Source organism: Streptomyces sp. NPDC051219, from assembly GCF_040682335.1.
Lineage (GTDB): Bacteria > Actinomycetota > Actinomycetes > Streptomycetales > Streptomycetaceae > Streptomyces.
Window position 1 is genome coordinate 1 of the sequence record NZ_JBFBAS010000004.1, and the last position, 227927, is coordinate 227927.

Consider the following 227927-nt stretch of genomic DNA (forward strand, 5'->3'; position numbering starts at 1 on the left):
GTCTCCGAGGTGAACCGGTCACCGGTGAGCTGCATACCGTCACCCGAGTCCCCCGCAAAGCGAATGATCACCCGGTCCAGACGGCGCACCTCCTTCTCGCCGGAAGGCGCGCGCTGTTCCCCGACGGCAGCCTCATCGGCCCCATCGGCCTGTTCGGCTGGGCTACTGACCTGGCTGGTCACTGAACTGGACCTCCTTCGAGGCGGCGGCTCTGGCACGGCCGGCCGACCGGTCGTCCCACACGGCCCACCCTACGTCGGTAAGGGTCGCCTTCCCTGGACCGCTCACATGGTGGACCTTTTTGTGAGACATCTTCAAGCTCCCTGACAGGTGTCAGCTCGCTGGGACTCGCTAGGAATTGAGATAGGTCAGCACGGCCAGCACGCGGCGGTGATCCCCGTCGCTGGGGGACAGGCCGAGCTTGAGAAAGATGTTGCTTACATGCTTCTCGACCGCGCCGTCGCTGACGACCAGCTGCCGGGCGACGGCCGAGTTCGTACGCCCCTCGGCCATCAGGCCCAGGACCTCCCGCTCGCGCGGCGTCAGCCCCGCCAGCACGTCCTGCTTCCGGCTGCGGCCCAGAAGCTGCGCCACGACCTCGGGGTCCAGGGCGGTCCCGCCCCGTGCCACCCGTACGACCGCGTCCACGAACTCCCTGACTTCGGCAACCCGGTCCTTGAGCAGGTAGCCCACGCCACGGCTGGATCCGGCCAGCAATTCGGTGGCGTACTGCTCCTCGACGTACTGCGACAGCACCAGCACGCCGACTCCTGGATGGTCGCGGCGCAGCTGCACCGCGGCGCGTACTCCCTCGTCGGTGTGCGTGGGGGGCATCCGTACATCCGCGACCACGACGTCCGGCAGCGCGTCCTGCGACGCGAGGTCCGCGACCGTCTTGATCAAAGCCTCGGCGTCCCCGACGCCCGCGACGACGTCATGCCCCCGGTCGGTCAACAGCCGGGTCAGTCCTTCCCGAAGAAGCACTGAATCCTCGGCGATGACCACCCGCACTTTGTCCTCCACGACTCCGGTTCCCCCATACCTCGTCCACTCCCCACCCGGGCTGCCCCCAGCATCCCAGTATGAGGACCGGACGGGGCCGAGGCTCAGGGATTGGTGACGAGGGTCGCCTCCTGCGGTGGGGTTCGCGGGCGAACGGCGGACTGCCCCCCCGCCGGGGGCCGGCGGGGGGCCGGAAGCGCGACCCCCAGGGGCGGGCTACGCCCGCCAGGGCAGCTCTGCCGTCACGGTTGTCGGGCCGCCCGGGGGAGAGTCGACGACCAGGATTCCGTCGACCGCGTCCAGCCGCTCCGCCAGCCCCGCCAGCCCGCCGACCGTGGTACCCGCGCCGGAGACACTGTCCGGAGCCGTCGCGCCGCCCTGCCCGTCGTCGGTCACCTGGAGCAGCAGCCGGTCCTGCGTGCGCCACACATCGACGCTCGCCGACCTCGCCCGGGCATGCTTGCTGACGTTCTGCAGCAGCTCGGACACCGTGAAGTACGCGATCCCCTCGATCGCCGCTGCCGGCCGCGCCGGCAGATCGACATCGACCCGTACCGGCACGGTGCACCGCGAGGCGACCGCCGACAGGGCCGCGTCCAGGCCGCGGTCGGTCAGGACGGCTGGGTGGATACCGCGCGCCAGGTCGCGCAGCTCCTGCAATGCGATCTTCACCTCGCCGTGCGCCTCGTCGACCATCCGGGCGGCCGCCTGCGGGTCCTCCGTGAGTTTCTCCTTGGCCAGGCCGAGGTCCATGGCAAGGGCCACGAGGCGGGCCTGCGCACCGTCGTGCAGGTCCCGTTCGATCCGGCGGAGATCGGCGGCGGCGGTGTCGACGACGACCCCGCGGTCCGACTCCAGTTCGGTCACCCGGGTGGCGAGCCGGGACGGTCCCAGCAGGCCGAGGACCATCAGCCGGTCCACGGTGGTCAGCGCGCGGAGGATCCACGGCGTGGCGAGCGTGAGGAGCAGCCCGATGACGCTTGTCATGGCGATCTCGAAGGGGCTGTCGAGGTAGAAGTTGTGCGTTCCGTCGCCGTACAGCTGGATGCCGTCCACTCCGGCGTACACCGGGAAGATCCACTGCCACAGCGGGTAGAGCAGCATCGTCCAGCCGTACAGCCAGAAGGTCAGCGCCACGCAGAAGGCGAAGACGGCCCAGGGGAAGTGCAGCAGTGCGTACAGCAGGTGCCGCCAGGAGACCCCGCTCTTGAGGATGCCGCCCGTCCAGGCCATCAGCCCGCTCTTCTTCGTGCGGACCGGCTCCGGATCGGCCACGTCCAGATCCAGCAGCGTGCGTGCCCGGATCCGCTCCAGCGAGCCGAAGCCGCGACATGCGGCCAGGCCGGCGGCGAGCACCGGGACGCCGAGGAAGGTGACGCACAGCCCCGCCCCCAGGGAGGTCATGGTGACCGCCAAGGTGAAGAGCATGATGCTGATCGGCAGACTCAGCATCAGGTAGCCGAACTCGCGCCACGTGCGTGCCTCGAGCGGCGCACGCAGCGCCGGCGGGAGGATGTGCCTGCGGGTCTCCGGTCCGTAATCCGTGGCCATCTGCGTCGTCCGTTTCTGCTCTGCGGATGTTCTGCGGGGCTGATACGCCAAGACTGCTCGGGAGCGGCCGACCGGGCCATGGAGCCGGTCGGCGTCTTGGGCCGGGGGTTTTCCCTACCGGCGCGGCCCGGGCAGACCGGGCAGACCGGTCGCGTGGGCTGGACCGTCGGCCACCTGTCCTGTCCTGTCCTGCCGGCCTGGCCGGGCCGTCGGCTACCTGTCCCGCCAGGGCAGTTCGGCCGTGACCGTCGTCGGCCCGCCGGCCGGCGAGTCGAGGACGAACAGTCCGTCGACCGCGCCGAGCCGCTCCGCGAGCCCGGCCACACCGGTGCCCCCGTCCAGGCGCGCGCCGCCGCGCCCGTCGTCCCGTACCTGGATGAGCAGCCGCTCGTCCGCCCGCCACACATCGACGGACGCGCCGGTCGCGCGGGCGTGTTTGCTGACGTTCTGCAGCAGCTCGGAGACGGTGAAGTACGCGATGCCCTCGATCGCCTGGGCCGGACGGGCCACTAGGTCGACGGACACCTTCACCGGAACCGTGCAGCGCGCGGCGATCGACGAGAGCGCCGCGTCCAGTCCGCGGTCGGTCAGGACGGCCGGATGGATGCCGCGGGCGAGATCGCGCAGCTCCTGGAGGGCCAGCTTCACCTCGCCGTGCGCCTCGTCGACCATGGCCGCGGCGGCGTCCGGATCCTCCAGCAGCTTCTCCTTGGCCAGGCCGAGGCCCATGGCAAGGGCCACGAGGCGCGCCTGCGCCCCGTCGTGAAGATCCCGTTCGATACGGCGCAGATCGGCGGCGGCGGTGTCCACGACGACCCCGCGGTCCGACTCCAGCTCGGCTATCCGCCGCTCCAGCTCGTCGGACGGGGAGAGCAGCCCGCGCACCATGGCCCGGTCGGCGTTGGTCATGCCGCGCGCGATGTACGGCAGGACGGGCCAGGCGACGAACAGGCCGGTCAGCGCGACCGTGAACGTCAGCACACCCCACGGGAGCCGGATGAAGTCGTACAGCACCGTGCGCCAGCCGACCGGGTCCTTCAGGCTCGCCCACAGCCAGGTGAAGAAGTCGCCCTGGCGGCGGGCGGGTATCGGGCTCGGCTCGTCGATCCGCAGGCCGAGCAGCCTGCGCGCCCGCCACCGCTCCGCCTTGCCGAGCTGCCGCGAGCCCAGCAGGCCGGCCGCCAGCAGCGGCAGACCGATCACCGTCACGGACAGCAGGGCGCCGGTGTAGATCATGGCCGCCACGTACACGAAGCCGAGGATCGACATCGGCAGATTGGCGAGGAGGTGGGCGATCTCCTTCCAGGTGCGGGAGTCGAACGCGAGGCGGACGGGAGGCGGCCGGTCGTGATCGGCGCTGTCGGGGACGTCGGTGCAGGCGGTCATAGGGCACAGACTGCCGGGGCGGACCTGCCGGCGCCATGGGGTGGCCGGTCGGTGAGAAGTAGGGATAACCCCACCCTGGGCTCGCTCCATACCTACGCGGCTGCTTACCGTGTCTTTAGCAGGGCCTAGACTCCCGTTCGTACAGATCGTCGACAGTGGCCAGGGGAGCGAGGGGCGGACGTGGTGGAACCGACCGTGACCGTGCTTGCGGCCGACTATTTCGAGAGCTATTCAGTCGTCGGACTGATCGCCCTCGTCGGGGTGCTGTTCGTCGCCGTGGCCTTCGGGGCCGGGCGGCTGCTACGGCCCATGGTGCCGACGCGCGAGAAGCTGCTCACATACGAGTGCGGAGTGGACCCCGTCGGCGAGGGCTGGGCGCACACCCAGGTCCGCTACTACGTGTACTCCTTCCTGTACGTGATCTTCGCTGTCGACTCGATCTTCCTGTTCCCGTGGGCGACGGTCTTCGCCGCCGCCGGATACGGCGCCACGACGCTGGTGGAGATGTTCATCTTCCTCGGCTTCCTGGCCGTCGGTCTGCTGTATGCCTGGAAGAAGGGCGTCCTCGAATGGACGTGACCCAGCCCGAGTTGCTGCCCGAGCCGAAGCGGCTGGGCGCGCTGTCCCGCCTGGCCCCCGAGCCTATGAAGGTGGTCCTCAACTGGGGCCGCCGCTACAGCCTGTGGGTCTTCAACTTCGGGCTCGCCTGCTGCGCGATCGAGTTCATCGCGGCCTCCATGGCCCGACACGACTTCATCCGGCTCGGCGTGATCCCGTTCGCGCCCGGCCCCCGCCAGGCGGACCTGATGATCGTCTCCGGCACGGTGACGGACAAGATGGCCCCCGCGGTCAAGCGGCTGTACGAGCAGATGCCGGAGCCCAAGTACGTCATCTCCTTCGGCGCCTGCTCCAACTGCGGTGGCCCGTACTGGGACTCGTACTCCGTGACGAAGGGGGTCGACCAGATCCTTCCCGTCGACGTCTACGTCCCCGGTTGCCCGCCCCGCCCGGAGGCTCTGCTGCAGGGAATCCTCAAGCTTCAGGAGAAGATCGCCCGCGAGTCGCTGAGCGAGCGGTACGCGACAGGCGCCGCCCGGCCGTCGGCCGCCGCGCTGCGGAGCGGTCTGGTCACCCCGCCGGCCCCGCCCGCGCCTGCGCCCACGCCGGGGGAGGGCGGCCAGTGACCTCGGCGACTCTGTACGACAGCCTCCCGGACGCGGTTGCGGAGGTCTTCACCCCGGAAGCCACGGCGGAGCGTTCCTACGACCTCCTCACGGTGGACGTGCCCGCCGGGTTCTGGGTCGCGGCGCTGGAGATCGCGCGCGACAAGCTGGGCTGCACGTACTTCGACTGGCTGAGCGCGGTCGACGAGCCGGGCGCGGGATTCCGGGTCTGCGCGCACGTCGTCTCGCTGGAGACCGGTACGGTCAGCCGCCTGCTCCTGCGCACGACGGTCCCGCACGAGGCCCCGGTCCTCGCCTCCGCCGTGGACGTCTATGCGGGCGCGAGCTGGCACGAGCGCGAAACGTACGAGATGTTCGGCGTCACCTTCACCGGCCACCCGCACCTGGTGCCGCTGCTGCTGCCCGAGGGCTTCGAGGGGCACCCGATGCGCAAGGACTTCGTGCTGGCCGCGCGGGTCGCGAAGGCGTGGCCCGGGGCCAAGGAGCCGGGGGAGTCGGAGCACGGTGGCCCGAAGCGGCGCCAGATGCTGCCGCCGGGTGTCCCGGACCCGAACGAGTGGGGCCCGCTGAAGGGGCAACTGCCCCCCGCCCCGGCCCGGCCGGCCAGATCGGCACGCCCGGCAGGAGAGCGCCCGCCCCGCCGCACACGCAGCGTGTCGGAGGGCTCGGCCACCCAGTCCACAACGGTCGCGGGTCCTGCCGCCACGGCCGAGGCCCCCGCTGTCCAGCCGCCGGCACCCGCCACCGAGCCCGCCGCCGGCCCGGCCGCCCCGCGGCGTGCGCGCTCGGCGGCCGAGGGTTCGGCGTCCCAGCAGGCTGCGACCGACGGCGGCCCGGAGACGGGCAGCACCGAAGCCGACGCTCCGGCCAAGGCACCGGGCGGTCCCGCTGAGCCGACCGGACCGGCGGACGGGACCGCCGCGTCCCCGCGCCAGGAGCGCGGTTCGGACGCTCCCTGGCACAACCCGCGCCCCGCGTTCGACACGGGCGACGATGCCGTCGAGCCCGTAACCGGAGCCGACTCCGCTGCCGCACGCCCCGAGGCCGCGGCAGAGGTCCCCGGCGGCGAAGCCGCCGGACCGGACGCCGAGGCCGCAGCACCCGGCGAGGGTTCTCCCGGTTCGGCCGACGAACACGTACAGGCCGACGAACACGTACAGAAGGACGCGCCGCCCGGGAATCGGCCGGGCCGCGACGACCGCGAAACCGCCGGAGGCGACGAGTGAACGACGCCCTCGACGTCGCCCTGCGACTGATCGTGGTCTTCGCCGTGTTCCTCGTGCTGCCGCTCGTCATCGGGCAGACCGAGCACAAGGTGATGGCCCACATGCAGGGCCGCCTCGGACCCATGTACGCCGGCGGCTTCCACGGCTGGGCCCAGCTCGTCGCCGACGGCGTGAAGTTCGCACAGAAGGAGGACGTGGTCCCGGCCAACGCCGACCGCCGCATCTTCCAGCTCGCTCCCGCCGTCGCCCTGCTCCCGTACCTGCTCGTGCTCGTCGCGATTCCGATCGGCCCGAGCGAGAGCGCGGTCGGCCAGGTCGTCGACGCGGGCATCTTCTTCGTGCTCGCGGTCATGGGCGTCGGCGTGCTCGGCAGCCTCATGGCCGGCTGGGCCTCGGCCAACAAGTTCTCCCTGCTGGGCGGGCTCCGCACGGCCGCGCAACTGCTCGCCTACGAACTGCCGATGCTGCTCGCCGCCGCTTCCGTCGCGATGGCGGCCGGCACCGTCTCCCTCCCCGGCATCCTCAATGCCTTCGAGTGGTGGTGGGTGCCGTGGCAGATCGTCGGTGCTCTCGTCTTCTTCACCGCCGGCCTCGCCGAGCTGCAGCGCCCGCCGTTCGACATGCCGGTGGCCGACTCGGAGATCATCTTCGGCGCATACACCGAGTACACGGGCCTCCGCTTCGCGTTCTTCCTGCTCGCCGAGTACGCGGGCATCGTCGTCCTCTGCGGTCTCACCACCGTGCTCTTCCTCGGCGGCTGGCACGGGCCCTGGGGCGCCGACGGGCTCGGCTGGGTCTGGACCCTGCTGAAGACGGCCGTCCTCGCCTTCGGCGTCATCTGGCTCCGGGTCACCTATCCGCGGCTGCGCGAGGACCAGCTGCAGAAGTTCGCCTGGACCGTACTCATCCCGCTCGCTCTCGCGCAGATCGCGCTCACCGGAGTCGTGAAGGTGGCGATCCAGTAATGGCCGCGTCTCTCCCGCCCACCCGGCCCAGGTTTCCCGGCAGCGGCCTCGCCAAAGGGCTGGCCGTCACGCTCCGGACCATGACGAAGCGGGCGCACACCGCGCAGTATCCGGAGGTCCAGCCCGAACTCCCGCCGCGCTCCCGGGGCGTCATCGGCCTGTTCGAGGAGAACTGCACGGTCTGCATGCTCTGCGCACGTGAGTGCCCGGACTGGTGTATCTATATCGACTCCCACAAGGAGACGACGCCGGCCGCCACCCCCGGGGGGCGCGAACGCAGCCGGAACGTCCTGGACCGGTTCGCCATCGACTTCTCCCTCTGCATGTACTGCGGTATCTGCATCGAGGTGTGCCCCTTCGACGCGCTGTTCTGGTCGCCCGAGTTCGAGTACGCCGAGACGGACATCCACGAGCTCACCCATGAGCGGGACAAGCTCCGCGAGTGGATGTGGACCGTGCCCGCGCCGCCCGCGCTCGACCCGCGTGCCGAGGAGCCGAAGGAGATCGCCGCCGCCCGCAAGGCGGTGGAGAAGCTCGAAGCCCAGCAACTCGGAGCGCAGCAACTCGAAGCCGGGCAGCAGGAAGCCCAGGAACAGCAACAGCGGCACCGGCAGGAGGGGGAGGCGTGACTCTCGCAGCGACCACGGCGGCGGCCGGCGCAGCCGCAGCCGCCGAGCGCGGCTTCCTTTCGCCCACCGGCATCGAGATCGCGTTCCTTCTCGTCGGCATCGCGACGCTCGGTGCGGCAGTCATCACCGTCAGAACCAAGCAGCTGGTGCACGCAGCCCTGTGGCTCGTCGTCGCGCTCGGCGGGATCGCTGTCGAGTACCTGCTTCTGACGGCCGAGTTCATCGCCTGGGTACAGGTCCTCATCTACGTCGGTTCCGTCGTCGTCCTCCTTCTCTTCGGACTGATGCTGACCAAGGCCCCGATCGGCCAATCCCCGGACGCCGATTCGGGCAACCGCCTGGTGGCGCTCGGTGTCGCCCTCACCGCTGCCGCGGCGCTCGTCTGGGTGGTCGTGGACGCGTTCCGCACGACCTGGATAGACCTGGACGGACCGGTCCAGGGCTCCACCAAGGTGACCGGCGAATTTCTCTTCCAGCACTGGGTGCTGCCCTTCGAGGCGCTCTCCGTACTGCTGCTCGCCGCCCTCGTCGGCGCGATCGTCCTGTCCCGTAAGAGCGGTAAGGAGCAGCGCTGATGCACCTCGCCTATCCCGCCGTGCTCGCGGTGCTCCTCTTCTCCACCGGGCTGTACGGAGTGCTCGCGCGCCGCAACTCCATCCTGGTGCTGATGTCCGTCGAGCTGATGCTCAACGCCGTCAACCTGAACCTGGTGGCCTTCGACGTCTGGCTCCGCGACACGCTCCACGGCGGCCAGGCGCTGACCCTCTTCACCATCGCCATCGCCGCCGCCGAGATCGGCATCGGTCTGGCGATCGTCCTGATGGTCTACCGCAACGGCGGCACCGCGGACATCGACCGACTTCGCGACACCGCCGAGTCCGCCGGCTCCGACGAGCAGGCCGGAACCGCCACCGACGGGCCCGCGGGCCCCGCTGAGACCGCTGATTCCGAGGTCGCCGCGTGACCACCACGACGCTCGCCGTCCTCGTCCCCCTTCTTCCCTTCCTGGGCGCGGCGGCCGGACTGCTCCTCGGCCGCAAGGCGCCCGCATTCGTGCGGCCGCTGGCCGTGCTGCCCACCCTCGCCGCGGCCGCGCTCGCGGTGGTCGTCGCCGTCCGGCAGGGCGGCGGTGCGGCGATCAGCGCCGCGACGGAGCTGACGCCCACCGGTTCCGTCCCCATCGAACTCGCCCTGTACCTGGACGGCTTCGCGGTTCTCGTCGCCGTCCTGGTCGGAATCGTCGCGTCCTGCGTGCAGATCTACTCGACGGCATACCTGCGCGACGACCCGCGCTACCCGTCGTACGCGGCTCTGATCTCCCTCTTCACGTCCGCCATGCTGCTGGTCGTCTACTCCGGCGACCTGATGGTGCTGCTGGTCGGCTGGGAAATCATGGGCATCTGCTCGTACTTCCTGGTCGGCCACTACTGGGAGACCGAGGTCGCCCGCGCCGCCTCCCTCAAGGCCTTCCTCGTCACCAAGCTCGGCGACGTCCCCTTCCTCTTCGGTCTGTTCGCGCTGGCGGCCGACGCCGGTACTTTCCGGATCACCGGCATCCTGCGTACGGTCGCCGACGGCGGCCTCGACCACCCCACCCTGATCGCCCTGCTGCTCCTCGCGGGCGTGGCCGGCAAGTCCGCGCAATTCCCGCTGCACACATGGCTGCCCGACGCGATGGCGGGCCCGACCCCCGTCTCCGCACTGATCCACGCCGCGACGATGGTCGCCGCGGGTGTCTACTTCGTGGCCCGTCTCCTTCCCGTCTTCGCGGCCTCCGCCGCAGCCCTGGTCGTGCTCGCCGTGATGGCCGCGGTCACGATGGTCGGCTCGGCGCTCGCCGCCCTCGCGCAGGACGACATCAAGCGCGTCCTCGCCTACTCGACCATCGGCCAGCTCGGCTACATGACCGGGGCCCTCGCGGTCGGCGACCGTGGCGCGGCCGTCTTCCACCTCCTCGCACACGGTGCGTTCAAAGCGCTCCTCTTCCTGGGGGCAGGCGTGATCATCCACGCGGCCGGCACCAACTCGCTGGCCGCCATGTCCCGGATGAGCGGCCTCACCAAGCGGATCCCCGACGCGTACTGGACGATGACGGTCGCCCTGCTCGCGCTCGCCGCGATCCCACCGTTCGCCGGCTTCTTCAGCAAGGAAGCCGTTCTGGTCGCCGCGGAGCACGCGGCCCTCGGCGAATCCGAGATCGCCCCCGGCGCCGCCGGCTGGACGGTCCTCGTCTCGGGCCTCCTCACCGCCCTCCTCACCGCCGCCTACGCCACTCGCCTCTGGCTGCTGGCCTTCCGCGGCACCGGCCCCGAGGTCCCCGACCACGGCAGGCAGCCGCTCGCGATGACCGGCGTGCTCTGGCTCCTCGCCGTCCCCTCGCTCGGTTTCGGTCTGACCGCCGCCTACCTCGCCGACTGGTTCGACGGCCACGCACTCACCCCGACGCTCACCACCTCCGTCCTCGGCACCGGCGTCGCGCTCGTCGGCGTACTGATCACGTACGGAGCCTGGCGGGCTGTGCACTTCAAGGAGGGGACGGCGGCCCCGGCGGCACGCGTCCCGCTCGGCGCGGTGGCGGCCCACCCCGACGCCGAACCCGCCGTTTCGGAAGTGGAAGCCATCGCCACCCACGAGGAGGCCTACGGCGACATCGCCTCAGCCCCGGACCCGGCCGACCCCGGCCGGCTCCTCCTCGGCCCGCTCCACCGCCACGCGGCCGCGGCCTTCCACGTGGACGCCGTCTACTCCGCCCTGTTCGTACGCCCCGTCCGTGCCGCGGCCGAACTGGTCCGTTTCCTCGACCGTGAGGTCGTCGACACGTACGTACGCGGTGCGGGCGCCGGCCCCCGCCTGCTGGGAGCGGTCGTCCGCCGCGCCCAGACCGGCAATGTGCAGACCTACCTCAGCGCCCTGCTCGCCGGCTCCGTCGTCCTGGCGATCGCCGCCGTACTCGTCGCCGCCGGAGCGTGAGCCGTGATTGATATCAGCGAATCCGTAATGCAGTTCCTTCTGGCATTGATCGTGGCCGGGCCGCTCATCGGCGCCGCCGCGGCCCTCCTCCCGGCCCCGCCCGGCCTGAAGGGCTCCGGCCCCGACCAGGCGGTCCTGCGCCACGGTGTCACCGTCACCGGCGTGATCCTTGCCGCGACCGTCGTCCTGACGCTCGGCTTCGACCACGACCAGCCCTCGAAGATGCAGGCCACGACCGACATCAACTGGATCCCGGCGCTCGACGTCAGGCTCCACCTCGGCATCGACGGCATCTCGCTCCCCCTTCTCGTGATGACCGCGCTGCTGTCCTTCCTCTGCGCGCTCTACAGCTCCTTCAAAATGCCCACGGGCCCGTCCCCCAAGGCATTCGTCGCCCTGCTGCTCGTCCTCGAGTCCGGCACCCTGGCGACCTTCGCCGTCCTCGATCTGCTGCTGTTCTTCCTGGCGTTCGAGATGGTCCTCATCCCGATGTACTTCCTGATCGCCCGCTGGGGCGGGGACCAGCGGCAGGCCGCCGCCTGGAAGTTCATCCTCTACACGCTGCTGGGTTCCGTGGTCATGCTGCTCGGCCTGCTCCTCATCGGGCTGGGAAGCGGCACATTCGACATGGTGGCACTGGCCACTGACAACGGCCGCGGCCTGACCCACACCACCCAGCTCCTGGCCGTGCTCGCGATCGGCATCGGACTGGCCGTCAAAACCCCGATGTGGCCACTCCACAGCTGGCTTCCGGACGCCCACACCGCCGCCCCGACGGTCGGTTCCGTCCTCCTGGCCGGCGTGCTGCTGAAGATGGGTACGTACGGCTTCGTCCGCATCCTGCTCCCGGTCACGCCCGACGGGATGCTCACCTTCGCTCCCTATCTCGCCGCCTTCGCGGTCGTCGGCATCATCTACGGATCCCTCGCCTGCCTCGCCCTCGCCAGGCAGGGTGCCAAGGGCGACCTCAAGCGACTGATCGCGTACTCCTCGGTCGGCCACATGGGCTTCGTGCTGCTCGGCATCGCCACCATGACCCCGACCGGAGTCAACGGCGCGCTGTTCGCCAACATCGCCCACGGCCTCATCACCGGCCTTCTCTTCTTCCTCGTCGGCGCCCTCAAGGACCGCTACGGCACCAGCGACCTCGACGCCCTCGCCGGCGCCACCGGCGCCGCCCTCTACGGGAGGGCCCCCCGCCTCGGCGCGCTCCTCGCCTTCGGCGCGGTCGCGTCTCTCGGACTCCCGGGCCTGGCCGGATTCTGGGGCGAAATGCTCGCCCTGTTCGGTGCGTTCGACCCCGCCGAGGGGCTGAGCCGTCCGGCCTTCCTCACTTTCATGGCGATCGGCGGCCTCGGCACCCTGCTCACCGCCGCGTACATGCTCGTCGTCGTACGCCGTGTCTGCATGGGCGACACGGGCCGGCAGCAGGAGGCAGCCCCCGCGCGGCTCGCCGACGTCCAGAGCTACGAAGTAGCCGCCTGGACCCCGCTCGTCGCCCTCACCGTCCTGGCCGGACTCTGGCCCGCGGCCCTCCTCGGCCTCACCGACCCGGCTGTGCAGAAGCTCCTCGCTGGAGGCAACTCATGACGGCGATCGCAGCCGCGACCGGCATGTCCGTCACGACGGGCGTGTCTGGGACGCACGGCACGTCCGGCACGTATGCCGCGAGCGTGGTCCAGTCCGTCGACTGGCTCGCGATCGCACCGCCGACCATCGCCGCGGTCGTGGGCCTGCTCGTTCTGGTCGCGGACCTCTTCGTACCTGAGAACCGCAAGTCCCTCCTCGGCTGGGTCTCGGTGGCCGGCCTGGCCGTGTCCGTCCTCGCGCTCGTACCGCTGCGCAAGGGCGGCCGCTCCACCTTCTGCCTCGTCTCCGACCCGAACGTCTGCAGCTACACGGCCGACCGCTTCACGCTCGCCATCCAGTTCCTGGTGCTTGCCGGAGCCCTGCTGACCGCGCTGCTCTCGGTGACCGCGGTGAGGGATTCCAGGCTCCCGGCCGGCGAATACTGGTTCCTGCTGCTCTCCTCCGCGGCCGGCGCGGCGCTGCTGCCCGCCTCCCGCGACCTGGCGACCCTCGTCGTCGCGCTCGAAGTCGCCTCGCTGCCCGCCTTCGCGCTGGTGGGTCTGCGGCGTGGCAACCGGATGTCCTCCGAGGCCGCGCTCAAGTTCTTCCTCTCCTCCGTCACCGCGACCGCCGTGATGCTCATGGGCGTCAGCTTCGTGTACGCGGCCACGGGCACCCTGCACCTCACCGAGCTCGCCGACCGGTTGTACGACGTGCCGGAGCGGCTCGACACCATCGCCATGGCGGGCGTCGCGCTGACCCTGGTGGGCTTCGCCTTCAAGACCGCAGCGGTGCCGTTCCACTTCTGGGTCCCCGACACGTACGTCGGCGCGCCCCTGCCCATCGCCGCCTACCTCTCCGTCATCGGGAAGGCGGTCGGCTTCTCCGGCCTGATCCTGGTCACGGTGATTGCGTTCCCGGCCTACGCGGACGTCTGGGGGCCGGTGGTCGCCGTACTCGCCGCACTCACCATGACCGTCGGCAATGTGGCGGCCGTGCGCCAGTCTCCGACCCGCGCGAACAGCGCGGTACGGCTGCTCGCCTGGTCCTCCGTGGGCCAGGCGGGCTATCTGCTGGTCCCCATCGCGGCCGCCGCGTACACGGACCGCGACCAGATCGGCGCCACAGTCGCATACGCCCTGATGTACGCCGCCGTGAACCTCGGCGCCTTCGCCGTCGCCGCACTCGTCGCGCGTACGCACCCCCGGCACCGCATCAGCGACTACCGCGGCCTCTACGCCAGCAGGCCGCTCACGGCCCTGGCGATGGGCTTCTTCCTGCTCTGCCTGGCCGGCCTGCCGCCCGGCATCATCGGTCTCTTCGCCAAGGTCACGGTGTTCCGGTCCGCGGTCGAGGCGGACCTCGGATGGCTGGCGGTCGTCATGGCGGTGAATGTCGTGATCGCCCTCTACTACTACCTCAAGTGGACCGCGGTCCTGTTCCGTGCCCCGGAAGCGGTCACCGAAGCCGTCACCGAAGCCGAGGCCCCTGCCGAGGCGGAGGCTGCCCCGGTCCGGCACCGGGCTCCGGCCCCGGTCACCGTGGCGATCGCCCTGGCCGCCGTCGTCGGCATCATCGCCTCCGGCGCCCCGCAGCTGGTGCTCCGCTTCGCTTCGACCACGCTCTTCTGACCCGCGAGGCGGCCGTTGAGGGCCGCTGAAGGCGACCGACGGCCGCTGAAGACCACGGACGAGCGTGGCTCCCTGCGGGCGGTGTTCACCCGTCCGGGTCAGCCTCTTGCGGTGCACGGCAGGGAACCAGCGCTCCCCGCCTGGCGTTGACCAGGAAGGGAGGGTCCACTGGACGGATCCACCGAACCGTGGATGCCCCTCAAGCAAAGGGTCCCCTGCCGCACCACTTGGAGGGCGTACCGTGCACCGCCGGCACAACGGGTTGAAGACCGCCGTACTCCTCGGGGGACTGTCCGCACTCATCATCCTGATCGGCAGTTTCTTCGGGCGTACGGGTCTGATCGCCGCGCTCGTCGTGGCGCTCGGCACGAACGCCTACGCGTACTGGAACAGCGACAAGCTCGCGCTGCGCGCCATGCGGGCCCGCCCCGTCAGCGAATTCGAGGCGCCCGGCCTCTACCGCATGGTCCGTGAACTCTCCACCTCCGCGCGCCAGCCCATGCCCCGGCTCTACATCTCGCCGACCGAGGCGCCCAACGCCTTCGCGACCGGTCGCAATCCGCGCAATGCCGCGGTCTGCTGCACCGAGGGGATCCTGCGCATCCTCGACGAGCGCGAACTGCGCGGTGTCGTCGGCCACGAGCTGAGTCACGTCTACAACCGCGACATCCTCATCTCGTCGGTCGCCGGCGCCCTCGCCTCGGTGATCATGTTCCTGGTCAACTTCGCCTGGCTGATCCCCATGGGCCGGTCCAGTGACGACGAGGGTCCCGGTCTGTTCGGCATGCTGCTGATACTGCTCCTGGGTCCGCTGGCGGCCTCGGTCATCCAGCTCGCCATCAGCCGTTCCAGGGAATTCGAGGCGGATGCCTCGGGTGCCCAGCTCACCGGCGACCCGCTGGCCCTGGCAAGCGCCCTGCGCAAGCTCGACGCCGGTACGAAGCAGCTGCCGCTGCCGCCCGAACCCCGGCTGGAAACGGTGAGCCACATGATGATCGCGAACCCCTTCCGGCCCGGGCAGGGCGTTTCCAGGATGTTCTCCACCCACCCGCCCATGGCCGAGCGCATCGCCCGGCTCGAGCAGATGGCAGGCCGTCGCCCGTGAAGACAATCCTCAACATCATCTGGCTGATCCTCAGCGGTTTCTGGCTGTTCCTGGCGTACTGCCTGGCCGGCCTGGTCCTCTGCATCACGATCATCGGCATCCCGTTCGGTATCGCCGCCTTCCGCATCGCCGTCTACGCGTTGTGGCCCTTCGGCTATACGACGGTCGAGCGCCGCGACGCGGGCGCCCCGTCGCTCGTGGGCAACGTCCTGTGGCTGATCCTGGCCGGCTGGTGGCTGGCGCTGGGGCACATCGTGACGGGCATCGCTCTCTGCCTGACGATCATCGGGATCCCGTTCGGCATCGCGAACTTCAAGATGATCCCGATCTCTCTGATGCCCCTGGGCCGGGAGATCGTCCCGACGGACCAGCCCTTCGCCGCCCGGTGAGCCGGCAGTTGAAGTACCGGCTGCTGGGCGAGACGGACGAGGATCAGGGCTACGAAGTCCTGGCCCTGTGCCACGAGGCTGAGGACTATTTCCTGGATCCGCGGCCGGCCGCCCGCGAGCGCTACGAACTGCTCGGCTGTGCACCGGAGGGGCGGCTGCGAGAAGCGGTGGCCCAGGCGCGGAAGGACGGCTCGGCACCTCTCGGCCTCCTCGTCACCCTCCCCCTGGACCGCCACGGCGAGCCCTCCGACGACCCCTTCGATGCCTGGTACCTCGGCGACGTGCAGGTCCTCGATGTCCGGCCGGGCGCAGGTGATCCGACCTTGCTCGATATCGCGGTCGAGGGCCTCCTGGAATGCTGGGACGCGGGCCACGAGGCGCAGTCCGACATCCCGGAGAAGCCACCGCTCTCACCGGGCTTCCGCCTGACCGACCGGGACGACGAGTCCTGGGGGACGTGCGGGGACGTGATCCTGGTAGGCGAGAAGCAGCCCGCTCCCGAGGAGGCGCCCTAGCGGCTGCTGGGGTGTGAGCCGCGTGGGCGGCTGCTCGCCGCGCTCGATTCCGGCGCGGAGTTCGACCTCGGCGGCGTCCATCTGGGCGCGCTCGACGCCACCGGACGCTGCATTCAGGAGGACTGGGTCCACATGTACGTGGATGCCTGGGCGCCCCGCTGACGCACCGCTCGATGACCTTCGAGGAGATCCTCGCCTTCTTCGCCGAGGAGAAGATCAACGTCGTCCTCGCCTGATTCTCCGCAGCCCGTAGACCGCGGCTCCCAGCGCCAGTACCGCCGTCCCCGCCACCACCGAGGAGCCCGGCAGAGCGAAGGCCAGTACCAGGCAACCCGCCAGCCCGAGGGCGGACAGGATCCGCCCGCCCAGGCCGGCAGTCCCTTCTGAAGCGAGTGTCCAGGCCGAGGCGTTGGCGATCGCGTAGTACGCCAGCACGCAGAACGACGAGAAGCCGATCGCCCCGCTCACATCGGCCGTGGCCGCGACCACCGCCACCACCGCACCGACAGCCAGTTCCGCCCGGTGGGGCACCTGATGGCGCGGGTGCACGGCGGCGAGCGCGGCCGGCAGATGGCCGTCCCTCGCCATCGCCAGCGTCGTACGCGACACTCCGAGGATCAGCGCCAGCAGCGAGCCCAGCGCGGCAACCACCGCCCCTGCCCGGACGACCGGCACCAGCTCCGGGGCACCCGCCGCCCGTACCGCTTCGGCGAGCGGAGCGGCCGCGTCCGCCAGGCCGTCCGCCCCCAGCACGGCAAGGACCGCAACGGCCACGGCGGCGTACACCACCAGCGTGATGCCGAGCGCCAACGGGATCGCTCGCGGAATGGTGCGCGCCGGATCGCGTACCTCTTCGCCCAGCGTGGCGATCCGCGCGTAGCCGGCGAAGGCGAAGAAGAGCAGCCCGGCCGACTGCAGCACGCTGCCCACGCCCCCGGAGTCCGCCCGGCCGAGCTCCAGCCTCCCGAAGTCTGCCGCCGCCGACCCCAGCGAGACGACCACGACCATCGCCAGCACGGCCAGCACCACGGCCACGATCGCGCGTGTCAGCAGGGCTGACTTCTGAATGCCCCGGTAGTTGACAGCAGTCAGCGCCACCACCGCGGCGACCGCCACCGCGTGCGCCTGCCCCGGCCACACGTACGTGCCGACCGCCAGCGCCATCGCCGCGCACGAGGCGGTCTTCCCGATGACGAAACCCCAGCCGGCCAGGTACCCCCAGAACTCGCCGAGCCGCTCCCTGCCGTACACGTATGTACCGCCGGAGGCCGGATAGCGGGCCGCCAGCCGGGCCGACGCCGTGGCGTTGCAGTACGCGACGAAGGCGGCCGGCGCCAGCCCGACCAGCAGTGCCGAGCCGGCTGCCTGCGCGGCCGGGGCCCACGCGGTGAACACCCCCGCCCCGATCATCGAACCCAGCCCGATCACGACCGCATCGGACACACCCAGCGTCCGCCGCAGCTCCTGTGTCATGCGCCGCACCTTACTGATCTCCGCAACCGGCCCCGGCAGCCCGGGCGTCCTCGTTCACAAGACCGTATTAGCGGCTGTACAGAACAGGCCCGGCAAAGGCCGTACGACAGGCCGCCCGAAAGGCAGGTACACGGCATGGGCGTCATCAGCTGGATCGTTCTCGGGCTCGTTGCCGGAGTCATAGCGAAGGTCCTTCTCCCCGGCCGCGATCCGGGCGGCCTCATCGGCACCACGCTCATCGGGATCGCCGGCGCGTTCACCGGCGGCTGGCTCTCCGCCCGCTTCCTCGACCGGCCGATCAGCAACGAGTTCTACGACGGAGCGACGTGGGGCGCGGCGATCGGCGGCTCACTGGTCCTGCTGATCGTGTACCGGATCCTGTTCGGCCACTCGCGCCGGAGTTGAGCATTCCACCATTGGTCCGGTCCAACTGAGCCCGATTTGGCCCGGATTGGCGAACAGCGGTGTTGTGGAATCCACTGAAGAATCCACGCTCCGCGGCAGGCAAGCGTTTTCCCTGCTCGAACAAGGGTTTTCCCTGTATCGGCTCCATCTCGCCGTTGCCTACTGTCTGCCCACCGGTTGTTCTCGCTACCTGTCCGGCCCAACCCCACCTCCTCGACGCTTCCCGCGACGAGGAGAAGCGCGCTTGTCAGGTGCATGTAATTACATGAGTTCATCCGGTGGCGGCCCTTGACCCGGGTCGTCGCGCAGGCGGCGGCAAGTGGGCGACCCAGCCCCGGGGTGCTGTGGCACGTAATCCCCACGCCCCAACCACAGCACCCCCGCCGTTCCGCTGCGCAACGCACCGTCAGCTGCTCCGGCAACCCCGGAGACCCTGAAAGGGAACACCTTGAACGGTTCCAGGCGAAGACTGATATCCGTCGTGGCCGCGAGCGCCACGATCGTCGGTGTGGCTGCCACGTCCTCCATGGCGCTGGCCCCCCAGGCGGCCCCCTCGCCGAAGCCCGTCCCGGCTTCGCAGTCCATGACCAAGCTGCCGGCCGCGCCGGTCGAGAAGGTCATCGTCACCTACAAGTCCAAGACCACCGAGGCCACTTCCAACACCGCGGCCAAGAACGATGCCACGGCCAAGGGCGCGGAGACCGGGGAATCCCTGTCCTTCGAGCGCCGGCTGGCAGGCGGCTCGGCGCTGGTCGACCTCGGCGGTGAGGCGTCCAAGCAGGAGCTCACCGAGGTCCTCGACGCCTTCCGCGCCGACCCCTCCGTCGCGTCCGTCGAGCCCGACATCCGCGCGTACGCCATGGCGGTCACCCCGAACGACACCGAGTACGCCAAGCAGTGGGACCTCTTCGAGGCCACCGGCGGCATGAACGTACCCGGGTCCTGGGACAAGACCACCGGCAGCGGCGTGACCGTCGCCGTGATCGACACCGGTTACGCCGCCCACACCGACCTGAGCGCGAACACCGTCTCCGGATACGACTTCATCTCCAGCTCCGCCGATGCCCGTGACGGCGGTGGCCGCGACAGCAACCCCGCGGACGAGGGCGACTGGAACGCCACCGACGGCGAGTGCGGCACCGGCTCCAAGGCGGGCAACTCGTCCTGGCACGGCACGCACGTCGCGGGCACCATCGCGGCGACGGCCCACAACAGCATGGGCGTTGCGGGCATCGCGTACGGCTCCAAGGTCCAGCACGTCCGCGTGCTCGGCAAGTGCGGCGGCTCGTCGTCGGACATCGCCGACGCGATCACCTGGGCGTCCGGCGGAACCGTCCCGGGCATCCCGGCCAACCCGAACCCGGCCCAGGTCATCAACATGAGCCTCGGGGGCGCGAGTTCCACCTGCCCGAGCGTCTACCAGAACGCGATCAACGGTGCGGTGCAGCGCGGCACGACGGTCGTAGTGGCGGCGGGCAACAGCAACGCCAACGCCTCCGGCTTCACGCCCGCCAACTGCGGCAACGTCATCAACGTGGCGTCCACCAGCCGTGAAGGCAACCGCTCGTTCTACTCGAACTTCGGCACCATCGTGGACATCGCCGCCCCCGGTGGTGAGACCCGACGGGCCACGGACACACCCGGCACCGTCACCACGCCCGAGAACGGCATCCTCTCCACGCTGAACTCCGGTGCCACCACCCGGTCCACCGAGAACTACAAGCCCTACCAGGGCACTTCGATGGCCGCCCCGCACATCGCCGGCCTCGCCGCGCTGCTGAAGTCGGCGAAGAGCACGCTGACCCCGGCCGCGATCGAGTCCGCGATCAAGAGCAATGCCCGTCCGCTGCCCGGCACGTGCACCGGTGGCTGCGGCGCCGGCATCGCCGACGCGGCCAAGACGGTGACCGCGGTCACCGGAACCACCGGCGGCACCACATTCACCAACGCCGCGAATATCAACATCCCGGACGCCGGCAGCGCCGTGAGCTCGTCGATCGCCGTCACCGGCCGCACCGGCAACGCGCCCGCCGCCCTCAAGGTGGACGTGGACATCAAGCACACCTGGCGCGGGGACCTGGTCGTCGACCTGGTCGCTCCGGACGGCACGGTGCGCAACCTGAAGGCCTCCTCCAGCTCGGACAGCGCCGACAACGTCCTCGCTACGTACACCGTCGACGCCTCCAGCGAGGTCGCCAACGGAACGTGGAAGCTGCAGGTCCGCGACGTGTACTCGGGTGACACCGGCTACATCGACTCCTGGAGCCTTACCTTCTGATCCGACCGGATCACATGTGAAAAGCCTGGTCAACGGGGCCTGTCGGCGCGAGGATGCCGACAGGCCCCGCTGTGCGTCCGTCGGCCGCCGCGTCCGTATGCCGGACAAGCCTGGACTCCGACCGACGACTTCGTATCTTCTGCTCGCGAACAAGCGGTCTGCGGGCACGCCAAAAGGTGGTGGTGGTACGTGGAGTCGACGGCGTACCCCCACACGCCGGTCGGACGGGACGACCTGCTGGTACGTCTCGAGGGAATGCTGTACGCCCGGGGGCGTGTGCTGCTCACCGGCGCCGTCGGCGTGGGCAAGACCGAGGTCGCGATGGCTGCCGCCGCCCGCGCCGAATCCCGGGGCGAAACGGTCGTGCGGCTCGCACCCCAGACCGCGGACCGCTGCATGCCCGGCGCGGCTGCCGCGACACTCCTCGCCTCGGTGCCGGCGACCGCCGTGGAAGGGCTGCCGGGGCCACAGCGCGCCGCCGTCGCCATGCTGTGCCGGGAGGCGCCGACGCCGGACCGGGGCTGGGACCCCATCGCCCTGCGGCTCGCCCTCGCGCAGGTCCTGCGGTCGCTGACGTGCGTGGGCCCGGTCCTGCTCGTCATCGACGACGTACAGCGACTGGACCCGGACAGCGCGGATCTGCTCCGGTTCGGCCTGCACCTCGCGCCACCGAGTCTGCGAGTCATAGCGGTCGAGTCGCCCGCGACGGCCGCGCTCCCCGGACAGCGCACGGCCGCGAGCGCCGACGCGCCGACCGTCCGGCCGCCGGGGGAAGACGGCGGGGCCCACGCCCGAACCGCGGACCACCAGAACGACGAACCGGGCCCCGGCTCCCGCCCCGCCCCCGCAACCGCGGATCGCACGGACCACCGTCACCGCGCCCCCACGGCGGACCACGTAGCCGCCGAGCCCGGCCGGCATTACGGTGCCCCGGTCACGGACCATCCGTACGCCGGGCCGGACGGGGCGACCGGCCACGCGCCCGTGGGGGCAGCCTCCGCGCCGCCGGCCACGCCCCGGGACGGTGGATCCGTTCCCGCGGAGCCGCTCTGGGCTTCCGCCGACGCCGACGTTCTCCTCGTGCCGCCCCTGCACGCCGACGAGGTCGCCGAGCTTCTCGTGCACCACCGGCTGCCCTCGCGGCTGGCCGGGCGGATCCACCACGCCAGCGGCGGCAACCCCCGGCTCGCGCTGGCTGTCGGCCGTGCGCTCGCCGAGGCGCACCCGCGCGTGCACCACGCGGAGGCGTTGCCGCTGGCCGGGCGGGCCCGGGACCTCGCCCGGCAGATGCTCGCAGCCGCGCCCCCGGCCATCCGCGACACCCTCCTGCTGGCCGCCCTCGCCCTCCGCCCGACCGCCTCACTGATCCGGCGCGCGGGCCGTCTCGACGCGGAGGCCGACCTGTCCACGGCCGAGCGGGCGAACCTGATCTCCCTCAAGGAGGACGGCACTGTCGTGTTCACCGCCGGCGTTCTGCCCTCCACCCTCGTTCACGATTCCCGCTGGGCGGAGCGCAGCGCGGCCCACGCCGCCCTGGCCGGCGCCGCCGACGACCTCGTAGAAGCGGCCCGGCAGCGGGCTCTGGCCGCCGACGCGCCGGACGAGGAACTGGCCGTCGAGGTCGCCGCCGCGGCCGAGGCCGCGCGCCGCCGCGGGCAGCGCGCACTCGCCGCGGAACTGGCCCTCCTCGCCGCCGAGTCGACCCCCGTCCACCTCGCCGCGGAGCGGCTCGCGAGGCTGGTCGGCGCGGCCGAGGAAGCCGCCCGCGCCGCCCGCGCCGACCTGGCCCTGCGCGCAGCCACCGAGATCCTGGCCCGCGACAACTCCCCGGCCGACCGGGTACGCGCCCGACTGGCGGTCCTCGACACCGCCGGACAGGGCCTCTGCGACCTCGACGAGGTCTACGTACACGCCATGGAGGACGCCGCCGGCGACGCGGCGCTGCAGGCGGCCGTCCACCTGCGCCTGGCGTGCAAGTACGTACTGGCCGACGGTGACCCCGTCCGGTCGCGCGCCGCGGCCATCGAGTCCGCCTCCCTCGCCACCACGGTGGGGGACCACCGGACGGCGGCCGACGCGCTCACCGTACGGGCCAGGATGGACCGCTGCCTCGGCGCGCCGGACGCCGAGCCGGTCCTGGCGGAGGCGCGAGCCCTGGAAGTAGCGGAGGAGCCCCTCGGCATCCGCAATTCCGCCCAGATCCTGACGGCTCGGCACGCGCTCTTCGACGACCGGCTCACCGAAGCCCGTACCCAACTGCACGCCCTGCTCCCGCTGGTCGAGCGCCGAGGCCCCGTAGAGGACGCCATCGAGATCCGGCGCACGCTCGCCGAGGTCGAGGCGCGGCAGGGACACTGCGCTGCTGCCCTCTCCCACGCCGGCCGCTCGCTGGCGCTGACTCTGGACGCCGGGCTTTCGCCGGGCCCCGCGTGGTACGCCGTGGCTCTCGCCGAGACGGCCGGCGGCAGCTTCCTGCGCGCGGCGAGTTACGCGCGGCGCGGCGCCCGGGCGTCGGAGGACGAGGGCGACCATGTCTTCCTGTCCCGCAATCTGTACGCCCTGGGGCGCGTTCAGCTCATCACCGGCGACGTCGCGAACGCACTCGACACCCTGCGCCGTGTTCAGGAGGGCGAGCGGGCGCAGGGCACCATCGACCCCTCCCTGCTGCGCTGGCACGAGGAGCTCGCCGAGGCGATGCTGGCCAACGACGCGCCGGACGCGGCGGCGGCGCTGCTCGCAGAGGTGCGTCCGGTGGCGGAACGCCTGGGCCGCACCACAGTGCTGATCGGCTGCGACCGGGCGTACGCCCTTTACCTGGCGGCCACCGGTGAGGCGGGCGAGGCCGTCCGGCTGCTGAGCGAGACAGCCGCGCGCTTCGAAGCGGCCGGGCTCCCACTGGAGCAGGGCCGCGCCCTGGTCGCCCTCGCCCGCGTCGAACGCCGCCGCCGCAGACGGGCGTCGGCCCAGGCCGCGCTGCACTCCGCCGCCGCGGTCTTCGACCGGGCCGCCGCGGCGCCCTGGCTGCAGCTGGCCACCGAAACCCCGTCCCGGGTGGAGGCGGCCCCGGCGACCGGCGGTGCCCTGTCGGTCCTGACCGAGGCGGAGCAGCGGCTCGCCCTGCTGGTCGCCCAGGGCGCGAGCAACCAGGAAGCCGCGGCGAAGCTGTACCTCAGCGTCAAGACCGTCGAGGCCCGGCTGACGCGCATCTACCAGAAGCTGGACATCCGCTCGCGGGCCCAGCTGGCCACCACCCTGGGGTCCTGGGCGGGGCGCCAGGGAGCGGAGACCGCCGAGGCAACCGTCTGACGCAGCCGGGGCGGCGGTACGGAAACCCGTACCGCCGCCCCGGCTTACGACGTCATCGGTAGTTGACGAACTGGATCGCGAAGTCCAGGTCCTTGCCCTTCAACAGCGCCTGAACGGCCTGGAGGTCGTCCCGGCTCTTCGAGCTGACGCGCAGCTCGTCGCCCTGCACCTGCGCCTTGACGCCCTTCGGGCCCTCATCGCGGATGATCTTGGCGACCTTCTTCGCGTTGTCCTGCGAGATCCCCTCCTCGATGGAGGCGAAGATCTTGTACTCCTTGCCGGACAGCTGCGGCTCGCCCGCGTCCAGCGCCTTCAGCGAGATCCCGCGCTTGATGAGCTTGGTCTCGAAGACGTCGAGGATCGCCTTGACCCGCTCCTCCGAGTTCGCCTGCATCAGAATCTTCTCGCCGGACCAGTCGATCGAGGCGCCGACGTTCTTGAAGTCGTACCGCTGCGAGATCTCCTTGGCGGCCTGGTTGAGGGCGTTGTCGACCTCCTGCCGCTCGACCTTCGAGACGATGTCGAAACTGGAGTCGGCCATGTCCTGTGGCTCCTTGAAATCGGGTGCGGTTGCTCAGTGGCGTGCACGGCCGGACCTCCCGGACCGCCCGGTAAAGCCTAGTCACCGCGCCCGCCCCCGGCGCTGATCAATCCGGTGGCGAAGCACCCCTTGGCATCGGGTATCGTTTACGTCGTTGCCACGGAGCACCGCCCCACAGCGGTCCTACCGACGGCGGCATCCCATGGCGGTGTGCCCGAGTGGCCAATGGGAGCGGACTGTAAATCCGTCGGCTTAGCCTACCCAGGTTCGAATCCTGGCGCCGCCACGCGATGCAAGACCCCCGTTGAACTGCGGAAACGCAGTTCAACGGGGGTCTTCGTGTCGATCCCGGCGCATCGAGGTTGACGGCGTGCCGTACCGGTGGCGGGTGCGTGGACGGCCGACGTACAGCCAGGGGATGGGCTGGACGGCACTCTCGTACGCGATCGAACACGCGACCGACCCTGGCGCGCTGCTGATCGTCGAGACGGGGCGCCTGCATCCGGGCAACTGGATGGCCGAGCCCGCGGTCGCTGTGCTCCCGGCCGACGTCGCCGCGGCGATTCGGGCTGGCTTGGACGCTGGGTGGCGACCCTTGCAGGTCGGCGCACCTTTCCGGCTCGAGTGTCGGAAGAGAGCGGTCGGGAGCCGGCCTGATGTGGGAGGGGCGCCATAGCGCGCCATAAGAAATGGGCCCCTGAGTCACGCCAGTCCGCGCCACGACTGGCCGACCCGCTCTGGGGTCTACCGGACCGGACCTTGCTCGTCGACGAGGAAGGTGGGTGCTCCCAGGAACAGGTCGGTGGCCGCCGGGCCGTAGGCGATGTTGAAGGTGTCCAGCCAGTAGTACCAGTCCTGCATCCCCGCGGCGCTGCTGAACCGGTAGTTCAACTGCCAGCGGACCCACTGCCCGGGGGCAAGCCGCACGGCCGGGGGCCGTCGTGCCCGGGGCGGCAGGGCGAACAGAGGCTGCACCCGGGGGAAGACCCGCAGGCGACCGTTGGACTCACAGAGCTGGACATCGACCTTGGCGAGGTCCTCCACCGTGTCACGAGGCTGGAAGTCCTCCCACTCGCGGATACGGACCACGTGAGCGCAACTCGCCAAAGCGGGCGGAAGAGGGAACCCGACGGGGATGGCGTTCCTGCGCGCGGCAGGCTTCCCTCCCCGGGACTGCTTGGTCCATGACGTCCGTATCCACTGCACAGTGATGTCCACGGCGGCTCATTCTCCGGCCAGGTCGTCGAGGGTCTCGGAGTAGTAGCGGCGCCGGTCGGCCAGTACCTTGGCGACTTCCTCGTCCGTGGTCTCGGAGAGCTCCCCGAGATCCTCCAGGAGATGGTCCCGCTGGGGATGGTCGGCGCCTTGGGCGTACTCCAGGGTGGGGGCCACTCCGGCGGCGAACAGCAGCTGGTGGGGGAGTCCGCACCAGGTGTCGAAACTCCTGCAGACCGCTTCCCACAGAATCCAGACGTCGTCGAGGCGGCGCTCTTGGGCGACGCGCAGGGCGGCAATCTCGATGGTGTGGCTGAAGCCCCAGGAGTGCCCGTGCCAGCGAGTCTCCTGGACCAGCAGGTACCGGGCGAACTCCCCGTCTTCCTGGCCCGGTTCCCTGATCAGGGCCTCAAGGACCTGCTGTCGGTCCTCCCCGCGGCTGTCGATCGGCAGGCCGTCTTCCGTGTGCTGCCCGTCGAACTCCAGCAGTTCCCACCGTTCGGGGTCCTCGCGCCACCAGGTCAGGTCGGGTATCGCGGAGTGGCTCATTGATACGGGATCCGTCCGGGAGAGGTGGCGTTGACACGCGAGTCTGGGAGGGGCCGGCCACTCGGCGTCCTTGCCCATCCCGGCCAATAGTGCACCGCTGCAACATGGTGGGCGCCCCCCCCAGACCCATGAGTGGCTTCGCCGGCTTCCTTCGTCGAGACATCGATGCCGTCACGGCCAGGCATGAACGCGCCTCGTTCCAGCTGCTGCGCATTGCTCTTCCGCGCCGGCGGGACTCCTCTCGGGGAGCCATCGAACGCCGGCCCGTCCGGGCGGCGGTGACCGTCACTGTCGCCGACATTCTCGACGCCGAAGCCGACCCCGAGCAGAACCGCGGAACTCCGCAAAGTTGATCCATCATCAGGTTCGGTCTGTCTATTGACCTAACGGAGAGGCAGGCCATAGGTTCCGGCCTCACGTGGCAGGGTTCTGACACCCCGTCATCGCCCTCAGATTTCTGTGTGACTCCACGAGAGGTGTCATGAATAAGCGCTTGACACGCACCACGGGAATGATCGGCGCCACCGCGGCTCTTGCCGTCGTGAGCCTCTTCACCAGCGCGGGTACCGCATGGGCAATAGTCGACACGATACGGCAAGGTTCGGACTCAAGTACGTGGGACCGTTCCGCGCACAAATTCACTGTGTGCGACAACGAATCGGACGGCCACCAGGTCTACGTCTACTTCGAGAAGGTCCAGGGTCAAACGTCATCGCCGGTCTACGACCCTGATAGCTACGGCGGGGGCTGCGGGGGTGGCACCCTCACCTCGAGTCCGTCCAATCAATGGGACAAGTGGATTCTGTGCGAAGACATCCCCTTTTGGCCTGACGACTGCACCTACGGAGGATTGAGCTGGGCATAGGGCGTGCGGCCATGAGTCTTTCGAGCTAAACCGCGGCACCTGAAATGAGGACAGCCCTCACGGGATTGGACCGTGGGGGCTGCCCTGCGTCACAGTCAGAAACTAACCTAAGTGTGCCAAAGCGGTGCAACGACGGACAGGAACGGATGCAGCCGCGGACGGTCAGGGGCCGTCATCGGAGGTCACCAGGGCTCCCACTGCGGACCGGACCAGCGATCGAATCGCTTCGGGGCAATGCATCCCGGCCCAATCCCGAGGTGTTGCAGCCCATCGGCGCAGCCGACCTTGAAGGTCGTGTCGCTGGAGGGCGACTCCTCCGAGTGCCCGGTCGAGCCTGCCGTGGACGAGACGTGGACGGCAGACCTGCGAGCAGCGTCCTCTGCCCACTCTGCCGCAGGTCAGACGGGGTGCGAGTGCGCGTTCGCCAGGAGTCTGTAGATCCGTCGGCTTGTGAGCCGCCCACTCCCCGCAGCCTCACTGCGGGACCAGTGGGCAATGTGAACGGAGACCAGGTTGCTCCTTCGTGGAGGCGGTGGTACCCCGCCCGCATCGTCTCTCGGGGACGGCGCTTGCTGGAGGCGCTGTTCAGCTCTGGGGGTCGGGCAGCGTGTCGCCGGTCTCCAGCAGGGTCTTGAGGCTGGAGAGGAGGGCGGGCCAGCCCTCCTGGATCATCGTCCGGACGGTGCCGCCGGGCTCGAATCCGTCGTGGACAACGGTGAGCTTGACCGTTTCGCCGGCGGGCTCGATGTCGAAGGTCACCTTGGACCGGGGCTCGACGGCGATCTTGGCGAGGGTTTCGTCATCGACTCCGGCGGCCTTGGCCCATTCGGGGGTGAAGGTGTGCCAGGTGTAGGAGAGCCGCCGGTACGGGCTGGATTCGAGGATGACCTGTCCGGGGTCGGAAGTCTTCATGCCCTCCCCTTCCCAGGACATGGCGGACCCGGTCTGCCAGTCGGTGGCGAACTCCAGGCCCCAGTAGCGGCGGGTGAAGGCGGGGTCGGTCAGGCCCTGCCAGAGCTTTTCCGGCGTGGTCCTGATGTAGGTGACGTAGACAAACGCGTTGCTGTCCATGGGTGCGTTCTCCAGTGCGTGTCTCAGGTCGGCGAGTGCGTGAACCCGTCCACGGTCGTAGCGGCTGATCCAGCGTTCGGCGGTGGCGTTGATCGGCTCCGCGTTGAGGTAGTGCAACTTCTCCCGGCCTCGCCACGCGGTGGTGACCAGGTTGGCGCCCTCGAGCAGAGCCAGGTGCTTGCTGACCGACTGCCGGGCCATGTCCAGCTCGGAGCACAGCTCCCGGAGGGTCTGCCCGTTGCGGGCGTTCAGGCTGTCCAGCAGCCGGCGTCGGCCGGAGTCGGCCAGCGCCTTGAAGACCTCATCCATTTCCGCCCTCCAATACGCAACCCCACGGCTGCATAAAACGATAGGCAGCCATTTGGGTGCATGTCAATCGAGGGGTCCGTTCAGCTCGGAAAGGCGCCAAGGGGGACTGCGGATACCCCGAAACGGTGCTCCCCGTTCTCTTTGCCCGAGTGGCCCGCCCCGGTCGGTTGGTTCCGCCGGAACCCCCTCACCCCAGCCCGGACGTCGTCACGCGTCATCGAGGCCGGCACCGACTCCTACCGCGTCGCCACCACCCGTGCCGCACCGAACGACCGGCCGGAGCCGGGGGATCGCCGGTCCCGGGTGGGGAGCCGAATGCCGCCTCGGTCGGCGTTCTCGGGTTCTCCGCAACCACCAACGGCCTGCCGCCCACCCGCTCGTGGGTTTGGGATTCGGCAGAAACGGCCCTTGATCTGCGGAAACGCAGATCAAGGGCCGTTCTCGTGCTGGCCGTGCCAGGGGTGTGCTGTTTCGTTCCGTCTAGCCCGCTTGCGCTCTCTGCCGGAGTCCCATGGAGGCCGCGCCGTGGGCTCGGGGCCACGGGCCCGCCATTCCGCGGCTGTGGACCGGGGGCCGGATGGCTGCAGTAGTCGGAACTACGTCAGCCGACAAGGATGATCACCACGTCGTTGAAGTTCCTGCCGTCACGGTCGAAGAAGTCGCAATGGCGACGATCGTCCCAGCCCCCCCAGTCGGAGCAACGGAAATCGTCCCTGTTCTCGCTCGAGGCGAACGCCCCGGTCGCCGGCATCACGCCAAGTGCGAGCCCTGCGGCTCCTGCTGATATTGCGGCAATGATCCTTCGGCGCATTCTCATGCACCTCCGAGCATCTATCGCTGATCGGACATTCAGGCAATTTCTACACTCCTCCCCTCCCGGTGAGCTGTCAAAGAGAGGCATGGGGCCCGGCCCGCAGGACGGATCCCCGCGCAGCGCGCCGGGTCGCGCGAGGATCCTCGCGTCCGCCCCGCGCCGACGGCGGTCTCTCGCGGGTCCCTCACAGAAAGATCACTGGTCGGCTGCGGACCAGCGGGACGGCAGGCGAATGCGTGGACGGCGGGGGCGCCAGGCGCGAGCGCCGACACGGCCGGGAACGGGTCAAGCCGCGACCCCCGGGTTGGCGGTATGACCCTCGCGGGGCGTCGGCGTCGGCTCTGACAGGTCCGGCCGGTCCGGAGGAGAGGTCGGGGGCCGGCTCTGCGACGGCCGCCCGGCGGCCGTCGAAGCGAGCATCATTCCCCCCGGATGAACGTCCCCAGGCCGTTCTGATCGAGGTATTCAACGCGCATCACGGCAGCCGTGTCCCTGTCGCCGACGGTGAAGGTGACGCCGGTGAGTCCGACCGCGTTCTCCCCGGCGGTCATGAAGCTGAACGTGTCTCCGTCGTAGTGCGTCAGGGGGAAGCGCATCTCCTTGGGGCCGAGCTGCAGCGCGAGCCCACCGTCCTGACGCGTCGTCACCACGACCCTCCCGTAGTAGGCGTTGTCGTACGTCCCGGTGTACGCGCCGTCGGCGCGGGCGGGTTCGGCGCCGTCGGGCGGATCCGCGTAGTCCGTGGGCGATTTGGCCGCCTCTTCCTCCTTCGCATAGATACCGCCCACCAGCGGCAGCCAGTCGGTACTGGGCTTGCCGTTCTGGGCGGTGTCGAAGAAGTCGAGGGCCACCGAGTCGGCCATTCCGACCGGCTCGCCGTTGGTGAGGACGACTATGCCCAGCTCTTCGCCGGGCAGCATCGTCACATTGGTGTTGGCGCCGAGCGCGAACGCGCCGGAGTGGCTGAGGCGGAGTCTGCCCTGGTCGTCGTAACTGACGTTCCAGCCCAGGCCGTAGAAGCCGGCACGTCCCGCCGGGTCCGCCGGCGGCTGGGCCACGATCTCGGGCAGGTGAGTGCGTTCCAGGCTCTCGGCGTCGATGACCTGCCGCCCGCCGACCTTTCCGTCCGCCAGCTGCAGCCGCAGCCACCGGGTCATGTCACGGGCAGTGGAGCTGACACCGCCCGCCGGTGCTTGTGCGTCCGCATCCCGTACGAAGGCCGCCCGCCAACTGCTGTCGCTGGACCGCACATGGGTGACGGCCTTGTCCGAGGCCTGCTCGTAGTCGGCGAAGCGGGAGCTGGTCGACTCCATACCGGCCGGCCTGTACAGAATGTCCTCGCTGAGCTTCTCCCAGCCGACCCCCTTCGCGCGGGCGACGGCTTCCGCGGCCGCCGTGAGGCCGAAGTTGGTGTACGCGTAGCTCGCACGGAACGGGGTGAGAGGCTCGTACCGAAGGCGGCTCAGGATGTACGGGCGGTCGTACCCGAGGTCCTCCAAGAGGTCACCGGCGTGGTCCGGCAAGCCACTGCGGTGCGAGAAGAGATCCGCGACGGTCACATGGCTCGTCACCCAGGGGTCCTTGAGGGCGAAGCCGGGAAGATGCCCGGCCACCGGCTCGTCCCAGCTCACGACTTCGTCCCCAACGGCCCCGGCGACGACGGTGGAAGCGAGCGGTTTCGAGAGCGACGCCAGCTGGAACACCGTGTCCGGACCGACTTTCGGGGACTGGCCGATCCTTCGCTCGCCGAAGCCCTTCAGGTAGGCCACCCGGTCCTGGTACACGACGCCCACGGCTGCGCCGGGGACGCCGGTGCGTCGCATCGCGCGGTCGACGACCCCGTCGAGCTTGCCGATGGCCGCATCCACGTCCGCCTCGGTGAGCTGGGGCGGAGGCTCGGGCGGAGGCGCCTGCGGTGCGGACGGCGAAGGTGAGGGGCTCGGCGCGGTGACACCGGAAGTCAGGGCCGTCGCCCCGGCCAACAGGACGACCACACCCGATGCGGCGAGCCTACGGCCCTTGTGGAACCGCACGCGGTCCACGGCGCGCATAATGCCATTGAACGCCCAAAGGGTGTCATTGTCGCCCGGACTGCCGCGCCGGACTGCCGCGCCCGGCCACCGCCCCGGACGCCGTCCCGGGCAGCCTGCCAACGAAGCCGACCCGCCAAATCGCAGTCTCGGGATACTCCGAGAGCAAGTCCTGATGGACGCGGCCGAGGCAGGCAGCGGACTGCCGGCCATGGCATCGCGACGGTGGCGGGACTCAGTTGCCCGCGACGTCCTTCACCGCGACGGGGATCGGCTTCGATCCGGAGATCGCTTCGAGCGTCAGCCCGGCCGTCGCGGGGGTTTCGATCAGCTCCGCGAGGACCGCGGCCACGTCGTCGCGTGGGATCTGGCCGCGGCCCGTGCGCGCCTCCAGACGTACCAGCCCGGTGCCTGGGTCATTCGTCAGGAACCCCGGCCGCAGGATCGTCCACTCCAGGCCCAGCCGGGTCTTCACGTACTCGTCTGCTTCGCCCTTGGCCCGCAGGTACACGTCGAACACCTCGTCGCCCGGGTGGTTGGGGTCGGCGCCCATGGACGAGACGATGATGAACCGCCGTGCGCCCGCCCGCTCTGCAGCGTCCGCGAAGAGCTTCGCCGCGTCGCGGTCCACCGTGTACTTGCGCTGGATGCCGCTGCCCGGCCCCGCGCCCGCCGCGAACACCGCTGCGTCCGCGCCCTGGAGTACCGCCGCGACCTGTTCCAGCGATGCCGACTCCAGGTCGCACAGCACGGGTTCGGCGCCGGCCTCCCGCAGGTCGTCTCCCTGCTCCCGCTTGCGGATGATGCCCGCGGCCTCGTATCCGCGCGCGGCGAGCAACCGCTCCAGCCGCAGCGCGATCTGACCATGTCCTCCGGCGATGACGATGCGCATGTCTACGACCGTACGCCGTGAACCAGCGCTCCGCTCAGGGTGGTGAATTGGGGGCGGCGTACGGTCCCGGACCACCGCCCCGGATCACGGTTCCGGATCAGAGCGCCCCTGTCGCGGCAGATCGAGCGCCACCGCGGCGGCGGAGTCGCAGTACTCGCGCACCGCGCTGGTCCGTGCCACCACCCGGCCCCGGTGGATCACGATCCTGCTGTACGCCAGCGAAAGCACCCCCGCGAGCCGGTCACCCCGTACCGCGAGGAGCTCGGCCGGGAAGCCCGCCTCCACCCGTACCTCCGGCAGACCCAGCGCATCCCGGGCCGCGGTGCTGATGGACTCGTACGCCTCCTGCGCCCGCAGCCCGCCCTGCGAGGCCAGCAGATAGGCGGCCTCCAGCGGGTCCCCGCGGCCCACCGGATTGCTGACGTCCCGGAGCGCCCCGCTGCCGGCGGCGACCCTCACCCCGGCGGTCCGCAGCAGCCGGACCGGGGCCGTCCGCAGCCCGCGCCGCTCCAGGGCGCCGCAATCGCCCTGTGGCAGGCAGACGACGGTGACACCGGCGGCGGCGAGTTGGTCGGCGGCCCGGGTGGCGACGTCCAGGGGGAGCCGGGAGAGTCCACCGCAAGGACCGATCGTGACTCCGGGACGCAATCCGCCGGCCATCGCCGCCAGGCGTGCGAGCCGGGCCGGATCGTCACCGTCCGTGTGCAGGTCGACGGGGCAGCCCTGCTCGGCGGCGACCTCCAGAACCGTCTGCGTGTAGCCCGTGGGATCGGGGTCGAGATCGGGACATCCGCCGACCACCGCGGCGCCCATCTTGACCGCGTCGCGCAGCATCGCGAGCCCGTCGGCCCCGGCCGCCCCGGTGAGCAGCCGGGGTACGGCGACCGCTGTGAGGTCCGTGAGCCCGCGCAGCGACCGGCGGGCCTGGAGCACGGCCTCCATGGGTCCGAGCCCCTGCACGTCGCCGATGCGCACGTGCGAGCGCAGAGCGGTGGCGCCGTGCCCGAGCTGGAGCAGCGCGGCCTCGGTGGTGCGCCGCTGGACGTCCTCGATCCCGTACGAGAGAGGGCCGTCGGCGTCGGCGCTGAGCGCCGTGTCGCCGTGGGCATGCGGCTCGGCGGGGGCCGGCAGAAGCAGGTAGCCGCTCAGGTCGACCCGGGCGGCGTGACCGGCCAGGCTGCCGGACGTGCCGACCGCCTCGATGCGGCCGCCGCTCAGGCGGACGTCCACCGTGCGGCCGTCGGTGAGCCGGGCGCCGCAGAGCAGTAGCGCCGTGCTGTCGGCGCTGTTCGTGGGCGGCTGATGCGGCTGCGGCTGGCTGTCGGGCATCGCGCTCCTGGTGAACTGGGGCGGTGATCGGGACGGGGGCACCTCCAGCGGCGGCTGGGGGAGGGCAGGGAGGCAAGATCACGCAGCGTGAGTCGAGCCTAGGGCGCTGGCCAGCCACCTTGGCGGAGGAGCGCAATAGTCGTACCGGTGTGGTGCGCGGCGGCTGCCGAGGCGGCTGTGAACGGCCGGGAGAGGCGCCCGGATAAGGATTTGGGCGATCGGCGGCGGACCGTGTAATGTCTTCATCGCTCGCCCCAATAGCTCAGTCGGTAGAGCGTCTCCATGGTAAGGAGAAGGTCTACGGTTCGATTCCGTATTGGGGCTCTGGTGTGAGAGGTTCCCCGCCTTCGGGCGGGGAACGGATCACATCAAAGCGGTGTAGCTCAGTCGGTAGAGCAAGCGGCTCATAATCGCTGTGTCACCGGTTCAAGTCCGGTCACCGCTACACACAGTAGCCGATTGTGGGGTCGGTCTCCCGATCGGCTACTCTTTCTTGCGTTCATCCGTCCATATCCGTCAAGGAGCACTCACGTGGCTGCCACCGACGTCCGCCCGAAGATCACGCTGGCCTGCGTGGAGTGCAAGGAGCGGAACTACATCACCAAGAAGAACCGGCGTAACAACCCGGACCGTCTTGAGATGAAGAAGCACTGCCCGCGCTGCAACTCGCACACCGCGCACCGCGAAACGCGCTGAACCAGGCGCTGTTTTCCCTACAGGCACAGGCACGAGGTCGTCCCCTTCATCGGGGGCGGCCTCGCGTCGTTGTGTACGTGTACGGCTGTCGTGTACGGCCGATACGGCACATACCAGAGCAGGAGGTACCGAGCCATGACGCTCGACCAGTCCTTCGTCGGGCGGTCCTACCCGCCCACCGATCCTTACGAGGTCGGCCGGGAGAAGATCCGCGAGTTCGCCGAAGCGGTGGGTGACACCAATCCGGCGTACACCGATCCGGAGGCCGCCAAGGCGCTCGGCCACCCCGATGTGATCGCGCCGCCGACCTTTGTGTTCGCCATCACGTTCAAGGCTGCGGGCCAGGTCGTCGCCGACCCGCAACTGGGGCTGGACTACAGCCGCGTGGTGCACGGTGACCAGAAGTTCGCTTACACGCGACCGGTCCGGGCGGGCGACCGGCTCTCGGTCACCTCGACCATCGAGGCGATCAAGTCCCTCGCGGGCAACGACATCCTGGACATCCGGGGCGAGGTCCACGACGAGTCGGGCGAACACGTGGTGACCGCCTGGACGAAGCTCGTCTCGCGCGCCGCCGAGGGGGAGTGACAACGATGACAGCGAAGGTCGCGTACGAAGCGGTCGAGGTGGGCACCGAGCTGCCGGCCCAGTCGTTCCCGGTGAGCCGCGCCACGCTCGTGCGGTACGCGGGCGCCTCCGGTGACTTCAACCCGATCCACTGGAACGAGAAGTTCGCCAAGGAGGTCGGGCTCCCGGACGTCATCGCGCACGGGATGTTCACCATGGCCGAGGCGATCCGCGTGGTCACGGACTGGGCGGGCGACCCGGCCGCGGTGGTCGAGTACGGCGTGCGTTTCACCAGGCCCGTCGTCGTCCCGAACGACGACACGGGTGCGCTGATCGAGGTGACCGCCAAGGTCGCCGCCAAGCTGGACGACAGCCTGGTACGGGTCGACCTGACCGCGACCAGCGCCGGCCAGAAGGTGCTGGGCATGTCCCGCGCCGTGGTCCGGCTCGCCTGAGGCAGGCTGGGCGGACAACGCCGAGGGCGCCCGTCCTGGACGGGCGCCCTCACGCACACAAGCTCTGCCGTCACCGGCCTCGCCGTGGCCAGCGGTCCGCTCATCGGCGGCAGCCTCACCGAGCACAGCCTGCTCGTCGCAGCCTTCGTCCGCCACGGGTTCAGCCGCGGGAAGCCGATGCTCCCGATGCGTCCCTTCCGCAGTCGCGCCTTCTTCGGGATCAATGTCGCGAGCCTGCTCATGTTCCTCGGCATGTTCGGGTCGATCTTCCTGCTCGCCCAGTTCCTCCAGGGCGTTGCCGGCCACTCCCCCACCGAAGCGGGTCTGCGCATGCTCCCGTGGACCGGTATGCCGTTGATCGTCGCGCCCGTCGCCGGCTACCTCTCCGACAGGATCGGCGGCCGTCCGGTCGTCGTGGCGGGCCTCGCTCTGCAGGCCGTCGGTCTCGCGCTGTTCGCCCTGGTCCTCGAGCCCGGCGTCTCGTACGCGGCCCAGCTGCCCGCTCTCGTCCTCAGCGGCATCGGCATGGCGCCGTACTTCGCGCCGGCGGCCCGCCTGGTCATGTCCAGCGTCCCGCCGGGCGAGCAGGGCATCGCTTCCGGAGCCAACAACGCCCTGCGCGAGGTCGGAGCCGGTCAGGGTCCGACCCGGTGAGCAGTACGCACCGTCCGTGGCCCCGCCCGAGCGGCGGAGCCGCGGACCGTACTCTTGTCCCCGTGCAGGAACTCCACGACGCCCCCCTCGCCCCGCTGACCACCTTCCGCCTGGGCGGCCCCGCCACCCGGCTGATCACCGCGACGACCGACGCCGAGGTGATCGCGGCCGTCCGCGAGGCGGACGCGAGCGGCACCCCGCTGCTGGTCATCGGCGGCGGAAGCAACCTGGTGATCGGCGACAAGGGATTCGAGGGCACCGCCCTGCGCATCGCCACCACCGGCTTCGCGCTCGACGGCACGCGGCTGGAACTGGCCGCCGGCGAGGTCTGGACCGACGCTGTCGCCCGGACCGTCGAGGCGGGCCTCGCGGGCATCGAGTGCCTGGCCGGCATCCCGGGATCGGCCGGCGCCACCCCGATCCAGAACGTCGGTGCGTACGGGCAGGAAGTCTCCAGCACCATCACCGAGGTGGTCGCGTACGACCGCCACGCCGGCGAGACGGTCACCCTCGCCAACGCCGAGTGCGACTTCTCGTACCGCAACAGCCGCTTCAAGCAGGACCCGGAGCGCTATGTCGTGCTGCGCGTCCGCTTCCTGCTCGAGGACGCGGGCGGCCTCTCGGCGCCCCTGAAGTACCCGGAGACGGCCCGTGCGCTGGGCGTCGAGGCGGGCGAACGGGTCCCCGCGGCCACCGCCCAGGCCACGGTGCTGCGACTGCGGGCCGGCAAGGGCATGGTGCTGGACCCGGAGGACCACGACACCTGGTCTGCGGGCTCCTTCTTCACCAATCCGATCCTGACGGCCGAGGAGTACGCCTCCTTCCTGGTCCGGACGCATGAGCGCCTCGGCAGGGACACCACCCCGCCCGCGTTCCCGGCGGGGGATGGGCTCACCAAGACGTCCGCGGCCTGGCTGATCGACAAGGCCGGCTTCACCAAGGGGTACGGCACCGGCCCGGCCCGCATCTCGACCAAGCACACGCTGGCCCTCACCAATCGCGGCGAAGCGACCACGGAGGACCTCCTCGCCCTGGCCCGGGAGGTCGTGACGGGCGTGCGCGAGGCGTTCGGCGTCACCCTGGTGAACGAGCCGGTGACAGTGGGCGTGCAGCTGTAGGGCAAAAGGCGCCCCTAGTACGCGACGCCGACAGCCTGCTTCACGGTCGCCGGGTCCTGCATCATCTTCAGCATCGCGTGCGCCACATCGGCCCGGCCGATCATGTTGCCGCCACGCAGATTGGCGCCGAGCGCGGTCCGGTACCTGCCGGTCACGGGCTTGCGGGTCAGCTTGGGCGGCCGTACGACCGTCCACTCCGTCGTGCTGCGACGGATCTCGTCCTCCATCGCCGCCAGATCCACGTACACGTCGCGATAGACGCGCGAGACCAGTGGTGTCACGACCCGGCGAAGCAGAAACGTCTCGTCGGCCGGCACCGGGCCGATGGGGGCCGCACTCACCGCCAGAAAGCGGCGTACGCCCTCCGCCTCCAGCGCCCGCAGGATCGTCCGTGTGCAGGTGGTGGCGACACCGGCGTGCTTGATGCCCCGCGCGCCCACCCCGGACAGCACCGCGTCCCGCCCGGCCACGGCCGGCCGAAGAGCCTCCGGATCGTCCAGGCCGGCGGCGACGACCCGCAGCGCGGGGTCCCTAACAGTCAAGCGAGCGGGGTCGCGGACCACCGCGGTCACCTGGTGACCCGAGGCCAGCGCCTGCCGGACGATCTCGTGCCCGACGCCACCGGTGGCTCCGAAAACCGTGAGGTTCATTGCGTGACTCCAAAGTTGGTAAGTATTCACTCACCTCTAGGGTGAGTACTCACTCACCGCGTCGTCAAGCATGGCTGGAGCACACACGTGAAACCCGCACGGGCCCGCATCCTCGACGCGGCCGACCAGCTCATGCGCACCATCGGCCTGGCCAGGGCGACCACCAAGGAGATCGCCCGTGAAGCGGGCTGTTCGGAGGCGGCCCTCTACAAGTACTTCGCGAACAAGGAGGACCTTTTCCTCCATGTCCTCGAGGAACGGCTTCCCCGGCTGGGCCCGCTGCTCGCCGAGCTCACCGAGGACCTCACCGGCCACAGCGTGGAGGAGAACCTCGTCGCGATCGTCCGGCAGGCCGCGCGCTTCTACGAGTCCAGCTTCTCCATCGGTGCCTCGCTCTTCGCCGAGCCCACGCTCCTGCGCCGGCACGCCGAGGGCGTACACGCCCTCGGCAGTGGTCCGCACAAGCCGATCGACGCGGTCTCCGCGTACCTGCGCGTGGAGCGCGAGGCGGGCCGGATCGCACCGGACACCGACACCGAGGCGGCAGCGGCCCTGCTGATGGGCGCCTGCATGCAGCGTGCGTTCCTGCACGCCTTCCCGGACAGCGAGCCGGTCCGCCCCCTGGACGATTTCGCCCCGGCCCTGGCCCGTACGGTCCTGCGCGGAATTCGCCCGGAAGACACGCCCGCAGGCAGCGCGCCGTCCCAAGGCAGTACGCCCTGAGCCGGCACGCCCGGAGCCGGCGCGCCCTGACCGTCCCGCCCTAAGCCAGCCACTCGTCGACGCCGGCCAGCAGCTTGGCCTTCACGTCCTCCGGCGCCGCCGAGCCCCGCACCGACTGCCTGGCCAGTTCGGCCAGTTCCGGGTCGGTGAAGCCGTGGTGCCGCCTGGCCAGCTCGTACTGCGCGGCCAGCCGTGAACCGAACAGCAACGGGTCGTCCGCGCCGAGCGCCATCGGCACCCCCGCGTCGAACAGGGTGCGCAGCGGCACGTCCTCGGGCTTCTCGTACACACCCAGCGCCACATTCGAGGCGGGGCACACCTCACAGGTCACCCCACGCTCCGCGAGCTTGCGCAGCAGCCGCGGATCCTCGGCCGCCCGCACCCCGTGGCCGATGCGCGAGGCGTACAGGTCGTCCAGGCAGTCCCGTACCGACGAGGGCCCGGTCAGCTCGCCGCCGTGCGGCGCGGCGAGCAGCCCGCCCTCCCGCGCGATCGCGAAGGCCCGGTCGAAGTCTCTCGCCATGCCCCGGCGTTCGTCGTTGGAGAGGCCGAAGCCGACGATGCCGCGGTCCGCGTACCGCACGGCCAGCCGGGCCAGCGTCCGCGCGTCCAGCGGGTGCTTCATCCGGTTCGCCGCGACCACCACCCGCATACCGAGCCCGGTCTCCCGCGAAGCGGAATCCACCGCGTCCAGGATGACCTCCAGCGCGGGGATCAGGCCGCCGAGCATCGGCGCGTACGACGTGGGGTCGACCTGGATCTCCAGCCAGCCGGCGCCGTCCCGGACGTCCTCCTCGGCGGCCTCGCGCACCAGCCGGCGGATGTCGTCGGGGGAGCGCAGGCAGGACCGGGCGATGTCGTAGAGCCGCTGGAAGCGGAACCAGCCCCGCTCGTCGGTGGCCCGCAGCTTCGGCGGTTCGCCGCCGGTCAGCGCGTCGGGAAGGTGTACGCCGTACTTGTCGGCGAGCTCGAGCAGGGTCGTGGGCCGCATCGACCCGGTGAAGTGCAGGTGCAGGTGGGCCTTCGGCAACAGCCGTACGTCACGGAAAACGTGCTCCATTCGAGGATCCTGCCGTACACCCCGGCATCCCGGAAGCGGCTTTCCACCATTGAGCCCTTGCCCGAACAAACGAACGGGCCCCCGGCCGAAGCCGGGAGCCCGTCACGCGACGCACGGCTCAGTCGCGGGCCTCGGCCAGCAGCTTCTGGATCCGCGAGACGCCCTCGACCAGGTCCTCGTCGCCCAGCGCGTACGAAAGCCGCAGGTAGCCCGGCGTGCCGAAGGCCTCGCCCGGCACGACCGCCACCTCGACCTCGTCCAGGATCAGCGCGGCCAGCTCGACCGAGGTCTGCGGGCGCTTGCCGCGGATCTCCTTGCCGAGCAGCGCCTTGACCGAGGGGTACGCGTAGAAGGCGCCCTCGGGGGTGGGGCAGATCACGCCTTCGATCTCGTTCAGCATCCGCACGATCGTCTGGCGGCGCCGGTCGAAGGCGGACCGCATCTCGGCGACCGCGTCCAGGTTGCCGGAGACGGCGGCCAGTGCCGCGATCTGCGCGACGTTCGAGACGTTCGAGGTGGCGTGCGACTGCAGGTTGGTCGCGGCCTTGACGACGTCCTTCGGGCCGACGATCCACCCCACGCGCCAGCCCGTCATGGCGTAGGTCTTGGCGACACCGTTGACGACGATGCACTTGTCCCGCAGCTCGGGAACGAGGGCGGGCAGCGAGGTGAACTTCGCGTCGCCGTAGACCAGGTGCTCGTAGATCTCGTCCGTCAGCACCCACAGCCCGTGCTCGGCGGCCCAGCGGCCGATCGCCAGGGCGTCGGCCTCGCTGTAGACGGCGCCGGTCGGGTTCGACGGGGAGACGAACAGGACGACCTTCGTGCGGTCCGTACGCGCCGCCTCCAACTGCTCGACGGAGACCCGGTAACCCGTGGTCTCGTCGGCGACCACGTCGACCGGCACGCCGCCCGCGAGGCGGATCGACTCGGGGTACGTGGTCCAGTACGGAGCCGGGACGATGACCTCGTCGCCCGGGTCGAGAATCGCGGCGAAGGCCTCGTAGATCGCCTGCTTTCCACCGTTGGTCACGAGCACCTGCGCGGCGTCGACCTCGTAACCGGAGTCGCGCAGCGTCTTCGCGGCGATGGCGGCCTTGAGCTCGGGGAGCCCGCCGGCCGGCGTGTAGCGGTGGTACTTCGGGTTGCGGCAGGCCTCGATCGCGGCCTCGACGATGTAGCCGGGGGTCGGGAAGTCGGGCTCGCCTGCGCCGAAGCCGATCACGGGGCGCCCGGCGGCCTTGAGGGCCTTGGCCTTGGCGTCCACTGCGAGGGTCGCGGACTCGGAGATCGCGCCGATACGGGCGGAGACCCGGCGCTCGGTGGGAGGAGTTGCAGAGGTCATGCGGCCAATCGTCCCAGACCCCGCAGCGGCCCGGCACACTGGTTTCAGGGACCGGACAAGAGTTGTCTGTTCGACGCCGCGTCCCGAAGCACGTACACTCACCTGTCGTTGGCCCTCACCGGCCGCCGTCGCTCAGGGGCATTTCATGCACTCCGTGCACTCGGGCGAATGCGGTAGGTTGGGGAACCACAAAGGGTCGTAGCTCAATTGGTAGAGCACTGGTCTCCAAAACCAGCGGTTGGGGGTTCAAGTCCCTCCGGCCCTGCTACACACACCTTCGCCAGGATGTGTGCGCGCATGTAAGTACTTCAATGCACCGCCGTGCGGCTCAACCGGGCGCGGCACGGCCACGACCCGGATTCAGGTGAGAGACGTGACGGACGCCCTTGGCTCCATCGACATGCCTGACGCCGAGGACGAGACACCCGAGTCGAAGAAGAAGGCTCGGAAGGGCGGAAAGCGCGGCAAGAAGGGCCCTCTGGGCCGTCTCGCGCTCTTCTACCGCCAGATCGTCGCGGAGCTCCGCAAGGTTGTCTGGCCCACGCGCAGCCAGCTGACGACGTACACCACCGTGGTGATTGTCTTCGTTGTCATCATGATCGGCCTCGTGACCGTGATTGACTATGGATTCCAGGAAGCCATCAAGTACGTCTTCGGCTGATCCGCGGAAGGCGGCGCCTTGATAGGTCTGCCGCCCCTTTCGCATGTTCCACCCATATGTAGCCAGGAAGAAGCAGCCACGTGTCTGACCCGAACCTGAACGACGCCTCCGAGTCGGTCGAGTCCGTCGAGGACGAGCTCGACATCCTCGAGGCGGCGGACGCCGACGGTCCCGACCAGGCCGAGGCTGCCGACGCCGCTGCGGGTGAGCCGGCGGAGGAGGCGGCCCTGCACACGGAGTCGGCAGACGAGGCCGCCGACGCCGATGAGGCAGCCGATGCCGACCAGGCTGAAGAGGCTGCCGACACCGATGCGGCTGAAGAGGTAGATGAGGCCGCCGACGCGGATGCGACGGCTGCCGCCGACGAGGCGGAAGAGGCCGCCGAGTCGGAGCCTGCCGAGCCCGTCGACCCCGTCGAGGCCCTCCGCCAGGAACTCCGCCTGCTCCCGGGTGAGTGGTACGTCATTCACACCTACGCGGGCTACGAGAAGCGCGTGAAGGCCAACCTGGAACAGCGCGCCGTCTCGCTGAACGTCGAGGAGTTCATCTACCAGGCGGAAGTGCCCGAGGAAGAGATCGTCCAGATCAAGAACGGCGAGCGCAAGAACGTCCGCCAGAACAAGCTTCCCGGCTACGTCCTGGTCCGTATGGACCTGACCAACGAGTCCTGGGGCGTCGTCCGCAACACCCCCGGCGTCACCGGCTTCGTGGGCAACGCGTACGACCCGTACCCGCTGACCCTGGACGAGATCGTCAAGATGCTCGCTCCGGAGGCCGAGGAGAAGGCCGCCAAGGCCGCCGCCGAGGAGGCCGGACTGCCGGCGCCCTCCCGCAAGGTCGAGGTCCAGGTGCTGGATTTCGAGGTCGGCGACTCGGTCACCGTCACCGACGGCCCGTTCGCGACGCTGCAGGCGACCATCAACGAGATCAACGCCGACTCGAAGAAGGTCAAGGGCCTCGTCGAGATCTTCGGCCGCGAGACCCCGGTCGAGCTCAGCTTCGACCAGATCCAGAAGAACTGACGCCTGTCAGGGAGCTTCTCGAAACGCACTTCCGACCAGGTCAGACCACGCTTCTCGCCGGGGTTACCCCGCTAGCGGCAGATGGTCTGACCTGCTCGGTTTTTAGCCCCGCGCCGATACCCGTTATCGTGGTGCGGTATGCCTCCATCCGGATGATCGGGTGGCTGGCTGGAAACTCTCACTAGGACCCGGAGAGAGCAATGCCTCCCAAGAAGAAGAAGGTCACGGGGCTTATCAAGCTCCAGATCCAGGCCGGCGCGGCCAACCCGGCTCCGCCGGTAGGCCCCGCGCTCGGTCAGCACGGCGTCAACATCATGGAGTTCTGCAAGGCCTACAACGCCGCGACCGAGTCGCAGCGTGGCATGGTCGTGCCGGTGGAGATCACGGTCTACGAGGACCGCTCCTTCACCTTCATCACCAAGACTCCGCCGGCCGCCAAGCTGATCCTCAAGGCCGCGGGTGTGGACAAGGGCTCGGGCGAGCCGCACAAGACCAAGGTTGCCAAGCTCACCGGCGCCCAGGTCCGCGAGATCGCCACGGTCAAGCTGCCCGACCTGAACGCCAACGACCTCGACGCCGCGTCGAAGATCATCGCCGGCACCGCCCGTTCCATGGGCATCACGGTCGAAGGCTGATTCAGCCCCCCGTCTGACCTCAGTGGTAGGACCAAGCGCTGGTCCGCACCACGACTCCACGCTCAACCACATCAGGAGCAGAAGTGAAGCGCAGCAAGAATCTCCGCGCTGCGGACGCCAAGATCGACCGGGAGAAGCTGTACGCCCCGCTCGAGGCCGTCCGTCTCGCCAAGGACACCTCCGTGATCAAGTTCGACGGCACCGTCGAGGTCGCCATGCGTCTGGGTGTCGACCCGCGCAAGGCCGACCAGATGGTCCGTGGCACCGTGAACCTTCCGCACGGCACCGGTAAGACCGCCCGGGTCCTGGTCTTCGCGACCGGTGACCGTGCTGCGGCCGCGGAAGCCGCCGGCGCCGACATCGTCGGCTCCGACGAACTGATCGACGAGGTTGCGAAGGGCCGTCTGGACTTCGACGCCGTCGTCGCCACCCCGGACCTCATGGGCAAGGTCGGCCGCCTCGGCCGCGTGCTCGGTCCGCGTGGTCTGATGCCGAACCCGAAGACCGGCACGGTCACCCCGGACGTGGCGAAGGCTGTCACGGACATCAAGGGCGGCAAGATCGAGTTCCGCGTCGACAAGCACTCGAACCTGCACTTCATCATCGGCAAGGTCTCCTTCGACGAGACGAAGCTGGTCGAGAACTACGCCGCGGCGCTGGACGAGATCCTTCGTCTCAAGCCGTCCGCCGCGAAGGGCCGCTACATCAAGAAGGCGACCCTGACCACCACGATGGGCCCCGGCATCCCGCTGGACTCCAACCGCACCCGCAACCTCCTCGTCGAGGAGGACCCGGCCGCCGTCTGATCCTGACGGCAGCCGCGGGTCACGCGTGCTGAAACCGGCCCCCGCACCTCCTCCGAGGTGCGGGGGCCGGTTTATGGGTGTGGCGCTGTCCGAGGCGGCCGGTAAGGTCACCCAAAGTCGTGGCCAGACCCAAGCGAATACCCGTGGGGGGAACATGCGTGTGATGTACCGGAAGGCGGCCGACGCCGCTCTCGTCGGCGCTCTGCTGTGCGGCACGGCCGCCTGCACGTCCGGGAGCGACCCGGCGCCCGACAGCAAGGCGGGGCAGAAGCCGTTCAAGGTGACGCCCGCCACCGCCGCGGCCGTGAAGCGGGCGGCCGAGGAGAACGAGAAGCTCACCTCGCTGACGTACACGATGAGCGGCAAGGTCCCCGGCGGCGGCAACGTCGCGGCCAAGGCCTCGATGAGCATGAAGCCGCCCGCGATACAGATGAAGATGCGCGGCGGGACCGCGGCGGAGACCGGTGAGGTGGAGATCCGCCTCGTCGACGGCGCCATGTACATGAACGGCGGCAAGGAAGCGGCCGCCGGGATGGACGGTAAGAGCTGGCTCAAGTTCGACCTGGCGGCGCTCGGCAAGGGAGGCGGCGCCGACCCGATGGCCGGGCTCTCCAGCCAGGCGGACCGGAATCCCGCCCAGGAGTCCGCTTCGCTGACCGCCGCCAAGGACCTCAAGGAGGTCGGCGAGGAGACGGTCGACGGCGTACGGACCACGCACTACGCGGGCACCGTCACCATCGCCGACATGCGCGCGGGCCTGAAGGGCGAGGACGCGGCCACCAAGGAGCGGCGCGAGAAGGGTCTGAAGCAGTACGAGAGCATGGGCGTCGACGCGCTCACGCTGGACATGTGGGTCGACGAGAACGACCACACCAAGCAGTTCCGTACGCGGGGTACGTCGGACAAGGGCCCGCTCGACCTGACGATCAAGTTCCTGGACCTCAACAAGCCGGTCACCGTCAAGGCTCCGCCGGCCTCCGAGACCATGGATCTGGCCGCGATGATGAAGAACGCCTCCGACGGAACCTGACCCGATAGCCCGATTTGCTTGACGGCGATCGATTCGCGTACTCTTCCCCAGAAGCCAAAGACCGCTGGTCGTTGCTGTGCTCTCGAAAGGGAGTGCGGTGGCCGAAGGATCCGTTAAATGCGGACGTCCTGCGCAGGTGACTGTGGATAGTGCTCCCGGATTCCATTCGGTTGAGCTCACGCCCCGTGCACCTGTGCCCGGGGCGTTTCGTTTTGCCCGGTCCCTTCTGAGCGGTCCTCATCACCCGGAAGGAGGCCGACGCTTTATGGCAAGGCCCGACAAGGCTGCCGCGGTAGCCGAGCTGACGGACCAGTTCCGCAGCTCGAACGCCGCCGTGCTGACCGAGTACCGGGGTCTCACCGTCGCGCAGCTCAAGCAGCTGCGCCGCTCTCTCGGTGAGAACGCCCAGTACGCCGTGGTGAAGAACACGCTGACCAAGATTGCGGCCAACGAGGCCGGGATCAACGCGCTCGACGACCTGTTCACGGGTCCGACGGCGGTTGCCTTCGTCACCGGTGACCCGGTGGAGTCGGCGAAGGGTCTTCGTGACTTCGCCAAGGAGAACCCCAACCTCATCATCAAGGGCGGTGTCCTTGACGGTAAGGCGCTTACCGCTGATGAGATCAAGAAGCTTGCGGACCTCGAGTCCCGCGAGGTTCTGCTCGCCAAGCTGGCGGGCGCCATGAAGGCCAAGCAGTCCCAGACTGCCGCGCTCTTCCAGGCGCTCCCGTCGAAGTTCGTCCGCACCGCGGAAGCGCTTCGCGCCAAGAAGGCCGAGCAGGGCGGTGCCGAGTAATTCGGCTCGCGCATTGACCTGCGTCATCACCTGAGACGTGGGTCGCAGCGGGCCTGTACGCCCGCCGACATGTACATCCGGCACCTGCCGAATTAGTGGAAGGACGCCAATCATGGCGAAGCTGTCCCAGGACGAGCTGCTCGCGCAGTTCGAGACCCTGACCCTCATCGAGCTCTCCGAGTTCGTGAAGGCGTTCGAGGAGAAGTTCGACGTCACCGCTGCGGCCCCCGTCGCCGTTGCCGCCGGTGGTGGCGCTGCCGCCCCGGCCGAGGTTGCTGAGGAGCAGGACGAGTTCGACGTCGTCCTCACCGGCGCCGGCGACAAGAAGATCCAGGTCATCAAGGTCGTGCGTGAGCTGACCTCCCTGGGTCTGAAGGAGGCCAAGGACCTCGTCGACGGCGCCCCGAAGCCGGTCCTCGAGAAGGTCGCCAAGGAGGCCGCCGAGAAGGCTGCCGAGTCCCTCAAGGCCGCTGGCGCGTCCGTCGAGGTCAAGTGACCTTGTAACGGGTCTCCTGACTCGTTCCTGAAGGGCGACCACCCGTACGGGTGGTCGCCCTTCGGCGTTCCCGAACGCCTGCCTTGCTCTTCCCGTCCCGACGAGTAGGGTGATCTTCGATGTCGTGGGGGGCCTTGACGAACCGCACGCAGCGCGCAATTCTCAGGACGCGTCGTCACACCGATCCAGGATCCGAGGCATGGATCGTTGACGAAGAGGGCAGTATCGGAGTGCGCTTCCAGGGCCTGGCTCACCGCCTGGCGCTGAACAACAACGAGGGGGAGACCCCTCCCGGAGGGAGAGATTGGCTCTGTTGCCGGTCTCCGGAAACCCGGTCTGGACATCAGTGGGCCAAGTGGCTACACTGACCCTTTGCGCTGCCTGTTAGCTGCCTCCTGCCCGTCACCAGGGGCATGCCCACGCTTGAGCATCGACGATTGAAGCTTCCCTGACCTGGGATCTCCATCGCTGTGCCCGGCGGGGACCGGTACGCGCGTAGTGAGTCCGAGCCCTCGGAAGGACCCCCTCTTGGCCGCCTCGCGCAACGCCTCGACTGCCAATACGAACACCGGCGCAAGCACTGCCCCGCTGCGCATCTCCTTTGCAAAGATCAAGGAGCCCCTCGAGGTTCCGAACCTCCTGGCGCTGCAGACCGAGAGCTTTGACTGGCTGCTCGGCAACGCCGCCTGGAAGGCTCGCGTCGAGTCGGCTCTTGAGAGTGGACAGGACGTCCCCACCAAGTCCGGTCTGGAAGAGATCTTCGAGGAGATCTCGCCGATCGAGGACTTCTCCGGGTCGATGTCGCTGACCTTCCGCGACCACCGCTTCGAGCCCGCGAAGAACTCTGTCGACGAGTGCAAGGAGCGCGACTTCACGTACGCGGCTCCGCTGTTCGTCACCGCCGAATTCACCAACAACGAGACCGGCGAGATCAAGTCCCAGACGGTCTTCATGGGCGACTTCCCGCTCATGACCAACAAGGGCACCTTCGTGATCAACGGCACCGAGCGTGTCGTGGTCTCGCAGCTGGTCCGCTCGCCGGGTGTCTACTTCGACTCCTCCATCGACAAGACGTCCGACAAGGACATCTTCTCCGCCAAGATCATCCCGTCCCGGGGTGCCTGGCTGGAGATGGAGGTCGACAAGCGCGACATGGTCGGTGTCCGCATCGACCGCAAGCGCAAGCAGTCCGTGACCGTACTCCTGAAGGCTCTCGGCTGGACCACCGAGCAGATCCTCGAGGAGTTCGGCGAGTACGAGTCGATGCGCGCCACCCTGGAGAAGGACCACACCCAGGGCCAGGACGACGCGCTGCTCGACATCTACCGCAAGCTCCGTCCGGGCGAGCCGCCGACGCGCGAGGCCGCTCAGACGCTGCTCGAGAACCTCTACTTCAACCCCAAGCGCTACGACCTCGCCAAGGTCGGCCGCTACAAGGTGAACAAGAAGCTCGGCGCGGACGAGCCGCTGAACGCCGGTGTCCTCACCAGCAAGGACATCATCGCCACCATCAAGTACCTGGTCCGGCTGCACGCCGGCGAGGTCGAGACGGCCGGCGAGAGCGGTCGCACGATCGTCGTCGAGACCGACGACATCGACCACTTCGGCAACCGTCGCCTGCGCAACGTCGGCGAGCTCATCCAGAACCAGGTCCGCACGGGTCTGGCTCGTATGGAGCGCGTCGTGCGTGAGCGCATGACCACCCAGGACGTCGAGGCGATCACGCCGCAGACCCTGATCAACATCCGGCCGGTCGTCGCCTCCATCAAGGAGTTCTTCGGCACCAGCCAGCTGTCCCAGTTCATGGACCAGAACAACCCGCTGTCGGGTCTGACCCACAAGCGCCGCCTGTCGGCGCTGGGCCCGGGTGGTCTGTCCCGTGAGCGGGCCGGCTTCGAGGTCCGTGACGTTCACCCGTCGCACTACGGCCGCATGTGTCCGATCGAGACCCCTGAAGGCCCGAACATCGGTCTGATCGGTTCGCTCGCGTCGTACGGCCGCGTCAACGCGTTCGGTTTCGTCGAGACCCCGTACCGCAAGGTCGTCGAAGGCGTCGTCACCGACGAGGTCGACTACCTGACCGCCGACGAAGAGGACCGCTTCGTCATCGCGCAGGCCAACGCGACGCTCTCCGAGGACATGCGCTTCGAGGAGTCCCGCGTCCTGGTCCGCCGCCGCGGCGGCGAGATCGACTACATCCCCGGCGACGACGTCGACTACATGGACGTCTCGCCGCGCCAGATGGTGTCGGTCGCGACCGCGATGATCCCGTTCCTCGAGCACGACGACGCCAACCGTGCCCTCATGGGCGCGAACATGATGCGCCAGGCCGTTCCGCTCATCAAGGCGGAGGCCCCGCTGGTCGGCACCGGCATGGAGTACCGCTGTGCGGTCGACGCCGGTGACGTCATCAAGGCGGAGAAGGACGGTGTGGTCCAGGAGGTCTCGGCCGACTACGTCACCGTCACCAACGACGACGGCACGTACACCACGTACCGCGTCGCGAAGTTCTCCCGCTCCAACCAGGGCACCTCGGTCAACCAGAAGGTCATCGTCAACGAGGGTGACCGGGTCGTCGAGAACCAGGTTCTCGCCGACGGTCCGGCCACCGAGCAGGGCGAGATGGCGCTCGGTAAGAACCTTCTCGTGGCATTCATGCCGTGGGAGGGCCACAACTACGAGGACGCCATCATCCTCAGCCAGCGTCTGGTGCAGGACGACGTCCTCTCCTCGATCCACATCGAGGAGCACGAGGTCGACGCCCGTGACACCAAGCTCGGCCCCGAGGAGATCACCCGGGACATCCCGAACGTCTCCGAGGAGGTCCTCGCCGATCTCGACGAGCGAGGCATCATCCGTATCGGTGCCGAGGTCGTCGCCGGTGACATCCTGGTCGGCAAGGTCACGCCCAAGGGTGAGACCGAGCTGACCCCGGAGGAGCGCCTGCTCCGTGCGATCTTCGGTGAGAAGGCCCGTGAGGTCCGTGACACCTCGCTGAAGGTCCCGCACGGCGAGACCGGCAAGGTCATCGGCGTCCGCGTCTTCGACCGCGAAGAGGGCGACGAGCTGCCGCCGGGCGTGAACCAGCTGGTCCGCGTCTACGTCGCGCAGAAGCGCAAGATCACCGACGGTGACAAGCTCGCCGGCCGTCACGGCAACAAGGGCGTCATCTCGAAGATCCTGCCGATCGAGGACATGCCGTTCCTGGAGGACGGCACCCCGGTCGACATCATCCTCAACCCGCTGGGTGTCCCGTCCCGAATGAACCCGGGACAGGTCCTGGAGATCCACCTCGGCTGGCTCGCCAGCCGCGGCTGGGACGTCTCCGGTCTCGGCGAGGAGTGGGCGCAGCGTCTGCAGGTCATCGGCGCCGACGACGTCCAGCCCGGCACCAACGTCGCCACCCCGGTGTTCGACGGTGCCCGTGAGGACGAGCTCGCCGGCCTCTTCGAGCACACCGTTCCGAACCGCGACGGCGACCGTCTGGTCCTCCCGTCCGGCAAGGCGCGGCTGTTCGACGGCCGCTCCGGTGAGCCGTTCCCGGACCCGATTTCGATCGGGTACATGTACATCCTCAAGCTGCACCACCTGGTCGACGACAAGCTCCACGCGCGTTCGACCGGCCCGTACTCCATGATCACCCAGCAGCCGCTGGGTGGTAAGGCTCAGTTCGGTGGCCAGCGCTTCGGTGAGATGGAGGTGTGGGCGCTCGAGGCATACGGCGCCGCGTACGCCCTCCAGGAACTGCTGACCATCAAGTCCGACGACGTCACCGGCCGCGTGAAGGTCTACGAGGCCATCGTCAAGGGCGAGAACATCCCCGAGCCCGGCATTCCTGAGTCCTTCAAGGTGCTCATCAAGGAAATGCAGTCGCTCTGCCTCAACGTGGAGGTGCTGTCCTCGGACGGTATGTCCATCGAAATGCGCGACACGGACGAGGACGTCTTCCGCGCCGCGGAGGAGCTCGGTATCGACCTGTCCCGGCGAGAGCCGAGCAGCGTCGAAGAGGTCTGACGGGTTGGCCGGGGAGCCGTAAAGGCTCCCCGGTGATCCCCGGGCCCGTTCAGACCATGATTGAGACTCGACCCCGAAAGAGGGATTGACGCACAGTGCTCGACGTCAACTTCTTCGACGAGCTGCGGATCGGCCTTGCCACCGCGGACGACATCCGGACCTGGTCGCACGGCGAAGTGAAGAAGCCGGAGACCATCAACTACCGCACGCTCAAGCCCGAGAAGGACGGACTCTTCTGCGAGAAGATCTTCGGTCCGACCCGGGACTGGGAGTGCTACTGCGGCAAGTACAAGCGTGTCCGCTTCAAGGGCATCATCTGTGAGCGCTGTGGCGTCGAGGTAACTCGCGCCAAGGTGCGCCGTGAGCGGATGGGCCACATCGAACTGGCCGCTCCCGTCACGCACATCTGGTACTTCAAGGGCGTCCCGTCCCGCCTGGGCTACCTGCTGGACCTGGCGCCGAAGGACCTCGAGAAGGTCATCTACTTCGCCGCGTACATGATCACGTTCGTGGACGAGGAGCGCCGCACGCGCGACCTGCCGTCGCTGGAGGCCCACGTCTCCGTGGAGCGCCAGCAGATCGAGAACCGCCGCGACGCCGACCTCGAGGCCCGCGCCAAGAAGCTCGAGACCGACCTGGCCGAGCTCGAGGCCGAGGGTGCCAAGGCCGACGTGCGCCGCAAGGTGCGCGAAGGTGCCGAGCGTGAGATGAAGCAGCTGCGCGACCGTGCGCAGCGCGAGATCGACCGTCTCGACGAGGTGTGGAACCGCTTCAAGAACCTCAAGGTCCAGGACCTCGAGGGCGACGAGCTCCTCTACCGCGAGCTGCGTGACCGCTTCGGCACGTACTTCGACGGCTCGATGGGTGCCGCGGCGCTGCAGAAGCGCCTGGAGTCCTTCGACCTCGAGGAGGAGGCCGAGCGTCTCCGCGAGATCATCCGCACCGGCAAGGGCCAGAAGAAGACCCGTGCGCTCAAGCGCCTCAAGGTCGTCTCCGCGTTCCTGCAGACCAGCAACAGCCCCAAGGGCATGGTGCTGGACTGCGTCCCGGTGATCCCGCCGGACCTGCGTCCGATGGTGCAGCTGGACGGTGGCCGCTTCGCGACCTCCGACCTGAACGACCTGTACCGCCGTGTCATCAACCGCAACAACCGCCTCAAGCGTCTCCTTGACCTCGGTGCGCCCGAGATCATCGTGAACAACGAGAAGCGGATGCTGCAGGAGGCCGTCGACGCGCTGTTCGACAACGGCCGCCGTGGTCGCCCGGTGACCGGTCCCGGTAACCGCCCGCTGAAGTCCCTGAGCGACATGCTCAAGGGCAAGCAGGGTCGTTTCCGTCAGAACCTGCTCGGCAAGCGAGTCGACTACTCGGCCCGTTCCGTCATCGTCGTCGGCCCGCAGCTCAAGCTGCACCAGTGCGGTCTGCCGAAGGCCATGGCGCTGGAGCTCTTCAAGCCGTTCGTGATGAAGCGCCTGGTCGACCTGAACCACGCGCAGAACATCAAGTCGGCGAAGCGCATGGTCGAGCGTGGCCGCACGGTCGTGTACGACGTGCTCGAAGAGGTCATCGCCGAGCACCCGGTGCTGCTGAACCGTGCACCGACGCTGCACCGCCTCGGCATCCAGGCCTTCGAGCCGCAGCTGGTCGAGGGCAAGGCCATCCAGATCCACCCGCTCGTCTGCACCGCGTTCAACGCGGACTTCGACGGTGACCAGATGGCCGTCCACCTGCCGCTCTCCGCGGAGGCGCAGGCCGAGGCCCGCATCCTGATGCTGTCCTCGAACAACATCCTCAAGCCGGCCGACGGCCGTCCGGTCACCATGCCCACCCAGGACATGGTGCTCGGCCTCTTCTTCCTCACCACGGACGAGGAGGAGCGCGAGGTCAAGGGCGAAGGCCGGTCCTTCGGCTCCACCGCCGAGGCCATCATGGCCTTCGACAACCGCGAGCTCTCGCTGCAGGCGAAGGTCGACATCCGCTTCCCGGTGGGCACCATCCCGCCGCGTGGCTGGGTGCCGCCGGTCGCCGAGGAGGGCGAGCCGGAGTTCCAGCAGGGCGACAGCTTCCGGCTGCGTACGACTCTGGGCCGCGCGCTCTTCAACGAGCTGCTGCCCGAGGACTACCCGTTCGTCGACTACTCGGTGGGCAAGAAGCAGCTCTCCGAGATCGTCAACGACCTGGCGGAGCGCTACCCCAAGGTGATCGTGGCGGCGACGCTCGACAACCTGAAGGCGGCCGGCTTCCACTGGGCGACCCGTTCGGGCGTCACCGTGGCCATCTCCGACGTCGTCGTGCCCGAGGCCAAGAAGGCCATCGTCGCGGGCTACGAGGCTCAGGACGAGAAGGTCCAGAAGCAGTACGAGCGCGGTCTGATCACCAAGGACGAGCGCACGCAGGAGCTCATCGCGATCTGGACCAAGGCGACCAACGAGGTTGCCGAGGCGATGAACGCGAACTTCCCCAAGACGAACCCCATCTTCATGATGGTTGACTCGGGTGCCCGAGGAAACATGATGCAGATGCGGCAGATCGCCGGTATGCGTGGTCTGGTGTCGAACGCGAAGAACGAGACCATCCCGCGGCCCATCAAGGCGTCGTTCCGTGAGGGTCTCTCCGTGCTGGAGTACTTCATCTCCACCCACGGTGCCCGTAAGGGTCTCGCGGACACCGCCCTGCGTACCGCCGACTCGGGTTACCTGACCCGTCGTCTGGTGGACGTCTCGCAGGACGTGATCATCCGCGAGGAGGACTGTGGCACCGAGCGCGGTCTGAAGCTGAAGATCGCGGTCAAGGGCGAGGACGGCGTGCTCCGCAAGACGGACGACGTCGAGACGTCCGTGTACGCCCGCATGCTGGCCGAGGACGTCGTCATCGACGGCAAGGTCATCGCGCCGGCCAATGTCGACCTGGGCGACGTCCTGATCGACGCCCTCGTCGCCAACGGCGTCGAGGAGGTCAAGACCCGCTCGGTCCTGACCTGTGAGTCCGCAGTCGGCACCTGTGCCTTCTGCTACGGACGCTCGCTGGCCACCGGCAAGCTGGTCGACATCGGCGAGGCGGTCGGCATCATCGCCGCCCAGTCGATCGGTGAGCCCGGTACCCAGCTGACGATGCGTACCTTCCACACCGGTGGTGTGGCCGGTGACGACATCACCCAGGGTCTGCCCCGTGTCGTCGAGCTCTTCGAGGCTCGTACGCCCAAGGGTGTCGCCCCGATCTCGGAAGCGGTCGGCCGCGTCCGGATCGAGGAGACCGAGAAGACCAAGAAGATCGTCATCACTCCTGACGACGGCAGCGAGGAGACGGCGTTCCCGATCTCCAAGCGTGCCCGTCTGCTGGTGAGCGAGGGCGACCACGTCGAGGTGGGCCAGAAGCTCACCGTGGGTGCCACCAACCCGCACGACGTGCTGCGGATCCTCGGTCAGCGCGCGGTCCAGGTCCACCTGGTCGGCGAGGTCCAGAAGGTCTACAACTCGCAGGGTGTGTCGATCCATGACAAGCACATCGAGATCATCATCCGGCAGATGCTGCGCCGTGTGACGATCATCGAGTCCGGCGACGCGGAGCTGCTGCCGGGCGAGCTCGTCGAGCGCGGCCGCTTCGAGGCCGAGAACCGTCGTGTGGTCACGGAAGGCGGCCACCCGGCCTCCGGCCGTCCGCAGCTGATGGGTATCACCAAGGCCTCGCTGGCGACCGAGTCGTGGCTGTCGGCGGCGTCCTTCCAGGAGACGACCAGGGTTCTGACCGACGCGGCGATCAACGCCAAGTCGGACTCCCTGATCGGCCTCAAGGAGAACGTCATCATCGGTAAGCTCATCCCGGCCGGTACGGGCCTCGCCCGCTACCGCAACATCCGGGTCGAGCCCACCGAGGAGGCGAAGGCCGCGATGTACTCGGCCGTCGGTTACGACGACATCGACTACTCGCCCTTCGGCACCGGCTCCGGCCAGGCTGTCCCGCTGGAGGACTACGACTACGGCCCGTACAACGGCTGACAGTCGCACTGCACGCCGCAGGGCGGCCACCCCTTTCCGGGGTGGCCGCCCTGCGGCTTTTGCTCGCAGATTCGCCGGTGCGGGCTTATGATGCGGGCGGTCTGTCCTGCGCGTGTGCATTTGTTTTGACCGGAGCCGATGCGGTAGGTACGCTCTGACCTTGTGCCTGGGGTGTGCCCTGGGCTCCCGTGCGTGCCTTTAGACCGTATGGGGAGCCGAGGAAGACCACACCGCAATCTGCGCTTATCCGCCTTGGGCGGGAGCCTGCAGTATTCGACACACCCGACCGCGTGGGTCGGCGACTGTTTCAGGTTAGTTTCACTACGGCACACAGAAACCGGAGAAGTAGTGCCTACGATCCAGCAGCTGGTCCGGAAGGGCCGGCAGGACAAGGTCGAGAAGAACAAGACGCCCGCGCTCGAGGGTTCGCCCCAGCGCCGCGGCGTCTGCACGCGTGTGTTCACGACCACCCCGAAGAAGCCGAACTCGGCCCTGCGTAAGGTCGCGCGTGTGCGCCTGACCTCTGGCATCGAGGTCACGGCCTACATTCCGGGTGAGGGACACAACCTGCAGGAGCACTCCATCGTGCTCGTGCGTGGTGGCCGTGTGAAGGACCTGCCGGGTGTTCGCTACAAGATCATCCGCGGCTCGCTCGACACCCAGGGTGTCAAGAACCGCAAGCAGGCCCGCAGCCGCTACGGCGCCAAGAAGGAGAAGTAAGAATGCCTCGTAAGGGCCCCGCCCCGAAGCGCCCGGTCATCATCGACCCGGTCTACAACTCTCCCCTTGTCACGTCGCTGATCAACAAGCTTCTGCTTGACGGCAAGCGTTCCACCGCCGAGCGGATCGTCTACGGCGCCATGGAAGGCCTCCGCGAGAAGACCGGTGCTGACCCGGTCATCACGCTGAAGCGCGCCCTCGAGAACGTCAAGCCGTCTCTCGAGGTCAAGTCCCGCCGTGTCGGTGGCGCCACCTACCAGGTGCCGATCGAGGTCAAGCCCGGTCGTGCCGCCACCCTCGCGCTGCGCTGGGTCGTCGGTTACTCCCGCGCCCGCCGCGAGAAGACCATGACCGAGCGCCTCATGAACGAGCTGCTCGACGCCTCCAACGGTCTTGGCGCTGCCGTCAAGAAGCGCGAGGACACCCACAAGATGGCCGAGTCCAACAAGGCCTTCGCGCACTACCGCTGGTAGTCGCTACCCACATCGAGACCGAGAGAAGATTGAGCCTTATGGCCACCACTTCGCTTGACCTGGCCAAGGTCCGCAACATCGGGATCATGGCCCACATCGACGCGGGCAAGACGACCACCACTGAGCGGATCCTCTTCTACACCGGTGTGAGCTACAAGATCGGTGAAGTCCACGACGGCGCTGCCACGATGGACTGGATGGAGCAGGAGCAGGAGCGCGGCATCACCATCACGTCGGCCGCGACGACCTGCCACTGGCCGCTCAACGATGTTGACCACACCATCAACATCATCGACACCCCGGGTCACGTCGACTTCACCGTCGAGGTGGAGCGTTCGCTCCGCGTCCTCGACGGCGCCGTCACCGTGTTCGACGGTGTCGCGGGCGTCGAGCCGCAGTCCGAGACTGTCTGGCGTCAGGCGGACCGCTACGGCGTGCCGCGTATCTGCTTCGTCAACAAGCTCGACCGCACCGGCGCCGAGTTCCACCGCTGCGTCGACATGATCGTCGACCGCCTCGGTGCGGTTCCGCTGGTCATGCAGCTGCCGATCGGAGCAGAGGCGGACTTCAAGGGCGTGGTCGACCTCGTCCAGATGAAGGCGCTCGTCTGGTCCGCCGAGGCCGCCAAGGGCGAGATGTACGACGTCGTCGACATCCCGGCCACGCACACCGAGGCTGCCGAGGAGTGGCGCGGCAAGCTGCTCGAGGCCGTCTCGGAGAACGACGACGAGATGATGGAGCTGTACCTCGAGGGCCAGGAGCCCACCGAGGAGCAGCTGATCGCGGCCATCCGCCGCATCACCCTCGCATCCAAGGGCGGCAAGGACTCCGTCACCGTCACCCCCGTGTTCTGCGGTACCGCGTTCAAGAACAAGGGCGTTCAGCCCCTGCTCGACGCGGTCGTGCGCTACCTGCCGTCTCCCCTGGACGTCGAGGCCATCGAAGGCCACGACGTCAAGGACCCGGAGGGGGTCGTCAAGCGCAAGCCGTCGGACGACGAGCCGTTCTCGGGCCTCGCCTTCAAGATCATGAGCGACCCGCACCTCGGCAAGCTCACCTTCGTCCGGGTTTACTCGGGCCGCCTCGAGGCCGGCAGCTCCGTGCTGAACTCGGTCAAGGGCAAGAAGGAGCGCATCGGCAAGATCTACCGCATGCACGCGAACAAGCGTGAGGAGATCGCCTCGGTGGGCGCCGGCGACATCATCGCCGTCATGGGCCTGAAGCAGACCACCACCGGTGAGACGCTGTGCGACGAGAAGCAGCCGGTCATCCTGGAGTCCATGGACTTCCCGGCGCCGGTCATTCAGGTCGCGATCGAGCCCAAGTCCAAGGGTGACCAGGAGAAGCTGGGTGTCGCCATCCAGCGGCTCTCGGAGGAGGACCCCTCCTTCCAGGTTCACTCGGACGAGGAGACCGGCCAGACCATCATCGGTGGTATGGGCGAGCTTCACCTCGAGGTGCTTGTCGACCGCATGAAGCGCGAGTTCCGCGTCGAGGCGAACGTCGGCAAGCCGCAGGTCGCGTACCGCGAGACGATCCGCAAGACCGTCGAGCGTATTGACTACACCCACAAGAAGCAGACCGGTGGTACCGGTCAGTTCGCGAAGGTGCAGATCGCGCTGGAGCCCCTCGAGGGCGGCGACGCGTCCTACGAGTTCGTGAACAAGGTCACCGGTGGCCGTATCCCGCGGGAGTACATCCCCTCGGTGGACGCCGGTGCGCAGGAGGCCATGCAGTTCGGCATCCTGGCCGGCTACGAGATGGTGGGCGTCCGCGTCACCCTTCTCGACGGCGGCTACCACGAGGTGGACTCCTCGGAGCTCGCCTTCAAGATCGCCGGTTCGCAGGCGTTCAAGGAGGGTGCCCGCAAGGCGTCCCCCGTGCTTCTTGAGCCGATGATGGCCGTCGAGGTCACCACGCCCGAGGACTACATGGGCGATGTCATCGGCGACCTCAACTCCCGCCGTGGTCAGATTCAGGCCATGGAGGAGCGCAGCGGTGCCCGGGTCGTCAAGGGCCTGGTTCCGCTGTCGGAGATGTTCGGCTACGTCGGCGACCTCCGCAGCAAGACCTCGGGTCGCGCAAGCTACTCGATGCAGTTCGACTCCTACGCCGAGGTTCCCCGGAACGTCGCCGAGGAGATCATCGCGAAGGCCAAGGGCGAGTAACTCTCCCGAGTACACGCTTTAGGCTTGTCACCGGATCTCCGGGGCATCCACGCAGACCGCGACGGATGCCCCGGGGGGCCGGCATCCCAGCAAAGATCACCTGGCGCCGATGAGTAAGGCGTACAGAACCACTCCAGGAGGACCACAGTGGCGAAGGCGAAGTTCGAGCGGACTAAGCCGCACGTCAACATCGGCACCATCGGTCACATTGACCACGGTAAGACGACCCTCACGGCCGCCATTACCAAGGTGCTGCATGACGCGTACCCGGACCTGAACGAGGCCTCGGCCTTCGACCAGATCGACAAGGCTCCTGAGGAGCGCCAGCGCGGTATCACCATCTCCATCGCGCACGTCGAGTACCAGACCGAGTCGCGTCACTACGCGCACGTCGACTGCCCCGGTCACGCGGACTACATCAAGAACATGATCACGGGTGCGGCGCAGATGGACGGCGCCATCCTCGTGGTCGCCGCCACCGACGGCCCGATGCCGCAGACCAAGGAGCACGTGCTCCTGGCCCGCCAGGTCGGCGTGCCGTCCATCGTTGTCGCCCTGAACAAGGCCGACATGGTGGACGACGAGGAGATCCTGGAGCTCGTCGAGCTCGAGGTCCGTGAGCTCCTCTCCGAGTACGACTTCCCGGGCGACGACGTTCCGGTCGTCAAGGTCTCGGCGCTCAAGGCGCTCGAGGGCGACAAGGAGTGGGGCCAGACGGTCCTGAACCTGATGGCCGCCGTCGACGAGTCGATCCCGACCCCGCCGCGTGACACCGAGAAGCCGTTCCTCATGCCCGTCGAGGACGTCTTCACGATCACCGGTCGCGGTACGGTCGTCACCGGTCGTATCGAGCGTGGTGTCCTGAAGGTCAACGAGACCGTTGACATCATCGGCATCAAGCAGGAGAAGACCACCACCACGGTCACCGGCATCGAGATGTTCCGCAAGCTGCTCGACGAGGGCCAGGCCGGTGAGAACGTCGGTCTGCTCCTCCGTGGCATCAAGCGCGAGGACGTCGAGCGCGGCCAGGTCATCATCAAGCCCGGTTCGGTCACGCCGCACACCGAGTTCGAGGCCCAGGCCTACATCCTGTCGAAGGACGAGGGTGGTCGTCACACCCCCTTCTTCAACAACTACCGCCCGCAGTTCTACTTCCGTACCACGGACGTGACCGGCGTCGTGACCCTCCCCGAGGGCACCGAGATGGTCATGCCGGGCGACAACACCGAGATGACGGTCGCGCTGATTCAGCCGGTCGCCATGGAGGAAGGCCTCAAGTTCGCCATCCGTGAGGGTGGCCGGACCGTGGGCGCCGGCCAGGTCACCAAGATCACCAAGTGACCTGACGCTCCCCGGAGCATCTGCTTCGACTGAAGGGCCCCGGCCCGCCGTTCTCGGCGGACCGGGGCCCTTCGGCTTGCTCGCCCTGTCGGGAGAGCAAGGGCATGACGGGATCGGGTGCGGCGGGTCAGGGGAGCCAGGGAGTCACCGGGTACGCGGCCCCGGGGCCGCGGAGGCAGCGCGGCAGCGGGAATCAGCACGTACGGGTGTTCAGGGCCGCCAGAGCCACGGCGCCGCGTCCGGGCCGAGGCCCACCACCAGTGGGCCCTGCGGACCGTGGTGCAGCACCGCGCCCGTCAGGGCCACCGGGCCGGTCGTCCGGCTCAGCACCTTCCCGGCGAGCCGTAGCTGTACGTGGCCCAGGTCGTCCTTGCCGAGCAGTACCGGACCGGCGGCCGGGCCCGCCGCGCCACCGATCCGTACCGTCGTGGCCCGGTTCGTGGCGGGCTTGCGGTAGACGACGTCGACGCCGGCGCCGCCCGGAACCGGTACCGCGGTGGGCGAGTCGCCCGGGGACCTCAGCGCCGGTTCCTGCCGCAGAACGCCGTCCACCCAGTGATGCACGGTGTCCAGGCCGGATGCGAAGACATGGACGGCGCCGGCCCGGTCGGCCACGGCCGCGAATCCGTCCTGGATCTCGTCGCCTCCGAGGTCCTGCCACGCACCCCAGCCGCCGTCCGCGGCGCGCACGCGGGTGCTGATGCCCTTGTCCGCGTTGCGTACGAACAGATGGACCCGGCCGTCGGACGCGGCGACGGCCACGGGGGAGCCGATGCGACGCCCCCGGTCCTTCTGCCTCTCCGGATTGCCCAGGCCGGTCCACGCGCTGAAGTGCCCGCCCGGAGCCCGCTGTTCGAGAAGCACGATCTCTCGGCGGCCCGGTCCGCCGCGGCCACCGAGCGACGCGAAGCGCAGCGCGAACAGCAACTGCCTGCCGTCCTTCAGCGTGGCCGCGCCGAGCACCGGCCCCAGCGGTCCGCCCCCGAGGTCGTCGGGCGCGGCCCACTCCCCGCTGCCCGGTGCGGTCTCGCGCCAGCGCACGGCGCGCAGCCCGAGTACGCCGTACGCCACGAGCCGCCCGTCCGGTTCGGTGGCCACGGCGGTACGCGGGCCGGGATGGCGGTAGTGGGTCGAACGGACCCAGCCCTTGTGGTTGGTCAGGGGACGGCCCTGGCCGACGTTGTAGTCGCCGCAGCTGGCCGCGTTGCCGCAGTCCCAGTCGGGGTGGCCGCCGTACGGGACGAGGTGGCCGGCCTTCTCCAGCAGCACCCGCTCCGGCAGGTTCTTCGGCCAGTGGCGGTTGTAGTAGCCGCGGTAGGCCGTGGCGACGAAAGGCGGGACGTCGTCGCCCCGCTCGGTGCTCTCGGCGACCCAGCGGGCCATCGACTTCCAGGCGAACAGCGCCACCGCGGTGTGGTCGGCGTGGTCGGAGTAGCCCGGCTGCTCGCTGTCCCTGCGGCGGGTGGCGTCGTCACTGTGCTGGAGGTCGGGGTCGGGGTCCAGTGTCTGGATGACGGTCGGCCGGTGCCGGTCCATCAGACCGGCGAGTGCGCCGGTGAGGTCGTCGTGGTCGTACGATCCGGTCTCGCGCAGCGGCGAGTCGTCGGCCACCACTGTCCGCAGCGAAAGGCCCCTGGCCTTCCAGAGGGCCGGCAGGCCCATCCGTCCCTGCGGGGTGTGCATGGCGAGGTTGAGGAAGACCAGCTCGACCACCCGGCGGCCGTTCGCGAGGGTGTTGGTCTCGGCCCGCAGGCCGCCGCGCAGGGTGACGACGGTCTTGCGCCACGCGGTGAACGGGGGGAGGCCGAGCATCGTGGCGTATGCCTGTCGCAGGCCCTGATGGCGGGCGGAGGAGTAGGCGGTCCTGTCGGCGGCCGGGCGCGGCTCGCCGGGGATCCTGTTGACCCCGTCGGCCTCGCCCGCGGTGACGTACACGCAGACCAGGGGCACCCCGGCGTCGAGGCAGCGCTGGGTGTCCGGGTTCATGAAGTACAGGTCGTCGTCCGGGTGGGCGAGGATCTGCATGAGCAGGGCGGTGCGCGAGAGTGCGATCGGCTTGCCGGGCGCCGGGTCGGCGGTGGGGCCCGCGTATCGGGGAGCGGGCGCCGTACAGCCGGTGGCGGTGAGACCGGCGACGGCGGCGGCCGAGGCCAGCAGAAGCCGTCTGGACATACCGGAACCCCGTGAAGCGCGCACCGCTGTTTCCCCCGTCAGCCACACCGCAGCGGACGGTCCCCCCGGGCTGCGTTCCTATGATCCGTGCTGCTTGACGAAGAAACGGGCGCGAAGGTTGCCCCGTATACCGCTCGAAAGGGCCACTGTGACGAGCGGCACGCCGTGGGCGACGACCCTGGTCAGACGTGCGATGCGCCCGCGGCGCGCTCGCAGCCGTCGCACGTCTGCAACGGGTCCGGCCGAACCGATGGCGGGACGCGCGGAAGGACCGGCAGCGGCGGTGGCAGCAGCGCGGTGAGGCGGTGGCGGTGGGCTGTCCATGGCTCGGCCGGCAGAGGCCCTGTGCTGAGGGGCGAGGTCCGGACCCCGTCGCCCGGCGTGCGGAGCCGAGGTGATCTGCGGCATGGTCGTTTCTGCACGGACGTGCGAGCGCAGCGGACCGGGGCCTGGGGGGTGGCGTGGCTTGACACGCAACCCCCGCGGGGTAATCTCTCCGGCCGCGATTGGCGCGCGGTGTGCCCCATATGGCACACTGACCAGGTTGCTCGGTTGAGTGCCGATGCTGCGCGCCTCCCGCCGGGAGGACCGGAAGCGAGTCCCACAGTACTCGTCGCCTTATCTGCCTCCTGGGCAGCACTGAGGCGGACGTACGGGAATCTTCCGGGAAGTGTCAGCGGGGTACCAGCCAGGCACTCGGTGGGTGTTCTTCCCCCGATGCGTGGTCAATGGCCCGCACCCCCTTGGCAGGGAATTTCTTCGGAAATTGCTTTGGAGGGAGTGCGACACGCCCGACCGCGTGGGTCGGAGGGGGAGCGGTGCTGGTGATCAGCACAGCGTGCCGGGTTCCAGAGCGTTTCGAGAGACAGGACTACTAGTAGCCATGGCGGGACAGAAGATCCGCATCCGGCTCAAGGCCTACGACCACGAGGTCATCGACTCTTCGGCGAAGAAGATCGTCGAGACGGTGACTCGCACTGGTGCGTCGGTCGCGGGCCCGGTGCCGCTGCCCACTGAGAAGAACGTGTACTGCGTCATCAAGTCGCCGCACAAGTACAAGGACTCGCGCGAGCACTTCGAGATGCGCACGCACAAGCGCCTGATCGACATCCTCGACCCGACGCCCAAGACCGTTGACTCGTTGATGCGCCTGGACCTTCCGGCCGGCGTTGACATCGAGATCAAGCTCTGAGAGGCGCGGAGAAGATGGCTAAGCAGATCAAGGGCGTCCTGGGCGAGAAGCTCGGCATGACCCAGGTCTGGGACGAGAACAACCGTGTCGTCCCGGTGACCGTCGTCAAGGCCGGGCCCTGCGTCGTTACCCAGGTCCGCAAGAACGACATCGACGGCTACGAGTCGGTCCAGATCGCCTTCGGCGAGATCGACCCGCGCAAGGTGAACAAGCCCCTCAAGGGCCACTTCGCCAAGGCCGACGTGACCCCGCGCCGCCACCTGGTGGAGCTCCGTACCTCCGACGCCAGCGAGTACTCGCTCGGCCAGGAGATCACTGCCGAGGTGTTCGAGTCCGGCGTCAAGGTCGACGTCACGGGCAAGAGCAAGGGCAAGGGCTTCGCCGGTGTCATGAAGCGTCACAACTTCAAGGGCCTCGGCGCCGGTCACGGTACCCAGCGCAAGCACCGCTCGCCCGGCTCCATCGGTGGCTGTGCCACCCCTGGTCGCGTGTTCAAGGGCATGCGCATGGCGGGCCGCATGGGCAACGAGCGGGTCACCACCCAGAACCTGACCATCCACGCGGTTGACGCGGAGAAGGGCCTGCTCCTCATCAAGGGCGCGGTTCCCGGTCCGAACGGCGGCCTCGTCCTCGTCCGCACTGCGGCCAAGGGGGTCTGAGGACTATGAGCACCATTGACATTCTGTCGCCCTCCGGCGACAAGTCCGGGACGGTAGAGCTCCCGGCCGAGATCTTCGACGCCAAGGTCAGCATCCCGCTGATCCACCAGGTCGTCGTGGCGCAGCTGGCCGCCGCCCGTCAGGGCACGCACAAGGTCAAGCGTCGTGGCGAGGTCCGAGGCGGTGGCCGCAAGCCTTACCGCCAGAAGGGCACCGGCCGCGCGCGCCAGGGTTCGACCCGTGCGCCGCAGTTCGCCGGCGGTGGCGTTGTCCACGGCCCCACGCCGCGTGACTACTCGCAGCGGACCCCGAAGAAGATGAAGGCCGCCGCCCTGCGCGGTGCCCTCAGCGACCGGGCCCGCCACAGCCGTATCCACGTCGTCTCCGGCGTGGTCGACGGTGCGGTTTCCACCAAGGCCGTGAAGAACCTGCTGGGCAAGATCAGCGAGCGCCCCCGCGTGCTCCTGGTCGTCGAGCGGGCCGACGAGGCCGCGTGGCTTTCCGCCCGCAACCTGCCCCAGGTGCACCTCCTGGAGCCGGGCCAGCTGAACACGTACGACGTGCTCGTCTCTGACGACGTGGTCTTCACGCAGGCTGCCTTCGAGTCCTTCGTGGCCGGTCCGGCAGTGTCTGCCAAGGCCGTCGCCTCCGAGGTTGAGCTCGAAGGGAGCGACGCCTGATGAGCGAGGCAACTGCAGCGGTCGTCACCAGCAAGACCTACACGGACCCCCGTGACATTCTGGTCAAGCCGGTGGTCTCCGAGAAGAGCTACGCGCTGCTGGACGAGAACAAGTACACGTTCGTCGTCGACCCGCGTGCCAACAAGACCCAGATCAAGCAGGCCGTCGAGGCGGTCTTCTCGGTCAAGGTCACCGGGGTCAACACGATCAACCGTCAGGGCAAGCGCAAGCGCACCCGCACCGGTTTCGGCAAGCGCGCCAACACCAAGCGCGCCATCGTGACCCTTGCCGAGGGCGACCGTATCGACATCTTCGGCGGCCAGGTCTCCTAACGGAGTCCTAGTCGTCCGGAATCGGACGAGGACTGAGAAATGGGTATCCGCAAGTACAAGCCGACGACCCCGGGCCGTCGTGGCTCCAGCGTCGCCGACTTTGTCGAGATCACGCGGTCCACGCCGGAGAAGTCGCTGGTCCGCCCTCTGCACAGCAAGGGCGGCCGTAACAACGCCGGTCGTGTGACCGTTCGCCACCAGGGCGGTGGCCACAAGCGCGCCTACCGAGTGATCGACTTCCGTCGTCACGACAAGGACGGCGTGCCGGCCAAGGTCGCGCACATCGAGTACGACCCGAACCGCACCGCGCGCATCGCGCTTCTGCACTACGCAGACGGCGAGAAGCGCTACATCATCGCCCCGGCCAAGCTGAGCCAGGGCGACCGGATTGAGAACGGCCCTGGCGCCGACATCAAGCCGGGCAACAACCTCCCGCTCCGCAACATCCCGGTCGGTACCACGATCCACGCGATCGAGATCCGTCCCGGTGGTGGCGCCAAGTTCGCCCGCTCTGCCGGTTCTTCCGTGCAGCTGCTGGCGAAGGAGGGCCAGTACGCCCACCTGCGTATGCCGTCCGGTGAGGTCCGCCTTGTCGACGTCCGCTGCCGCGCCACTGTTGGCGAGGTCGGCAACGCCGAGCAGTCGAACATCAACTGGGGCAAGGCCGGCCGTATGCGCTGGAAGGGCGTTCGCCCGACCGTCCGCGGTGTCGCGATGAACCCGGTTGACCACCCGCACGGTGGTGGTGAGGGCAAGACCTCCGGTGGTCGCCACCCGGTCAGCCCGTGGGGTCAGAAGGAGGGTCGTACTCGTTCGCCGAAGAAGGCGTCCAACAAGTACATCGTCCGCCGCCGCAAGACGAACAAGAAGCGCTAGGAGCGGGTTTAGATGCCGCGCAGTCTCAAGAAGGGGCCCTTCGTCGACGACCACCTCATCAAGAAGGTGGACGTACAGAACGAAGCCGGCTCCAAGAACGTCATCAAGACCTGGTCCCGTCGCTCGATGATCATCCCGGCGATGCTGGGTCACACCATCGCGGTGCACAACGGCAAGACGCATGTCCCGGTGTTCGTCACCGAGTCCATGGTCGGCCACAAGCTCGGCGAGTTTGCGCCGACCCGCACCTTCCGCGGCCACGTCAAGGACGACCGCAAGTCGAAGCGCCGCTAAGGCGGGGTGCGAAGACTATGAACGACACCGAAGGGACAACCATGGAAGCCAGGGCCCAGGCGCGGTACATCCGCGTCACGCCCATGAAGGCCCGCCGCGTGGTGGACCTCATCCGTGGCATGGATGCCACGGAGGCCCAGGCGGTCCTGCGTTTCGCCCCGCAGGCCGCCAGCGTGCCGGTCGGCAAGGTGCTTGACAGCGCCATTGCCAACGCCGCGCACAACTACGACCACACGGACGCCTCCTCGCTGGTCATCAGCGAGGCGTACGTCGACGAGGGCCCGACCCTGAAGCGGTTCCGTCCGCGTGCTCAGGGCCGTGCCTACCGGATCCGCAAGCGGACCAGCCACATCACCGTGGTCGTCAGCAGCAAGGAAGGAACCCGGTAATGGGCCAGAAGGTAAACCCGCACGGGTTCCGGCTCGGTATCACCACGGACTTCAAGTCCCGTTGGTACGCCGACAAGCTGTACAAGGACTACGTCAAGGAAGACGTCGCCATCCGTCGGATGATGACGTCCGGCATGGAGCGCGCCGGCATCTCGAAGGTTGAGATCGAGCGCACCCGTGACCGCGTGCGGGTGGACATCCACACCGCGCGTCCCGGCATCGTCATCGGCCGCCGTGGCGCCGAGGCCGACCGCATCCGCGGCGACCTCGAGAAGCTGACGGGCAAGCAGGTCCAGCTGAACATCCTCGAGGTCAAGAACCCCGAGATGGACGCTCAGCTGGTTGCTCAGGCCGTTGCCGAGCAGCTCTCCTCCCGCGTCTCCTTCCGTCGCGCCATGCGCAAGAGCATGCAGGGCACGATGAAGGCCGGCGCCAAGGGCATCAAGATCCAGTGCGGTGGCCGTCTCGGCGGCGCCGAGATGTCCCGCTCGGAGTTCTACCGCGAGGGCCGTGTGCCCCTGCACACGCTCCGCGCGAACGTCGACTACGGCTTCTTCGAGGCCAAGACGACCTTCGGCCGTATCGGCGTGAAGGTCTGGATCTACAAGGGCGACGTCAAGAACATCGCCGAAGTCCGCGCCGAGAACGCTGCGGCCCGTGCGGGTAACCGCCCGGCCCGTGGTGGCGCGGGCGACCGTCCGGCCGGTGGCCGTGGTGGTCGTGGTGGCGAGCGTGGCGGCCGCGGCCGCAAGCCGCAGCAGTCCGCGCCGGCTGCCGAGGCCCCCAAGGCCGAGGCTCCCGCCGCCGCTGCTCCGGCTGAGAGCACTGGAACGGAGGCCTGACCGACATGCTGATCCCTCGTAGGGTCAAGCACCGCAAGCAGCACCACCCCAAGCGCAGCGGTATGGCGAAGGGTGGCACTGAGGTCGCATTCGGCGAGTACGGCATCCAGGCGCTGACCCCGGCGTACGTGACGAACCGCCAGATCGAGGCTGCTCGTATCGCGATGACCCGCCACATCAAGCGTGGCGGCAAGGTCTGGATCAACATCTACCCGGACCGTCCGCTCACCAAGAAGCCTGCCGAGACCCGCATGGGTTCCGGTAAGGGTTCTCCCGAGTGGTGGATCGCGAACGTCAAGCCCGGTCGGGTGATGTTCGAGCTGTCCTACCCGAACGAGAAGATTGCTCGTGAGGCGCTTACCCGCGCTGCTCACAAGCTTCCGATGAAGTGCCGGATTGTTCGGCGCGAGGCAGGTGAGTCGTGATGGCGGCCGGTATCAAGGCGACCGAGCTGCGTGAGCTTAATGACGAGGAACTCGTCATCAAGCTTCGCGAGGCGAAGGAAGAGCTGTTCAAGCTCCGCTTCCAGGCGGCGACCGGGCAGCTCGAGAACAACGGCCGGCTCAAGTCCGTCCGTAAGGACATCGCCCGGATCTACACCCTGATGCGTGAGCGCGAGCTGGGCATCGAGACGGTGGAGAGCGCCTGATGAGCGAGAAGAATGTGACTGAGACGACTGAGCAGCGCGGTTTCCGCAAGACCCGTGAGGGTCTGGTCGTCAGCGACAAGATGGACAAGACCGTCGTCGTCGCTGTCGAGGACCGCGTCAAGCACGCGCTGTACGGCAAGGTCATCCGCCGTACGAACAAGCTCAAGGCGCACGACGAGGCCAACGCCGCGGGCGTCGGCGACCGCGTTCTCCTGATGGAGACCCGGCCGCTGTCCGCGACGAAGCGGTGGCGCGTCGTCGAGATCCTCGAGAAGGCCAAGTAATTACTTGAGGGGTTTCCCTCAAGTCGGTTCCGCCAGGCTCGGCAGGGGCTTCACTCGCTTGCACAAGCACAGTGAAGCCCCTGCCGGGAACCGGCAGACAATCAGGAGATAGACGTGATCCAGCAGGAGTCGCGACTGCGTGTCGCCGACAACACTGGTGCCAAGGAAATCCTTTGCATCCGTGTTCTCGGTGGCTCGGGTCGCCGCTACGCGGGCATCGGTGACGTCATTGTCGCCACCGTCAAGGACGCGATCCCCGGTGGCAACGTGAAGAAGGGTGACGTCGTCAAGGCGGTCATCGTTCGCACCGTCAAGGAGCGTCGTCGTCAGGACGGCTCGTACATCCGCTTCGACGAGAACGCCGCCGTCATTCTGAAGAACGACGGCGACCCTCGCGGCACCCGTATCTTCGGCCCGGTGGGCCGTGAGCTGCGCGAGAAGAAGTTCATGAAGATCATCTCGCTCGCGCCGGAGGTGCTGTAAGCATGAAGATCAAGAAGGGCGACCTGGTTCAGGTCATCACCGGTAAGGACAAGGGCAAGCAGGGCAAGGTCATCGTGGCCATCCCTACTGAGAACCGCGTCCTCGTCGAGGGTGTCAACCGGGTCAAGAAGCACACCAAGGCCGGCCAGACCGCTCGTGGTTCGCAGACCGGTGGCATCGTGACGACCGAGGCCCCGATCCACGTCAGCAACGTTCAGCTGGTTGTGGAGAAGGACGGCAAGAAGGTCGTCACCCGCGTCGGCTACCGCTTTGACGACGAGGGCAACAAGATCCGCGTTGCCAAGCGGACCGGTGAGGACATCTGATGACTGCCACCACCAACGCGCCGCGCCTCAAGCTGCGCTACCGCGAGGAAATCGCCGGCAAGCTGCGTGAGGAGTTCTCCTACGAGAACGTCATGCAGGTCCCCGGCCTGGTCAAGATCGTGGTCAACATGGGTGTGGGCGACGCCGCCCGCGACTCCAAGCTGATCGATGGCGCCATCCGCGACCTCACCACGATCACCGGCCAGAAGCCGGCCGTCACCAAGGCCCGCAAGTCCATCGCGCAGTTCAAGCTGCGTGAGGGTCAGCCGATCGGCTGCCACGTCACCCTCCGCGGTGACCGCATGTGGGAGTTCCTGGACCGTACGCTGTCGCTCGCGCTGCCGCGTATCCGTGACTTCCGTGGCCTGTCGCCGAAGCAGTTCGACGGCCGTGGCAACTACACCTTCGGTCTCACGGAGCAGGTCATGTTCCACGAGATCGACCAGGACAAGATCGACCGGGTCCGGGGCATGGACATCACCGTGGTCACCACGGCGACCAACGACGACGAGGGTCGTGCCCTCCTTCGTCACCTCGGCTTCCCGTTCAAGGAGAACTGACCGTGGCGAAGAAGTCTCTGATCGCTAAGGCCGCCCGCAAGCCCAAGTTCGGTGTGCGCGCGTACACCCGCTGCCAGCGCTGTGGCCGTCCGCACTCCGTGTACCGCAAGTTCGGCCTGTGCCGCGTGTGCCTTCGTGAGATGGCTCACCGTGGCGAGCTGCCGGGCGTGACCAAGAGCTCCTGGTAATCCAGTACTGCCCTTTGGGCGTACGGATTTCCAGAGGCTCTCGGTAAGTATCTGGTCGGCGGGAGCCCGCCCTCGCATGCCGTAGGCTTGCGGGGTTGGGCGCCCGCCGCCCTGACCGACTTACTACGCCGTAGGTCCCCGCACCGCACCCGTCCCGACACTGATCGGGGAGAGGGATGGCGCATACAGGAAACCCCGGCGAGAGAGGCCGAAGGCCAATTCATGACCATGACTGATCCCATCGCAGACATGCTCACGCGTCTGCGTAACGCGAACTCGGCGTACCACGACACCGTCGTGATGCCGCACAGCAAGATCAAGTCGCACATCGCGGAGATCCTCCAGCAGGAGGGCTTCATCACCGGCTGGAAGGTCGAGGACGCCGAGGTCGGCAAGAACCTCGTCCTCGAGCTGAAGTTCGGCCCGAACCGCGAGCGCTCGATCGCCGGCATCAAGCGGATTTCGAAGCCGGGTCTGCGCGTGTACGCGAAGTCCACCAACCTGCCGAAGGTCCTCGGCGGCCTGGGCGTGGCGATCATCTCCACGTCCCACGGTCTCCTGACCGGCCAGCAGGCCAGCAAGAAGGGCGTAGGTGGGGAAGTCCTCGCCTACGTCTGGTAGTCGGGAACGGAGGAAAAGCTAATGTCGCGAATCGGCAAGCTCCCCATCCAGGTTCCCGCCGGTGTGGACGTCACCATCGACGGTCGCACGGTTGCGGTGAAGGGCCCCAAGGGTTCCCTCTCCCACACCGTTGCCGCTCCGATCGAGGTCACCAAGGGTGAGGACGGCGTTCTGAACGTGGTCCGCCCGAACGACGAGCGTCAGAACAAGGCCCTTCACGGCCTGTCCCGCACGCTGGTGGCGAACATGATCACCGGCGTGACCCAGGGATACAGCAAGGCGCTCGAGATCAGCGGTGTCGGTTACCGCGTCCAGGCGAAGGGCTCCAACCTGGAGTTCGCCCTGGGCTACAGCCACCCGATCGTCGTTGAGGCCCCCGAGGGCATCACCTTCAAGGTTGAGTCCCCGACCAAGCTCAGCGTCGAGGGCATCGACAAGCAGAAGGTCGGCGAGGTCGCCGCCAACATCCGCAAGCTGCGGAAGCCCGACCCGTACAAGGCCAAGGGCGTCAAGTACGCGGGCGAGGTCATCCGCCGCAAGGTCGGAAAGGCGGGTAAGTAAGCCATGGCATACGGTGTAAAGATCGCCAAGGGTGACGCGTACAAGCGCGCTGCCATCAAGCGTCGCCACATCCGCGTGCGCAAGCACGTCTCCGGTACGCCGGAGCGTCCGCGCCTGGTCGTGACGCGCTCCAACCGCCACATCGTGGCCCAGGTCATCGACGACATCGCGGGCCACACGCTCGCGTCGGCGTCGACCCTGGACACCTCGATCCGTAGCGGCGAGGGTGACAAGAGCGCCCAGGCCCAGCAGGTCGGTTCCCTGGTCGCCGAGCGCGCCAAGGCCGCCGGCGTCGAGGCCGTCGTGTTCGACCGTGGTGGCAACAGGTACGCCGGGCGCATTGCCGCTCTGGCTGACGCCGCCCGCGAAGCCGGGCTGAAGTTCTAAGCCCCGGTTCCGGGACTAACGGACGTAACAGAGAGAGGTAAATCCAATGGCTGGACCCCAGCGCCGCGGAAGCGGTGCCGGTGGCGGCGAGCGGCGGGACCGGAAGGGTCGCGACGGTGGCCCTGCCGCCGAGAAGACCGCCTATGTTGAGCGCGTTGTCGCGATCAACCGCGTTGCCAAGGTTGTCAAGGGTGGTCGCCGCTTCAGCTTCACCGCGCTGGTCGTGGTGGGCGACGGTGACGGCACCGTAGGTGTCGGATACGGCAAGGCCAAGGAAGTTCCCGCGGCCATCGCCAAGGGCGTGGAAGAGGCCAAGAAGAACTTCTTCAAGGTTCCGCGTATTCAGGGCACCATCCCGCACCCGATCCAGGGCGAGAAGGCTGCGGGCGTCGTCCTGCTCAAGCCGGCTTCCCCCGGTACCGGTGTTATCGCCGGTGGCCCGGTGCGCGCGGTGCTCGAGTGCGCCGGCGTTCACGACATCCTGTCGAAGTCCCTGGGCTCCGACAACGCGATCAACATCGTGCACGCGACCGTGGCGGCCCTCAAGGGCCTGCAGCGTCCCGAGGAGATCGCGGCCCGCCGTGGTCTGCCGCTCGAGGACGTCGCCCCCGCGGCTCTGCTTCGTGCACGTGCGGGAGCGGGTGCGTAATGGCCCGTCTCAAGATCACGCAGACGAAGTCGTACATCGGCAGCAAGCAGAACCACCGCGACACCCTGCGTTCGCTCGGGCTCAAGCGCCTGAACGACGTAGTTGTCAAGGAGGACCGTCCCGAGTTCCGCGGCATGGTGCACACCGTCCGCCACCTCGTGACGGTTGAGGAGGTCGACTGACATGGCGGAGCAGAACCCGCTGAAGGTCCACAACCTCCGTCCTGCCCCGGGCGCCAAGACCGCCAAGACCCGTGTGGGTCGTGGTGAGGCGTCCAAGGGTAAGACCGCAGGTCGTGGTACCAAGGGCACCAAGGCCCGTTACCAGGTTCCGGAGCGCTTCGAGGGTGGGCAGATGCCCCTCCACATGCGTCTCCCGAAGCTCAAGGGCTTCAAGAACCCGTTCCGCACCGAGTACCAGGTCGTGAACCTGGACAAGCTCGGCGCTCTCTACCCCGAGGGTGGAGAGGTCACGGTGGCCGACTTGGTCGCCAAGGGCGCGGTGCGCAAGAACAGCCTCGTCAAGGTCCTGGGCCAGGGCGAGATCTCCGTGGCGCTGCAGGTGACGGTTGACGCCGTCTCCGGCTCCGCCAAGGAGAAGATTGCCGCTGCCGGCGGCACCGTCACCGAGCTCGTCTGAGACGAGTTCGATGGCTGAAAGCTAGAAACACCGACCGGGGATGCCTCCCAAAAGGGGCATCCCCGGTTGGTCGTTCCTACGTGGGCATGGTCGCCGGTAAGGTGGCGTGCACTGTTGCTGTATTCAAGGGGGCCCCGGCTCCCGGACTGCGCGGTCTGCTGACTTGGATCGCGCGGATTTTGATTGATTCGTATTCGTCGATCCTCAAGACCGTCACCTCTGACGCAGTAGCGCGGGGGTCGCAGGAGGCACCGTGCTCACCGCGTTCGCCCGGGCGTTCAAGACGCCCGACCTGCGCAAGAAGCTGCTCTTCACACTCGGCATCATCGTGCTGTTCCGGCTCGGGGCCCATGTCCCGATTCCCGGTGTCAGCTACGAGAATGTACAGATCTGTGTGAACCAGGCCCAGTCCGGCAACAACCTCGTGGGTCTGGTCAACCTGTTCAGCGGTGGCGCGCTGCTTCAGATCACGATCTTTGCGCTCGGCATCATGCCGTACATCACGGCGAGCATCATCCTGCAGCTGTTGACCGTGGTCATTCCGCGGCTGGAGGCCCTCAAGAAGGAGGGACAGTCCGGCACCGCGAAGATCACCCAGTACACGCGTTATCTGACGATCGCCCTCGCGATCCTGCAGGGCACCGGCCTGGTGGCCACCGCCCGCAGCGGCGCGCTGTTCCAGGGCTGCCCGGCCGCCACCGAGATCGTGCCCGACCAGTCGATCTTCGTCACCGTCACGATGGTCATCACGATGACCGCGGGTACGGCGATGGTCATGTGGCTCGGCGAGCTGATCACGGACCGCGGTATCGGCAACGGCATGTCGATCCTGATGTTCATCTCGATCGCCGCCGGCTTCGTGAGCGCGCTGTGGGCCATCAAGCTGCAGGGCAAGATCGCCGATGGCTGGGTCGAGTTCGGCATCGTGATTCTGGTGGGGCTCGCCATGGTGGCCCTGGTGGTCTTCGTGGAGCAGGCACAGCGCCGCATCCCGGTGCAGTACGCGAAGCGCATGATCGGTCGCCGGTCCTACGGAGGTACATCGACGTACATTCCGTTGAAGGTGAACCAGGCGGGTGTGATTCCCGTCATCTTCGCCTCGTCGCTGCTCTTCATCCCGATGCTGATCGTTCAGTTCAGTGGCAACAAGTCCACGGGCTGGTCGGCCTGGATCCAGCAGAACTTCGTCGACGGCAAGCCGATTTACATCGCCACGTACTTCCTGTTGATCGTGTTCTTCGCCTTCTTCTATGTGGCGATCTCGTTCAACCCCGACGAAGTCGCGGACAACATGAAGAAGTATGGTGGGTTCATCCCGGGCATCCGGGCTGGCCGACCTACTGCTGAGTACCTGAGCTACGTGCTCAACCGGATCACCTGGCCGGGGTCGCTGTACCTGGGTCTGATTGCTCTCGTGCCGACGATGGCGTTGGCGGGCTTCGGCGCGAACCAGAACTTCCCCTTCGGCGGGACGAGCATCCTCATCATCGTGGGTGTGGGACTGGAGACCGTGAAGCAGATCGAGAGCCAGCTCCAGCAGCGCAATTACGAAGGGTTCCTCCGCTGATGCGAATCGTCCTCGTCGGGCCGCCTGGTGCCGGCAAGGGAACGCAGGCCGCGTTCCTTGCCAAAAACCTGTCGATCCCGCACATCTCCACGGGCGACCTCTTCCGCGCCAACATCAGTCAGGGCACTGAGCTCGGCAAGCAGGCGAAGGCGTACATGGACGCCGGGAACCTGGTCCCTGACGAGGTGACCATCGGGATGGCGCAGGACCGGCTCGAGCAGCCGGACGCCGCCGACGGCTTCCTGCTGGACGGTTTTCCGCGGAATGTGCGCCAGGCGGAGGCGCTCGACAGGTACCTCGCCGAGAAGGGCATCGCCCTCGACGGCGTGCTCGACCTCGAAGTTCCCGAGGAAGAGGTCGTCAAGCGCATCGCCGGCCGCCGTACCTGCCGCAAGGACAGTTCGCACACCTTCCACGTCGAGTACAAGAAGCCCGAGGCCGACGGCGTGTGCGACACGTGCGGGGGCGAGCTTTACCAGCGGGGCGACGACAGCGAGGAAACGGTCCGCAACCGTCTCGACGTCTACCACCGTGAGACCGAGCCGATCATCGACTACTACAAGCAGCAGGATCTTGTGTCGACGATCTCTGCGCTCGGCCCCGTGGCGGAAGTGACGCAGCGGGCGATGGACGCTCTGAAGAAGCCCGCCAAGGGCTGAGCAGTACCGCAGTACCAATAGTCCGGCCGCGGTGTCCGATGGACGCCGCGGCCGTACTGTTGAGCAAAGATACGACGGACGCGGAAGGCAAATGGCCATGGTGGAGATCAAGACCCCGGAGCAGATCGCGAAGATGCGCGAGGCGGGGTTGGTCGTCGCCGCTATCCATGCGGCGACCCGCGAGGCGGCCGTTCCCGGCGCCACCACGAAAGATCTGGACGAGGTCGCCCGCAAGGTCCTCGCCGACCACGGCGCCAAGTCGAACTTCCTCGGCTACGGCGGCTTCCCGGCCACCATCTGCACCTCGGTCAACGAAGTCGTCGTCCACGGCATCCCGGACGACAAGACCGTCCTCAAGGACGGCGACATCATCTCCATCGACGCCGGCGCGATCATCGACGGCTGGCACGGCGACGCCGCGTACACCGCCTTCGTCGGCACCGGCCACGCCCCCGAGCTGGTCGAGCTCTCCCGGGTGACCGAGGAGTCGATGTGGGCCGGCATCGCGGCGATGAAGAACGGCAACCGGCTGGTCGACATCTCCAAGGCGATCGAGTCGTACATCCGCCGCCAGCCCCGGCCGGCCACCGGCAAGTACGGGATCATCGAGGATTACGGCGGCCACGGGATCGGCTCCGAGATGCACATGGACCCGCATCTGCTGAACTACGTCACACGCAAGCGCGGCAAGGGCATCAAGCTCGGTCCGGGTGTGTGCCTGGCCATCGAGCCGATGGTGAGCCTCGGCACACCGGAGACCGAGGTGCTCGCCGACGACTGGACCGTCATCACCACGGACGGCACCTGGTCGTCGCACTGGGAGCACTCGATCGCCCTCACCGAAGAGGGCCCGCTGGTGCTGACCGCCCCCGACTGCGGCAGGGCGAAGCTCGCCGAGTACGGAATCACGGCGGCGCCGGACCCTCTTGCTTAACGATCTGTCGTGTGGGGCAGACTTTCCCGATTCGTCTTTCAGGATGCCCTGACGTAGACTGACTCGTCGGCTCCCGTGCATCCGTGCGTCCGCATGTCTGCGGGGGAGCTGATCAAGGTAGCCGATTCGAAAGGCGAAGCGTGGCCAAGAAGCAAGGTGCCATCGAAATCGAGGGCACCGTGATCGAGTCCCTCCCGAACGCCATGTTCAAGGTGGAACTCCAGAACGGTCACAAGGTCCTCGCGCACATCAGCGGCAAGATGCGTATGCACTACATCCGCATCCTCCCCGATGACAGGGTCGTGGTGGAGCTCTCTCCGTACGACCTGACGCGTGGCCGGATCGTCTACCGATACAAGTAGATCTTGTCCCCACATCCCGCTTCGGCGTGGGTGGTGGCACTGACCCGGAGAACCTGACATCCCATGAAGGTCAAGCCGAGCGTCAAGAAGATCTGCGACAAGTGCAAGGTGATCCGCCGTCACGGCCGGGTCATGGTCATCTGCGACAACCTGCGCCACAAGCAGCGCCAGGGCTGACGCACGACCACCTGTACCTCGCAGTTCTTCGCGCGACGCATAGCAATTCGTACATACGCAGAACCCGTCCAAGCCACGGCTGACGACACCTCCGGCGGGGGCCGGGGACCCGGACGTACCACCTCTCTCACAGTGAGGTCGGCGGCCGGGAGTGGTTCTGCGGAAGACCCCCGAACACACAGGAGCCATTGAATGGCACGCGTTTCCGGTGTTGACATCCCGCGCGAAAAGCGTGTGGAGGTCGCACTCACCTACGTCTTCGGCATCGGCCGCACCCAGTCGAAGGCGACTCTCGCCGCCACTGGTGTGAACCCGAACACCCGCGTTCGTGACCTGGCCGAAGAGGACCTGGTCAAGATCCGCGAGTACGTGGACGCCAACCTCAAGACCGAGGGTGACCTCCGTCGCGAGATCCAGGCCGACATCCGCCGCAAGGTCGAGATCGGCTGCTACCAGGGTCTCCGTCACCGCCGTGGCCTGCCGGTCCACGGTCAGCGCACCAGCACCAACGCTCGCACCCGCAAGGGCCCGCGTCGCGCCATCGCCGGTAAGAAGAAGCCGGGCAAGAAGTAGTCCTCAGCGGACGCTGTTCAGCGGTCTTCGCTGTAGGACCGACCACCTCCACGCAGGAGTAAAGACATGCCTCCTAAGGGCCGTCAGGGCGCAGCCAAGAAGGTGCGCCGCAAGGAAAAGAAGAACGTCGCTCACGGGCACGCCCACATCAAGAGCACGTTCAACAACACGATCGTCTCGATCACCGACCCCTCGGGCAACGTGATCTCCTGGGCCTCCGCCGGCCACGTCGGCTTCAAGGGCTCGCGCAAGTCCACTCCCTTCGCCGCGCAGATGGCTGCCGAGTCGGCCGCCCGCCGCGCGCAGGAGCACGGCATGCGCAAGGTCGACGTCTTCGTCAAGGGTCCCGGCTCCGGCCGTGAGACCGCGATCCGCTCCCTCCAGGCCACCGGCCTCGAGGTCGGCTCGATCCAGGACGTCACCCCCACCCCGCACAACGGCTGCCGCCCGCCGAAGCGCCGCCGCGTCTGACCCCTCTCGCGGGGTTCGGTTTTTCGGGCGGTACGGCGCTTCGGTGCCGTGCCGCCCGTACCCTTGCAGTACAAGCGGGCGTCAAATAGTGGGCGCCCACAACTGAAGGATTTCCATCATGCTTATCGCTCAGCGTCCCTCGCTGACCGAAGAGGTCGTCGACGAGTACCGCTCCCGGTTCGTGATCGAGCCGCTGGAGCCGGGCTTCGGCTACACCCTCGGTAACTCCCTGCGCCGTACGCTCCTCTCCTCGATCCCCGGCGCTGCTGTCACCAGCATCCGGATCGACGGTGTCCTGCACGAGTTCACCACCGTGCCGGGCGTCAAGGAGGACGTCACCGACCTCATTCTGAACATCAAGCAGCTGGTCGTCTCCTCGGAGCACGACGAGCCGGTCGTGATGTACCTGCGCAAGCAGGGCCCCGGCCTGGTCACCGCTGCCGACATCGCCCCGCCGGCCGGTGTCGAGGTCCACAACCCGGACCTGGTCCTGGCCACGCTGAACGGCAAGGGCAAGCTCGAGATGGAGCTGACCGTCGAGCGCGGCCGCGGCTACGTCTCCGCCGTGCAGAACAAGCAGCTGGGCCAGGAGATCGGCCGTATTCCGGTCGACTCCATCTACAGCCCGGTCCTCAAGGTCACCTACAAGGTCGAGGCGACCCGAGTCGAGCAGCGCACCGACTTCGACAAGCTGATCGTCGACGTCGAGACCAAGCAGGCCATGCGCCCGCGTGACGCCATGGCGTCCGCCGGTAAGACCCTGGTCGAGCTGTTCGGTCTGGCCCGCGAGCTCAACATCGACGCCGAGGGCATCGACATGGGCCCGTCCCCGACGGACGCCGCGCTCGCCGCCGATCTGGCGCTGCCGATCGAGGAGCTCGAGCTCACGGTCCGTTCGTACAACTGCCTCAAGCGCGAGGGCATCCACTCCGTGGGTGAGCTCGTCGCCCGCTCCGAGGCCGACCTGCTCGACATCCGCAACTTCGGTGCGAAGTCGATCGACGAGGTCAAGGCGAAGCTGGCCGGCATGGGCCTGGCGCTCAAGGACAGCCCGCCCGGATTCGACCCGACCGCCGCCGCGGACGCCTTCGGCGCCGACGACGACGCGGACGCCGGTTTCGTCGAGACCGAGCAGTACTGAAACTTCGGCTGGGCAACCGTCCAGCCGGAACTGACACCGGTACCTGATACGGCCGGTGCAGATATGAAGGAGTAACACATGCCGAAGCCCGCCAAGGGTGCCCGTCTGGGCGGCAGCGCCGCGCACGAGCGTCTGCTTCTCGCGAACCTCGCGAAGTCGCTGTTCGAGCACGGCCGCATCACCACGACCGAGGCCAAGGCCCGCCGCCTGCGTCCGGTCGCCGAGCGCCTGATCACCAAGGCGAAGAAGGGCGACATCCACAACCGTCGCCTGGTGCTGCAGACGATCACGGACAAGAGCATCGTGCACACGCTGTTCACCGAGATCGCCCCGCGGTACGAGAACCGCCCCGGTGGTTACACCCGCATCACGAAGATCGGCAACCGTCGTGGCGACAACGCCCCGATGGCGGTCATCGAGCTGGTCGAGGCGCTGACCGTGGCCCAGCAGGCCACCGGTGAGGCCGAGGCCGCGACCAAGCGTGCGGTCAAGGAAGACGCCCTCAAGAAGGACGAGGCTCCGGCCGAGACCGTCGAGGACGCCAAGCCCGCCGAGGCTGCTGCCGAGGAGTCCAAGGACGCCTGAGCGTTCTGAGACCACTGGCCGGGCCCGCATCACCCTTCGGGGCGGTGCGGGCCCGTTCTGGTGTGGAGAGGTTCGAGAGGATCGCAGGGTGAGTGACGAAGTGCAGCCCGGTTTCGTACGGGTGCGGCTGGACCTTTCGTACGACGGGAAGGACTTCTCGGGCTGGGCGAAGCAGCGGGAGCGGCGCACCGTGCAGGGCGAGCTGGAGTCCGCGCTGCAGACCGTCATGCGGCTGCCCGACCCGGTGGAGCTGACCGTCGCGGGACGTACGGACGCGGGCGTCCACGCGCGTGGGCAGGTGGCCCAGGCCGACCTTCCGGAGGCCGTCTGGGCCGAGCACGCGGACAAGCTGCTGAGGCGGCTCGCAGGGCGGCTGCCGCACGATGTTCGGGTGTGGAAGGTGGCCGAGGCGCCGGCGGGCTTCAACGCGCGCTTCTCGGCGATCTGGCGCCGGTACGCGTACCGGGTCGGCGACCACAAGGGCGGCGTCGATCCTCTGAGGCGCGGTCATGTGCTGTGGCACAACTGGCCGTTGGACGTGGACGCGATGAACGCGGCCTCGCAGCAGCTGCTGGGGGAGCACGACTTCGCCGCCTACTGCAAGAAGCGCGAGGGCGCGACGACCATCCGTACGCTCCAGCAGCTCGGTTGGGAGCGAGGGACGGACGGGATCATCACCGCCACCGTGCGGGCCGACGCGTTCTGCCACAACATGGTCCGCTCGCTGGTCGGCGCGCTGCTGTACGTCGGCGACGGGCACCGGCCGGCGGACTGGCCGGGCCGGGTGCTGGCCGCGGGCGTACGGGACCCCGCCGTACACGTCGTACGGCCGCACGGCCTGACGCTGGAGGAAGTCGGCTACCCGGCAAACGAGTTGCTGGCCGCGCGCAGCCGTGAGGCCCGTAACGTGCGGACGCTACCCGGCGCTGCTGCCGGCTGCTGCTGAGGCCTGGCTGCGGCCGCGCTGCACGATCTGCTGGAAGGTGAACTCGGCGAGGTCGTCGCCCGCCTGGAAGACCGCGCTGTCGCCCTTGGTGACGTTCTTGCCGTTGGTGAAGCCGCCTACGGTGAAGTAGGCGTACCGGCCGTAGGAGTTGGTGGTCTTGCGGCAGACCGCCCCGCCGCGGCAGAACGTCGGGACACCCGAGCCGGAGAGCGAGGCGAGCCCGCCGCTCGCCTGCTCCTTGGCCTTCTCGGCCTGGGCCTCGGTGTCGAAGACCGCGACGCCGACGGTGACGGCCACGCCCTCCCTGGTGTAGGTGGCGCGGATGACCTGCGCGCAGCCGTTGTTCGCCAGGACCGCCCCCAGCGCGCCCTGGGTGGCCGAGGAGCAGCCGGTGGTGCGGCTGGTCGGGCCCTTCGCGTAGACGCGGTCGCCCATCGTGAGCTTCTTGCCCGGGTACAGGCCGGCCGCGCTGAGCGGCGCCTTGTCCTTCTTCGAGCTGGAGATGAAGTCGTGCGGGTCGGGCGGGGGCGGCGGCGCGACGGAGGAGAAGGACGGGCCGGGCTGCGCGGTGTTGCTCGGCAGCTCCTCCGGAGCGGGCAGCTCGGTCGCGGCCTTGTCGTTCCGGCTGTTGCCGCTGTTCGTGGACACGATCGCGGTCGCCACGATGCCGACGATCGCGGCTGTCGCCAGCGCGCCGCCGCCGATCCAGAGGAATTTCTTGCGGCGGTTGCGCGCGGCGGAGGCGTCTGCCAGCGCGGCCCAGTCCGGAGTGTTCGATCCGAACGGTTCCTGCGGTCCCCCGGAGCCCCACGAAGGCCCCCCTTGCCCAAAGCTCATGCGGCGCAGTCTACGGCCGTGGGCCGGGGGCCTGTCCCCGGGGCGATACAGAATTGGGTTGGGTGAGGGCGGTGCCTGCGGTGACAATGCGGACCATGGGACATCTCGAAGCCGGGCATCTGGAGTACTACCTCCCGGACGGGCGGGTGCTCCTCGGGGATGCCTCGTTCCGCGTGGGGGAGGGGGCCGTGGTCGCCCTCGTGGGGGCGAACGGTGCCGGCAAGACGACACTGCTGCGGCTGATCTCCGGGGAGTTGCAGCCGCACGGCGGGAGCGTGACGGTCAGCGGCGGTCTGGGGGTGATGCCCCAGTTCGTGGGATCGGTGCGGGATGAGCGCACGGTCCGGGACCTGCTGGTGTCGGTCGCGCAGCCGCGGATCCTGGAGGCGGCCAACGCCGTCGACGAGGCCGAGCACGCCATCATGGCCCGGGACGACGAGGCGGCGCAGATGGCGTACGCCCAGGCGCTCAGCGACTGGGCCGAGGTGCGCGGGTACGAGGCCGAGACGCTCTGGGACATCTGTACGACGGCCGCGCTGGGCGTGCCGTACGAGAAGGCGCAGTGGCGCCAGGTGCGGACGCTCTCCGGAGGCGAGCAGAAGCGGCTGGTGCTGGAGGCGCTGCTGCGCGGACCGGACGAGGTGCTGCTGCTCGACGAGCCGGACAACTACCTGGACGTACCGGGGAAGCGGTGGCTCGAGGAGCGGCTGAAGGAGACCCGCAAGACGGTGCTCTTCGTCTCGCACGACCGGGAGCTGCTGGCCAGGTCGGCCGAGAAGATCGTGAGCGTGGAGCCGGGGGCCGCGGGCAGCGATGTGTGGGTGCACGGCAGCGGCTTCGCCACGTACCACGAGGCGCGCAAGGAGCGTTTCGCGCGCTTCGAGGAGCTGAAGCGGCGCTGGGACGAGGAGCACGCGCGGCTGCGGGCGCTGGTGCTGCGGCTGCGGAACCAGGCGGCGATCAGCCCCGACATGGCCTCCCGCTACCGGGCCATGCAGACACGGTTCAAGAAGTTCGAGGAGGCCGGTCCGCCGCCGGAGCCGCCGCGTGAGCAGGAGATCACCATGCGGCTGCGCGGCGGGCGCACGGGCGTGCGGGCCGTGACGTGTGCGCAGCTCGAGCTGACGGGCCTGATGAAACCGTTCGACCTGGAGATCTTCTACGGAGAGCGGGTCGCGGTGCTGGGGTCGAACGGCTCCGGAAAGTCGCACTTCCTGCGACTGCTGGCGGGAGAGCCGGTGGCCCATACGGGGCAGTGGAAACTGGGCGCCCGGGTGGTGCCCGGTCACTTCGCGCAGACCCACGCCCATCCGGAACTGCTGGGGCGGACGCTGGTCGACATCCTGTGGACCGAGCACGCCAAGGACCGCGGCGGGGCGATGTCCGTGCTGCGGCGGTACGAGCTCGAGCGACAGGGCGACCAGCTGTTCGAGAAACTCTCGGGCGGTCAGCAGGCGCGATTCCAGATCCTGCTGCTGGAGCTGGCGGGCACGACCGCCCTGCTGCTGGACGAGCCGACGGACAACCTGGACCTGGAGTCGGCGGAGGCCTTGCAGGACGGCCTGGAGGTGTACGACGGCACGGTGCTGGCCGTGACGCACGACCGCTGGTTCGCGAAGTCCTTCGACCGGTATCTCGTGTTCGGCTCGGACGGGGTCGTACGGGAGACCGCCGAGCCGGTGTGGGACGAGCGGCGGGTCGAGCGCACCCGGTAGCGGCGGAGCGCACGCGGTGACGGCTTGGTTCGTGTCGGCAGTCGGCGGCGGATGCGAGCCGCCCTAGCATTCGGCGCATGAAGACGGATAAAGCAGACAATTCGCCGCTGGTGCTGGAGTGGCTGCTGCGGCCCGCCTCCTGGGTCTGCCGTGCCGCTGTCAGCGCCATCCTGCTCGTTGTCCTCATGTCCGTGGCACTTCGGGCCTGGGACGGGGGGATGGACAACGCCTTCGTTGTGAGGGCCGCCGACGCGCTGCTCGAAGGCCGCTCGCCGTACGCCGACAAGCGGTTCCTGTACCTTCCCAGTGCCGTGCTCGCCGCCGTGCCCGAGGCGCTGCTGCCCCTGCGGGTGCTGCGGATGCTCGTCCCCTCGCTGATCATGGGTCTGCTGCTCGCAGGGTGGGGTTTCGCGCTGCGGATCTTCTCAGTGCCGCTGGGCAGCCGGTTCGCGGCGCTGGGGCTCGCCGGGCTGGCCCTCGGGTTCGTGCCGTTCGGCAACCTCGTCCTGCTGGGGAACTGGACGGCGGTGTCCGCGGCCGCGCTGCCGCTCGCGCTGCTGCTCGCGCACCGGTCCCGCTGGGTCGCGGCCGGGCTGGTCATCGGGGTGGCGATCGCCTTCAAGCCGATGCTCGTACCCATCGGCCTGCTGTTCGTCTTCGCCCGCCAGTGGCGCGGCCTCGCGGTGGCGGTACTGCTGCCGGCCGCGGCCTCCGTGCTGGGGGCGCTGGTCATGCCGAACCCCACCTTCTTCTTCACCCGCACGCTGCCGTTCCTGCTGAACGGCCAGGACGACTTCGCGCTGATCTGGGACGCCTCCCCGGTCGCGGTCCTGCCGCGGCTCGGAGTGCCGCGCCCCGCGGCCTTCCTGATCGCCGCCCTGGCTGCGGCCGCCGGCGTGTGGTGCGCCTGGCGGCGCTGGCGGCGGGCCGACTCGGGGCCGCTGCGGATCGTGGAGACCGGCACGATGCTGATGCTCGCGGCGTTCCTGGTGTCCAGGCCGTCCTTCGACCACTACCTGATGGTGGTACTGCCGCTGCTGCTCGCCTCCGGCGCGGCAGCGTGCTCGGCGCCCCGTTCGCCCTGGTTCTGGATCGCACTCGTGCCGCAGGTCGGCGGCTTCTACTGGCCGTACGTCACGGAGCCGCCCACCCGCCGCGCCTTCAAGGACCTGGCCACCTTGTGCGTACTGGCCCTCACCGTCATGTGGTGCTGCCTGCGGCCGCGGCGCGCTACCGTGGTGAGGACGGAGCAGCCGGCGACACCGGAGGCCACTGTGGTGGCGGCCCGGACGCCGTTTTGACCCGTACGGGCCATCGCGGCTATCCTGCTGGTTCGTTATGCGTATTGGCTTGTTCATTCTCACGTGAGAGGCCCTTACGCCGGTCCACCGGGCCGATGACCAGCGGCAGGCACGGGTTGCGTCCCCGATTGTCCGCCATGGCTGTCGTGATCGTCCGGGTGGCCTTGTCAGGACCCACTCACTGAAGAAGCGAAGGCTACGACCGTGCGTACGTACAGCCCCAAGCCCGGCGATGTCACGCGCCAGTGGCACATCATCGACGCGCAGGACATTGTCCTGGGCCGTCTGGCGACTACGGCAGCAACCCTCCTCCGGGGCAAGCACAAGCCGATTTACGCGCCCCACATGGACATGGGCGACTTCGTCATCATCATCAACGCCGAGAAGGTTCACCTCTCCGGCAACAAGAAGACCCAGAAGATGGCGTACCGCCACTCCGGCTACCCGGGTGGTCTGCGTTCCGTCCGTTACGACGAGCTGCTCGCCAAGAGCCCCGAGAAGGCCGTGGAGAAGGCCATCAAGGGCATGCTCCCCAAGAACACCCTGGGCCGTCAGATGCTCTCGAAGCTGAAGGTCTACGCGGGCGCCGAGCACCCGCACGCTGCTCAGCAGCCGGTCCCGTTCGAGATCACCCAGGTCGCGCAGTAGTTCCGGCCACCCCCTAAGACGAAAAGAAATCTGAGGAGCATCGTGGCCGAGACCACTGTTGAGACCCCCGTCGAGGGCGAAGAGACCTTCGCCGAGGTGACGACCTTCGAGTCCGAGGTGCCCGTCGAGGGCGAGTACACCAGCGAGTCGCTGGCGTCCCGCTTCGGCGAGCCGCAGCCGGCGGCCGGCCTTGGCCGTCGCAAGAACGCCATCGCCCGCGTCCGGATCGTTCCGGGCACCGGCAAGTGGAAGATCAACGGTCGCACCCTTGAGGACTACTTCCCCAACAAGGTGCACCAGCAGGAAGTCAACGAGCCCTTCAAGGTGCTCGAGCTCGACAACCGTTACGACGTCATCGCCCGCATCTCGGGTGGCGGCGTCTCGGGTCAGGCCGGCGCCCTGCGCCTCGGCGTGGCCCGTGCGCTCAACGAGGCGGACGTGGACAACAACCGCGGCCCGCTGAAGAAGGCCGGCTTCCTGAGCCGCGACGACCGTGCGGTCGAGCGCAAGAAGGCCGGTCTGAAGAAGGCCCGCAAGGCGCCGCAGTACAGCAAGCGCTAAATCGCCGCTCGCTGCTCTGCACGAATCCGCCCCGGCGGCACACTCGCTGTGCTGCCGGGGCGTTCGTTTATCGCGGGTACGCGGGTATCGCGGGCAGCGGCGTATATGTGACTGGGGCGTTCAAACGCTTGCAGTTTCGGAGCAATTCGGAGGACAACAGTGGGACGACTCTTCGGCACGGACGGTGTGCGCGGTGTCGCCAACGCGGATCTGACGGCGGAGCTCGCGCTCGGCCTGTCGGTCGCGGCGGCGCATGTGCTCGCCGAGGCGGGCACCTTCGAGGGCCATCGGCCGACCGCCGTGGTCGGCCGTGACCCGCGTGCGTCGGGAGAGTTTCTGGAGGCCGCCGTCGTGGCGGGCCTCGCGAGCGCGGGCGTGGACGTCCTGCGCGTCGGTGTGCTGCCCACCCCGGCGGTGGCGTATCTCACCGGGGCGCTGGGTGCCGACCTCGGCGTTATTCTCTCGGCGAGCCACAACGCGATGCCGGACAACGGCATCAAGTTCTTCGCGCGCGGTGGCCACAAACTCGCCGACGACCTCGAGGACCGCATCGAGGCGGTCTACGAGGAGCACCGGACCGGTGCCCCGTGGCAGCGGCCCACCGGTTCGGGTGTCGGCCGCGTCCGTTCGTACGACGAGGGCTTCGACCGGTACGTGGCGCACCTCATCGCCGTGCTCCCGAACCGTCTCGACGGGCTCAAGGTCGTTCTCGACGAGGCGCACGGCGCCGCCTCCCGCGTCTCGCCGGAGGCCTTCGCCCGTGCCGGTGCCCAGGTCGTGACGATCGGCGCCGATCCGGACGGCCTGAACATCAACGACGGCTGCGGCTCCACGCACCTCGAGCAGCTGAAGGCCGCCGTCGTCGAGCACGGAGCTGACTTCGGCATCGCGCACGACGGGGACGCCGACCGCTGCCTCGCCGTGGACGGCGCGGGCGAGGAGGTCGACGGCGACCAGATCCTCGCGGTGCTCGCCCTCGCCATGCGCGAGTCGGGCCAGCTGCGGAAGAACACCGTCGTCGGCACGGTCATGTCCAACCTCGGCTTCAAGCTGGCCATGGAGCGCGAGGGCATCGAGCTCGTACAGACCGGCGTCGGCGACCGGTACGTACTGGAGTCGATGAAGGGGAACGGCTACGCGCTCGGCGGCGAGCAGTCCGGCCACGTGATCATCCTCGACCACGCGACGACCGGCGACGGTACCCTCACCGGCCTGATGCTGGCCGCCCGGGTCGCCGCCACCGGCCGCTCGCTGGCCGAGCTGGCGGAGGTCATGCAGCGGCTGCCGCAAGTGCTCGTCAATGTCCCGGACGTCGACAAGTCGCGCGTCGGTACGTCCGCCGAGCTGGCCGCCGCGGTCGTCGAGGCCGAGCGCGAACTGGGCTCGACCGGCCGAGTGCTGCTGCGCCCGTCGGGCACGGAGCCCCTGGTCCGCGTCATGGTGGAGGCGGCCGACATCGACCAGGCCAGGTCCGTCGCCGGCCGGCTGGCCGACTCGGTGAAGTCCGCGCTGGGCTAGAGGGCCGCACAAGGCGCTGGAGCGTCGCCCGGTGGGTGCCGGGCGACGCCCTTCAGGCCTGGGTCTCAGGCGTCGGCCTTCCTCGCCGTACGGGTCTGCTGGCGCGCCCAGAACAGCTTCTGGAAGTACAGCGTGAGCGTGCCGGCGAGCACGATGCCCAGCAGGTTCAGCAGCAGCTGCTCGGTGGATCCCCACATCTGGTCGATCTCGCCGTAGCTGAGCGCCACCGCCGCATTGGCGGCGGCCGGCACCGTGGTCACCGAGATCGCGACGCCGACCAGCGCTCCGGATTTGGCCGACGTGAGGGACAGCACTCCGGCCGATCCGGCGAGCAGCGCCACGATGAAGGAGAACGGGTCCGGCTGCCAGATGAAGCCGGTGTTCGGTCGCGGCTTGTCCAGCATTCCCGAGTCGAACTGCCCGAGGGCGTCCATCAGCAGGCTGAAGAGCGTCGTCACCGCTATGGCCGCCGCGAAGCCGACCAGCAGTGCGGTCAGCGAGCGCAGGGCGAGGCGCGGGGAGCGCCGCACCAGCGCCGTACAGAATCCGGCGACCGGCCCGAACTCCGGGCCGACCGCCATGGCTCCCACGATCAGGATCGCGTTGTCGAGCACCACACCGCAGGCCGCGATCATCGTGGCCAGTGCCAGGAACGCGATATAGGTGACGGTGAGCGTCGACTCCTCGTGGGTGGCTTCGGTCAAGTGCTCCCACAGGACCGCGTCCGCGCCCTCGCCCGGGGCGTCCGCCTCCGCCTTGTCGGCGAGCCGGCTCAGCGACAGGTCGATGTCCTCGACGGCGATCGACCCGTACTCGTCGATCTTCAGTTCCCGCAGTGCCGCGATGACTGCGTCGCCGGCTTCACGCGCGACGTCGCACATCACGACATCACCCTCGGGGTGGCGTGCGGCGCCGGGGAACAGGGCCAGATGTGCCGTACCCACGGTCTTCTCCAGGAGCGAGACGACCTGTTCGGTGCGGTCGGCCGGGACGATCAGCCGCAGGTGCAGCACGCAGCTCTCCTCGGATTACTGGAATTCGGTCAGAGTTTGCGCAGCGACAGTCGCTGCACCTTGTGGTCCGGGCCCTTGCGCAGCACCAGGGTGGCGCGGCCGCGCGTCGGAGCCACGTTCTCCAGCAGGTTGGGCCGGTTGATCGTGCGCCACATCGTGCGCGCGTAGTCGAGCGCCTCCTCCTCGGAGACCTGTGTGTACTTCCGGAAGTACGAGAAGGGGTTCTGGAATGCCGTCTCGCGCAGCTTCCGGAAGCGGTTGAGGTACCAGCGCTCGATGTCCTCCGGGCGCGCGTCCACGTAGACACTGAAGTCGAAGTAGTCGGCGAGGCCGACCCGCGTGCGGCCGTCCTTGCCGGGCAGGGCCGGCTGGAGGACGTTGAGACCCTCGACGATCAGGATGTCCGGGCGGCGGACCGTCAGGCGCTCGCCGGGCACGATGTCGTAGATGAGGTGCGAGTAGACCGGTGCGGTCACCTCTTCCTTGCCGGCCTTGATGTCGGCGACGAACCGGGTCAGCGCCCGGCGGTCGTACGACTCCGGGAAGCCCTTGCGGGACGTCAGGCCGCGCTCGCGCAGTTCCTTCATCGGCAGCAGGAACCCGTCCGTGGTGACCAGCTCCACCCGCGGGTGCTCCGGCCAGCGGGCCAGCAGCGCCTGGAGCAGACGCGCGACCGTGGACTTGCCGACCGCGACGCTGCCCGCGACCCCTATGACGAACGGAGTGCCCTGCTGGGCGCCCTGGCCGTTGCCCGCGTCGCCCAGGAAGGTGTTGAGTGCGCCACGCAGGTTGCTGGTGGCCCCCACGTAGAGGTTGAGCAGGCGGGAGAGCGGCAGATAGACGTCCCGTACCTCGTCGAGGTCGATGACGTCGCCGAGGCCGCGAAGCCGCTCGACCTCCTCGGCGCTCAGCGGCAGCGGGGTCTTCTCGCGCAGCGCGCTCCACTCCGTACGGGTGAGGTCCACGTACGGCGACGACGTCGTGGAGTCGGCCCGGCGGTGGGCGCTTCCTGGCGGCGAAGTGATCACACGGCCATTGTCGGGGCTGGAAGGTGGTTGTGGGTGGTGGGGTCGGTCACGTAGGCGGCACCGCGCGAGCGACGCGGCAACGCGCAGCCGTGGGCGGGCAGGAGCCGTAGGCTGCCGCCATGTGCGGAATCGTGGGTTACGTCGGAGCGCAGTCCGCGCTCGACGTCGTCATCGCAGGACTCAAGCGGCTCGAGTACCGCGGCTACGACTCGGCGGGAGTGGCCGTCCTCGCCGACGGGGGTCTCGCCGCGGCGAAAAGGGCGGGCAAGCTCCTCAACCTGGAGAAGGAGTTGGTGGACCGGCCCCTGCCGACGGGAACGACCGGGATCGGCCACACCCGGTGGGCCACCCACGGCGGCCCCACGGACGTCAACGCCCATCCCCATCTGGACAATTCGGGCCGCGTCGCCGTGGTCCACAACGGCATCATCGAGAACTTCGCCGCGCTGCGGGCGGAACTGACCGACCGCGGGCACGACCTGGCGTCCGACACGGACACCGAGGTCGTGTCGCATCTGCTCGCCGAGTCGTTCTCCTCCTGCGGGGACCTCGCCGAGTCGATGCGGCAGGTGTGCCGGCAGCTTCAAGGCGCGTTCACGCTGGTCGCCGTCCATGCGGACGAGCCCGATGTGGTCGTCGGAGCGCGGCGGAACTCGCCACTGGTGGTGGGGATCGGAGACGGCGAGGCGTTTCTCGCGTCCGACGTGGCCGCCTTTATCGCCCACACCCGCTCCGCCATTGAACTGGGCCAGGACCAGGTCGTCGAGCTGCGCAGGGACGGGGTGACCGTCACCGACTTCGCCGGTGCGCCGGCCGAGGTCAACTCGTACCACGTCGACTGGGACGCCTCCGCCGCCGAGAAGGGCGGCTACGACTACTTCATGCTCAAGGAGATCGCCGAGCAGCCGAAGGCCGTCGCCGACACGCTGCTGGGCAGGATCGACGCCGCCGGATCACTGACCCTCGACGAGGTACGGATCCCTGCCTCGGTGCTGCGGGAGATCGACAAGGTCGTCATCGTGGCGTGCGGCACGGCGCATCACGCGGGCATGATCGCCAAGTACGCCATCGAGCACTGGACCCGCATCCCGTGCGAGACCGAGCTCGCGAGCGAGTTCCGCTACCGGGACCCGATTCTGGGCCAGCGGACGCTAGTCATCGCCATCTCGCAGTCCGGCGAGACCATGGACACGCTGATGGCGCTGCGGCACGCCCGGGAGCAGGGCGCGAGGGTCCTCGCCATCTGCAACACCAACGGCTCTACGATCCCGCGGGAGTCGGACGCCGTGCTCTACACGCACGCGGGGCCGGAGGTCGCCGTCGCCTCGACGAAGGCGTTCCTGACGCAGCTGGTGGCCTGCTACCTGGTCGCCCTCTATCTGGGGCAGATGCGCGGAACCAAGTGGGGCGACGAAATCCGGGCCGTGGTCCGGGAGTTGTCGGAGATCGGCTCCGAGGTCGAAAAGGTCCTGGAGACGATGGAGCCGGTACGGGAGCTGGCCCGGTCGCTCGCCGGCAAGGACACCGTGCTCTTCCTCGGCCGCCACGTGGGCTATCCGGTCGCCCTGGAGGGCGCGCTGAAGCTCAAGGAACTCGCGTACATGCACGCCGAGGGCTTCGCGGCCGGGGAGCTCAAGCACGGTCCGATCGCGCTGATCGAGGACGATCTGCCGGTGGTCGTGGTGGTTCCGTCGCCGCGCGGGCGGTCCGTACTGCACGACAAGATCGTGTCGAACATCCAGGAGATCCGGGCGCGCGGGGCGCGGACGATCGTGATCGCGGAGGAGGACGACGAGGCGGTCGTGCCGTACGCCGACCACCTGATCCGCATCCCGGCCACACCGACGCTGCTGCAGCCGCTCGTCGCGACGGTGCCGTTGCAGGTGTTCGCGTGCGAGCTGGCAACGGCGCGCGGGAACGAGGTGGACCAGCCGCGGAACCTGGCCAAGTCGGTGACTGTGGAGTGAGCGGAGCGAGTGGAGCAGGTTGCCGGCCGGGAGAGCGCAGTGGTGACTGTGGAGTGAGCGGAGCGAGTGGAGCAGGTTGCCGGCCGGGAGAGCGCAGCGGTGACCGGGGAATAAGGGGCGTCGCGTGATCATCGGGGTGGGTATCGACGTCGCCGAGATCGACCGGTTCCGGGCCGCGATGGACCGCACGCCGAACATGGCCGACCGGCTCTTCCTGGAGCAGGAGCTGCTGCTGCCGAGCGGGGAGCGTCGCGGTATCGCCTCGCTGGCCGCCCGGTTCGCCGCGAAAGAGGCGTTGGCCAAGGCTCTTGGGGCGCCCAGCGGGCTGCTGTGGACCGATGCCGAGGTGTACGTCGAGGACAGCGGGCAGCCTCAGCTCCGGGTGCGCGGCACGGTGGCCGCGCGGGCGGAGCAGCTCGGGGTGCGTTCGTGGCACGTCTCGCTCAGCCATGACGCGGGTGTCGCGTCGGCGGTCGTAATCGCGGAGGGATGAGGAACCGGTGCGCACCGCATACAGGGTGGAGACCGTACGGGCAGCCGAACAGGCCCTGATGGCCCGGCTTCCGGAGGGCGCGCTGATGCAGCGCGCCGCGGCGGGGCTGGCCGCCGCCTGCGTGGACCTGCTGGGCCGCGGCGGTGTGTACGGGTCCCGGATCGTCCTGCTCGTGGGGGCAGGTGACAACGGAGGCGACGCGCTCTACGCCGGCGCGCGGCTCGCCCGGCGCGGTGCGGGTGTCTTCGCGGTGCTGCTCGTCCCGGGCCGGGCGCACGCCGGCGGCCTCGCCGCGCTGCGGGCGGCCGGGGGCCGTGTGGTGCCGGAGGTACCTCCACGGGTGGATCTCGTACTGGATGGCATCACCGGTATCGGCGGGCGCGGCGGGCTGCGCGAGGCGGCGGTTCCCGTGGTCCGTGCGGCAGAGGCGTCCGGGGCGGTCGTCGTCGCCGTCGACCTGCCGAGCGGCGTCGAGGCCGACACCGGGCAGGTGCTGGGGGAGTCGGTGCGGGCGGACGCGACGGTGTCGTTCGGTGCGTACAAGCCCGGGCTGCTCATCGACCCGGGCGCCGAACGGGCGGGCGCGGTACGGCTCGTGGACATCGGGCTGGAGGCGTTCCTGCCGGACGTGCCGGACCTGGAGGCACTGCAGTACGCCGATGTGGCCGCGCTGCTGCCCTTTCCCGGCCCGGAGAGCGACAAGTACCGGCGGGGCGTGGTGGGCGTCGTCGCCGGGTCGGCGCGCTATCCGGGCGCCGCGGTCCTCGCGGTGGCGGGCGCTCTGCGCGGCGGTGCGGGCGCGGTGCGGTACGTCGGGCCGGGCGGGAACGAGGTCATCGCCCGCTTCCCGGAGACCCTGGTCCACGCGGGACCGCCGTCGAAGGCGGGCCGGGTCCAGGCGTGGGTGGTCGGCCCGGGGCTGGGCGACCGCTCGTCGGAGATGGCCGACGTGCTCTCCGCCGACGTCCCGGTCCTGGTCGACGCGGACGGCCTGCGGCTGCTGGACGAGGCGGAGGTGCGGGCGCGTACGGCCCCGACGCTGCTGACCCCGCATGCGGGGGAGGCGGCGGCGCTGCTCGGGGTCTCCCGGGAGGAGGTGGAGGGCACGCGGCTCGCGTCGGTACGCACCCTTGCCCGGAAGTACGGGGCGACGGTGCTGCTGAAGGGCTCGACCACGCTCGTGACCGACGCGGACGGCCCCGTGCGGGTCAACCCGACCGGCACGCCCTGGCTGGCCACGGCCGGCAGCGGCGACGTCCTGTCCGGACTGGCAGGTTCCCTGCTGGCGGCGGGCCTGCCCGCGCGTGATGCGGGCTCGGTGGCTGCTTACCTGCACGGTCTGGCGGCACGGCGGGCGGCGGACGGCGCGCCGATCGGAGCCCAGGACGTGGCGGCGGCGATCCCGTCGGCGTGGCGGGACGTCACCCGGTCCTGAGCGGCGTCCCGATGAGCGTGTCCCGGCTTGCCGGGTGCGGTCGCTTTCGCGGCGCGCCGGGGCGTGCCCCGAGTGGCAGGAGGCTCCTGTACGTACCCGCTCCTTCCGGCGGCCGGGGCAAGGCCCCAGCTCGCCGCCGGTGTGGCTCTGCCGGACCGGTTCCGCGGGCGGTGCGCGGATCGGGTGGGGTGGGGCTCTGAGAGACTTGGCGCGATGAACGAGACACCGCCGCGCGTCCGCGCCGAGATCGACCTGGCCGCCGTTCGCGCCAATGTGCGCGCGCTGCGCGAACGAGCGCCCCGGTCCGAGCTGATGGCCGTCGTCAAGGCCGACGCGTACGGGCACGGCATGGTGCCCTGTGCCCGGGCGGCACAGCAGGCAGGTGCGGCCTGGCTCGGTACCGCGACCCCCGAGGAGGCGCTCGCACTGCGGGCCACCGGTGTGGGCGGGCCCCTGATGTGCTGGCTGTGGACGCCGGGCGGCCCGTGGCGCGAGGCTGTCGAGGCGGACATCGACGTATCGGTGAGCGGGATGTGGGCGTTGCGCGAGGCCGTGCGCGCCGCCCGGGCGGCGGGCCGCACGGCCAGGATCCAGCTGAAGGCCGATACGGGACTCGGGCGCAACGGCTGCTCGCCCGCCGACTGGCCCGAGCTGGTCCAGCAGTCGCGCGCCGCCGAGGCGGAGGGCGCCGTCAGGGTGACCGGAGTGTGGTCGCACTTCGCGTGCGCCGATGAGCCGGGCCATCCGAGCATCGCCGCTCAGCTCAGCGTGTTCCGGGAGATGACGGCCTACGCCGAGAAGGAGGGCGTCGACCCGGAAGTGCGGCACATCGCCAACTCCCCGGCGACCCTGACCGCTCCGGAGTCGCACTTCGACCTCGTACGCACCGGCATCGCCGTGTACGGAGTCTCCCCCAGCCCCGAGCTCGGGACTCCCGCCGATCTCGGGCTGCGGCCCGCGATGTCGCTGATCGCGTCCGTGGCGCTGGTCAAGCAGGCGCCGGCGGGCCACGGCGTCAGTTACGGGCACCACTACGTCACCCCGGCCGAGACGACGCTCGGCCTCATTCCGGCCGGGTACGCGGACGGCATCCCGCGCCACGCCTCGGGCCGCGGGCCGGTACTGGTCGGGGGCAAGCGGCGCACTGTGGCGGGCCGGGTCGCGATGGACCAGTTCGTGGTCGACCTGGGCGGGGACCTCCTCGAACCCGGGGCGGAGGCCGTGCTGTTCGGGCCGGGCGACCGGGGCGAGCCGACCGCCGAGGACTGGGCCCGGGCGGCGGACACCATCGCCTACGAGATTGTCACGCGCATCGGATCGCGGGTGCCGCGCGTCTATGTGAACGAGCGTCCGGACGAGCGGGAGCGCGGGGCGAACGGAGCGGCACAGTGAGCGAGATGAGCGCGGGGGAAGCGGCGGCCGAAACGGTGGTGGACGCCGTGGCCGCGGCGGGCAACTGGCGCCGGGCGGGGGTGGCAGGCGCCGCGATAGGCGTCATCGCGGCGGGCGCCGCGGCGGGCGTGGCGGTGGAGCGGCTGACGGTGGGCCGGGGCATGCGGAAGAAGGCGCGGCTCGCGCTGGACGCCTCGGGCCCGTACGGATCGCTGCGGGGCATGCCGGGCCGGGTGGTCGCCGACGACGGTACGGAGCTCTACTACGAGGTCGACGAGGTCGACCCGGACACCGGTGGGACGGCCCCGCGCAAGCGCCGGCTGTTCGGCCGGAAGACGCCCGTGCCCGTGACGGTGGTGTTCAGCCACGGCTACTGCCTGAGCCAGGACTCCTGGCACTTCCAGCGGGCCGCGCTGCGCGGCGTCGTCCGGACGGTCCACTGGGACCAGCGCAGCCACGGCCGCTCGGCGCGCGGCGCGGCGCAGGCCGACGGGGTGCCGGTCACCATCGACCAGCTGGGCCGCGACCTGAGGGCGGTCCTCGACGCGGCCGCGCCCGAGGGACCGCTGGTACTGGTCGGCCATTCGATGGGCGGCATGACAGTCATGGCGCTCGCCGCGCACTACCCCGAGCTGGTGCGCGAGCGCGTCGTCGGCGTGGCCTTCGTCGGTACGTCCTCAGGAAAGCTCGGCGAGGTGAATTACGGACTGCCGGTGGCGGGGGTGAACGTCGTCCGCCGGGTGCTGCCCGGCGTACTCAGGGCGCTCGGTTCCCAGGTGGACCTGGTGGAGAAGGGGCGGCGGGCCACCGCCGACCTCTTCGCTGGGATGATCAAGCGCTACTCCTTCGGTTCGAAGGACGTGGACCCGGCGGTCGCGCGGTTCGCCGAGCGGCTGATCGAGGGCACACCGATCGACGTGGTGGCGGAGTTCTACCCGGCTTTCCAGGAGCACGACAAGGCGGAGGCACTCGACATCTTCGCCGAGGTGCCCGCGCTCGTCCTCGCGGGTGACAAGGATCTGGTGACGCCGAGCGCACACAGCGAGGCGATCGCGGACCTGCTGCCGGACGCCGAAATGGTGATAGTCCCGGACGCCGGGCATCTGGTCATGCTCGAACACCCGGAGGTCGTCACCGACCGGCTGGCCGATCTGCTCGCGCGCGTCGGAGCCGTCCCGGCAGCGACTAACGTTGGCGCGTATGGAAGCACCGCACAACCCCGCAACTGAGGGCGTTGCACCTGAGAGCGTCGCCCGGATCACCGTCCAGTCGCCCGAGCAGATGCAGGAGCTGGGACGCAGGCTCGCCAAGGTGCTGCGCGCCGGCGATCTCGTACTGCTCACCGGCGAGCTCGGCGCGGGCAAGACGACACTGACCCGCGGGCTGGGCGAGGGCCTGGGCGTCCGGGGCGCCGTGACCTCGCCGACCTTCGTGATCGCGCGCGTACATCCGGCACCGGCCGGCGGCCCGCCGCTGGTGCATGTGGACGCCTACCGGCTCGGCGGGGGGCTGGACGAGATGGAGGATCTCGACCTCGACGTCTCGCTGCCGGAGTCGGTGGTGGTCGTGGAGTGGGGCGACAACAAGGTCGAGGAGCTGTCCGACGACCGGCTGCATGTCGTGATCAAGCGGGCTGTGGGGCACGAGACGGTCCTCGACGACGTGCGCGACGTGACGCTGACCGGCATCGGCGCGCGCTGGACGGCGGCGGATCTGGCCGGTCTGGCCGCTTGAGCCCGGACATTCCGACAAGACGTCGGGAAGATGTTGCGCGGGTGGCGTCGCCCGTGGTCACATGGATACCGAGACCTGGTTAGGTCTGCCTAACCATGGCCCCGGAGCCCCAGGAGGCATCCATGCCGGCATCAGAACGCGAAGCGCAGTCGAGGTCCTCGCAGTCCCGGCCGCGGCCGGTCGTGTCGATGCGGGATCTGCTGGCGTCGTGCGCCGCGGCGACGGCCGTTTCGACGCCGCCGCGGGAGCCGCAGGCCGCCCGCAAGCCGGGGCAGGAGCAGGGGCAGGGGCGCGCCGCCGCCTGACGGGAATTCGTAGGCCCCGGCCTGACGGGTACTCCGTGAGGGTGATTACGGGACGACGACGATCTTCGAGCTGATCGTCGCGAACGTCCACATCGCGTTGCCGCCGCCGCGCGTCATGCGGATGCCACCGGTCTTGCGGGCCGGGTCGGGGGTAGGAACCGAGCCGTCCACCGCCGCGCTGAAGCCGATGTTGACGTTGTCCACGCTCGCGAACCGCACGACGTGCTCGATCGGAATTCCGTCGGATCCGGTGATCTTCCCCGAGCGAGAGGTCACCTTGTACGTGCCGGGCGCCGGGCTGACCGTGCTCGGCATGACCTCGAACGTCTTGGCAGGCTCCCCGGCCCCGCCGACCAGCCAGACGCGTTTGGCACTGAGCGAGTAGACGACGCGTAGGCCTGTACCCGAATTCGCGGGGACGGCCGTGGTGCCGGCCTTGCCCTTCGGCGGTACGGTCGCCTCCGCGGAGGCCGTGCTGGAGGGCTGGGCCTTGACCGGCAGCGCCGGAGCGTTGGCCGAGGCCTGGTACGCGAGGAAACCGACCACGGCGAGGGCCGCCGCGGTGAGCCCGGCCACGAATCCCGAGCTGCTCCGTGACACCTTGCTCCACCTCTCGCACCACTCGTACATACGGACTTGTGGTGACGGTAGCAGCCGGTACCCGCGGGGGCGGGGCGCCGTGCCCCCGCCGTACAGGGCCTAGGCTGTTTGCGTGCTCTTGCTCGCTGTTGATACCGCCACGCCCGCCGTCACCGTCGCCCTGCACGACGGCGATTCCGTCGTCGCCGAGACCAGCCAGGTCGACGCCCGCAGGCACGGGGAGCTGCTGCTGCCCGCCGTCGACCGGGTGCTCGCGGAGGCGGGGCTGAAACTCGACGCGGTGACCGGCGTCGTCGTCGGCGTAGGGCCGGGCCCGTACACCGGGCTGCGCGTCGGCCTGGTGACCGCCACGACGTTCGGGTCGGTGCTCGGCGTTCCGGTGCACGGGCTGTGCACCCTGGACGGCCTCGCGTACGCCTCCGGTCTCGACGGCCCGTTCGTCGTGGCGACGGACGCGCGGCGCAAGGAGGTCTACTGGGCGCGTTACGACGACGCCCGTACGCGGGTGTCGGAGCCGTCCGTCGACCGGCCGGCGGACCTCATGGCGGACGTCACCGGACTTCCCGCGGTGGGCGCCGGGGCGCTGCTGTATCCCGAGGTGTTCGCGGACGCGCGCGGTCCGGAGCACCAGTCCGCGGCGGCGCTGGCCGCGCTGGCCGCGGAGAAGCTGGCGGCCGGGGGACCGGCGACGGAGGACGCCTTCCTGCCGCCCCTGCCGATGTATCTGCGCCGGCCGGACGCGCAGGTACCGAAGAACTACAAGGTGGTCACCCCGCAGTGAGGGCCGCACAGTGGACAGCACGGTGAGCGACGGAGGCGAGGCCGAGACCGTCGTCGTGCTGCGCGAGATGCGCTGGTGGGACATCGAGCCGGTACTGGAGCTCGAACGCGAGCTCTTCCCGGAGGACGCCTGGTCCGCCGGGATGTTCTGGTCCGAGCTCGCCCACGGGCGCGGGCCGCACGCCACCCGCCGCTATGTGGTGGCGGAGGACCCCGCCGGCCGGCTGGTCGGATACGCGGGGCTGGCCGCAGCCGGTGGCCTCGGCGACGTGCAGACGATCGCCACCGCCCGTGACCAGTGGGGCACCGGGCTCGGTGCCCGGCTGCTCACCGACCTGCTCCGCCACGCCACCGCCTTCGAGTGTTCCGAGGTGCTGCTCGAAGTGCGCGTGGACAACACGCGCGCACAGCGGCTCTACGAGCGCTTCGGCTTCGAGCCGATCGGCTTCCGGCGCGGCTACTACCAGCCCGGCAACGTGGACGCCCTCGTGATGCGACTGACCGAACCGTCGTCCGTACCCGTACCCGTACAAGGAACTGAGATCCATGGCTGACGAACCTCTCGTCCTCGGCATTGAGACCTCCTGCGACGAGACCGGCGTCGGCATCGTCCGCGGACACACCCTGCTGGCCGACGCGGTCGCGTCGAGCGTCGACGAGCACGCCCGCTTCGGCGGGGTCGTGCCGGAGGTCGCCTCGCGCGCGCACCTGGAGGCGATGGTGCCGACCATCGAGCGCGCGCTGAAGGAAGCCGGGGTCGTCGCGAAGGACCTCGACGGCATCGCGGTCACCGCGGGCCCGGGGCTCGCGGGGGCGCTGCTGGTGGGCGTCTCGGCGGCCAAGGCGTACGCGTACGCGCTCGGCAAGCCGCTGTACGGCGTGAACCACCTCGCCTCGCACATCTGCGTGGACCAGCTGGAGCACGGCCCGCTGCCCGAGCCGACGATGGCCCTGCTGGTGTCCGGCGGCCACTCGTCGCTGCTGCTGACGCCCGACATCACGTCAGACGTACGGCCGCTCGGTGCGACCATCGACGACGCGGCGGGAGAGGCCTTCGACAAGATCGCGCGGGTGCTGAACCTCGGCTTTCCCGGCGGCCCGGTGATCGACCGGCTGGCGAAGGAGGGCGACCCGGCGGCGATCGCGTTCCCGCGCGGTCTGACGGGTCCGCGCGACGCTGCGTACGACTTCTCCTTCTCCGGGCTGAAGACGGCGGTCGCCCGCTGGATCGAGGCCAAGCGGAATGCGGGCGAGGAGGTGCCGGTCCGCGACGTCGCGGCCTCCTTCCAGGAGGCGGTGGTCGACGTACTGACGCGCAAAGCCATCCGCGCGTGCAAGGACGAGGGCGTCGATCACCTGATGATCGGCGGCGGTGTGGCGGCCAACTCCAGGCTCCGGTCGCTGGCCGAGGAGCGTTGCGCCGACGCGGGGATCACCTTGCGGGTGCCGCGCCCGAAGCTGTGTACGGACAACGGGGCGATGGTCGCGGCGCTGGGCGCCGAGATGGTGGCCAGGGGACGCGCCGCCTCGGACTGGGACCTGTCGGCCGACTCGTCACTGCCCGTGACGGAGCCGCACGTACCGGGGGTCGCGGGCGCCCATGACCATCCCGATGCTCATGGCCGCGGCCCCGCGCACGCCCACGACGATGTGCACGAGCTGAGCAAGGACAACCTCTACTCATGACGACCGTCGCGCTGATGTGGGAGGCCCGCGCCGTCGAGGGCCGGGGCCCGGAACTGCTGGAGTGGGCCCGTGCGCAGGCGGCTCAGCTCGCCCGCGAGCCCGATCGTCGCGAGCTCTTCCGCGCCCAGCAGGACCGGGTCCTGGTCATCACATGGTGGAACGCGGAACTCGCGGACGAACTGCCCGAGCTTCCTGAGCCCGCAGACGAACTGATCACGCGCGCGGTGCACCGCTGGCGCTTCGAGTCGGCCGGCACGGGCTGACGGGGCACCGGAAAATTCTTCGGGAAAGTTCTCATGGGGTGTCGATCCGGTCCGGGCCCGTTCGACGCACGGGTGACAGGCAGGAACGCGAACGCGAACGCGAACGCGAACGAGAACGCGAACGAGGACGAACGAAGGAGACCGGCCATGCCGCGCTTCATGACGATGATCCGCATCGACGAGAACGACGTGCCCGCCGAGGGGCCGAGCCCCGAGCTGATGGAGCGGATGGGCGAGTTGATCGAGGAGATGACCAAGGCCGGCGTCCTGCTCGAAACGGCAGGCCTCACCCCGACCTCGGAGGGCACCCGGGTCCGCTGGTCCGGTGGGAAGCTGACCGTCACCGACGGGCCGTTCACCGAGGCGAAGGAGGTCATCGGCGGCTACGCGATCCTCCAGGCCAGGGACCAGGACGAGGCGATCGAGTGGACCAAGCGCTTCCTGCAGGTTCATGAGAATCACTGGACGGTGACGTCCGAGGTCCGCGAGATCGTCGAACCTGCGTAGGGCGGTTGTTGCCGCCGCGCGAGGGCGGTGCTCTGATGGATGGCCGTGAGGGCTGAGAGCACCGCGCATGGCGCGATCGAGGCGGTATTCAGGATCGAGTCGGCGCGGCTCATCGCCGGAGTCGCGCGGATCGTACGGGACGTCGGCATCGCGGAGGAGCTGGCGCAGGACGCGCTGGTGGCCGCACTGGAGCGGTGGCCGGAGTCGGGTGTGCCGGACAATCCGGGTGCCTGGCTCATGGCCACGGCCAAGCACCGGGCGATCGATCTGGTGCGACGGCGCGAGCGGTACGCGCGCAAGCTGGCGGAGATGGGGCGCGATCTGGAGTCGGGGCCGCCGCTGTGGGCCGAGGACCCCGCGGACACCGTCGGCGATTCCGACGGCATCGACGACGACCTGCTGCGGCTGGTGTTCACCGCCTGCCACCCCGTCCTGTCCACGGAAGCGCGGATCGCTCTCACCCTGCGCCTGGTGGGCGGGCTGAAGACGGACGAGATCGCGCGTGCGTTCCTGGTCCCCGAGTCGACGGTCGCGCAGCGGATCGTGCGGGCCAAGCGAAGTCTCGCGAAGGCGGGCGTGCCGTTCGAGGTACCGGCCGCGCCGGAGCGTGCCGAGCGGCTGTCCTCCGTACTGGAGGTGATCTACCTCGTCTTCAACGAGGGGTACTCGGCCACCGCGGGCGACGACTGGCTGCGGCCCGGACTGTGCGAGGACGCGCTGCGGCTGGCGCGGGTGCTGGCCGGGCTGATGGAGAAGGAGCCGGAAGTGCACGGCCTGGCCGCACTCCTGGAGATCCAGGCCTCACGTACCGCGGCCAGGACCGGGCCTTCGGGTGAGCCGGTGCTGCTGGCGGACCAGAACCGGGGCCGCTGGGACCGGTTGCTGATCCGTCGCGGCTTCGCGGCGCTGGCGCGTGCCGAGTCGCTGGGCGGTACGCCCGGCCCGTACGCGCTCCAGGCCGCGATCGCCGCCTGCCATGCACAGGCCCGGGTCTACGAGGACACGGACTGGGCCCGGATCGCGCTCCTCTACCGGGCGCTGGCTGCTCAGGTCCCGTCTCCCGTGGTGGAGTTGAACCGGGCGGTGGCGGTCTCGATGGCTGACGGGCCGGCGGCCGGACTCGCACTGGTGGACGCACTCGCCGAGGACCCGTCCCTCGCGGGATACCACCTGCTGCCGAGCGTACGCGGAGACCTGCTGGCGCGGCTGGGCCGGGGCGCGGAGGCGCGCGCGGAGTTCGAGCGCGCGGCGGCGCTCACCCGCAACGAGCGGGAGCGCACCCTCTTGCTGGAGCGGGCGGCGCAGCTCTGACGGGCTCGACCGGCAGAGTGAACACAGCCTGCCGCTCGACCGAATCGTATGGACGCTGCCGCATCATTGCGATGCTCTGATTATCCCTGATTGCCACGGATTGCCCTGCCTGTCCCGTGCTGTGCCGGTTCAGTGCAGGTGCCTGCGGCGGGGAGCGGATCAGAGCTGAGCACCTCGCTCACTTCCGCCCTACAGGAGGTTGTGCAGTGTCCGTCCCACGTTTCCTCCGGACCAGGAGAGTTCGCGCCGCGGCAGCCCTGGTGGCCGGATTGCTGGTGCCGCTCACGCTGACCGGAACCGGCAGCGCCGCGTCCTACCTGCCCGGCGCCGACACGGTCAAAGTGCCGGCAAGCGTCAGGAACGTCTCGTCCGGGTGGAACATCCCCTGGGGCCTGAGCTGGCTGCCCGACGGCTCCGCGCTGATCAATGAGCGCGACTCTTTCCAGATCTTCAAACTCACCCGGTCCGGAGTGAAGACCAAGGTCGGCACCGTGCCGTACGTCGTGAATGCCGAGCCCGAGAGCGGCCTGCGCAGCATCACCGTGTCACCCAACTGGACCCGTGATCACTACATCTACATCTATCACGCGGCGGCGGAGGGGAACCGGATCGCCCGGATGGTCTACGACGGCTCCAAGCTCAGCGGCTACGAAACGCTGGTCACCGGCATCAAGTCGCACGGGAGGAACGGCGGCCGCATCAAATTCGGCCCGGACGGCTATCTGTACGCCACCACCGGCGATGCCGGGACGCCCCAGGACGCGCAGGACAAGGATTCCCTCAACGGCAAGATCCTGCGTATGACCGCTGACGGCCGGCCGGCCCCCGGTAACCCGTTCGGCACCCTCGTCTACTCCTACGGCCACCGCAACCCGCAGGGCATCACCTGGGACCCGCAGGGCCGCCTGTGGGAAACGGAGATCGGCCAGGACGCGTACGACGAGGTCAACCTCATCCAGCCGGGGCGGAACTACGGCTGGCCCACCTGTGAAGGTGCCTGCTCGGTCGCCGGCATGACCAACCCGAAGCAGCAGTGGCGTCCCGTCGAGGCCGTGCCGAGCGGCCTCACCTACTCCGACGGCGCCCTGTACATCGCGGCGCTGCGCGGCCGGCGGCTGTGGCGCATTCCGGTATCCGGCACCACCACGGGCACCCCGGTCGCCTACTACGTCAAGACGCATGGCCGGATGCGGCTCGTCGAGAAGGTGCCGGGCAGCGAACTGTTGCCGGGCCTGAGCACGCTGTTGCCCGGTCAGAGCAAGCTGTGGATCACCACCGACGCGGCCGGCAAGGACAAGGACAAGGTCTTCGAGGTCGATCTCAAGTAGTCGAGCTCGAGAAGCAGCGTGTTCGGGCGGCTCCGCCGGGATCCTGCGATCCCGGGCGGGGCCGTCGGCGGTTGCCGAGCCGCCGGCCTTCCGCGGCACGCTTCAGGGCGTCGCGGTCGGCGCCGAGTCCGGGGCCGGACCGCCGATCAGCATGGTGGGGGCGCCGGCGACCCGGGTGAGGAAGACCGTGGCCAGGCGGGGACCGCGCAGCTTCAACCGGCGGCGCAGTTCGTCCGGTTCGACGGCCGAGCCGCGCTTCTTGACGGTGAGAACACCGACTTCGCGCTCACGCAGCAGCGCCTTGAGCTTCTTCAGGTTGAACGGGAGCACGTCGGTGATCTCGTAGGCGGTGGCGAACGGCGTCGCGTGCAGCTCGTCCGAGGTGAGGTACGCGATCGTCTCGTCGATCAGACGGCCTTGGACCTTCTCCGCAACCTCGGCCACCAGATGCGCGCGGATCACCGCGCCGTCCGGCTCGTACAGATAGCGGCCCACGGGGCCCGGCCGGGGGTCCGGGAGCGGCTCGGCGGTCCAGAGGGCGGCTTCGCCGGGAAGCAGGGTCGCGCGGACCGAGCCGGGCGCCGTGCCGAACCAGAGGACCGCCTCCTTGACGTCGCCGCTGTCCGAGATCCACTCCGCCTCGGCGTCGCCGGGGATGGCCTCGTGCGGGATGCCCGGGGCGATCTTGAGCGCGGAGTGCGGGGCCGTGCGGGCCGCCTGGACGGCCCAGGAGAGCGGCGGCGAGTAAGCCTCGGGGTCGAAGATGCGGCCACGGCCGCCACGCCTCGCCGGGTCGACGAACACGGCGTCGTACGGGGAGGTGTCGACCTCCGTGACGTCCGTACAGCGGACGGAAATGAGATCCGCCAGGCCCAGGGCCTCGGCGTTGGCGCGGGCGACCGCGCAGGTCAGCGGATCACGGTCGACGGCCAGTACGGACACTCCGGCGCGCGCGAGAGCGATCGCGTCGCCGCCGATGCCGCAGCAGAGGTCGGCGACGCCCCGTACACCGAGGGAGGCGAACCGGCGGGCACGGTGGGCGGCGACCGAGGTACGGGTCGCCTGCTCGACGCCGTTGGGGGTGAAGAACATCCGGAAGGCGTCCTCGGCACCGAACTTCGCCACGGCGCGCTGCCGCAGCCGCGCCTGCCCCAGCGCGGCCGAGACCAGTTCGGCCGGGTGCTCCCGGCGGAGCCGGGTGGCGGTCGCCAGCTCGTTCGCGGGGTCGTAATCCCGTAGCGAGTCGAGGAGCGCCCGGCCCTCGTGGGTGAGCAGCGCGGAGAAGGAGTCGAGGTCGTTCACCCGGTCCATTGTGGGCCAGTAGGTGGATGCTGCGCGCCGGGTGGCGGTGTCGGCGAGGAGCGATGGCCCTGCCCTGACAGGATGCGGCGCCATGCAGCTAGTACGACAAAAAGAAAAGATCACTGGAAATACCGCGAAACGGCGGAGGTGCCACTTCCGGCTCGCGACGGCCGCTCTCCTCGTCGCCGTGCTCGGTTCCGGCTGCACCGGAGTCCCCGGATCCGCCGACGGGGGACCCTTACTCGGCCTGCCTGGCGCGAACGCGCCGCGGGGTGCCGCGGGTGCGCTCGCCGCGTACGCGGAGAAGCTGCGGCGGGCCGAAGTCGCCCGGCGTGCCGCGGCCAAGCGGTGGGGCCTGCAGAAGACCCCGCTCATCGCGCCCGCACCGCCCGCCGTGAAACCCGAGATCAAGACGCGCAAGGGCTTCGAGGTCGGGCCGGGTCTGCCGCCCGTGTTCACCACTGTCCCGACCAAGGAGAAGATCGTCTTCCTGACGATCGACGACGGCGCCGAGAAGGACCCCGAGCTGCTGCGGATGATAAGTGAACTGCGCATCCCGTACAGCGCGTTCCTCAGCGACTACCTGATCCGCGACGACTACGGCTACTTCGGGAAGATGCAGGACCTCGGCGTCACGCTGAACAACCACACCATCAACCACCGCTACATGCCCGCGCTCTCGTACGCGAAGCAGCGCGCGGAGATCTGCGGCCAGCAGGCCACCATCGAGAAGCGGTACGGCAAACGCCCGGAGCTGTTCCGTCCGCCGTACGGCAACTACAACGCCAACACCCTCCGCGCCGCCAAGTCTTGCGGAGTCAAGGCCGTCCCGCTGTGGGCCGCCGAGGCGTTCCCGGACCGGATGGAGTGGCGCGAGTGGGACCGCGATCTGCATCCCGGTGACATTATCCTCACGCATTTCAGGGGGCGGCAGGACTGGAAGGCAACCATGCCTGACATGATCCGGCGGGTCATGAAGACGATCACGGACAAGGGATACGCCGTGGCCAGGCTGGAGGACTACCTGTGACAAGCACGCGCCGGCTGCTGGCCGGAACGCTGGCGGCCTGCGTGCTCCTGCTCGCCGCGTGCTCGGAGTCCGTGGAGCCGATCGAGCGACTGGGCAGGAAGGCCGCCGAGGGGGAGCAGGAGCAGGAACAGGGGGCCGCCGCGGCAGGAGCGGAGGGGGCCTCCGCCGCGCCCGGTCCGCACACGCGCTGGGGGCTGAAGGCGCCGCTCGCCTTCGCCCCGAAGCCGGCCCGCAAGCCCGTACTGCCGGCGGCCGGTCCGGGGCTGCCCTCCGTGGTCGACCGCATCCCGACCGATGAGAAGGTCGTCTTCATCACCTTCGACGACGGCGCGGAACGCGACCCGGAGTTCCTGAAGATGGCCGCCGATCTGAAGCTGCCGATCAGCATGTTCCTGACGGACAGCGTGGCGTCGCGGGGATACGACCACTTCGAGCGTCTGCGCGACCTCGGCGGCACGGTGCAGAACCACACTCTCACCCACCCGAACCTCCGCAGGCTTCCGTATGCGAAGCAGCGCGCGGAGATCTGCGGTCAGCAGGACCGGCTGAAGGCCCGCTTCGGAACGAAGCCGCGGCTGTTCCGGCCTCCGTTCGGCAACTACAACGACGACACCCTGCGGGCGGCGGCCGACTGCGGGGTGAGCTCGGTCGTCCTGTGGCGGGCCTCGATGCAGATACACAATCTGCGGTACGCGGAGGGCGACAAACTGCGGCCCGGCGACATCGTGCTCGCCCACTTCCGGGGTCCCGGTGAGCTCAAGGGCTCGACGATCACCGAGATGACGACGCAGATGCTGCGCCGGATCCAGGAGCAGGGCTTCCGGATCGGCCTTCTCGAGGACTATCTCTGACCACGATCAGGTCGCCGGACCGGTGCATCCGCAGGTCCTCGGTGGCGGGGGACCCGTCAGGGGGAACCCGTACTCGTGTGCGGATGCCCAGCAGTTGGGCGGTCCGGACGGCGCCGGCAGGGGGCCGGACGGGCGTCCCGGGGAGGATTCGACGCAGCCACGTTGGCACTCCGCTTGACCGAGTGCTAACCGCCGCATAGTGTCAGCTCTGGCACTCGCCACCGGGGAGTGCCAACACAGCGACAGGCAGGTCCGGCACCCGCGACGACGGATCGACCTGGTCGCCACCTCAGACAATTAACCCCGTGAGATCTCCGAAGGGGGAGGTCGGATCGTGACGACCGCCAGCTCCAAGGTTGCCATCAAGCCGCTCGAGGACCGCATTGTGGTCCAGCCGCTCGACGCCGAGCAGACCACGGCCTCTGGCCTGGTCATTCCGGACACTGCCAAGGAGAAGCCCCAGGAGGGCGTCGTCCTGGCCGTGGGCCCGGGCCGCTTCGAGGACGGCAACCGTCTTCCGCTCGACGTATCCGTCGGCGACGTCGTGCTGTACAGCAAGTACGGCGGCACCGAGGTGAAGTACAACGGCGAGGAATACCTCGTCCTCTCGGCTCGCGACGTTCTCGCGATCGTCGAGAAGTAATCCAGCCGAAGTTTCTGATCTGCGCCCCGTGCTCCCGCTCTTCAATGGCCGGGCGCCGGGGCGCAGTTCATTTGAGAGGACAGAGAAGCTCCCATGGCGAAGATCCTGAAGTTCGACGAGGACGCCCGTCGTGCCCTCGAGCGCGGCGTCAACAAGCTTGCCGACACGGTCAAGGTGACGATCGGCCCCCGGGGCCGCAACGTCGTCATTGACAAGAAGTTCGGTGCCCCCACCATCACCAATGACGGTGTCACCATCGCCCGCGAGGTCGAGCTCGACGACCCGTACGAGAACCTGGGCGCCCAGCTCGTGAAGGAGGTGGCGACCAAGACCAACGACATCGCGGGTGACGGCACCACCACCGCCACCGTGCTGGCCCAGGCGCTGGTTCGCGAGGGCCTGCGCAACGTCGCCGCCGGCGCCTCCCCGGCCTCCCTGAAGAAGGGCATCGACGCCGCGGTCAAGGCCGTGTCCGAGGAGCTCCTCGCGACCGCCCGTCCGATCGAGGACAAGACCGACATCGGCGCCGTGGCCGCGCTCTCCGCGCAGGACCAGCAGGTCGGCGAGCTCATCGCCGAGGCGATGGACAAGGTCGGCAAGGACGGTGTCATCACCGTCGAGGAGTCCAACACCTTCGGTCTCGAGCTCGACTTCACCGAGGGCATGGCCTTCGACAAGGGCTACCTGTCGCCGTACATGGTGACCGACCAGGAGCGTATGGAGGCCGTCCTCGAGGACCCGTACATCCTGATCCACCAGGGCAAGATCTCCTCGATCCAGGACCTGCTCCCGCTGCTCGAGAAGGTCATCCAGGCCGGTAGCTCCAGGCCGCTCCTGATCATCGCCGAGGACGTCGAGGGCGAGGCCCTGTCGACCCTTGTCGTCAACAAGATCCGCGGCACGTTCAACGCCGTCGCGGTCAAGGCCCCCGGCTTCGGCGACCGCCGCAAGGCGATGCTCGGCGACATCGCCGCGCTCACGGGCGCCACCGTCATCGCCGAGGAAGTCGGCCTCAAGCTCGACCAGGCCGGTCTGGACGTGCTCGGCTCCGCCCGCCGCGTGACGGTCACCAAGGACGACACCACCATCGTCGACGGTGGCGGCAACCCCGAGGACGTCAAGGGCCGCATCAACCAGATCAAGGCGGAGATCGAGTCCACGGACTCCGACTGGGACCGCGAGAAGCTCCAGGAGCGCCTCGCGAAGCTGGCCGGCGGCGTGTGCGTGATCAGGGTCGGCGCCGCCACCGAGGTGGAGCTGAAGGAGAAGAAGCACCGCCTGGAGGACGCCATCTCCGCGACCCGCGCCGCGGTCGAGGAGGGCATCGTCTCCGGTGGTGGCTCCGCTCTGGTGCACGCCGCCAAGGTGCTCGAGGGCAACCTCGGCAAGGAGGGTGACGAGGCCACCGGTGTCGCGGTCGTTCGCCGCGCCGTCGTCGAGCCGCTGCGCTGGATCGCCGAGAACGCCGGGCTCGAGGGATACGTCATCACCTCCAAGGTGGCCGAACTCGAGAAGGGCCACGGCTTCAACGCCGCGACCGGCGAGTACGGCGACCTGGTGAAGGCCGGCGTCATCGACCCGGTCAAGGTCACCCGCTCCGCGCTGGAGAACGCCGCGTCCATCGCGTCGCTGCTGCTCACGACCGAGACCCTGGTCGTCGAGAAGCCGGCCGAGGAAGAGGCTGACGCGGGCCACGGCCACGGTCACGGCCACTCGCACTGACGCCACGCCGAAGGCCCCTGTTCCCGCTCAGCCGCGGGAACAGGGGCCTTTCGCGATTCAGCCGCGAGAGCAGGGGCCCTTCACGTTCAGCCGAGTGCGCCCAGCTGCCGCAGCAGGCGCAGGGCATCGAAGTGCCACCAGCCTTCGGCGATCATTCCGTCGTGGAAGTGGAAGATCGTGGTGCCGGTCATCGTGCACTTCTTGCCCGTCGGGGGGATGCCCATGAAGTCGCCCTTGTGGGTGCCCGTCCAGGTCCACAACGTCACCACGTCGTCACCCTCCGACACCTGCCGGTCGAGTTCGAACGTGGAGTCGAAGGCCTTGCGCCACCCCGCGACATCGTTGCGAATGACATCGGACCCGAGCGTGGTCTCCTCTTCCTTCATGATGTCGTGGTCCCGGTAGTCGGCGGCGAACAGCTCGTCGATGGCGTCGAGGTTTCCGCCGACCGCGACCTCGTGGAAGAAGCGGCGTGCTGCCGCGGAGTTCAGCTGCTCCTCGCGGACGACGTCCAGGTCGGTGAACGAGGGCATACCGTCGCAGAGCGCCACCATCTCCTGGAAGATCCGGTCCGTCTCCGGCAGGTGGGAGTTCTTCATCGCCTCTTCGTACGACGGGAATTCGACGATCTCGACGAAGTGGGATGCGTCGGAGCGGTCCTTCCCGGTGACGCTGTGGGTGGCGGTCCGCTTGCCCTTGGTCTGTTCGACCCACTGGTCCATGAGCTGGTTCATGTTGTCGAACCGCTCGGTCTTGTACTCGATCAGCTGTACGAATTTCATGGCGTCTCCCGCGATGGATGGGATGCGTCCATTTTAGTGAGATATGACCCTTGCTGCCGGATCAGGCGGACTGACCCAGAGCGGTCGGGTGGACCGGGTCGGCGAACGGCCGGCCCGCCGCGAACCGCTCCACCTCGTCCAGCGCCCGGTCGGCCATCCGGTGCAGTTCGCCGCCCAGCGACCCTGCGACGTGCGGGGTGAGCAGGACGTTCGGCAGGTCGTACAAAGGCGAGTCGACGGGCGGGAGTTCGGGATCCGTCACGTCCAGTACGGCGTCCAGCCGGCCGGAGACGAGCTCGGGGAGGAGGGCGCCCTCGTCCACCAGGGAACCGCGGGCGGTGTTGATCAAGGTCGAGCCGTCCGGCATCAGGGCCAGCTGCCGGGCTCCGATCATGTGGCGGGTGGCCGGGACCTCCGGAGCGTGCACCGTGACGATGTCGCTGCGCGCGCACAGCACGTCCAGCGGGACGGTCCGCACGCCCAGGCGGGCTGCGTCCGCCTCCTCGACGTACGGGTCGTACAGCAGGACCCGCAGGTCGAACGGGCGCAGCAGCTCGATCACCCGGCGGCCGATCCGGGACGCGCCGACGACCCCGACCGTGCGGCCGTAGTTGCCCGCGCGGTCGAGCTCCCGGAGACAGTCGCCGTGGGCGCGCAGCTCGCGGTAGCGGCGGTGGGCGTGCAGGACGCGCTTGTTCGCGAACAGGATGGCGGCGAGCGTGTACTCCGCGACGGGCAGGGCGTTGGCGGCGGCGGTGGACGCGACGGCGAGGCCGCGTTCCCAGCAGGCGTCCGTGATGTGGTGCTTGACGGAGCCGGCGGCGTGCACGACGGCGCGGAGCTTCGGGGCCGCGTCCAGCACCCCGGCGCTGAGCGGGGGTGCTCCCCAGCAGGTGAGCAGCAGTTCTGCCTCGGCGAGCGCTGCCGAGACCTCCGGGGCGGGCGTGGCGAGTTCGTGGGCGACGAGCCGGGAGTCGGTGCGGGCGAGGGCCTCCAGGCGGGTGCGATGGCGGTCGGAGAGAAGCCGCTCGGCCACGCCCGGGCCCATGGCGAGGAGCACGCGGGGCCTGTTGTCGGTGGTGGGGTGCATGGTGGAACCAATACCCCTTCTGCGTTTGCTCCTTCGGCGCTCGTGCGGCGAGCGGGGACCGGGTGACCCAGTCGGTGTCACGGGCCGCCGGGTGGACGTCACATGACAGGACGGCACCACGGCGGCCCCTGGCCCTCACCGAGACCTGACCCGATCCGCTACTGGGGCCCGTACTTGCGGCCCGTACGTGAACTGACGCCGCCCAGCAGCCCGCGCGGCGCCACCTTCACCACGCCCATCAGCGCCTTGTACCGCGGGTCCGGGATCGACACCGTCTTCCCGCGTGCCAGATCGGCGAGCGCCGACGCCACGAGCTTGTCGGCGTCGAGCCACATCCAGTTCGGGATGTTGTCCGTCCCCATCCCCGCCCGCTGGTGGAACTCGGTGCGGACGAAGCCCGGACACAGGGCCATCAGCCGGACCCCCGACCCGGCCAGGTCCTTCGCCGCGCCCTGGGTGAACTGCACGACCCAGGACTTCGACGCGCCGTACGTGCCGCGCGGCACGAACGCGGCCACCGAGGCCACGTTCACCACTCCGCCGCGCCCGCGTTCGCGCATGCCCTCCGCCGCCGCCGAGGTCAGCCGCAGCACCGCCTCGCAGTGGACCTTCAGCATCGTCAGTTCGTCGGCCATGGAGACTTCGAGGAAGCGGCCCTTGTTGCCGAACCCGGCATTGTTGATCAGGAGGTCCACGGGGCTCTTGCGGTCGGACAGCCGGGTCTCGACCGCCTCGATCCCGCTGTCCGCGGAGAGGTCGGCGGTCAGCACCTCGGCCTCGATGCCGTGCAGGTCGTGCAGTTCGGTCGCCTGCTCCCGCAACCGCTTGGTGTCACGGGCCACCAGCACCAGGTTGTGCCCCTCGGAGGCCAGGCGCCGCGCGAAGGCGGCCCCGATGCCTGCCGTCGATCCCGTAATCAGTGCAGTCGTCATGGCTGAACGTTAGGGGATGCCCGGGCGGCGGTCCGTGCCCGCGCCCCCTGCCGGCACCCCGACCGTGCCTAAGGCACGTACTTGGCGGTGTACTCCTCGGCCACTGCCCGCAGTCCGGACTCCATCCACTGCGCGGCGACCAACGTGCTCGGCAGCAGTTCACGCTCGATGGTCACGGCCCGGAAGAGCAGGGAGACGGTGATGTCGTGCTCCGGCCGGTGAACGACCTCGACGGGGTCGCCCGCGCGGACGTCGCCGGGCACGATGACGCGCAACAGCGCACCGGGCGCCCCGTCCCGGGTGAAGCGCCGGACCCAGCCCTGTTCACCGAGCGAGCCGGCGAACGTGCGGCAGGGGATACGGCCACCGGTCACCTCGAGTACGACCTCGGGGCCGACGCGCCAGCGCTCACCTATGAGCGCTCCGTTCACATCGAGACCGGTCGTGGTGAGGTTCTCGCCGAACGAGCCGTGGGCGAGCGGCCGCTCCAGCTCGCGTTCCCACCGGTCCAGGTCCTCGCGCGCGAAGGCGTACACGGCACGGTCGTCGCCGCCGTGGAACCGCAGGTCGCACACGGCGTCACCGGCGACGCCGCTCGCCCCCGCACCCTTGGGGCCGGGGGCGGCCACCCGTACGGCTCCCTCGGCCGGCAGCTTGTCGATGCCGGTGCGGCCGGAGGGCGCGTCGGTGTACTCGACGGCCTTGGCGCGGCCCACGTTCACGGAGAGAACACTTCGGGGGTACGGGGGTCGCTCCCCGGACGATGACAGCATGCGTGCCACGCTAAGCGATGGCCCGCCAAAGGGGCGACGCGATTTCCGCCGTTGCCTCCAAGTGTCCCTTATACTCGAGGCATGATCGAGGCCCGTCATCTCCGAGTCTTGCGTGCCGTGGCAGCCACCGGCTCCTTCTCCGCCGCCGCGCGCGAGCTGGGCTGCACGCAGCCCGCCGTGAGTCAGCAGATGAAAGCCCTGGAGCACTCCGCGGGCACCCCGTTGCTGATCCGCACCGGCCGCGAGATGCGCCTGACCCAGGCCGGCGAGGCGCTGGTGCGCCACGCGGCGGGCATCCTGGCCGGGCTGACGGCCGCGGAGGAGGAGGTCGCCGCGATCGCGGGCCTGCGGGCCGGCCGGGTGCGGCTGGTCTCGTTCCCGAGCGGCAGTTCCACGCTTGTGCCGACCGCACTCGCCGCGATGCGGGAGGATCACCCCGGCACCCGGGTCTCACTGGTCGAGGCCGAACCCCCGCGCTCGGTCGAGATGTTGCGCGAGGGAGACTGCGATGTGGCGCTGGCCTTCCGGTACGGCGCAACCGTCGCGGAGAGCGACGCGTGGGACGACCTCGTGGTGCGCCCGCTGCTCACCGACCGCCTGGTCGGGCTGGTCCCGGAGGGGCACCGGCTGGCGGAGGCGGACCGGCTGGGTATGGCGGAACTGGCCGAGGAGTCGTGGATCGCGGGCTGCCCCCGTTGCCGCCGCCACTTGGTCGAGGTGTGCGAGAGCGCGGGCTTCACGCCGCGGATCGACTTCGCGACCGACGACTACCCGGCGGTGGTGGGGCTGGTCGGTGCCGGCCTCGGGGTGGCTGTGCTGCCCGAACTGGCGGTGGAATCGGTGCGCCCAAGAGGGGCGAGGACCGTGGCGCTGGAGCCGGCGGTCCGGCGCGAAGTGGTGGCACTGACGCTTCCCGACCTGGCGCGGGTCCCCGCGGTCTCGGCGATGCTGGACCGGCTGGAGCGCGCGGCCGCTCGCTGACGAGCGCACGCGAAAATCGGGACCCGTGCGGTCCCCGGGGGTACGGCTCAATCTGAAGAAACGTTCCTTCAGTGGGTGGTCGACGTCGTGCCCCCCGAACTCGACGCCGAGATCAGCCGGTTGCGGGCGCGGCCCATCAACTCCTCGCGCTCGTCCTCGGTCAGGCCGCCCCACACTCCGTACGGCTCGCGTACGGCCAGGGCGTGGGCGGCGCACTCCGCGCGCACGGGGCACCGCATGCAGACCTCCTTGGCGGAGGTCTCACGCGCACTCCGGGCCGCGCCCCGCTCACCCTCAGGGTGGAAGAAGAGCGAGCTGTCGACTCCGCGGCAGGCGGCGAGCAGCTGCCAGTCCCAGAGGTCGGCGTTGGGTCCGGGAAGGCGGGAGAAATCTGCCATTGCTTGTCCCCTTGAAGCCGTTGCTGAGGCGGATAAGGTGCCCACGACGGTACATCCACGGTGTGAGTAGATGTAAATATGACTCATGGCGAATCTAGTCACAGACACCAGTGAAATGGAAGAAATGCAGCCAAATAGGGCATAGCTCCAGATGAAGGACAGATGGCTCGTGGCGCCCGCTGTGTGTCCGCTTCCTCACGTAGAGTGCTGAAGGTGTTCGTCCGACCCGTAACTCTTTCGAGTGACCGTCGTTGAGAGTGCGGAGGCGGTTGAAAGAACAAGCGCTCGGGCAGATGTCCGAGGGTGTCAACCGCACAGGTGACGATACGTACCCAGCCTGGAGGCTCAAGGTGACGCGCATCAGCTGCGGAGGGCGGCCATGACATCCGTCCTCGTCTGCGACGACTCCCCGCTTGCCCGAGAAGCACTCCGCCGTGCGGTCGCGACCGTGCCCGGCGTAGAGCGTGTGACGACGGCTGCCAACGGCGAGGAAGTCCTCCGCCGCTGGGGTGCCGACCGCTCGGACCTGATTCTGATGGACGTACGGATGCCCGGGCTCGGCGGTGTCGAGACCGTGCGCCGACTGCTCTCGGCCGACCCCGGCGCCCGCATCATCATGCTCACCGTCGCAGAGGACCTGGACGGTGTCGCGCTGGCGGTCGCCGCGGGCGCCCGCGGCTATCTGCACAAGGACGCCTCGCGCGCCGAACTGAGGGCGACCGTGACGCAGGCCCTCGCCGACCCGACCTGGCGGCTCGCGCCACGCCGGCTGCGCTCGGCCGAGATGGGCGCGGCACCCACTCTCACCGCGCGTGAGATCCAGGTCCTGGAAGGCATGAGTCACGGCCGGTCGAACGCCGAGATCGGGCGCGAGCTGTTCCTCTCCGAGGACACCGTCAAGACGCACGCGCGGCGGCTCTTCAAGAAGCTGGGCGCGTCGGACCGTGCCCACGCCGTGGCGCTCGGGTTCCGCTGGGGCCTGGTCCGCTAGGGCAGTGTGTCGTCTCGGGGGTACGTCGATCCCCGTCCGCCACCCGGCGGGCGGGCGTCGGTGCGCCCAGCCGCGGAGCCGTATGTGTTGCTTCCGGCTCGATGCCGCATCCTTGAGTTGTGGAGTTCCTCGGGGACGATTCGGCCGAGCGGAAGGGGAGGGCGCACGAGATGACGTCTGGCGCGCCTGCTCATAACGCTTCGGTGCACAACTCAGGACGCGGTGCCACGGAACAGTCGGCGCCAAGGCACCATGGACCGATGCGCGAAGACGAGGCAGCGACTGCCCATGGGGTCATCGGAACCCTCGTCCACCGTGCGGTCGAGGGCGACGAACAGGCCACGCACGACCTGCTGGCCCGTGTGCACCCACTCGCCCTGCGGTACTGCCGCACCCGTCTCTCCCGGCTGCCGGGCGACGCCCGGCATTTTGTGGAGGACCTGGCGCAGGAGGTGTGCGTCGCGGTTCTGATGGCGCTGCCGCGCTACCGGGACACCGGCCGGCCCTTCGAGGCGTTCGTCTTCGCCATCGCCGCCCACAAGGTCGCCGACCTCCAGCGGGCCGCGATGCGGCATCCGGGCAGTACGGCCGTACCGTCCGACGAGATGCCGGAGCGGCCGGACGACTCGCTCGGCCCCGAGGAGCGGGCCCTGCTGAGCAGTGACGCGGAATGGGCCAAGAAGCTCCTCGCCAACCTCCCGGAGAACCAGCGCGAACTGCTGGTACTCCGGGTCGCCGTGGGGCTGACGGCCGAGGAGACCGGGCAGATGCTGGGGATGTCGCCGGGTGCGGTGCGCGTCGCTCAGCACCGTGCCCTGAGCCGGCTGCGGGCGCTTGCCGAGCAGTAGTCCGGCGGGCGTGCGAGGCGGTAGGAACGTACGAAAATTGCTGCTGATCTTGTTCGTGGAATGAGACACGACGGGTTCCCGTTAGCATGGACATCCGCGCCGAGCAAGACCATTTGGGAAGGTGTCATGACTGACAACGTCGACGGAGTACCCGGGAAATTCGCGACACTCGGGCTGACCTACGACGACGTGCTGCTGCTGCCAGGCGCGTCCGACATGGCCCCGGACCAGATCGACACCTCCTCGTACATCTCCAGGAACGTCCGGGTGAACGTCCCGCTGCTCTCCGCGGCGATGGACAAGGTCACCGAGGCGCGGATGGCGATCGCGATGGCCCGGCAGGGCGGTGTCGGTGTGCTGCACCGCAACCTCTCCATCGCCGACCAGGCCAACCAGGTCGACCTGGTCAAGCGCTCCGAGTCCGGCATGGTCACCGACCCGATCACCGTGCATCCCGACGCCACGCTGCGCGAGGCCGACGAGCTGTGCGCCAAGTTCCGTATCAGCGGCGTGCCGGTCACCGATCAGGCGGGCAAGCTGCTCGGCATCGTCACCAACCGCGACATGGCCTTCGAGTCGGACCGCAGCCGCCAGGTGCGTGAGGTCATGACCCCTATGCCGCTGGTCACCGGCAAGGTCGGCATCTCCGGCGTGGACGCCATGGAGCTGCTGCGCCGTCACAAGATCGAGAAGCTTCCGCTGGTCGACGACGCAGGCATCCTCAAAGGCCTCATCACGGTCAAGGACTTCGTCAAGGCCGAGAAGTACCCGCATGCCGCCAAGGACAAGGGCGGCCGGCTGCTCGTCGGTGCCGCCGTCGGTGTCGCCGGCGACGCGTACGAGCGGGCACAGGCGCTGATCGAAGCGGGTGTCGACTTCATCGTCGTCGACACCGCGCACGGCCACTCCCGGCTGGTCGGCGACATGGTCGCCAAGATCAAGTCGAACTCGGCGGTGGACGTCATCGGCGGCAACATCGCCACGCGTGACGGTGCCCAGGCGCTGATCGACGCCGGTGTGGACGGCATTAAGGTCGGCGTCGGCCCCGGCTCCATCTGCACCACCCGCGTGGTCGCCGGAATCGGCGTCCCGCAGGTCACCGCGATCTACGAAGCCGCGCTCGCCGCGAAGGCGGCCGGAGTCCCGGTCATCGGTGACGGCGGCCTCCAGTACAGCGGTGACATCGCCAAGGCCCTGGTGGCCGGCGCCGACACGGTGATGCTGGGCTCGCTGCTCGCCGGCTGCGAGGAGTCGCCGGGCGAGCTGCTCTTCATCAACGGCAAGCAGTTCAAGTCGTACCGCGGCATGGGCTCGCTGGGCGCCATGCAGTCGCGCGGCCAGGCCAAGTCGTACTCGAAGGACCGGTACTTCCAGGAGGGCGTCGGCACCGACGACAAGCTGGTCCCCGAGGGCATCGAGGGCCAGGTGCCCTACCGCGGTCCGGTCTCCGCGGTCGTCCACCAGCTGGTCGGCGGTCTGCGCCAGTCGATGTTCTACGTCGGCGGCCGGACGGTGCCCGAGCTGCAGGACCGCGGCCGGTTCGTACGGATCACGTCGGCCGGGCTCAAGGAGAGCCACCCGCACGACATCCAGATGACGGTCGAGGCGCCGAACTACTCCAGGCGGTAATGCCGCCGTGGCGCACGCAGCGAGGGGGCGGCCGGGGAATCTCCGGGCCGCCCCCTCGCTGCGTGCGCGGCGCGTCCGCCCACCGGTCGCCGAGACGCTTCGCGCTGCCCGTCGGGGATACTGGACACGCAGACCAAGAGGGAAAGGCCACACACGTGACTGAGATCGAGATCGGGCGCGGCAAGCGCGGCCGCAGGGCGTACGCGTTCGACGACATCGCCATCGTCCCGAGCCGGCGCACCCGGGACCCGAAAGAGGTCTCGATCGCCTGGCAGATCGATGCCTACCGTTTTGAGCTTCCGTTCCTGGCTGCTCCGATGGACTCGGTCGTCTCGCCGCAGACCGCGATCCGCATCGGTGAGCTCGGCGGTCTGGGTGTGCTGAACCTCGAAGGCCTGTGGACGCGGTACGAGGACCCGGAGCCGCTGCTCCAGGAAATCGCCGAGCTGGACGAGGGCGGGGCCACCCGCCGTCTCCAGGAGATCTACGCCGCTCCCATCAAGGCGGACCTCATCGGGCAGCGCATCAAGGAGGTGCGCGACTCGGGCGTCGTCACCGCCGCGGCGCTTTCGCCGCAGCGCACGGTCGAGTTCTCCAAGGCTGTCGTCGATGCCGGCGTCGACATCTTCGTGATCCGGGGCACGACGGTCTCCGCCGAGCACGTCTCAAGTGCCGCCGAGCCGCTCAACCTCAAGCAGTTCATCTACGAGCTCGATGTGCCGGTCATCGTCGGCGGCTGCGCCACGTACACCGCCGCCCTGCACCTGATGCGCACCGGCGCGGCGGGTGTCCTGGTCGGCTTCGGCGGCGGGGCGGCGCACACCACCCGCAACGTGCTGGGCATCCGGGTGCCGATGGCGACCGCGGTCGCCGACGTCGCGGCGGCCCGCCGGGACTACATGGACGAGTCCGGCGGCCGGTACGTCCACGTCATCGCCGACGGCGCAGTGGGCTGGTCGGGTGATCTTCCCAAGGCCATTTCCTGCGGCGCCGACGCGGTGATGATCGGCTCGCCGCTGGCGCGCGCGACGGACGCGCCGGGCCGTGGGTTCCACTGGGGCATGGAGGCCGTCCACGAGGACGTGCCGCGCGGCAAGCGGATGGACCTGGGCGCGGTCGGGACGACGGAGGAGATCCTGCTCGGTCCCTCCCACATCCCGGACGGGTCGATGAACTTCTTCGGTGCGCTGCGCCGGTCGATGGCCACGACGGGCTACAGCGACCTCAAGGAGTTCCAGCGGGTCGAGGTCACGGTGGCGCCGTCGCAGCACGACGGCCCGCGCTGACAGCCCCTACGTACGCCGGAAGGGCCCGTACCGCGCGATGCGGTACGGGCCCTTCCGGATAGCTGCGTCCGGCGTCAGCCGCCGAGCTTCTTGGTGATGGCGAAGCCCTCGTATCCGGCGATGGCGAAGAAGAGAATGCTCATGAAGTCGGCTTCTTCCTTCCATGCCTTGAAGAGGTTGCCGAGCTCCGAGGTGAACAGCTCGGTGAGGGTGAGCGGCGTACCGGCGAGCTCCGACCACCAGCTGATCATGAGGGCGTAGCCGAACATCTGGCCGAGGAACACGCCGAGCAGGGCGAGCGGCACACCCGCGATCGGGAGGATCGGGTTGCGGCCGCCGAGCTTGCCGAGCGCGACACCCACGAGAGCGCCGACGCCGAGGGCGAGGAAGCCGATCTCGCTGTAGCTGCCGTCCTCGTCGGCCAGGGCGCGCATGATCCCGCCGTAGGCGAGGGCGCCGACGATGGCGGCGACGAGGCCGGCCACCAGGCCGAGCGCGACGTTGTTGCGTACGGGCGCCGGCGCCGGGGCGGGCGGGACGGCGCCGTCGGCGAACGGATTACCGGTCGGCGGAACGGACTGGCTCATGCTGGGAATCCCCCCTGGGACGGATGCGCACGGTTGTACGGGTTACTGCTGTGCGCGAAGTGACGCCGCAGGCTAGCAGGCCTGTCGGACAGTACAACTACGGATTTCCACGTCACAGTTCAGCCACGGCGCCTGACCAGCCACGTCCGGACGGCAGGCACCACACCGCACGCGGTCAGGAACCAGCTGGGGGTCAGCCCGTACAGGGTCGGCTCGACGGAGAGCGTGAACCCGTCATGGCCGGTGAGGCGCCTGCCGCCGTCGGGAAAGGCAGATCGAGTAGTGCCGCACAGACCCCGTTGATGTACTCGACGACGTCTTCGGGGGAACCATGTACGTCGAAGTGCGTGTACGCGGCGGCGGTCGACCGTTGAAGTGGAGGTCGCCGATGCCGTGGTGGTGCAGGCAGATGTTCCACCAGATGGGTGATGCCGCTGGTGGCGAGTGTTTCGTCGGCGCGGCCGACGCGGAAGAACAGGCCGGCGCTCAGCGTAGTCCCTTTCCGCAGGTGAGCCGGGGGTGCGCGCGGCTGGGTGCCGCGGCTCAGAGCCGGTGGGCGGCGCCGGCCGGGCTCGCTCCTCTCGTATCCAGCAGCAACTGGGCCTTCACCGCGAGGCCTTGGAGGTCGTATGTGCGGTGGTGCTGGAGCAGGATCGTCAGGTCGGCATTGGCCGCGGCTTCGTAGAGCGAGTCCGCGCGCGGGACGGGCTGGTCGCGCACGCGCCAGCCGGCGACGTACGGATCGTGGTAGCTGAGCTGTGCGCCCAGGTCCATCAGCCGGGTGGCGATCTCCTGGGCGGGGGAGCCCTCCAGGTCGGCGAGGTCCGGCTTGTAGGTGACGCCGAGGAGCAGGACGCGGGCGCCGCGGGCGGACTTGCCGTGCTCGTTGAGGAGGGTGGCGCAGCGCTGGATGACGTACTGCGGCATGCGGTTGTTGATTTCCTGGGCGAGCCCGACCATGCGCAGCGGATGGCCCGGCGTGCGGCTCGCGTGCGGGAGGTAGTTGGGGTCGACGGGGACGCCGTGGCCGCCGACGCCGGGGCCGGGGCGGAACGCGTGGAAGCCGTACGGCTTGGTCTCGGCGCAGCGGATGACGTCCCACAGGTCCACGCCGAGGTCGTGGCAGAGCACCGCCATTTCGTTGACCAGGGCGATGTTGACGTGCCGGTAGTTGGTCTCCAGGAGCTGGACAGTCTCCGCCTCGCGCGGGCCGCGGGCGCGTACCACCTTGTCGGTGAGGCGGGAGTAGAAGGCCGCGGCCGACTCGGTGCAGGCGGGCGTGAGGCCGCCGATGACCTTCGGGGTGTTGTTGTAGCCGTGGGTGCGGTTGCCGGGGTCGAGGCGGCTGGGGGAGTAGGCGAGATGAAAGTCGCGCCCCGCGCGGAGGCCGGAGCCCTGTTCGAGGACCGGCCGGAGGAATTCCTCGGTGGCGCCGGGGTAGGCGGCCGATTCCAGGATCACGGTGGTGTGCGGGCGCAGCCGCGCGGCGAGTGCTCGGGCGGCATCGCCGACGGCGGACATGTCGGGCGCCCGGTCCGGGCCGAGCGGGGTGGGGGCACAGATGACGGCGGTACGGACCCTTCCCAGTTCGACCGGGTTGGTGGTGGCCCGGAAGCCGGCCGCCGACATCCGGCGGATGTCAGCGGCAGACAGCGCACCACCCGAGGGGGAGGGGCCGGTGTCGTATCCGATGGTCTCGATGCCGGCGGCGACGGCGGCCCGGGCGAGAGGCAGTCCGAGGTGGCCGAGTCCGATGACGGCGAGATCTGCGGGCATGGCGGTGGCCGTCCTTCCCTTAACCGGAGGGGACAGAGTGCGCAAGTCCTGTGGACAGAACGAGCGAGCGCAATGTCAGACTAGGCGTAAATATGACCGATATGCCGTATTGCGCGGCGGTGGTCACGGGAGTGTTGTCCACAGGCGGTGGCCGACTCGGACGAGCGCGGACAGAATCGGGGGGTGGGGATGTGAGCAGGACCGGCCCGATCAACGGGAGGCAGCAGTGAGGACAGCGACACTGGGACCTGAGCAGCGGGCCGAAGCGCTCGCCGCGATGGCCGAGCGGGAACTGGACGTGCTGGTCGTGGGCGCGGGAGTGGTCGGAGCCGGAACCGCGCTCGACGCGGCGACCCGCGGGCTCGCCACCGGGCTCGTGGAGGCTCGAGACTGGGCTTCGGGAACGTCGAGCCGGTCGAGCAAACTGATCCACGGCGGCCTGCGCTATCTGGAAATGCTGGACTTCGCGCTCGTACGGGAGGCGCTGAAGGAGCGCGGGCTGCTGCTGGAGCGGCTGGCGCCGCACCTGGTGAAGCCTGTGCCGTTTCTTTATCCGCTGCAGCACAATGGCTGGGAGCGGCTCTATGCCGGGTCGGGAGTGGCGCTGTACGACGCCATGTCCGTTTCCTCGGGCCACGGGCGCGGACTGCCGGTGCACCGGCATCTGACGCGGAAGCGCGCGCTGCGGGTGGCCCCCTGCCTTAAGAAGGACGCCCTGGTGGGGGCGTTGCAGTACTACGACGCCCAGATGGACGACGCGCGCTATGTGGCGACGCTGGTGCGTACGGCGGCGGCGTACGGCGCGCAGGTGGCCAACCGGGCGCGGGTCGTCGGCTTCCTGAGGGAGGGCGAGCGGGTCGTCGGCGCGCGCGTACAGGACGTGGAGGGCGGCGGGGAGTACGAGATCCGGGCCAAGCAGATCGTCAACGCCACGGGGGTGTGGACGGATGACACCCAGGCGCTGATCGGGGAGCGCGGGCAGTTCCATGTACGGGCGTCCAAGGGCATCCACCTGGTGGTGCCGAAGGACCGGATCCACTCCACGACCGGGCTGATCCTGCGGACCGAAAAGTCCGTGCTGTTCGTGATCCCGTGGGGCCGGCACTGGATCGTCGGGACGACGGACACGGACTGGGACCTCGACAAGGCGCATCCGGCGGCTTCGAGCGCCGACATCGACTACCTGCTGGAGCACGTCAATTCGGTACTCGCGGTGCCGCTGACCCGGGACGACGTCGAGGGGGTGTACGCGGGTCTGCGGCCGCTGCTGGCCGGGGAGTCGGACGCGACGAGCAAGTTGTCGCGCGAGCACACGGTGGCGCACCCCGTGCCCGGGATGGTGGTCGTGGCGGGTGGCAAGTACACGACGTACCGGGTGATGGCCAAGGACGCGGTGGACGAGGCGGTGCACGGGCTGGACCAGAGGGTCGCCGAGTGTGTCACGGAGGATGTGCCGCTCGTCGGGGCGGAGGGGTACAGGGCCCTGTGGAACGCGCGGGCGCGGATCGCGGCCCGTGCGGGGCTCCATGTGGCGCGGGTGGAGCACCTTTTGAACCGGTACGGCTCACTGGCGGAGGAACTGCTCGCACTGATTGCCGCCGACCCGTCGCTGGGGGAGCCGCTCGGCACGGCGGACGACTATCTGCGGGCGGAGGTGGTCTACGCGGCCTCCCACGAGGGCGCGCGGCACCTGGACGACGTACTGACGCGCCGGACGCGGATCTCGATCGAGACATTCGACCGGGGGACGCGCAGTGCGCGGGAGTGTGCCGAGTTGATGGCGCCGGTGCTGGGCTGGGACAAGGAGCAGATCGAGAAGGAGGTCGAGCACTACGACAAGCGCGTACAGGCGGAGCGGGAGTCGCAGAGGCAGCCGGACGACCTGACGGCGGACGCGGCGCGGCTCGGTGCGCCGGACATCGTGCCTCTGTAAGGGTCTTGTGCCACCGGCGGACCCCGCATATTCACCCGTCCCGGGGTGGGGGACAATGAAGTTTCTGCCAGGGCGGGTTACTGCCACTCCCGGGCTCGCAGAGCCGAAGGAGTACCGCGGCGAGGCACAGGATCGCAGAGGGGACGCATGTCGGAGGCGGAGCAGGCGCGGGGGCCCCAGCGGGACGAGGACCGGCCCGAGGCCGAGGTCGGTGACGAGTCCGCGGACGCGGTCGACGCGGCGCGTTCGGCCGGTGGCCGGGCCGAAGCCGAGCGCCCGGCCGACGAGGGGCCGGAGGCCGGCGCTGCGGGCGGGACCGGGGCTGGCGCCGCGGACGGTTCGGAGGCCCAGGCCGGCCCCGAGGATGGGGCCGAAGCCGAGGCGGGGACCGAGACCGGGGTCAAGGCCGCCGCCCCCGGAGGCTCCTCGACCGCGGACCGGGATGCCGCCGGTGGGGACCGTCCCTCGGATCGTGTCGAGGACCGTGCCCGGGAGAAGGGCCGTCCCGAGGGCGAGGACGTGAATCCGGGCGGGAGTTCGGCCGAAGGACGCGCCGGGGACCGTCCCGGCGATCGGGACGCGAAGGGTCCAGCCGCCGCGGACCGGCACGTCGACGCGCCGGGTAACGGGCGGTCCGTCAGTCCGGGCAAGAACCGCGATGCCGTCGTGGCCGGGCGCGCCGAGAAGGGCGGCCGGCTCCTGGCAGGCCGGTACCGGCTCGGGGCCGTGCTGGGCAAGGGCGGTATGGGCACCGTGTGGCGGGCCGTGGACGAGACCCTCGGACGCACCGTCGCCGTCAAGGAGCTGCGGTTCCCGACGAACATCGACGAGGACGAGAAGCGCCGGCTGATCACCCGGACCATGCGTGAGGCCAAGGCGATCGCACGCATCCGCAACAACGGTGCGGTGACCGTCTTCGACGTCGTGGACGAGGACGACCGGCCGTGGATCGTCATGGAGCTCATCGAGGGCGCCTCGCTCGCCGAAGTCATCCGTGAGAAAGGCACTCTGAGCCCTCGTCGGGCCGCGGAGGTCGGGCTCGCCATCCTGGACGTGCTGCGTTCCGCGCACCGCGAGGGCATCCTGCACCGCGATGTGAAGCCCTCCAATGTGCTGATCTCCGAGGACGGCCGGGTCGTGCTCACTGACTTCGGTATCGCGCAGGTCGAGGGCGACCCCTCGGTCACCTCGACCGGCATGCTCGTCGGCGCGCCCTCCTACATCTCGCCCGAGCGCGCCCGCGGTCACAAGCCCGGCCCGCCCGCCGACCTGTGGTCGCTGGGCGGCCTGCTGTACGCCTCGGTGGAGGGCATTCCGCCGTACGACAAGGGCTCCGCGATCGCGACCCTGACCGCCGTGATGACCGAGCCGCTCGACCCGCCCAAGGGTGCGGGCGAGCTGGAGGAGGTCATCTACGGTCTGCTGGCCAAGGATCCCAAGCAGCGGCTCGACGACGCGGGCGCCCGTGCCCTTCTGAACGCCGTCGTGCACGCCCCCGAACCGGTCGCGGAGCCCGAGCCGGAACCGGCCGGCGACGCGACCCGGGTGGTCGCCCTCCCTCCCGTACCGGCGGAGGAGAGGACGACGCAGCCCAAGGCGGCGGCGGCCGCGGAGCGGATGCGCGGGGCGCTGCAGTCCGTACGCAACGCGGCGGCTGCCGCCGAGCCCGGACCCGCGCCCGCCACGCGGGCGACGCTCACGGACGTGGTGCCGAGGCGCACGCTCGCGATCGTGGCCGTCGTGGCGGTGCTCGCCATCCTCGGCACCATCCTCGCCGTCGCGCTCGGCGGTGACAGCGACCAGAACGGCCAGGACAGCAAGTCCAAGGACGACAAGGCCGCGTCGAGCGGAGCCACCGCCGGCGGAGAGGGCTCGGACAAGGGCAAGGAGAAGGACCCCGGCACGGACACGGGCAAGGGGGCCGACAAGGGCTCCGGGGACGCGACCGGAACCGGCAAGGACAAGGGGCAGGGGGCCGGTACGGGAGAGGCGGCCGACAGCGGGAAGACCGGCGGCTCGTCGGGCGACGACGCGCTGCCCGCCGGCTACAAGACGGTCACCGACAGCCGTTTCCACTTCACCATGGCGATGCCCGCCGGCTTCAAGCGCCACCGGATAGCGGGCCAGAACTCCGGCGGCATCTACAGCGCGTCGCCCGGCGGATTCCCGCGCGTCCAGGTCGACTTCAACGACAGTCCCAGCGACGACGCGGCGCTGGCCTGGGCACAGCTCGCGCCTGCCGTGGCCGGCAGCAGCAGCGGCTACAAACTGCTCGGCCTCGGGAAGGTGGAGTACAACGGCTACCCGACCGTGGCGGACTGGCAGTTCGAGCGGAGCCAGGGCGGCGAGCGGGTCCGGATACTGAACCGCGGCTTCAAGGTGGACGCCAAGCACGGGTACTCGATCATGGTGACCTGCAAGCAGAGCGAGTGGGACGGCGCGGAGTGCCGGACGTTGCGGAAGACGGCGTTCGACACGTTCCGGCCGAAGGACTGAGCACGTTCGGGGCCCGGGATGCGTTGACCCGGCCGCGTGGACGGGTGTTGCCACGTATCGTGAGAGGTCGCGGACTTTACGCAGCCGCAATGGGCCGGTAAACGACCGGAATTGGCCCTTTTCTGTGGCTGTCGGACGGACGGGCACCGGGGAACAGCGCGCTCTGGGGAGGCGTCGTGGACGACTATGCGGGACGGGTACTCGCCGACCGCTACCGCCTGCCCCTGCCCCCGTCCGACGAGTACGAGCTTGTGGAGACCCGGGCGTTCGACACGTACAGCGGTCAGGAAGTGCTGGTCCGGCAGGTGATGCTGCCCGAGGTCGTGGACGCGGAGATGCTCGACGGGGACGGGCCGCCGTCGCCGCGGCGTGCCGGTGGCACCACGCGGCGTCCCACCGATCCCGCCGTACGGCGGGCGATCGAAGCGGCCCAGGCCGCCGCGCAGATCCCCGACCACCCCCGGCTCGACCAGGTCTTCGACGTGTTCGCGGAGGGCGGCTCGCTCTGGATAGTGAGCGAGCTGGTGGCAGCGCGGCCGCTCGCGGCGCTGCTCGCGGAGAAACCGCTCAGCCCGTACCGTGCGGCCGAGGTCGCCTCGGACGTACTCACCGCCCTGCGCGTTCTGCACGCTCACGGCTGGACCCACAGGAACATCACCATCCGCACGGTGCTGGTGTGTGACGACGGCCGCGTCGTGCTGACAGGTCTGGCGTCCGGCGCCGCGGAAGAGGCGCTGTGCGGCTATGACCCGGTACCGGCCGCGGAACCGGTTGTCGAGGCCACCTCCGTACTGCCGGCCGCCGGTCCGCCGGACCACACGGGTCCGTACGGCGGCGGTAACGGCGGGGAGTACGGGGGCGACCGCGCCGGTCCCGGCACGGGTGCGGCCGAATCCGCGGAGCTGCCCGGGGCGCGCACCGCGCTGCCTCCGGGGCCCGGAGCGGCGGCGGACGTCCGGGCCGCGCGTGCCGGGGCCATCGCGGCGTACCGCGCCGGAGCCCGGGCCGCCGCCCGGGTCGGCGAGGCGAGGTCGGCGGGCACCGGAAGCCTCCCGGTTCAGCGTCCCGCACCGCCGGAGGGCGAGGGCCGGGCGCCCGGCTCCCACGCGCCCGAGGGGTACGGCTATCCGTACGGCGGTGCCCGGCCCGGCGACAGCCTGCCCAGGACTACGGACGGCCGCCGCACCGGCGAGCACGAGGCGCCCGAACCGCGCAGGGCGGAACTGGCCGGCACCTGGAGCGACGAGGCACGGCACGGGGGCGGTGGCACCTCACCCGCGTCCGCCCGGAGCGGCGGTGACTCCTGGCGCGGAGCCACACCCCGGGGCGGCAGCCCGGGGGAAGGACTGCGGGCCGACCAGCACCGTCAGGCACACGCCGCTCTGGAGGCCGCCCCACCTGAGCGGACCAGCGGTACGGCGAAGCCTTGCGGAGGCTGGGACCAGGTCGTGGCCGGCGCGGGCGCCCCCGCCTACCGCGGGCCCGCGACCCCGCTCGCCGCCGAGCGAGCCCGGCAGACCCGGATCGCCGTCGTCGGCGCGGTCACCGAGCGCTGGGCGCCGGAGCAGGCCGGTCCCGTACACGGGAACTGGCAGCTGGCCGCGCCCGTCGGTCCCTCGACGGACCTGTGGGCGCTCGGCGCACTGCTGTTCCGCTCCGTACAGGGGCACGCCCCCTACCCGGAGGAGAGTGCCGCGGAGCTCGTCCAGATGGTCTGCGCCGAACCGCCCGCGTTCGCGGAGGAGTGCGGCCCCCTGCGTCCCGTGGTCGAATCTCTGCTGCGCCAGGACCCCACCGAGCGCCCCGACTTCGAGGAACTGCGCGGCTGGCTGCGTTCGCTCGTACGGTCCGCCCCGGAGCCGGAGGCGGGCACTCAGGTGGTGCCGGTGCCCTCGCTCGACGGCACCCGGCTCCCGGTCGTACGCCGCCGCGGCGAACTCGTACGAAGGCGTCGCGCGGCTTCGCCCGCCGTTCCGCACGGCCGGCACCGGCAGGGGAAGGCAAGGCCCGCGCGTGAACGACGGCAGCGGGGGCCCAGATCGCTCGGCCGGACTCTGCTGCTGCTGATCCTGCTCGTCCTGGCAGCCGTTGTCGCGTACGCGGTGATGTTCATGCCCGAGGAGGAAGCGGACGACGGGGGCCCGCAGAAGCGGCCCGGTGCGGTCGGCCCCAGCCGATCGGCACCCGTGGAGCAGCAGCCGGAACAACAGCCCGACACGTCCGGCAGGCCGGAGAAACCCACCTCCCAGCAGCCGCAGACGACTGTGCCCGCCGGCAACCTGGCACAGGGATACGTACTGCGCAAAGACCCGGAGGGCTTCCAAGTTGCCGTCGACCGGGACTGGCGTCGGCGACCGCTCAACGACAGCGGCCAGGTCCGGTACACCGGCGGCGAGTACGAGCTCATCGTCGTCCCCGGCCGGGACACCGTGCAGGACAGCGGCACGGATCCGATGGCGTACCAGCGGGAGAGGGAGCGCGAGCTCCAGCCGTTCCGCGACTCCAGCTGGGCCACCTCCACCGGAGTGCGGCAAGTCGTCGTGGGGCAGCGGGTCACGGCGGAGGGGCAGTACACCTGGGCGGACAGCAGCGGCCGTGAGGTCTACGTGCGCAACCTCGCCACGGTCGTCGACGGCCGCTACCACGTCGTCATGGTGATCGGCCCCGAGTCGGGGCGCGACGAGGTGAGCGAGATCTTCGAACAGGCTTCCGCCACCTACCGAGTCACCGGCTGACCCACGAGGAGGCTGCGACCGGCCTCACTGCGACCGGCCTCACCGCGACCGGCCTCACCGCGACCAGAGGTCCGCGACACGATGATTTGCACCCGAGCGGTCCGAACACCTCGGGCTGCGACGGGAGATACGCGCTGAGTCACGTACTGAGTCACAGTGCTGTCTCCGTGAGTGCTCCGCTGTTCCGTGGCCGTATCCCGCTCCGTAACCTGACAACCGAAGGAACAGGGCGGGGGCACGTGAATCACAGGACAGGCGCGGGCACGATGCTCGCCGGCCGGTACCGGCTGGGCGAGAGCATCGGCAGCGGGGGCATGGGCAAGGTTTGGCGCGCTCACGACGAAGTACTCCACAGGACCGTCGCGGTCAAGGAACTGACGGCAGGTCTGTACGTCGCCGAGGCCGACCGGGTCGTTCTGCACGCCCGCACCCAGAAGGAGGCGCGGGCCGCTGCCCGGATCGCGCATCCGGGTGTCGTCACCGTGCACGACGTACTCGAACACGACGACCGCCCGTGGATTGTCATGGAGTTCATCGACGGTCCCTCGCTTGCCGACGCCGCCAAGCAGGCCGGCCGGATCGAGCCGCGGGAGGCGGCCCGTATCGGGCTGCACGTCCTCGGCGCGCTGCGCGCCGCCCACTCGGCGGGTGTACTGCACCGGGACGTGAAGCCCGGCAACGTCCTCCTGGCGAAGGACGGCCGGGTGCTTCTCACCGACTTCGGCATCGCCGCGATCGAGGGCGACTCCACGATCACGCGGACCGGTGAACTCGTCGGCTCGATCGACTACCTCGCGCCCGAGCGGGTACAGGGCGGCGATCCTGGACCGGCCTCCGACCTGTGGTCCCTGGGGGCCACCCTCTACACGGCGGTCGAGGAGCGTTCGCCTTTCCGCCGGACCTCGCCGATCTCCACGCTCCAGGCCGTCGTCCACGACGAGCCGCCCCTGCCGCAGCACGCCGGCCCGCTGGCTTCCGTCATCATCGCGCTGCTGCGCAAGGAACCGGCCGACCGTCCCTCGGCCGCCGAGGCCGAACGCATGCTGCTGGATGCCATGGAGGGGCGCGCTCCGAAGGAGGCCCAGGCGTACGTGCCGACGCAGAAGGTGCCGGCGGAGTATGTCCAGGCGGGGGCCACCCCGCCGGGTCCCGCAGCCGGCCCGCCGCCGGGCCTGCCGGCGGGCCCCGTGACCGCACCCGCGCCCGTGGCCTCCGCCGGACGCAAGAGCCGTGCGCGGCGGACGGCCGTGGTGATCCTCGTCGCCGCCCTGGTCGGCGGTGGTGTCGGTCTCGGCGCGATGAAGTACGCGGAGGGCAACCGCTCGAGCGGCGCCTCGGCCGGAACCGGCAGCGGTACCCACGGGGCCTCGCCGGCGAAGACGGACCCGGACGCGGTACCGGCGGGCTGGCAGCGGGTGACCGATCCGGAGGGCTTCAGCCTGCTCGTTCCGGACGGCTGGAAACGGCGGATGGACGGCGATCAGATCGACTACACGCCGGACAACGGGGCGCACCGGATCAGGATCGGGATCGACGAGAGCCCGGACTTCGAGAACCCGTACATGCACATGCTGAACGTGGAGAAGACCGTCAGCACTCGGCTGCCCGGATACAAACGGATCAAGCTCCACCCGAACAGCTACCGTGACCACCCCAACTCCGCGCTGTGGGAGTTCAGCTGGACCGAATCCCGGGACCATCCGGGGCGGCGGCACGCGATCGACCAGATGTACTACGCCGAGGACGGCACGGAGTACGCGATCTACATGTCGGGGCCGGAAGAGGACTGGGAGACGACCCGGGACCGGTTCGACACCGTACTGCGCGGCTGGCAGCCTTAGATCATGCCGGAGGATCACGAGGACAACAACCGCCTGATCGCGGGGCGTTACCGGCTGGGAGCCCGGCTCGGGCGAGGCGGTATGGGAACCGTGTGGCGGGCCACCGACGAACTCCTCGGCCGCCAGGTTGCGGTCAAGGAGCTGCACCTCGAGAACGCCTCCACGGGACTTTCCGCCGCGCTGCGCGAGGCCCGTACCGTCGCGCAGATCAAGCACCCCCATGTGATCGTCCTGCACGATGTCGTCGAGGAGGACGAACAGCCCTACCTCGTCATGGAGTTGGTGGACGGCGGCACGCTCGCCGACCGGCTGGCCGCCCACGGCCCGGTCGACGCGCGCGAAGCCGCCCGGATCGGGCTCGCTCTGCTGGGCGCGCTGCGTACGGCGCACGCCCGTGGAGTGCTCCACCGGGACCTCAAGCCCGCCAATGTCCTGATGGAGGCCGGCAGCGGCCGCGTCGTGCTCACCGACTTCGGGATCGCGCAGGTCAGTGGCGCGACCACACTGACCGGGCCCGGTTCCTTCGTCGGCTCTCCCGAGTACACCGCGCCCGAGCGGATGCAGGGCGGCAAGGCCGGTCCGGAGGCGGACCTCTGGTCGCTCGGGGTTCTGCTGTGCACCGCGCTGAGCGGCGAGTCGCCGTTCCGCCGCGATTCACTGGGCGGTGTCCTGCACGCGGTGGTCCAGGACGAGATCCGCCCGCCCGCCGCCGCCGGCCCATTGCTGCCGGTCGTACGAGGGCTGCTGGATCGTGACACCGCCCGGCGTATCGACGCGACGGAGGCCGAGCGCCTGCTGCGCGCGTACGTCACCGCAGGGGTCACCCCAGGGGTCACCACGGGACTTTCCCCAGGGAGTTCTCCCGCCTACACGCCCACCGACCGGGTGGTTCCAGCGGCCGTTCCGCAGGGGCCGCGTGCCAGGTCGCGCAAACGCGACGCGCTCGTCGCCGCCCTGCTGGTCGTGGTCATCGGCGGGGCGGGCGCAGCGGCCGCCGGGCTGCTCACCGACTTCGGCGGTGGCGGCGGGGACGACGGCCGAGCGGGTGCCGGGCCGAGTCGTACGCAGCCGGCCGGGCCCACCCGTGCGGCCACGCCCACCCAGGCGTCCGCACCCAGCCGGGGGACCACCACGGCGACCGCGACGGCGACCGCCACCGCGACGGCGACAGGGCCCGTGGCCCCGCCGGGATACCGGACCGTGGCCGATCCGCAGGGCTTCACGCTCGCCGTCCCGGACGGCTTCACCCGTTCCACGGACGCCGAGCGCGTCTTCTACAAGTCGCCGGGCGAGGGCGTCCGTATCGGCATCCGCGTGCAGCGATCCGGTCCCGGCGGCCCGCTCGCCGAGATGTACCGCGCGCACTCGGAGGGCCCGTCCGACTACCCCGGCTACCGCGACGGCCGGGTCAACGGGACGACCCACGGCGGGCTCCCGGCCGCCTTCTGGGAGTTCAGCTGGAACGGTTTCACCCCGGCGGAACGCCAGGCAGGCGGCCGGCACACGTACGACGTCTGCTGGGAGGAGGGCGGCATGCTGTACGACGTGTGGGTCTCGGCTCCCGTGAGCCGCCAGGGCGAGGCCAGAGCGCACTTCGACGCCGCACTCGATTCCTTCACACACGGCTGAGTTCCCGGCTGAACTCCGGCGACAAGCCCCTGATCAGGGCCTTTGCGCCAGCGATCGCTGGCGCGGTTACCGGCGCGGTTCCCGGCGTGGTCGAAATCTGTTACCCACGGGTACCCAAAGCGTCGGGATCGTCATACGCTCACCGCCATGACGGACTCGCAGGCCCCCGCCTCCCTCAGCAGCGGCCCCCTCGGCACCAACCCCGTAGCCACCACCCCGGCCGGTGTGCGCACCGCCGCCGACGTGGTCACTCCTGAGGTCGTCGCGCAGCTCACGCGCGGTGTGACCGGCTCCGGCCGGACCGCCAACCACACCCCTTTCACCGGGGAGAAGCTCGCCGACCTGCCGGAGTCGACGCCCGAGGACGTGGCCACCGCCTTCGAGCGCGCCCGCGAGGCCCAGCGGCTGTGGGCGGCCACGCCCGTGCGGCAGCGGGCCGCGGTCCTGCTCCGTTTCCACGATCTCGTACTGGAGCGCCAGGCCGAGGTACTCGACCTCATACAGCTGGAGACCGGTAAGGCCCGGCTGCACGCCCACGAAGAGGTCCAGGCCGTCGCCGTCGCCGCGCGCCACTACGGGCGCAAGGCGCCGTCGTATCTGAAGCCGAGGCGTCACACCGGCGCCGTGCCGACCCTCACCAAGGTCACCGAGCTGCGCCAGCCGCGGGGGGTCATCGGCCAGATTGCCCCCTGGAACTACCCCCTGGAGCTGTCCGTCGGCGACGCGTTGCCCGCGTTCGTCTCCGGCAACGCCGTTGTGATGAAGCCCGACACGGAGACCGCGCTGACCGCACTGTGGGCCCGTGACCTGCTGATCGAGGCCGGTCTGCCGGCCGCGGTCTTCCAGGTGGTCCTCGGCGAGGGCCCGGTCGTCGGCCCGGAGGTGGTCAAGCACGCCGACTACGTGTCGTTCACCGGCTCCACGCGCACGGGCCGCGAGGTCGCGCAGGGCGCGGCCGCCCGTCTCGTCGGCGTCTCCCTCGAACTCGGCGGCAAGAACGCCATGCTGGTCCTGGAGGACGCCGACGTCGACAAGGCGGCGGCCGGCGCGGTGCGCGCCTGCTTCTCCTCCGCCGGCCAGCTGTGCATATCCATCGAGCGGCTGTACGTCCACGAGTCGATCGCCGACGCGTTCGTCGAGCGCTTCGCCACCCGTACGAAGGCCATGCGACTCGGCAACGCCCTCGCCTACGGCGCCGACATGGGCTCGCTCGTCGGCGAACGCCAACTGGAGACCGTCCGGCGGCATGTCGAGGAGGCTGTCGCCAAGGGCGCCACGCTCGTCGCGGGCGGGGTCGCCCGTCCCGACATCGGCCCGCTCTTCTTCGAGCCCACCATCCTCGACGGGGTCGAGGCGCCGATGGCCGTGTGCACCGAGGAGACCTTCGGTCCAGTCGTCTCCATCTACCGCTTCAGCGACGAGGACGAGGCCGTCGAGCTCGCCAACGCGACGCCGTACGGCCTCAACTCCAGTGTGTGGACGAAGGACGGCAGGCGCGGCCACCGGGTCGCCGCCCGGCTGCGCACCGGCACGGTCAACATCAACGAGGGGTACGCGCCGGCGTACGGAAGCGTCCAGTCGCCGATGGGCGGTATGAAGGAATCCGGCCTCGGCCGACGGCACGGCTCCGAGGGCATCCTCAAGTACACCGAGGCCCAGACCGTGGCGCACCAGAGGCTGATGCCGATGGCCCCGTCCTTCGGGATGGACGACGAGAAGTACGCGGCCTTCATGAGCCGCAGCCTGCGGGCCATGAAGGCATTCCGCCTGCGCTGACCCCATCGGGGCAGAGCGCGTATCCGGCTTCGGCCCGGTGTCGCGCCGCTGCCGCCTGCCACGATTCCGCTGACGGGAAGGAACGAGCCGTGTCCATCGGGGACGACAAGCAGGACCCTGCGCCGGAGCGCGAAGGCGCTCCGGACGCGGACGGCGTGTACGACTACGACGTCATCGTCGTCGGATCCGGTTTCGGCGGAGCCGTTTCGGCGCTGCGGCTGACCGAGAAGGGGTACCGGGTCGGGGTGCTGGAGGCGGGCCGCCGCTTCACTCGCGAGACCCTTCCCCGGAACTCCTGGGACATCAAGAACTACCTGTGGGCTCCCGCGCTCGGCCTGTACGGCATCCAGCGCGTGCATCTGCTCGGCAATGTGATGGTTCTTGCGGGCGCGGGTGTCGGCGGCGGCTCGCTCAACTACGCCAACACCCTGTACGTACCGCCCGCGGCGTTCTTCGAGGACCGGCAGTGGGCCGGGATCACGGACTGGCAGGACGAGCTGGCGCCGTACTACGACCAGGCGAAACGGATGCTGGGGGTACGGCTCAACCCGACGATGACGCCCTCGGACGTGCATCTGAAGGCCGCCGCCGAGGCGATGGGCGTCGGCGACAGCTTCCATCTGGCGCCGGTGGGCGTCTTCTTCGGGGACGGCCGGGACGCCGAGGGGACGGTCACGGCCAGGCCCGGTGCGACGGTCGAGGACCCGTACTTCGGCGGCGCCGGACCCGCCCGTAATGCCTGCACGCAGTGCGGCGAGTGCATGACGGGGTGCCGGCACGGCGCGAAGAACACCCTCAACGAGAACTACCTCCACCTCGCCGAGCGGGCGGGTGCCGTCATCCACCCGATGACCTCGGTCGTCGGGCTGACGGACGACCCGGCGGGCGGCTACCGCGTCTCCACCGTACCGACCGATGCGCGCCGGAAGGCCGCGCCGAAGGTCCTGCGGGCCAGGCAGGTGGTCGTCGCGGCCGGTACGTACGGCACGCAGACGCTCCTGCACACCATGAAGGACCGCGGGCTGCTGCCCCGCCTGTCGGCGAGGCTGGGCGAACTGACCCGAACCAACTCGGAAGCGCTGGTAGGTGCCCAGACCGACAACCGTCGCTACCGCAAGCGGCACGGCGAGAAGGCGGACTTCACCCAGGGCGTCGCCATCACCTCGTCGATCCACCCCAACGACACCACCCACATCGAGCCGGTCCGCTACGGGAAGGGGTCCAACGCGATGGGCGCCATGTCCATCCTCCAGGTCCCCTACAGCGGCCGGCGCGTACTGGGCTGGCTCGGCAACGTCACCCGCCATCCCCTGCTGCTGCTCCGCTCGCTCTCCAACCGGCGCTGGTCGGAACGGACCATCATCGGCCTGGTCATGCAGTCGGTGGACAACTCCCTGACCACATACCGCAAGGCGGGCGGTATCGGGAAGGGCCTTCTCACGGCCCGTCAGGGGCACGGCGCGCCCAACCCGAAACAGATCGCGGAGGCGACGCGGGCCGCGACGCTGCTCGCGGAGGAGATCAACGGCTTCGCGGGCAGCAACGTCGGCGAGCTCATGGGAACGCCCCTGACCGCCCACTTCCTGGGCGGCTGCCCGATCGGCGCCGACCCGGAGCGCGGGGTCATCGACCCGTACCACCGGCTGTACGGCCATCCGGGCATCTCGGTCGTCGACGGCTCGGCGGTCTCCGCCAACCTGGGCGTGAACCCGTCGCTCACCATCACCGCGCAGGCCGAGCGAGCGATGTCGTACTGGCCCAACAAGGGTGAGCGGGACCCGCGCCCGGAGCAGGGCGCGGCCTACACGCGGCTCGCCGCGGTCGAGCCGCACCGGCCGGCGGTCCCGAAGGACGCCTTCGGCGCGCTGAAGCTGCCGCTGCTGGCGGTGCCGAAGGTTCCGCCGAAGCAGCCTCAGCCGTAAGCGGGCAGCAAAAGGGGCTGCACTCCCCTCCGAGTGCAGCCCCTTCGGCCTGTGGCCGCGTCGCGTGGGAACGCGTTACGCGGCAGCGCCCTCGTCGCCCTTACGGCGCTTGACGGCGAACATCACGCCGGCACCGGCGAGGATGGTGATACCGCCGATGGCACCGATGGTCGGCAGCATCGAGGAGGAACCGGTCTCGGCGAGGTTGCCGACCGGCTGGATCTCCCGGTCGCCCTGCGGCTTGGTGTCCGGAACCGGCTTCTCACCGGGCTCCGGCTCGGCGTCCGGGACCTCGCCCGGCTCGGAGCCGGCCGCGAGGATGCCGAAGAAGTAGGAGCCGTTCTCCTCCTCGTTCGCCCAGACGCAGTTGCCCTCGGCATCGGCGTAACCGCCGACGCTGATGACGAAGCCCATGCCGTCCGGAGCGGCAGCGGCCACCTGCAGACGCAGGCCCAGCGAGAACGACTCCTTGGCCTTGATGTCGGTGTAGCCGATGTAACCGGCGGTCGGGTCCTCGCCGAGCGAGATGTCGGTCCAGACACCGGTCTCGGGGTCCTTGAACTGAAGCGTCACGTGGTTCGTGAACTCTTCGTCCTCCTCGAAGTCCTCGGAGATGGACGCCCCGAAGACGGCGAGGTCGACGCGCTCGTAGGCAACGTCCGACTTGTTGGACACCTTCAGCTTGAAGTCGTGCCAGCCGCTGCCCGCGACGATCTTCGAGGGAAGGCCGTACAGGCCCGTCGTGAGGTTCTCGTCGAACTTCGACTCTTCCTCGTCCTCGGTGCACTCGACGGGGCCCTCGGGCTCGCCCTCGGTCTCGCCCGTGGTGGCGGGCTTGTCGGCCGGCTTGTCCGCCGGCTTGTCGGCCGTTCCGCCGGTAGCGGGCTGGTCGGCGGGCTTGTCGGCCGTTCCGCCGGTGGCGGGCTGGTCGGCGGGCTTGTCCGCGCTGTCGCCGGGCGTACCGGTGGTGGCCGGCTGCTCGTCCGTCTCACCGGGGGTGGCGGGATCCTCGTCGGTTCCGCCCGTGGTGGCGCCCGTGGTGGCGGGCTCGCCGGTTCCGCCCGTGGTGGTGGTCGTCGTCGTGGGGTTGCCGGTCGCGTAAGCGGCCGGGGCCACGAGCAGTGCGGCCGGGGCGATGACAGCCGTCGCGGCCGCAAGGGCCATGGCGCGGCGAAGCTTCATGAAGACCTCAGAGAAGTCCGGCGTGCCGCACGTGGCGGCACGGAGAGGTGGGGCCTTCGCGGTGGGGGACACGAGTGAGGCCATTGGTTCCGCATACATGACCTGCGACCTGGGCGAACGGTTGTGCCCCACTCACAGAAACTTTATGTGGCGCGCGTCACGGAAGCCCCTCACACCCCATCGTCCCCAATCCGTGACCTTGAGGAAGGCAACCCGGGCCGTCCTCTTCCGGTCGAAGATCTTGTGTCGCTGTCCAACCCCCAGAGAGTGGTCAAGAGAGTGGTCATAAGAGGTACTTCCACGCCCGCCGGTGTGCGCCGCGCAGCAGCCGGCCTCGCCGCCGCGGGCCTGCTGGCCGTCGGGCTGAGCACTCCGGCGCAGGCCGCCGATCCGGTATTCACGCTCAGCGGCGATCCGGAGGTCGGCCTCCGTCCGTTCCCGGCGACCGGAAGCCCGCAGAAGGCCACCGTCGACATCCAGGTGACCAGTCCCGGTGAGGAAGCGGAGACCGGCCGCTTCGACGGCGAGTACACCGTCTCGATCGACCTCAGCGGCATCGCCGGAGTCGCGGAGGCCCGTTTCGGTGAGACCGGCAGCTCCGACTGCAAGATCACCGGCGCCACCGCGGTCTGTACCGACTACGGCATCTGGCCGGGCCTCAACAGCGTCGCGCAGCTCGAGCTCACCGCGGCCCGGGGGAGCGAACTCGGCGCCACCGGCGCCATCACGGTGACCGGTAAGGCCGAGGGTGCCACCTTCACCTCCTTCTCCAGCCAGGTCACGGTCGGCGGCCCCGACCTCGTGATGAAGCCGCTGGGCCTGAAGCGCAACCTCCAGCCAGGTGAGGTCCAGCCGGTGCGGGTGTCCTTCACCAACGCCGGCACGACGGCCGCCGACGGCGTTCTGCTCACGCTCAGGCACTCCCGGGGCATGGCCTTCACCGAGCAGTACGACAACTGCGAGTACAGCGAGGGCGGGAACGACATCCGCGCCTTCAAGGCCACCGTGTGCTGGTTCGAGGGCTCGTACGAGCCGGGTGCGGTCTACGAACTGGCGGAGCCGCTGCACATCAAGGCCACCGACATCGCCTTCATCGACAGCCTCATCTACCGCATCAGCGAGGACAGCCCGGCGGTGCGCACCGCCCAGCGCGCCGGTCTGACGTTCGCCCGGGGCACCGGCCCCGAGCTCACCCTCGTCAGGAAGACGGCCTCGCCCAAGTCCGCGGACCTCGATCCGCGGAACAACCAGCAGGAGTTCGACTTCCTCACGGAGAACACCGCCGACTTCGCGGCGTTCGGTCCGTCCCTGAAGGCCGCCGCAGGCGAGACGGTGAAGGCCAAGATCGGTTTCCGCAACAAGGGGCCGGCCTGGGTCGGCTACATCCGTACCGGCGAGAGCGTCGCCACTGTCGACTTCACGGTGCCCGCGGGTGCCGAGGTCACCGGCAAGCCCGAAAGCTGCCGGGGTGTGACGGCGGCCGGCGGCCACCGCGAGAAGCAGCTCGGCGCGCCCCGGTATGTCTGTGACACCTCCGCCGTCGTCCTGGAGGACGCGAAGGTCGTCCTGCCGTTCGAGCTGAAGATCGAGAAGGTCGTCAGGAACGCGACCGGGGCCGTCGCCGTGCGCGCCCCCTACCAGTCCCGTCCGCAGTTGGCCTTCGACCCGAAGCCGTCCAACGACACCGCCCGGCTGGTCCTGAACGCCAAGGACACCGGTACCAGCACGGGCGGCGGCTCGACCGGCGGCGACGCGGGCCAGTCGACGGGCAGCGCCTCGGCCTCCGGCGCCTCCGCATCCGGCACCTCGGCCGGTTCGTCGGCCGGCACCTCCGCGGGCAGCTCGACCGGTACGGCCGGTGGTTCCACCGGTGGCGCCCTCGCCGCCACCGGCACCGGTTCGGCAACGCTGCCGGCCGTCGGCGCCGCCGCGGCGGCCCTCGTGACCGGTGGCGTTCTCTTCCTTTCCTCGCGTCGCCGCGCGTCCCGTGTGTGAACGTCAAAAGGAACGCCAAAAGGGAGGTGTGCACGTGAAGAAGTCAGTTTCCCGGCTGCTCGTATCCGGGACGGCCCTGGCCTCGCTCTCCGTGGTCACCGCCTGCACCGGCGGCGACGGGGAGTCGTCCGCGGGTCAGGTGAGCGGCCGGAGCAGCGGCCGTATCACCGGCCGAACAGGCGGCCGCCTCAAGTGAACAGACGGTCGGCCCCGGGCGTCCCCGGAGCCGACCGTCCTTTTGGGTGACCGGGCTGCTGTCCCCTGCCGACCGGTCACGCGCTGGAGCGAGGTCCCACGACGCACGATCCACGGTCCGTACGCCTCATCGCCCCAGCGGAGCCACGCGTGGTTCTTTCGGGCCGCCCCTGGCTGGCACGGACAACGGGACCAACGAAACCCGGCGGGGCCGGTCACGCGCCGTACGGGTGAGAGCGGATCCGAACTCAGGTCCACGCCTCACGGCCACGCCTCAGATACGGCCCCGGCACAGCTCCAGCAGCTTCATGGCGAGGGAGGTGCCGGGCTTGCCGAGCGCATCGCTGTAGTGGCCGATGATCTCCATCTCGCGGGAGAGGTTCACCCTGCGGCCCCCGGAGGAGATCCGGGCCTCCTGGATCACGGCCGAGACGGCCATCCGTTCCTGGATCAGACCGATGATCCGGTCGTCGAGTGCGTCGATGCGCTCACGGGCGTCACCGATCACGCCGGCGGCCTCCGTGGTGCGGGCGCCGGTCTTCTCCACGGTCGTGGTGCTCATCTTCGGGTCTCCTTGGCGGGGGCGGTGCCCCGGAGCGGCAGGGCCCGGAAAAGACAGAACGCCCCGGGCCTTGTCGGCCCGGGGCGCCTGGGAAGTTTTTTGTCAGTTGCTTCAAGCAGCAGAACCGACGAACCCACAGCAGCCGGACGGGCCGGTGCCATAGGTAAAGAGGAAGCTCAGCTGCTTGGACATACGGCGATTATGACCTGTTGTACCTGGCGGGGCCAATGCGGGTTCGGATGGTGAGACAAGGCCGATCGCCCGGTCCCGTTAGAATTGACAAACCAGCCCCCTCTTCCCGCCGGAAGGCCGCCGCCGTGCCATCAGCGTCCCCCGCTGCCCCCGACCGTCGCCCGGACACCTCCCCGGACAGTGCCACCCCGGACGTAGTCGCTTACCCGGACGTGGTCGCTTCCCCGGACGTGGTCCTCGTGGTCGACTTCGGGGCCCAGTACGCCCAGCTCATCGCCCGCCGTGTCCGCGAGGCCAGGGTCTACAGCGAGGTCGTGCCGAGCACGATGCCCGTGGAAGACATGCTGGCCAGGAACCCCAGGGCGATCATCCTCTCCGGCGGCCCGTCGTCCGTGTACGAGCAGGATGCACCGGTTCTGGACCGCTCTCTCTTCGAGGCCGGGGTCCCGGTCTTCGGTATGTGCTACGGCTTCCAGCTGATGGCCACGACGCTCGGCGGCACGGTCGACGACAACGGCGCGCGCGAGTACGGACGTACCCCGCTCACCGTCTCCAAGTCCGGCTCGACGCTCTTCGAGGGCACCCCCGCCGAGCAGTCGGTCTGGATGTCGCACGGCGACGCCTGCTCGGCCGCGCCGGAGGGCTTCACCGTCACCGCGTCCACGGACGTCGTACCGGTCGCGGCCTTCGAGAACGACGAGAAGAAGCTGTACGGCGTCCAGTACCACCCGGAGGTCATGCACACCACGCACGGCCAGCAGGTCCTGGAGCACTTCCTCTACCGCGGCGCCGGCATCGAGCCGACCTGGACCACCACCAACGTGGTGGAGGAGCAGGTCGCGCTGATCCGTGAGCAGGTCGGCACGAAGCGCGCCATCTGCGGTCTGTCCGGCGGGGTGGACTCCGCGGTCGCCGCGGCCCTCGTGCAGAAGGCCATCGGCTCCCAGCTGACGTGTGTGTACGTCGACCACGGGCTGATGCGAAAGGGCGAGACCGAGCAGGTCGAGAAGGACTTCGTGGCCGCCACGGGCGTCCAGCTCAAGGTCGTCGACGCGCAGGAGCGCTTCCTCGACGCGCTCGCCGGGGTGTCCGACCCCGAGGAGAAGCGGAAGATCATCGGCCGTGAGTTCATCCGGGTCTTCGAGCAGGCGCAGGCGGAGATCGTTGCCGAGGCGGGCGCCGGCGGCGAGGCCGTCGAGTTCCTCGTCCAGGGGACTCTCTACCCGGACGTCGTCGAGTCCGGCGGCGGCACGGGCACCGCGAACATCAAGTCGCACCACAATGTCGGCGGCCTCCCCGAGGACCTGGAGTTCCAGCTCATCGAGCCGCTGCGCAAGTTGTTCAAGGACGAGGTCCGGATGGTCGGCCAGGAGCTGGGCCTGCCGGACGAGATCGTCCAGCGCCAGCCCTTCCCGGGCCCGGGCCTGGGCATCCGTATCGTCGGCGAGGTCACGCGCGAGCGCCTGGACCTGCTGCGCGAGGCCGACGCGATTGCCCGCGAGGAGCTGACCGCCGCCGGGCTGGACCGCGACATCTGGCAGTGCCCGGTGGTGTTGCTGGCCGACGTGCGCTCGGTGGGCGTGCAGGGCGACGGCCGGACCTACGGCCACCCGATCGTGCTGCGCCCGGTCTCGTCCGAGGACGCGATGACGGCGGACTGGACCCGGATGCCGTACGACGTGCTGGCGAAGATCTCCACCCGCATCACCAACGAGGTCGCGGACGTCAACCGCGTGGTGCTCGATGTGACGAGCAAGCCGCCGGGCACCATCGAGTGGGAGTGATCCTCCTCCCGGACAAAGGAACGCCGCCGCTCATCGCGTATGAGCGGCGGCGTCGCCGTTTCCCCGCACACAGCCCTGGTCACAGCCGGTACCGCGCGGTAGCTTCCGGCGCATGACTGAGACGCCCACACCGATACCCGTCGAGCAGCTGCAGTTCTCGATGCCGCCCGTTCACGACTCCGTCGAGAGCGAGCGGCGGTATCGCAAGGAGCGGCTCGCGGGGGCGCTGCGGCTGTTCGGGCAGTTCGGCTTCGAGGAGGGGGTCTCGGGGCACATCACCGCCCGGGATCCGCAGTTCCAGGACTGCTACTGGGTCAATCCTTTCGGTATGCCGTTCGCGCACATGACGGCCGGCGGGCTGATCCTGGTCAACGGCGACGGGCAGGTCGTCGAGGGACGGCAGCACGTCAACCAGGCCGCTTTCGCGGTGCACGCGCAGGTGCACCGGGCCAGGCCCGAAGTCGTCGCCGTCGCGCATTGCCACTCCGTGTACGGACGGGCGCTCGCCTCGCTCGGAGAGCTGCTGGAACCGATCACCCAGGACGTGTGCGCCTTCTACGAGGACCACGCCCTGCTCGACGGCTATACGGGCGTCGCGGTGGACGCGGAGGAGGGCCGGCGGATCGCGGCCGCGCTGGGACCGCACAAAGCTCTTGTCCTGCGCAACCACGGGCTGCTGACGGTCGGCGACTCCGTCGACGCCGCCGCCTGGTGGTTCATCGCGATGGAGCGTTCCTGTCAGGTTCAGCTCACCGCGCGGGCAGCGGGCAAGCCCGTACCGATCGACCACAGGAGCGCGGTGGCCACGCGCGACCAGATCGGCTCGGATCTGGTCGCGTGGATCAACTACCAGTCGCTGTGGCAGCGCATCAGCCGCAGCGAGCCGGATCTGCTGTCCTGAGGCCCGTCCGCGCCTGAGGCCGTCCGCGGCGGCGTCGTCCCTCTCGCCATCCCCGTTCGTCCACGCCGTCCCGCCCTGCACGGTTCGTCAACCTGCTGCCAGGTCAATCACCCGCGCGAACATCGGGCGTTGGGCGGAAGTTCCTTGCGGTGCGGCACAATTCGCTGTCATTACAAGGAAATTCACATTGACTCGGCGCAGTATGAAGGGTGGCATTCCCCGTGGCGGTCCAAGAGGCGGGTAGGAGCACGCACGGCGGCGGCTGCATGTGCGGTGACTGCCCACACGGAGCGCGCGAAGGGCACCGCCGGGCGGTGGCCGCCTTTCTGGTGAAGCGGGACGAACTGGCCGCCGGGCAGGGGCTGCCCGCCGCCGTCGCACACTCGGCGGGCGCGTCCCGCCAATGGGTGTCGGACGAGCTGACTCAGTCCGCCCGCACCGTCGCCGAACGCGGTCGTGAGGCGGGCCTGGCCCGTTTGCGACACCTCTGGCGGCGGACCCTGTTCGTGGTCTGGGGCACGGTGGCGGCGCTGCTCCTCGGGCAGTCTCTGACCGCGATCGACTCCGGCTGGACCGCCGCTCGCACGGCGGGGCTGCTCGCCGCTGTGCTGGTCGCCGCGCTGCTGACCGGCGCGGCGCGGGTGCACCGGTTGCGCGGCGGCCTCCTCGCGCCGGTCACCGGGGAGGACAATCGCCTCTCCACCTCGCGGGCGGTGGCGGCGGGGTGGGTGCTGGTGGCGGTCTACTCCGTACTGGTGCTCACGCTCCAGCTGGCGGGTGCCTCCGGGGGGCGCCGGCGCGACGAGCTGATCGCCGGGCTCGCGCTCGCCCGCGGCGCGGGAGTGCTCACCGTGCTCGCGCTGACGTGCGCCGTCGCCGTACTGCTGCGGCGCGTCGTGGCCGTACGTGTGCTGGCCCAGCGGCTGCAGAAGCTGCCCGCCGAGCGCCCGCGTGCCGCCGACCTGCTGACCGACGACGCGGGTCGCGGCAGCTTTACGGACATGCAGTACGTGCTGGTCAGTGCGGTCGCGGTGATTTTCTCCTGCGTGCGGCTCGCCCGCACTCCCGGACAACTGCCCGATCTGCCGTGGGGACTCACCCTGCTGGTGGTGGTCTCGGCGGCGACCTATCTCGGCGGGAAGTACGCGGAGGGAGGCCGCCCCGTCCTGCTGTCCGTCGTACGGGCCAGGGAGGCGGGTGACCTGGACGCACCCATCCGTACGGGCGACGATATCGAGATCCGCGGTGCCGGCTTCGTACCGCCGGGCGCGCAGACCCCGGACTGGCTCGCCCGGATGGTCGTCCGGATCGGTGCGGTCCATGTCCATGTGCCGTTGGTGCCGGTGGCGGGCGGTTTCACGAACCCGACCGACACCGTGATCACCGTGCCGGTGCCGGTGGACGTCGAGCCGGGGCGGGTCGAGGTCCAGGTGGTGACGGCGGCCGGTGTGGAGACCAACCGCTGCGCGATCGATGTAACGGACTGAGCCGCTCGGCTGGTGAGCCGGGCGATCGCGTCGTACGTATGGTCTGTTGACGGGTCAACGGGCTGGGAAGGCGGCGCATCGTGATGACGCAGGGATATCGAACGGACACCTATGGCTCGGCGGTCCAGGCGGGAGCCAGCAGGGGCTGGAAAGAGACCGCCTCGCGGTACGCGCTGCTGCCGCTGCGGATCTTTCTCGGGATCACTTTCATCTACGCGGGCCTGGACAAGCTGACGGACAGCGCGTTCATGGCGGCGACCGGGCCCGGTTCCGTCGGTGAGCTGATGAGCTCGGTCCGCGACTCCTCGGCGATCCCCGCCCTGGTGGACCTCGCGCTGAAGAACCCCGAAGGCTTCGGGTACGCGATCGCCTTCGGCGAACTGGCGGTCGGCCTCGGCACCCTCTTCGGCCTGCTGACCAGGCTGGCCGCGGTGGGCGGGGCACTGATCTCGCTGAGTCTGTGGCTGACGGTCAGCTGGCAGACCGATCCGTACTACTACGGCAACGACCTGGCGTACCTGATGGCATGGCTGCCGCTGATCCTCGGCGGCGCGGCGGTGCTCTCGCTGGACGCCCTGCTGGCGGCCCGGCGAGGTCGCTGAGCGCGGTCTCCGACCGCGTGGCCGGTGGGGTTCCGCGCCACCGGCGGGACGCTGCCCGACCGCTCACCACCGCCCGTTCGGCGGAGGTGGGCGGTCACGGTTTTTCCGGCGGCCGCCCCGGGGCCGGGGCGGCCGCGCGTTCCGGTGGCCCCGGGTCAGTACGGGCTGCGATGGCGGCGGACCGCCAGGGTCACCACTCCCGTCAGGGCCGATACGGCCAGGCCGCCCATCACCAGCGGGACCATCGCGTACCACGGGGTCTCCCACGCGCCCGTCGCGTCGCCCGCGAAGGCGACGCCGGTGGTCAGCAGGGCCACGCCCGCGACCAGCCGGCCCGGCTGGAACTCATGACGTCGCACGGGTCACCTCCACCTGTCCCACGGCTGCCTTCAGAGTCAGTTCCAGCGTGCCGCCCGGTGCCGTGCCCGCGGGCGGCGACAGCGTGGTCGTCCGGTCCCGGTCGGGTGCGACGTCCACATCGTCCGGCACGTCGCCGGGCAGCTGGATGTCACCCAGGCCCACCTGGATACGGGCTTTCACCGTCGCGTTCTTCGGTACGACGACCCTGAGCTGCCCCGCGCCGACCTCCGCGCGGATGCTCACCGTCTCGCCCTTCGGCACCGCGACGGCGGTCAGGTCGAGCGTGCCGACCCCCGAGCCCAGTTCGTACCGCGGCTGCACGGCAGCCACCGACGCCGGGCGCCACTCCTCACGTACCCATTCGGTGCTGATGTCCCTGGGGAGTACGGCAGCGCCGGCCAGCAGCCCCGCCGTGATGACCGCCAGCATGATCGACCCGATCCCGGTACGGCCGCGGAACGCGCTGACCGCGATGCCGAGGCCGAAGACAGCCAGCGCGCACGCCAAACCGGCCTGCAGGCTGGCGCCGAGAGGCTGCTCGTTCCAGGTCAGCCCAGTGCCGAGACCCGCCGCGGCGAGCGCGAGCAGGAAGACCCGGCCGCCGATGCCGCTCCGGGGGCGGGTCGCGTCCGGCGCCGAGGCCGACGCGGGGCTGCGGCGGCGCACCGGAACTGCGGCGTCCGCGGGCGTGTCGTCGGGTCCCCACAGGTATCCGGTGCCGACCGGGCCCGTCGTCCCGTCCTTGACGATGGGGTCCCGCCACCAGGACGGACCACCGGGGGCGGGCGGGGCCTGCGTCTCGGGCGGGGCGGCGTCCGCGACCGCGTGGGCGGCCGCCGGGTCCGTCACGCGCCCCGGCTCGGTGACCGCGAGCCGCCGCCGCTGCGACCAGTAGGCCGAGCCCGCTACGGCGAGGGTGAGCAGCGTCGCGAACGTCAGTACACCGCTGTTGCCGAGCATGGAGAGGAACAGCCCGCAGCCCACCAGTGCCATCAGTACGGCGACGAGCGCCGGTCCCTCGACCCGTCCGGTCAGCAGCCGGCGCGCCTCGTTCTCCTCCTCGCCGTCGTGCGGCACGAGCAGCCACGCGAAGCCGTAGAAGACCAGCCCGGCGCCGCCGGTGACGGTGAGGACGCCCAGCACGATCCGGAAGATGACCGGGTCGATGTCGAAGTACCGGCCGAGTCCGCCGCAGACCCCGGCCAGCACTTTGTTCCGCCGGCTGCGGCGCAGCGGCGCTCGGGGCCCGGTCACGCCGCCGGACGGCTCGCGGGTCGGTCCACCGAGCCCGTCACCGAACCCTCCACCGGGTTGTTCGCCGGACTGTTCACCGGGCCGATCTGTCATACGTCCATGGTGACGGGCGGTGCACCGCCGCGGGACCGGCCCCGACCCTGGCCGTTCCCTGATTTCTCCCGGGGAGAAGTGGGGGACGGCCCTGATGCCCGTGCACGCCCATACGTGTGACGATCGTGGCATGCCAGTAGCCCCGCCCCGCGCCGCAACCCCCCTCGCGCCCGACACCGAAGAGCCGCTGCGCAAGCTGTACCGCAGCGCCGAAGGGCGGATGCTGGGCGGCGTCGCACGCGGTCTCGCGGGGCATCTCGGGCTGCCGGTGGCCTGGGTGCGGATCGGCTTCCTCGGCCTCTTCCTGGCGGAGGGCCTCGGGGCCCTGCTCTACGCCGTCTTCTGGATCGTCGTACCGCTCGGTGTCGGCGGTACCGCCGACACCCCCCGCTCCGCCTTCGAGATCACCCCCGACGGCCGGCGCAGACTGCGCAAGCCCGACAAGGGCCAGCTCTTCGCGCTCATCGCGCTGCTCATCGGTGCCGCGGTCTTCGTCGCCAACGTCGAGCTGGGCGGCGCCGCCAGTCCGTACATCTGGCCGACGCTCCTCATCGGGGCCGGTGTCGTCCTGGTGTGGCGGCAGGCGGACAACGCCCGCCGTGCCCACTGGATGGAGGTCAGCAGACGCCGTCGGCTTCTGCCGCTGGCCCGCGGTCTCGCCGGCGTCGCGCTGGTCGGCGCCGGTCTCACCGGCTTCATCGTGGTCCGCGGCTCGGTGGCCCAGCTCGGCAACGTCCTGACCGCGGCCCTCGCCGTCCTGGCCGGGATCGCGCTGCTGGCCGGCCCCTGGCTCGTGCGGATGTCCCAGGACCTCTCCGAGGAGCGCCTGATGCGCATCAGGGCCCAGGAGCGCGCCGAGGTCGCGGCGCACGTCCACGACTCGGTTCTGCACACCCTGACGCTGATCCAGCGCAACGCCGAGGACGCGGGCGAGGTACGGCGGCTGGCGCGCGCCCAGGAACGGGAGTTGCGCAACTGGCTCTACAAGCCGGAGGGCACCGGCAAGGACGAGGACGAGGAGCCCGGCACCGTCGCGGAGGCGGTGAAGCGGGCGGCGGCCGAGGTGGAGGACAAGCACGGGGTCCCCCTGGAGGTCGTGGTCGTCGGCGACTGCCCGCTCGACGAGAAACTGGCCGCACAGATGCAGGCCGCACGCGAGGCGATGGTGAACGCCGCCAAGTACGGTGGCGAGGGTGGCGCGGTGCAGGTGTACGCCGAGGTGGAGGGCCGGACGGTGTTCGTGTCCGTACGGGACCGGGGCCCCGGCTTCGACCTGGACGCGGTGCCGGACGACCGGATGGGCGTACGAGAATCGATCATCGGCCGTATGCAGCGCAACGGCGGTACGGCGAGGCTTCGTTCCGCGCCCGACGGGGGCACGGAAGTCGAGCTTGAGATGGAGAGGGCGAGCACACCATGACCGAACAGAGCACGACGTCTACCGAGGACAGGCGTGTACGGGTGGTGCTCGTCGACGACCACCGGATGTTCCGCACAGGTGTGCAGGCGGAGATCGGCCAGACCGACCGCACGGGCGTCGAGGTGGTCGGCGAGGCCGCGGACGTCGACCAGGCCGTCACGGTCATCACGGCGACCCGCCCCGAGGTCGTGCTGTTGGACGTCCACCTGCCGGGCGGCGGTGGCGTGGAGGTCCTGCGCCGTTGCGCCTCGCTGATGGCGGCGCCCGAGAACCCGGTGCGCTTCCTGGCGCTGTCGGTGTCGGACGCGGCGGAGGACGTGATCGGCGTCATCCGCGGCGGCGCGCGCGGCTACGTCACCAAGACGATCACGGGAACCGACCTGGTCGACTCGGTCTTCCGCGTGCAGGACGGCGACGCGGTGTTCTCGCCGCGGCTGGCGGGCTTCGTGCTGGACGCCTTCGCGTCGACGGACGCGCCTCCGGTGGACGAGGACCTGGACCGGCTGACACAGCGCGAGCGCGAGGTTCTGCGGCTGATCGCGCGTGGGTACGCGTACAAGGAAATAGCGAAGCAGCTCTTCATCTCGGTGAAGACGGTCGAGTCGCATGTGTCGGCCGTACTGCGGAAGTTGCAGCTGTCCAACCGCCACGAGCTGACCCGCTGGGCAACGGCGCGCAGGCTCGTCTGACCGGCGCGCGCCGGCCCCCCGGATCCACTGTGAGCTGAGCCGTACGCAACCGGGGCAACCCCGACAGAGCATCCTTCATCTCTGTTCACGTGATGAGTCTGACCGGTACGTCCTTCTTCGTGACCTCGATCGTCCTCGTCGTGATCGCCCTGGCGCTGCCGCTGGCCCTGTGGAGCCGGGTCCGGGGCCCCGCCTTCGTGCGGAGCGCCGGCCGGCTGTTGATGCTGCTGTTCGCACAGATCACCGCGCTCGTGGTGGTGTTCGTCGCGGTGAACAACACCAACCACCTGTACGGCTCCTGGGACGACCTGCTCGGGACCGCGGACCATGTCACCGCAGCCGTCGACCTCGGGCCCGACGGCACGGGCGGCCGCCAGGTCGCCCTCGAACCGAAGGTGAAGGCGCACTTCACCCTGGTTGAGGACCCCAGGATGGGGGAGGGCGTTCTCAAGACCGAGCTCACGGGGCGGATCTCGGGCGTGCGCGGCGAGGTCTACGTCTGGCTGCCGCCGCAGTACGACGATCCCGCCTACAAGGACAAGAGGTTCCCCGTGGTGGAAATGCTGCCCGGCTACCCCGGCTCGGCGAAGACCTGGTTCGGCACGCTCAAGGTTCAGGCACAGCTGCGCCCCATGATGGAGCAGGGCACGATCGCGCCGTTCATCCTCGTCTCGCCGCGCACACATCTGCTCGGCGACAGGGACACCGGCTGCGCGAACATCCCGGGCAAGGTCAACGCCGAGACATGGATCAGTGTTGACGTGCGCAAGATGGTCACGGACAACTTCCGCGCCTCGCAGAGGGCGGACGGCTGGGGCGTGGCGGGCTTCTCGGCAGGCGCTCACTGCGCGGTGAAGCTCGCGATCGCCCACCCGGACCGTTACCGCGCCGGCGCCGGCCTGTCCGGTTACAACGACCCCGCCGCCGAGCGCACTTCCCTCACCGGACGGGACCCCGCCCTGCGCCGCGCGAACAATCCTCTGCTGATGCTCCGCGCGGCCAAGTCGCCGCCCCGTACCGCACTGTTCGTCTCGGGCGAGGGCTCCGACGGGTATGAGCCCGGCCTCGAGCTGCGGGACGCGGCCAAGCCGCCGACCACGGTGTACGTGAAGGAGACCAGGGGCGGTCACAGCAACAAGGTGTGGCGCAAGGCGTTGCCCGATGTCTTCTTCTGGCTGACCGGGCAGCTGCGACCGTAGCCCTGGCCCGGTGGTACGGGGGCCGCGGCCTTACGACGGCCGGGTCGCCCCCGCGTATGGCATTTCGTCGATGGGCGCGACCCGCACCGGGGCTCCGGGGCGCGGGGCGTGGATCATCTGGCCGCCGCCGATGTAGAGGCCCACGTGGCTGATGCCGGAGTAGAAGAAGACCAGGTCGCCGGGGGCGAGCTGGGACCGGGAGATGCGCTGCCCGGCGTTGATCTGCGTGTATGTGGTGCGGGGGAGCGAGACACCCGCCGCGCGCCAGGCCGCCTGGGTGAGGCCGGAGCAGTCGAAGGCCGAGGGGCCGGTGGCACCCCAGACGTACGGCTTGCCGAGCGCTCCGTACGCGTACGAGACGGCCTGCGCCGCACGCGGGTTGGGCGCCTGGACGGAGCCGCGTGGTGCGCTCCGGTCGCTGCGGCCGGCGGATGCGGCGGCCTGGGAGCCGGGAGAGCCGCCGCGGGAGCCCTGCGCCTCGTATGCCGCGCGCTGCTCGGCGGTGAGCCGGGCGAGGAGCTGCTCGGCGGCGCCCAGCTTCTTCTGCACGGTCGCCTTGTGCTTCGCGAGGTCGGCCTGATGGGTCCTGAGGTCGGCCAGCCGCCCGTCCGCGGTCGCCCGCAGTCGCTCGAGCTCCCCCAACTGCTTCCGGACGGAGGTGATCGCGTCCGCCTGGCGGCTGCCCGCCCGGTCGACGATGGCGGCGCGCTCCAGGTACTGGTCGGGGTCGGACGACAGCGCCAGCTGTACGGCCGGGTCGATCCCCCCGGTGCGGTACTGGGAGGTCGCGAGCGAACCGAGGGCATTGCGGGACGCGTTCAGCCGGTCTGTCCTGCGTGCCGCCTCGTCGCGCATCGCGGTCAGTGACCGCTGAGCTTCACCCGTCTTCTCCTTCGCCCCGTTGTACTGCTCGGTGGCGGCCTCCGCCTCCTGGTACAGCTTGTCGACCTTGGCTTTCAGCTGGGCCGGACTGAGCCGCGGCTCGGCGTGACCGGATCCTTCGAAGGCGGTGGCGGTAGCAGCGCCCGCGAGGGCGAGGGTGGCGGCTGTCCGGGCTGTGTTGCCGGCGAGCGGGCGCTGCTTGGGCTTTCGATGCGCAGCCACGAGGGCCATCACGTCCTTCCGTCGTCCGGCGGCGGCCCGCACAGGGGGAGCGCGCCACCGCCGGATCTTCTGGCGGAGTGGCCGGCTGCCGCCCGGTACGAGGCGACGGTGGGGACTCGGCCACTTGGGGGAGGACGCTAAACCTGGGTCACGGGAAAGAGTCGGAATGAGTGGAACTGGTGGCAATCGGCAAAATGCTGACTGTGTGGGACCGCCGAATGAGGCATACCTGACTGCGATCACACGCCAAACGGGTGATTAGGCTCCGGCCTCATGGACGTACTCATCAATGTCTTCGTGGGCCTGCACATCATCGGCATCGCCTCACTGCTCGGCGGCTTCCTCACCCAGATGAAGGCGATGGGTGAGGGCACTGCCCGTTTCACCCCGGCGATGCTGCACGGCGCGCTGACGATGCTGGTCACGGGAGTGGCGCTGGTCGGCCTGAACCAGGCCGACGGCCAGACCGTGAACAACCTCAAGGTCGGCATCAAGCTGGCGGTACTGGTCGTGATCCTCGGCCTGGTGTACGTGAAGCGGGACGAGGAGCGGGTGGAGAAGGCGCTCTTCGGGGCGGTCGGCGGGCTCACGGTCGCGAACATCTTCATCGCGGTTCTCTGGACCTGACGGGAACCTGCGGTCGGGCCTCCGGCGGCTGCGGGCGGGCGCTCAGCGGACCGTGGTGAGGCCGGCGAATGCGACGACGTTCGCGTCGTATCCGGTCTTCGGGGAGAAGCTGCCGCCGCACGTGATCACACGCAGCTCCGGCCGGCCTCTGGTCCGGTACACGCGGTCGGCGGGGAAGTCCTTCTTCGACACGACCTCGAGGGCGTACACGGAGAAGACGGCCGTACGCCCGTCCTGGCGCACCACCTCGATGCGCTCGCCCTTACTGAGGGAGCCGAGGCTGTAGAAGACGGCGGGGCCTTCGGCGTTGTCGACATGGCCGACGACGACGGAGGTGCCCTGCTCGCCGGGGGAGGCGGCGCCGGTGAACCAGCCCGCGGCGTTCTTGTGCGCGGCGGGCGGGGTGTCGATCCAGCCGTCGGGCGTGACACCGACTCCGGTGAGCGGGGCGTCGACGCCGATGGAGGGAATGGCGACGCGCACGGGCGTGGAGTACGGCAGCGGGTGCGGGGCGGGGCCTGCGGGTCCCGGCTCTGCCGGGGCGGTCCGGCCCTGGCTGGTCCGGACGATGGTGGCCGAGGTGGGCTGCGGCGGTCCCGCGCTTGTCTCAGTGCCGTACTGCACCAGGAACACCCCGATGAGCAGTACGACGGCGATCGTGCCCCAGGCCCCGCCCGGGTGCTGCGGTGGCTGCGGCATGTCTCCGCTCAGCCCCTGTGGTGCCGGCGCGCCAGGTACACGCCGGCACCGGCGGCGCCTGCGATCAGTGCCGCTCCGGCCGCTGTCGGGACCGGGGCGATGCCGGTGAGGCTGCCGCCGGCCCCGCCCTTGACTCCGTGCCGGACGCGGGCGTCGCCTTCCGGATACCTTCCCTCTCCGGGGTCCGTTCCGTCTTCCGTACGCGCTTCGGTATCGCCGTCGTCGCCGGTGTGGGAACCGGTCTCGGTGTCGGTCTCGGTGTCGGTGTCGGTGTCTGTGTCGGCCTCGGTGTCGGTGTCGGTGTCGGCTTCGGTGTCGGCTTCGGCTCCGCCGTGCGTTCCGGTGGGCGTGCCCGGGCCGTCGGCAATGGCGAGGGTGGCCATTCCCTTCTGGCCCATGCAGTCGAAGGTCACGTCGTACTCGGTACCCGGCTCGGCCGCCGGGTCGATCTTCACGGTGCCCGGGCGCCCCGCACGGAGGGTGACGTCGCCGAAGGCCGCGGAGCTGACGGTGACGGCCGGTTCCGCGCATCCGGTGGCGCCGAGCGTGACCGTGCCCCCGGCGGCGACGACCGTGGGTGAGGCGGTGTAACCGAACGACGGGACATCGCTTCCGTCCTCGGCCGTCCCCATGGCCTCGGCCGTCACCGCGGTCGCGCCGAGGCAGAGCGCTGCTGCGCCGAGCAGGGTGGCGGCGGCAGCGACACGTGTCCCACGCATGGTGACTCCTCCGCATCCTCGAGGAGCACCTGTGGACATTTGTCCGTACGTCGCAGGAAATGCGCCTCGATGAAGGAGACGCTAGGCGGCCCTCGGGTCCGCCGCGACCGGGGTCGTGCGAACGGGGCAATGAAGTGCGTCAGTTGGGCCGGGGTCACGGCCCAACCGACGCAGCGACTACGCGGGCCGCACGCTGCCGTAGATCGGCATGTAGTAGATCGACTCCTCGCGGACGTTGGTCCCCGGCTTCGGGGCGTGGATCATCTTGCCGTCGCCGATGTATATGCCGACGTGGCTGATGTCGTCGTAGAAGAAGACCAGGTCACCGGGGAGCAGGTCGGCGGTGGCCACGCGCGTGCCGACGTTCACCTGGTCCCAGGTGGTGCGCGGCAGGTCGACGCCGGCGGTCTTCCACGCGGCCACGGTCAGGCCCGAGCAGTCGAAAGAGCTGGGCCCTGTCGCCCCCCAGACGTACGGCTTGCCGATCTGGGCGCGGGCGAAGGAGAGCACCTTCTCCGCCTTGGCGGCGTACGTCCCGGACCCGGTGCCGGTGCCAGTACCGGCACCGGAGCCGGTGCCCGCGCCCGTATCCGTGCCCGGGGCCGGCTGCTGGTCCTGCCGGGCCTCCTCCTGGCGCTGCTTCTCCGCGGCCGCCTGCTTGCGCGCCAGCTCCTCGGACTTCCGTCTGGCCTCTTCCTCTTTCCTCTTCTCGATCGCGGCAAGCCGCGCCTTCTCCTCGGCGGTCAGCTTCGACAGCAGTTCGCGCGCCTCTGCCAGCTTCCGCTGGACCTCCTGCTTCCCGGCGCTGAGGCCGGCCTGCGAGGTGGTGAGCGTCTGCAGGCTCTCGGCCGCCTCCGCCCGCTTCCTGGTCGCGTCGGCCTGTTGGGCGCGGTAGTCCGCGAGGATCTCCTGCTCACGGACGCCGAGCCGGTCCATCAGGTGGTCCTGGGCGAAGTAGCCCTGCGGGTCGTCGGCGAGCAGGAGGGTGGCGGTGGGGCTCATGCCGCCCGTGCGGTACTGCGCGGCGGCATAGGTGCCGAGCTCGCGCCGGGTCTCGTTCAGCTTCTCGGTGTTCTGCGCCACCTGATCGAGCAGTCCGTCGACCTTCTTGCGCTGGGTGTCGGTGCGCTCCTTGGCGGCGTTGTACTTCTGGGTGGCCGTCCCCGCCTGGCGGTACAGCTCGTCGACCTTCTTCTGCACGTCCTCGACGCTCGGCTTCGGCTCGGCGGGCGCGCCGGGCGCGGCGCTCGCGCTCTGGGCGAGGAGGCTGACGGAGGCCAGTGCTGCGGTTGCTGCGGTCGTGATCCCGACTGCGGGAGCGGTGGTTCGTATCCGGGTGCGCGGCTTGCGATGCGACGCCAAGGCCGGCATCTCCTTCCGTGGACCGCCTACCGGGTTAGCTGTCGGGTTCGGGCAGTACGGAAGGTCGCCCTACGGTCCGGCGGAGCCGGTCCGATTCACCCCGGTTGTGCATGTTGGGTCCCCGGCTCCGAACTGCCTTACGGCAGGCCGGACTCGGCGCGAGGCCGTCCGTTCTGGCGTGGTTCGCCGACGAGGGCACGGACGGCCTTGGCGGAGCACGCTAGCCAATCGGTGTGGTTGGGGGGAAGCCTGATGTTCGATATGTCCGATACATTTTCGTTACCTGCCGGAACTCGTGGTCGGGCTGTCGGTGCGGCGGCCTAGACTCGGGAGGCGATGAGCAGCCTCTTTGACGACAGTTTCCTGGCGGACCTCCAGCCTTCCGGCGAGGAGCACCCGCCGCCCCCCGAGGAGCACGCACCGGAAGCGGGTGCGGACGACCTCTTCGGGGGCGAGTTCGACGCGCCCGTCGACCGCGACGCGTACTACCGGGACGGGGCCGCCCGGCCAGTCATCGACCCCGCCGCGCTTCTCGACGGGCTGAACGAGCAGCAGCGGGCCGCGGTGGCGCACTCCGGATCACCGCTGCTCATCGTCGCCGGCGCGGGTTCCGGCAAGACCCGGGTGCTGACGCACCGGATCGGACATCTGCTGTCCGCGCGCCGGGTCCACCCCGGCGAGATCCTGGCGATCACCTTCACGAACAAGGCCGCCGGTGAGATGAAGGAGCGGGTCGAGAGCCTGGTCGGACCGCGTGCCCATGCGATGTGGGTCATGACCTTCCACAGCGCGTGCGTCCGGATTCTGCGGCGCGAATCGAAGAGGCTGGGCTTCACGTCGTCGTTCTCGATCTACGACGCCGCGGACTCCAAGCGACTGATGGCCCTGGTCTGCCGCGACCTGGACCTCGACCCCAAGAAGTTCCCGCCGAAGTCCTTCAGCGCGAAGATCTCGAACCTGAAGAACGAGCTGATCGACGAGGAGACCTTCGCCGGGCAGGCTGCCGACGGCTTCGAGAAGACGCTCGCCGAGGCGTACGCGATGTACCAGTCGCGGCTGCGTGAGGCCAACGCGCTCGACTTCGACGACATCATCATGACCACGGTGCACCTGCTCCAGGCCTTCCCGGACGTCGCCGAGCACTACCGGCGGCGGTTCCGGCACGTCCTGGTCGACGAGTACCAGGACACCAACCACGCTCAGTACACGCTCGTGCGCGAACTGGTGGGTCAGGGCACCGACGAAGTACCGCCCGCCGAGCTGTGCGTGGTGGGCGACGCCGACCAGTCGATCTACGCGTTCCGTGGTGCCACCATCCGCAACATCCTCCAGTTCGAGGAGGACTACCCGGACGCGACGACGATCCTGCTGGAGCAGAACTACCGCTCGACGCAGACCATCCTCAGCGCCGCCAACGCGGTCATCGAGCGCAACGAGAGCCGTCGCCCCAAGAACCTGTGGACGAATGCCGGCAGCGGCTCCCGGATCATCGGCTATGTCGCGGACACCGAGCACGACGAGGCACAGTTCGTCGCGGACGAGATCGACCGGCTGACAGACGCGGGCGACGCCAAGGCCGGGGACGTCGCGATCTTCTACCGGACCAATGCCCAGTCCCGTGTCTTCGAGGAAATCTTCATCCGGGTCGGCCTGCCGTACAAGGTCGTCGGCGGTGTGCGCTTCTACGAGCGCAAGGAGGTCCGCGATGTGCTGGCCTACCTGCGGATACTGGCTAACCCGGAGGACGCGGTCCCGCTCCGGCGCATCCTTAACGTCCCCAAACGCGGTATCGGCGACCGCGCAGAGGCCATGATCGAAGCCCTGGCGCTGCGCGAGAAGATCACCTTCCCGCAGGCGCTGAAGCGGGTCGACGAGGCGTACGGCATGGCTGCCCGCTCGGCCAACGCGGTCAAGCGCTTCAACGTCCTGATGGACGACCTGCGCACCATCGTCGAGTCGGGGGCAGGGCCCGCCACCGTGCTGGAAGCGGTCCTGGAACGCACGGGATATCTGGCGGAGCTCCAGGCGTCCACCGACCCGCAGGACGAAACGCGGATCGAGAACCTCCAGGAACTGGCCGCAGTGGCCCTGGAGTTCGAGCAGGAGCGCGGCACGGACGCGGCAGCGCCTGTCGGCCCGGGCGCCACGCTGGCCGACTTCCTTGAGCAGGTGGCTCTTGTCGCCGACTCCGACCAGATCCCGGACGAGGACACCGACGGCTCGGGCGTGATCACTCTGATGACGCTGCACACAGCCAAGGGCCTCGAGTTCCCGGTGGTCTTCCTGACGGGCATGGAGGACGGTGTCTTCCCGCACATGCGCTCTCTCGGGCAGGCCAAGGAGCTGGAGGAGGAGCGGCGGCTGGCGTACGTGGGCATCACCCGGGCGCGTGAGCGGCTCTATCTCACGCGCTCCTCGATGCGCAGCGCGTGGGGCCAGCCCGCGTACAACCCGCCGTCGCGGTTCCTGGAGGAGATTCCGGAGCAGCATCTTGAGTGGAAGCGGAAGGGCGCGCAGCTTCCCGCCGGCCCGACGTCGGGGATCACTTCCTCGCTGACGTCGTCGCTCTCCTCGGCGCGGTCGCGGTCCGGGCCTTCCGGCTTCGCCACGCGGCGTGCGACGGACAAGCCGGTGATCGCGCTGGCGGTGGGGGACCGGGTCACACACGACCAGTTCGGACTGGGGACCGTGCAGGAAGTGACCGGAAGCGGCGGGGACGCCCAGGCGACGATCGACTTCGGGGACGCCAAGCCGAAGCGGCTGCTGCTGCGGTACGCGCCGGTACAGAAGCTGTAGGCGGCCGGTGGGAGGCGGTAGCCGGGGGCGTCCAGTCCCCGGGACCGGTCCCGGGCCGGTTACGTCGGGTCGAGACCGTGGCTGCGCAGCCACGCAAGCGGGTCGATCGCCGAGCCGCCGCCGGGCCGTACCTCGAAGTGCAGGTGCGGGCCGGTGGAGTTGCCCGAGTTGCCGGAGTACGCGATCACGTCGCCGGCCTTGACCGTGCCTGAGCGGAATTTGGTGCTGCTGAGATGGCAGTACCAGGTCTCGGTGCCGTCGGGGGCGGTCACTATCGCCATGTTGCCGTAGGCGCTGTTCCACTGGGTGCGGATCGTACCGTCGGTCGCCGCCATCACCGGCGTGCCGTAAGCGACCGGGAAGTCGATTCCGGTGTGCACCGACATCCAGTTGACGCCGGCCTGGCCGTACTGGGCGCTCAGTCCGTTCTGCTCCACAGGAAGCGCGAACTTGGGGCGCAGCAGCTCCTTGCGGCGGGCCTCCTCCTCACGCTTCTTCTTCTCGGCGGCCTGCCGCTCCTTGAGGTCGATCCGCTCCTGGGTGCGGCTGGCGCGGTCGGCGAAGTCGTCGGCGTCGGCGCTGAGCGCGGCGAGCTGCGTGTCGAGCTTGCTGTTGGCGGCGACCGGCTTGACCGAGGCGGGGTCCGGGGCGGCCTGCGTGGTGGTGTCGTCCGGCTGTACGTCGCCGAGTCCGCTGACTGAGGCGGCGGCGATGCCGGCGACGCCCATGACACAGGCGGACGGAACGGCGACGGTGAGGAGTGCGGAGCGCTTCGCGGGCGTACGGCGGCGGCTGCGGTTACCGGAGGCGCGGCGGACGGGGCGGGGGCCGGCGGGCGAGGCGGTCGCGGCGGCGAGTTCCGCTTCGAGTGGCGGTCCGGCGTCGTGGTCGGAGACGAAGTCGGCTTCCGGTTCGGAGACCGGCTCGGCCTCGGCTTCGGCTTCGGACTCGTACATGCAGGTCGCGGCCTCGAACTCGGCGAACTCGCCCGCGGTGAACTCAGCGGCGGGGGGCGTCTCTTGTTCCGAATCCTCGGTTGTGCCCGAGTTCCAGGCGGTCGCGTCGTATGTACCGGTTTCGAAGCCCTGTGTCGTCCACTGGCCCGTGGCGTACCCGTGGGTGGCGTTCTCGAGCCGGCCGTCGGCGAACTGGTCGCTCTCGAACTGGCCCGTCCGGTTCCAGGCGTTGGCGTCCCACTGCCCGGTGGTGTCATAGCTGACCTGGGCCGGGATCTGCACGGCCGCGGGGTGCCCCTCGGCGGTCCAGGCGGTGGTGTCGTGGTGGCCGGTCCCGTAACTGCCGGTCTGATAGCTGCCGGAGTCGTAACCGCCGGACTCGTAGTTGCCCGAGTCGTAACTGCCGGTCCCGTAGCCACCGTTGTAACTGCCGGTGCCGTAGGTGCCGGTGTCGTAGCCACCGGTCTCGGCTGCGGCCTGCTGTGTGCCGTATCCGCTGTAATCCGCAGAGGCGTAGGCGCCGCCGGCCCACTGCGTGTTGTCGTACTGGCCGCTGTGGCCGCCGTCGTACTCGCTCGGAAGCGCACCGAAGAGGGGGTCGCCGGCGAAGGTTCCCTGGTCCTCGTACGACGCGTATTGCGCGTAGGAGGCGTCGGGAGCCGGGGGGGTAGAGAACCCCGACGGGTGACGGTCGTTCACCAACTTCTCTTTCGCCTCGGCAGCGGGGGCCTGGGGTCTGGGGATGGGTACCCCAGAGGAGAGCAGTGGCGCGACTGTACCCGGCGGTACGCGACGGCGACAATCTTCGGCAGGTTTCGGGCGTTCAGGAACCGGGCATTCGACCGCCTTTCGGCTGACTGCGGGCGGAGCCTTGGCCCTGTGTTCGATGAACGTTCGATGTCGGGGGTGGGTCCCTCAGGCAACCGAGACCGTTCCCGAGGTGTCTGTCGGGGCTTCCGCGGCCTCCAGGGCCTGGCGGATCCCGGCCGCGACGGCCGGGTGCACGGGCAGCGCGAGATGGCCGATGCCGCTGACCCGCACGTTCTGCACGATCAGGTCGGGGTGGTCGATGCAGGCGGCCTCGAGTGGAACCATCAACTGGTCGAGGTCGCTCCAGAAGCTGACAAATCGGGTCAGGCAATTCGGTGCCGGTTCGCGCAGCTCCTCGATCACATCGGAGTGGGGACGCATCTGTCGCACGATGGGGTGCGCGCTCATCAATGGGGCTATCCGGGTTCCCGCGTGCGGGGTGCCCAGCGTGACCAGCGTCCGGACGTGGGTGTCGCCGCCGAGGCGCTGCACGTAGTAGCGGGCTATGAGGCCGCCGAGGCTGTGCCCCACGATGTCGACCTGGCCGTGGCCGCTACGTGCGCAGATCTCCTCGATGTGCCTGCCGAGCAGGTCGGCGGCGGCCCGGATGTCACACGTGAGCGGGGAGTAGTTGAGCGACTCCACATGGTGCCTGCCCTGCGCGACCAGTGAGCGCCGGAGCAGAACGAATACGGACCGGTTGTCGACGAACCCGTGCAGCAGGACCACCGGCGTACCGGACGTGCGGTCGGCCGGCAGCTGCGCGGCACCGGCGGCCGCTGCGGTTCCGGTTGCTCCGGTGGACGTCAGGGAGCCCGCGGAGACTCGGCGGCGCTCCTGGCTGATGCCTGTGGGGTAGAGGATGAGGTGGCCGGCGAGGATCGCCAGCTCCAGCGTGGTCGCCCGCAGCAGCGCGGCCGAGAGGCGCACGTGGCGGACGCAAGGGGGTAGCAGGAGCTGGAACCTCATGGCCGACCTCCCGAATGGCACGAGGGAGGACGGCTCCGTCCCCCGTATGCCCTCATGGGGCTCCGCGGCGGAGGAGGCCGGCAGGCGGGGTGCGGTCGAGCGAGCATGCTGCCGTGCCCTGCCGTACCGGTGCCGGTATGCCGCCCCACCGTGCCGTGCGGCTGGCGGCAGGGTGGGGCGGCGCCCTCGTTGCGGCTCCCCTTGCGACCGTTCCCTGCTGGCGGCTCCTGAGCCGGGTGACGCGGGCGCGGCGCAAAGCGAACATGTCCCACGTGTGATTTCCCCCTCGCTATCCACCGCGAAACGGCGGGTTGCGGGATGCTGTCGATAACGTTCGTTCACATCCCCGGCCCTTGCGAACCGGGGACCCGTGCCAATGAGGGCGCAGTCGGTACATGGAGGCAGTGATGGGTGTGACCGGTCCGATCCGCGTGGTGGTGGCCAAGCCGGGTCTCGACGGCCACGATCGCGGGGCCAAGGTCATCGCGCGGGCCCTGCGTGACGCCGGTATGGAGGTCATCTACACCGGCCTGCACCAGACGCCCGAGCAGATCGTGGACACCGCCATCCAGGAGGACGCCGACGCGATCGGTCTGTCCATCCTCTCGGGCGCGCACAACACGCTCTTCGCGAAGGTGCTCGAACTGCTGAGGGAGCGCGACGCGGAAGACATCAAGGTCTTCGGCGGCGGCATCATTCCGGAGGCGGACATCGCCCCGCTCAAGGAAAAGGGCGTGGCCGAGATCTTCACCCCGGGTGCGACTACGGCGTCGATCGTGGACTGGGTCCGCGCAAACGTCCGCCAGCCCGCCGAAGCCTGACCGCCCCGCGCCGGTACGCCACCGCCCCCGCGCCGGGGCGGTGCCAGCCGTGTGCCGGGGCGGCCCTGCCTCCCGCTGGCTGCCTCAGCGCCTGGTCCGGCCCATGAATGCCGGAGGACCGGGATTCATGGGCCGGGGCGGTCCGGGCCCGGTTCCGTCGGGATGTCCAGCTCCGCCAGCATCGCGGCGCGCAGGCTCAGGGTGGAGACCAGCCGCTGGAAGGCCTCCGACCAGTAGCCGCCGGCGCCGGGTGACGCGTCCTCCGCCTCGTCCGGTGTCGCCGTCAGAATTTCGAGCCGACTCGCCTCCGCCGGGTCCAGGCAGCGTTCCGCCAGGCCCATCACTCCGCTGAAGCTCCAGGGATAGCTCCCGGCGTCCCGTGCGATGTCCAGCGCGTCGACCACCGCCCGGCCCAGCGGTTCGGCCCAGGGGACGGCGCACACGCCCAGCAGCTGGAACGCCTCGGACATGCCGTGCGCGCCGATGAAATCGGCAACCCACACCGCCCGCTCGTCCCCCGGCAGTGTGGCCAGCAGTTTCGCGCGCTCGGCGAGGGAGGCGGTGCCGGGACCGGTGTCGGGGGGCAGCGCGGGGGCACCGAGCAGGGCCCGGGACCAGTCCGCGTCCCGTTGCCGTACCGCCGCGCGGCACCAGGCGGCGTGCAGCTCCTCCCGCCAGCCGTCGGCCACCGGCAGAGCCACGATCTGCTCGGGCGTACGGCCGCCGAGCCGACTCGGCCAGCCGGACAGTGGGGCCGCCTCCACCAGCTGGCCCAGCCACCACGACCGCTCGCCGCGCCCCGTCGGGGGCTTGGGCACCACGCCGTCCCGCTGCATCGCGGCGTCGCACTCGTGCGGTGCCTCCACCCCGATGCGTACGTCCCCTTCCGTACGGTCCAGGCTCACGCAGGACTCCGACCGGGCGGCCATCCGTGCGGCCAGAGCAGACCGGGGCAGTGCCGAAAGCAGCTCCGCGGCTGTGGCGCGGACATTGCGGCTGCGGTCCGAGAGAGCCTGCTCGAGGAAGGGCTCATCGGCATCGGAGAGTCCGGTGCGCAACGAGTCGAGGAACATCAGCCGGTCCTCGGCCCGCTCGGCTGCCCAGGTGGTGGCCAGCAGAGCCGGCGCCGCGGCCGGGTCATGAGCTCGTACCGCGCCGAGCAGGGCGACCCGTTCCGCGAAGAGCCCCTCCTGCCACAGGAGCGCCACTTGACCGGTGTCGCCCGGGTCCGGGAGCACCGAACTGCCGGCCGCGCCGCGCAGCGCGAATTTCCAGTCCGGATTGAGGCGTGCCAGCCACAGGGCCCGCGGTCCGGCCAGGGTGAGCGCCTGCGGCCGCAGATCGGTGCGGGCGCGGGCCGCGTCCAGCAGCGCGGGAAGCAGCGTGTGCGGCGCCTGGAAGCGGCGCCGGTTGGCCGCGGCGAGCCATTGGGGGAGCAGTTCGGTGAGGTCCGGCGAGGATCCGCGCCGCCCCCCGGTGCCCGCAGCCCCGGACCGGTCGGCCAGCAGCTGGGCCAGCCGGCGGCGGGCTGCCGCGGGCAGGGCGGGGCGCGGGTCGTGCGCAGCCGGTTCGGGACGCTCGGCGGCACGCGCCGGGAGCAGCCCTGCCCGGCGCCGCACGGTGTGCACTGCCGCCGCGTCCAGGAGTGCCGCCGTGGCGTCGTGGCCGGGCCGGGCCGGATCGGCCGCCGGCGGCCGCCGGTCGGTGCCCAGCAGAGCCGAGGTGACGAGCTCTTCCCAGGGCGTGGTGGTGCCGGTCATCGAATCCCTCCGTCGTTCGGGGCGGCCGTGGGGCCGGTCGTTCAGGTCCGTCGTTCGGGGCGGCCGTTTCAGGCCAGCGCGACCGCTTCTCCCGGTCCCTCCGGCCAGGCCGTCAGGGGGTTGAAGCCGCGGTGGCCACATTCGCCGAACACGGTCACCGGGGCACCACCGGACAGGGCGGCGAGCTGCCACAGACCCGGCAGGGAGTGGAACGCGTGGCTGACGGGCAGGGCGGAGTCGCCCTCCGCGTCGGCCAGTTGCCAGCCGCCGTCGGCCGGAACGGGTATGACGCGGTGCAGGGTTACCGGCCATGAGTCCAGCCAGGGATCGTCGAGCAGCGCCTGTCCGTACAGCCCGACCGCCGTCCTCGTGTCCACGCCCGGCGGACGGTCGGCAAGTGGTGCCGGCGCAGCGAACCGCTTGCCGAGTTCGGCCCGCAGTTGCCCTGACCCGGCAAAGGGGGTGAGCGCGGCGTCGAGCACCAGGCCGACCGATAGGGAGAGTTGAGGTGGCCGGCCGGGCGGACCGAAGTCGAGGACCAGGGCGGTGCGTCCCGACGCGCGGCCGCGCAGCCAGATCCGGCGTGTGGTGAGTCTGCCGTCCGCGGTGTCGTACTGTGCGAGCACCAGCCAGTGGTCACGGACGGCTCGGCCGTCCGCCACGGCGGGCAGGCCGACCCTGCTCCGTACCGTCGCGGCGAGCGCCTCCGGCAACCGGTCCAGGCCCAGCCACGCCCGGTCCAGCATGTGGAGCAGGGCGCACTCCTCCAGCAGCCGCACGGGCCAGCCCTGGCCCGAGGACGGAATGGCCCCCAACTCCCGCACGCGGCCGGCCAGTCCCGGCGCCTGAGCGTCGACCATGCGGGCCGCCGTCTCCTCCCACAGCCCGTAACCCGGACGCTCGGCCGCGGCCAGTCCGCCGCGCAGCAGGTCCGACAGCCGCTGCTCCAGCTCCGTGGCGCCGGAGGTGATCCGCTCGGCGCGGCGCTCGGCCCGACGCCTGGCCGCTTCGGGATCGGCGGCCTTCGCCACGGCCGCGCCGGTCTCCTGCTTCTTCTCGGCGTGTTTCCTGCGTCCTTCGAGCCATTCGCCGGCCCAGCCGGGCTCCTCTTCGGTGTCCGGCACCGTGTGGTCGTCCGACACCCAGAGCAGCAGCAGGCCCAGGGCGTGTTTGCACGGGAACTTCCTGCTCGGGCAGGAGCACTTGTACGCGACCTCGGCCGTGTCGACCACCGTCCGGTACGGCTTGCTGCCGCTGCCCTTGCACAGCCCCCACACCGCACCCGCTCCGGAGCTGCCCGCCTCCGACCACGGCCCCGCGGTGCCGAGTTTGCTTCCGGCTCTGCGTGATGCGTCGTCAGGAGCCAGCGACAGCACCTGTTCCGCACTCCATCGCACCCCCTGTGCCCGGGGGTTCGGGGGTTGTCCCCCGTTCAATTGCAGCATGTCCCCGACGGTAGGTCCCTGCACTGACAATCCATCTGACCTGTGCAGGTGATCGGCCGAGGGTCGATTGTCAGTGGGGTGGTGCACGGTGGAAACCACATCCGGGAGATCTGGAGGGGGATCCATGACCGTGCCCGAGAACGAGGCGATCCGGCCGCATGCCGAGGACGCTTTCGCCGACGAACTCAAGGCGCTGACAGCCGCCGACGACCGGCCGCGGCCCGTGCGTTGGCAGTTGTCACCGTGGGCGGTGGCGACCTATCTGCTCGGCGGCACCTTGCCCGACGGGACGGTGATCACGCCCAAGTACGTGGGGCCACGCCGCATCGTCGAAGTGGCCGTCACCACGCTCGCCACCGACCGCGCTCTGCTGCTGCTCGGTGTGCCCGGCACCGCGAAGACCTGGGTGTCGGAGCATCTCGCTGCCGCTGTCAGCGGTGATTCGACACTGCTGGTGCAAGGCACCGCGGGGACACCGGAGGAGGCCATCCGATACGGCTGGAACTACGCCCAGCTGCTCGCCCACGGGCCGAGCCGCGACGCGCTGGTACCCAGCCCCGTCATGCGGGCCATGGCCGAGGGCATGACCGCGCGGGTGGAGGAGCTCACCCGTATCCCCGCGGACGTCCAGGACACGCTCATCACCGTGCTCTCCGAAAAGACGCTGCCGATACCGGAGTTGGGACAGGAGGTGCAGGCCGTCCGCGGCTTCAACCTCATCGCCACGGCGAACGACCGTGACCGCGGGGTGAACGAACTCTCCAGCGCCCTGCGCCGCCGTTTCAACACGGTTGTGCTGCCGCTGCCCGCCACCGCCGACGCCGAGGTGGACATCGTGGCCCGGCGCGTCGACCAGTTGGGGCGCTCGCTGGACCTGCCGGCCGCGCCCGAGGGCATCGAGGAGATCCGCCGAGTGGTGACGGTCTTCCGTGAGCTGCGGGACGGAGTCACCGGCGACGGCCGTACGAAGGTGAAGTCGCCGAGCGGCACGCTGTCCACGGCCGAAGCCATCTCGGTCGTCACCAGCGGCCTCGCGCTGGCCGCGCACTTCGGCGACGGAGTCCTGCGGCCATCGGACGTCGCCGCCGGGATTCTCGGAGCAGTGGTGCGTGACCCGGCGGCAGACCGGGTCGTCTGGCAGGAGTACCTGGAGGCCGTCGTCCGCGAGCGCGACGGCTGGAAGGACTTCTACCGTGCCTGCCGGGAGGTCTCGGTATGACAGGTCCCGCCCTGCTCGGGGTGCGCCATCACGGGCCCGGCTCGGCCCGTGCGGTGCGGGCCGCGCTCGAGGCGGCCGGGCCGCGGGCCGTACTGGTCGAGGGCCCGCCGGAGGGGGACGCGGTGCTGGCGCTGGCCGCGGACGAGGACATGCGCCCACCGGTCGCGCTGCTGGCACATGTCACGGACGACCCGGGGCGGGCCGCGTTCTGGCCGCTGGCCGAGTTCTCCCCGGAGTGGGTGGCCATCCGCTGGGCGCTCGAACAGCAGCTACCCGTTCGCTTCATCGACCTCCCCGCCGCCCATTCCCTCGCGCTGCCCGAGGAGCGGCCGGGCGGCCCGGAACCGGAGGCCGGACAGGGAGCCGGACAGAAAGCGGATCAGGGGGAGGAGCCGTCCGAGGAGGCACTGCGCATCGACCCGATCGCCGTCCTGGCCGGGACAGCCGGTTACGACGACCCGGAGCGCTGGTGGGAGGACGTCGTGGAGCACCGCGACACGGCGGGCCCGCTGGCCGCGTTCGAGGCGCTGAGTGACGCGATGGCCGCGCTGCGCGAGACGTACGGGGACGGCGGACACAGGCGAGATCTTGTGCGCGAGGCCCATATGCGGCTCCAGCTGCGCGCTGCCAAGCGTGAGTTCGGTGACGAGTTCGCCGTGGTGTGCGGGGCCTGGCATGTGCCGGCGCTCCGGGAGCGGACCACGGCCACGGCCGACCGGGCTGTGCTCAAGGGCCTGCCCAAGGCACGGGTAGAGATGACCTGGGTGCCATGGACACACCGGCGGCTCTCCCGGGACAGCGGATACGGCGCGGGCATCGCCTCGCCCGGCTGGTACGGACATCTGTTCAGCGCCCCGGACCGGCCGGTCGAGCGGTGGATGACCAAGGTGGCGGGCCTGTTGCGAGAGGAGGACCGCCCGGTCTCGTCCGCCCATGTCATCGAGGCGGTCCGGCTCGCCGAAACCCTCGCCGCCATGCGGGGCCGTCCGCTGGCCGGTCTCTCGGAGACCACCGATGCAGTCCGGGCCGTGATGTGCGAGGGCTCCGACATACCGCTCTCGCTCGTCCAGGACCGGCTGGTCGTCGGTGACGTCCTCGGTGAAGTACCCGAGTCCGCCCCCGTGGTGCCGCTGCAACGTGACCTGACCCGCGCGCAGCGCACCCTGCGGCTCAAGCCCGAAGCGGTGGAAAGGGAGTTGGAGCTCGACCTCCGCAAGGAGACGGACGCCGGTCGGAGCCGGCTGCTGCACCGGCTGCGGCTGCTGTCCGTCGGATGGGGGGAGCCGGCGCGCTCACGCGGCAGTACCGGCACATTCCGGGAGACCTGGCGGCTGCGGTGGGAGCCGGAGCTCTCGGTGCGGGTGGCCGAGGCCGGGGTGTGGGGGACGACCGTGCTCTCCGCCGCCACGGCCAGGGCCGAGTCGGAAGCCGTCGCGGCCACCGCGCTGAGCGAGGTCACCGCACTCGCCGAGCGATGCCTGCTGGCCGAACTGCCGGACGCCCTGCCTCTGGTGATGAAGGTCCTGGCCGACCGGGCGGCGCTGGACGCGGACGTCGGTCATCTCGCCCAGGCACTGCCCGCGCTGGCCCGTTCCCTGCGGTACGGGGATGTCCGGGGTACGGGAACGGCCGCGCTGGCCGAGGTGGCGGCGGGCCTGGCCGAGCGGGTCTGTGTCGGCCTGCCGCCCGCGTGTGCCGGTCTCGACGCCGACGGCGCGGCGGAGATGCGCGGCCATGTGGACGGCGTGCACACGGCGATCGGTCTGCTGGCCGACGACGGGTTGCGCGGCCGGTGGTCGGCGATGCTGCGGACGCTCGCCGGGCGGGACACCGTGCCCGGCGTCATACGCGGCCGTGCCGCCCGGCTGCTGCTGGACGACGGGCGGCTCGAGGAGGACGAGGCGGCCCGGCTCATGGCGCTCGCGCTGTCGGCGGGGGCCCCGCCGGGGGACGCCGCGGCCTGGATCGAGGGCTTCGTCGGCGGCAGCGCGGGCGGGGGAATGCTGCTCGTGCACGACGAGGGGCTGCTGGCCCTGCTCGACAGCTGGCTCACCACGGTGTCCGCGGACGCCTTCACCGATGTACTGCCGCTGCTGCGCCGCACGTTCTCGGCGTACGAGCCAGGGGTGCGCCGCACCCTCGGCGAGCTGGTACGGCGCGGCCCCGCCGGCCCCGCCGGCCGGACCGGGCCGGCCGCCGGAGCCACCGCGGCGGCCGTACCCGGTTTCGCCGCGGAGCTGGACCCGAAGCGCGCGGACGCTGTGCTGCCTGTTCTTCGCCTGCTGCTCGACCTGCCTGGGGAGGTGGCTCAATGACCGCGGACCGTACCGAAGAGAGGCTCAGGCGCTGGCGGCTGGTGCTGGGCGGCGAGGCGGCCGAGGGGACCGGACACTCCCTCGCCGGGCAGGACGCGGCGATGGACGCCGCGCTCGCCGCGCTGTACGGCAAGAGAGGGCAGGCGCAGAGCGGCATGGACCGTTCGGCCGGGCTCGGGGCGTCGGCGCCGTCAGTGGCGCGCTGGCTGGGAGACATCCGTACGTACTTCCCGAGCTCCGTCGTGCAGGTGATGCAGCGTGATGCCATCGACCGGCTCGGGCTCTCCGCCCTGCTGCTGGAGCCGGAGATGCTGGAAGCCGTCGAGGCGGACGTGCATCTGGTGGGCACACTCCTGTCGCTCAACAAGGCGATGCCGGAGACGACGAAGGAAACGGCACGCGCCGTCGTGCGCAAGGTCGTCGAGGACCTGGAGAAGCGCCTCGCCACCCGGACACGCGCCACGCTCACCGGAGCGCTGGACCGTTCGGCCAGGATCAGCAGACCGCGTCACCGGGACATCGACTGGGACCGCACCATCCGGGCCAATTTGAAGAACTACCTGCCGGAGTACCGGACCATCGTGCCGGAGCGGCTGGTCGGCTACGGGCGGGCCTCGCAGTCCGTCAAGAAGGACGTCGTACTGTGCATCGACCAGTCGGGGTCGATGGCGGCGTCGGTCGTCTACGCCTCGGTCTTCGGCGCGGTCCTGGCCTCCATGCGCTCCATCGCCACCCGCCTCGTCGTCTTCGACACCGCCGTGGTGGACCTCACGGACCAACTGGAGGACCCGGTCGACGTGCTCTTCGGTACCCAGCTGGGCGGGGGCACCGACATCAACAGGGCGCTCGCGTACTGCCAGTCGCAGATCACCCGGCCCGCGGACACCGTCGTCGTCCTCATCAGCGATCTGTACGAGGGCGGAATCCGGGACGAGATGCTCAAACGGGTCGCCGCTATGAGGGCGGCGGGCGTGCAGTTCGTCGCGCTGCTCGCGCTCTCCGACGAAGGTGCCCCTGCCTACGACCGCCGGCACGCGGCAGACCTCGCCGCGCTCGGTGCCCCCGCGTTCGCGTGCACTCCGGACCTCTTCCCGGAGGTGATGGCGGCTGCGATCGAGAAACGGCCGCTACCCATACCGGACATGGTGACCCATCAGTAACACGGGACTTGCGTGACCCCGGGAGGTCCGTGCGAGCATCGTCCTGTTCCCCCACGGAATGCCGTGTTCCGTCGCCTCTGGGAAGGCTCCTCCATCTTGAGCGCAGCGCTTGCTCCTTCCGCTGCCGCCGTGCGCGATCCGCGCGCCGCGGCCGGGCGGCGTGCGCTGTACGCGGTGCTCTTCCTCGGGGGTCTGGTGGCACTCGGCTTCCTCTGCGCCGGACAGGCCCGGGCGGCGGAACTGCCGGTGGCCCCCGGCGCCGGGATCGCGACGGTCCAGGGCGAGGTGGACGGGGTGAAGGCCCGCGTGCACGACATGGCCCCGCGTGAACCGGGCGGGGCCGCCGACCGGTTGGGCACGTCGACCCGGCGCGTCACCGACACGGTGGGCACGTCGACCCGGCGCGTCACCGACACCGTGGGGGAGTTGCCCCGGCCCGTCACGGACACCGTGCAGCGGGTCCTGCGGCCGGTCGGCAAGGTGGCCGAGGAAGTCGACGACGCGCTGCCCGTTCCACTGCCCCCTCACGGCGGCCCGGGCGGGGACCACACCCCGCAGGCGCCCGTGAAGCAGGCCCCCGGGAAGGAGCGCACGCTCCCCGAACCCGACCGGCAGGCGGCCGACTCCTCCCCCTCCCCGGCGCAGTCTCACCGAGCGGTGCCGCTGCCCGCATCCTCGTACCACCCGGCGGCCTGGGGGCAGACGGCCCCGGGCAGCCGGTACGACGCGGCGCACCCGGGGGCTGTGAAGGGGAAGCACGAGCAGGCTCCCCACGCACCCGCCGGTCCGTGCGGCGACGCCGCCTTGCAGGCCGGTGAGGTGAAACCGCCGCGTCCGGCCGATCCGCAGGCCGCCGCCTCTGACGGCGCGGTGTCCGCGCTCGTCCCCGGGGCCGGATTCCCCGCCGCCACCACACCGCTCCGCCAAGGACCCCAGGAAATCCTCGAATTCCCCGGCTAGGGCAGGCCCTCCCCCGCTCCATGACCTGCCGCGCGGGGGCGGGACAGGTCTGCCCGCCATCCGGAACTCTCTCCGGACCGTCGAACCAATTCGAAGGATCACACAACCATGCACAAGAACCTCCGCCGCTCCATAGCCGTCGCCGCCACGGCCGGTGGCATGTGGGCCCTCGGCACCGCGGCCGCGAGCGCGGCCGATCTGCCCGTCTCCGTGCCGCTGTCCACGCCCGACCAGGCGGCCGACGCCGTCGAGGACGTCCAGAACATCGAGGAGGACGTCAAGAGAGACGCGCAGGACACGGCCGGCGACATCGCGGCCGGGGCGGACCGGGCCGGTGTACCGGACGTCCAGGACGTCCGAGGCGCCGCTGCGCAGGTCAGCGACCTGGTCGAGGGCCAGTACCCGTCGTACGACCTGCCGGCCGTCCCCGAGGCGCCCGCGGCCGACGACATCGACTACCTGTTCGGCCCGCTCGAGCAGATCCCCGGCTACGCGGAGAGCACGGCCCGCACCACGGCGCAGGGCGCGACCACCGCGGCCGGCCCGGCCGTCGCCCAGACGGTCGAAGCCGTTCTGCCGCCCATCGCCGCCGCCGCGGTCGACGCGGCGCTCCCCGTCGCCGGCCAGGCGGTCGGCGACGTCGGCATCCTGGCCCGGGACGCGCTCGGCGTGACGACTCCGTTCGCGCAGGGTGTGGTGGGCCAGGTTCCGCCGCTCGCCCACGGCGTGGCGGGCCAGGCACAGCCGCTCGTGGAGGGCGTCGTCTCCGAGGTTCGGCCGATCGTGCAGGGCGCGGTCGACGAGACGGTCGCCCCGTTCGCCCAGGGCGTCGTCGGCGAGGCCGATCTGTTCGCGTACGGCGTGGTGTCGGACGTCCAGCCGTTCGCCGGCGGACTCGTTTCCGGTGTCACCGAGGACGCCCGACCCGCGGCCGGGAACGCGGTCGCCGGAGTCCAGGGCATGACGTCGATCGCTCCGCAGTTCGCTCAGGACGCGGTCTCGGGCCTCTCGGCGCCTTCGTACCCGTCGTACGGCGTCTGAGCACCGCCGACCCAATGATCACCGGGCGGCCCCTACGGCGGTAGGGGCCGCCCGGTTCTGTGTCAGCTCTGTGTCGGGGTGTATACAGGTTCTGTGACAGGTATCACCGCTCTGGTGTGATCTGTGATTTAGGGACCTGTGGCCCACGGGGATAACCTGCGAGACGGACATGCCGCGCTCCCGGACACCGTGTGCGCCTCCCCTGTGACAGCGCAGTCACGTTGCCCTTTGCGGCACGCCCACGCAGATTACGAACCGCGATCACTGCGAATCTTTTAAAGACAAGGGACGGACGCGCGTGGACCTGTTCGAGTACCAGGCGAGGGACCTCTTCGCCAAGCACGGTGTACCGGTGCTGGCCGGTGAAGTCATCGACACGCCTGAGGCGGCGCGCGAGGTGACCGAGCGTCTGGGCGGCCGGTCGGTCGTCAAGGCGCAGGTGAAGGTCGGCGGCCGCGGCAAGGCCGGCGGAGTGAAGCTTGCCTCCGACCCGGCTGACGCGGTCGAGAAGGCCGGTCAGATCCTGGGCATGGACATCAAGGGCCACACGGTCCACAAGGTGATGCTCGCGGAGACCGCGCCGGAGATCGCCGAGGAGTACTACGTCTCGTACCTCCTCGACCGCACCAACCGCACCTTCCTGGCCATGGCCTCCGTCGAGGGCGGCATGGACATCGAGGAGGTCGCGGCCACCAAGCCCGAGGCCCTGGCGAAGATCCCGGTCGACGCCAACGAGGGTGTCACCGCCGAGAAGGCAGCCGAGATCGTTGCGGCCGCGAAGTTCCCGGCCGACGTCGCGGGCCAGATCGCCGAGATCCTCCAGACGCTGTGGAAGACCTTCATCGCCGAGGACGCGCTCCTCGTCGAGGTCAACCCGCTCGCGAAGGTCGCCGACGGCCGCGTCATCGCGCTGGACGGCAAGGTCTCGCTCGACGAGAACGCCGACTTCCGCCAGCCCGGCCACGAGGCGCTCGAGGACAAGGAAGCAGCCAACCCGCTCGAGGCTGCTGCCAAGGCCAAGAACCTCAACTACGTCAAGCTCGACGGCGAGGTCGGCATCATCGGCAACGGCGCGGGTCTCGTCATGAGCACCCTCGACGTCGTCGCGTACGCCGGTGAGGCCCACGGCGGCGTGAAGCCCGCCAACTTCCTCGACATCGGCGGCGGCGCCTCCGCCGAGGTCATGGCGAACGGCCTCGAGATCATCCTCGGAGACCCGGACGTCAAGTCCGTCTTCGTCAACGTCTTCGGTGGCATCACCGCGTGCGACGAGGTCGCCAACGGCATCGTCCAGGCCCTGGCACTGCTGAAGAGCAAGGGCGAGGACGTCACCAAGCCGCTGGTCGTGCGCCTCGACGGCAACAACGCGGAGCTGGGTCGCAAGATCCTGTCCGACGCCAACCACCCGCTCGTGCAGCGTGTGGACACCATGGACGGCGCGGCCGACAAGGCCGCCGAGCTCGCGGCTGCGAAGTAAGGGACGAGGGACTCCAACACCATGGCTATCTTCCTCACCAAGGACAGCAAGGTCATCGTCCAGGGGATGACCGGCGCCACCGGCATGAAGCACACCAAGCTCATGCTCGGTGACGGCACCAACATCGTCGGCGGCGTGAACCCGCGCAAGGCGGGCACGACGGTCGACTTCGACGGCACCGAGGTGCCGGTCTTCGGCTCCGTCGCCGAGGCGATGGAGAAGACCGGAGCCGACGTCTCCGTCCTCTTCGTCCCGCCGGCGTTCGCGAAGGCCGCCGTCGTCGAGGCGATCGACGCCGAGATCGGCCTGGCCGTCGTCATCACCGAGGGCATCGCGGTGCACGACTCCGCGGCGTTCTGGGCGTACGCCACCGCAAAGGGCAACAAGACCCGGATCGTCGGCCCGAACTGCCCCGGTCTGATCACCCCGGGCCAGTCCAACGCCGGCATCATCCCGGGCGACATCACCAAGCCCGGCCGCATCGGGCTCGTGTCGAAGTCCGGCACGCTGACCTACCAGATGATGTACGAGCTCCGTGACATCGGCTTCTCGTCGGCCGTCGGCATCGGTGGCGACCCGGTCATCGGCACGACGCACATCGACGCCCTGGCCGCGTTCGAGGCCGACCCGGAGACCGAGCTGATCGTCATGATCGGCGAGATCGGTGGCGACGCGGAGGAGCGGGCCGCGGACTTCATCGCGAAGAACGTGACCAAGCCGGTCGTCGGCTACGTCGCGGGCTTCACGGCCCCCGAGGGCAAGACCATGGGCCACGCGGGCGCCATCGTCTCCGGTTCCTCCGGCACCGCCCAGGCGAAGAAGGAGGCCCTCGAGGCCGCCGGTGTGAAGGTCGGCAAGACGCCGACCGAGACCGCCAAGCTGGCGCGCGAGATCCTCGGCGCGTGACGCCGGGGCGGCTCGCCGCCCGGTAACGCGTTGTGGGCCCGCATCCCTGAGGGGTTGCGGGCCCACACGCGTATCGGGGGCCGCTTCAGGCGCTCAATGCGGTTCCGGAAGCAGGCGTTGCGGTCCGCTCCCGGGTGCCGAGCGGAGCTTCTGGCGCAGTGCCTTGGCCTGCGGCGTCAGGGGCTGCGGACCCATGTGCGGGGGTACGCCGGGAACGGCCTCGCCGGGCGCCCGCGCCGGTTCGTACCGCGTGGGCGCGGTGACCAGCGTGAACAGGGTCGCCGCCAGAATCACCGTCGTGAGGCCGATGGCGGCCCGCGTCCAGAGCTGTGCCCTTCGCTCGCCCGCCGTCCGTACGTGCCGGGCGGGCGGCGGCACCAGCGGTCCGACCGGCGTGAGCGCCGTCAGCCGGGTGTGCAGGATGGACGACTCCTCGGTGAGAGAGGCCGCGGACTTCAGTTCGGGCAGTCGCTCCGAGACGGCCGCGCGCGCGTGCAGCAGCCGGCCGGCCGCGGCGGGGGTGCTCGCCTCGGTCTCGGCGGCCGTCTCGGGCAGGTCGAGACCCACGCCGTCGTACAGCAGCAGAGTGCGGCGGTACATGGGCGGCAGATCCAGCAGCGCGTCCAGCAGCGCGCGGTCCTCGGTCCTCGTCGGCGGCGGGTCGGGCTCCTTGTGGGCGCGGCGCAGCCGGTGCCAGGGCGACAGGGCGTACTCGTACGCCGCCGCGCGCACCCACCCGACGGGGTCCGGGTCCCTGGCGACCTCGGGCCATCGCTGCCAGGCCTGCTGGAAAGCCCACTGGACGGCCTCCTGGGAGAGCGCACGCCGGCCGGTGAGCATGTACGCCTGCCGGGTCAGTGCGGCGGCGGCATACGCGTACAGGGCGTCGAAGGCCTCCGCCGGAGTGAGCGCTGCCGCCCGGGCGATCACCGTCTCCGGGGCGGCGGCTGCTGGTGCCGGTTCCACGACCGGGGCCGGGCGCGTGGGGGCCGAGTTCCTGGGGGCCGAGTCCGTAGGAGCCGAGTCCGTGGGAGGCGGGTGCGGGGCTGCGGGGTCCGTCGCGTTCGACGGCGGCTTGGCCGCAGCCCTGGGCGCGGCCCGGTGACGCGCGTGCGCGGCGGTGTGCCCGTGCGGCGTTTCCGCCTTGCTCCGGGCCGATTGTCCGGACGGCCCCGCCCCGCCCGCCGGGCCTCCCGCCCGGACCTTCGCCAGGCCGGCCTCGGCGAGGTCCGCCTGGATACCGGCCAGCAGTTTCGCGTACGCCTGGCGCTTGCGTCCGCGCGGAGCGGTCCGGCCTGTCTCCCAGGCCCGTACTGTCGAGGCGGTGACTCCCACCACCGCCGCGACCTCCTCACGGCTCATCGCTTTCGCCTCACGCAGCATGCGGCGCTCGTCGGGGTCCGGCAGCGACAGACCGGAAGCGGACTCGGTGCGCTGTGTCATGACGGACTCCACACAGCACGACGCTGGGCGAAAAAGTACATAAGCGTATATTGAGCGACACAACGGTCATTCGCCTGTTACGCGGATAAACCGCGTGTCGTTGGGACCATTGCGGCGTGACTCAAGTGACCGAACGCCGCCCGCCGTTGCCGCCGATGCCGCCCTCAGCGCGTGCCCGCGCGTCGGCGACCGTCGTATGTGCCCTGGGCGGCGCCATCGCGGCGGGGCTCGGGCTCGGCGCGATCGCCGTCCTCGTCATCGTGCTGTGGATCGGTTCTCCCTACCCCGACAGCGGCCCCACGGGAGCCATGCACGTCGCGGCCGGGCTGTGGCTGCTGGCGCACGGTACGGAGCTGATCAGGGCCGACACGTTGTCCGGCGTGCCGGCGCCGGTCGGTTTGACCCCGCTGCTGCTCGCCGTGCTGCCGGTCGGGCTCGTGTACCGCGCGGCCCGGCACTCGCTCGACCCCGGTGACGCCCCGGAGACCCCGGAAGGCGCGCCGCTCATCGCCTCACTGGCGGTCGCCGCGACGCCCGTGGTCACGCCGCTCATCGCCTTCAGCGGGGTGACGGCCGGCTATCTCCTGGTCGGTGCAGTCGCCACGGTCTACGCGGCGGGCGGACCGCTGCCCGCGGCCCCGCTGAGCGCCCTGCTGCATCTGCCGCTCGTCACGGCAGGGGCGGCCGCCGCCGGAGTGTGGACGGCGAACGGATGCCCGCTCGGTCCGCTCCCGGCCTGGGTGCCCCGGGGCGTGGGTTACGCGCTCGCGCGGCCCCGGTTCCCCGTCGCGGTCCGGGCCGGTGCGGTGGGTGTGCTGGTGTTGCTGGGTGGTGGCGCGCTGCTGACCGCCGTCTCCCTGGTCTGGCACGCGGGGACGGCGCAGGACTCGTTCCTGCAGCTCAGCGGGGTGTGGTCCGGGCGGCTCGCGGTACTGACCCTGGCCGTTGCCCTCGTCCCGAACGCCGCGGTCTGGGGGGCCGCGTACGCGCTCGGCCCCGGATTCGCCGTGGGCACGTCCGCCACCGCGGCCCCGGTCGCCCTGGTCGGTACTCCCGCCGTGCCAGGGTTCCCGCTGCTCGCCGCGCTGCCGGCCGAGGGGCCCGGAACACCGCTGACCTGGTCCGTCGCGGCCGTTCCGGTGGCGGCGGGCGTGGCAGTCGCCTGGTACACCGTCGGTACGGCCGCCCCCGCCTTCGCGCTGCGCGAGGAGGCCTGGGGCCGACGGGCGACCGCGCTGACGGCCGCCTGTGCCTCGGTGGTGTGCGCGCTCGGTGTGGCCGTGCTGGCCGCGGCTGCCGGTGGCCCACTGGGCACGGGCCGGCTGGCGGATTTCGGCCCTGTCTGGTGGCAGACGGGCCCGGCGGCGCTGGCGTGGACGCTGGTGCTGGCGGTTCCCCTGTCGCTCATCCTGCGCGCATGGCGGCTGCGCGAAGGTACGCCCCGTGACTGGAGGCGGACGGCGAAGGAGCACCAGGAACACCAAGGGGACCAGGCGGACCAGGCGGACCAGGCGGGCCAGGGGAAGCAGGGGGAGCAGGCGGAACGGGCCGCGGAACGGGTCTCGGTCCCCCGACCGGCTCCTGGCCCGGCCTCGTCCCCGGCCGCCGCTGAGGACGCCGAGCACGTGGCCTGGTGGCCCCCATTGAGGGAGACCCCGGACTTCCTGGCGAACGACTGGCGTGAACTGGGTGAAGGGGGCGGCCGGAGCGACGACGGGGGCGATCCGGGCGACGACGAGTTCGACCCGTACGACTTCCTGCCGGCCAAAGCCCCGGCGCCGGATCCTGACCCGCGCGGCTGGCACTCCACCGGCGCCCGCGAGGTGCGGTGGGCGGCGATGAGGGCGGCGTCGGGCGGCCTGATGCCGGACCTGCCGGGCGAGCCGGATCACCTGCGAGAGTCCCCGGAACCCCGCGAGCCCGCAGAGCCCGGTGACGCCCGCGAGCCCTGCGAGTCCCGCGACCCCTGTGAGCCCGCGGAGCCAGGAGATCTCACGGGGGCCCCGGAGGGCGCCGCCGGGAGCGACAACGGGGCTACCTCTTGACGCCGATCAGGCTCTCCAGTGGCTCCGGCAGCATGTCGTTGCACTTGAGCTGGGACGACTTCGTCAGCGCGTCGTTGGTGCACGCGTAGAAGTCGCGGTAGACGAGTTGCGTGGTGTACATCCCGGCGACGATCAGCAGCGCCAGCGACGCGGTGACCAGCCCGCTCATCGCCGCCGTCCTCTGCGGCTTGCTGTTCCCGGCCCCCGCGCCCTCCGTGGCCGGCGCAGGGTTCGCCGGGGACGGTGCCGTGGCGCTCGGGTCCGGTACCCGCGGCTTGGCACGCAGGGAGCTGATGCCCCAGTAGAGGGCGAGCGCCCCGAGCAGCAGACCGATCGCCGGCTGGTTGAACAGCGCGAAGAAGAAGGCCCACATACCGGAGAGCAGGGCGTAACGCGCACGCCGCTGTACCGGGTCGGTCGGGTCCCAGCGCATCCCGCTGCCGGGACCGCGCTGCCCGTCGTCCTGGCCGCCACCACCGGGCCTGCGGCCGAACTCGCCGCCTTCGCGTCCCGGCTGGCGGCTGCTCCACCGGCCGCCCCACGGCGAAGGCCGCGAGTCGCCGCCGTCGCGCCCGTCGCTTCCTTCACCTTCGCCCTCGCCATTGGCCGGGCGGCGCGGCTGCCAGGGCTGGTCCGGCTTGCCCTCGGGCGGCGCGGCGAAGGGATTGTCGTCCCCCTCCGGAGCTGACGGCGGGGTGGGGGAACGACGTTCTCGCAGCAGCATCGATGAGCCGCGCTCCGCGTCGAAGGTGTCGGACAGCGGAAGGCGGAGAGTGGTGCGGCGGCGTCGGTCCGGCATCAGGTGAGCGTCTTCCCCTTGTGTCGTCTGTTCCCCGTACGGGGGACGGATCCTCCCCAGACGCTACCCCGCGGCCATCCCCCCGTCCCGTGGGGGCCGCTCGGTGTGCCGGTATCGTTGCTGACGGTCGGCCGCTTCGTAGGTTTCGCGTCTATCGGATCCGGAAGCTTTCGTACGACCGTACAAACGGCAGCACCGCGAGAAAGGGCCCCGCTGTGGCCTCCCCTCCCTCCCCTCCGGCCGCCAAGCGCCTTGTGGTGCTGGTGTCGGGATCCGGCACGAACCTTCAGGCCCTGCTCGACGCCATCGCCGCCGATCCGGCGGGGTACGGGGCCGAGATCGTGGCCGTCGGCGCCGACCGGGCGGGTATCGCCGGGCTGGAGCGTGCGGAGCGGGCCGGGCTGCCGACGTTCGTGTGCCCGGTGAAGGCGTACGGCTCGCGTGAGGAGTGGGACGCGGCGCTGGCCGAGGCCACGGCCGCGTACGAGCCGGACCTGGTGGTGTCGGCGGGCTTCATGAAGATCGTGGGCAAGGAGTTCCTCGCGCGCTTCGGCGGGCGGTTCGTGAACACCCACCCCGCCCTGCTGCCGAGCTTTCCCGGCGCCCACGGCGTGCGCGACGCGCTCGCGTACGGCGCCAAGGTCACCGGCTGCACCGTCCACTTCGTGGACGACGGCGTCGACACCGGCCCGATCATCGCCCAGGGAGTGGTCGAGGTCCGGGACGAGGACGACGCCGACGCGCTGCACGAGCGCATCAAGGAAGTCGAGCGCAGGCTGCTCGTCGATGTCGTGGGGCGTCTGGCCCGGCACGGCTACCGCATTGAGGGACGAAAGGTAACAATCCAGTGACCGCCGAAGGTACCAAGCGGCCCATCCGCCGCGCACTGGTCAGCGTCTACGACAAGACGGGGCTGGAAGACCTGGCCCGCGGACTGCACGAGGCGGGCGTCACGCTGGTCTCCACCGGTTCGACGGCCTCGAAGATCGCCGCGGCCGGGGTGCCGGTCACCAAGGTGGAGGAGCTCACCGGCTTCCCGGAGTGCCTGGACGGCCGGGTCAAGACCCTGCACCCGCGGGTGCACGCCGGCATCCTGGCCGACCTGAGGCTCGACTCGCACCGCGAGCAGCTGGCGGAGCTGGGCGTGGAACCCTTCGACCTGGTGGTCGTCAACCTCTACCCGTTCCGCGAGACCGTGGCCTCCGGCGCCACCCCCGACGAGTGCGTCGAGCAGATCGACATCGGCGGCCCGTCGATGGTCCGGGCCGCGGCCAAGAACCACCCGTCCGTCGCCGTCGTCACCAGCCCCGAGAGGTACGCGGATGTGCTCACGGCGGCCAACGGCGGCGGCTTCGACCTGACGGCCCGCAAGCGTCTGGCGGCCGAGGCGTTCCAGCACACGGCCGCGTACGACGTCGCCGTCGCCTCCTGGTTCACCGACGCGTACGCCCCCGAGGAGGGCGCCACCCTCCCCGAGTTCCTCGCCGGCGCCTGGGAGCGCAAGGCCACCCTCCGGTACGGCGAGAACCCCCACCAGGCCGCCGCGCTCTACACCGACGGCCGGCCGGACGGACTCGCCAACGCCGAGCAACTGCACGGCAAGGAGATGTCCTTCAACAACTACGTGGACACCGAGGCCGCCCGCCGCGCCGCCTTCGACCACGACGAGCCGTGCGTCGCGATCATCAAGCACGCCAACCCGTGCGGCATCGCGGTCGCTCCGGACGTCGCCGAGGCGCACCGCAAGGCGCACGCCTGCGACCCGCTGTCCGCGTTCGGCGGCGTCATCGCCGTCAACCGCCCCGTGAGCGTGAGGATGGCCGAGCAGGTCGCGGAGATCTTCACCGAGGTCATCGCCGCTCCGGCGTACGAGGACGGGGCCGTCGAAGTCCTGGCCCGCAAGAAGAACATCCGGGTCCTGAAGGTCGACGGCACCCCCCTGCAGCCGGGCGACCTCAAGCCCATTTCCGGCGGCGCTCTGCTCCAGGAGTCGGACGCCTTCCAGGCGGAGGGTGACGACCCCGCCAACTGGACGCTGGCGACGGGCGAGGCGCTCTCCGCGGAGGAGCTCGCCGAGCTGGCCTTCGCGTGGCGGGCGTGCCGCGCCGTGAAGTCCAACGCGATCCTGCTGGCCAAGGGCGGCGCGTCCGTCGGTGTCGGCATGGGCCAGGTCAACAGGGTCGACTCCGCGAAGCTCGCGGTGGAGCGTGCGGGCGAGGAGCGGGCGCGGGGCGCGTACGCCGCCTCCGACGCGTTCTTCCCGTTCCCCGACGGGCTGGAGATCCTGCTCGACGCCGGCATCAAGGCCGTGGTGCAGCCGGGCGGTTCGGTCCGCGACGAGCTGGTGGTGGAGGCCGCGAAGAAGGCGGGCGCGACCATGTACTTCACCGGTACACGGCACTTCTTCCACTAGCCATGTCCGGCCGGCGACTGTCCGGCGAAGGACGAACGGCCGAAGGCCGCAGCCCTTTCGGGGACTGCGGCCTTCGGCCGTCTGGTGCGTACTGCTGCTTACTTCTTGATCACCAGGGTGCCGGCGGCACGGTCGTGCCAGCCCTGCAGTTTCCCGGAGTTGTCGAAGAACGGCGACAGGTAGACCAAGAGCTGGCCGATGCCGCAGAGGACCGCGCCGACCATCGGGATGATCCAGCGGATGAAGCCGCCGCCGATACCCGGGACCTGGCCCGTGTTCTCGCGGACGACCTTCAGTCCGAGGGCCATCTTGCCGACGGTCGCGCCGAGGAAGGAGATCATCAGCCACTCGTAGAGCAGGGTGGCCACGAAGATGACCATGATGGCGCCGAAGAACGCGGCGACGATGCCGCCGGCCGCCTCCGCGCTGTCGTTGACGCAGGACTCGTACGCCGACGACAGCGGGTCGAGCTTGGAGCAGTCCTCGAGGCTCTCGGCCGCGCCGAACGCGCCCGCGAACACGGTCGCGCTGAGCGCGAAGTACAGGACCCAGATGATGACCATGTCGATCAGACGCGCGCCGAAGCGGCGGCCCATCGACGCGACCTGAACCGTGCCCAGGACGGGGACGTTGATGTAGCCGTTGTTGGCCTGGAGCGTGCCCGGCTGCTGCGGGTACGCGCCGTAGGGCTGGCCCGCGTTCGGGTCGCCCTGCGGGTAGCCGTAACCCTGCTGCGGGGGCACGCCCTGCGGGGCCTGCTGCGGGTATCCGTAGCCGGGCTGGCCCTGCTGCTGGCCGTACGGGTTGGGCTGCCCCTGCGGGGGCTGCTGCCCGTACGGGTTGTTCGGGTCGCCGAAGCTCATTGGGGACTTCCTCCGTTGAAAGTGCGGGGACGGCGCGGCCCGCGCGGAGGAAAGTATGCGACTGAAGCGGTCCGCCCCCCGGCACTGCCCGCGGTACTGCGCGGATCATCGTGGTAGGACTGTCCTCTTTTTGTCCAGTCGGTATCGCCAGGTGTTGTGCAAGTGCAACCTCGTGGGCGGGCCACGCGCCCTGATTGGAACCCGGGCGGGTACATCCGCGAGGATGGGTCCATGACCGCCCAGATTCTCGATGGCAAGGCCACCGCAGCTGCGATCAAGTCCGACCTGACCGCCCGTGTGGCGGCCCTGAAGGCGAAGGGAGTCACCCCTGGCCTCGGAACCCTGCTGGTCGGTGACGATCCGGGCAGCCGCTGGTACGTCAACGGAAAACACCGCGACTGCGCCGAGGTCGGTCTCGCCTCGATCCAGCGCGAGCTGCCGGACACCGCCACGCAGGAGGAGATCGAGGCGGTCGTACGCGAGCTGAACGACAACCCCGAGTGCACCGGCTACATCGTCCAACTGCCGCTGCCCAGGGGCATCGACACCAACCGCGTCCTGGAGCTGATGGATCCGGCCAAGGACGCCGACGGGCTGCACCCGATGAGCCTGGGCCGGCTGGTGCTGAACGAGACCGGCCCGCTGCCGTGCACGCCGTACGGCATCGTTCAGTTGCTGCGGCACCACGGGGTCGAGATCAACGGCGCGCATGTCGTGGTCGTCGGCCGCGGCATCACCATCGGCCGTCCGATGCCGCTGGTGCTGACCCGCAAGTCGGAGAACGCGACCGTGACGCAGTGCCACACGGGTACGCGTGACCTCTCCGCGCACCTCAGGCGCGCCGACATCATCGTCGCCGCGGCCGGTGTGCCGCACCTGGTCAAGCCGGAGGACGTCAAGCCGGGCGCAGCTGTCCTCGATGTCGGTGTCAGCCGCGACGAGAACGGAAAGATCGTCGGAGACGTGCACCCCGGGGTCGCCGAGGTGGCCGGCTGGGTCGCCCCGAACCCGGGTGGTGTCGGCCCGATGACGCGGGCGCAGCTGCTGGTCAACGTCGTCGAGGCAGCCGAGCGGGCGGTTAGGACCGGCAACTGACAGGAAGCGGGGGCACAGGGACTCACTGCGGGCAGAGAGGGCGAGACATGGCGGCAGAAGCGGAGCCGGAAGAAAGCGCGGCGACGGGCCCCAAGGGTGCCGGACGCCGTCGGCCCGCCGCCGGGCACCCGGCCGGCCCGGGGCCGGAGACGGAGGCCGCGACTCGCGGGTCCGACGCCGACCCTGCGGCCCAGCCCTCGCCGGAGCCGGCGGCGGAGGTTCAGCGCGAGGCAAAGCCCCGGCGCAGGGCTGCCGGGCCTCAGGCCGGAGCGGAGGGCCGCCGCGCATCCGAGCCCGGACCCGAGCCCCGGCGGGCACCGGCGGCCGGAGGCGAGGCCGGCGGCGGCACCCGGGCCGAGGCCGAGGCCGAGGACGAGGGCGAGACGGAGCACGAGGCCAAGGGGGTCGTCAGCGCTCCTGGACCGGATGGGGTCCCTGTCCGGACCACACGCCGCTTCCCGTCCGTCACCCGCGACACCGCCCGCCCCGAGGGCGGCGGCCGGGCCGCGCCCGGCGACGCGCCCGCTCCGGCGCGGCAGTGGCCGATGCTCACCGTGCTCGGTGCGACGGCCGCCGGGCTGATCGTCACCGCCGTCGGCTACGCCCGTATCGGCTGCCTGATCATCGGCCTCGCGCTGATCACCGGCGCCGTCCTGCGCCGCGTACTGCCCTCGGTGGGCATGCTCGCGGTCCGCTCCCGCTTCACCGACATGGTCACGTACGGACTCCTCGGCGTGGCCATCACGCTGCTGGCCCTGGTGGCGCAGCCCAAGCCCTGGCTTGAGCTTCCGTTCCTGGAGGACGCGGTGCACTTCACCGTGCGGTAGCCCATGTGTCGTTCGCGGAGGCCGCCGGCAATCTCACGCCGTCCGAGTACCTTGACTACGAGACCAACCGACGAGTCCGAGGCCACAGCATCGCCGGCATCGCCGACCCCGCCGAAGCGTGAGAGGGACGTTCCGCTCAATCTTCGCCTGGCCCCGGGGACTGGCCCACCGCGGCAAGCTGGACGGCACCCCCGAAGTCACCAGGTTCGCGGAGACTTTGGAACAGGTCTGCATCGAGACCGTCGAGGGCGGCCAGATGACGAAGGACCTCGCGCTGCTCATTTCGAAGGACGGCCCGTGGCTGACCACGGAGCAGTTCCTGGGCGCGCCGGAGGCCAACCTGCGGAAGAAGATGGCGGCTTGGGCCTGATCCGCCGCTGAACGCGCACCCGTGCGCCCACGTACCACGTGTACCCGCGCAACCGTCGCCCGTCCGACTCCTCCGGGAGCTGGCGGGCGGCTTCGTCCCCCCGGAGTGGGACACTGTTCGCGGTTACGGGACATCCGGCGCGCAAGGGGGCGCATCGCTGTCCCGAATGCCCCCGTGCGCCCCGGCTCCAGGAACTGACATCCTGGCCACGCGCATCCATCTGGGTAGCCGGCCAGGGGCCGCAGGGGGCACAGCAGGGCGCATATCGGGCACGTACGGGGGGACAAGGGGGAAGCAATGCCTCGTTGGAGGGCGCTACCGGAGGAACTCGACCCACAGGTCAGGGAGTTCGCCAGTCAACTGCGCAGGCTCGTCGACCGAAGCGGGCTGAGCATCGCCGCGGTGGCGGACCGGACCGGCTACAGCAAGACTTCCTGGGAGCGGTATCTGGGCGGCCGGTTGCTCGCACCCAAGGGCGCGGTTGTCGCACTGGCCGAGGTGACCGGCACCAATCCGACCCACCTGACCACCATGTGGGAACTCGCGGAGCGTGCCTGGAGCCGGTCCGAGATGCGGCACGACATGACCATGGAGGCGATCCGGATCTCCCAGGCGCGCGCCGCGCTCGGCGAGTTCGGGGCGGCGGGCGCGGGCGCCAGGAACGGCCGGGGGGGCGCGGGCGGCCGGACCGCCCCGCCCAGGTCCGGCGCCGGCGCCCCCGTGGGGGCCGCCGGCGGTGGCGCGGGGCACGGTCCCGTGGCGGCGCAGGGCCACGGCGTTCAGGACCGCCCCGTACGCCGCCGGGAACCGGCGCCAGGCAAGCCGAAGCGGAAGTCGACCATGTTCCTCGCGGGCCTGGTCGGCGCGCTGCTGGTGATCGCCGCCGCCGTGCTGCTGACCGATCTCGGCGGCAAGGGCGAGGACGACAAGGTCGCGGAGAAGCCGGCGGCCACCCCCACCACCATCGCCCCCACGCTTCCCGCGGGGGTGAAGTGCACGGGTGACGACTGCACCGGCAAGGACCCGGAGGCCATGGGCTGCGGCGGCACGCTGGCCACGACCACGGCCAAGGCCACGGTGGGTACCGCCCTCGTCGAGGTGCGCTACAGCAAGACGTGCGGCGCGGCATGGGCCCGCATCACCCAGGCCACGCCGGGCGACACGGTGCAGATAACGTCCGGCGGCTCGGGCGCGCAGAACGGCACGGTGAACGCCGACAAGGACGCGTACACGCCCATGACGGCGGTGGCCGAGGGCACCGATGCCAAGGCGTGCGCGACCCTCACGACCGGCGTCAAGGGGTGTACGGCGGAGTAGGGAACCCGGGTGGGGCGCAGTACGGCGTTCCACCCGGGGGTGGGGGTGCGCGGTACCCCGGGTCGGATAGCCTGGCCGCTGGATGTCTCTTCACGTCAAGATTCGTCGGGAGAGTCCAGCACCAGGGGCAGGGAGCCCCACCGCCAGCTGTCTTACGGAGATCGCCATGACCCGCACTCCCGTGAATGTCACCGTCACCGGCGCGGCCGGCCAGATCGGCTACGCGCTGCTCTTCCGCATCGCCTCCGGCCACCTGCTCGGCGCGGATGTGCCGGTCCGGCTCCGTCTGCTCGAGATCCCGCAGGGTCTCAAGGCCGCCGAGGGCACCGCCATGGAGCTCGACGACTGCGCCTTCCCGCTGCTGCAGGGCATCGACATCACCGACGACCCGAACGTCGCCTTCGACGGCGCGAACGTGGCCCTCCTGGTGGGCGCCCGCCCGCGTACGAAGGGCATGGAGCGCGGCGACCTGCTCTCCGCCAACGGCGGCATCTTCAAGCCGCAGGGCAAGGCCATCAACGACCACGCCGCGGACGACATCAAGGTCCTGGTCGTCGGCAACCCGGCCAACACCAACGCGCTCATCGCGCAGGCCGCGGCCCCGGACGTACCGGCCGAGCGCTTCACCGCGATGACCCGCCTGGACCACAACCGCGCGCTGTCGCAGCTGTCGAAGAAGACGGGCGTCCCGGTCACCGAGATCAAGAAGCTCACGATCTGGGGCAACCACTCCGCCACCCAGTACCCGGACGTCTTCCACGCCGAGATCGCCGGCAAGAACGCCGCCGAGGTCGTGAACGACGAGGCCTGGCTCGCCGACACCTTCATCCCGACCGTCGCCAAGCGCGGTGCGGCGATCATCGAGGCCCGTGGCGCGTCCTCGGCCGCCTCGGCCGCCAACGCCGCCCTCGACCACGTCTTCACCTGGGTCAACGGCACGGCCGCCGGCGACTGGACCTCGATGGGTATCCCGTCGGACGGCTCGTACGGCGTGCCCGAGGGCATCATCTCCTCCTTCCCGGTCACCACGAAGGACGGCAAGTACGAGATCGTGCAGGGCCTGGAGATCAACGACTTCTCCCGTGCCCGGATCGACGCCTCCGTCAAGGAGCTCGAGGAGGAGCGCGACGCGGTCCGCGAGCTCGGCCTGATCTGAGTACACCTCTTCACCACAGAGCGCCCCGGCAGCGACTGCTGCCGGGGCGCTTTGCGTTGTCCCGGGAGTGACACAGGCCACTTTCGGCAACTGATTGCGCATGCATCTCCGACTTCCGGGGAGGGGTTCCGTTCTCCGGTCGCGACCGGAGGCGCACATTACGGAAACGGAAGGCATTCAGAACTTGTCGGCACAAAAGACCATTCATGTGGGCGGGGTGTGGCGTGACGCCGTCTCCGGCGCCACGCGGGAGATCCTCGACCCTGCCAACGGCAGGCCGTTCGCGGTCGTGGCCGAAGGTGCGGCCGACGACGTGAACGCCGCTGTTTCCGCCGCGCGCGAGGCCTTCGACGCGGGGGAGTGGCCCCGTACGCCGGTCGCGGAACGGGCGGCTCTGCTGAGGCGGGTCGCGGAACTGCTCCAGCGCGACCGCGAGCAGATCGGGCTCCTGGAGAGCCGGGACGCCGGCAAGACCCTGGAAGAAGGCCGTGTCGACGTCGACTGCGTGACCGATGCCTTCCGCTACTTCGCCGACCTTGTGATGAACGAGAGCGGCGGACGGGTCGTGGACGCCGGTTCGGAGAATATCCACAGCGTGGTGGTGCACGAGCCGGTCGGGGTCTGTGCGCTCATAACTCCCTGGAATTATCCGCTTCTCCAGGCGAGTTGGAAGATTGCCCCGGCGCTGGCCGCGGGCAATACTTTTGTGCTCAAGCCGAGTGAGATCACCCCGCTGACGACGATCGCGCTGATCGGACTGCTCGCCGAGGCCGGACTGCCGGCCGGCGTCGCCAACCTGGTCACCGGCGCGGGAGACCCGGTGGGCGCGCGGATGGCCGAGCACCCGGACGTCGACCTCGTCTCCTTCACCGGCGGACTCGCCAGCGGCACCAAGGTGATGCAGGCCGCAGCCGTCACGGTGAAGAAGGTCGCCCTGGAGCTGGGCGGGAAGAACCCGAACGTCGTGTTCGCGGATGCCTGCGCGACCGAAGAGGGCTTCGACACCGCCGTCGACCAGGCGCTGAACGCCGCCTTCATCCACAGCGGCCAGGTCTGTTCCGCCGGCTCGCGGCTCATCATCGAGGAGTCCGTGCGGGAACGTTTCGTTGCCGAGCTGGCCCGCCGGGCGGGCCGCATCCGGCTCGGCCGCGGCACCGAGAAGGACGTCGAGTGCGGGCCCCTCGTCTCCGCGCAGCAACTCGCGAGGACCGAGGAGTACGTCGCCTCCGCGCTGGCCGAGGGCGCGGTCCTGCGGGCCGGCGGGGTCCGGCCCGAGCCCTGTGAAGTGCGCCCGGAGGGCGGCTACTTCTACGCGCCCACCGTGCTGGACCTGTGCCACGGCGACATGCGCGTCGTACGGGAGGAGGTCTTCGGGCCGGTCCTGACCGTGGAGACCTTCCACACCGAGGACCAGGCGGTAGCCCTCGCCAACGACACCGAGTACGGGCTGGCCGGCGCGGTATGGACGGCCGACGCCGGGCGGGCGCGGCGCGTCGCCGGGCGGCTCCGGCACGGCACCGTGTGGATCAACGACTTCCACCCGTATCTCCCCCAGGCCGAATGGGGCGGATTCGGGAAGTCCGGCATCGGGCGCGAGCTGGGGCCGAGCGGGCTCGGTGAGTACCGCGAGGCCAAGCACATCTACCAGAACCTCGACCCGCGCCCGGTGCGCTGGTTCGCGGGCTGACCTCCCGTACCCATGCAGCAGAGAAAGCGATCAGAGGGGCAGTTCATCATGGCCGATTTCGACTATGTCGTCGTCGGGGGCGGTACCGCGGGGTCGGTCATCGCATCCCGGCTCACGGAGGACCCCGGCATCCGGGTCGCCGTCATCGAGGGCGGCCCCTCCGACGTCGACCGCCCCGAGGTCCTGACGCTGCGGCGCTGGATGGGGCTGCTCGGCGGCGACCTGGACTACGACTACCCCACCACCGAGCAGCCACGGGGCAATTCACACATCCGGCACAGCCGGGCCCGCGTTCTCGGGGGCTGTTCCTCGCACAACACGCTGATCGCGTTCCGGCCGCTGCCGTCCGACTGGGACGAGTGGGCCGCAGCAGGGGCCGAGGGCTGGGACGCGGCGGCCATGGATCCGTACTTCGACCGGCTGCGGAACAACATCGTCCCGGTCGACGAGAAGGACCGGAACGCCATCGCCCGCGACTTCGTCGACGCCGCCCAGGCGGCGCTGGGCGTACCGCGCGTCGAGGGCTTCAACCGCAAGCCCTTCCACGAGGGCGCCGGCTTCTTCGACCTCGCCTACCACCCCGAGGACAACAAGCGCTCCAGCGCCTCGGTCGCCTACCTGCACCCCTTCCTGGACCGGCCCAACCTGCACATCGCGCTGGAGACCTGGGCGTACCGGCTGGAGTTCGACGGCACCCGGGCGACCGGGGTGCGTGTCCGCACGAACGACGGCGAGGAGCTGCTCGTCGAGGCGGACCGCGAAGTCATCGTGTGCGCCGGGGCGGTGGACACCCCGCGGCTGCTGCTGCACTCCGGCATCGGCCCGAAGGCGGATCTGGAGGCGCTCGGCATACCCGTCGTACGCGATCTGCCGGGTGTGGGGGAGAACCTCCTCGACCACCCCGAGTCGGTCATCGTCTGGGAGACGGGCGGGCCGATCCCCGAGAACTCCGCGATGGACAGCGATGCCGGACTGTTCGTGCGGCGGGACCCGCACGGCGCCGGGCCCGACCTGATGTTCCACTTCTACCAGATCCCCTTCACCGACAACCCGGAGCGGCTGGGATACGAACGGCCCGCGCACGGGGTGTCGATGACCCCCAACATCCCCAAGCCGCGCAGCCGCGGCCGGCTGTACCTGACCAGCGCGGACCCCGCCGTGAAGCCCGCGCTGGACTTCCGCTACTTCACCGACCCCGACGACTACGACGGCCGTACCCTCGTCGACGGCATCCGCATCGCCCGCGAGATCGCCGCGACCGAGCCGCTCGCCGCCTGGCTGACCCGTGAGGTCTGCCCCGGGCCCGAAGTGACCTCCGACGAGGCCCTGAGCGAGTACGCGCGCAAGGTCGCGCATACCGTCTACCACCCGGCGGGCACCTGCCGAATGGGTGCCCCAGCTGATGAACTTGCCGTAGTGTCCCCGGACTTGCGGGTCCGAGGCCTCGACGGAATCCGTATCGCCGACGCGTCCGTCTTCCCGACGATGCCCGCGGTGAACCCGATGATCGGCGTTCTGATGGTCGGGGAGAAGTGCGCGGAACTGCTGTCCGCAGGCCGCCCGAGCGATGGAGGTGACCTGCGATGACCAACACGGCCGACACGACCACGCCCGTCTTCGCCGTCCGCGATCTGTGGAAGGTCTTCGGGCCCAAGGCGGACCGCGTTCCCGGCAACCCGGAGTACGCGGACCTCTCCGCCGACGAACTGCGCGGCCGCACCCGGTGCACCGCCGCCGTCCGCGACGTCTCCTTCGACGTGCGCAAGGGCGAGGTCTTCGTCGTCATGGGCCTGTCCGGCTCGGGCAAGTCGACCCTCGTCCGCACCCTGACCCGCCTCATCGAACCCACCGCAGGATCGATCGCCATCGACGGCGAGGACGTCCTGTCGATGGACCGGTCGCGCCTGCGCGAGCTGCGCAGACACCGCGCCGCGATGGTCTTCCAGCACTTCGGGCTGCTGCCGCACCGGTCCGTTCTCGACAACGTCGCGTACGGCCTGGAGATTCAGGGTGTCGGGAAGGCGGAGCGCCGGGCGCGGGCCGCCGACGTGGTCGCGAAGGTGGGGCTCGCGGGGCTGGAACACCGCCGGCCCGGACAGCTCTCGGGCGGCCAGCAGCAGCGTGTCGGGCTGGCCCGCGCGCTCGCCGTCGACCCGGAGGTGCTGCTCTTCGACGAGCCGTTCAGCGCGCTCGACCCGTTGATCCGGCGGGACATGCAGGAGGAGGTCATCCGGCTGCACCGTGAGGAAGGCCGCACCATGGTCTTCATCACCCACGACCTGAGCGAGGCGCTGCGCCTCGGCGACCGGATCGCGCTGATGCGGGACGGGCGGATCGTGCAGCTCGGCACACCAGAGGAGATCGTGGGCGCGCCGGCCGACGCCTACGTCAGGGACTTCGTCCGCGACGTACCGCGCGAGCAGGTGCTCACCGCCCGCACGGCGATGCGTCCCCCGGCCGCGGGCGAAGCCGACACGGGACCGGCGATCGCCCCGGACGTGACCTGCGTCGAGGCGATCGAGGCGGTGGCCCGTACGGGCGGACCGGTCCGGGTCGTCGACAACGGCCGCTGCGTCGGCGTCGTCGACCACGAGGGCCTGCTCGCCGTGGTCGCGGGCCTGCCCACGAACAAGGCGGTCGCGGCGTGACCGTCACCGCCCCGGCCTCCGTCGCCGCGGAGAAGGCGCCGCTGCCCCCCGCACCGGGCGCGCCGCGGGCACTGCTGCACAGCCGTGTCGGGCGCAAGCTGCTCGCTCTGGTCGTGGCCGCGGTCGTGCTCGTGCCGCTCGGGGCCGGCCTGTGGGGCGGCGGAACCTGGCCCGACGCGCTCAGCGTCGATGTGTCCGGACCGCTCGACGACGTCAACCGGTGGGTCGTCGACAACCGCGAGACACATCCGCTGTTCCTGTACTTCCTGCTCCACCTGTCCAACACCGCCACCGACGCCGTCGATGCCGTCCACCAGCTGCTCGACGCGCTCGGCTGGGCCGGCGTCACCGTCGCCGCCGTGCTGGCCGGGTGGAAGGCCGGCGGCCTGCGCGTCGCGGGCACGGCGCTCGGCGCGTTCGCCCTGTGCGGCCTGCTCGGGATGTGGGACCCGACCCTCATCACCATCGCCCTCATGGCGGTCGCGGTAGCCGTGTCCGCACTGCTCGGAGTGGCCCTCGGTCTGGCGGCAGGGCTGTCCGACCGGTTCGACCGGGCGTTGCGGCCGGTCCTGGACACCATGCAGGTGCTGCCGGCGTTCGCGTACCTCCTGCCGTTCGTGCTGGTCTTCGGCACCGGCACGCCCGCCGCGCTCTTCTGCACGGTCATCTACGCCGCCCCGCCGATGGCCAGGCTCACCGCGCTCGGGCTGCGGGGGGCCGACCCCGCCGTGCTGGAGGCTTCGGCCTCGCTCGGGGCGAGCGGAGTGCAGCGCTTGTGGACGGCCCGGCTGCCGCTGGCCCGCAAGGAGATGCTGCTGGGCCTCAACCAGACGATCATGATGGCGCTCTCGATGGTGGTCATCGCCGCCCTCGTCGGTGCCGGCGGCCTCGGCGAAGAGGTCTACGAAGCGCTCTCGACCGTCGACGTCGGCGGCGCGCTCGCGGCGGGCATCCCGATCGTGCTCATCGCCGTGTGGCTGGACCGGACCACCGCCGCCGCGGGCGACCGGATCGGTGCCGGCGCCCCCGGCGGGGGAGCGAAGTGGCTGCACGGGTGGCGCGCCTGGAGCCTGGTCGCCGTCGCGACCGGCGCCGCGACCGCCCTCCGCTCGGGCGCCTGGCCGCAGGCGTGGACGTACGTGATCTCCACTCCCGTCAACACGGCCCAGGAGTGGATCACCGAGAACCTCGCCTCCGGCGTGCCCGTGCTCGGTGGCACCGAGGTGTGGTCGGACGGCTTCACCGCCTGGCTGCTCAACCCCCTGCGGGACGGCCTGGAATGGCTGCCGTGGTGGTCGCTGCTGCTGCTGGTGGCCGCCTTCGCGTGGCTCGTGGGCACCTGGCGTACCGCGCTCACCGCGACGCTCGCCATGGCCGCGGTCGGAGTGCTCGGCGTGTGGACGGTCTCCCTGGACACGCTCTCCCAGGTGATCGCGGCCGTCGTGCTGACCCTCCTCGCCGGTGTCGCGATCGGAGTGATCGCCGCGCGCGCCGGCTGGGTCGAGCGGTGGCTGCGGCCGGTCCTGGACGTGCTGCAGACCATGCCGCAGTTCGTGTACCTGATCCCGGTCGTCGCGCTCTTCGGCGTCACCAGGGTCTCCGCGATCATCGCGGCGGTCGTTTACGCGCTGCCAGCCGTGGTCCGGATCACCACCCAGGGCGTCAAGGAGGTCGACCCGGCCGCGCTGGAGGCCGCCCGTTCCATGGGCGCCGGAACGCGGCAGCAACTCCTCCAGGTGCAGCTCCCGCTGGCGCGCCCCGCGCTGCTGCTCGCCGTCAACCAGGGCGTAGTGCTCGTCCTCGCGATGGTCATCATCGGCGGTCTCGTCGGCGGTGGCGCCCTCGGCTACGACGTCGTCAAGGGCCTCTCCAAGGGCGAACTGGGCCTCGGCCTGACCGCCGGAGCGGCGATCGTCTGCCTCGGCCTGGTGCTGGACCGGATCACGCAGCCCGCCGCCCGTACCCGTAAGGACAACCACTCATGAAAAGAGACCAGTTCCCCATGCGCAGAAGCCACCTCCTCACCGCCGGCGTCTCAGTCCTCGGCATCCTCCTCCTCAGCGCGTGCGGCGCCGCCGAGACCGGCAAGAAGGACGACGTCGGCGGAGACAAGACGGTCAGGCTGACCGTCCCTTCGTGGGTCGGCGCGGAGGCCAACACGGCCGTGGCGAAACACATCCTGGAGAAGGAACTCGGCTACCAGGTCAAGACCCAGCAGATGGGCGAGGTGCTGGCCTGGGACGCGCTCGCCAAGGGCGACATCGACGCGATCCTGGAGGACTGGGGCCACCCCAAGCAGGAGAAGAGCTACGTCGAGGACAAGAAGACGGTCGTCAAGGGCGGCGACCTCGGCGTCACCGGCCACATCGGCTGGTTCGTTCCGAAGTACTGGGCCGACGAGAACCCCGATGTCACCGACTGGAAGAACCTCAACAAGTACGCCAAGGACCTGCAGACGGGGGAGAGCGGCGGCAAGGGACAGCTGCTGGAGGGCTCGCCGGACTACGTCACCCACGACGACGCGATCATCAGCAACCTGAAGCTGAACCTGAAGACGAAGTACGCGGGCTCCGAGGCCGCCCAGATCACCGAGATCAAGAAGAACGCCCAGGCCAAGAAGCCTTTCCTGACCTACTGGTGGACTCCGCAGTGGCTCAACGCGCAGGTCGAGATGGTGGAGGTGAAGCTGCCCGAGTACAAGGAGGGCTGTGACGCCGACCCGAAGAAGGTCGCCTGCGCCTACCCGAACACGCCGCTGCAGAAGTTCTTCAACGCGGACTTCGCGAAGGACGGGGGCGAGGCGGCGCAGTTCCTGAAGAACTTCAAGTGGACCACCGAGCAGCAGAACGAGGTGGCGCTGATGATCGCCGGCGAGAAGCTGTCGCCGGAGGCCGCGGCCGAGAAGTGGGTCAAGGCCAACGAGTCCACCTGGAAGGCGTGGCTGCCGAAGAAGTAGCCGGCAGTCGGGACACGGGCGGGGAGCGTGCCGGTGCGGCCGCTCCCCCTCGTACGTGTCAGGCTCAGTCCCTCGGAGGCAGCAGCTCCTGCGCGATCCGCTGTACGGCGGCCATCGCGCGCCGCTGGAGTGCGGGGAACCCGGCCTCGGCGAACACCCGCGCGGAGGCCGCGTCCCAGGGGCCGGGCAGGACGAGCGGATCGGAGGCCCGGCGGCCGTGGTGCAGCGCGCGGAGCGTCGCGGCCGGCCCTCCTGCGTCGTGCGTCGTCATGTCGTGCGTGGTCATACGGAACGCCCTGCTCAGTGCTTGTAGGCACCGGGGGTGTAGTGGCCCGGGACCATGCGGGTGGTCACGGCGAAGCGGTTCCAGGAGTTGATGACAGTGATGGCCGCGATCAGCCGGGCCAGTTCGGCCTCTTCGAAGTGCTTGGCGGCCCTCTCGTACACCTCGTCCGGAACGAAGCCCTCCGTGAGGACGGTGACCGCCTCGGTGAGTTCGATCGCCGCGATCTCCTTCGCGGTGTAGAAGTGCCGTGACTCCTCCCACGCGCTTAGCTGGACCACCCGCTCGACCGTCTCGCCGGCCGCGAACGCGTCCTTGGTGTGCATGTCGAGGCAGAAAGCGCAGTGGTTGAGTTGCGAGGCGCGGATCCTCACCAGTTCGAGGAGCACCGGATCGAGGCCCTTCCCGGCGGCAGCATCGAGGCTGATCATGGCCTTGTAGACCTCTGGGGCGAGCTTCGCCCACGGGAGGCGGGGTGTGTGCTCGGGCGCGTACACGGTGTTCTCGTCGGTCGTCATGGAGATCACCCTACGGACCAATTCACACACCGGTATGGTCCAATTCCATGACGGAATCCTGGGCCACCTTCGGCGCGGACCTGCATCTTGAACTCTCCGGTTCCGGGTTGCGTGCGGGGCTCATGGACGCGCTGCGCGAGGCCGTCCGTACCGGGCGGCTGGCGCCCGGTACGCGGCTGCCGTCGTCCCGCTCGCTCGCGGCGGACCTGGGCATTGCCCGCAACACCGTCGCCGACGCGTACGCCGAACTGGTCGCCGAGGGCTGGCTGACCGCGCGGCAGGGTTCGGGCACCCGGGTGGCCGCGCGCTCCGTACCGCGCCGGACGGCCGCAGCCCGGTCCGGCCCCCGCCGTGCGGCGGTGCTCCGGCCCGCTTACAGTCTGATGCCCGGCTCACCCGACCTGGCCGCCTTTCCGCGTACGGCCTGGCTGGCGGCGGCCCGCCGGGCACTGACCGCCGCGCCCAACGACGCCTTCGGATACGGCGATCCCCGTGGCCGCATCGAGCTGCGTGAGGTGCTGGCCGGGTATCTGGCGCGGGCCCGTGGCGTCTACGCGGAGCCGGAACGCATCGTCACCTGCTCGGGGTTCGTGCACGGGCTGATGCTGATCGCCAAGGTTCTGCGGCAGCGGCGGGTGCGGGACGTCGCCGTGGAGTCGTACGGCCTGGACATCCACTGGAACCTGCTCACCGACGCGGGGCTGCGCATCCCGGCGCTGCCCTTCGACGCCACCGGCACCCGCACCGGGGAGCTGGGCGCCCTGCGGCACGCGGGCGCGGTGCTGATGACACCGGCGCACCAGTACCCGGTCGGCGTACCGCTGCCGCCGGACCGGCGCGCCGCCGCCGTGGACTGGGCGCGCTCCACGGGCGGGCTGATCCTGGAGGACGACTACGACGGCGAATTCCGCTACGACCGCCAGCCCGTCGGCGCTCTCCAGGGACTCGACCCGGACCGCGTGGTCTACCTCGGCACGGCCAGCAAGTCACTCGCGCCCGGCCTGCGGCTCGCCTGGATGGTGCTGCCCGCGCACCTGGCCGACGAGGTGGCCGAGGCGAAGGGGGAGACAGACTGGGTGTGCGGTGCGCTGGACCAGCTGACCCTGGCGGAGTTCATGGCGTCCGGCGCGTACGACCGTCATGTCCGCAGCATGCGGTTGCGCTACCGGCGGCGCCGCGACCAGCTCGTCGCGGCTCTTGCCGAACGTGCACCCGGACTGCAGGTCACCGGGATCGCCGCCGGTCTGCACGCCGTGGTCGAACTGCCGCCCGGCACCGAGCGGTCGGTGATCCAGGCCGCGGCCTGGCAGGGCCTCGCACTCGTCGGCCTGTCCCGCTTCCGCCACCAGGCATCGACAGTGCCGGCGCGCGACGCGCTGGTCGTCGGGTACGCGACACCGCCGGACAGCGCCTGGACGGGCACCCTGGACGCACTGTGCCGGGCGTTGCCCTAGGGACTTCTTCCGCTCCGGCCCGTGGCTCCGGCCCCGTGGCTCCTGCTCGTGACTCCGGCCCGTAGCCGTGCCCCCTGCCTCCGGCCTGTAGCCGGTCTCACGCCTGGGGTCTCTCCGAAGCGCGCCAGGGTCAGGGCGCCCGCGAGCCGCGCTGGAGGGCCGAGGTGAGCAGGAGGAAGGCCGCGCCGCCGCCCACCAGGAGGGCGCCGGATTGGCGAGCAGGGTGGTGGGGGAGACGGTGTCGATCAGCCGCACCGAGACCTCGACCACGCCGAAGCCGGTGCCCGCGCCCAGGCCGAGAGCCAGCGCCCGGGGGCGGTCCGGAAGCCGCCCTGCCGCCGCGCCGACCAGCAGGACACCGAAGGCCGCGCCGAGCACCGCCCACCTCAGGGCGGCCGAGCCCACGACACCGACCGCTCCCCATTCGGTGGCGCTGAGCCGCGCATGGAGGAGGCGGGCCGCGACCACGGCGGTGACCGCGAGACTCGTGGCGAGGGCGGCGCCCACCGCGTAGGTGGGGATCGAGCGCAGGGCGATGATCTGCAAGACGAATCCGAGGCCGTCGAGCGTGAGGCCGGCTGGGCAGCGCGGGCCGCGACCGCCTGAAGGACGGAGGCCGTACCGAAGCAGACCGCGGATCCCAGCGCGCAAATCATTCCAAGAAGTACGAAGCGACTGTAGAGGAGGAGGGAATGCGCAGCCGGATTCCGACGGCGCGGGAGAGCCCTCTAGTCTGAGCGGCGGTCGATGGCCATATGCACGTACACAACAGGACTGGGGACGCCGAGGCATGGCTGTGCGGAAGAAGTTCAGGTCGGGCACGGTCGTGCTCGGTGGCATGGGCGTGCTCGCGGCGATGCTGACGTCCTGTGGATCCGAGCCGGACGAGCGCTGCGTTGACCCGGTGACGCAGGAAGAGCTGCCCGACTACGAGTGCGAGGACAGCGACGGCTCGGGCCGGTACTACTACGGCGGCTCGGTGAACAACGGCAAGATATCGGGCGGCAGTTACGACAAGTCGGCGGTCGACCGCGGCGGCTTCGGCAGCTCCGGTTCCGGCGGCGGCTGAGCCCGCTGAGACCACTGCGACGACTGAGACGTACGACTCGATGAAGCGCCACACCATCGAACCCCGGCCCGGCTGGCAGCAGACCGTCGAGGAGCAGGGGCTCATCTACCCCCTCACCCGTCACCCGGACGGTGCACTGCGCCCGTACTGGGACGAGAGCGCCTACTACTCCTTCTCGCTGCCCGAGGTCGAGGCGCTGGAGGACGTGGTCGAGGAGTTGCACGCGATGTGCCTGGCCGCGGCCGAGCACATCGTCGCGCGCGACCGATTCGCCGACCTCGGCATAACCGACGCGAGGCTGGCCCGCCGGATCGCCGAGTCCTGGCGGCGGCGCGCCGAACTGCCGTCCCTCTACGGCCGGTTCGACCTCCGGTACGACGGCCGCGGCCCGGCCAAAATGCTGGAGTACAACGCCGACACCCCCACCTCATTGGTCGAGGCGGCGAGTCCGCAGTGGTTCTGGATGGAGGAAAGGTTCCCCGGCGCCGACCAGTGGAACTCCCTCCACGAGCGGCTCGTGGAGGCGTGGAAGCGGCAGGCGGACCTGTTGCCGCCCGGTCCCGTGCACTTCGTGCACTCGGACGGTGACGAGCTCGGCGAAGACCTGATGACCGTCGCGTACCTGCGCGAGACCGCCCAGCAGGCCGGACTCGCCACCGAGGCCCTCTCGGTCGAACGGATCGGCTGGGACCGGCTGTCCGGCCGCTTCGTCGACGAACGGCTCCGTTTCATCCGCAGCTGCTTCAAGCTCTATCCGTGGGAGTGGCTCACCACCGACCGTTTCGGTTCGTATGTCCTGGACACCCTCGACAACGGCGGCTCCACCGGCACCACCTGCTGGATCGAGCCGGCCTGGAAGATGCTGCTGTCCAACAAGGCGCTGCTCGCCGTGCTGTGGGAGCTCTACCCCGGCCATCCGAATCTGCTGCCCGCGTACCTGGACGGCCCGCGCGAACTCGCCCGCGAACGCGGCTACGTGGCAAAGCCGCTGCTGGGCCGCGAGGGTGCGGGCGTCACCGTCCACGAGCCCGGCGCCGACCCGGTGCTGCGTGGCGAGCCGTGCTGCTACCAGGAGCTGGCCCCGCTGCCCGACTTCGACGGCAACCGCGTGGTGCTCGGTGCGTGGGTCGTCGAGGACGAGGCGGCAGGGCTCGGCATCCGGGAGTCGTCCGGGCTGATCACGGACGAGTACGCGCGGTTCCTCCCGCACGTGATTCTCTAAGCGGACGCCGCCCGGGAAGCGGCCTCCCGAGGAGTCACACCCTTCGGGAGGCCGCCCTCCGTGTCACACCTCCAGCACCGCCCGGAGCTGGTCGAGGCCCCAGTCCAGGTCCTCCTTGCTGATCACCAACGGCGGGGCGATCCGGATCGTGGATCCGTGGGTGTCCTTCACCAGCACTCCCCGGTCCATCAGCTTCTCCGAGATCTCCCGGCCGGTCCCATGGCTCGGCGTGACGTCCACCCCGGCCCATAGCCCACGCCCGCGTACCGCCTCCACCGCGCCGCCGCCCACCAGCAGCCCCAGCTCGCGGTGGAGGTGGTCGCCGAGTTCGGTGGCGCGCTGCTGGTACTCGCCGGTGCGCAGCATCGCCATGACCTCCAGCGCGACGGCGCAGGCGAGAGGGTTGCCGCCGAACGTGGAGCCGTGTTCGCCGGGCCGGAACACACCGAGGACCTCGGCCGAGGACGCGACGGCCGAGACCGGTACTACACCGCCGCCGAGCGCCTTGCCCAGCACGTACATGTCGGGCACGACTCCCTCGTGCTCGCACGCGAACGTTTTCCCGGTGCGGCCGAGACCGGACTGGATCTCGTCAGCGATGAACAGGACGTTCCGCTCGCGGGTCAACGCCCGTACCCGCTCGAGGTATCCGGCGGGCGGCACCAGCACGCCGGCCTCGCCCTGGATCGGCTCCAGCAGCACGGCCACCGTGTTCTCGGTCATCGCCGCCTCGAGCGCGGTCAGGTCACCGTAGGGAACGATCTCGAAGCCCGGCGTGTACGGACCGTAGTCCGCCCGGGCCTCGTGATCCGTGGAGAAGCTGACGATGGTCGTCGTGCGGCCGTGGAAGTTGTTCCCGGCCACGATGATCTTCGCCCGGCCGTCCATCACGCCCTTGACCCTGTACCCCCACTTCCGGGCGGTCTTCACGGCGGTCTCCACCGCCTCCGCGCCCGTGTTCATCGGCAGCACCATCTCCATGCCGCACAACTCGGCGAGCTGTGTGCAGAAGTCCGCGAACCTGTCGTGGTAGAAGGCCCGCGAGGTGAGCGTGACCCGCTCCAGCTGCGCCTTGGCCGCGTCGATGAGACGCCGGTTGCCGTGGCCGAAATTGAGTGCCGAGTAGCCGGCGAGCATGTCGAGGTAACGCCGTCCCTCGACATCGGTCATCCAGGCACCGTCCGCGGAAGCGACGACGACGGGCAGCGGGTGGTAGTTGTGCGCGCTGTGAGCCTCGGCGGAGGCGATGGCAGACGCCGTAGTCGACACGGGTTCTCCGATCGTCGGGACAGACCATCCGGTGTGGGGTGGGATTCGCGCCCCTTTCTATCGTCGCTCTTCGGACCTGGAAAGAAACCTTCGGTGTACGACGAGCCCGGTAAAATGAACACTGCGCACGGCGACTGGCGCGCGGGGAAACGACCCCGAGGAAGCCGTGTGCGGCCACCATCACGAGGTGCCGCCCGCCTGGGCACCCCGGGACCACGACCGGAAACCCGATCGTCCCGGAGGACGCCATGACTCTGCCCCTGCCCCACCCCGCCCTCTCCGCCACGGACCCGGACATCGCCGCTCTCGTCGGCGCCGAGGAACTACTTCAGGCCGAGACTCTGCGGCTCATCCCCAGTGAGAACTACGTCTCCCAGGCCGTGCTGGAGGCCGCCGGCACGGTCCTGCAGAACAAGTACAGCGAGGGCTACCCGGGCCGCCGTTACTACGAGGGCCAGCAGAACATCGACCAGGTGGAACTCCTCGCCGTCGCGCGCGCGAAGGCGCTCTTCGGCGTCGAGCACGCCAACGTCCAGCCGTACTCGGGCTCGCCCGCCAACCTCGCCGTCTACCTCGCCTTCGCCGATCCGGGTGACACGGTGATGGGCATGGCCCTCCCGATGGGCGGTCACCTCACCCATGGCTGGGGCGTCTCGGCGACCGGCAAGTGGTTCCGCGGCGTCCAGTACGGCGTCCGCCAGGACACCGGCCTGATCGACTTCGACGAGGTGCGCGAACTGGCCCTCAAGGAACGGCCGAAGCTGATCTTCTGCGGTGGTACAGCCCTCCCTCGCACCATCGACTTCGCCGCTTTCGCGGAGATCGCCCGCGAGGCCGGTGCGGTGCTGGTCGCCGATGTCGCCCATATCGCCGGACTGATCGTGGGCGGCGCCCACCCGTCTCCGGTCCCGCACGCGGACGTCATCTCCACCACCACGCACAAGACCCTGCGCGGTCCGCGCGGCGCGATGCTCATGTGCCGGGAAGAGCATGCCAAGGCCATCGACAAGGCTGTCTTCCCCGGTCTCCAGGGCGGCCCGCACAACCAGACCACGGCCGCCGTGGCGGTGGCTCTCCACGAGGCCGCACAGCCCTCCTTCCGTACCTACGCGCACGCGGTGGTCGCCAATGCCAGGGCACTTGCCGACGCGCTGCTGGCGCGCGGTTTCGACCTGGTGTCGGGCGGCACCGACAACCATCTGATCCTGATGGACCTCACTCCCAAGGACGTCCCGGGCAAGGTCGCGGCCAAGGCCCTCGACCGGGCAGGAATCGTCGTCAACTACAACACCGTCCCCTATGACCCCAGGAAGCCGTTCGACCCGTCAGGCATCCGTATCGGCACCCCCTCGCTCACCTCGCGCGGGCTCGGCGTGGAGCACATGCCGGCGGTCGCCAACTGGATCGACCGGGGCGTCATCGCCGCCCGCGCCGGCGACGAGGACGCCCTGGCCACGATCCGTGCCGAGGTCGCCGCCCTGATGGCCGACTTCCCGGCGCCGGGTCTGTCCACCGACTGACAGGCTGCTCACGCGTCCAGCAGCTGCTGCCGCGGTCCCGGCGGGGGAGTCTCCGGCCGGGCCGCCCAGCGGCGGAACAGAACGGAACCGCCCCCGCCGACGGCAAGTCCTAGCACGAGCCCCGGTATCAGCCACCACCACTCGGCGGACTCGTCCCGGGACGTCACCACCGCTGCCTCGGCCGCGGTCTCCTCCGATTTCTCCGTGTGTGTCGTCGGCCCCCGGCCCTCGGCGAAGTCGGGTGGGTAGAACATGCCGCCCGGCTCCGAATCAGTGAGCTCGCCCAGCACACCGATGCTCCGCAGCAGTCCGCGCAGCTTGTCCGGAGACTCGGCCTTGTGCCAGAACCCCTCGTCCAGCCGGGGCGCGGTCGTACTCGTGTTGATCCAGACCGGCCCGGTCTTCGGCACGAAGACCCGGTCGACCCGCCACACCGAAACGTCGTGGATCAGCCAGGTCATGTTCAGCTGACGCGCCGGCCCGCCTTTCGTCAACGCGGCCTCGGCCTCGTCCGGTTGGGTGCTCGGCCCGCTCTCACCCACCTGCCCGAGAAGCTTCTCCAACTGCCCGTAGCCAGCGGCGCTGTGGTACAGCGCCGTGGCCTCGCCGCTGTTGGGCGAGACGACGATGACGCTGGTGGGTCCGCCGGCCACCGCCCCGGGCGCGAGCACGAGGCCTAGGGCGAGAGCCGCCGCCGGGGTGGCGGCAAGCCGCCGTAGCAATCGCATGGGTCCCCCAGACGACCTCCGGCACGGACCGTCCGTACCGGGTCACTTCTGGTACACCGCTCGGCCGCGTCAGGTTCCCGGTCGGCCGAAAGAATCCGCGATGTCGAGGGCGCGTGTCTTGTCCGGCACGCCCTCCAGCCTCAGCGTCAGCGTCTCGCTGTGCTGCCACAGCAGCGACGGCCCGACGGGGCGCATCGACTGGCTGTACGGACGGCCCGTCCGGTCCAGCAGGGTGAACGCGAGGAGGTGGGGCTCCGGGTACCAGAGCCCCACCCCGCCGCCGGCCGGCGAGACCCACTCGGGCCGGTAGGGCGCCATCTTCGCGAACGCCGGGTCGATGGCCGCGGGGAACTGGTCGACGCGGATGGTTCCGCCGGACGTCGTCCGCCAGCACAGCGACAGCACCTTCCTGTCCTGCGACACCGACGCCCCGTCCGGCGCCCCCAGGAGGCCCGGCAGCATCGGCTCGAAGCCCGCCCGCCGCGCGGCCTCCCGCACCGGGAGTCCATCGCAGCCGGGAACCGCGGGGTCGTCCGTGCCCGGAGTGGCCGACGGGTCGTACCGGACCTCGACCCCGCCGAAATCGAACCAGTCGGCCACCGCCGCTCGTACCGGGGGAGTGAGGGCCAGCACGGCCAGCACCCCGCAGAGCCCGGCCGTCAGTGAGCGCCACCGTCGCCGGGCCCACGCCCACGCCCACGCCCGCCTCCGGCGCCGTGGTGGCTTCGCGCCCGCCTCCGGCTCCGGCAGCGGCACAGGGACGGACTCGGCGATGATCTGCGCGAGGACCCGCTCGGCCATCGACTCGCCGCCCACGTCGGGCACGTCCAGCCGGCGCCCGAGCGCCCGCAACTCCGCAGGCAGCCCGCCGCCCCCCGCCGCCCCACCAGGCCCCGGCTCCGGTCCAGCCCCCCGCTCCCGCTCCGGCTCCCGCTCCCGCTCCCGCTCACTCACGCTCGTCACCTCCCACCCGTGCGGCCTGCGGCAGGATCCGCTCCAGCTTCCGCAGCGCCCGGTTCAGCCGGGACTTCACCGTGCCCCGCGGCCAGCCCAGTGCCTCGGCCGTCTCCGCCTCGTCCATCTCCAGCAGATACCGGCAGGTGACGACCTGCCGCTGCTCCGCGCCCAGCTCGTCAAGGGCGGCCAGGAGCAGCACCCGTCGCTCCTCCTCCAGCGCCGCGACCGCCGGGTCCGACGACTCCGGTATCAGCGGCTCGGCCTCGGACATCGCCGCCTCCCGCCCGACCGCCGTCCGCAGCCGCACCGCCGACCGCACTGTGTTCCTCGTCTCATTCACGACGATCCGTAGCAACCAGGGGCGAAACGCCCCGCCCTCCCTGAAGCGCCCCAGTGACTGGTACGCCTTGAAGAAGGCCGTCTGCACCACGTCCTCCGCGTCCGCACCGGCTCCGAACGCCACGGCCGCCCGGAGCGCCATGCCCGTATAGGCACGCACCAGTTCCGCGTACGCCTCGGCCTCGCCCGAGCGCACGCGCGCGATCACCGCGGCGTCATCCGTACCGATGAGGCCCCCCTCCCGCGTCCCCTCCCGCGTCCTCACACCTTTCATACACCGGAGGCCGGAGATCGGTTCCGCACCTGAGAGAATGAGTTCATGGCCTCTGATCGTCCTCGCGCGCTCTCCGGTATCCAGCCCACCGCAGGTTCGTTCCACCTCGGGAACTACCTCGGTGCGATCCGCCAGTACGTGGCGCTGCAAGAGACCCACGACGCGTTCTACATGGTCGTGGACCTGCATGCGATCACCGTTCCGCAGGAGCCGGCGGAGCTTCGTGCCAACACCCGGCTCGCCGTGGCCCAGCTGCTCGCTGCCGGCCTGAACCCCGAGCGGTGCACCCTCTTCATCCAGAGTCACGTCCCCGAGCACACCCAGCTCGGCTGGATCATGAACTGCCTCACCGGGTTCGGCGAGGCCTCCCGCATGACCCAGTTCAAGGACAAGTCCGCCAGGCAGGGTGCCGACCGCGCCACCGTCGGCCTCTTCACGTATCCGATCCTGCAGGTCGCGGACATCCTGCTGTACCAGGCCGACTCCGTCCCGGTCGGTGAGGACCAGCGCCAGCACATCGAGCTGACCCGCGACCTCGCGGACCGTTTCAACAGCCGCTACGGCGACACCTTCCGCATCCCGGCGCCGCACATCGTCAGGGAGGTCGCGAAGATCTACGACCTCCAGGACCCGTCGATCAAGATGAGTAAGTCGGCATCGACCCCCAAGGGCCTGATCAACCTGCTCGACGAGCCCAAGGTGACCGCGAAGAAGGTCAAAAGCGCGGTTACGGACACGGGCACCGAGATCCGTTTCGACGCCGAGCAGAAGCCGGGCGTCAGCAATCTCCTCACCATCTACTCAACGCTCACCGATACCGGAATCGCGGATCTGGAACAGAAGTACGCCGGCAAGGGCTACGGTGCGCTGAAGACCGACCTCGCCGAGGTGATGGTCGAGTTCGTCACACCGTTCAGGACCCGCACGCAGGAGTACCTGGACGATCCTGAGACGCTGGACTCGATCCTGGCCAAGGGAGCGGAGAAGGCCCGCGCGGTCGCCGCGGAGACCCTTGCCCAGGCCTACGACAGGATGGGCTTCCTCCCCGCGAAGCACTGATCGGGAACGGGCAACGCGAGCCGGAAGCGAGACCTGAATCACGCCCCGAAACGTACCGAATCACGCACCGACCGAGGACCCTGGCCAGTGTGGCGGTGCAACCGCCACACTGACGGCACTGCACCGCACACCACACCACTGAGGAGAAGCAAGTGGGGACCGTAACGCTCGGCGTTTCGATCGCGGTCCCGGAGCCGTACGGCAGCCTGCTCCAGGAGCTGCGCGCGGGCTTCGGGGACCCTGCCGCGCACGGCATCCCCACCCATGTCACCCTCCTCCCGCCGACCCAGGTGGACGAATCCGCGCTCCCGGAGATCCGTACGCACCTCGCGCAGGTCGCGGCCGTCGGCCGCGCCTTCACGATGCGGCTCTCCGGGACCGGCACCTTCCGCCCGCTGTCGCCGGTGGTCTACGTCCAGGTCGTGGAGGGCGCCTCGTCCTGCGACTGGCTGCAGAAGCAGATCCGTGCCGCGGGCGGCCCGCTTCCGCGGGAGCTGCAGTTCCCGTACCACCCGCATGTGACCGTCGCGCACGGCATCGCCGAGGAGGCGATGGACCGGGCGTACGCGGAGCTGGCCGACTACGAGGCGTCCTGGACGTCGAACGGTTTCGCGCTGTACGAGCAGGGCACGGACGGGATCTGGCGCAAGCTGCGCGACTACCCTTTCGGCACCGGCCCGTCCGGAGTGCCGGCGCAGTGCCCCCACATGGACGAGCGGACCCTCCAGCCGTAGCCGGTGTCCGGCAGCCGTAACAGGCGCGCCGGCGCACAGGCCCCTCTCCCGGGCCCGTTCACGAGGAGCCCTCTCCTGGGCCGCCCACGAAGGCCCGTCTCCCGGGCCCCACGCCGGCTACCACCCGGCTCACACCGGCAGCTTCCGGAACAACGGTCGCGGCATATGCCGCAGCGCCGACATCACCAGCCGCATCGCTCCCGGCACCCACACCGTCTCCGAGCGCCGCCGGAGCCCCTGCTCGATCGCCTCCGCCACCGCCTCCGGCGTCGTGGCGAGCGGCGCCTCCACCATCCCCGCGGTCATCCTCGACCGGACGAACCCGGGCCGTACGACCATCACCTGCACCCCCGTGCCGTGCAGAGCGTCCCCCAGCCCTTGCGCGAAGGCGTCCAGGCCCGCCTTGCTCGATCCGTAGATGAAGTTCGCGCGCCGGGCCCGCTGGCCGGCCACCGACGAGAGCACCACCAGCGAGCCGTGCCCCTGGCGGCGCAGCGCCGAGGCGCACACCAGGCCCGCCGACACCGCGCCGGTGTAGTTGGTCTGCGCGACCGCGATCGCCGAGAGGGGCTCGTTCTCGTCCCGCACCTGATCGCCGAGGATGCCGAAGGCAAGCAGCACCATGTCGATGTCGCCTTCGGCGAACACCTTGCCCAGTAGGGGCTCGTGACCGGCGGGGTCCAGCGCGTCGAACGCGACCGTACGGACGTCCGCGCCCAGGTCGCGCAGCTCTTCCGCGGCCGCTTCGAGGCCTGCGGACGGACGGCCCGCCAGCCAGACGGTCCGGGTGCGGCGGGCCACCAGCCGACGTGCGGTGGCGAGCCCGATCTCGGACGTGCCGCCGAGGACGAGCAGGGACTGCGGGGTGCCGAAGGCGTCCTTCATGGTGAACTCCCCTGGAGAGCGAGACGGAGGTCGAGTAGGAGTCGAGTCGGAGGGCGGAGGTCGAGTCGGAGCGGCGGAGGCCGAGCGGGAGATCGAGACGGTGTCGGTACACGCCCTAGAGATCGAGCCGGCGGGCCAGATCGGACATGAAGACCCCCTCCGGGTCCAGCTCGGCCCGCAGAGCGCGGAATTCGTCCACGCGCGGGTACATCGCGGCGAGCAGGTCGGGCCGTAGCCGGGAGTCCTTCGCGAGGTACACCCGGCCGCCGGCGGCCGCCACCTCCTCGTCCAGCTCGTCGAGAAAGGGGCCGAGAGCGGGCAGGTTCGCCGGAATGTCCAGGGCCAGGGTCCAGCCGGGCACCGGGAAGGAGAGCCAGCCCGGGTCGCCCGTGCCGAAGCGCTTGAGCACGGCCAGGAACGAGGGGCAGCGCCGGCCGGAGATCCGCCGCACGACGCGGTGCAGGGCGTCCTCGTGTCCGTACCCGATGACGAACTGGTACTGCACGAAGCCGCCGCGCCCGTAGATCCGGTTCCAGTGCGGGACGCCGTCCAGGGGGTGGAAGAAGGACGGGATCGCCTTGAGTTCGCCCGCACGCGACTTCGGCGCCCGCCGGTACCAGAACTCGTTGAACAGGCCCACCGACGTGCGCCCCAGCAGCCCCCCGGGAAAGAGGGCGGGCGCCGGCGGAAGCCGCCCGGGCCGGAAGGCGAGGGGCGCGCGGCGGGCGCGCTTCGCCAGACCGGCAAGTGCGTCCCGCGGAGCGTGCTCTCCGCGTGTGATCACCGAGCGGCCCATGGACGTACCGCGGGCCAGCAGATCGATCCATGCCACCGAGTAGCGGTAGCGGTTGTCGCTGTCGGCCAGACGGGCCATCAAGTCGTCCAGGCCGGAAGCGCGTTCGGTGTCCACCGACATCAGGGACGTCTCGACCGGGTGGAACTGGACCGTGGCCCCCAGAATGACGCCCGTCAGGCCCATCCCGCCCGCGGTTGCGTCGAACAGTTCGGTGCCGCGCGGCACGGCCAGTACGTCGCCGTCGGCAGTGAGCAGGTCCAGCGAAAGGACGTGCCGGGCGAAGGAGCCGGACACGTGGTGGTTCTTGCCGTGGATGTCGGCGCCGATCGCGCCGCCGACGGTGACGTACCGGGTCCCCGGCGTCACCGGCACGAACCAGCCCAGCGGCAGCAGGACTTCCATCAGCCGGTGCAGGCTCACTCCGGCGTCGCAGGAGACGACGCCCGCCTCGGCGTCGATCGTGCGGATCCGGTCCATCCCCGTCATGTCGAGCACGCATCCGCCGGCGTTCTGCGCCGCGTCACCATAGGCCCGGCCCAGTCCGCGGGCGATGCCGCCCCGGGCGCCGCAGGTGAGTACCGCGGTCACCGCCTCTTCATAGCTGCGGGGGCGGACCAGCCGGGCGGCGGCGGTCGGGGCGGTGCGGCCCCAGCCTGTGAGGGAGGCGCAGGAAGTGGTGTCGGCGGGCATGAGGGCGACCGTATCGCTCAAACTCGGCGATTTATAACACATCACAGCAGAAGGGATGATTGAGTACATGATGCGTGAATCGCCATAACAGACGGAGCAGGCCCGGGCGGAGAAACGGAACACGGGTGGCGGATGCGAGACCTGGACCAGCGGCTGCTGTCGGCGATGCGCGACTGCGGCACGAACCCCCGCGTCGCGGCAGCGGCCCGCGCGCTCTCCTGGAGCGGTGAACACGGCGCGCTGTGGCTCGCCGGCGGCCTCGTGGCGGCCGCCGCCGACCGTGACCGGCGCGGATCGTGGCTGCGCGGCACGGCGCTGGTCGGCGCCGCGCATCTGACCAGCATGGCGGTCAAGCGGGTGGTACGGCGGCCCCGCCCGCAACTGCCCGCCCTCGAACCCCTCGTACGTACCGCCGGCCGGCACTCCTTCCCCAGTTCACACGCCACCTCGGCCGCCGCCGCAGCGGTCGCGTTCGGCGCGCTGCGCCCGGCGGGGCGGCATCTGGTGCCTCCGCTGGCCGCCGCGGTTTGTGTCTCCCGACTCGTCGTCGGCGTGCACTACCCCTCGGATGTCGCGGCCGGCGCGCTGCTCGGCAGCCTGACCGCGGCGCTCGGCGCCGCCTGGATGCGCGGGCCACAGCCCGGCGGCCGCGAGGAGAGGTTCCCGGATGGCTGAACGTGGCAGCCTGCTGCTCGACGGCCGGACGCGGCGTCCCGAGAGCCTGGGGACGGGGACGGCCTGGGGAGTGCTGAAGACCTCGCGGCCGCGTCAGTGGGTGAAGAACGTCCTTGTCGTCGCCGCGCCCGCCGCGGCCGGCCGGCTCGGCTCCTGGCACACCGCCGGCCAACTGCTCCTCGTCTTCCTGCTCTTCACGGCTGCCGCCTCCGCCGTCTACCTGGTCAACGACGCCCGTGACGCCGAAGCCGACCGGGCCCACCCCGTCAAGCGCCACCGCCCGGTCGCCGCCGGCCACGTCCCCGTGCCGCTCGCCTACGGCGTCGGCGGGCTGCTGGCCGCGAGCGTGCCCGTCACGGCACTCGTTGTCTGCAACGCGATGACGTCCGCGCTGCTCACCGCGTATCTGACCATGCAATTCGCCTACTGCCTCCGGCTCAAACACGTCCTCGTCGTCGATCTGGCCGTCGTGACCAGCGGTTTCCTGATGCGCGCCATGGTCGGCGGCGTGGCGCTCTCCATCCCGCTGTCACGCTGGTTCCTGATCACGGCCGGCTTCGGCGCGCTCTTCATGGTGTCCGCCAAGCGGTACTCGGAGGCCGTGCAGATGGCGGACCGCAAGGGCGCCACCCGCGCGCTGCTCTCCGAGTACACCACCGGGTACCTCCGGTTCGTCTGGCAGCTGGCGGCTGGTGTCGCAGTCCTTGGCTACTGCTTGTGGGCCCTGGAGAGCGGCGGCACCGCCAACGGCAGCCTGCTGCCGTGGCGCCAGCTGTCGATGATCGCGTTCATCCTCGCCGTGCTGCGGTATGCCGTCTTCGCCGACCGGGGCACCGCCGGAGCCCCCGAGGACGTGGTCCTGCGCGACCGGCCGCTGGCCGTCATCGGGCTCGTCTGGATGGCGATGTACGGACTCGCGGTCGCGGACCTGTGACCGGCACCGTTCGGGGTAGAGGCACCCCATGGAATGGCTGAAGAAACTGCCGGTCGTGGGGCCGCTCCTGGAGAAACTGATGCGGACTCACGCCTGGCGCTCCTACGAGACGCTCGACCGTGCCCACTGGACCCGGCTGGCCGCGGCGATCACCTTCATCAGCTTCCTCGCGGTCTTCCCCCTGATCACGGTGGCCGCGGCCATCGGCGCCGCCTTCCTCACCCCCGACAGGCTGAAGAAGCTGGAGAACGGTGTCGCCGAGCAGGTTCCGGGCATCTCCGACCAGCTCGACCTCGAGAGGCTGGTGGCCAACGCCGGAACGATCGGCGTCGTCGCGGGTGCCCTGTTGCTGTTCATGGGCATCGGCTGGGTCGGCTCGATGCGGGACTGCCTGCGGGCCGTCTGGGGCAAGGACGACGAGGACGAGGGCAACCCGGTCCTGCGCAAGGCGATGGACGGCGTGGTCCTGCTCGGGCTGGGGGCCGCCGGCCTCCTCTCGCTCGTCGCCTCCGGCGTCGCGTCGTCGGCCATCGGCTGGAGCGCCGACCGGCTGGGCATCTCGGAGAACGGCCCCGGGGGGTTCCTCCTGCAGGTCGCGGTCTTCGCGGTGGCGGTGCTGGCCGACTTCCTGGTCCTGCTGTACGTACTGACGCTGCTGCCAGGGGTGGAGCCGCCGCGCCACCGGCTGATCGTTGCCGGACTGATGGGAGCGATCGGCTTCGAACTACTGAAGGTGCTGCTCAGCAGCTACATCAGTGGCGTCGCGTCGCGGAGCATGTACGGCGCCTTCGGGGTCCCGATCGCGCTGCTGCTGTGGATCAACTTCACCGCGAAACTGCTGCTGTACTGCGCCGCCTGGACGGCGACGCAGTCGAAGCGGACGGCCGAGGACATGGCCAAGGCCGAGGCGGAGGTTGAAGTCAGCGCCGCGGAAGACGCAACGGCCAGCGCCGGTTCCCCAGGTACACCCCACCGACCAGCACGACCAGAACCCCGCCCGTGATCGCGAGCGCGACACCGAACCCACCCTCGGCCGAACCGCTCTTCGAGCCGACCGTGACCTGAGCCGGGGCCGTGCCGGCCGGCTTGATCGGGGGTGCGCCCTTCGACGCGCCCGCGGCTTCCGCGGTCCTGGGCGGGACCAGCTCACCGACCGGGGTGACCTTGCCGGCGGCCGCGAAGCCCCAGTCGAGCAGCGCCGCGGTCTCGTTGTAGACCGCGTTCAGCTCCTTCGCCTCGGGGTTCATCACCGTCACCAGCAGTACCCGGTCGCCGCGCTGCGCCACGCCGGTGAAGGTGGAGCCGGCGTTGGTGGTGCTGCCGTTCTTCACGCCCGCGATGCCCTTGTACGGGTCGAGCCCGTACGCACCAGTCAGCAGGCGGTTGGTGTTCTGGATCTCGAACGTCGACCGCTTCTTCCCCTCCTCCTGCTCGCCGGGGAAGGTGGCGGACGCCGTCGCGCAGTACTCGCGGAAGTCCTTCTTCTGCAGGCCGGAGCGGGCGATCAGGGTCAGGTCGTACGCGCTGCTGACCTGGCCGGGCGCGTCGTAACCGTCGGGCGAGACCACACGCGTGTCGAGGGCCTGCAGCTCCTCCGCGTGGTTCTGCATGTCCTCGACGGTCTTGGACATCCCGCCGTTCATCGCGGACAGCACATGCACGGCGTCGTTGCCGGAGCGCAGGAACACGCCGAGCCACAGGTCGTGCACCGTGTAGGTGTGGTCCTCCTTGATGCCCACCAGGCTGCTGCCCGCGCCGACGCCGGCGAGCTCCTCGTCGGTCACCAAGTGGGTCTCGGTCTTGGGCATCCGCGGCAGCAGCGTGTCCGCGAAGAGCATCTTCATGGTGGAGGCGGGCGGCAATTGCCAGTGCGCGTTGTGCGCGGCGAGCACCTCGCCCGACTCCGCGTCCGCCACGATCCAGGAACGGCCGCTCAGCTCCATGGGCAGGACGGGCGCCCCCGGACCCAGCTTCACCTGCGTACCCGGCTCGCCGAGCTGAGCGCCGCCGACCGAGGACATCACGGCCGGCGGGTTCGGCTGCTGGCGGTGTTTCGAGTCGGCCTTCCCGTCGGCGAGCGCGGGTGCGGCGATCAAGGTGGGCAGCAGCACGGCGGAAAGGACCGTCACCGCAGGGGCGGTCATTTTTTTGAGGGCAGGCACGGACGAGAACGTACCTGGTACGAACCGTGATGGGGACACCGGTGGCTTGACCCGCCGGGACAGCCGCCGGGACAGCCCACCCCGGCGCGGCCGATCAGGGGAAGGCGACGATACTGAGCGTATGAAGCTGAGTCGTCCCCTCTCCTGGTTCCTGCTCGCCTTCGGGGTGTGGAGCTGGGTCATCTGGGTCACTTTCATCAAGAACCTGTGGGCGGACGGAAGCGGTCTGGCCTTCGACGACGCGGGTGACCCGACCGGATACTTCTGGGTGCACCTGCTGCTCGCCATCACGTCCTTGCTTCTTGGGACGGGTGTAGGAGTCATCGGGTTGCGCGGCCTGCGTGCCCTCCGACGCGAAGCCGGCCGCCCCTGATGACCGTTGCCCTGTTCGTGGTGGTCGCGGCCACCGTCCTGGCCCTGCTGGTGCTCGTCCACCGCTACCTGTGGGTGCGGCTCGTCCGTGACACCACCGCACCCGGCGGCGCGGCCCGCCGCGCCGGAACGGTCGCGGTGTGGGTCCTGCCCCTGCTGACCGTGGGCGCGATGGTGGGCGCGCGCGCCGGCGCCCCCTTCTGGCTGCAGCAGGTACTGGCCTGGCCCGGTTACCTCTGGCTGGCGGTACTGCTGTATCTGACCCTGGCGGTGCTGGCCGGCGAGGCGGTACGGCCGCTGCTCCGGCATCTGCTGGTGCGCAGGGCTGCCCGGAAGGAGCCGGCGGCAGGCGCCGCCGGGCCCCGGTCCGGGGCAGCAGACGGGCCCGGAGCCGCATCCGCACCCGCGACGGAGAACGAGCCGGTACCGGCCGGGGGCGGCGGCTCGACGACCGCCACCGCCGCCCGTGCCACTGCCGCGGACCACGCCGCTCCCGCCGGACGGGACCGTGCCGGAACGGGCCGGCCGTCGGGGGCGCCGCCGTCCGCAGGCCCGGCAACGCCGCCCGCAGGGACGGCCGTCGCCGGGGCCGGAACATCGTCGGACGTCAGCCGTCGGCTCTTCGTGGCCCGGACCGTCGCGGGTGCCGCGGTCGCCGTCGCGGCAGGCACCGTCGGGTACGGGACGTACGGCGTGCTGCGCGGACCGCGCGTCAAGCGGGTCACCGTACCGCTGGCCAAGCTCCCGCGCGGTGCTCACGGTTTCCGGATCGCCGTCGTCAGCGACATCCACCTCGGGCCTGTTCTCGGCCGCGCCCACACCCAGCGGATCGTCGACACGATCAACTCCACCCAGCCCGATCTGGTCGCCGTCGTCGGCGACCTCGTCGACGGCAGCGTCGCCGACCTGGGGTCCGCCGCCGAGCCGCTCGCCCGGCTCCGGTCGCGCCACGGTACGTATTTCGTGACCGGCAACCACGAGTACTTCTCAGGCGCTCAGGCATGGATCGATCATGTGCGCGAGCTGGGCATGCGCCCGCTGGAGAACGCCCGTACCGAGCTGCCCGGATTCGATCTCGCGGGCGTCAACGACATCGCGGGCGAGAGCGAGGGAGACGGTCCCGACTTCGTCCGCGCCCTCGGCGACCGGGACCGCGGCCGGGCGGCCGTACTCCTGGCGCACCAGCCGGTCGTCATCCACGACGCGGTGAAGTACGGGGTCGACCTCCAGCTCTCCGGACACACCCACGGCGGCCAGATGTGGCCCGGCAACCTCATCGCGGACCAGGCCAATCCGACGCTCGCCGGCCTGGAGCGGTACGGCGACACCCAGCTGTACGTCTCGCGGGGTGCCGGCGCGTGGGGGCCGCCGGTACGGGTCGGGGCGCCCTCCGACATCACGGTCGTACAGCTCGCCTCACGGCGCGCCTGACCGAGCCCCGCCGTAGACGGTCAGCCGGACGGCAGGCTGACCGTCACCGCCAGTCCCTTTCCCGGAGCCGTCTCCACCGCCACTCCGCCGCCGTGCGCCTCCACCACGCCCTGCACGATGGCCAGCCCGAGGCCGCTGCCGGCCGCGCCGCCCGTACGGAAGAAGCGGTCGAAGATCCGGGCAGCGTCCTCCTCGCACAGGCCGGGGCCCTCGTCCGCGACCCGCAGCCGCACCCTGGTGCCGGTGCGGCTCAGCTCCACCCGGACAGCGGCACCGGCCGGTGTGTGGACCCGGATATTGCCCAGCAGATTGCCGAGGACCTGCCGCAACCCCGCCTCGTCGGCCCGTACCACCATGACGCCGTCGGCCGAGACGCCCACCGGACGCTCCGGCTGCTGGGCCCGCAGATCCTCCGCCGCGTCCCGCACCAGCCGGCTCAGATCCACCTCGCGAAGGCGCAGTTCCGGCCGCTGGTCGAGCCGGGCGAGGATCAGCAGCTCGTCGACCAGCCGGCTCATCCGGTCGGTCTCGGCGTTCATCCGGCGCTGGGCGCGGGCTCGCTCGGCCGGATCACGCAACATGCCCTTGTCGGCCAGCTGCAGATAACCGCGGATCGCCGAGAGAGGGGTACGCAGCTCGTGCGAGGCATCGGCGACGAAGCGTCGCAGCTGCGCCGCGCTGCGCTCACGTGTGACGTACGCGGACTCGACCTGCTGCAGCATCGTGTTGAGGGCGACCCGGAGCTGGTCGACCTCGGCCGCGGTACGCCGGCTGGGCGGCACCCGCCGGGTCAGGTCGCCGTCCGCGATCGCGGACGCGGTCTCGACCATGTCCTCCAGCGGGCGCAGCCGGTGCTGCGCGCCGATCATCGTCATCACCCCGAGCAGCCCGAGCAGGACCACCCCGAACGTCACATCGAGCCGGAGCGCCTTCCGCAGGCTGGCGTGCACCGCCTCGGTGGAGGTCGCCATCAGGACGGTGGTGCCGTCGTCGAGCGTCGCCCCGACCGCGCGGTACGAATCGCCGCGCAACCGGATGTCGTGCGCCTCGGCCGACGCGGCGAGCGCCGCGGGGTCCTCGACAGAGCGGGCGAGAGCGCGCTGCCGTTCGCTGGGCGCGAAGCCCGCCAGGTCCATCGCCCCGCCGCCGTCGCCGACCGCCACGAACACGGTCTCAGGGCTCGGCAGCGTGCTCGCGCCCCCACGGTCGGGGGCGAGCCGGTCACGTACGGACGCCAGCGCGCTCAGCGACTCGATCTCCTTCAGATCGAGGCCGGCCTGCTGGAGGCCCTCCCGAGAGGTGAGCAGCTCGGTGTCGACCGCGGAGAGCAGGTAGTGGCGCATACCGACGAGGCTGACGCAGATCGCGACACTCACGGCGACGGCGAGGAGCACCACATTGGTGACGGTGAGCTTGAAGCGCAGCGACGCCGGTCCCCGGTGCCGGCGCCTCATACCGGTGCCAGCCCGTACCCGACGCCCCGCCGGGTCGTGATCAGGGGCGGGCCCAGCGGATCGAGCTTGCGGCGCAGATAGCTGATGTAGGTCTCCACAACCGTCGACTCGGCCTCGTGCTCGTACTGCCAGACGTGGCGCAGCAGTTGCTCCTTGGTGACGACGGTCCCGGCATTGCGGACCAGGAAGCGCAGCAGCGCGTACTCGGTGGGGGTGAGGTCCACCGGCCGCCCCGCCCGGCGCACCGTGTACGTCGCCTCGTCCAACTCCAGGTCGCCGTACCGCAGCGGGGCGCGCACCGGAAGGACGTCGGCGGGCTTGGTGCGGCGCAGCACCGCCCGCAGCCGGGCGACCACCTCGTCGATGTTGAACGGCTTGGTGATGTAGTCGTCGCCGAGGCCGAGGCCTCCGACGATCTCGGCCGGAGCGTCACGGGCGGTGAGGAAGACGATGGCCATCTCCGGCCGTATGGCGCGCAGTTCGCGGCCGAGTGACCGCCCGTCGCCGTCCGGGAGCATCACATCGAGGAGCGCGGCGTCGGGACGCGTCTGCCGGGCCAGCGCGGTGGCCTGCCGTACGCTCCCGGCCGTCGTCACCTCGAAACGGTGGTAGCGCAGGGCGATGGTGAGGACGTCGGCGATGCTCGGCTCGTCCTCGACGACCAGCACGGTCGCGGCTGCTTCGGTCATGTCCGCCATGCCACTCAGTATCCGTGCGGCGACCGTACGAACTGCCTCTCGCTGTCTTGGAGTTCCCTGAGAGTCATGGCCGTGTGACGCCCCGGGCCGGCTCCGCCGCCGATTCTGGGATCGCGGACCCGGGGAAACAGACCGATGAAGGGGCAGGAATCGTGGCGGCTTTGGCACGGTGGTGCTATCAGCACCGGCTGGTGGTCCTGGTGTTGTGGGTGGGCGTGCTCTTCGGGCTCGGTACGGCGGGCAGCGCGGCCGGCACCAACTACTCGAACGTCTTCAGCCTTCCGGACACCGACTCGACCGAGGCGTACGACCGCATGGCGGCAGCCTTCCCGGAGCGCTCCGGCGACACCGACACCGTGGTGTGGCGGGTGGGAGAGGGCAGCACGGTCAGGGATCCGGCCGTACGCGAGCGGATCGCGCCCGCCCTGCGGCAGATCGCCGGGTTCGACGGCGTCGGCGAGGTGGCGAGTCCGTACGACGAGGCCGGTGCGGGACAGATCAGCGAGGACGGGCGGATCGCGTACGCCACGGTCACCTTCGCCGAGCAGGCGAACGCCGTACCGAAGGCGCTCGTCGAAGACGTCGTCGACACGGCGCAGAGTGCCGGGCGCGCCGGGCTCCAGGTCGAGCTCGGCGGCCAGGCGATCACCCGGGTCCAGGAGCCGCCGACCGGGATCGCCGAGGCGGTGGGCATCCTCGCCGCGGCCGTCGTCCTCTTCCTCGCCTTCGGCTCGGTCTTCTCGATGCTGCTGCCCATCGTCGTCGCGGTCTTCGGCGTGGGCACCGGGATGCTGTCTACATCGCTGCTCAGTCATGTCACCGACGTGCCTGAAGTGGCGCCTCTGCTCGGCTCGCTGATCGGGCTTGGGGTCGGTATCGACTACGCGCTGTTCATCGTCACCCGGCACCGGCGGGCGGTCCTGCGCGGCACCGCGCCGCAGGATGCGGCCGTCCTGGCGCTCAACACCTCCGGGCGCGCCGTGCTGTTCGCGGGCGGCACGGTGTGCATCGCCCTCGCGGGCATGCTCGTGATGCGGCTTCGTTTCCTCGACGGTGTCGTGATCGCGACCTCGCTGACCGTCGTGCTGAGCGTCCTGGCCGCGGTCACCCTGCTGCCCGCGCTGCTCGGCGTCCTCGGGATGCGCGTGCTCAGCCGGCGTCAGCGGCGCAGGCTGGCCGCGACGGGCCCGGAGCCGGAGGAGTCCAGCGGTGCCGCGGCCCGCTGGGCGGCCGCCGTCCAGCGGCGCCCGCGGTCCGTCGCGCTGGTCGCGGTCGTGGTGATGGCGGCGCTCGCGATTCCCGTGCTGTCGCTGCGGCTCGGCGCCACCGACCAGGGCAACCACAAGGAGTCGACCACCACCCGACAGGCGTACGACCTGCTGGCGGAGGGCTTCGGACCGGGATTCAACGGCCCCCTGCAGCTCGTCGCGGAGACCCCCGGCGCCGCCGAACAGGCGGCGCTGGCCGGGCTGGTGGAAGAGGTGAGGACGACCGGGGGCGTCGCCCAGGTCATCGCGATGCCCTCCGCGCCCGGCAGCGGGGTCACGGTCGTCCAGGTCGTGCCCACCACCTCGCCGCAGTCGGTGGAGACGGACGAACTGATCGACACGCTGCGCGGCGAGCTGATTCCGGAGGCCGGGGTCGAGGTCCACGTCGGCGGAGTCACCGCGGTCTTCAAGGACTTCGCGTCGGTCACCGGCGACCGGCTCCCGCTCTTCGTCGCCACGATCATCGGCCTGGGTTTCGTCCTGCTGCTGATCGCCTTCCGCAGTCTGGTCGTCCCGCTGACCGCCGCCGTGATGAACCTGATCGCCGCGGCCGCCTCCTTCGGAGTTCTCGTCGCGGTCTTCCAGTGGGGCTGGGGCGCGGAGGCGCTGGGGATCGGCAAGGAGGGCCCGATCACCTCCTTCCTGCCGGTGATCATGCTGTCGCTGCTCTTCGGCCTCTCGACGGACTACCAGGTGTTCCTGGTCAGCCGGATGCACGAGGAGTGGGTGCACACCAAGGACAACGCCCGAGCCGTGCGGGTCGGCCTTGCCGAGTCGAGCCGGGTCATCAACTGCGCGGCGCTGATCATGGTCTGCGTCTTCACCGCCTTCGTGCTGAGCGGTGACATGGAGGCCGCGATGGCGGGCATCGGCCTGGCGGCAGCCGTCGCACTTGACGCCTTCATCCTGCGTATGGCGCTGGTACCGGCGGTGATGCATCTTCTCGGGCGGTCCAACTGGTGGCTGCCCGGCCGGCTCGACGACCGGCTGCCGCACCTTGCCGTGGAGCCGCGCGAGCAGGCCGCGGAGGCGCCGGCCGAGGCTCTGGCCCGGGAATCGTCGGTGCGGGACGAGACGGCGCGCGTTGGGGCGGCGCGGGAGGCTGCCGCCTCCGCCGTGCACGGTTACGTACGGACGTCCGAGGGCGAGCCGGTCCCGGACGCGGCCGTCACCCTGGTCTCGCCGGGAGGCCGGCAGCTGGACCGGGTGGGCACTCTGGCGGACGGTTCGTACATCCTGTCCGCCCCGGCGGCCGGCTCGTACCTCCTGGCCGTGAGGGCGCAGAACTTCGAGCCGCAGGCCGCCCACGTCATGATCGGCGAGGAACCTCTCGTGCACGACATGGTGCTCGCGGACGCCGGGGCGGACGCCGTGGGCCGAGGTCGCGAGTGAGGCCGCGAGTTGAGGCCGTCGGCCGACCACAGGGCCTCACGGCTTCTTGCGGGCAGCCACCGTCTCCGCCATCCCAGGCAGGAAGTCCGTGAACAGCTCGTGCACCTCGCGTACGAGCGGCCGCAGCACACGGAAACGGGCGAGCGCGACGCCGCGGGTGGTGAGCCGCGCGCCGCGCTCGGCGAGCCACCGGCTGCGCTCGCGGCCCTCCGAGCGGTCGAAGACCCAGTACAGGACCAGTCCCATCTGGGACAGCCACATCAGCTCGGGGAGGATGTCGCGGAGCTCCTCCGCGACCTTGGCCCTGGAGCCGGCCAGCACTTCCCGGTGGATCGCGATGGCCCCCTCGCGCGCGTGTTCCGACTCCGGGGAGAAAGGACTGAGGGGGCTCTCCGGGTCGGCCGCGTTCTTGAAGAACTGGGCCGCGAACTCGTGGTACGGCGCCGCGATGTCCAGCCACGCCGTCAGCACTCCGGCGAGCCGGGCCTCCAGATCGGTCTCCCGGTCCAGCACGAACCGGACCGCCGCCTGGTGTTCGGCGCCGATCCGGTCGTAGAAGCCCTGGACGAGGTGTTCCTTGGAGGCGAAGTAGTAGTAGGCGTTCCCCACCGAGACCCCGGCCTCCTTGGCGATGGCCCGCATCGTGGTCTTGTCGTAACCGCGCTCCTGGAAGAGCCGGAGCGCGGTTTCGAGGATGAGCGTCCGGGTCTGCTCGCTCTTGGGGGCCTTCGCTTCAGTCACGGTGTCCGAGCCTAACGGGGTACGGCGCACTGGTCGTCGCAGGGCGTCCCGACGGCCGCCCCCGTCGACTGCCGGTACTTCGCCGCCGCGAGCATCGTGCCCCGGACGAAGGGCAGGCCGGCCGGGGTGGCGAGCCAGTGGGCCTTCGGCCGGTGCTCGGCCAGTGCCCAGAGGCAGACGATCCAGGCCGCAGGCCCGGCGTAGATCTGGCCGCGGTCGCCGATCACGGTGATTTCCCGCAGCGTGCGGGCGTGGTTGAGGTGCGGATACCTCCGCCGCGCCTCGTCCGACCCGGCGGGCACCATATCCAGTCGTACGAGCTGCCGCTGCCGCAGCAGCCAGTTCCGCAGATGGACGCAGAGGGAGCACCGGGCGTCGTACAGGACGGTCAGTGTCCGGACCGGGATGCCCATCGTGCTCACGCTCCGGCGGGACCGGCGGCGGGTGCGGTCCAGGGACCGGGGGCCTGCCCCGGGCCCGTCCAGCCCTGCGGGCCGACCGGCGGGACCTGCTCGCGCTCCATGACTCCACGCCGGCGGATCTTGTTCAGGACCCAGACGTTGCCGAGGTGCATCACGCCGAGGACGAGCAGGACGACACCGATCTTGACCGAGAGCGCCTCGAAGAGCCCGCGGGCGTCCTCCACCGCATCGGCCGCCTTGAGGTACAGCGCGACGAAGCCGAGGTTGACGAGGTAGAAGCCGACCACCAGAAGGTGGTTGACGGCGTCGGCGAGCTTCTCGTCCCCGTGCAGCACATCGGCGATGAATATGCGCCCGTTGCGGCTGAGCGTGCGCGCCACCCAGACGGTGAGACCGACGCTGATGAGCAGGTAGACGGCGTACGCGACAACAGTGAGGTCCATACCCCACCCCTCCTTGAACGTGTTCAAAAGGCTGGCACGGATGAATCTAGACCTGTTTTTGAACATGTTCAAGCGAATGGGCGGGTCAGGTTGGGGAGTTGCGTTCAGCGCGCGCGTCGCCGGATCCGCGGCGCCCCCGTCACCGACATCACCAGCGATTACAGAGTCGTCGTCGCCGTGATGAACAGGCGGTTGTTCTTCGGGCCGCCGAACGCGATGTTCGACGCCGCCTCTGGCGTGCGCAGCCGGCCGATCAGCGTGCCGTCGGGGTCGTAGCAGTGCACGCCGCCGAACATGGCGGCCGCCCACAGCCGGCCCTCGTCGTCGAAGCATTGTGGCTGCGGGACGGCCATAACCCGGTCGATCCGCTCCCGCTCGCGGACATACCGGAGCTCGTCCTCAGCGAAGTCCTGCGGGACGTCGACCTGTTCGTGGGGCGTGGCCAGCGTGGGCAACGACCCGACATGGCAGGACGGTGGCCCCGGCGGCCGCTTCCGCGAGTACTGGACGTCTTACGGCTTCGGCGAGCTGAACCTGAGCGCCGAGACCCGCCGCGCACTCCTCGCCAGGCTCGTGCCGCGGCTCGCGACAGCGGACCGGTGCACGGTCGAGGGCCGGTTCCTGCACGTGCGGGGCGAGTTGCACACGTACAAGATCCACCTGGGGTCGGGCAGCATCCTGATGACCCCGCACGACCAGTACCTCACGATCCTCAGTCAGCTGTGACTCCTCGGCGCAATCGGCTCGGCCGCTGATCGTCAGGTGCTCGTCGGACGCTACGCGTTCTCGGGGGAGGCGCCGGCGGTCCAGCGCTGGTCGCTGTCTCCGTCGGCCGGGTCGAAGCCGAGGGAGCTGCCCGCAGAGCTCCCCAGGGGTTCAAGGGCGAAGTCCGGCGCGACCTGTGGGCGGATGGCGCCCGCCCCGTCAACGGTGAAGAGCAGATTGAGGGCGTTCTTGCCGTTGACGGAGGCGCAGGACCAGATGCCGGCGCCCCGGTCGGTGTTGCCGCGCGAGTCCAGGCAGTAGTCGCGGTCCGCGTTGCTGCGCAGGAGGCCGATGGAGTCCAGACTCCACTGCTGGGTCAGCGCACCGTTGCAGGGGGCGATGACGACGTCGGTGCGGTTCGCCATCACGCCGTTCTCGATGTCCAGGCACAGTCCGGAATCCGCGTTGACGACCCTGGTGTAGCCGCCGCCCGGGACGAGGGGCACCGGCCGGTGCGGAACGCTCTTCGACGGAGCGGGAGCCGCCGGGGGTTGGGGAACGGGGACCGATGTGGCGGGGGCCGAGGTGCTGGGACTCGGGGAGGGCTTGTGCGACGGCTCTCCGCCGAGGCTCGCCGATGGCGCGGGGACGGCGACGGGGGGCACGGCGTCCCTCGGCGGGGGGTTCTCCGCACGGTCGCGCTCGCGGGCCGGATCGGAGTCCTCGGAAGCGGTCGCCAGCAGGGTGCCGGCGAGGACGACGGCGGCCGCGACCGCCACCGCGACGAGGACGGTGAGCCGGGACGGCCGCCTCGCGCCCTTCCACCGCGTTCCTCCGCTCTGCGGCGGCTTCGGGGAGCCGGCGAGCGCCGGCATGGCGGCCGTGGGCTCCGACCCGTCGCGCTGGACCGGTATGGCGTCGAGCAGGTCGCTCACGGGACCGCGAGCCGCGTAGGCAGCTCCGCCCCACCGCAGCAGGCCCTCGGCGATCACGACCCGGGGATTGTCGGTCATTCGCCCGAGCTCGGCGACGAGCAGCGCGCAGCTGGTGCACTCTTCGAGATGGAGAGCCAGATCCTCGCTGTGCCGACGGTCCCCCGGCCGCGCCGCCGCCTCGATGATGCGGCGGAATCCCAGGCACTTTCTGTCCTCGGCGCGCTCCAGATATGCCTGGATACAAGCCTGACGCATGGCGTCCTGCGCCTTGGTCCGCAGTTCGGGAATCATGTTCGGACGGATGCCGGCGTAAGCAGCGACCGTGGCGTCCGGCTCCTCGTCCACCACCGCGTACCAGAGGATGCCCCGCGTCAGTTCCGGCAGCCGGTAGAAGCCGGTGAGAATGGCGGACGTCGACTCGAGCCGGGTCTCGGGCAGATCCGGTGCGGTGAAAGGGGCGGTCTCCTCGATCCAGGCGACGAACTCGGGTTTCAGCCGGGCCCGCCGACTGCCCGCGGCCCACGTGAGGCCCACCCGCTGAACGAGCGTCAGCAGGTGGTGGCGCCAGTTCCCCTGGGGCTCGATGCCCCGGCACGCCTCCTGGGCGGCGAGGTCGAAGGCCTGTACGGCGAGCTGGTTCCCGGCGAGCGGGTTGCGTCCGCAGAGCAGCGCGTAGGTGAGGACCGCCGGCATGTGGCGGCGTTTGAGCTCCTGGGTGGCCGGATATGCGGTCGGGGCGCCGGCGCGGATGCGCTCGGTGAGCGCCGCGTCCGGCAGGGCGCTGTAGACAGCACTCTCGTCCGCGGGAATCGGAACGACGTGGTGGAGCTCTGACAACCTGTCGACTCCTTGTTCGAGAACGGCGCGACCGGCCCGCCTGCCATCGGAAACCCGCCGGTGTTACCAGCAGGAAACAAGAGCCCCATAGTGGGGCAGCGAGATCCGCGGGGGAAAGATGTTCCCGCCGGTAACTGAGGCTCCGGCAGGGCAATCGGTGCCTGACACGGCATCGGCATGGGCGGTTGAGCCAGCATGCCCCTGTCGGGCAGCTCGGCGACTCCCGCGTCTCGCCGCACGCGCGAGGGCCCCGCCCCCGGTGCGCAACCCGGGGCGGGGCCCTCGTACATGTACGACTCGGGGAGTCGGAAGGGGAGTCAGAAGCGGCGCGTGATCAGCGCGCGCTTTACTTCCTGGATCGCCTTCGTTACCTCGATACCGCGCGGGCAGGCGTCCGTGCAGTTGAACGTCGTGCGGCAGCGCCAGACGCCGTCCTTGTCGTTGAGGATCTCCAGGCGCTGCTCGCCGCCTTCATCACGCGAGTCGAAGATGAAGCGGTGCGCGTTGACGATCGCCGCCGGGCCGAAGTACTGGCCGTCGTTCCAGAACACCGGGCACGAGGACGTGCACGCGGCGCACAGGATGCACTTGGTGGTGTCGTCGAAGCGCTCGCGTTCCTCGGGCGTCTGCAGGCGCTCGCGGGTCGGCTCGTTGCCCGACGTGATGAGGAAGGGCATGACGTCACGGTAGGCCTGGAAGAACGGGTCCATGTCGACCACGAGGTCCTTGAGGACCGTGAGGCCCTTTATGGCCTCGATCGTGATCGGCTTCTCCGGGTTGATGTCCTTGATCAGCGTCTTGCAGGCGAGCCTGTTCTTGCCGTTGATCCGGATCGCGTCGGAGCCGCAGATGCCGTGCGCGCACGAGCGGCGGAAGGTGAGCGTGCCGTCCAGGTCCCACTTGATCTTGTGGAGACCGTCGAGCACGCGCTCCTTCGGGTCGATCTCGATCTGGAAGTCCTGCCAGGTCGCCTCGTCCGAGATCTCCGGGTTGAAGCGGCGGATCCGGAACGTGACCGTGATGTAAGGGGAAGCGGCCGAGGCGGCCTCGGCCTTGTCCAGGGTCGGGGTAGCCATCAGTACTTACGCTCCATCGGCTGGTAGCGGGTCTGGACGACCGGCTTGTAGTCGAGACGGATGGTCTCGGTGCCGTCGTCGCCGACCTCGCGGTACGCCATGGTGTGGCGCATGAAGTTGACGTCGTCGCGGTTCGGGAAGTCCTCGCGGTAGTGACCGCCGCGGGACTCTTTGCGCGCCAGGGCGGACACGGCCATGACCTCGGCCAGGTCGAGCAGGTTGCCCAGCTCGATGGCCTCCAGCAGGTCCGTGTTGAACCGCTTGCCCTTGTCCTGGATGGACACGTTCAGGTAGCGCTCGCGCAGCTCGCCGATCTTCTCGACCGCCGTCTTGATCGTCTGCTCCGTGCGGAACACCATGACGTTGGCGTCCATGGTCTCCTGCAGCTCGCGACGCAGCTCCGCGACCCGCTCGGTGCCGGTGGAGGAGCGCAGGCGCTCGACCTGGTCGATGACGAGCTGCGCCGGGTTCTCCGGGAGCTCGACGTAGTCGGCCTTCGCCGAGTACTCGGCCGCGGCGATACCGGCACGGCGCCCGAAGACGTTGATGTCCAGCAGCGAGTTGGTGCCCAGTCGGTTGGCGCCGTGCACCGAGACGCAGGCCACCTCGCCCGCCGCGTAGAGGCCCGGGACCACCGTCGTGTTGTCGGCGAGTACCTCGGCCTGGACGTTGGTCGGGATGCCGCCCATGGCGTAGTGCGCGGTCGGCTGGATCGGGATCGGGTCAGTGTACGGCTCGATGCCCAGGTACGTACGCGCGAACTCGGTGATGTCCGGGAGCTTGGCGTCGAGCTGCTCCGGCGGCAGGTGCGTGAGGTCCAGGAAGACGTGGTCGCCCTCGGGACCGCAGCCGCGGCCCTCGCGGATCTCCGTGTAGATGGAGCGCGAGACGACGTCACGGGACGCGAGGTCCTTCATGACCGGCGCGTACTTCTCCATGAAGCGCTCGCCGTCCTTGTTGCGGAGGATGCCGCCCTCACCACGGGCGCCCTCCGTCAGCAGGATGCCCATGCGCCAGATGCCCGTCGGGTGGAACTGGAAGAACTCCATGTCCTCCAGCGGCAGTCCGCGGCGGTAGGCGGCGGCCTGGCCGTCACCGGTCAGGGTGTGCGCGTTGGACGTCACCTTGAAGAACTTGCCGGTGCCGCCCGAGGCGAAGATGACGGCCTTCGCCTGGAAGACGTGGATCTCGCCGGTGGCCAGCTCGTACGCGACGACGCCCGCGGACTTCTTCACCCCGTCTACGTCCTGGAGCAGCAGGTCCAGGACGTAGAACTCGTTGTAGAACTCCACGCCCTCCTTGACGCAGTTCTGGTACAGCGTCTGGAGGATCATGTGGCCGGTGCGGTCCGACGCGTAGCAGGACCGGCGGACCGGGGCCTCGCCGTGGTTACGGGAGTGGCCGCCGAAGCGGCGCTGGTCGATGGTGCCGTTCGGCGTGCGGTTGAACGGCAGGCCCATCTTCTCGAGGTCGAGGACCGCGTCGATGGCCTCCTTCGCCAGGATCTCGGCGGCGTCCTGGTCGACCAGGTAGTCGCCGCCCTTGACCGTGTCGAAGGTGTGCCACTCCCAGTTGTCCTCTTCCACGTTCGCGAGCGCGGCGGCCATGCCGCCCTGCGCCGCGCCCGTGTGGGAGCGGGTCGGGTAGAGCTTCGTCAGCACGGCGGTGCGGCTGCGCTTCGTCGACTCGATGGCCGCGCGCATGCCGGCTCCGCCGGCTCCGACGATGACGGTGTCGTACTTGTGGATCTTCATGGGTTCAGCCTCAGCCCCGGGCTCTAGCGGATGTTCGGGTCGAAGGTGAAGATCACCAGCGTGCCCAGAAGGATGGTGAACACCGTGGCGGTGTAGAGCAGGCCCTTCAGCCAGAGGCGCGTGTTGGCACGCTCCGCGTAGTCGTTGATGACCGTGCGGAGGCCGTTGGCGCCATGCAGCATCGCGAGCCACAGCATGAGCAGGTCCCACGTCTGCCAGAACGGCGAGGCCCAGCGGCCGGCCACGAAGGCGAAGCCGATCTTGGAGACGCCGCCGTCGAGCACGAGCTGGATCAGCAGGTGGCCGATGACGAGGACGACGAGCACGATGCCGGACAGGCGCATGAAGAGCCACGCGGCCATCTCGAAGTTGCCGCGGGGCGACTTGGGCGTCTTCCCGGTGCGCTTGCGCGGCGGGTCGATGACCGGAGCCGGGTTGTCGACGTCGTAAGGACTCACGCCCTCGACCGACCCGATCGAAGAAGAGGTGTCAGCGGACATCTGCCTCAGCTCCCGAATACTTCTTGTGCGGCGTGCCCGAGCACGGGGTAGAGCGCCCCGGCCATCAGCACGACCCAGATGCCCATCACGGTCCAGAACATCTGCTTCTGGTAGCGGGGGCCCTTGGACCAGAAGTCCACAGCGATGACACGCAGACCGTTGAGCGCGTGGAAGAGGATTGCGGCGACGAGGCCGTACTCCAGCAGCGCGACGAGCGGGTTTTTGTAGGTCGCCACGACGTCGTCGTACGCCTCGGGGGAGACGCGGACGAGAGCGGTGTCGAGGACGTGTACGAACAGGAAGAAGAAGATGAGGACGCCGGTGACTCGATGAGCCACCCAGGACCACATACCTTCCCGGCCGCGGTACAGCGTTCCAGCCGGCACGGAAGAACCCTCCGGGAGCGGGGATCAGGGCCTGCCGGCTTCTGTTGTCGACCAGGCCCGGCCGGGTACGGTCCACCGGCCCTGGCCATCGTAGCGACGCTTTGTCGGTTCGCTCGCCCGGGGTCCTCAGGTGTGATCAAACAAGCAATCAAACAGGCACCGATGGGCTATCGCGACGGCCCGAATCCTAAGATTCCGGGCGATCTCCCACCAGGCGGGCGAGGCGGCCGCGGGCCAGCCGGCGCAGTTCGTCGGCCGTGACCGCCCGCTCCTCGTCCCGCTCGTTGGCCAGCCGGGAGCGGATTCCGGCCAGCAGCTGGTCGAGCTGCTCCGTCGGGCGTACGGCGTCGAGGCAGATCACGAACGCGTGGCCGAAGCGGCTCTCGTACGCCGCGTGGGCAGCCCGCAGCGCGGTGTGCGCGGCCTGCGGGGCGCTGTGGTGCAGGTCGGCGGAGGCCTCGCCGGACAGCGCTTCTGCCAGATCGGCGGCGGAGAGGTCGTAGCTGGCCTCGTCGGCGGCCGCGAGCAGCGCGGCGACATCGGGGTAGGGGCGGTGTGCGGCCAGCCGGAGCGCCCAGCGGTGGCTGCCGCAGCAGGCCAGGAGGGCGGCCTCGGCGGCGCCGCCGGACGCGGTGTTGAAGCGGACGAGTGCGTCGGGCCGGCCGACGGACTCTTCTCCGGCGGTCCGGGTGTCGGGCGAGTCGCCGCGGCTCTGGACCGGTATGGCGGCATGGTCGAGGCTGTGCCGACCCTGAGAGGAGGGAGGCAGCGTGGGCTCCTGGGAAGGATGGGTGGGATGTGCCTCAAACGTTATCGACGGGCAGGGGGACCTGTCCGACGGATGCGCGAATTTCACCCGGAAGGGAGAGTTTGAGAACCTGATGTAGACGGTTTATGGGATGCTTGGTCCTTTTCATCCCTTGTGGGAGGTAAGTGGCTGATGTGGAATTCGCGCGGTGCGCTGACCGCAGGTGGGCTGGTCGCCGGTGCCGTCGCTCTCTCGGTCTCGGTCGCTGTGGCCGTCTGGCCCGAGGGAGCGGGGGGAGGCGGCGCCACGGGGGCGAACGGCAGACCCCCCGCCACCGTGGCCGCGCCGGAGGCACCGGCCGCGCCCAGCCCCACGGCCTATCCGCTGTCCACAGCACCCCGCACCATTCCGTTCGTCCGAACGCATGAACCTGCCCGGGGCCCCGGCTGGAAGCCCGCGCCCACCGCGCGGGTGCTCGTCGCCAAGGGCAGCGAGGCGCTTTCGGACGAAGCCAAGCTCCTGTCCCACGAGCTGAAGCTCCGCTACGCGAGCGGTGTGGCCGCCCGGGCCGGCGACGTCGAGCTCGCACTCACGCCCAAGCCGAAGGGCGGGCAGGCCGCCGCCGAGTCGTACACCCTCACCACGACAGACCGGCGGGTGCGGATCACCGGGTCCGACGAAGCCGGGGTCTTCTACGGCACCCGCACGCTGAAGCAGTCGGTGCGCGCCGACGGGCAGATGCCCGAGGGCGTCGTGCAGGACCGGCCGGACCGCCCGCAGCGCGGGCTGAATGTCGACATCGCGCGCAAGCACTTCGACGCGGCGTGGATCGAGGACCGGCTCCGCGAGATGGCCGACCTCAAGCTCAACCAGCTCGGCCTGCACTTCTCCGACGACCAGGGCTTCCGCATCGAGTCCTCGTCGCACCCCGAGATCGTCTCCGAGCAGCATCTGACCAAGGCCGAGGTACGCCGCATCCTGGCGCTCGCCGCGCGGCTGCACATCACCGTCGTCCCCGAGATCGACTCTCCCGGACATCTCGGCGCGGTCCTGCGGGAGCACCCCTCGCTCCAGCTGAAGGACGCGCGCGGAGTGCCCACACGCGGTGCTGTCGACATCGCCCAGCCCGGTTCCGCGAAGATCGTGGACGACCTGCTCCGCGAGTACTCCCAGCTGTTCCCAGGCGCGTTCTTCCACCTCGGCGCCGACGAGTACCAGGCCCTGGTCCGGGACGACCCCGAGGCCTCCTATCCGCAGCTCGCCGCGGCGGCCCGGCAGAAGTACGGCGCGAACGCGCGGGTCCAGGACCTGGCGACGGGCTGGCTGAACGACCGGGCAGCCGTCGTGCGGCCGCTCGGCAAGCAGCCGAAGGCGTGGAACGACGGCTTCTTCCGCGGCGGGGTGGTGACCGCGGACAAGGACATCGAGGTCGAGTACTGGACGGGCAAGGAGCTGGGCGCCCGGGAGCCGGTGGAGTACCTGGCGGAGGGCCGCAAGGTGGTCAACCTCAATGACGAGTACCTGTACTACGTCCTCGGCGAGCCCAACGAGTTCACCTACCCGGACGGCCGGCGGATCTACGAGCAGTGGACCCCGCTGGTGCTGCGCGGCAGCCAGGCGGTGCCGCAGCGCTACTCGGGCCAGATCCTGGGCGGCAGGCTGGCCGTCTGGTGCGACCTCGCTAACGCGCAGACCGAGGAGCAGGTGGCCCAGGGCATCCGGCTGCCGCTGCGGGCGGTGGCGCAGAAGCTGTGGGACCCGCGTGACCCCGCACTGGAATGGACGCAGTTCAGGGCACTCGCGGAAAAGCTCGGCTGACCGGTGCTGCGGCCGGGGCCGAAGTTCATCCGATTCGGTGTTCCGGTGGCGGACCGCCGTACGGATGTGGTGGATTCGAGCCCATGGGGTTCTGGGGGTATTTCGTCGTGGGCCGTAGTGACCGTCCGCTCGCCGAGCTGGCGGCACTGGCCGAGGTAAGGGCGGGGCTGGAGCTCCGTGAGGAGCGGGACGACGGATGGCAGGTGTGGGAGCACCCAAGTGAGCCCGAGGTCGGGGACATGGGCGCGCTTGCCCGTGGAGTGGCCAGGGACACCGGCACGCCCGCTCTTTTCGCGTTCGTCATGGGCAGCGAGTGTGTCGTCGTGGAGGCGGCCGCACCGGTCGGGGGCTCGTGGTTCGCATGCCTGGGGCGCGCCGCGATGGCCCGTTATCTGAGCGCGGACGGGCTGGTGCTCGAAGACCTGTTCCTGGAGGCGCCGGAGGCTGCACGCAAGGCGGTCGAGTGGGCGGCCGAGACCGGTCGGACCGTACCGTCCGGGCCGTTGCTCGAGGCACTGACCGCCGAAGCGGATCCGCTCGCCGAAGAGCTGTTCGCCTGCTTCCTGGACCGGCTGGGACTGTGACGCAATTTCGCCCCTGCACGCAGACGGAGGCAGAGGGTTCGCAATACGTGCGGGCCGTGCCTCGGGAGGCGTCGTGAGCCTGGTGGAACTGCTCGGGCGAGCCGATGAAAGGGGCCTGGCCGCAAGCGCGGTGGCCTGTATTGATCGTTGCCTCGCCCTGCTGGAGGACGGGGAGGCGTCCGATCCGGGGCTGCTGCGGCCGCTGTGGGCCGGCGCCGACAGCGGTGCCGAGTGGAAGATGCGGGTGGCGGCGGCGAGAGCTGCGGTGGCGAACGGCACCTCCGCCGCCACCGAAACGACCGCCGGGGCCGCCGAGTCCGCCGGGGCCGCCGAGGAGCTGACCGGGCTGCTGGCGGACATGGCCGCCCGGGCTCCCTCGGCGTACTGCGCTGCGGAGCTGCGCGCGTGGGCCGGTGCCTGCTCGGACGCGGCACTGGAGATCCACCGGCGGCTCGACGGCGGCACGGACGGAGTCAGCCCGCTCACGGCAGGCGAGCTGCGTCGGCAGACGCAGATCCTGGAGGCACTCGCCGAAGGCAAGGGGGCCGGGCTGCGCAAGGCGCTCGACCTGTCGACGGAGGGGCGGCGCGTCCTGCGCGCGGCCGTGTCGCGGCGCGCCCGCGCCCGGCGCTGAGACAGGTGGGCCCGGTGAAGGCCCAGGCCCGCGCCCCCGCCCGGAGGCGCGGGCGGCGGCCGGAAGGACGACCGGGGCCGCCACCCCCCACAGGAGAGGCCCCGGCCGTCGTCCGCAACGGGCTCGTGCGACGCGCCCGTACTCGTAACAGCGCCATGAGTGCGTTTTCTGTCACACCCCGTTGGCTTCGTGGATGGTTGCTTGTTGTACAACACATGGACGCGGGCAGGTGAGAGGCCGTAGCGTGCAGGTTCGCGCAGTGTGGCGCGGCAGTGACCAGCTGCGAACAAGACAGTGGGACGGGTAGAGACGGTGCTGGGGGACGACGCGGAGCTGACCACCGCGGTGCTCGCGGCACAGGACGGCGACGAGAATGCGTTCCGGACTGTGTACCGCGCCGTGCACCCGCGGCTACTGGGATACGTACGGACACTCGTCGGCGACGCCGAGGCCGAGGACGTCGCCTCGGAGGCGTGGCTTCAGATAGCGCGGGACCTCGGCCGGTTCAGCGGTGACGCGGACCGCTTCCGGGGTTGGGCCGCGCGAATAGCGCGCAATCGCGCCCTCGACCACATACGGATGCGGGGCAGGCGCCCCGCGGTCGGCGGCGACGAGACGGAACTGACCACCAAGCCCGCCGACGCGGACACCGCGGGTGAGGCGATGGAGTCGCTCGCGACGGGCGATACGCTCGCGCTGATCGCCCAGCTGCCACAGGACCAGGCCGAGGCGGTCGTCCTCCGGGTGGTCGTCGGACTCGACGCGAAGAGCGCCGCCAAAGCCCTGGGCAAGCGTCCGGGTGCGGTACGGACGGCCGCCCACCGTGGGCTGAAGCGGCTGGCCGAGCTGCTGGGCGCGGAGGGCACAGATGACGTGACCGACGGCAACGACCGCTCCGGGGAGCTGAGAGGCATGCCGCCGCAGCGAGCGCCGCGACGGGGCGCTGTCGCCCCGGCCGGTGTGACGCATTCGCGTCTGCGGACGCAGAAGGACATGTGATGGCGGACGAGCGCTACAAGTGGCTTGACAGGAGAGCGGCGGAGCGGTTGCTGCGCGGCGAACCGGTCGAGAGCGCTGACGATCAGGTGCGCGCGGATGCCGAGCGGCTCTCGGACCACCTCAACCGCGCCGCCAAGGTCTCGGAGAACGGGGCCGCGGGACTCCCGGGTGAAGAGGCGGCGCTGGCGGCTTTCCGCGAGGCGAGCGGCGCCCGCACGCGTGCGCCGCTCGGCGACGACACCCCGATGGCGGTCCGCCTGACGCCCGCGCCCGGCCCCGGCCCGACCGCTCGTCCCCGTCGCCACGTGCGCTGGGGACGCCCGGTGAATTTCGGCCTTGCCGCCGCACTGGCCTGCTGCGCTCTGGGCAGTGTGGCGGTCGCGGCCGGTACCGGAGTGCTGCCCACTCCGTTCGGTGACCGTGCCCGGCCGGAGCCGGCGGTCTCCGTCTCCGCTGTGGGCGAGCCGGAGACGCGGATGTCGCACGCCCCCGGGACGACGGTCCCCAGCGACCCCGCACCCGCGACGAGCGGTCCCGCCACCCCGGACGGCGCCACACAGGGCCCCGGCACTCCGGCAACTTCCCCGGACCCGTCGGACGGCACCGGAAGCACCACTGCGCCCGAGGGCGGCACCGCGCGGGAGGACAGCGCCGAGCGGAATCGCAAGTGGCTGATTCAGGCCTGCCGCGACTACCGCAGCGGCCGGGGGCTGGCCGAGGACCGTCGGCGACGCCTGTCGGAAGACGCCGGCGGCGCCCACCGGGTGGAGCGGTTCTGCAAGCGTCTGCTCGATACCGGCACGGGCGACGCCGGCGACGGGAAGAGCGGCGACCAGGACGGCGGCGGTGGTGACGGAGGCAGTGGAAACGGCGACGGTGACGACGCGGGCAAGCCGAACCCCGACCCCGACGCCGGCATGGCACCGGCGCCTCCGCTCGACTTCGTCCCCGCTGGACAGGGCGCTGTAACACTTTTTGAGCCAGTGACGCAGTAACAAGTGAGCCGACTGGTCATCGGCCGCGCATGAGCCGGGGTTCCCCCCGTACCTACGGCTCTGCGCATCGGCGCGGGCGGGACACGTTCCCCCGGTCCCGCCCGCGCCCTCTCACCTACCAGTACACGACGACCTTGTCGCCGACCTTCACCTCGTCGAACAGCGCCGAGAGCTTCCTCTCGTCCCGGACGTTCACGCAGCCGTGCGAAGCACCGCTGTAGCCGCGGGCCGCGAAGTCGGACGAGTAGTGGACCGCCTGGCCGCCGCTGAAGAACATCGCGTACGGCATG

General features: G+C 70.1%; 214 protein-coding genes, 4 tRNA genes, 5 pseudogenes and 2 riboswitches (1 of these 225 running past the window's edge). Of the genes and pseudogenes, 156 read left to right on the top strand and 67 right to left on the bottom strand.

Annotated features, from left to right (window positions below; translation table 11 throughout):
* The 4 genes from AB0M62_RS06930 to AB0M62_RS06945 all read right to left on the bottom strand — a co-directional run.
* Positions 1-182 (bottom strand): hypothetical protein (locus tag AB0M62_RS06930; protein ID WP_366073075.1); only part of this gene is annotated, 182 nt, incomplete at its 3' end.
* 169 nt (positions 183-351) lie between these two features.
* Positions 352-1011: a response regulator transcription factor gene (locus tag AB0M62_RS06935; RefSeq protein ID WP_366073291.1), complete on the bottom strand. Its 660-nt coding sequence runs from the start codon at positions 1009-1011 to the stop codon at positions 352-354.
* A 207-nt stretch (positions 1012-1218) separates the two neighbouring features.
* Positions 1219-2553, bottom strand: a complete 1335-nt coding sequence (locus tag AB0M62_RS06940; protein WP_366073076.1) for a sensor domain-containing protein — start codon at positions 2551-2553, stop codon at positions 1219-1221.
* A 213-nt stretch (positions 2554-2766) separates the two neighbouring features.
* Positions 2767-3939 (bottom strand): sensor domain-containing protein, encoded by a 1173-nt coding sequence (locus AB0M62_RS06945; RefSeq protein ID WP_366073077.1) that lies wholly within the window; start codon positions 3937-3939, stop codon positions 2767-2769.
* Positions 3940-4122: 183 nt separating this feature from the next.
* Here AB0M62_RS06945 and ndhC point away from each other — a divergent pair, with 183 nt between their 5' ends.
* The 13 genes from ndhC (at position 4123) to AB0M62_RS07010 (ending at position 16122) form a co-directional block, all read left to right on the top strand.
* Positions 4123-4518, top strand: coding sequence for an NADH-quinone oxidoreductase subunit A (gene ndhC / locus AB0M62_RS06950; RefSeq protein ID WP_366073292.1), 396 nt, complete (start codon positions 4123-4125; stop codon positions 4516-4518).
* Positions 4509-5123, top strand: coding sequence for an NADH-quinone oxidoreductase subunit B family protein (locus AB0M62_RS06955; RefSeq protein ID WP_366073078.1), 615 nt, complete (start codon positions 4509-4511; stop codon positions 5121-5123). Before ndhC ends, AB0M62_RS06955 begins: the two co-directional genes overlap by 10 nt.
* Positions 5120-6349: an NADH-quinone oxidoreductase subunit C gene (locus tag AB0M62_RS06960; RefSeq protein ID WP_366073079.1), complete on the top strand. Its 1230-nt coding sequence runs from the start codon at positions 5120-5122 to the stop codon at positions 6347-6349. Before AB0M62_RS06955 ends, AB0M62_RS06960 begins: the two co-directional genes overlap by 4 nt.
* Positions 6346-7314, top strand: coding sequence for a complex I subunit 1 family protein (locus AB0M62_RS06965; RefSeq protein WP_366073080.1), 969 nt, complete (start codon positions 6346-6348; stop codon positions 7312-7314). The genes AB0M62_RS06960 and AB0M62_RS06965 overlap by 4 nt, the downstream gene beginning before the upstream one ends.
* Complete coding sequence (locus AB0M62_RS06970) at positions 7314-7943, top strand: NADH-quinone oxidoreductase subunit I (RefSeq protein WP_366073081.1); 630 nt, start codon at positions 7314-7316, stop codon at positions 7941-7943. The genes AB0M62_RS06965 and AB0M62_RS06970 overlap by 1 nt, the downstream gene beginning before the upstream one ends.
* On the top strand, positions 7940-8518 hold the full coding sequence (locus AB0M62_RS06975; protein WP_366073082.1) for an NADH-quinone oxidoreductase subunit J: 579 nt from the start codon (positions 7940-7942) through the stop codon (positions 8516-8518). Before AB0M62_RS06970 ends, AB0M62_RS06975 begins: the two co-directional genes overlap by 4 nt.
* The gene (gene nuoK / locus AB0M62_RS06980) at positions 8518-8907 is read left to right on the top strand and encodes an NADH-quinone oxidoreductase subunit NuoK (protein ID WP_366073083.1); all 390 of its coding nucleotides are present in this window, start codon (positions 8518-8520) and stop codon (positions 8905-8907) included. The genes AB0M62_RS06975 and nuoK overlap by 1 nt, the downstream gene beginning before the upstream one ends.
* The gene (locus AB0M62_RS06985) at positions 8904-10913 is read left to right on the top strand and encodes an NADH-quinone oxidoreductase subunit L (RefSeq protein WP_366073084.1); all 2010 of its coding nucleotides are present in this window, start codon (positions 8904-8906) and stop codon (positions 10911-10913) included. Before nuoK ends, AB0M62_RS06985 begins: the two co-directional genes overlap by 4 nt.
* 3 nt (positions 10914-10916) lie before the next feature.
* Positions 10917-12503, top strand: coding sequence for an NADH-quinone oxidoreductase subunit M (locus AB0M62_RS06990; RefSeq protein WP_366073085.1), 1587 nt, complete (start codon positions 10917-10919; stop codon positions 12501-12503).
* Between the two features lie 23 nt (positions 12504-12526).
* Positions 12527-14113, top strand: a complete 1587-nt coding sequence (locus AB0M62_RS06995; RefSeq protein WP_366073293.1) for an NADH-quinone oxidoreductase subunit N — start codon at positions 12527-12529, stop codon at positions 14111-14113.
* A gap of 241 nt (positions 14114-14354) precedes the next feature.
* Positions 14355-15218 carry a zinc metalloprotease HtpX gene (gene htpX / locus AB0M62_RS07000; protein WP_366073086.1) on the top strand — a complete coding sequence of 288 codons (864 nt, stop codon included), beginning with the start codon at positions 14355-14357 and terminating at the stop codon, positions 15216-15218.
* Complete coding sequence (locus AB0M62_RS07005) at positions 15215-15607, top strand: YccF domain-containing protein (RefSeq protein WP_366073087.1); 393 nt, start codon at positions 15215-15217, stop codon at positions 15605-15607. The genes htpX and AB0M62_RS07005 overlap by 4 nt, the downstream gene beginning before the upstream one ends.
* Positions 15604-16122, top strand: coding sequence for a hypothetical protein (locus AB0M62_RS07010; protein WP_366073088.1), 519 nt, complete (start codon positions 15604-15606; stop codon positions 16120-16122). Before AB0M62_RS07005 ends, AB0M62_RS07010 begins: the two co-directional genes overlap by 4 nt.
* A 216-nt stretch (positions 16123-16338) precedes the next feature.
* Here the strand turns inward: AB0M62_RS07010 and AB0M62_RS07015 are convergent, their stop codons facing one another.
* Positions 16339-17595: an amino acid permease gene (locus tag AB0M62_RS07015; RefSeq protein ID WP_366073089.1), complete on the bottom strand. Its 1257-nt coding sequence runs from the start codon at positions 17593-17595 to the stop codon at positions 16339-16341.
* A 135-nt stretch (positions 17596-17730) separates the two neighbouring features.
* On the opposite strand from AB0M62_RS07015, the gene AB0M62_RS07020 reads away from it, so the two are divergent.
* From AB0M62_RS07020 to AB0M62_RS07030, 3 genes are all read left to right on the top strand, one after another.
* Positions 17731-18000 carry a GlsB/YeaQ/YmgE family stress response membrane protein gene (locus AB0M62_RS07020; RefSeq protein ID WP_366073090.1) on the top strand — a complete coding sequence of 90 codons (270 nt, stop codon included), beginning with the start codon at positions 17731-17733 and terminating at the stop codon, positions 17998-18000.
* 583 nt (positions 18001-18583) lie between these two features.
* Positions 18584-20278 (top strand): S8 family serine peptidase, encoded by a 1695-nt coding sequence (locus tag AB0M62_RS07025; RefSeq protein ID WP_366073294.1) that lies wholly within the window; start codon positions 18584-18586, stop codon positions 20276-20278.
* Positions 20279-20467: 189 nt separating this feature from the next.
* Complete coding sequence (locus AB0M62_RS07030) at positions 20468-23584, top strand: AAA family ATPase (protein WP_366073091.1); 3117 nt, start codon at positions 20468-20470, stop codon at positions 23582-23584.
* Between the two features lie 52 nt (positions 23585-23636).
* Here the strand turns inward: AB0M62_RS07030 and AB0M62_RS07035 are convergent, their stop codons facing one another.
* Positions 23637-24125, bottom strand: coding sequence for a YajQ family cyclic di-GMP-binding protein (locus AB0M62_RS07035; RefSeq protein WP_254372653.1), 489 nt, complete (start codon positions 24123-24125; stop codon positions 23637-23639).
* Between the two features lie 204 nt (positions 24126-24329).
* Between AB0M62_RS07035 and AB0M62_RS07040 the strand changes: the two genes are divergently transcribed.
* Positions 24330-24411, top strand: a tRNA-Tyr gene (locus AB0M62_RS07040).
* A gap of 458 nt (positions 24412-24869) precedes the next feature.
* Here AB0M62_RS07040 and AB0M62_RS07045 read toward each other — a convergent pair.
* Entirely contained in the window at positions 24870-25343 is a 474-nt protein-coding gene (locus tag AB0M62_RS07045; RefSeq protein WP_366073092.1) for a hypothetical protein, read from the bottom strand.
* Positions 25344-25349: 6 nt separating this feature from the next.
* Positions 25350-25889 (bottom strand): hypothetical protein, encoded by a 540-nt coding sequence (locus AB0M62_RS07050; RefSeq protein ID WP_366073093.1) that lies wholly within the window; start codon positions 25887-25889, stop codon positions 25350-25352.
* 128 nt (positions 25890-26017) lie between these two features.
* On the opposite strand from AB0M62_RS07050, the gene AB0M62_RS07055 reads away from it, so the two are divergent.
* Positions 26018-26242, top strand: a complete 225-nt coding sequence (locus AB0M62_RS07055; protein WP_366073094.1) for a hypothetical protein — start codon at positions 26018-26020, stop codon at positions 26240-26242.
* A 1097-nt stretch (positions 26243-27339) separates the two neighbouring features.
* Here AB0M62_RS07055 and AB0M62_RS07060 read toward each other — a convergent pair.
* The 5 genes from AB0M62_RS07060 to AB0M62_RS07080 form a co-directional block, all read right to left on the bottom strand.
* Positions 27340-28134 carry an SRPBCC domain-containing protein gene (locus AB0M62_RS07060; protein ID WP_366073095.1) on the bottom strand — a complete coding sequence of 265 codons (795 nt, stop codon included), beginning with the start codon at positions 28132-28134 and terminating at the stop codon, positions 27340-27342.
* Positions 28135-28735: 601 nt separating this feature from the next.
* A complete protein-coding gene (locus AB0M62_RS07065; protein ID WP_366073096.1) occupies positions 28736-28885 on the bottom strand; it encodes a hypothetical protein in 150 nt (49 codons plus the stop codon).
* A 482-nt stretch (positions 28886-29367) separates the two neighbouring features.
* A complete protein-coding gene (locus AB0M62_RS07070; protein WP_366073295.1) occupies positions 29368-30981 on the bottom strand; it encodes a serine hydrolase in 1614 nt (537 codons plus the stop codon).
* A gap of 232 nt (positions 30982-31213) precedes the next feature.
* Positions 31214-31870, bottom strand: a complete 657-nt coding sequence (locus AB0M62_RS07075; RefSeq protein WP_366073097.1) for an SDR family oxidoreductase — start codon at positions 31868-31870, stop codon at positions 31214-31216.
* Between the two features lie 84 nt (positions 31871-31954).
* Positions 31955-33199 carry an amidohydrolase family protein gene (locus AB0M62_RS07080; protein WP_366073098.1) on the bottom strand — a complete coding sequence of 415 codons (1245 nt, stop codon included), beginning with the start codon at positions 33197-33199 and terminating at the stop codon, positions 31955-31957.
* 251 nt (positions 33200-33450) lie between these two features.
* Here AB0M62_RS07080 and AB0M62_RS07085 point away from each other — a divergent pair.
* The 7 genes and pseudogenes from AB0M62_RS07085 (at position 33451) to AB0M62_RS07115 (ending at position 36689) form a co-directional block, all read left to right on the top strand.
* Positions 33451-33523 (top strand) — tRNA-Thr (locus tag AB0M62_RS07085).
* Positions 33524-33571: 48 nt separating this feature from the next.
* Positions 33572-33644 (top strand) — tRNA-Met (locus tag AB0M62_RS07090).
* An 86-nt stretch (positions 33645-33730) separates the two neighbouring features.
* Positions 33731-33895, top strand: coding sequence for a 50S ribosomal protein L33 (gene rpmG / locus AB0M62_RS07095; RefSeq protein ID WP_003956487.1), 165 nt, complete (start codon positions 33731-33733; stop codon positions 33893-33895).
* Between the two features lie 135 nt (positions 33896-34030).
* The gene (locus AB0M62_RS07100) at positions 34031-34483 is read left to right on the top strand and encodes a MaoC family dehydratase N-terminal domain-containing protein (RefSeq protein ID WP_366073099.1); all 453 of its coding nucleotides are present in this window, start codon (positions 34031-34033) and stop codon (positions 34481-34483) included.
* Positions 34484-34488: 5 nt separating this feature from the next.
* Positions 34489-34917, top strand: a complete 429-nt coding sequence (locus tag AB0M62_RS07105; protein WP_366073100.1) for a MaoC family dehydratase — start codon at positions 34489-34491, stop codon at positions 34915-34917.
* Between the two features lie 63 nt (positions 34918-34980).
* Positions 34981-35571: pseudogene (locus AB0M62_RS07110) on the top strand (MFS transporter); the annotation flags it as partial.
* Positions 35568-36689 carry a UDP-N-acetylmuramate dehydrogenase gene (locus AB0M62_RS07115; RefSeq protein WP_366073101.1) on the top strand — a complete coding sequence of 374 codons (1122 nt, stop codon included), beginning with the start codon at positions 35568-35570 and terminating at the stop codon, positions 36687-36689. The pseudogene AB0M62_RS07110 and the gene AB0M62_RS07115, both read left to right, overlap by 4 nt.
* A gap of 14 nt (positions 36690-36703) precedes the next feature.
* Here AB0M62_RS07115 and AB0M62_RS07120 read toward each other — a convergent pair whose 3' ends face one another.
* Entirely contained in the window at positions 36704-37339 is a 636-nt protein-coding gene (locus AB0M62_RS07120) for an NAD(P)H-binding protein (RefSeq protein ID WP_366073102.1), read from the bottom strand.
* Positions 37340-37426: 87 nt separating this feature from the next.
* Between AB0M62_RS07120 and AB0M62_RS07125 the strand changes: the two genes are divergently transcribed.
* The gene (locus AB0M62_RS07125; protein WP_366073103.1) at positions 37427-38062 is read left to right on the top strand and encodes a TetR/AcrR family transcriptional regulator; all 636 of its coding nucleotides are present in this window, start codon (positions 37427-37429) and stop codon (positions 38060-38062) included.
* Between the two features lie 40 nt (positions 38063-38102).
* Here the strand turns inward: AB0M62_RS07125 and AB0M62_RS07130 are convergent, their stop codons facing one another.
* Together AB0M62_RS07130 and AB0M62_RS07135 are read right to left on the bottom strand one after the other, a co-directional pair.
* Positions 38103-39122: an adenosine deaminase gene (locus AB0M62_RS07130; protein ID WP_366073104.1), complete on the bottom strand. Its 1020-nt coding sequence runs from the start codon at positions 39120-39122 to the stop codon at positions 38103-38105.
* Positions 39123-39240: 118 nt separating this feature from the next.
* Entirely contained in the window at positions 39241-40467 is a 1227-nt protein-coding gene (locus AB0M62_RS07135; RefSeq protein ID WP_366073105.1) for a pyridoxal phosphate-dependent aminotransferase, read from the bottom strand.
* Positions 40468-40659: 192 nt separating this feature from the next.
* Here AB0M62_RS07135 and AB0M62_RS07140 point away from each other — a divergent pair.
* The 14 genes from AB0M62_RS07140 to tuf all read left to right on the top strand — a co-directional run bounded on the left by AB0M62_RS07140 (position 40660) and on the right by tuf (position 58624).
* Positions 40660-40732 (top strand) — tRNA-Trp (locus AB0M62_RS07140).
* A 108-nt stretch (positions 40733-40840) separates the two neighbouring features.
* Positions 40841-41128: a preprotein translocase subunit SecE gene (gene secE / locus AB0M62_RS07145; RefSeq protein ID WP_366073106.1), complete on the top strand. Its 288-nt coding sequence runs from the start codon at positions 40841-40843 to the stop codon at positions 41126-41128.
* An 80-nt stretch (positions 41129-41208) separates the two neighbouring features.
* Positions 41209-42150 carry a transcription termination/antitermination protein NusG gene (nusG, locus tag AB0M62_RS07150; protein ID WP_366073107.1) on the top strand — a complete coding sequence of 314 codons (942 nt, stop codon included), beginning with the start codon at positions 41209-41211 and terminating at the stop codon, positions 42148-42150.
* Positions 42151-42350: 200 nt separating this feature from the next.
* The gene (gene rplK / locus AB0M62_RS07155; RefSeq protein WP_355823929.1) at positions 42351-42785 is read left to right on the top strand and encodes a 50S ribosomal protein L11; all 435 of its coding nucleotides are present in this window, start codon (positions 42351-42353) and stop codon (positions 42783-42785) included.
* An 83-nt stretch (positions 42786-42868) separates the two neighbouring features.
* A complete protein-coding gene (gene rplA, locus AB0M62_RS07160) occupies positions 42869-43591 on the top strand; it encodes a 50S ribosomal protein L1 (protein WP_366073108.1) in 723 nt (240 codons plus the stop codon).
* A 154-nt stretch (positions 43592-43745) separates the two neighbouring features.
* The gene (locus AB0M62_RS07165; RefSeq protein WP_366073109.1) at positions 43746-44621 is read left to right on the top strand and encodes a DUF1396 domain-containing protein; all 876 of its coding nucleotides are present in this window, start codon (positions 43746-43748) and stop codon (positions 44619-44621) included.
* Between the two features lie 265 nt (positions 44622-44886).
* Entirely contained in the window at positions 44887-45417 is a 531-nt protein-coding gene (rplJ, locus tag AB0M62_RS07170; protein ID WP_366073110.1) for a 50S ribosomal protein L10, read from the top strand.
* A 112-nt stretch (positions 45418-45529) separates the two neighbouring features.
* Entirely contained in the window at positions 45530-45913 is a 384-nt protein-coding gene (gene rplL, locus AB0M62_RS07175; protein WP_366073111.1) for a 50S ribosomal protein L7/L12, read from the top strand.
* Between the two features lie 528 nt (positions 45914-46441).
* Entirely contained in the window at positions 46442-49927 is a 3486-nt protein-coding gene (gene rpoB / locus AB0M62_RS07180) for a DNA-directed RNA polymerase subunit beta (protein WP_366073112.1), read from the top strand.
* Positions 49928-50022: 95 nt separating this feature from the next.
* Positions 50023-53922 (top strand): DNA-directed RNA polymerase subunit beta', encoded by a 3900-nt coding sequence (locus AB0M62_RS07185; protein WP_366073113.1) that lies wholly within the window; start codon positions 50023-50025, stop codon positions 53920-53922.
* A 348-nt stretch (positions 53923-54270) separates the two neighbouring features.
* Positions 54271-54642, top strand: a complete 372-nt coding sequence (gene rpsL, locus AB0M62_RS07190) for a 30S ribosomal protein S12 (protein ID WP_003948652.1) — start codon at positions 54271-54273, stop codon at positions 54640-54642.
* A 2-nt stretch (positions 54643-54644) separates the two neighbouring features.
* Complete coding sequence (gene rpsG / locus AB0M62_RS07195; RefSeq protein ID WP_254372672.1) at positions 54645-55115, top strand: 30S ribosomal protein S7; 471 nt, start codon at positions 54645-54647, stop codon at positions 55113-55115.
* Between the two features lie 38 nt (positions 55116-55153).
* Positions 55154-57283 carry an elongation factor G gene (gene fusA / locus AB0M62_RS07200; protein WP_366073114.1) on the top strand — a complete coding sequence of 710 codons (2130 nt, stop codon included), beginning with the start codon at positions 55154-55156 and terminating at the stop codon, positions 57281-57283.
* A gap of 147 nt (positions 57284-57430) precedes the next feature.
* Positions 57431-58624, top strand: coding sequence for an elongation factor Tu (gene tuf / locus AB0M62_RS07205; protein WP_366073115.1), 1194 nt, complete (start codon positions 57431-57433; stop codon positions 58622-58624).
* A gap of 210 nt (positions 58625-58834) precedes the next feature.
* On the opposite strand, the gene AB0M62_RS07210 is transcribed toward tuf, so the two are convergent.
* Positions 58835-60796, bottom strand: coding sequence for a PIG-L family deacetylase (locus tag AB0M62_RS07210; RefSeq protein WP_366073116.1), 1962 nt, complete (start codon positions 60794-60796; stop codon positions 58835-58837).
* 883 nt (positions 60797-61679) lie between these two features.
* Here AB0M62_RS07210 and rpsJ point away from each other — a divergent pair.
* From rpsJ to truA, 31 genes are all read left to right on the top strand, one after another.
* Positions 61680-61988: a 30S ribosomal protein S10 gene (gene rpsJ / locus AB0M62_RS07215; protein ID WP_003948644.1), complete on the top strand. Its 309-nt coding sequence runs from the start codon at positions 61680-61682 to the stop codon at positions 61986-61988.
* A gap of 14 nt (positions 61989-62002) precedes the next feature.
* Positions 62003-62647, top strand: coding sequence for a 50S ribosomal protein L3 (gene rplC / locus AB0M62_RS07220; RefSeq protein WP_366073117.1), 645 nt, complete (start codon positions 62003-62005; stop codon positions 62645-62647).
* A gap of 5 nt (positions 62648-62652) precedes the next feature.
* Positions 62653-63327 carry a 50S ribosomal protein L4 gene (gene rplD, locus AB0M62_RS07225; protein ID WP_366073118.1) on the top strand — a complete coding sequence of 225 codons (675 nt, stop codon included), beginning with the start codon at positions 62653-62655 and terminating at the stop codon, positions 63325-63327.
* Positions 63327-63659 carry a 50S ribosomal protein L23 gene (rplW, locus tag AB0M62_RS07230; protein ID WP_366073119.1) on the top strand — a complete coding sequence of 111 codons (333 nt, stop codon included), beginning with the start codon at positions 63327-63329 and terminating at the stop codon, positions 63657-63659. The genes rplD and rplW overlap by 1 nt, the downstream gene beginning before the upstream one ends.
* 39 nt (positions 63660-63698) lie before the next feature.
* Entirely contained in the window at positions 63699-64535 is an 837-nt protein-coding gene (rplB, locus tag AB0M62_RS07235; protein WP_366073120.1) for a 50S ribosomal protein L2, read from the top strand.
* Between the two features lie 12 nt (positions 64536-64547).
* The gene (gene rpsS, locus AB0M62_RS07240; RefSeq protein ID WP_254372691.1) at positions 64548-64829 is read left to right on the top strand and encodes a 30S ribosomal protein S19; all 282 of its coding nucleotides are present in this window, start codon (positions 64548-64550) and stop codon (positions 64827-64829) included.
* A gap of 41 nt (positions 64830-64870) precedes the next feature.
* Positions 64871-65218: a 50S ribosomal protein L22 gene (gene rplV, locus AB0M62_RS07245; protein ID WP_004571827.1), complete on the top strand. Its 348-nt coding sequence runs from the start codon at positions 64871-64873 to the stop codon at positions 65216-65218.
* A complete protein-coding gene (rpsC, locus tag AB0M62_RS07250; RefSeq protein ID WP_366073121.1) occupies positions 65218-66060 on the top strand; it encodes a 30S ribosomal protein S3 in 843 nt (280 codons plus the stop codon). Before rplV ends, rpsC begins: the two co-directional genes overlap by 1 nt.
* Positions 66061-66065: 5 nt before the next feature.
* A complete protein-coding gene (rplP, locus tag AB0M62_RS07255) occupies positions 66066-66485 on the top strand; it encodes a 50S ribosomal protein L16 (protein ID WP_119286204.1) in 420 nt (139 codons plus the stop codon).
* Positions 66485-66709 (top strand): 50S ribosomal protein L29, encoded by a 225-nt coding sequence (rpmC, locus tag AB0M62_RS07260; RefSeq protein WP_254372693.1) that lies wholly within the window; start codon positions 66485-66487, stop codon positions 66707-66709. Before rplP ends, rpmC begins: the two co-directional genes overlap by 1 nt.
* Positions 66709-66993, top strand: a complete 285-nt coding sequence (gene rpsQ, locus AB0M62_RS07265) for a 30S ribosomal protein S17 (RefSeq protein WP_366073122.1) — start codon at positions 66709-66711, stop codon at positions 66991-66993. The genes rpmC and rpsQ overlap by 1 nt, the downstream gene beginning before the upstream one ends.
* 114 nt (positions 66994-67107) lie before the next feature.
* Positions 67108-67476: a 50S ribosomal protein L14 gene (gene rplN / locus AB0M62_RS07270; protein WP_003956455.1), complete on the top strand. Its 369-nt coding sequence runs from the start codon at positions 67108-67110 to the stop codon at positions 67474-67476.
* Positions 67477-67478: 2 nt separating this feature from the next.
* Entirely contained in the window at positions 67479-67802 is a 324-nt protein-coding gene (gene rplX, locus AB0M62_RS07275) for a 50S ribosomal protein L24 (RefSeq protein ID WP_366073123.1), read from the top strand.
* The gene (rplE, locus tag AB0M62_RS07280) at positions 67802-68362 is read left to right on the top strand and encodes a 50S ribosomal protein L5 (RefSeq protein ID WP_366073124.1); all 561 of its coding nucleotides are present in this window, start codon (positions 67802-67804) and stop codon (positions 68360-68362) included. The genes rplX and rplE overlap by 1 nt, the downstream gene beginning before the upstream one ends.
* Before the next feature lie 2 nt (positions 68363-68364).
* Positions 68365-68550 carry a type Z 30S ribosomal protein S14 gene (locus AB0M62_RS07285; RefSeq protein ID WP_030368403.1) on the top strand — a complete coding sequence of 62 codons (186 nt, stop codon included), beginning with the start codon at positions 68365-68367 and terminating at the stop codon, positions 68548-68550.
* A gap of 222 nt (positions 68551-68772) precedes the next feature.
* Positions 68773-69171: a 30S ribosomal protein S8 gene (gene rpsH, locus AB0M62_RS07290; RefSeq protein ID WP_366073125.1), complete on the top strand. Its 399-nt coding sequence runs from the start codon at positions 68773-68775 to the stop codon at positions 69169-69171.
* A gap of 21 nt (positions 69172-69192) precedes the next feature.
* Entirely contained in the window at positions 69193-69732 is a 540-nt protein-coding gene (gene rplF / locus AB0M62_RS07295; protein ID WP_366073126.1) for a 50S ribosomal protein L6, read from the top strand.
* 3 nt (positions 69733-69735) lie between these two features.
* Positions 69736-70119, top strand: coding sequence for a 50S ribosomal protein L18 (gene rplR / locus AB0M62_RS07300; RefSeq protein WP_366073127.1), 384 nt, complete (start codon positions 69736-69738; stop codon positions 70117-70119).
* Positions 70120-70165: 46 nt separating this feature from the next.
* On the top strand, positions 70166-70768 hold the full coding sequence (gene rpsE / locus AB0M62_RS07305; protein WP_254372698.1) for a 30S ribosomal protein S5: 603 nt from the start codon (positions 70166-70168) through the stop codon (positions 70766-70768).
* Positions 70768-70950, top strand: coding sequence for a 50S ribosomal protein L30 (gene rpmD, locus AB0M62_RS07310; protein WP_005313525.1), 183 nt, complete (start codon positions 70768-70770; stop codon positions 70948-70950). The genes rpsE and rpmD overlap by 1 nt, the downstream gene beginning before the upstream one ends.
* Position 70951: 1 nt before the next feature.
* Positions 70952-71407, top strand: a complete 456-nt coding sequence (rplO, locus tag AB0M62_RS07315) for a 50S ribosomal protein L15 (protein WP_114037182.1) — start codon at positions 70952-70954, stop codon at positions 71405-71407.
* A gap of 253 nt (positions 71408-71660) precedes the next feature.
* Positions 71661-72974 carry a preprotein translocase subunit SecY gene (secY, locus tag AB0M62_RS07320; protein ID WP_366073128.1) on the top strand — a complete coding sequence of 438 codons (1314 nt, stop codon included), beginning with the start codon at positions 71661-71663 and terminating at the stop codon, positions 72972-72974.
* Positions 72974-73633 (top strand): adenylate kinase, encoded by a 660-nt coding sequence (locus AB0M62_RS07325; protein ID WP_366073129.1) that lies wholly within the window; start codon positions 72974-72976, stop codon positions 73631-73633. Before secY ends, AB0M62_RS07325 begins: the two co-directional genes overlap by 1 nt.
* Positions 73634-73730: 97 nt before the next feature.
* Positions 73731-74567, top strand: a complete 837-nt coding sequence (map, locus tag AB0M62_RS07330; RefSeq protein WP_366073130.1) for a type I methionyl aminopeptidase — start codon at positions 73731-73733, stop codon at positions 74565-74567.
* Between the two features lie 140 nt (positions 74568-74707).
* Positions 74708-74929, top strand: a complete 222-nt coding sequence (gene infA / locus AB0M62_RS07335) for a translation initiation factor IF-1 (RefSeq protein ID WP_003956442.1) — start codon at positions 74708-74710, stop codon at positions 74927-74929.
* A 63-nt stretch (positions 74930-74992) separates the two neighbouring features.
* Positions 74993-75106, top strand: a complete 114-nt coding sequence (rpmJ, locus tag AB0M62_RS07340) for a 50S ribosomal protein L36 (protein WP_003956441.1) — start codon at positions 74993-74995, stop codon at positions 75104-75106.
* Positions 75107-75298: 192 nt separating this feature from the next.
* Positions 75299-75679, top strand: coding sequence for a 30S ribosomal protein S13 (rpsM, locus tag AB0M62_RS07345; RefSeq protein WP_254372702.1), 381 nt, complete (start codon positions 75299-75301; stop codon positions 75677-75679).
* Positions 75680-75745: 66 nt separating this feature from the next.
* Positions 75746-76150, top strand: a complete 405-nt coding sequence (gene rpsK / locus AB0M62_RS07350) for a 30S ribosomal protein S11 (RefSeq protein WP_003956432.1) — start codon at positions 75746-75748, stop codon at positions 76148-76150.
* Between the two features lie 118 nt (positions 76151-76268).
* A complete protein-coding gene (locus tag AB0M62_RS07355; RefSeq protein WP_010473911.1) occupies positions 76269-77291 on the top strand; it encodes a DNA-directed RNA polymerase subunit alpha in 1023 nt (340 codons plus the stop codon).
* A gap of 78 nt (positions 77292-77369) precedes the next feature.
* Positions 77370-77876, top strand: coding sequence for a 50S ribosomal protein L17 (gene rplQ / locus AB0M62_RS07360; RefSeq protein ID WP_254372703.1), 507 nt, complete (start codon positions 77370-77372; stop codon positions 77874-77876).
* Positions 77877-77964: 88 nt separating this feature from the next.
* Positions 77965-78822: a tRNA pseudouridine(38-40) synthase TruA gene (gene truA, locus AB0M62_RS07365; RefSeq protein WP_366073131.1), complete on the top strand. Its 858-nt coding sequence runs from the start codon at positions 77965-77967 to the stop codon at positions 78820-78822.
* On the opposite strand, the gene AB0M62_RS07370 is transcribed toward truA, so the two are convergent.
* Complete coding sequence (locus AB0M62_RS07370; protein WP_366073132.1) at positions 78793-79659, bottom strand: hypothetical protein; 867 nt, start codon at positions 79657-79659, stop codon at positions 78793-78795. The genes truA and AB0M62_RS07370 overlap by 30 nt on opposite strands.
* Positions 79660-79745: 86 nt before the next feature.
* Between AB0M62_RS07370 and AB0M62_RS07375 the strand changes: the two genes are divergently transcribed.
* From AB0M62_RS07375 to glmM, 5 genes are all read left to right on the top strand, one after another.
* Positions 79746-81374, top strand: coding sequence for an ATP-binding cassette domain-containing protein (locus tag AB0M62_RS07375; protein ID WP_366073296.1), 1629 nt, complete (start codon positions 79746-79748; stop codon positions 81372-81374).
* Between the two features lie 77 nt (positions 81375-81451).
* Entirely contained in the window at positions 81452-82675 is a 1224-nt protein-coding gene (locus tag AB0M62_RS07380; RefSeq protein ID WP_366073133.1) for a glycosyltransferase family 87 protein, read from the top strand.
* 204 nt (positions 82676-82879) lie between these two features.
* The gene (gene rplM / locus AB0M62_RS07385) at positions 82880-83323 is read left to right on the top strand and encodes a 50S ribosomal protein L13 (RefSeq protein ID WP_366073134.1); all 444 of its coding nucleotides are present in this window, start codon (positions 82880-82882) and stop codon (positions 83321-83323) included.
* Positions 83324-83365: 42 nt separating this feature from the next.
* Entirely contained in the window at positions 83366-83884 is a 519-nt protein-coding gene (gene rpsI / locus AB0M62_RS07390) for a 30S ribosomal protein S9 (RefSeq protein ID WP_366073135.1), read from the top strand.
* Between the two features lie 159 nt (positions 83885-84043).
* Positions 84044-85402 (top strand): phosphoglucosamine mutase, encoded by a 1359-nt coding sequence (glmM, locus tag AB0M62_RS07395; protein WP_366073136.1) that lies wholly within the window; start codon positions 84044-84046, stop codon positions 85400-85402.
* Between the two features lie 65 nt (positions 85403-85467).
* Here the strand turns inward: glmM and AB0M62_RS07400 are convergent, their stop codons facing one another.
* Together AB0M62_RS07400 and coaA are read right to left on the bottom strand one after the other, a co-directional pair.
* Positions 85468-86415 carry a DUF389 domain-containing protein gene (locus AB0M62_RS07400; RefSeq protein WP_366073137.1) on the bottom strand — a complete coding sequence of 316 codons (948 nt, stop codon included), beginning with the start codon at positions 86413-86415 and terminating at the stop codon, positions 85468-85470.
* Positions 86416-86444: 29 nt separating this feature from the next.
* Entirely contained in the window at positions 86445-87440 is a 996-nt protein-coding gene (gene coaA, locus AB0M62_RS07405) for a type I pantothenate kinase (RefSeq protein ID WP_366073297.1), read from the bottom strand.
* A 122-nt stretch (positions 87441-87562) separates the two neighbouring features.
* On the opposite strand from coaA, the gene glmS reads away from it, so the two are divergent.
* From glmS to AB0M62_RS07440, 7 genes are all read left to right on the top strand, one after another.
* The gene (glmS, locus tag AB0M62_RS07410; RefSeq protein ID WP_366073138.1) at positions 87563-89410 is read left to right on the top strand and encodes a glutamine--fructose-6-phosphate transaminase (isomerizing); all 1848 of its coding nucleotides are present in this window, start codon (positions 87563-87565) and stop codon (positions 89408-89410) included.
* 124 nt (positions 89411-89534) lie between these two features.
* Entirely contained in the window at positions 89535-89903 is a 369-nt protein-coding gene (locus tag AB0M62_RS07415) for a holo-ACP synthase (RefSeq protein WP_366073139.1), read from the top strand.
* Positions 89904-89910: 7 nt separating this feature from the next.
* Positions 89911-91338, top strand: coding sequence for an NAD(P)H-hydrate dehydratase (locus AB0M62_RS07420; protein WP_366073140.1), 1428 nt, complete (start codon positions 89911-89913; stop codon positions 91336-91338).
* Between the two features lie 213 nt (positions 91339-91551).
* Complete coding sequence (gene alr, locus AB0M62_RS07425) at positions 91552-92730, top strand: alanine racemase (RefSeq protein WP_366073142.1); 1179 nt, start codon at positions 91552-91554, stop codon at positions 92728-92730.
* Between the two features lie 5 nt (positions 92731-92735).
* Positions 92736-93959, top strand: coding sequence for an alpha/beta hydrolase (locus tag AB0M62_RS07430; protein WP_366073143.1), 1224 nt, complete (start codon positions 92736-92738; stop codon positions 93957-93959).
* A complete protein-coding gene (gene tsaE, locus AB0M62_RS07435; RefSeq protein WP_366073144.1) occupies positions 93931-94464 on the top strand; it encodes a tRNA (adenosine(37)-N6)-threonylcarbamoyltransferase complex ATPase subunit type 1 TsaE in 534 nt (177 codons plus the stop codon). The genes AB0M62_RS07430 and tsaE overlap by 29 nt, the downstream gene beginning before the upstream one ends.
* Positions 94465-94586: 122 nt before the next feature.
* Entirely contained in the window at positions 94587-94769 is a 183-nt protein-coding gene (locus AB0M62_RS07440) for a hypothetical protein (protein ID WP_366073145.1), read from the top strand.
* Between the two features lie 45 nt (positions 94770-94814).
* On the opposite strand, the gene AB0M62_RS07445 is transcribed toward AB0M62_RS07440, so the two are convergent.
* Positions 94815-95369 (bottom strand): hypothetical protein, encoded by a 555-nt coding sequence (locus AB0M62_RS07445; RefSeq protein WP_366073146.1) that lies wholly within the window; start codon positions 95367-95369, stop codon positions 94815-94817.
* Between the two features lie 112 nt (positions 95370-95481).
* Here AB0M62_RS07445 and tsaB point away from each other — a divergent pair, with 112 nt between their 5' ends.
* The 7 genes from tsaB to AB0M62_RS07480 all read left to right on the top strand — a co-directional run bounded on the left by tsaB (position 95482) and on the right by AB0M62_RS07480 (position 101244).
* A complete protein-coding gene (tsaB, locus tag AB0M62_RS07450) occupies positions 95482-96150 on the top strand; it encodes a tRNA (adenosine(37)-N6)-threonylcarbamoyltransferase complex dimerization subunit type 1 TsaB (protein ID WP_366073147.1) in 669 nt (222 codons plus the stop codon).
* Positions 96151-96217: 67 nt separating this feature from the next.
* On the top strand, positions 96218-96703 hold the full coding sequence (gene rimI, locus AB0M62_RS07455; RefSeq protein WP_366073298.1) for a ribosomal protein S18-alanine N-acetyltransferase: 486 nt from the start codon (positions 96218-96220) through the stop codon (positions 96701-96703).
* Positions 96696-97835 (top strand): tRNA (adenosine(37)-N6)-threonylcarbamoyltransferase complex transferase subunit TsaD, encoded by a 1140-nt coding sequence (gene tsaD, locus AB0M62_RS07460; RefSeq protein WP_366073148.1) that lies wholly within the window; start codon positions 96696-96698, stop codon positions 97833-97835. Before rimI ends, tsaD begins: the two co-directional genes overlap by 8 nt.
* On the top strand, positions 97832-98098 hold the full coding sequence (locus AB0M62_RS07465) for a hypothetical protein (protein WP_366073149.1): 267 nt from the start codon (positions 97832-97834) through the stop codon (positions 98096-98098). The genes tsaD and AB0M62_RS07465 overlap by 4 nt, the downstream gene beginning before the upstream one ends.
* Before the next feature lie 147 nt (positions 98099-98245).
* Positions 98246-98605, top strand: a complete 360-nt coding sequence (locus AB0M62_RS07470; RefSeq protein ID WP_366073150.1) for a YciI family protein — start codon at positions 98246-98248, stop codon at positions 98603-98605.
* 39 nt (positions 98606-98644) lie between these two features.
* A complete protein-coding gene (locus AB0M62_RS07475) occupies positions 98645-99916 on the top strand; it encodes an RNA polymerase sigma factor (protein WP_366073151.1) in 1272 nt (423 codons plus the stop codon).
* A 206-nt stretch (positions 99917-100122) separates the two neighbouring features.
* Positions 100123-101244 (top strand): PQQ-dependent sugar dehydrogenase, encoded by a 1122-nt coding sequence (locus AB0M62_RS07480; protein ID WP_366073152.1) that lies wholly within the window; start codon positions 100123-100125, stop codon positions 101242-101244.
* Between the two features lie 102 nt (positions 101245-101346).
* Here the strand turns inward: AB0M62_RS07480 and AB0M62_RS07485 are convergent, their stop codons facing one another.
* A complete protein-coding gene (locus AB0M62_RS07485) occupies positions 101347-102555 on the bottom strand; it encodes a methyltransferase domain-containing protein (protein WP_366073299.1) in 1209 nt (402 codons plus the stop codon).
* Positions 102556-102637: 82 nt separating this feature from the next.
* Between AB0M62_RS07485 and AB0M62_RS07490 the strand changes: the two genes are divergently transcribed.
* From AB0M62_RS07490 to groL, 4 genes are all read left to right on the top strand, one after another.
* On the top strand, positions 102638-103576 hold the full coding sequence (locus AB0M62_RS07490; protein WP_366073153.1) for a polysaccharide deacetylase family protein: 939 nt from the start codon (positions 102638-102640) through the stop codon (positions 103574-103576).
* Positions 103573-104427 carry a polysaccharide deacetylase family protein gene (locus AB0M62_RS07495; protein WP_366073154.1) on the top strand — a complete coding sequence of 285 codons (855 nt, stop codon included), beginning with the start codon at positions 103573-103575 and terminating at the stop codon, positions 104425-104427. The genes AB0M62_RS07490 and AB0M62_RS07495 overlap by 4 nt, the downstream gene beginning before the upstream one ends.
* A gap of 334 nt (positions 104428-104761) precedes the next feature.
* Positions 104762-105070 (top strand): co-chaperone GroES, encoded by a 309-nt coding sequence (gene groES / locus AB0M62_RS07500; protein WP_019329594.1) that lies wholly within the window; start codon positions 104762-104764, stop codon positions 105068-105070.
* A gap of 93 nt (positions 105071-105163) precedes the next feature.
* Positions 105164-106792: a chaperonin GroEL gene (gene groL / locus AB0M62_RS07505; RefSeq protein WP_366073155.1), complete on the top strand. Its 1629-nt coding sequence runs from the start codon at positions 105164-105166 to the stop codon at positions 106790-106792.
* Positions 106793-106878: 86 nt separating this feature from the next.
* On the opposite strand, the gene AB0M62_RS07510 is transcribed toward groL, so the two are convergent.
* From AB0M62_RS07510 to AB0M62_RS07525, 4 genes are all read right to left on the bottom strand, one after another.
* Positions 106879-107574, bottom strand: a complete 696-nt coding sequence (locus AB0M62_RS07510) for an ester cyclase (RefSeq protein WP_366073156.1) — start codon at positions 107572-107574, stop codon at positions 106879-106881.
* A gap of 61 nt (positions 107575-107635) precedes the next feature.
* Entirely contained in the window at positions 107636-108664 is a 1029-nt protein-coding gene (locus tag AB0M62_RS07515) for a hydroxyacid dehydrogenase (RefSeq protein ID WP_366073157.1), read from the bottom strand.
* A gap of 158 nt (positions 108665-108822) precedes the next feature.
* Positions 108823-109596, bottom strand: coding sequence for an SDR family oxidoreductase (locus AB0M62_RS07520; RefSeq protein ID WP_366073158.1), 774 nt, complete (start codon positions 109594-109596; stop codon positions 108823-108825).
* A 68-nt stretch (positions 109597-109664) separates the two neighbouring features.
* A complete protein-coding gene (locus AB0M62_RS07525; RefSeq protein ID WP_366073160.1) occupies positions 109665-110369 on the bottom strand; it encodes an MOSC domain-containing protein in 705 nt (234 codons plus the stop codon).
* 81 nt (positions 110370-110450) lie between these two features.
* Here AB0M62_RS07525 and AB0M62_RS07530 point away from each other — a divergent pair, with 81 nt between their 5' ends.
* The gene (locus AB0M62_RS07530) at positions 110451-111350 is read left to right on the top strand and encodes a LysR family transcriptional regulator (RefSeq protein ID WP_366073161.1); all 900 of its coding nucleotides are present in this window, start codon (positions 110451-110453) and stop codon (positions 111348-111350) included.
* A gap of 68 nt (positions 111351-111418) precedes the next feature.
* On the opposite strand, the gene AB0M62_RS07535 is transcribed toward AB0M62_RS07530, so the two are convergent.
* Positions 111419-111748 carry a WhiB family transcriptional regulator gene (locus AB0M62_RS07535; RefSeq protein ID WP_366073162.1) on the bottom strand — a complete coding sequence of 110 codons (330 nt, stop codon included), beginning with the start codon at positions 111746-111748 and terminating at the stop codon, positions 111419-111421.
* Between the two features lie 379 nt (positions 111749-112127).
* Between AB0M62_RS07535 and AB0M62_RS07540 the strand changes: the two genes are divergently transcribed.
* The 4 genes from AB0M62_RS07540 to AB0M62_RS07555 all read left to right on the top strand — a co-directional run bounded on the left by AB0M62_RS07540 (position 112128) and on the right by AB0M62_RS07555 (position 116502).
* Positions 112128-112739 carry a response regulator transcription factor gene (locus AB0M62_RS07540; RefSeq protein ID WP_003948568.1) on the top strand — a complete coding sequence of 204 codons (612 nt, stop codon included), beginning with the start codon at positions 112128-112130 and terminating at the stop codon, positions 112737-112739.
* Between the two features lie 260 nt (positions 112740-112999).
* Positions 113000-113587: a sigma-70 family RNA polymerase sigma factor gene (locus AB0M62_RS07545; RefSeq protein WP_366073163.1), complete on the top strand. Its 588-nt coding sequence runs from the start codon at positions 113000-113002 to the stop codon at positions 113585-113587.
* A 126-nt stretch (positions 113588-113713) separates the two neighbouring features.
* Entirely contained in the window at positions 113714-115216 is a 1503-nt protein-coding gene (gene guaB / locus AB0M62_RS07550; RefSeq protein ID WP_366073164.1) for an IMP dehydrogenase, read from the top strand.
* Between the two features lie 155 nt (positions 115217-115371).
* The gene (locus tag AB0M62_RS07555) at positions 115372-116502 is read left to right on the top strand and encodes a GuaB3 family IMP dehydrogenase-related protein (protein WP_366073165.1); all 1131 of its coding nucleotides are present in this window, start codon (positions 115372-115374) and stop codon (positions 116500-116502) included.
* A gap of 74 nt (positions 116503-116576) precedes the next feature.
* Here AB0M62_RS07555 and AB0M62_RS07560 read toward each other — a convergent pair whose 3' ends face one another.
* Both AB0M62_RS07560 and AB0M62_RS07565 read right to left on the bottom strand, forming a co-directional pair.
* Entirely contained in the window at positions 116577-117089 is a 513-nt protein-coding gene (locus AB0M62_RS07560) for a hypothetical protein (RefSeq protein WP_366073166.1), read from the bottom strand.
* Positions 117090-117632: 543 nt separating this feature from the next.
* Positions 117633-118865 (bottom strand): nucleotide sugar dehydrogenase, encoded by a 1233-nt coding sequence (locus tag AB0M62_RS07565; protein ID WP_366073167.1) that lies wholly within the window; start codon positions 118863-118865, stop codon positions 117633-117635.
* A gap of 226 nt (positions 118866-119091) precedes the next feature.
* On the opposite strand from AB0M62_RS07565, the gene AB0M62_RS07570 reads away from it, so the two are divergent.
* The 7 genes from AB0M62_RS07570 to AB0M62_RS07600 all read left to right on the top strand — a co-directional run bounded on the left by AB0M62_RS07570 (position 119092) and on the right by AB0M62_RS07600 (position 133197).
* Complete coding sequence (locus tag AB0M62_RS07570) at positions 119092-120798, top strand: glycerol-3-phosphate dehydrogenase/oxidase (protein ID WP_366073168.1); 1707 nt, start codon at positions 119092-119094, stop codon at positions 120796-120798.
* Between the two features lie 147 nt (positions 120799-120945).
* Positions 120946-123294 carry a protein kinase gene (locus AB0M62_RS07575; RefSeq protein ID WP_366073169.1) on the top strand — a complete coding sequence of 783 codons (2349 nt, stop codon included), beginning with the start codon at positions 120946-120948 and terminating at the stop codon, positions 123292-123294.
* A gap of 176 nt (positions 123295-123470) precedes the next feature.
* Positions 123471-126029 (top strand): protein kinase, encoded by a 2559-nt coding sequence (locus AB0M62_RS07580; protein WP_366073170.1) that lies wholly within the window; start codon positions 123471-123473, stop codon positions 126027-126029.
* Between the two features lie 266 nt (positions 126030-126295).
* Positions 126296-127870, top strand: a complete 1575-nt coding sequence (locus AB0M62_RS07585) for a serine/threonine-protein kinase (protein WP_366073300.1) — start codon at positions 126296-126298, stop codon at positions 127868-127870.
* A gap of 3 nt (positions 127871-127873) precedes the next feature.
* Positions 127874-129499: a serine/threonine-protein kinase gene (locus tag AB0M62_RS07590; protein ID WP_366073171.1), complete on the top strand. Its 1626-nt coding sequence runs from the start codon at positions 127874-127876 to the stop codon at positions 129497-129499.
* A gap of 147 nt (positions 129500-129646) precedes the next feature.
* Positions 129647-131275 (top strand): succinic semialdehyde dehydrogenase, encoded by a 1629-nt coding sequence (locus tag AB0M62_RS07595; protein WP_366073172.1) that lies wholly within the window; start codon positions 129647-129649, stop codon positions 131273-131275.
* A 155-nt stretch (positions 131276-131430) separates the two neighbouring features.
* Positions 131431-133197, top strand: a complete 1767-nt coding sequence (locus AB0M62_RS07600) for a GMC family oxidoreductase (protein ID WP_366073301.1) — start codon at positions 131431-131433, stop codon at positions 133195-133197.
* A gap of 75 nt (positions 133198-133272) precedes the next feature.
* On the opposite strand, the gene AB0M62_RS07605 is transcribed toward AB0M62_RS07600, so the two are convergent.
* The gene (locus AB0M62_RS07605; protein WP_366073173.1) at positions 133273-134379 is read right to left on the bottom strand and encodes an LAETG motif-containing sortase-dependent surface protein; all 1107 of its coding nucleotides are present in this window, start codon (positions 134377-134379) and stop codon (positions 133273-133275) included.
* Positions 134380-134691: 312 nt separating this feature from the next.
* Between AB0M62_RS07605 and AB0M62_RS07610 the strand changes: the two genes are divergently transcribed.
* Positions 134692-136374 carry a peptidase gene (locus AB0M62_RS07610; protein WP_366073174.1) on the top strand — a complete coding sequence of 561 codons (1683 nt, stop codon included), beginning with the start codon at positions 134692-134694 and terminating at the stop codon, positions 136372-136374.
* A 34-nt stretch (positions 136375-136408) separates the two neighbouring features.
* Positions 136409-136570: a hypothetical protein gene (locus AB0M62_RS07615; RefSeq protein WP_366073175.1), complete on the top strand. Its 162-nt coding sequence runs from the start codon at positions 136409-136411 to the stop codon at positions 136568-136570.
* Between the two features lie 273 nt (positions 136571-136843).
* Here the strand turns inward: AB0M62_RS07615 and AB0M62_RS07620 are convergent, their stop codons facing one another.
* Positions 136844-137131 carry a chorismate mutase gene (locus AB0M62_RS07620; protein WP_366073176.1) on the bottom strand — a complete coding sequence of 96 codons (288 nt, stop codon included), beginning with the start codon at positions 137129-137131 and terminating at the stop codon, positions 136844-136846.
* 239 nt (positions 137132-137370) lie between these two features.
* Here AB0M62_RS07620 and guaA point away from each other — a divergent pair, with 239 nt between their 5' ends.
* The 4 genes from guaA (at position 137371) to AB0M62_RS07640 (ending at position 142097) form a co-directional block, all read left to right on the top strand.
* On the top strand, positions 137371-139107 hold the full coding sequence (gene guaA / locus AB0M62_RS07625) for a glutamine-hydrolyzing GMP synthase (RefSeq protein ID WP_366073177.1): 1737 nt from the start codon (positions 137371-137373) through the stop codon (positions 139105-139107).
* Between the two features lie 112 nt (positions 139108-139219).
* A complete protein-coding gene (locus AB0M62_RS07630; protein ID WP_366073178.1) occupies positions 139220-140008 on the top strand; it encodes a class II aldolase/adducin family protein in 789 nt (262 codons plus the stop codon).
* Positions 140009-140229: 221 nt separating this feature from the next.
* Positions 140230-141495, top strand: coding sequence for a hypothetical protein (locus AB0M62_RS07635; RefSeq protein WP_366073179.1), 1266 nt, complete (start codon positions 140230-140232; stop codon positions 141493-141495).
* An 83-nt stretch (positions 141496-141578) separates the two neighbouring features.
* Positions 141579-142097 carry a DoxX family protein gene (locus AB0M62_RS07640; RefSeq protein ID WP_366073180.1) on the top strand — a complete coding sequence of 173 codons (519 nt, stop codon included), beginning with the start codon at positions 141579-141581 and terminating at the stop codon, positions 142095-142097.
* A gap of 155 nt (positions 142098-142252) precedes the next feature.
* Here the strand turns inward: AB0M62_RS07640 and AB0M62_RS07645 are convergent, their stop codons facing one another.
* Both AB0M62_RS07645 and AB0M62_RS07650 read right to left on the bottom strand, forming a co-directional pair.
* The gene (locus AB0M62_RS07645; protein ID WP_366073181.1) at positions 142253-142456 is read right to left on the bottom strand and encodes a hypothetical protein; all 204 of its coding nucleotides are present in this window, start codon (positions 142454-142456) and stop codon (positions 142253-142255) included.
* Positions 142443-143804 (bottom strand): PspC domain-containing protein, encoded by a 1362-nt coding sequence (locus tag AB0M62_RS07650; RefSeq protein WP_366073182.1) that lies wholly within the window; start codon positions 143802-143804, stop codon positions 142443-142445. Before AB0M62_RS07650 ends, AB0M62_RS07645 begins: the two co-directional genes overlap by 14 nt.
* A gap of 130 nt (positions 143805-143934) precedes the next feature.
* Between AB0M62_RS07650 and AB0M62_RS07655 the strand changes: the two genes are divergently transcribed.
* From AB0M62_RS07655 to AB0M62_RS07665, 3 genes are all read left to right on the top strand, one after another.
* The gene (locus AB0M62_RS07655; RefSeq protein WP_366073183.1) at positions 143935-145224 is read left to right on the top strand and encodes a PspC domain-containing protein; all 1290 of its coding nucleotides are present in this window, start codon (positions 143935-143937) and stop codon (positions 145222-145224) included.
* Entirely contained in the window at positions 145221-145913 is a 693-nt protein-coding gene (locus AB0M62_RS07660) for a response regulator transcription factor (RefSeq protein ID WP_366073184.1), read from the top strand. The genes AB0M62_RS07655 and AB0M62_RS07660 overlap by 4 nt, the downstream gene beginning before the upstream one ends.
* A 92-nt stretch (positions 145914-146005) precedes the next feature.
* On the top strand, positions 146006-147112 hold the full coding sequence (locus tag AB0M62_RS07665) for an alpha/beta hydrolase-fold protein (protein WP_366073185.1): 1107 nt from the start codon (positions 146006-146008) through the stop codon (positions 147110-147112).
* 30 nt (positions 147113-147142) lie between these two features.
* Here the strand turns inward: AB0M62_RS07665 and AB0M62_RS07670 are convergent, their stop codons facing one another.
* Positions 147143-148216 carry an NlpC/P60 family protein gene (locus tag AB0M62_RS07670; RefSeq protein WP_366073186.1) on the bottom strand — a complete coding sequence of 358 codons (1074 nt, stop codon included), beginning with the start codon at positions 148214-148216 and terminating at the stop codon, positions 147143-147145.
* 273 nt (positions 148217-148489) lie between these two features.
* Here AB0M62_RS07670 and AB0M62_RS07675 point away from each other — a divergent pair, with 273 nt between their 5' ends.
* Positions 148490-148843 carry a hypothetical protein gene (locus AB0M62_RS07675; protein WP_366073187.1) on the top strand — a complete coding sequence of 118 codons (354 nt, stop codon included), beginning with the start codon at positions 148490-148492 and terminating at the stop codon, positions 148841-148843.
* A gap of 42 nt (positions 148844-148885) precedes the next feature.
* On the opposite strand, the gene AB0M62_RS07680 is transcribed toward AB0M62_RS07675, so the two are convergent.
* The 3 genes from AB0M62_RS07680 to AB0M62_RS07690 all read right to left on the bottom strand — a co-directional run bounded on the left by AB0M62_RS07680 (position 148886) and on the right by AB0M62_RS07690 (position 151623).
* A complete protein-coding gene (locus tag AB0M62_RS07680) occupies positions 148886-149542 on the bottom strand; it encodes a class F sortase (RefSeq protein WP_366073188.1) in 657 nt (218 codons plus the stop codon).
* Between the two features lie 8 nt (positions 149543-149550).
* On the bottom strand, positions 149551-150261 hold the full coding sequence (locus tag AB0M62_RS07685; protein WP_366073189.1) for a hypothetical protein: 711 nt from the start codon (positions 150259-150261) through the stop codon (positions 149551-149553).
* A 177-nt stretch (positions 150262-150438) separates the two neighbouring features.
* Complete coding sequence (locus AB0M62_RS07690; RefSeq protein ID WP_366073190.1) at positions 150439-151623, bottom strand: NlpC/P60 family protein; 1185 nt, start codon at positions 151621-151623, stop codon at positions 150439-150441.
* 7 nt (positions 151624-151630) lie between these two features.
* Positions 151631-151792, bottom strand: a riboswitch (cyclic di-AMP (ydaO/yuaA leader).
* Between the two features lie 167 nt (positions 151793-151959).
* On the opposite strand from AB0M62_RS07690, the gene pcrA reads away from it, so the two are divergent.
* Positions 151960-154419: a DNA helicase PcrA gene (gene pcrA, locus AB0M62_RS07695; protein WP_366073191.1), complete on the top strand. Its 2460-nt coding sequence runs from the start codon at positions 151960-151962 to the stop codon at positions 154417-154419.
* 59 nt (positions 154420-154478) lie between these two features.
* Here pcrA and AB0M62_RS07700 read toward each other — a convergent pair whose 3' ends face one another.
* Positions 154479-156074 carry a peptidoglycan DD-metalloendopeptidase family protein gene (locus AB0M62_RS07700; protein WP_366073192.1) on the bottom strand — a complete coding sequence of 532 codons (1596 nt, stop codon included), beginning with the start codon at positions 156072-156074 and terminating at the stop codon, positions 154479-154481.
* A gap of 216 nt (positions 156075-156290) precedes the next feature.
* A complete protein-coding gene (locus AB0M62_RS07705; RefSeq protein ID WP_366073193.1) occupies positions 156291-157154 on the bottom strand; it encodes an alpha/beta fold hydrolase in 864 nt (287 codons plus the stop codon).
* A gap of 407 nt (positions 157155-157561) precedes the next feature.
* Here AB0M62_RS07705 and AB0M62_RS07710 point away from each other — a divergent pair, with 407 nt between their 5' ends.
* Positions 157562-157975, top strand: a complete 414-nt coding sequence (locus tag AB0M62_RS07710; protein WP_366073194.1) for a cobalamin B12-binding domain-containing protein — start codon at positions 157562-157564, stop codon at positions 157973-157975.
* A gap of 125 nt (positions 157976-158100) precedes the next feature.
* On the opposite strand, the gene AB0M62_RS07715 is transcribed toward AB0M62_RS07710, so the two are convergent.
* On the bottom strand, positions 158101-159735 hold the full coding sequence (locus AB0M62_RS07715) for a DUF5691 domain-containing protein (RefSeq protein ID WP_366073195.1): 1635 nt from the start codon (positions 159733-159735) through the stop codon (positions 158101-158103).
* 68 nt (positions 159736-159803) lie between these two features.
* Positions 159804-161180: an SWIM zinc finger family protein gene (locus tag AB0M62_RS07720; RefSeq protein ID WP_366073196.1), complete on the bottom strand. Its 1377-nt coding sequence runs from the start codon at positions 161178-161180 to the stop codon at positions 159804-159806.
* A 124-nt stretch (positions 161181-161304) separates the two neighbouring features.
* On the opposite strand from AB0M62_RS07720, the gene AB0M62_RS07725 reads away from it, so the two are divergent.
* From AB0M62_RS07725 to sucD, 7 genes are all read left to right on the top strand, one after another.
* Positions 161305-162399: an AAA family ATPase gene (locus AB0M62_RS07725; protein ID WP_366073197.1), complete on the top strand. Its 1095-nt coding sequence runs from the start codon at positions 161305-161307 to the stop codon at positions 162397-162399.
* Positions 162396-164714, top strand: coding sequence for a DUF5682 family protein (locus AB0M62_RS07730; protein WP_366073198.1), 2319 nt, complete (start codon positions 162396-162398; stop codon positions 164712-164714). Before AB0M62_RS07725 ends, AB0M62_RS07730 begins: the two co-directional genes overlap by 4 nt.
* Positions 164711-165874 (top strand): VWA domain-containing protein, encoded by a 1164-nt coding sequence (locus AB0M62_RS07735; protein ID WP_366073199.1) that lies wholly within the window; start codon positions 164711-164713, stop codon positions 165872-165874. Before AB0M62_RS07730 ends, AB0M62_RS07735 begins: the two co-directional genes overlap by 4 nt.
* A 96-nt stretch (positions 165875-165970) precedes the next feature.
* Entirely contained in the window at positions 165971-166834 is an 864-nt protein-coding gene (locus AB0M62_RS07740) for a hypothetical protein (RefSeq protein ID WP_366073200.1), read from the top strand.
* Positions 166835-166942: 108 nt separating this feature from the next.
* A complete protein-coding gene (locus tag AB0M62_RS07745; RefSeq protein ID WP_366073201.1) occupies positions 166943-167875 on the top strand; it encodes a hypothetical protein in 933 nt (310 codons plus the stop codon).
* A gap of 298 nt (positions 167876-168173) precedes the next feature.
* Positions 168174-169352: an ADP-forming succinate--CoA ligase subunit beta gene (gene sucC / locus AB0M62_RS07750; protein WP_366073202.1), complete on the top strand. Its 1179-nt coding sequence runs from the start codon at positions 168174-168176 to the stop codon at positions 169350-169352.
* 21 nt (positions 169353-169373) lie between these two features.
* Positions 169374-170258: a succinate--CoA ligase subunit alpha gene (gene sucD / locus AB0M62_RS07755; RefSeq protein WP_366073203.1), complete on the top strand. Its 885-nt coding sequence runs from the start codon at positions 169374-169376 to the stop codon at positions 170256-170258.
* 93 nt (positions 170259-170351) lie between these two features.
* Here the strand turns inward: sucD and AB0M62_RS07760 are convergent, their stop codons facing one another.
* Positions 170352-171701 carry a helix-turn-helix domain-containing protein gene (locus AB0M62_RS07760; protein WP_366073204.1) on the bottom strand — a complete coding sequence of 450 codons (1350 nt, stop codon included), beginning with the start codon at positions 171699-171701 and terminating at the stop codon, positions 170352-170354.
* A gap of 116 nt (positions 171702-171817) precedes the next feature.
* Between AB0M62_RS07760 and AB0M62_RS07765 the strand changes: the two genes are divergently transcribed.
* Positions 171818-173746: a DUF6350 family protein gene (locus AB0M62_RS07765; protein ID WP_366073205.1), complete on the top strand. Its 1929-nt coding sequence runs from the start codon at positions 171818-171820 to the stop codon at positions 173744-173746.
* Here AB0M62_RS07765 and AB0M62_RS07770 read toward each other — a convergent pair.
* Positions 173736-174545, bottom strand: coding sequence for a hypothetical protein (locus AB0M62_RS07770; RefSeq protein ID WP_366073206.1), 810 nt, complete (start codon positions 174543-174545; stop codon positions 173736-173738). The genes AB0M62_RS07765 and AB0M62_RS07770 overlap by 11 nt on opposite strands.
* A gap of 215 nt (positions 174546-174760) precedes the next feature.
* On the opposite strand from AB0M62_RS07770, the gene purN reads away from it, so the two are divergent.
* Together purN and purH are read left to right on the top strand one after the other, a co-directional pair.
* The gene (gene purN / locus AB0M62_RS07775; RefSeq protein ID WP_366073207.1) at positions 174761-175396 is read left to right on the top strand and encodes a phosphoribosylglycinamide formyltransferase; all 636 of its coding nucleotides are present in this window, start codon (positions 174761-174763) and stop codon (positions 175394-175396) included.
* A complete protein-coding gene (gene purH, locus AB0M62_RS07780; protein WP_366073208.1) occupies positions 175393-176958 on the top strand; it encodes a bifunctional phosphoribosylaminoimidazolecarboxamide formyltransferase/IMP cyclohydrolase in 1566 nt (521 codons plus the stop codon). Before purN ends, purH begins: the two co-directional genes overlap by 4 nt.
* 98 nt (positions 176959-177056) lie before the next feature.
* On the opposite strand, the gene AB0M62_RS07785 is transcribed toward purH, so the two are convergent.
* Positions 177057-177821 carry an RDD family protein gene (locus AB0M62_RS07785; RefSeq protein WP_366073209.1) on the bottom strand — a complete coding sequence of 255 codons (765 nt, stop codon included), beginning with the start codon at positions 177819-177821 and terminating at the stop codon, positions 177057-177059.
* A 231-nt stretch (positions 177822-178052) separates the two neighbouring features.
* On the opposite strand from AB0M62_RS07785, the gene AB0M62_RS07790 reads away from it, so the two are divergent.
* From AB0M62_RS07790 to AB0M62_RS07835, 10 genes are all read left to right on the top strand, one after another.
* On the top strand, positions 178053-178916 hold the full coding sequence (locus AB0M62_RS07790; RefSeq protein ID WP_366073210.1) for a bifunctional methylenetetrahydrofolate dehydrogenase/methenyltetrahydrofolate cyclohydrolase: 864 nt from the start codon (positions 178053-178055) through the stop codon (positions 178914-178916).
* 47 nt (positions 178917-178963) lie between these two features.
* Positions 178964-179743 (top strand): DUF3017 domain-containing protein, encoded by a 780-nt coding sequence (locus tag AB0M62_RS07795; protein WP_366073211.1) that lies wholly within the window; start codon positions 178964-178966, stop codon positions 179741-179743.
* Between the two features lie 118 nt (positions 179744-179861).
* Entirely contained in the window at positions 179862-180113 is a 252-nt protein-coding gene (locus AB0M62_RS07800) for a hypothetical protein (RefSeq protein ID WP_366073212.1), read from the top strand.
* Positions 180114-180410: 297 nt separating this feature from the next.
* The gene (locus tag AB0M62_RS07805; protein ID WP_366073213.1) at positions 180411-181430 is read left to right on the top strand and encodes a DUF2690 domain-containing protein; all 1020 of its coding nucleotides are present in this window, start codon (positions 180411-180413) and stop codon (positions 181428-181430) included.
* A gap of 166 nt (positions 181431-181596) precedes the next feature.
* The gene (locus tag AB0M62_RS07810; RefSeq protein WP_366073214.1) at positions 181597-182586 is read left to right on the top strand and encodes a malate dehydrogenase; all 990 of its coding nucleotides are present in this window, start codon (positions 181597-181599) and stop codon (positions 182584-182586) included.
* Positions 182587-182770: 184 nt separating this feature from the next.
* On the top strand, positions 182771-184273 hold the full coding sequence (locus tag AB0M62_RS07815) for an aldehyde dehydrogenase family protein (protein ID WP_366073215.1): 1503 nt from the start codon (positions 182771-182773) through the stop codon (positions 184271-184273).
* Positions 184274-184321: 48 nt separating this feature from the next.
* Positions 184322-185860: a GMC oxidoreductase gene (locus AB0M62_RS07820; protein ID WP_366073216.1), complete on the top strand. Its 1539-nt coding sequence runs from the start codon at positions 184322-184324 to the stop codon at positions 185858-185860.
* Complete coding sequence (locus tag AB0M62_RS07825) at positions 185857-186921, top strand: glycine betaine/L-proline ABC transporter ATP-binding protein (RefSeq protein ID WP_366073218.1); 1065 nt, start codon at positions 185857-185859, stop codon at positions 186919-186921. The genes AB0M62_RS07820 and AB0M62_RS07825 overlap by 4 nt, the downstream gene beginning before the upstream one ends.
* Before the next feature lie 71 nt (positions 186922-186992).
* Complete coding sequence (locus AB0M62_RS07830) at positions 186993-188906, top strand: ABC transporter permease subunit (RefSeq protein ID WP_366073302.1); 1914 nt, start codon at positions 186993-186995, stop codon at positions 188904-188906.
* 17 nt (positions 188907-188923) lie between these two features.
* A complete protein-coding gene (locus tag AB0M62_RS07835) occupies positions 188924-189877 on the top strand; it encodes an ABC transporter substrate-binding protein (RefSeq protein WP_366073303.1) in 954 nt (317 codons plus the stop codon).
* Between the two features lie 127 nt (positions 189878-190004).
* Here AB0M62_RS07835 and AB0M62_RS07840 read toward each other — a convergent pair.
* Together AB0M62_RS07840 and AB0M62_RS07845 are read right to left on the bottom strand one after the other, a co-directional pair.
* Positions 190005-190148 (bottom strand): annotated as a pseudogene (locus AB0M62_RS07840) (isocitrate lyase/phosphoenolpyruvate mutase family protein); the annotation flags it as partial.
* Positions 190149-190177: 29 nt separating this feature from the next.
* A complete protein-coding gene (locus AB0M62_RS07845) occupies positions 190178-190678 on the bottom strand; it encodes a carboxymuconolactone decarboxylase family protein (RefSeq protein WP_366073219.1) in 501 nt (166 codons plus the stop codon).
* Between the two features lie 47 nt (positions 190679-190725).
* Here AB0M62_RS07845 and AB0M62_RS07850 point away from each other — a divergent pair, with 47 nt between their 5' ends.
* The gene (locus tag AB0M62_RS07850; protein ID WP_366073220.1) at positions 190726-192132 is read left to right on the top strand and encodes a PLP-dependent aminotransferase family protein; all 1407 of its coding nucleotides are present in this window, start codon (positions 190726-190728) and stop codon (positions 192130-192132) included.
* A 142-nt stretch (positions 192133-192274) separates the two neighbouring features.
* Here AB0M62_RS07850 and AB0M62_RS07855 read toward each other — a convergent pair.
* Positions 192275-192788 (bottom strand): annotated as a pseudogene (locus AB0M62_RS07855) (hypothetical protein); the annotation flags it as partial.
* Between the two features lie 134 nt (positions 192789-192922).
* On the opposite strand from AB0M62_RS07855, the gene AB0M62_RS07860 reads away from it, so the two are divergent.
* Entirely contained in the window at positions 192923-193201 is a 279-nt protein-coding gene (locus AB0M62_RS07860) for a hypothetical protein (RefSeq protein ID WP_366073221.1), read from the top strand.
* Positions 193202-193241: 40 nt separating this feature from the next.
* On the top strand, positions 193242-194423 hold the full coding sequence (locus tag AB0M62_RS07865) for a glutathionylspermidine synthase family protein (protein WP_366073222.1): 1182 nt from the start codon (positions 193242-193244) through the stop codon (positions 194421-194423).
* A gap of 63 nt (positions 194424-194486) precedes the next feature.
* Here the strand turns inward: AB0M62_RS07865 and rocD are convergent, their stop codons facing one another.
* The gene (gene rocD, locus AB0M62_RS07870) at positions 194487-195692 is read right to left on the bottom strand and encodes an ornithine--oxo-acid transaminase (RefSeq protein WP_366073223.1); all 1206 of its coding nucleotides are present in this window, start codon (positions 195690-195692) and stop codon (positions 194487-194489) included.
* A gap of 120 nt (positions 195693-195812) precedes the next feature.
* Positions 195813-195903, top strand: a riboswitch (ZMP/ZTP riboswitch).
* A gap of 37 nt (positions 195904-195940) precedes the next feature.
* Between rocD and glyA the strand changes: the two genes are divergently transcribed.
* Positions 195941-197212 (top strand): serine hydroxymethyltransferase, encoded by a 1272-nt coding sequence (gene glyA / locus AB0M62_RS07875; RefSeq protein ID WP_366073224.1) that lies wholly within the window; start codon positions 195941-195943, stop codon positions 197210-197212.
* An 8-nt stretch (positions 197213-197220) separates the two neighbouring features.
* Here the strand turns inward: glyA and AB0M62_RS07880 are convergent, their stop codons facing one another.
* From AB0M62_RS07880 to AB0M62_RS07890, 3 genes are all read right to left on the bottom strand, one after another.
* The gene (locus AB0M62_RS07880; RefSeq protein ID WP_366073225.1) at positions 197221-197940 is read right to left on the bottom strand and encodes a hypothetical protein; all 720 of its coding nucleotides are present in this window, start codon (positions 197938-197940) and stop codon (positions 197221-197223) included.
* A gap of 69 nt (positions 197941-198009) precedes the next feature.
* A complete protein-coding gene (locus AB0M62_RS07885) occupies positions 198010-198894 on the bottom strand; it encodes a hypothetical protein (RefSeq protein ID WP_366073226.1) in 885 nt (294 codons plus the stop codon).
* Positions 198887-199510: a sigma-70 family RNA polymerase sigma factor gene (locus tag AB0M62_RS07890; protein WP_366073227.1), complete on the bottom strand. Its 624-nt coding sequence runs from the start codon at positions 199508-199510 to the stop codon at positions 198887-198889. The genes AB0M62_RS07885 and AB0M62_RS07890 overlap by 8 nt, the downstream gene beginning before the upstream one ends.
* Before the next feature lie 45 nt (positions 199511-199555).
* On the opposite strand from AB0M62_RS07890, the gene trpS reads away from it, so the two are divergent.
* Both trpS and AB0M62_RS07900 read left to right on the top strand, forming a co-directional pair.
* On the top strand, positions 199556-200569 hold the full coding sequence (gene trpS, locus AB0M62_RS07895; RefSeq protein ID WP_366073228.1) for a tryptophan--tRNA ligase: 1014 nt from the start codon (positions 199556-199558) through the stop codon (positions 200567-200569).
* Positions 200570-200721: 152 nt separating this feature from the next.
* Positions 200722-201303: a 2'-5' RNA ligase family protein gene (locus AB0M62_RS07900; RefSeq protein ID WP_366073229.1), complete on the top strand. Its 582-nt coding sequence runs from the start codon at positions 200722-200724 to the stop codon at positions 201301-201303.
* Between the two features lie 129 nt (positions 201304-201432).
* On the opposite strand, the gene AB0M62_RS07905 is transcribed toward AB0M62_RS07900, so the two are convergent.
* Both AB0M62_RS07905 and AB0M62_RS07910 read right to left on the bottom strand, forming a co-directional pair.
* On the bottom strand, positions 201433-202188 hold the full coding sequence (locus AB0M62_RS07905; protein ID WP_366073230.1) for a decaprenylphospho-beta-D-erythro-pentofuranosid-2-ulose 2-reductase: 756 nt from the start codon (positions 202186-202188) through the stop codon (positions 201433-201435).
* Between the two features lie 115 nt (positions 202189-202303).
* Positions 202304-203674 (bottom strand): FAD-binding oxidoreductase, encoded by a 1371-nt coding sequence (locus tag AB0M62_RS07910; protein ID WP_366073231.1) that lies wholly within the window; start codon positions 203672-203674, stop codon positions 202304-202306.
* Positions 203675-203806: 132 nt separating this feature from the next.
* Here AB0M62_RS07910 and AB0M62_RS07915 point away from each other — a divergent pair, with 132 nt between their 5' ends.
* From AB0M62_RS07915 to AB0M62_RS07925, 3 genes are read left to right on the top strand one after another with little or no spacing between them, the layout of a single operon-like run.
* A complete protein-coding gene (locus AB0M62_RS07915) occupies positions 203807-204349 on the top strand; it encodes a phosphatase PAP2 family protein (RefSeq protein WP_366073232.1) in 543 nt (180 codons plus the stop codon).
* Positions 204342-205283, top strand: a complete 942-nt coding sequence (locus tag AB0M62_RS07920) for a decaprenyl-phosphate phosphoribosyltransferase (protein WP_366073233.1) — start codon at positions 204342-204344, stop codon at positions 205281-205283. Before AB0M62_RS07915 ends, AB0M62_RS07920 begins: the two co-directional genes overlap by 8 nt.
* A gap of 28 nt (positions 205284-205311) precedes the next feature.
* On the top strand, positions 205312-206286 hold the full coding sequence (locus tag AB0M62_RS07925; RefSeq protein ID WP_366073234.1) for a YihY/virulence factor BrkB family protein: 975 nt from the start codon (positions 205312-205314) through the stop codon (positions 206284-206286).
* Here AB0M62_RS07925 and AB0M62_RS07930 read toward each other — a convergent pair.
* Positions 206204-207445 carry a D-alanyl-D-alanine carboxypeptidase gene (locus tag AB0M62_RS07930; protein WP_366073236.1) on the bottom strand — a complete coding sequence of 414 codons (1242 nt, stop codon included), beginning with the start codon at positions 207443-207445 and terminating at the stop codon, positions 206204-206206. The genes AB0M62_RS07925 and AB0M62_RS07930 overlap by 83 nt on opposite strands.
* A 121-nt stretch (positions 207446-207566) precedes the next feature.
* On the opposite strand from AB0M62_RS07930, the gene AB0M62_RS07935 reads away from it, so the two are divergent.
* Positions 207567-207818: a hypothetical protein gene (locus tag AB0M62_RS07935; RefSeq protein WP_366073237.1), complete on the top strand. Its 252-nt coding sequence runs from the start codon at positions 207567-207569 to the stop codon at positions 207816-207818.
* Entirely contained in the window at positions 207818-209248 is a 1431-nt protein-coding gene (locus AB0M62_RS07940; protein WP_366073238.1) for a metallophosphoesterase, read from the top strand. Before AB0M62_RS07935 ends, AB0M62_RS07940 begins: the two co-directional genes overlap by 1 nt.
* Positions 209249-209268: 20 nt before the next feature.
* Here AB0M62_RS07940 and AB0M62_RS07945 read toward each other — a convergent pair whose 3' ends face one another.
* The gene (locus AB0M62_RS07945; RefSeq protein WP_366073239.1) at positions 209269-210702 is read right to left on the bottom strand and encodes a HAMP domain-containing sensor histidine kinase; all 1434 of its coding nucleotides are present in this window, start codon (positions 210700-210702) and stop codon (positions 209269-209271) included.
* The gene (locus AB0M62_RS07950) at positions 210699-211391 is read right to left on the bottom strand and encodes a response regulator transcription factor (RefSeq protein WP_366073304.1); all 693 of its coding nucleotides are present in this window, start codon (positions 211389-211391) and stop codon (positions 210699-210701) included. The genes AB0M62_RS07945 and AB0M62_RS07950 overlap by 4 nt, the downstream gene beginning before the upstream one ends.
* A 170-nt stretch (positions 211392-211561) precedes the next feature.
* Here AB0M62_RS07950 and AB0M62_RS07955 point away from each other — a divergent pair, with 170 nt between their 5' ends.
* Complete coding sequence (locus tag AB0M62_RS07955) at positions 211562-214060, top strand: MMPL family transporter (protein ID WP_366073305.1); 2499 nt, start codon at positions 211562-211564, stop codon at positions 214058-214060.
* 36 nt (positions 214061-214096) lie between these two features.
* Here AB0M62_RS07955 and AB0M62_RS07960 read toward each other — a convergent pair whose 3' ends face one another.
* The 4 genes and pseudogenes from AB0M62_RS07960 to AB0M62_RS07975 all read right to left on the bottom strand — a co-directional run.
* Positions 214097-214801, bottom strand: a complete 705-nt coding sequence (locus tag AB0M62_RS07960) for a TetR family transcriptional regulator (RefSeq protein WP_366073240.1) — start codon at positions 214799-214801, stop codon at positions 214097-214099.
* Between the two features lie 11 nt (positions 214802-214812).
* Complete coding sequence (locus AB0M62_RS07965) at positions 214813-215214, bottom strand: DCC1-like thiol-disulfide oxidoreductase family protein (RefSeq protein WP_366073241.1); 402 nt, start codon at positions 215212-215214, stop codon at positions 214813-214815.
* Between the two features lie 5 nt (positions 215215-215219).
* Entirely contained in the window at positions 215220-215666 is a 447-nt protein-coding gene (locus tag AB0M62_RS07970) for a hypothetical protein (protein ID WP_366073242.1), read from the bottom strand.
* A 158-nt stretch (positions 215667-215824) separates the two neighbouring features.
* A pseudogene (locus tag AB0M62_RS07975) lies at positions 215825-215995 on the bottom strand (SMP-30/gluconolactonase/LRE family protein); the annotation flags it as partial.
* A gap of 3 nt (positions 215996-215998) precedes the next feature.
* Between AB0M62_RS07975 and AB0M62_RS07980 the strand changes: the two are divergent.
* A pseudogene (locus tag AB0M62_RS07980) lies at positions 215999-216380 on the top strand (hypothetical protein); the annotation flags it as partial.
* Positions 216381-216442: 62 nt separating this feature from the next.
* On the opposite strand, the gene AB0M62_RS07985 reads toward AB0M62_RS07980, so the two are convergent.
* The 6 genes from AB0M62_RS07985 to AB0M62_RS08010 all read right to left on the bottom strand — a co-directional run bounded on the left by AB0M62_RS07985 (position 216443) and on the right by AB0M62_RS08010 (position 222628).
* Positions 216443-218143 (bottom strand): RICIN domain-containing protein, encoded by a 1701-nt coding sequence (locus AB0M62_RS07985; RefSeq protein ID WP_366073243.1) that lies wholly within the window; start codon positions 218141-218143, stop codon positions 216443-216445.
* 317 nt (positions 218144-218460) lie between these two features.
* A complete protein-coding gene (locus AB0M62_RS07990; protein ID WP_366073244.1) occupies positions 218461-219219 on the bottom strand; it encodes a succinate dehydrogenase iron-sulfur subunit in 759 nt (252 codons plus the stop codon).
* Positions 219219-220973 carry a succinate dehydrogenase flavoprotein subunit gene (gene sdhA / locus AB0M62_RS07995; RefSeq protein ID WP_366073245.1) on the bottom strand — a complete coding sequence of 585 codons (1755 nt, stop codon included), beginning with the start codon at positions 220971-220973 and terminating at the stop codon, positions 219219-219221. Before sdhA ends, AB0M62_RS07990 begins: the two co-directional genes overlap by 1 nt.
* 23 nt (positions 220974-220996) lie before the next feature.
* Entirely contained in the window at positions 220997-221473 is a 477-nt protein-coding gene (locus AB0M62_RS08000) for a succinate dehydrogenase hydrophobic membrane anchor subunit (protein ID WP_366073246.1), read from the bottom strand.
* 5 nt (positions 221474-221478) lie between these two features.
* Complete coding sequence (sdhC, locus tag AB0M62_RS08005) at positions 221479-221859, bottom strand: succinate dehydrogenase, cytochrome b556 subunit (protein WP_366073247.1); 381 nt, start codon at positions 221857-221859, stop codon at positions 221479-221481.
* Between the two features lie 187 nt (positions 221860-222046).
* Positions 222047-222628: a 2-oxo-4-hydroxy-4-carboxy-5-ureidoimidazoline decarboxylase gene (locus AB0M62_RS08010; RefSeq protein ID WP_366073306.1), complete on the bottom strand. Its 582-nt coding sequence runs from the start codon at positions 222626-222628 to the stop codon at positions 222047-222049.
* Positions 222629-222799: 171 nt separating this feature from the next.
* On the opposite strand from AB0M62_RS08010, the gene AB0M62_RS08015 reads away from it, so the two are divergent.
* From AB0M62_RS08015 to AB0M62_RS08035, 5 genes are all read left to right on the top strand, one after another.
* Positions 222800-224425 carry a glycoside hydrolase family 20 protein gene (locus AB0M62_RS08015; protein ID WP_366073248.1) on the top strand — a complete coding sequence of 542 codons (1626 nt, stop codon included), beginning with the start codon at positions 222800-222802 and terminating at the stop codon, positions 224423-224425.
* Positions 224426-224508: 83 nt separating this feature from the next.
* Positions 224509-225009 (top strand): hypothetical protein, encoded by a 501-nt coding sequence (locus AB0M62_RS08020; RefSeq protein ID WP_366073249.1) that lies wholly within the window; start codon positions 224509-224511, stop codon positions 225007-225009.
* A gap of 73 nt (positions 225010-225082) precedes the next feature.
* Positions 225083-225643 (top strand): hypothetical protein, encoded by a 561-nt coding sequence (locus AB0M62_RS08025; RefSeq protein WP_366073250.1) that lies wholly within the window; start codon positions 225083-225085, stop codon positions 225641-225643.
* Positions 225644-225955: 312 nt separating this feature from the next.
* Positions 225956-226642 carry an RNA polymerase sigma factor gene (locus tag AB0M62_RS08030; RefSeq protein WP_366073307.1) on the top strand — a complete coding sequence of 229 codons (687 nt, stop codon included), beginning with the start codon at positions 225956-225958 and terminating at the stop codon, positions 226640-226642.
* Positions 226642-227637 carry a hypothetical protein gene (locus tag AB0M62_RS08035; protein ID WP_366073251.1) on the top strand — a complete coding sequence of 332 codons (996 nt, stop codon included), beginning with the start codon at positions 226642-226644 and terminating at the stop codon, positions 227635-227637. The genes AB0M62_RS08030 and AB0M62_RS08035 overlap by 1 nt, the downstream gene beginning before the upstream one ends.
* A gap of 115 nt (positions 227638-227752) precedes the next feature.
* On the opposite strand, the gene AB0M62_RS08040 is transcribed toward AB0M62_RS08035, so the two are convergent.
* On the bottom strand, positions 227753-227927 hold the end of the coding sequence (locus AB0M62_RS08040) for a L,D-transpeptidase family protein (protein ID WP_366073252.1). Its footprint extends 674 nt past the window's final position; the window shows 175 of its 849 coding nt (coding positions 675-849); its start codon lies beyond the right edge, outside the window; it ends in the stop codon at positions 227753-227755.

What these genes read in the sequence shown, in the direction of transcription:
- AB0M62_RS06940 (WP_366073076.1), bottom strand. Translation starts at nt 2,553, where the DNA reads ATGGCCACGGATTACGGACCGGAGACCCGCAGGCACATCCTCCCGCCG.
- AB0M62_RS06945 (WP_366073077.1), bottom strand. Translation starts at nt 3,939, where the DNA reads ATGACCGCCTGCACCGACGTCCCCGACAGCGCCGATCACGACCGGCCG.
- AB0M62_RS06955 (WP_366073078.1), top strand. Translation starts at nt 4,509, where the DNA reads ATGGACGTGACCCAGCCCGAGTTGCTGCCCGAGCCGAAGCGGCTGGGC.
- AB0M62_RS06970 (WP_366073081.1), top strand. Translation starts at nt 7,314, where the DNA reads ATGGCCGCGTCTCTCCCGCCCACCCGGCCCAGGTTTCCCGGCAGCGGC.
- nuoK (WP_366073083.1), top strand. Translation starts at nt 8,518, where the DNA reads ATGCACCTCGCCTATCCCGCCGTGCTCGCGGTGCTCCTCTTCTCCACC.
- AB0M62_RS06995 (WP_366073293.1), top strand. Translation starts at nt 12,527, where the DNA reads ATGTCCGTCACGACGGGCGTGTCTGGGACGCACGGCACGTCCGGCACG.
- AB0M62_RS07015 (WP_366073089.1), bottom strand. Translation starts at nt 17,595, where the DNA reads ATGACACAGGAGCTGCGGCGGACGCTGGGTGTGTCCGATGCGGTCGTG.
- AB0M62_RS07020 (WP_366073090.1), top strand. Translation starts at nt 17,731, where the DNA reads ATGGGCGTCATCAGCTGGATCGTTCTCGGGCTCGTTGCCGGAGTCATA.
- AB0M62_RS07025 (WP_366073294.1), top strand. Translation starts at nt 18,584, where the DNA reads ATGACCAAGCTGCCGGCCGCGCCGGTCGAGAAGGTCATCGTCACCTAC.
- AB0M62_RS07035 (WP_254372653.1), bottom strand. Translation starts at nt 24,125, where the DNA reads ATGGCCGACTCCAGTTTCGACATCGTCTCGAAGGTCGAGCGGCAGGAG.
- AB0M62_RS07050 (WP_366073093.1), bottom strand. Translation starts at nt 25,889, where the DNA reads ATGAGCCACTCCGCGATACCCGACCTGACCTGGTGGCGCGAGGACCCC.
- AB0M62_RS07055 (WP_366073094.1), top strand. Translation starts at nt 26,018, where the DNA reads ATGAGTGGCTTCGCCGGCTTCCTTCGTCGAGACATCGATGCCGTCACG.
- AB0M62_RS07060 (WP_366073095.1), bottom strand. Translation starts at nt 28,134, where the DNA reads ATGGATGAGGTCTTCAAGGCGCTGGCCGACTCCGGCCGACGCCGGCTG.
- AB0M62_RS07065 (WP_366073096.1), bottom strand. Translation starts at nt 28,885, where the DNA reads ATGCCGGCGACCGGGGCGTTCGCCTCGAGCGAGAACAGGGACGATTTC.
- AB0M62_RS07075 (WP_366073097.1), bottom strand. Translation starts at nt 31,870, where the DNA reads ATGCGCATCGTCATCGCCGGAGGACATGGTCAGATCGCGCTGCGGCTG.
- AB0M62_RS07080 (WP_366073098.1), bottom strand. Translation starts at nt 33,199, where the DNA reads ATGCCCGACAGCCAGCCGCAGCCGCATCAGCCGCCCACGAACAGCGCC.
- AB0M62_RS07100 (WP_366073099.1), top strand. Translation starts at nt 34,031, where the DNA reads ATGACGCTCGACCAGTCCTTCGTCGGGCGGTCCTACCCGCCCACCGAT.
- AB0M62_RS07105 (WP_366073100.1), top strand. Translation starts at nt 34,489, where the DNA reads ATGACAGCGAAGGTCGCGTACGAAGCGGTCGAGGTGGGCACCGAGCTG.
- AB0M62_RS07120 (WP_366073102.1), bottom strand. Translation starts at nt 37,339, where the DNA reads ATGAACCTCACGGTTTTCGGAGCCACCGGTGGCGTCGGGCACGAGATC.
- AB0M62_RS07130 (WP_366073104.1), bottom strand. Translation starts at nt 39,122, where the DNA reads ATGGAGCACGTTTTCCGTGACGTACGGCTGTTGCCGAAGGCCCACCTG.
- AB0M62_RS07135 (WP_366073105.1), bottom strand. Translation starts at nt 40,467, where the DNA reads ATGACCTCTGCAACTCCTCCCACCGAGCGCCGGGTCTCCGCCCGTATC.
- rplK (WP_355823929.1), top strand. Translation starts at nt 42,351, where the DNA reads ATGCCTCCCAAGAAGAAGAAGGTCACGGGGCTTATCAAGCTCCAGATC.
- AB0M62_RS07165 (WP_366073109.1), top strand. Translation starts at nt 43,746, where the DNA reads ATGCGTGTGATGTACCGGAAGGCGGCCGACGCCGCTCTCGTCGGCGCT.
- rplJ (WP_366073110.1), top strand. Translation starts at nt 44,887, where the DNA reads ATGGCAAGGCCCGACAAGGCTGCCGCGGTAGCCGAGCTGACGGACCAG.
- rplL (WP_366073111.1), top strand. Translation starts at nt 45,530, where the DNA reads ATGGCGAAGCTGTCCCAGGACGAGCTGCTCGCGCAGTTCGAGACCCTG.
- rpsG (WP_254372672.1), top strand. Translation starts at nt 54,645, where the DNA reads ATGCCTCGTAAGGGCCCCGCCCCGAAGCGCCCGGTCATCATCGACCCG.
- fusA (WP_366073114.1), top strand. Translation starts at nt 55,154, where the DNA reads ATGGCCACCACTTCGCTTGACCTGGCCAAGGTCCGCAACATCGGGATC.
- AB0M62_RS07210 (WP_366073116.1), bottom strand. Translation starts at nt 60,796, where the DNA reads ATGTCCAGACGGCTTCTGCTGGCCTCGGCCGCCGCCGTCGCCGGTCTC.
- rpsJ (WP_003948644.1), top strand. Translation starts at nt 61,680, where the DNA reads ATGGCGGGACAGAAGATCCGCATCCGGCTCAAGGCCTACGACCACGAG.
- rplC (WP_366073117.1), top strand. Translation starts at nt 62,003, where the DNA reads ATGGCTAAGCAGATCAAGGGCGTCCTGGGCGAGAAGCTCGGCATGACC.
- rplD (WP_366073118.1), top strand. Translation starts at nt 62,653, where the DNA reads ATGAGCACCATTGACATTCTGTCGCCCTCCGGCGACAAGTCCGGGACG.
- rplW (WP_366073119.1), top strand. Translation starts at nt 63,327, where the DNA reads ATGAGCGAGGCAACTGCAGCGGTCGTCACCAGCAAGACCTACACGGAC.
- rplB (WP_366073120.1), top strand. Translation starts at nt 63,699, where the DNA reads ATGGGTATCCGCAAGTACAAGCCGACGACCCCGGGCCGTCGTGGCTCC.
- rpsS (WP_254372691.1), top strand. Translation starts at nt 64,548, where the DNA reads ATGCCGCGCAGTCTCAAGAAGGGGCCCTTCGTCGACGACCACCTCATC.
- rplV (WP_004571827.1), top strand. Translation starts at nt 64,871, where the DNA reads ATGGAAGCCAGGGCCCAGGCGCGGTACATCCGCGTCACGCCCATGAAG.
- rpsC (WP_366073121.1), top strand. Translation starts at nt 65,218, where the DNA reads ATGGGCCAGAAGGTAAACCCGCACGGGTTCCGGCTCGGTATCACCACG.
- rplP (WP_119286204.1), top strand. Translation starts at nt 66,066, where the DNA reads ATGCTGATCCCTCGTAGGGTCAAGCACCGCAAGCAGCACCACCCCAAG.
- rpmC (WP_254372693.1), top strand. Translation starts at nt 66,485, where the DNA reads ATGGCGGCCGGTATCAAGGCGACCGAGCTGCGTGAGCTTAATGACGAG.
- rpsQ (WP_366073122.1), top strand. Translation starts at nt 66,709, where the DNA reads ATGAGCGAGAAGAATGTGACTGAGACGACTGAGCAGCGCGGTTTCCGC.
- rplX (WP_366073123.1), top strand. Translation starts at nt 67,479, where the DNA reads ATGAAGATCAAGAAGGGCGACCTGGTTCAGGTCATCACCGGTAAGGAC.
- rplE (WP_366073124.1), top strand. Translation starts at nt 67,802, where the DNA reads ATGACTGCCACCACCAACGCGCCGCGCCTCAAGCTGCGCTACCGCGAG.
- rpsH (WP_366073125.1), top strand. Translation starts at nt 68,773, where the DNA reads ATGACCATGACTGATCCCATCGCAGACATGCTCACGCGTCTGCGTAAC.
- rplF (WP_366073126.1), top strand. Translation starts at nt 69,193, where the DNA reads ATGTCGCGAATCGGCAAGCTCCCCATCCAGGTTCCCGCCGGTGTGGAC.
- rplR (WP_366073127.1), top strand. Translation starts at nt 69,736, where the DNA reads ATGGCATACGGTGTAAAGATCGCCAAGGGTGACGCGTACAAGCGCGCT.
- rpsE (WP_254372698.1), top strand. Translation starts at nt 70,166, where the DNA reads ATGGCTGGACCCCAGCGCCGCGGAAGCGGTGCCGGTGGCGGCGAGCGG.
- rpmD (WP_005313525.1), top strand. Translation starts at nt 70,768, where the DNA reads ATGGCCCGTCTCAAGATCACGCAGACGAAGTCGTACATCGGCAGCAAG.
- rplO (WP_114037182.1), top strand. Translation starts at nt 70,952, where the DNA reads ATGGCGGAGCAGAACCCGCTGAAGGTCCACAACCTCCGTCCTGCCCCG.
- AB0M62_RS07325 (WP_366073129.1), top strand. Translation starts at nt 72,974, where the DNA reads ATGCGAATCGTCCTCGTCGGGCCGCCTGGTGCCGGCAAGGGAACGCAG.
- map (WP_366073130.1), top strand. Translation starts at nt 73,731, where the DNA reads ATGGTGGAGATCAAGACCCCGGAGCAGATCGCGAAGATGCGCGAGGCG.
- rpmJ (WP_003956441.1), top strand. Translation starts at nt 74,993, where the DNA reads ATGAAGGTCAAGCCGAGCGTCAAGAAGATCTGCGACAAGTGCAAGGTG.
- rpsM (WP_254372702.1), top strand. Translation starts at nt 75,299, where the DNA reads ATGGCACGCGTTTCCGGTGTTGACATCCCGCGCGAAAAGCGTGTGGAG.
- rpsK (WP_003956432.1), top strand. Translation starts at nt 75,746, where the DNA reads ATGCCTCCTAAGGGCCGTCAGGGCGCAGCCAAGAAGGTGCGCCGCAAG.
- AB0M62_RS07355 (WP_010473911.1), top strand. Translation starts at nt 76,269, where the DNA reads ATGCTTATCGCTCAGCGTCCCTCGCTGACCGAAGAGGTCGTCGACGAG.
- rplQ (WP_254372703.1), top strand. Translation starts at nt 77,370, where the DNA reads ATGCCGAAGCCCGCCAAGGGTGCCCGTCTGGGCGGCAGCGCCGCGCAC.
- AB0M62_RS07370 (WP_366073132.1), bottom strand. Translation starts at nt 79,659, where the DNA reads ATGAGCTTTGGGCAAGGGGGGCCTTCGTGGGGCTCCGGGGGACCGCAG.
- AB0M62_RS07375 (WP_366073296.1), top strand. Translation starts at nt 79,746, where the DNA reads ATGCGGACCATGGGACATCTCGAAGCCGGGCATCTGGAGTACTACCTC.
- AB0M62_RS07380 (WP_366073133.1), top strand. Translation starts at nt 81,452, where the DNA reads ATGAAGACGGATAAAGCAGACAATTCGCCGCTGGTGCTGGAGTGGCTG.
- glmS (WP_366073138.1), top strand. Translation starts at nt 87,563, where the DNA reads ATGTGCGGAATCGTGGGTTACGTCGGAGCGCAGTCCGCGCTCGACGTC.
- alr (WP_366073142.1), top strand. Translation starts at nt 91,552, where the DNA reads ATGAACGAGACACCGCCGCGCGTCCGCGCCGAGATCGACCTGGCCGCC.
- AB0M62_RS07430 (WP_366073143.1), top strand. Translation starts at nt 92,736, where the DNA reads ATGAGCGCGGGGGAAGCGGCGGCCGAAACGGTGGTGGACGCCGTGGCC.
- tsaE (WP_366073144.1), top strand. Translation starts at nt 93,931, where the DNA reads ATGGAAGCACCGCACAACCCCGCAACTGAGGGCGTTGCACCTGAGAGC.
- AB0M62_RS07440 (WP_366073145.1), top strand. Translation starts at nt 94,587, where the DNA reads ATGCCGGCATCAGAACGCGAAGCGCAGTCGAGGTCCTCGCAGTCCCGG.
- rimI (WP_366073298.1), top strand. Translation starts at nt 96,218, where the DNA reads ATGCGCTGGTGGGACATCGAGCCGGTACTGGAGCTCGAACGCGAGCTC.
- tsaD (WP_366073148.1), top strand. Translation starts at nt 96,696, where the DNA reads ATGGCTGACGAACCTCTCGTCCTCGGCATTGAGACCTCCTGCGACGAG.
- AB0M62_RS07465 (WP_366073149.1), top strand. Translation starts at nt 97,832, where the DNA reads ATGACGACCGTCGCGCTGATGTGGGAGGCCCGCGCCGTCGAGGGCCGG.
- AB0M62_RS07470 (WP_366073150.1), top strand. Translation starts at nt 98,246, where the DNA reads ATGCCGCGCTTCATGACGATGATCCGCATCGACGAGAACGACGTGCCC.
- AB0M62_RS07475 (WP_366073151.1), top strand. Translation starts at nt 98,645, where the DNA reads ATGGCCGTGAGGGCTGAGAGCACCGCGCATGGCGCGATCGAGGCGGTA.
- AB0M62_RS07485 (WP_366073299.1), bottom strand. Translation starts at nt 102,555, where the DNA reads ATGGACCGGGTGAACGACCTCGACTCCTTCTCCGCGCTGCTCACCCAC.
- AB0M62_RS07490 (WP_366073153.1), top strand. Translation starts at nt 102,638, where the DNA reads ATGCAGCTAGTACGACAAAAAGAAAAGATCACTGGAAATACCGCGAAA.
- groL (WP_366073155.1), top strand. Translation starts at nt 105,164, where the DNA reads ATGGCGAAGATCCTGAAGTTCGACGAGGACGCCCGTCGTGCCCTCGAG.
- AB0M62_RS07510 (WP_366073156.1), bottom strand. Translation starts at nt 107,574, where the DNA reads ATGAAATTCGTACAGCTGATCGAGTACAAGACCGAGCGGTTCGACAAC.
- AB0M62_RS07515 (WP_366073157.1), bottom strand. Translation starts at nt 108,664, where the DNA reads ATGCACCCCACCACCGACAACAGGCCCCGCGTGCTCCTCGCCATGGGC.
- AB0M62_RS07520 (WP_366073158.1), bottom strand. Translation starts at nt 109,596, where the DNA reads ATGACGACTGCACTGATTACGGGATCGACGGCAGGCATCGGGGCCGCC.
- AB0M62_RS07525 (WP_366073160.1), bottom strand. Translation starts at nt 110,369, where the DNA reads ATGCTGTCATCGTCCGGGGAGCGACCCCCGTACCCCCGAAGTGTTCTC.
- AB0M62_RS07530 (WP_366073161.1), top strand. Translation starts at nt 110,451, where the DNA reads ATGATCGAGGCCCGTCATCTCCGAGTCTTGCGTGCCGTGGCAGCCACC.
- AB0M62_RS07535 (WP_366073162.1), bottom strand. Translation starts at nt 111,748, where the DNA reads ATGGCAGATTTCTCCCGCCTTCCCGGACCCAACGCCGACCTCTGGGAC.
- AB0M62_RS07540 (WP_003948568.1), top strand. Translation starts at nt 112,128, where the DNA reads ATGACATCCGTCCTCGTCTGCGACGACTCCCCGCTTGCCCGAGAAGCA.
- AB0M62_RS07545 (WP_366073163.1), top strand. Translation starts at nt 113,000, where the DNA reads ATGCGCGAAGACGAGGCAGCGACTGCCCATGGGGTCATCGGAACCCTC.
- guaB (WP_366073164.1), top strand. Translation starts at nt 113,714, where the DNA reads ATGACTGACAACGTCGACGGAGTACCCGGGAAATTCGCGACACTCGGG.
- AB0M62_RS07560 (WP_366073166.1), bottom strand. Translation starts at nt 117,089, where the DNA reads ATGAGCCAGTCCGTTCCGCCGACCGGTAATCCGTTCGCCGACGGCGCC.
- AB0M62_RS07565 (WP_366073167.1), bottom strand. Translation starts at nt 118,865, where the DNA reads ATGCCCGCAGATCTCGCCGTCATCGGACTCGGCCACCTCGGACTGCCT.
- AB0M62_RS07575 (WP_366073169.1), top strand. Translation starts at nt 120,946, where the DNA reads ATGTCGGAGGCGGAGCAGGCGCGGGGGCCCCAGCGGGACGAGGACCGG.
- AB0M62_RS07585 (WP_366073300.1), top strand. Translation starts at nt 126,296, where the DNA reads ATGCTCGCCGGCCGGTACCGGCTGGGCGAGAGCATCGGCAGCGGGGGC.
- AB0M62_RS07590 (WP_366073171.1), top strand. Translation starts at nt 127,874, where the DNA reads ATGCCGGAGGATCACGAGGACAACAACCGCCTGATCGCGGGGCGTTAC.
- AB0M62_RS07595 (WP_366073172.1), top strand. Translation starts at nt 129,647, where the DNA reads ATGACGGACTCGCAGGCCCCCGCCTCCCTCAGCAGCGGCCCCCTCGGC.
- AB0M62_RS07605 (WP_366073173.1), bottom strand. Translation starts at nt 134,379, where the DNA reads ATGAAGCTTCGCCGCGCCATGGCCCTTGCGGCCGCGACGGCTGTCATC.
- AB0M62_RS07620 (WP_366073176.1), bottom strand. Translation starts at nt 137,131, where the DNA reads ATGAGCACCACGACCGTGGAGAAGACCGGCGCCCGCACCACGGAGGCC.
- guaA (WP_366073177.1), top strand. Translation starts at nt 137,371, where the DNA reads ATGGTGAGACAAGGCCGATCGCCCGGTCCCGTTAGAATTGACAAACCA.
- AB0M62_RS07630 (WP_366073178.1), top strand. Translation starts at nt 139,220, where the DNA reads ATGACTGAGACGCCCACACCGATACCCGTCGAGCAGCTGCAGTTCTCG.
- AB0M62_RS07640 (WP_366073180.1), top strand. Translation starts at nt 141,579, where the DNA reads ATGACGCAGGGATATCGAACGGACACCTATGGCTCGGCGGTCCAGGCG.
- AB0M62_RS07650 (WP_366073182.1), bottom strand. Translation starts at nt 143,804, where the DNA reads ATGACAGATCGGCCCGGTGAACAGTCCGGCGAACAACCCGGTGGAGGG.
- AB0M62_RS07655 (WP_366073183.1), top strand. Translation starts at nt 143,935, where the DNA reads ATGCCAGTAGCCCCGCCCCGCGCCGCAACCCCCCTCGCGCCCGACACC.
- AB0M62_RS07660 (WP_366073184.1), top strand. Translation starts at nt 145,221, where the DNA reads ATGACCGAACAGAGCACGACGTCTACCGAGGACAGGCGTGTACGGGTG.
- AB0M62_RS07665 (WP_366073185.1), top strand. Translation starts at nt 146,006, where the DNA reads ATGAGTCTGACCGGTACGTCCTTCTTCGTGACCTCGATCGTCCTCGTC.
- AB0M62_RS07675 (WP_366073187.1), top strand. Translation starts at nt 148,490, where the DNA reads ATGGACGTACTCATCAATGTCTTCGTGGGCCTGCACATCATCGGCATC.
- AB0M62_RS07680 (WP_366073188.1), bottom strand. Translation starts at nt 149,542, where the DNA reads ATGCCGCAGCCACCGCAGCACCCGGGCGGGGCCTGGGGCACGATCGCC.
- AB0M62_RS07685 (WP_366073189.1), bottom strand. Translation starts at nt 150,261, where the DNA reads ATGCGTGGGACACGTGTCGCTGCCGCCGCCACCCTGCTCGGCGCAGCA.
- pcrA (WP_366073191.1), top strand. Translation starts at nt 151,960, where the DNA reads ATGAGCAGCCTCTTTGACGACAGTTTCCTGGCGGACCTCCAGCCTTCC.
- AB0M62_RS07705 (WP_366073193.1), bottom strand. Translation starts at nt 157,154, where the DNA reads ATGAGGTTCCAGCTCCTGCTACCCCCTTGCGTCCGCCACGTGCGCCTC.
- AB0M62_RS07710 (WP_366073194.1), top strand. Translation starts at nt 157,562, where the DNA reads ATGGGTGTGACCGGTCCGATCCGCGTGGTGGTGGCCAAGCCGGGTCTC.
- AB0M62_RS07715 (WP_366073195.1), bottom strand. Translation starts at nt 159,735, where the DNA reads ATGACCGGCACCACCACGCCCTGGGAAGAGCTCGTCACCTCGGCTCTG.
- AB0M62_RS07720 (WP_366073196.1), bottom strand. Translation starts at nt 161,180, where the DNA reads ATGCTGCAATTGAACGGGGGACAACCCCCGAACCCCCGGGCACAGGGG.
- AB0M62_RS07725 (WP_366073197.1), top strand. Translation starts at nt 161,305, where the DNA reads ATGACCGTGCCCGAGAACGAGGCGATCCGGCCGCATGCCGAGGACGCT.
- AB0M62_RS07730 (WP_366073198.1), top strand. Translation starts at nt 162,396, where the DNA reads ATGACAGGTCCCGCCCTGCTCGGGGTGCGCCATCACGGGCCCGGCTCG.
- AB0M62_RS07735 (WP_366073199.1), top strand. Translation starts at nt 164,711, where the DNA reads ATGACCGCGGACCGTACCGAAGAGAGGCTCAGGCGCTGGCGGCTGGTG.
- AB0M62_RS07745 (WP_366073201.1), top strand. Translation starts at nt 166,943, where the DNA reads ATGCACAAGAACCTCCGCCGCTCCATAGCCGTCGCCGCCACGGCCGGT.
- sucD (WP_366073203.1), top strand. Translation starts at nt 169,374, where the DNA reads ATGGCTATCTTCCTCACCAAGGACAGCAAGGTCATCGTCCAGGGGATG.
- AB0M62_RS07760 (WP_366073204.1), bottom strand. Translation starts at nt 171,701, where the DNA reads ATGACACAGCGCACCGAGTCCGCTTCCGGTCTGTCGCTGCCGGACCCC.
- AB0M62_RS07770 (WP_366073206.1), bottom strand. Translation starts at nt 174,545, where the DNA reads ATGCCGGACCGACGCCGCCGCACCACTCTCCGCCTTCCGCTGTCCGAC.
- AB0M62_RS07785 (WP_366073209.1), bottom strand. Translation starts at nt 177,821, where the DNA reads ATGAGCTTCGGCGACCCGAACAACCCGTACGGGCAGCAGCCCCCGCAG.
- AB0M62_RS07790 (WP_366073210.1), top strand. Translation starts at nt 178,053, where the DNA reads ATGACCGCCCAGATTCTCGATGGCAAGGCCACCGCAGCTGCGATCAAG.
- AB0M62_RS07795 (WP_366073211.1), top strand. Translation starts at nt 178,964, where the DNA reads ATGGCGGCAGAAGCGGAGCCGGAAGAAAGCGCGGCGACGGGCCCCAAG.
- AB0M62_RS07805 (WP_366073213.1), top strand. Translation starts at nt 180,411, where the DNA reads ATGCCTCGTTGGAGGGCGCTACCGGAGGAACTCGACCCACAGGTCAGG.
- AB0M62_RS07810 (WP_366073214.1), top strand. Translation starts at nt 181,597, where the DNA reads ATGACCCGCACTCCCGTGAATGTCACCGTCACCGGCGCGGCCGGCCAG.
- AB0M62_RS07820 (WP_366073216.1), top strand. Translation starts at nt 184,322, where the DNA reads ATGGCCGATTTCGACTATGTCGTCGTCGGGGGCGGTACCGCGGGGTCG.
- AB0M62_RS07825 (WP_366073218.1), top strand. Translation starts at nt 185,857, where the DNA reads ATGACCAACACGGCCGACACGACCACGCCCGTCTTCGCCGTCCGCGAT.
- AB0M62_RS07835 (WP_366073303.1), top strand. Translation starts at nt 188,924, where the DNA reads ATGCGCAGAAGCCACCTCCTCACCGCCGGCGTCTCAGTCCTCGGCATC.
- AB0M62_RS07845 (WP_366073219.1), bottom strand. Translation starts at nt 190,678, where the DNA reads ATGACGACCGACGAGAACACCGTGTACGCGCCCGAGCACACACCCCGC.
- AB0M62_RS07850 (WP_366073220.1), top strand. Translation starts at nt 190,726, where the DNA reads ATGACGGAATCCTGGGCCACCTTCGGCGCGGACCTGCATCTTGAACTC.
- AB0M62_RS07860 (WP_366073221.1), top strand. Translation starts at nt 192,923, where the DNA reads ATGGCTGTGCGGAAGAAGTTCAGGTCGGGCACGGTCGTGCTCGGTGGC.
- AB0M62_RS07865 (WP_366073222.1), top strand. Translation starts at nt 193,242, where the DNA reads ATGAAGCGCCACACCATCGAACCCCGGCCCGGCTGGCAGCAGACCGTC.
- glyA (WP_366073224.1), top strand. Translation starts at nt 195,941, where the DNA reads ATGACTCTGCCCCTGCCCCACCCCGCCCTCTCCGCCACGGACCCGGAC.
- AB0M62_RS07880 (WP_366073225.1), bottom strand. Translation starts at nt 197,940, where the DNA reads ATGCGATTGCTACGGCGGCTTGCCGCCACCCCGGCGGCGGCTCTCGCC.
- AB0M62_RS07890 (WP_366073227.1), bottom strand. Translation starts at nt 199,510, where the DNA reads ATGAAAGGTGTGAGGACGCGGGAGGGGACGCGGGAGGGGGGCCTCATC.
- trpS (WP_366073228.1), top strand. Translation starts at nt 199,556, where the DNA reads ATGGCCTCTGATCGTCCTCGCGCGCTCTCCGGTATCCAGCCCACCGCA.
- AB0M62_RS07905 (WP_366073230.1), bottom strand. Translation starts at nt 202,188, where the DNA reads ATGAAGGACGCCTTCGGCACCCCGCAGTCCCTGCTCGTCCTCGGCGGC.
- AB0M62_RS07910 (WP_366073231.1), bottom strand. Translation starts at nt 203,674, where the DNA reads ATGCCCGCCGACACCACTTCCTGCGCCTCCCTCACAGGCTGGGGCCGC.
- AB0M62_RS07915 (WP_366073232.1), top strand. Translation starts at nt 203,807, where the DNA reads ATGCGAGACCTGGACCAGCGGCTGCTGTCGGCGATGCGCGACTGCGGC.
- AB0M62_RS07920 (WP_366073233.1), top strand. Translation starts at nt 204,342, where the DNA reads ATGGCTGAACGTGGCAGCCTGCTGCTCGACGGCCGGACGCGGCGTCCC.
- AB0M62_RS07925 (WP_366073234.1), top strand. Translation starts at nt 205,312, where the DNA reads ATGGAATGGCTGAAGAAACTGCCGGTCGTGGGGCCGCTCCTGGAGAAA.
- AB0M62_RS07935 (WP_366073237.1), top strand. Translation starts at nt 207,567, where the DNA reads ATGAAGCTGAGTCGTCCCCTCTCCTGGTTCCTGCTCGCCTTCGGGGTG.
- AB0M62_RS07940 (WP_366073238.1), top strand. Translation starts at nt 207,818, where the DNA reads ATGACCGTTGCCCTGTTCGTGGTGGTCGCGGCCACCGTCCTGGCCCTG.
- AB0M62_RS07945 (WP_366073239.1), bottom strand. Translation starts at nt 210,702, where the DNA reads ATGAGGCGCCGGCACCGGGGACCGGCGTCGCTGCGCTTCAAGCTCACC.
- AB0M62_RS07950 (WP_366073304.1), bottom strand. Translation starts at nt 211,391, where the DNA reads ATGACCGAAGCAGCCGCGACCGTGCTGGTCGTCGAGGACGAGCCGAGC.
- AB0M62_RS07965 (WP_366073241.1), bottom strand. Translation starts at nt 215,214, where the DNA reads ATGGGCATCCCGGTCCGGACACTGACCGTCCTGTACGACGCCCGGTGC.
- AB0M62_RS07970 (WP_366073242.1), bottom strand. Translation starts at nt 215,666, where the DNA reads ATGGACCTCACTGTTGTCGCGTACGCCGTCTACCTGCTCATCAGCGTC.
- AB0M62_RS07990 (WP_366073244.1), bottom strand. Translation starts at nt 219,219, where the DNA reads ATGGCTACCCCGACCCTGGACAAGGCCGAGGCCGCCTCGGCCGCTTCC.
- sdhA (WP_366073245.1), bottom strand. Translation starts at nt 220,973, where the DNA reads ATGAAGATCCACAAGTACGACACCGTCATCGTCGGAGCCGGCGGAGCC.
- AB0M62_RS08000 (WP_366073246.1), bottom strand. Translation starts at nt 221,473, where the DNA reads ATGTCCGCTGACACCTCTTCTTCGATCGGGTCGGTCGAGGGCGTGAGT.
- AB0M62_RS08015 (WP_366073248.1), top strand. Translation starts at nt 222,800, where the DNA reads ATGTGGAATTCGCGCGGTGCGCTGACCGCAGGTGGGCTGGTCGCCGGT.
- AB0M62_RS08020 (WP_366073249.1), top strand. Translation starts at nt 224,509, where the DNA reads ATGGGGTTCTGGGGGTATTTCGTCGTGGGCCGTAGTGACCGTCCGCTC.
- AB0M62_RS08035 (WP_366073251.1), top strand. Translation starts at nt 226,642, where the DNA reads ATGGCGGACGAGCGCTACAAGTGGCTTGACAGGAGAGCGGCGGAGCGG.